Origin of the sequence: Actinomycetospora flava (assembly GCF_037400335.1) — a bacterium.
Classification (GTDB): Bacteria; Actinomycetota; Actinomycetes; order Mycobacteriales; family Pseudonocardiaceae; genus Actinomycetospora; species Actinomycetospora flava.
In genome coordinates this window covers 113998-338373 of the sequence record NZ_JBBEGM010000006.1, presented here as the reverse complement: position 1 = coordinate 338373, position 224376 = coordinate 113998, and the positions used below count along the sequence as shown (strand labels likewise).

Genomic DNA, 224376 nt, shown 5'->3' with positions numbered 1-224376 from the left:
TGTGGCGGTCCTCCGCGCTCGGCGGCCGCAGGCTCAGGCGCCGGGCGATCCGCCGGGACCGGGCGCGGGCGACGTCATCGGCGCTGGACGAGGCCAGGTCCTCCAGCGCCACCACCTCGGCCGGCTCGTCCGACGCCCCGGGCGCCGTCGGCCCACCGACCGACCGGTCCTCGCGACGGCGCCGCCGCGTCCCGTCGGAGAGCACGAGCCCGCCGCCGGTCCCGCCCCGCTCGTAGAGGGCGGGCTCCTCGGACAGCTGCTTCGGCTTCCGGCGCAGGGGACGCGTCGACCGCCGCACGACCGGGCTCTCGGCCGCGACCTGCTTTCAACCCGGCTCGGCGCGCGCCGGGTCGAGCACGAAGTACGACTCCCACAGCGACCGCAGCACGGCCTCCGGCGTCGCCTCCACGACCTCGTCGAGGTGGATGCGCCCCGAGAGCGCGAGCAGCATCCCGTCGAGGACGAGGCCGGTGTAGTCGCCGGGCAGGTCCCGCAGCGGCGTGTCGTCCGGGACCGCGACACCCCGCAGCCGCGCCAGCCGGTCGACCACCAGCGCGAGGTCGATCGCCCCGCGCACGCTGCTGCCCTGCCGGATCGCCTCGTGCTCGCGGGTCGCGCGGGTGAGGGCGACGGCGTCGGCGATGAGGCGCGGCGACTCGAGGTCGGTGCGCGCCGCGACGATCGCCCGCTCGGCGTCCGCGTCCTGGTAGTCGACGGCGAGGCGGCAGAGCCGGTCGCTCACCGACGTCGACAGCCGCGTCGTGCCGATCGTGTCGTACGGGTTCATCGTCGCGACCACCCGGAACGACGGCGCCGCTTCCACGCTGCCCACGCGCGGCACGGCGATCCGCCGCTCCGCCATGGCCGTGAGCAGCGTGTTCAGCGTGTCCTCGGGTGCCCGGTTGAACTCCTCGACGTAGAGGAAGCCCCCGGACCGCATGGCCTCGAGCAGCGGCCCGGGGACGAACGTCTCCGCCGAGTAGTCCTCGCGCAGGACCCGCGCCGGGCTGTGGTGACCCACCAGCCGCGTCGGGGTCAGGTCGGCGTTGCCCTCGACGAACACCATGGGGACGCCCCACTCCGCGGTGATCGCGGCGAGGAGCGTCGACTTCGACGTCCCCGGCGGGCCCTCGAGCAGGACGTCGCGCCCGGCCGCGACGGCGGCGAGGAGCAGGTCGAGCTCGCGCTCCCGGCCGACGACCCGCGCGGCGACCTTCTCGCGAACATCGATGAGGTCGTCGGCGAGGTCGTCGTCGGGCGCCGTCACTTGACGTTGAACCCCGCGTCGACCGGCAGCGTCACGCCGCTGACGTAGCGGCCGGCGTCGCTGACCAGGTAGAGGATGGCGTTGGAGATGTCGACGGCCTCCACCATCTCGACCGGCAGGAGGTTCGCGAGCGCGTCGCCCTTCTCCGGGTTCTCGTTCATCCACGCCTCGAGCTGCGGGTTGACCACCATGGGCGTGTTCACGCCGGTCGGGTGGACGGTGTTGACGCGGATGCTGTGCGGGGCGAGCCAGTGCGCGAACGTCCGCATCAGCCCGACGACGCCGTGCTTCGCCGCCGCGTAGCCGCTCATCGCGCCGCCGCCGTCACCGCCGCGGCCGGACAGGCCCTGCGTGGAGCTCGTCAGCACGATGGCGCCGCCGTCGCCCTGCGCGATCATCGTCGGGGCCGCGACTCGCACCGTGTGGTACACGCCGGTCAGGTTGATGTCGATGACGTCCTGCCAGCCGCGCTCCTCGTCGTCGGGCTCGCCGCCGACCTGGTTCGCGATGCCCGCGTTGGCCAGCACGATGTCGACCCGGCCGAGCTCGGCGACCCCGGCGTCGAACGCCGCCTGCAGGGCGCCGCGGTCGCGCACGTCGGCCTGGCGCGTGACGATCCGGCGGTCGAGGTCCTCGACCAGCTTCGCGGTCTCCGCGAGATCCTCCGGCGTCGACATCGCGTACTGCACGGTGTCGACCTGCTGGACCAGGTCGATCCCGATGATGTCGGCGCCCTCCTGCGCGAGGCGCAGGGCGTGGCTGCGGCCCTGGCCGCGTGCCGCGCCGGTGATGAAGGCGACCTTCCCGTCGAGCTGTCCCATGCGCGCGTCCTCCGAATCGACGTCGTCGTCAGAACCCGGCCTCACGCTGTCGCACAGGGTGTCGATCACGTAACGCCCGGACGGACCAATCGGACACTTAGTTCGGACACGAAACCATCACGGCTGGCGACGGGGTGGCGCGTGCGGCACCGTGCTCGCCGTGATCGGGCGCCTGGTGGCGGTGGTGCTGCTCGCGGTGGTCGGCGTCTACGCCGTGATCCTCGAGGACCCGCCCGACCCCGTGCCCGCGTCCGCCCCGCCGGCCGAGTTCAGCGCCGACCGGGCGGCGACGGTCGTGGACCAGCTCGCCCGCGAACCCCGGCCGGTCGGGTCACCCGCGTCCGACGCCGCTCGGGACGCGCTGGTGGGGCGGTTGGCGGCGGAGGGCCTGGCGCCGCGGGTCGAGGCGAGCGCGTCGATCGCCGCCGAGGAGGGGCAGGCGCGGGCGGCGCGCGTCGAGAACGTCGTCGCCACCCTGCCGGGCACCGACCCGACGGGCTCGGTCGTCCTCATGGCGCACTACGACTCGGTGGCCGCCGGGCCCGGGGCCGCCGACGACATGTCCGGCGTCGCGACGATCCTCGAGACCGTCCGGGCCCTGCGCGCCGGCCCGCCGCTGCGCAACGACGTGACGGTCGTGCTGACCGACGGCGAGGAGGCCGGCCTGCACGGGGCGCGGGCGTGGGTACGCGAGCAGCTCCCAGGCGGCACGCAGCGAAGCGGAGCTGCCGCGCCGGAGGCCATCGGCGACAGGCCGACCGTCGTCCTCAACTGGGAAGCCCGCGGCGTCTCCGGCCCGTCGATGCTGTTCCAGACCTCGCCGGGCAACGCCGGGCTGGTCGACGCCTGGGCGCGCTCGGTGCCCGCCCCGCGCGGCGACTCGTCGCAGGTCGAGATCTACCGGTTCCTGCCCAACGACACCGACCTCACGCCCGTGCTCGACGCCGGGCGGCCGGGGATGAACGCGGCGTTCATCGGCGGCGCGGAGCAGTACCACACGCCCGGGGACGTCCCGCCGAACCTCAGCCGGGCCTCGCTGCAGAACCACGGCGGGAACGCGCTGGCGCTGACCCGGACCCTGGGATCGGAGGACCTCGCCCCGGTCGACCCGGTGGCGTCCGGCCTGCCCCCCGCCGGCGACGCGACCTACTTCACCGTCCTCGGCCGCACCGTGACCTACGACAGCTGGTTTGCCTGGCCGCTCGCCGGCGGCGCGCTGCTGCTCGCGATCGTGCTGGTGGTGGTGGCACGGGTCCGGCAGAAGGCGACCGTCGGGGGAGTCGTCGGCGGCTTCTTCGGCTACCTGCTCGCGCTGGTGCTCGGGCTCGCTGTGGGGATCGGGTTCTGGCAGGCGCTCGTCGCGATCCGCCCGTCGTACACCGACACCGGCCCGTTCGTCGGGCGCCCGCTGATGTACGAGATCGCCGCCGGGCTCGCCGCGTTCGTCGTCGTGACGCTGATGGTGAGCCTGCTGCGACGGCGCCCCGGCGGGATGGCGTTCGCGGCCGGGTCGCTGCTGGTGCTCGCGCTGCTGGCGGTCGGGCTGGCGGTCGTCGCGCCCGGCTCGGTGTTCCTGCTGGCCTGGCCGGTGGTGGGCCTGGCGCTCGGCCTGATCGTCGTGGCGTCGGCCGGCGAGCGGCCCTGGCTCGCCGTGCCGTTCCTCGTGCTCGGCGCGGTGCCCGCGGTGGCGCTGCTCATCCCGTTCGCCGTCGCGTCGTACGGCGTCGCCGGCGTGTCCGACGGGCTCCCGGTCGCACTGTTCACGCTGGTCGGGGTGCCCATCGCCGCGGGGCTCTCGGCGCTGCCGCGGCCCGGACAGGTGCGGGGCTACGCGTTGCCGATCATGGCGTTCGTCTGGGTGCTGATCCTCGCCGCCGGCGGGCTGTTCCTGGACCGCCCCGACGCCCGGACCCCGCAGGGCGCGAGCCTCGACTACGTGCTCGACGCGGACACGGGCGTCGCGCGCTGGGTCACGAGCGACACGGCGCCGGCGGACTGGACACAGTCGTACGCGCCGGCCCCGGCGGCCGTCGTCGACTCCTGGCCCGGCGACGAGCCCGTCGGCAGCGGCCCCGCGCCGTCGATCGGGGCGCCGGGACCCGTCGCCGACGTGGTCGCACAGACCCCGGGTGGGGTGCGCCTGCAGGTGTCGTCGCCGCGCGGCGCGCCGACGATCACGCTGCGGTCGAGCGTCGCCGCGTCGTCGGTCACCGTGACCTACCCCGGCCGCCCGCCGGTCTCGGCGTCGCTCGCCGGCGGGCCGCTGCGCCTGCAGCTCGACGACGTCCCGCGCGAGGGTGTCCTGGTGGACCTGCAGCTCAGCGGCCCGGCGACGGTGCGCGTCGACGACCAGAGCCTCGGACTCGCCGGAGTCCCGGACTTCCGCCCGCGGCCGCCCGAACTCCGGCAGGCGCGGGGCAACGAGAGCGACCGCGTGATCGTGTCGCGGCAGGTCGACGTCGGGTGACGCCACCCGGTAGAACCAGGTGATGGCCTCGGAGCACGAGTGGCAGGCGGCGCGCCGGCGGTTCATCGACCGCGAGGGCGGGCCGACCCCGGCCGCGGACGACGTCGACCTCGGGCCGCTCGCCGAGCAGTTCGTGACCCTGGGACAGGAGCTCAACATCGCGTCCGAGTCCGGCGTGATCGGGGTGCTCGAGCGGGTGGTGCAGCGCGCGCACGCGCTCGTGCCGGGCGCGGACATGGTGTCGGTGACGTTGCGGGAGAACGACGGCGGCTTCCACACGCCGGTCGAGACCGATCCGCTGGCCACCCGCGCCGACCACATCCAGTACGAGACCGGCGAGGGTCCCTGCGTCGAGGCCACGGCGACCTCGGGCTCGGGGTTCACCCTCAGCCGGGACCTCGCCCGGGACCCCCGCTACCCGGCCTTCGGGCCGCGGGTCGTCGAGCTGGGCGTGACGGCCCTGTGCGCGACCGGGATGTTCCCCGGCGGCGACCCGCCCCGCCTCGGCGCCCTGAACTATCACTTCCGCGACGCCGCGGGCCTGGACGACGTCGACCGCGACGCGATGCTGATCCTCGCGTCGTACGCCGCCGTCGCGCTGCAGTCGGCGCGGAACCTGGAGGTGGAGCAGCTGCGCAGCGCCCAGCTCGCCGAGGCGCTCGAGTCCCGCGACGTCATCGGCCAGGCCAAGGGCATCCTCATGCAGCGGCGCAACGCCAGCGCCGAGGAGGCCTTCGACGTCCTGCGCCGCGCCTCCCAGGACCTCAACGTCAAGCTCCGCGACGTGGCGACGACGATCGCCTCGCGTCACTCCGAGCTCTGAGGCGGCACCCACTGCGTGAGGTCGCGCCAGGTCAGGCGGGCGGGCTTGATGGGGCGCGGCTGGTCGGGCGCGGGGTGGCCGAGGCAGATGATCAGCTCGGCGGTCCAGCCGTCCGGCAGGTCGAGCACGACGCCGGCGGCGGCGCGGCTGAACGAGCTCACCGGGCCCGCGCCGAGCCCGACCGCCTGGGCGGCGAGCAGGATCGTCGCCGTCGCGGTGCCGACGTCGATCCAGGGCCCGCGGTTCTGCGGCGGGAAGCCGTACTGCGCGACGAGGTCGTGGTCGACGCAGACGGCGATCGCCGCGGCGGGCTTCGCGATCATCCCGGGGGACACCATGCGCAGCACCCGCAGCGTGCCGGGGTCGGTGGTCGCGACGTAGCGCTGGAGGTGGCGGTTGCCCGCGGTCGGCGCCCAGCGTGCCGCGTCGAGGATCGTCTCGACCTGCTCGCGCTCGACGGGCTCGGCGGTCATCGCCCGCGTGACCCGGCGGCGGTGGATGGCAGCCAGAACGGGATCGAGGACGGGGTCGGTCACGGCGCGTACCGGGTCTTCAGGTGCGCGGCGAGGGACCGGCAGACCCCGTCGAGTTGCTCGACGTACTGCTCGCGGTCGCCGCGGGGGACGGCGAGCAGGGGCATGTCGCTGAGGGGACCGTCGAGGGCCTGGGCGGTGGTCTCGGTGGCTCGCGGCCCCATCGCCTCGGCGAGACGGTGGGCCGCGGTGAGCAGGCGCATCGGGCCGTACTCGGCGGCCTCGTCGACCTGCGTGCGCGCGGCCGTGACGAGGTAGGCGAGGAGTTCGAGGGCGTCGTCCTCGTCGAGGACCCAGGGTGCGGACACCCCGCCATCCTGGCCTCAGGCGCGCTCGTCGGAGACCACCTCGTACCAGGACGTGTCGCTCGGCCCGTCCTGCAGGCCCTCCATGCGCTCGCGGGTCTCGAGGAACGCCTCGTCGGAGTGCCAGGCCTCCCACGCGGCGCGGGTGGTCCAGGTGCCGATCACCGTGCGCTCGTGCGGCGCCTCGAGCGGGATGACCAGCTGGTTGCCGATCCACCCTTCCTTCTCGCGGGCGGTCTCGAGGCGGTCGCGCATCGCCGCGTCCCACTCGGGCTCGCGGCCGGGGGTGAGGGTGACGTGGGTGATGACGGTCATCATGGGCGCCCGGCTACCCGAGGGCGCCCGTTCTTCACGCCCGCGGGTGGGCCTTCTCCCCGACGGCGGCGCGTTCGGCGATCTGCGCGACGCGGCCGGCCCGGGTCGCGGGCCTCTTCGCCTCGACGAGCCAGACGAGCATCGCGCGCCGGGCCGAGCGGGTGAACCCGTCCCAGTGGTCGCGGGAGCCGGGGTGGGCGTCGAAGGCCTCGGCGAGGTCGGGCGGGACGACCAGGTCCTCGACGTCGTCGAGCATCGTCCAGCTGCCGTCGGCCTTCGCCGCGTCGATCATCGCGCGGCCGGGTCCCGCCATGAGACCGGCGGCCTCGAGGCGCTCGATGCGCTGCTTGTTCGACCGGGCCCAGCCGCTGCCGCGGCGACGCGGGCCGAACCACATCGCGGTGCGCTCGTCGTCCAGCGAGCGAGTGGTGCTGTCGATCCATCCGAAGCACAGCGCCTGCTCGACGGACTCCTCGTAGCCGACGGTCGGGCGCCCCGTCCGCGCTTTCCAGGTCACCAGCCAGACCCCGGTGCCACGGTCGTGGTGCTCGGCGAGCCACGCCCGCCAGGCGTCGACGTCGTCGGGGTGGACCTGGTCGGTCACGACTGCACCGCCGTCCGGGCCTCGAGGCGGTCGGCGACCATGCTCAGCGGTATCGCGAGCGCCCAGCTGATGCGCGCCCACGTCGGCGACACGAACGCGATCGGGATCGACGGCAGGAACCCGGCGACGACGGCGGCCGTGCCCCAGTACTTGCCGTGGCCCCAGCGGCGGGCCCAGCCCTCCTTGAGCAGGCCGTCCTGCTCTGCGACCCGCCATAGAGCGAGCGAGGTCAGCGACGTCCCCATGATCGAGCCGGCGTAGATGATCGTGGCGGCGATGCTGTCGCCGTCCCCGAGCAGCGCGGTGGGGAAGGGGAGCATCACGACGAAGAACAGGAACACGAGGTTGGCGACCAGCAACCGCCTGCTCGCGCCGGTCAGGGCCGTGAGGTCGTCGTGGTGCAGGACCCAGAAGCCGCCGATGACCGCGAAGCTCACCACCAGGGCGAGGAACTGGTGGCCCAGGGCGAGCAGGTCGGCGACGACCTGCCCGTCCCGGACCTGCACGTCGGTCAGCGGCAGGATCAGGATCGTGATCGCGATGGCGAAGATGCCGTCGCTGAACGCCGAGACGCGCTCGAGGGTGGGCAGCGGCCGCTCGTCGTCCCCCTCCACCGCTGCCCTCCTGTCGTTCAGCTCTCGATCTCGTAGGTCGGGGTGATGATCGCGCGGCCGATGCTGTGGAAGAAGAGGTTGAAGCCGAGGAACGCCGGCGTGGCGTCTGCGCCGACCCCGAGGTCCTCGACGTCGACGGCGTGGACGACGAAGAAGTAGCGGTGCGCGCCGTGTCCGGGCGGCGGGGCGGCGCCGATGTAGCGCTTGGCGCCGGCGTCGTTGGCCAGGGTGATCGCGCCGTCCGGGAGCAGGCCCTTGTCGGGGTCGCCGGCGTCGGCGGGCAGGCTGGTGGTGGAGGCGGGGATGTTGGTGACCGCCCAGTGCCAGAAGCCGCTGGTGGTGGGGGCGTCGGGGTCGTAGCAGGTGACGGCGTAGCTCTTGGTGCCCTCGGGGGCGCCCTCCCAGGACAACTGTGGCGTGACGTCCTCGCCCCCGGCGCCCATGATCCCGCTGACCTGCGCGTTCGGGAGCGTCTTGCCGTCGGCGACGTCGGTGCTGGTGACGGTGAACGTCGCGACCTCGGGCAGGAACTCGTGGGGGTCGGGCGGCTGGTGGGACACGGGAAAGCGCCTCCTTCTCGACGATCGGGTCTGCCGCGCCAGGTACCCCGGTGAGCGGTCGGGTCACGCCCACTGGACGAGAAGCAGGTCGACCCGCCGCTGATCCTCGAGGATCAGGTAGGTGGCCAGTCCACTGGTCCCGAACGGCCGCGTTCGCATCGGGCTGTCGGGCTTGTCGGCGAGGTACGGGTCGCCGTCCCAGGGGGCCGACTCGAGTGCTTCACGCAGCCGGTCGAATTCGGGGACGGCATCCGGCGGGAGAGCTCGAATCTGATCCTGCACAGGCCCGCGCGTGTCGAGCGTGTACACGTCGACCGTCAGAGTCGGCGTTCGGAGATGTCCGTGGGCTCGTCGTCGGGCGGCATTTCGCCTGTGAGAGCGGTGACGGCTTCGCGCACCACGCGGCGGTGCTCCTCCGGGTCGCGCGTGATCCAGGCCCGGCGGCGCCAGTACTCGACCGTTTCGTGGATTGCCTGGAGGTCGAGTTCGCGCTCGGCGGTCTCCAGCGCTGCGCGGAACGCCCGGTCGAACGCCTCACGGTGTTCGGGATGGAGCGCGTCGCGCACTGCACGCGGCGTCGCGCCGGCGCGGGGGAGCGGCGGGAGTCCCTCCCGCAGCGGTGTCTCCGGCCTCGCGCTGCTCATGAACCGACGATAGCGGGACTGGCCGACAGCGTTCGGCGGTTCGAGAGCATCTCAGGACCCGACCGTGGGGGCCGGACGTCCCCGACCGTCTCGACCCGGTACACCGGCTCTACAAGCCTGCGTGGGCGCGAGTCACCTCGAAGGGCTCGTCGTCAGGCACGGCGTCGCCGGTGAAGAACTCGGCGGCACGACGCACCGCACGGCGGAACGCCTCGGGGTCGGCCTACAGGACGGCGCGCCGTCGCCACTCCTCGAGGAGGTCGTGCACCGGGGCGAGGTGCAACGTCGACCGTGCGCTCTCGAGCGCCTCGTCGTAGGCCGCGAGGAAGGCCTCGCGGTCCTCGGGGAAGAGGCCGGCATGAATCGCGGCTGGCGAGGCCCCGGGCGCGAGCGAGCGGTCATCCCGGGTGCTCTCGAGGCGCCGGAGCGGTCATATGAGGACGGTAGCGTGCCTGTCCGACATCGCGATTGCGATCCGACGACCGCGCCCCTCAGCGATCAGATCGTCAGACCGCCGTCCACCGCGACCGTCGCGCCGGTCATGTAGGCGCTGTCGTCCGAGGCCAGGTAGACGACCGTCTTCGCGATCTCCGCCGGCGTCGCGTGCCGGGCGAGCGGGACGAGCTCGTCGAACGCCGCGGCCGCCTCCTGCTGGTCGAGGCCGGTCGCGCGCATCTCGATCGAGTCCTGGAACGGCGTCGACGTCGGCCCGGGGTGCAGGGAGTTGACGCGGATCTTCCGCGGCGTCAGCTCCTTCGCGGCTGCCTTCATCATCCCGACCTGCGCGTGCTTCGCGGCCACGTAGCCGCTGATGCCCGCGAACCCCATCAGACCGACCACGCTCGAGGTGATGATGATGCTCGCGCCCGCGCCGAGGTGGGGCGAGGTGTGCTTGATCATGTGGAAGGCGCCGAGCGCGTGGATCTGCAGCGTGCGGGCGAACTCGTCCGACGGGTAGTCCTCGATCGGCGCGACGGCCCCGGTGTTGCCGGCGTTACTGAAGACGACGTCGAGGCGCCCGAAGCGCTCCATCGCCTCGGCGACCGCGGCGCGCACGGCCTCCTCGGCGGTGACGTCGGCGCGGGTGAACGCGGCCTTCTCGTCGCCGAGCTCCGCGACCGCCCGCTTCAGCGCGTCGGCGTCGAGTCCGACGAGGTGCACCTGCGCGCCCTCGTCGACCATCGCGCTCGCCGACGCCCGCCCGATCCCGCTCTCGCCACCGGTGATGATGGCGACCTTGCCGTCCAACCTCGCCATGACTGCCCCCTCCGTGCGCGCGTCCTCGGGACAGCTTTCTCGCGCCATGAGTGGTGTGGGTCACATCATGGCCACGGACTGATCGCCGCTCGGGGTGGTGGCTCCGGTCCGTCGCCGGGCGGACGCAGGGGGTGAGCCCTAGCGTGGCGCCGATGCGCCTCGTCGCGGTCGTCCCGCACCACACGATCGCCGACGGTGAGTACGAGGACGTGACGGTCGGCCGGTTCTCCGCCCTCGGGTTCGCGCTGCAGGTGCGGTCGACGTCGTCCACCGACGCGCCTTCGGGCGTCATGCAGGAGGGCGGTCCGGTGCCGGTCACGACGGTGACGGGCACGGTGGTGCTGCCCAGTGACGAGGCCCCGCCGATCCTGGCCGCCGGCACGGTCCAGCCGCTGCTCGCCAGCGCCGACGAGACGTGGCCGGCGGACGCGCAGCTCGCCGTCACGGGACAGCTCGTCGTCGAGCCGTACCTCTGGGCCGCCGACGGCATGCTCTGGCCGCTCGTGCCCGACGGGGTGCGGATGTGGTCGGTCGACGCGATCCGCCGGATCGGCCTGGACGGGATCGAGGACCTCACGACCCTGTCCGGCCCGACGGACCTGGACCACGGCTCGACCTACGTGCTGGAGGTCGTGGACGTCTGACGCCTACGCCTCTCTGGCAAGCACCCCTGAACGATCGAGGACGAGTTCGGTCTGCCCGGGCGGCGCGGTCCAGATGGCCTCCTCGAGATGGACGAGGAACAGCCGCCACGCGGCCTCGAGCGTGTCGACATCGGGGAAGACGAGCGAGGCGCCTGGCGCCATTTCCCGTAGGTGTTCGTCGAAGGTCGCCGGCGTGATGTGCAAGCGGAGCGGTGTCGGCAGCGGCCGATGGTCGAACGTGGTCAGCACCACGACCCCTTGCTCGCGGTCCTCGTCGACCGCGCCCTCGGCGGCGAGGTAGCCGACGAGCTGGTCGTAGAGCCCCGTGTTGGGTTTCTCCATCCTCTCCTCCTCACGCCGGCTCTCGGGTCGGGTAGGCCGTAACGATCTTCCCGTCGCCTCCCGCCACCACCACGAGTGGGTAGTACACGGCGCGCACCTGCCCCTGGCCGTCTCGAATCTCGAGCGGTGCCTTGAACGCCCAGGTGTCGTTCTTGATGTTGTGACGCGGATAGCCGGTTTGCGGGACCCGTAGAGTCTGCTCGATGGCGAAGTCGGTCAGATCCCGCCAATTCTCACCCGTGTAAAGGGCGATGTTCTGCCAGTCCTGGCCGTGACGTGAGCTGACGTGCCGGTAGCCGAATCCCTCGGTGCCGCAGAGCAAGGCCGACGCTTGCCCGTCCGGACCCGGCACGAACACCGGTCGCGGAAACACGCGGACCACCTTCTCCGGCTGGCTGCTGGCCCCACAGGCGGCCCAGACTTCCGTTGAAACGGCACTCACCGCCTGCGCGGCGGGCTCCCCCATGAACGCGAGGGCGAGGACCAGGAACATAAGGACGCGGACAGACCGCAACCGACGAGACATGGGCGACTCCGTGAGTGGGACGAGCGGTCCAGGGCGAGGACCGCCACCACGGGGTTGGACTCGGCGTTGCGCCGATCGGTTCCATCGATCTCGGAAGCAGAGTTGGCGACGGGCTGGCAGCGCCAGCCAGCATCGATGATCGGGTGGCGTCAGGCCGTATCGGTCGGCACGGTGAGGCGGTTGGTCCGTGCGACGACATCCAGTTGCCGGCGAACCTCACTCGAAACGTCGCGGTCGGCGAGCACCTGACGGTGGATTCCAGCAACCCCTTCGACGGTCCAAGTGCGGGCCACGCCGATGAGGTGATCTAGCTCGATACTGGTGATCTCGCCATCCTCCAGTGCCCATATGAGCGCCTCGGCGTACGCCGTTTCGGCAGCCGAGGTCCATGTCGGCGCGACGGCGTGGGATCGGGGTGCCGACCTAGTCCGTGGCGAGACCCGTCCGGAGGACGACAGGGACGGCCAATGATCAGGCAGGTGTCGTGAGGTGACCCCGAGATCGGAGAAGCTGTTCGGAGCGAGGCTGGCGAGTTGGGTCCGGAGGAGCGCCGCGGCGGCGAGCGCGTCCTCGCGTGCGCTGTGGGCGTTCTCGAGATCGATCCCGTGCGCAGCGCAGGCGTCGGCCAGCGAGCGTCCCGCGTCTGGATTGGTCCGGTCCGCGAGCGCCATGGTGCAGAGGCTTGGGATGCGTGGCAGCGGGTGACCCGCACGATCGAACTCGGCGTGCAAGAAGCCGAGGTCGAAGGGCGCGTTGTGGGCGACCACGACGCGCCCCTCCAATCGAGCGGCGACGTCACCGATCACCTCCGCGAAGGTTGGCGCCCCGACAACGTCGATCGTCTCCAGCCCGTGGACCCGAGTCGGACCGACGTCGCGGCCCGGGTCGAGGATCGTGTGCCAGAAGTCCTCGACGCCCCCGTCGGGACGGCAGGTGACGATGGCGATCTCGACGATCCGATGGCCGTGGCCGACTGCGAGGCCGGTGGTCTCGACGTCGACGACCGCGAAGGGCGTCACCCCGAGGTCGACCTTCGGTCCGCGGCCGACGGGAGTCGGCCCCTGAAGCAGCGGAACATCGCCGCTTGAGGTCGTGCTGGAGAACGAACGCGTCCCCCGCGAGCGGAGCCAGGCCCAGGCGCCATCGACGTCTAGCGCCCGCGCGGCGTAGGCCTGCTCGAGCAGGGCCGGCGAGAGGACCTCGTCCCACTTCTCCTCGCGCTTGTCGGGGACGATCGCGGCGAGATCGAGAGGGTCGGGAGGCGCCGTCGTTGCCAGCCTGTCGAGGACGTGGCGCACGACGTCCTCCGGCGCATCGGCCACGATGGCCGGCCCTTCGCAGTTGGCCTCGATGCCGGCGTGGTGCAGCGACACACGCAACGTCTCGAGGACTCGATCACCGCGCCAGGGGAAGATCACGCTCTCGCGCCCCCACCCGACGACTTCCCGCCGGTGCAGTTCGAGCTGGGCGAACATCGACCGCCCCTCGGCGAGCAGGATCCGTGCCTTCTCGTCGAGATAGGGCGGAACGACGTCTCCGACGTACAGCTCTTCCATCATCGCCCGCACCCGGTCGTGCACCCGCGCAGCGCCGGTCGACGGGAACTCGGGCGCATTGCCGGTAACGTCGGCGACCACCTCCACTTCGGAGCTGCGGGGGTGTACTGCGATCACTCGCCAGCGCCGCCCAGCGAGCACCAGGCCTGAGCCCGGGATCAGCGAGCTGCCGGCGTCGATGGACCCGATCTCCTGCCCCTGCGCGAGCACCCGGAACACTTCAGGCGATTCGAAGGCGGCGAAGAAGGACCAGTCCTCGATCTCTCGCTCGCCGCGCCCTCCTGGGAGGAGCAGTCCGTCGGACGAGCTCATCAGCAGGTCTGAGTCGTGCATCGCGGCGAGCAGTTGCCGGAACGTCGTCTCATCGACGGCGAAGGGTCCGTGCGAGCAGAGCACCGACTCGGCTTGGTGCGGGTACACGCCGCCGTGTTGGGCGGTGAGCGACAGCACCTGCTGGACGAGCGTCGAAAGGTGCAGCCCGCCAGTCTCCGGCGGTTCACACCAGTCATGTGTCAGGAACAGCTCGAGCATCGCCGTGCTCTGCACGAGCTCGGCGCGCAGCGCTTCATGTGGCGCAGTGCTCTGCTCTAGAGCCGGCTCGCTGATGTAGGTCCGCAGTACCGATCGCTCCCCGGGTCGACGGCCCGAGCGTCCCCACCGCTGCCGCAGCGCCGCAACCGACGGTGGGCAGCGGACCTGCGCGACCTCGCGCACCTGCCCGATGTCGATGCCCATCTCGAGAGTTGACGTGCAGATGGCGGTGGCCGGATCGTGGCTCTTCAGCCGGTCCTCGACGTCTTCTCGCTCGGCCTTCGCGAGGCTGCCGTGGTGGGCGAAGAACTCGTTCGGAACACGGACGCGCTCGCACTCGCGCCGGAGCCGGTCGGCGAGCTTCTCCACCTCAGTGCGCTGATTGGCGAAGACGAGGTTGGTGTGACCGCGCAGGCTCTTGTAGAGGAGGTTCGCTACGGTCGAGAGTCCGCCGCTCTCGCGGCTCGAGCGGTGCCCGCGGAGCACGGTGACCCGATCGCGGCGGTCGGCCGTCGCCTTGATCCGGATCACCCGCTCACCTCGACCAGGGCGCAGGAACTCGGCGCCGATCGTGAGGTCGCCCATCGTCGCGGAGAGACCGATCCGTGGGGTGCGGCGCCGCGTGATGAGATCTAGCCGGTGCAAGAGGGACGCGAGCTGAGCGCCGCGTGCGCTGCCGGGGAAGGCGTGCAGCTCGTCGACCACGATGTAGCGCAGCGCTCCGAGCAGACCGCGAACGGCGTCGCCTCGGCTGCTGAGCAGCCCCTCGACGGACTCGGGGGTGATGAACAGGACGCCGGCGCGCTCGCGCCACACCTTCTTCTTGCGGGAAGCGGGGACATCGCCATGCCAGGCGTGCACAGGCACGTTCAGGTCCGCGCACATCTCCTCGAGTCGGCCGGCCTGATCGTTGATCAGTGCCTTCAGCGGCGAGATCGCGAGGACCTCGACGCCAGCCGGAGCTTCGCCTCGCTCACGACTCGCGACGAGCGCCGACAGGACCGGTAGGAAGGCCGCCTCGGTCTTGCCGCCAGCGGTCGACGCCGTGATCAGTACGTCGCGCTCGCCGGCCAAGATCGGATCGACGGCCTGGGCCTGAGCGTCCTGCAAGCTCGTCCAGCCCTTGCTGTGGACCCACTTCTGGACCGGACGTGCGAGGCGCTCGAACGCGCTGTCAGACAGAGACGAGGTCATCGTCGTCGTCCAGCGGCGCGAGGTCCGGGTTCTCCTCCGGCTGGACGGCGGTATGGCCGAGCACCTCTCGCCAATCGCGATCGGGGTGCTGCTCGAGCAGCGACAGGAGGTCGCAGAACGCCTTGATCGTTGTGCGCGGGGTGCGGAAGTACGCGTCGCCGATCTGCTGGCGGCAATGGGCCATGAAGGCGTCGATGGCCTCGTCGGGCACGAGATACCGCGCCGGATCGCCTGAGGCGTAGACATGCCGGAGGTTCTCGAGCAGCACGTGGAAATCCTCGGGCGTGAGCTGGTCGAGGCGCAGCACAGGCCCCGAGTAGTCGACGAGGCCACCCGTAGCGAAGCGATTCTCGGTCAGACGGCTCGCGAGCGCGCCGTAGGAGTGGAGGCCGCGGCGGGAGTCGGTGAGAAAGTCAGGCGTACCGCCGAACAGAAAGCCGATGCCCTCCGCGCTGCCCTGGTGACAGTCGTTGACGATGCGGAGGATCTGCTCGTAGTTGGCCTCGCGGCTGCCTTTGTGAGCGATCTTGTAGAGATTGACCATCTCGTCGAGGCAGATGAGCAGCCCTTTGTAGCCCGCCAAGCGGACGAAACGAGCGAGGAGCTTGAGCTGGTCGTAGAACGAATCGTCGTCGACGATCGTCCGCACCCCGAGATCGGCACGCGCCTCGGTCTTCGTCGAGTACTCACCGCGCAGCCAGCGCACGGCGTTGGCCTTGAGCGCGTCATCGTCGGTGTCGTAGCCACGCCAGTACTTCTCGATGACGATCGCGAAGTCATAGCCGCCGACGAGCTCCTGGAGGTCTTCGAGCCGCGCCTTGATCACACGGCTTGGGCTCGTGTCGGTCTTCTTCGCCTCTTCCATGGCCTGGGTGACGAATCGCTCGACCACGCCGGCGAGGGCACCCTCAGGCTTGGCCTGCGTGCCCGCATTGCGCATGAGTTCGGTGTAGAGGCCGCGCGCCTGACCGCCGCTCGACGCCAGTCGACGACCTGGGTTGAGATCAGCGTGCAGGGTCACGAGCTTGCGCTGCGCGGCCACGGCGCGGACGAGGTTCAAGAAGAACGTCTTGCCTGAGCCGTAGTCGCCGACGACGAAGCGTGCCGCAGTTCCGCCCTCGCCGATGCGATCGATGTCTCCGAGGAGCGCTTGGACCTCGCTGGCCCGGCCAACCTGGATGAGGTGCTGACCGGTGCGCGGCACCACCCCGGAGCGGAGCGACTGGATCAGGGCGTTGCGTTCCCGAGGCTTGATCTTCGTCGTGCCTGCGGCCGTCATGCGCGCATCTCCTCGTAGATGGCCGAGTCGACTGTCACCGACTCGTCGTCGTGCACCTCGATCACGGGTTCCTCCGTGCTGTCGAGGGCAGCTTCGTTGATAACGTCCACGGCTCCATCAGGCAGGACGCCGTGCCTCGCGGCGAGGGCCTCGAGATCCTGGCGGCTGCTCTGCCCGCGACCGGCGAGCTCTCGCAGGAGTGCGGAGTGCGTGGCGTCCAGCGTCGCGATGCCGGTCGCGCCCGCCGCCGTGTCGACCACGGCGGGCTCCGGTTCATCGGCCTCGTCTTCGACATCGGCGAAGATCGCGCCCAGAAGGTCTTGCACCGCCAGGTTGTCCGCCTGCCGTTGGCGAAGTCGAGTTTCGTCGACGGCAACGAGCCGCTCCGCCGGCGCCTCTGATTCCACCAGGTTCTCGGCGGGAGCGAGTGCGAGCAGCGCGTCGGAGTCGTCGTGGGTGGGCTGCAATGTGAACAGCTCTGCCGTGGGCGCCGCTCGTGGGGCGAGCGGCGCCCGTCGGAACCGGAGCCGGCGGTCGACCTCGTCGGGGTCGAGGTCGAGCAGCTCGTGAACCGAGCGCAGGACGCGGACCTCGTCATCGGTGACGACGCCATCGGCACGCGCCAGGTCGAGGACGTAGCTACCGAGCGAGAGCCGCTGCGTCAGCGGCAGCCCGACCATCCGCGCGGCAACGTCGGCGAGCCGGAGTTCGCTGGAGGCCACGAGCACTCGGTGAGCGTCGAGCCGTGTCCGCTCCGAGGCGGTGATCCCCTCCGCAAGCTGCACCTGCTCGATGAGCATCGCCTGCTCGGTGTCGTCGACGACGCCGTCGGCCCCTGCGACTGCGGCACAGAGCTCCAGCACGACGACGGCCGCGGCGTAGGCCTCAGATGGGCTGGTCGTTGGCGACTCGGCTTGACGGAACAACACGACTGGACTGCGGGTGGCCGCCCGACCGCCGAAGCGGACGTCGGGTTCGACGCCAACCCCGAAGCGCTCGAGGACCTGGGCCATCTCGACCGCGTCGCGGCGTTCGATCTCGGCGGTCCCTGTCGCTTCGGTCCACTGACTCAGCAGCGTTTCGGCGTCGACAACACTCGGTACGTCGGTCAGGAGGGACTCGGCCTGCTCGACGAACGGTCGCACGGCTCGCGCTGAGGATGAGCCAGCGAACAGCGGTTCCGGTAGCACCGCCGCGGCGCGGGCGGAGGTGATCGGTTCGTCCGGGTAGCGGTTGCGCCAACGGACGACCCCGATGAGATCGGCCTCAACCTGATCGGTGATCTCGCGCAGAATGACCGCTGGGCCCGTCGTCAGGAAGACGTCCGAGGCGTCGGGCACGCTCAGCTCGAGCGGGACGGGCAGGCTGGGGTTGGCGGGCGTGTAGTCGAGCGTCAGACGACGTCGCCTTGGGCGGATCGGGAGCCCTTCGGGATGGCGCTCGATGAACCGATACCGCCAGAGGCGCGCAAAGTCTTCCGGGACACGCTTGGCGGCCTCACGGCGCGCGATGTCGGGGTGGAACCACGCCCAGGCGAGCGCCCAATCGGCATCGACAGGCTCCGAGGCGAGAGCTCGATGGCCGAGCTCCACCTGGAGGACGTCGGGTACCGGCTCATCGTCGAGGGGTGGCGGGCTGTCGGGGCGTCGATGGCCGCCGAGCGCTTTCGCGACGCGTGCGACCTCGGGGTCGCTGCCGTACGTCTCGCCGAGCGCGGCGGCTTCCCGGGACAGCTCGGGATCGCTGTCGCCGTCGACGAGGATGCGGCGCTCGAGGCCGTAGAGGTGCAGGAGCGCCCAGACGGCCGGGGCTTGCTCGGCGCGACGACCGGTGCGCTGCCAGACAAGGAAGGCAGCGCGCGCGGCCGGGGTCAGCTCGCCGTAGTGCGGCGGTCCGATGACCGAGTCGGCCTCCCAGTCGGGGGCACCGAAATCGACCGGCAAACCGGGATCGATGACCTCGGGGGCAGTGGCCGGGCCCGTGTAAATACCCTCAAGCGTTGCGCCTGCGACGACGACCGGCTCGCCGGCGCCAGCCCACTGGCTCGCGGTCGCGCTCGCCGTCACACGCCCCCCTCAGCGGTTGCTGGCTTGACCTCGATCGTGGGCCCCACCGTGCCTGACGACGACCGGCACCACCCGATCGGGTGGCCGCCGCTCCGCGTCGGGTCGGTCCGCAGGAGGGTTCGACGATCACCCTTGGGTCGTTACTCGTCCCTGATGACCGGTTTGTTGGTCCGACACCTCGGGTCGCCGGCCTCCTCGTCATGATCGCTCCCCATGACAGGCTGCGCCCGTGTCTCGAGGACTCGGCGACGGGCTGTACGAAACCCTGCACACCGCAGCCCTGGAGCACCGGCTGCAGGCGCTTCCGGAGGGAGCTGCCACTTTCGCGGCTCTCGACAAGACCGCCGCGCCTGATGTCCTCGCTCGCCACGTGGCCGAGATCGTCCGGCGCTCGTTGAGCAGCCACGACGACGGCCCGCGCCGGCAGGCCCTGGTCAACGGCGTCGTCGAGCTCCTGGAGGCGCACGACGACGACGCGGTCGTCGCGCTCGAGCAGCTCCTCGCTGTCTCCATCGCGCCAGGCGTCCACCGCGTCGTTCGGCCGGCCATGCCGCTCTCCGACACCGCGCTGCTGACCAACACCAAGGACGAGCCGTCCCTTGGTGCCGAGCTCCAGGCCGAGATCGCGTCAGCAGACCGCGTCGACCTCCTGTGCGCCTTCGTCAAGTGGCACGGAATGCGCCTCCTGTCGAACCAGCTCGACGATCTGAAGGCGAGGGACAAGCCTCTCCGGGTCATCACGACGACCTATCTCGGAGGGACTGAACGGCGAGCAGTCGACGAGCTTGTCCGTCGCTATGGGGCCGAGGTGAAGATCAAGTTCGAGGAGCAGTCGACGCGCCTGCACGCGAAGGCGTGGCTGTTCCGCCGGGACAGCGGATTCGACACCGGATATGTCGGCAGTTCGAATCTCTCGAAGTCCGCTCTCGTCGACGGCCTCGAATGGAACGTCCGCATCTCTGCGGTTGCCACCCCGGCCCTCGTGCGGAAGTTCGAGGCGACCTTCGACACCTACTGGAACAGTCCCGAGTTCCGCGCCTACGACCCCGACCGCGACGCGGACTTGCTCGACCGCGCCCTCGGGGCTCAGGCCGGAGGGAACGCTTCTGTCCTGGAGCTCTCGGGTCTCGAGGTCAGGCCTCGGCCCCACCAGGAGCGCATCCTCGAGGCCCTCGACGCTGAGCGAACCGTTCACGGCCACCACCAGAATCTGGTGGTCGCTGCAACCGGTACTGGTAAGACTGTCGTCGCCGCGCTCGACTACCGACGCCTCGGTGGCGTCGAGAAGTCCCTGCTGTTCGTGGCGCACCGCAAGGAACTCCTCGAACAGGCTCGCCGCACCTACCGCGAGGTCCTCGGTGACGGCGCCTTCGGCGAGCTCCTCGTCGCCGGCCAGAAACCGACCGTGTGGAAGCACGTGTTCGCCTCGGTGCAGTCGTTGCGTGAGGTGGACCTGCCGGCGTTCGAAGTCGCCGTCATCGACGAGTTCCACCACGCCGAGGCTCCCTCCTACCAGCGACTTCTCAACCGACTGAAGGCTCACGAGCTCCTCGGTCTGACTGCGACTCCGGATCGCATGGACAATGTCGACGTCCGCGCCCTCTTCGGTGGTCGGGTCGCCGTGGAGATCGGTCTCGGCGAAGCTCTCGAACAGGACCTGCTCTGTCCGTTTCACTACTTCGGCGTCGCCGACAACACTGATCTGACCGCGTTGGAGTGGAAGCGCGGGACCTATGACGTCGACGCCCTCGATCGCCTCTACACGGGCAACGACGCACGTACCCGCATCGTCCTGAACGCCCTACGCGACCGCGTCACCGACGTCGGGCGCATGCGCGCGCTCGGGTTCTGCGTTTCGGTGGCGCACGCGAGGTATATGGCGGAGAAGTTCACGGCGGCCGGCGTGCCCTCGCGTGCCATTACGGGCGATACGCCGGCTCACGAACGCGCCTCGGCGGCTGCAGCGCTGCGCGACCGCGAGGTTGCGTGCCTCTTCACCGTTGACCTCTACAACGAGGGCGTCGACCTGCCCTTCGTGGACACCGTGCTTTTCCTTCGCCCGACCCAGAGCGCGACGATCTTCCTCCAGCAACTCGGGCGCGGTCTGCGTCGTGCGCAGGACAAGGCAGTCCTGACGGTGCTCGACTTCATTGGGCAGCACCGCCGCGAGTTCCGCTTCGACGTTCGCCTCCGGGCGCTCACCGGCTCGAGCCGCGAGCGGCTCGTCGACGACATCGAGCACGGCTTCCCGTACTTGCCCTCGGCGTGCCGGCTGATCCTCGATCGCGTTGCGCAGGAGGTGGTCCTCGCCAACGTGAAGCAGGGACTGCGCGGCGGTCGGAAGGTGCTCGTCGATGACGTGCGCTCTCATGGCGACCTACCGCTTTTCCGCTATCTCGAGGAGAGCGGGCACGAGCTGGTCGACATCTACGGGCGACCGAACGAGAGCTGGACGGCTCTTCGGCGTGACGCGGGCCTTCCCGCAGAGGATGCGGGACCTCGCGAGGTTGAGTTGCTCAAACGCGTCGGGAGCCTGGTGCACATCGACGACATCGAGAGGGCGTCGACGTACATGCGACTGATGCTGCCGGGAGGTGCTCGCCTGGCAGACATGACGCCGGGTGAGCGGGTGATGGCGCACATGCTCGTCTACACCATCTGGCCCGATCTCGGCGGCCACCCATCGATTGACGACGCCTTGACGACGTTGCGGGGACACCCAGCTTTCGTTGATGAAGCGATGACGCTGATGCGGTTCGGCGCGGACGAGGCCCGAGTCGTGCCCGGCGACCTCGACATCCCCGGCGTTGAGCTCCGATCCCACTGCACCTACCGGCGGGACGAGATCCTCGCCGGTATCGGCTGGGCGGACGGCACCCGCAAGACACGGGGTCAGGCCGCCGGGGTGATCTATGCGGAGACGACGAATGTCGACGCCTTGCTCGTGACACTACGGAAGGAAGAGAAGGAGTTCGCTCCGTCAACGCGGTATCGCGACTATCCGATGTCGGCCGACCTCTTCCATTGGGAGTCTCAGAACTCAACGACGCTAAATTCAGCGGTTGGTCGTCGTTACTTGGACGGGACGAGTCACGCCGTACTCTTCACGCGAGCCGCTCGGAACGACGAATTCGGCGGAGGAGCTCCGTTCGTTTGCCTCGGCGCGGCTCGGCCCGTCGAGCACCATGGCGAGCGCCCGATCGCGATCACCTGGCGCCTCGATCGACCGATGCCCCAGCACGTCCTGCGATCCGGCGTGGTCGACGCGGCGTAGCCGGTCGCGAACGGCCACGGCTGCTTGGCAGACACACGAACCTCAGGTCGGGCTCCCATCCTCTATCCGCCGTAGCTCCTTGCGGAGTGACGTCGGGAGACTCTCGACGACGCGGTGGCCCACTTCGTCGGGGTGAGGTAGGGCCTCGAGGAAGCCGCGGAGCGCGATCAGATCGACCTGATGACCGTCGCTCACCCTGGCAGCGTGACAACCCGGGACTCGCTCGCGCAGGCGAATGGCGAAAGTCAGCCCGCCAGCTCGGACGACGCCACGCGCAGCTCGTCGCCGACCGCGACCTCGCCGGGCGTCAGGACCGTGTACTTCGCCCCGAAGACGACGCCCTTGTCGGTGAGGCGGTAGGTCGCGAGCGTTTCCAGCGGTTCCGGGCCGACGCGGGCGCCGGTCTGCTGGTCGACGGTGACGACGGCGCAGCGGATCGCCTGCTTCGAGAACGCCAGCCCGGCGGTCCCGAGCACCACGCGGTCGAGGTCGTCCTCGGCGTGCGCAGAGCAACCAACCAGGACGACGTTGGCGCGGAAGCGCTCGAGCGGGATCGGCTCGCCGGTGCGTTCCGCGGCGCGGTCAGAGAGGTCGTCGGCCGCGGCGCGGGAGAGCAGCAGGAGCGAGCCGCTGTCCGCCCAGCCGGACAGGCCGGGGACGAGGCCGTCGGTGGGGCGGTGGTGCTCGGCCGTGACGCCGACGAGCCGGCTCTCGGTGCCGAGCACGTCGGAGAGCCAGGTGGCGGCCTCGTCGCCCTGGTCCACGGCTGGGTGCGACTTGCTGAAGATCTCGACCTGGCGCCGCGGGCCGTCGTCGAGCACGTCGATCGCGCAGGTCGAGCGGCCGTTCGCCGACAGCGTCAGGCGGGAGCCGTCGAGGTCCGGCCGGACCGTCGCCAGCAGGGGATGGCGCCGCTGCGTCTTGAACCGCCCGTCGGGTGCGACGACCATAAACCGTCGGTCGCCGGCGAGCCCTGTCGTCGTGACCTCGCGGCGGTCCACCGCCATCCCGGCGCAGCCCTTGATCGGGAAGACGGCGAGCGACGCGACGCGAGCCACCGCCCCATCCATGGTGCCCAGCGTGTCACGGCGCTCGATTCCCGGCCGTGCCGTCACGATCAGCAGGTGGCGGATCGGGACGACCCGGACTTCCTGCACGCCCGCTGCCCGCTGACCGGGGTCACGGCCAAGGGCGTCGCCACCTGGGTGCTCATGGCCGAACGCCGCTTCGGCGGCGAGATCGTGCCGATGGACGGCGCACCGCTCGAAGTGCAGATCGCGCGCGCCGCCGACAACGTGCGTCGCCTCGTCGCGATCGCCTGCGCGCGCCGGCCGGACAACGCGTTCCTGCAGGACGCGCGGGAGGCGGTGGAGGCCTCGGACGTCTTCTGCGTCGCGGTGTCGCTCAGCGCCGACGAGCTCGAGCAGCGCTGGGCGCGCCGGCACGCCGGTTCTGACTGAGCAGTCAACGGTCAGATGTCGCCGAACGGGTCGATCGGCTGGCCGCGCCAGACGAGGTCGTCATCGAGACCGCGGAGGAACGACTCGGCCAGGTCGCACCACCGCCGCGCCGGCACGGCGGTCGTCTCCTCGAGTTGGCCGCAGGCGACGGGCAGGTCCCACTCGTCGTCGCAGAGCTGGGGGACGAACTGTCCGCCCGACGCGCTCCACCGTGCGGTGCGGCTGCCGCGTCGGCCGGGGCTGCGGAGCAGGATGTCGTCGAGCCGCGGGGTGCGGCGGACGGTGGGGTAGCGGGCGGCCCAGGGCCAGGGTTTCAGCGCGCGAACGAGGGCGGCGTCGAGCGCTGCCGTTGTGCTGATCGCGTGGACGCCGGCGACGAGGCAGCCAACGGCGAGGCCCTCGCCGATCTCGGTCTGCTGCCGAACTCTCGTCAGCCGGTCAGACACTCGATAATGATGGCCAAAGACGGAGGCTGCTCCGAGCAGCGACGCGCGTCCCAGCGCGAAGGACTGCCGATACACGTCTTCACGAATGCAACCGATACCTCGAGGTGCGCCGAACCGCCGATATGGCCGTGGGTTGATACGCACTATCGACCTCATGAACTTCGGACGGCGGGTCGCGCGGGCCATCGGCATCGCGACGGTGGTCGTGGTCGCTCTGCTGGCTACCCTCGTGATGGGCTCACCTGTGCATGCCGATCCGTTGCCCGGCTACGACCTCGATCCGGTCGTGCTCGAGCAGCGCATGGACGACTGCATCGCGGGCGCCGTCGATGACAAGTTCCTTCTCGCGGGCTGGATCAACATCAGCACAGGCGAACAGCGCCGCTGGTATTGCAGCTCCCTCAAGCACATGTATCTGCGCGCGGCTGGTGGTTCGGTGCACGATCCCTTCGTCGACGTCGCGAGCTTCATGCGTTGCGCGGACCGCACAGTCAGCCACGGCTTCCCACGGCCGGGAGACCCGGGCAACACACAACTCATCTATCAGTACATGGGTACTGCCCGGCGCGCTGTGGTCGTCGTGAACGACGACACCGGAGATGTGGTCACCATCTTCACCACGCCCGCGGACGACTGGACGACGTGTGCACGATGGGCGCCATGAACAAGCGCCGGGCTGCTGTGGAGGAGATCCGCGCTCTTCAGTCAGCCGAGCAGCGACGACGGGACGAGCGCCCTGAGCTCGCGCTGCCCGGCGCGATCCTCGACCTCATCACCTCGTGCGGGTTCCAGTACTACGCCGAGCACGACGTCACCGACGATCTGGAGTTCCTGAACCGCGCCGCCGAGCTCCTCCGGACGCAGGGTCCGCCGCGCTCCGACTTGCCGTTCTGGACCGACGCCGTCGCGTGTGTGGACCGGCTCGAGCGCGAGACCGCGCCGGGGCGCGCGGACACCGGCGACCTCGACGCCCACGACGCGCTCCGGCGCATCGTCGTCTCGGTCCCGCCGGAGGTTCTCCTCGGACGTCGCGACGAGGAGGCGTCACCGGACCTCGTGTGCCGGAGCGAAGCGGTGGGCCTGACCGACGATGTGAGCACGCCTTACCGGTGCGCCTCGCGGATCTCGGCTCTCGCCTACTTCAGCGCCCCGGACCGCTACGGCGTCATCGACGAGATGGTGGCGCTCCGGGAGCGGTACGAGAAGGCCGCGGGCGAGCGAGATGAGCTCGACGAGGCCATCCGCCGGGCAGCGCGGCGCTATCTCGAGTGGTCGGCCGCGTGAGGCGTCAGGCCGGCACCTGGTCGGCCGACACCGCGCGCACGCCGCCGTCGACGAGCACGAGGTGGTCGTGGCCGGGCTCGCGGACGAGGATCGCCTCCTCGATCTGCGCGAGCAGCGACTGCAGCGAGGCGGCCTCGGCGTCGTCGAGGGCGTCCGGGTCGTCGTCGAGCGACGGGCGGTCGCCGGGGGCGAGGCCCTCGTCGTCGCAGACGTGCTTCGCGAGGCGCTGCGGGCAGACGTGCAGGCGGACGGCGGGGTCGACGGGCTCGCCGTCGAGGTCGATCAGGTCGACGGATCCGCGCGCCTCGGACGCGACACCGTCCAGGTTGGCGCGGAAGCCGAGGGCGGAGAGGAAGCGGTCGTAGCGTTCCTGGTCATCCATCGCATACCTCCGTGGGTCGGGCTCTCGATGGTGCGAGGAGGATGCCCGACCCTGCCAGCTCGGAGGGGTGTGACCCTCGACCTATGGCGGGTGACGTCGGTCGCCGGGTGCGTCCCCTCACCTACGGATGGGGGAGGCGTTCCTCCACCGGCGCCAGGTCGAAGGTCCTGTGCGGCTCGGCCTGGTACCAGTAGGCGACGGACGACCAGTCGTCGCTGCGGCGGTTCGCGTGCCCGTGCTCGATGCTCACGCGGATCGAGCGCTGGAAGACGACCGGGTCCTCGATGTGGAACCGGTACAGGCTCACCGGGCCGCGCCAGTTCTTCCCCCCGGCGAGCGTGACCCCGTGGTACGGCGCCGAGTAGGTCTGCGTCGGGCACCAGGCGGTGTTGACGTAGTCCTCGGTGCCCGTGCCGTGCAGGGTCGGCGGCCACACGTCGCCGTCGATGAAGATCATGTCGTCGCCCTCGCCGTACCAGTTCCAGCGGCGGGTGCGGCGCCGGTTCTGGATGTTCAGCACGCAGCCGACGTAGTGCCCGTGGCCCTCGGCCTCGAGGATCGTGTAGTTGTCAGTTCCTGTCAGGTTCGTGCCGTGGAACTGGTAGGCGGCGTTCGAGGGGCCGGGTCGGACGCCCTGGGTGAGCTGCCGGCGCCACTGGGCGTGGAAGCGGCCGACGTCGTCGCCGACCTCGTCGAGCTCCTCGTAGTCGACGTAGAAGTAGACGAGCACGTCGGCGTCGTCGACCTCGCTCGTGATCTCCATCCGCGCCCCGGACCCGAACGGCATCGCGAACCAGCAGTTGAACGCCTTGCCGTCCTCCGGGCTCATCTGCAGGGGCAGCGAGACGAAGTTGGTCGTCTTCCCGTGTCCGACGCCGAAGAAGTCGCCGAGCGGGACCGCGACGCTCGGGTGCTCCTCGCCGTCCCACCAGGCCTTCAACGTCAGGCGGCGGAGCAGGTCGTCGGCCTTCGCCAGCGGTCGGCGCAGCGACGGCGGGGCGGCCACGGTGACCCAGAGGTGGGTGACGACGCCGGCGCCGGTGACGTCGAGCAGCGTCGCCGTCTCGCCGGGGCGCAGGGTCTCGCGGTCGTCGTTGCCGCCCGTGCGGTCCCAGCTCGACGACCGCCGGCGGCGGGTGCGCCGCAGGCGCGGGAGATCGCGCAGGCTCGAACCGTGGGGGCCGTAGTCGACGGTCATGGCACCAGCGTCCCCGGCAAACCGCACCGGAACTCGATGGAACCGCTCGTCTCCCGAGCGAGTCAAAGCCGTGTGACGACTCGTGGCAGAAGGAGGCGATGGAGATGTCGACGGCGGAGGAGTTGGAGGAGACCGCTCTGCTCGGCAGGGTGCGGGCGCAGGTGTTCGCTCTCCAGCTGATCGAGAAGGGGTTGGTCCCGGCGATGGCGACCGGGGACGTGTGCGAGCTCGCAGTGTCGATCGAGGACTGGAACGTGGTGGAGGTCCCCGACGACGGCATGGAGTACCTGATCACCGATGACAACAGCTTCTCAGTGACCCGTGGACTCCTCCGAAAGGAATCGGGTCCCGGCCCCGAGGACGGGCAGCTGCGCGTCGATACCTGTGGGCAAGGCTTCCTGCTGGGCGGCTCGGCGAGGAGCTACCCGCCGGCGGGCAGTCCGGTCTACATCGAGGGCTACGTCTCCGTGGAACCCATGAGGATGCCGATGTTCGGGTTCGACAACCCCCGAGCGTGGCCGATGCGACGCCCGTGGAAGGTCGTCGCACTGCACCGCGAGCTCCTCCCGCGGGGCGGTGTTGGAGGGCGGAAGCCCGCGATGCCGATCGAGCGACTGCCGAACCCCGCGGACGTGGACACGGGGAGCTACTACTTCGCGGACCTCGTGCTCCCGTGAGCGTCAACGACCGGCGGCGGTGATGCGGTCGAGCCACTCGCGCAGGACGCCGAGCTCGGCCGGGCTGAGGGCGTCGACGTCGGGGAGCGCCGCCCGGAGTGCCGCGGCCGCGGGCACGGGGCCCGGGTCCGGTAGGGCCGGCGCGTCCGTCGTGATCGCCGCGATGACGGCCTCGCGCGCCGACTCGGCGAGGTGGGGGTCGCGCTGGTCCTCGGGGGTGCTGATCAGCGTCAGCGTCGTGCCCTCGCCGACCGCGCGCACGAGTCCGACGGCGCGCTCCTCGGGCACGCGCAGGCGCCCGGACTCGGCGATCCGCCGGATGTGCTTGCCGAGGACCTCGACGGCGGCGGTCGCCGCCGGTGACCCGGGCGCCGAGCTCGCGTACATCAGCCGGTAGAGCGCGGGGTGGGCGAGCCCGAGGCCGACGTGCAGGTCCCAGCCATCCCGAAGGTCCTGCACCGGGTCGTCGCTCGGCTGCGTCGCCGTCTTGCTCGCGAGGTACGAGGCGAAGCCCTGCGCAGCGACGGCGTCGAGCAGGCCCTGCTTGTCGCCGAAGAGCCGGTAGATCGTCGGGGCCTGGACGCCGGCCGCGGCGCTCACCGCGCGCGTCGACACCGCGTCGGGACCGTCCTGCTCGAGCAGGCGCAGGGCGGCGGCGACGATGCGACCGCGGGGGCCGTCCTCCGTCTCCATGCTCACAACGGTAGCGCTCGTCTGCTTCCAGTGATAACAACAGTGCTAGCGCACAGCTGTTATCACTGGAAACGGAGAAGTCATGATCGTTGTCACCGGAGCGAGCGGACAGCTCGGCCGCGCCGTCCTCGAGCGGCTCCTCGAGCGCGTGCCCGCCGCGGAGATCGGCGCGAGCGTGCGCGACCCGGAGAAGGTCCGGGACCTCGCCGAGCGCGGCGTGCGGGTCCGTCGCGGCGACTACACCGACCCCGCGAGCCTCGCCGAGGCGTTCGAGGGCGCGTCGCAGGTGCTGGTCGTGTCAGCGAACGTGCTGGGGGAGGAGGCGCTGCGCCAGCACCGCACGGCCATCGAGGCCGCCGTCGCCGCCGGCGCCCGACGCGTGCTCTACACGAGCCACATGGGCGCCGACCCGACCTCGCCGATGGCCCCGATGCCCGACCACGCCGCCACCGAGGACATGCTGCGCAGCTCCGGCGCGGCCTGGACGTCGCTGCGCAACGGCTTCTACGCCTCGACGGTGCCGATGCTGCTCGGCGCGGCGTGGCACACCGGGGAGCTGCGCGTCCCCGACGACGGGCCGGTCGCGTGGACCACCCACGGCGACCTCGCCGACGTCGCGGCCCTCGCCCTCACGACCGACCGGTTCGACGGGACCACCCCGCCGCTCACCGGGCCGGAGGCGCTGACCATGGAGGACGTGGCCGCCCTCGCGTCCGAGGCGGCCGGGCGGACGATCCGCCGCGTCGTCGTCTCCGACGACGAGTACGTGGCCGACCTCGCGGGCCACGGCGTCCCGGAGGTGGCCGCCCGCATGCTGGTGACGATGTTCGCGGCGAGCCGTCGCGGCTCCTTCGCTCCCGTCGACCCGACGCTGGCTCGGGTGCTCGGCCGTCCGGCGACGCCGTTGTCGGAGGTGCTGGCCGCGGCGGTGCCGGCTCAGGCGTAGTCGTCGTTCGTGCGCCCGGTGAGCACGGAGCGGTCGTCCGGTGTGGAGGGGCCGGTGTCCTCGTTCCGGGTCTTGATCAGGAGCCAGTCGTCGCCGCGCGTGCGGATGAAGGCGTAGCCGCCGCTGAGCTTCTCGCCGTGGAGGACGACGGTGAGGTGGCCGTTCGCCAGCGCATCGGCCGCGGTGCCCTCGGTGCGCAGGTCGTAGGTCCCGGTGTCCCAGACGATCACGGTGCCGGAGCCGAGGCGGCCCTCGACGTCGATGTGGTCGAGGGCATGGTCGTCGACGCGCTTGGCGAGGCGGCGCTGCGCCGGGTCGGTGGACGGGCCCTTGGGCACCGCCCACGACACGAGCACGCCGTCGATCTCCAGCCGGACGTCGAAGTGCAGCGTCGAGGCGTGGTGACGCTGGACGACGAACCGATCCGGCATGGGGTCCATGGTGCGGGAACTACGAACTGACGCTGCGTGGCGAGGGGTCCAGCCTGGCTCTCCGGGCGCGGACGGATGCGCCCCCGAAGCGAGGAGCGGCGAGGTGTCGACCCAGCAGAACAAGGAGCTCGTGCAGCGGCAGTTCGACGAGATGTGGAACGGCGACAAGTGGGACGCGCTCGAGGAGATGTTCGCCCCGGACTACGTCAACCACGACCCCTACAACGGCGACCAGGGCTCCGGCCCCGGGAGCTTCAAGACCCGCGTGCAGGCCTACCGCGGGGTGCTCGCGGACTTCGACCTCCGCGTGGAGAGGCAGCTCGCCGAGGGCGACCTGGTCGAGACGTTCTGGTCGCTGCGCGGCACCCACGCCGGCGAGATCGAGAACACGGCGCCGACCGGTCGCACCGTGATGTTCGAGGGGCAGCTGCTCAGCCGGATCGAGGACGGCCGTTTCGTCGAGGAGTGGGTCAACTGGGACACCCTCGGCTTCCTGCGGTCGATCGGCGCGCTGCCGTCCTGACCCTCACGGAGCGCGGACGTCGGCGACGAGCGGGCGGTGGTCGGACGCCGTGACTTCCGGGACCTGTAGCGGGCCGACCGGGGCGAGCCCGCGCAGGAAGATGTAGTCGATCTTCCCGCGGTCCGTGGTCGCGTACCGCCCGGCCGGGTCCACCTCGGCGAACCCCTGTCGCAGCGGCGCCAGCTCGGGCTCGGCGGGGCCGACGTTGAGGTCGCCGAGCAGGACCGCCGTGCCGGGGCGGGCGGCGCCCTCGGCGAGACGTCGGAGCTGCTCGGACTGCACGCCGGCAAGGCCGATGTGCGCGTTGTAGACCGCCACCGGCCCGGACGGTGTCGTGACGTCGACCGACAGGTAGCCGCGCTGCTCGTCGCGCGCGTCGGGCGGGAAGGTGACGATCCGCGGCGGGCCCACCGGCAGCCGCGAGAGGATCGCGACGCCGTAGAGGACGTCGTCCGGGCCGGTGTCGCAGGCGGGGCCGAGCGCGGAGTTCACCGGGGCGTTCGCCTCGGCGGACGACGGCGGGCGGATCGGGCCCTGCACCACCCGGTACTCGAGCCCGTGGTCACGGCGCAGGAGGTCGACGAGCTCGTCGGCGTCGCGGGTGCAGACCTCCTGGAGCGCGAGGACGTCGGGGCGCAGGCCCGCGACGACCGGCGCCCACTCGTCGGGGTCGTGGCCGCCGGTCTGGACGTTCCAGGTCATGAGGCGGAGGTCGCCGGTCGGGGGAGCCGGCGGCGTGGGCTTGGTGCAGGCGGCGGTGAGGACGAGGAGCGCGGCGAGGCCGCCGAGCATCCGCCGCCAGTGCCGCACGCCCTCATCGTCGTCCACCGGCCGGCTCGCCGGCGCAGTGCCCACCGGCTGCAGTTCGCCGGTGCAAGCCCTGCGACCTGATGGCCGATCGACCGGGCGCGAGCGCGGCCCCACCCTGTGACGGGCTGACCAGCGCGTCCGATATGTCGGACCGTCCGAGGGGGGACCACAGCCATGGCCGATGCCGCTCAGATCCGTGACCTCATCAAGCGCCTCGAGGACGCGATGAACTCACGCGAGCTCGCACTGCTCGACGACATCGTCGCCGACGACTTCGTCCGGCACTGCCAGGCGACGCCCGACTTCGACGTCCGGAGCCGCGAGGACTTCAAGGAGTTCCTGCGCCAGAACACGGCGTCGTTCCCCGACAACGTCCAGACCTTCGTGCAGGTGGTGGTCGAGGGCGATCGCGCCGGCATCTGGACCACCTACGAGGGCACCCAGGAGGGACCGCTCGGGCCGTTCCCGGCGTCCGGGAAGAAGGTGTCGTTCGACTTCGGCGGCATCTTCCGCGTGGAGGACGGCAAGCTCGCCGAGCTGTGGGTCACGTGGGACAACATGGTGATCCTCGGGCAGCTCGGACACCTGCCGGGCTGATCAGCCGAAACGTTCGGTGATGATGGCGCCCGAGGGGACGCCGAGGCTGCCGAGCCCGTGGATCGCCGCGCCGACCAGCGGCGGGGGCCCGCAGACGAAGTACTGATGGCTGGGCGGGCTGCCGTCCGGGAGCACCGCCTGGAGCATCCGCGCGTCGAGCCGCCGCCCGCCGGTGCGCAGGACGGAGAGGTCGAGGCGCCGGGACAGCGCGAGGATCTCCGCGGCGAACAGCGCCTCGCCCTCCCGTTCGGCGAGCAGCAGGGCGTGCGCGCGGGGGTCGGCGGCCGCGGCGTGGGCGCGCAGGATGCTCATGATCGGGGTGACGCCGACCCCGCCGGCGATGAGCACCAGGCCCCCCGAGGCGTCCGCGGGCACGAACGCGCCGTGCGGGCCGTCGACCCACACCCCGCGTCCCGGTTCGAGGTCGAGCAGGCCGCCGCTGAACGGGCCCTGGTCGCGGACCGTCAGCTCGAGGACGCCCGAGCGCGTCGAGGCGGCGATGGTGAAGGGGTGCTCCTCGGCGACCGGCACGCGGCGCAGCCGCACCCACACGAACTGGCCGGGCTCGGGCGCCGGGTCGAGCGGCGGCCCGGCGGGGGCGAGCACGACCGTCGAGGTGTCGCCGGTCTCGGGACGGATCGCCGAGACCAGGTACGCGCCGCGCCCGAGCGCGGGACGAACGACCCAGCGCCGCAGCAGGATCACGAGCGTCACGACGCCGAGCGCGGCCGCCGGGACACCGATCAGCGGGTTCACAGCCAGGCTGCCGAACAGCCACACGTGCGCGCCGGTCAGCAGGAGCACGCCGACGCCGAGCACCGCGTGGACGCGGGCGACCTGCCCGTACCGGCGGACGCGCTTCAGCGGCAGCACCACGGCCCCGACCAGCAGGAGCGCGGTCGCCGCGATCCCGGTCCTGAGCGGCCAGCCGACGGCGAAGGGGTCGAGCAGCGCGAGGCCGCGCGGGGAGTGGGCGACGGCTGCGATGACGTGGGCGATCGTGAAGCCGGCCGCCGCGACACCGAGGCGACGGTGCAGACGGTTGCCGAGCTCGACGCCCAGCAGCCGCGTCAGCCCCCGCACCCGCGAGACGAGCACGACGATCAGCGCCATCAGCACCGCGCCGACCAGCCCGAACGCGCTCGCCCAGGTGACGGTGTCGCCGAGGCGCGGCGACGCGACCGACAGCAGGAGGGCCACGAGCGGCATCAGCAGGAGCATCCCCAGCCCCATGGCCCACGCCCGTCCGCGCTCGGTCATGTCCGCGGACGCTAGGGACGCGCTGCGACGCCGTGGTGTCGTTCGGTGACGGCGTGACCTTTTCGTGACCCTCGGTCGGCGATGATCGGGGCGTGGAGGTCATCGCTCGGGCGATCGTGGTCCGCGAGGGTGCCGTGCTGCTGATGCAGGAGCTCGCCGCCGGCTACTGGTTCTTCCCCGGCGGGCACGTCGAGGCGGGCGAGACGCCGGAGGTCGCGCTGGTGCGGGAGCTGCGCGAGGAGCTCGCCGCCGGCGCGACGGTCGGGGAGCGGCTGGGGGAGCTGTCGAACACCTGGGAGCAGCACCACGAGATCAACCACGTCTTCGCGGTCATCCTCGACGTCGAGGACCCGGTCAGTCAGGAACCGCACCTGGCCGCCGGGTGGCATCGAGTCGAGGACCTGGGCGCGGTCGACGTCCGGCCGCGGGCGCTCGCCGACCTCGTGGTGTCGTTGCGCTGAGTGCGGCGTGTCGCTTCCGCGAGGATGTGGCGCGCCTGGCGTCGGACGCCAGCGATGCCGCATCGCTGGTACGTCCTCACGCGCGGCGGAGGTAGCGCGGGTCGAGGTCGTCGGTGAGCCAGGTGTCGTCGTTGCCCACGCGGAACACGGCGCCGTCGGCGGCCGCCGCCCGCGCGTCCACGACCAGCACCACCGGGCGCCCGTGCCGCGCGCCGACCGCGCGGGCCGTCGCCTCCGACGGCGAGAGGTGCACGTACTGCCGCCCGCCCGGGTGCAGCCCGTCGCGCAGGATCGCCTCGACCGTGCCCGCGGCCGTCCCGTGGAACAGCACCGGCGGCGGGTCGCCGGCCGGCATCGTGATGTGTCCGGGCAGGGAGTGCCCGTACCGCGCACGGATCCGTCCGTCGGCGAGCTCGAAACGTTGCTTCGACCCGTGGCGCACGACGTCCTCGACGTCGGCCACCGACACCTCGAGCGCCGCGCACAGCGCCTCCACCGGCGTCCACCCCGCCCCGTCGAGGACCAGCCCCACGCGTGCCGGGTCGTGGCGCAGGGCGCGGGACATCCGCTTCGAGAGCCGCGTGCGATCCACGCGGGCAGGGTTTGTCGCGCGGCCGGGAGAGGCAAACGCGAGGGCATGAGCGGCGAGACGGTCGAGGGCGTCGAGGTCACGCACCCCGACAAGGTGCTCCTGCCCGCGCGCGAGGGCGGCGAGGACGTCACCAAGGCCGACCTCGCGCACTACTGGGAGGCGATCGCCGCGACCGTGCTCCCGCACCTCGAGGGTCGTCCGCTCACGCTGCAGCGCTTCCCCGACGGGCTCGACGCCGGCGGGTTCGTGCAGCAGGACGCCGGGCAGCGGGCGCCGAAGGGCCTGCACACCGTCGACACCCCGCGGCGCGAGCACAAGAAGGGCGGCGACGACGTCGTCCACCACCCGGAGGTCGCCGAGGCCGCCGACCTCGTCCGGCTCGTGCAGTTCGGGACCGTGGCGCTGCACGGGTGGAACGCGGTCGCCGGGTCGCTCGAGCACCCCGACCGTCTGATCGTCGACATCGACCCCGCCGACGACATCGACCTCGCCGGCATCCGCGACGTCGCCCGCGCGGTGCGGGCGGCGGTCGAGGGGTGGGGGCTGGTCGCGTTCCTGCAGTCCACGGGCAGTCGCGGGTACCACGTCGTCGCGCCGCTCGACGGCGGCGCCGGCCACGACGACGTCCGGGCCGCGGCCGTCGAGATCGCCGAGGCGGTCGCGGCCGACCATCCCGACGACCTGACCACCGAGGTCCGCAAGGACGCCCGCCACGGCCGGACGTTCCTCGACGTCGGCCGCAACGCCTACGGGCAGACGGCGGTGATGCCGTACTCGCCACGTGCCCGGCCGGGCGGACCGACCGCGACGCCGCTGGCGTGGGACGAGCTTTCCCGCGTCGCCCCCGACCAGCACGACGTGCGGTCCATCCCGCGCCGGCTGGCTCGGAAGGCCGACCCGTGGGCGGGGCTCCGAGACCACGCTCGCCCTCTGCGCTGACCGAGCGGGCGGAGTTCCTGACGTTGAGCGTCAGCGTGGCCGCCACGCTGAGACACCGCGTGCCTCGACGGGATCGCCGTGCGGGTGCAATCCGGAGGATTCGGTCAGGGGACGGGCGCGGGCTGACCAGGCGGAGCACCATCGGGACATGGCCGAGCACTGGACGGGCGAGGTGGCCACGCAGCGGGAGGGCTTCTCGCTGCTGGCGGAGATCGAGGCCCTGCGCGCGTCGGGGGAGACGGCGCAGGTGACGACGCCGTTCGGGCACCAGGCGACGATGGTCAGCCGCTACGCCGACGCCCGCGAGCTGCACGGCGACCCGCAGCGCTTCCGGCTCGACGCGGTGCCGCCGCCGCCGGCGATGGTCGCTGCGGGGCGGGACAAGGTCGAGTGGCGGCGCCGGCAGGCCGGCAACCTGCTCGGCCAGGACCCGCCGGACCACACGCGGCTGCGCCGGATGCTGACCGGCGAGTTCACGGTCAAGCGGATGAAGCGGCTGGTCCCACGAGTCGAGGAGATCGTCATTGAGCATCTCGACGCGATGGAGAAGGCCGGGGCGCCGGCCGAGTTGGTCGACGACTTCGCGCTGCCGGTGCCGTCGATGGTGATCTGCGAGCTGCTCGGCGTCCCGTACGACGACCGCGCCGAGTTCACCGAGCGCAGCGCGAAGTCGCTCGACAGCACGATCACCGCGCCCGAGCGGATGCGCCTCGCCGACGCGTCCCGCGCCTACATGTCGAGCCTCGTCGCCCGCCACCGCGAGGCCCCCGGCGACGACCTGCTCGGCATGCTCATCCGCGAGCACTCCGACGACATCACCGACGACGAGCTGATCGGGATCGGCAACCTGCTGCTCGTCGCGGGCCACGAGACGACGTCGAACATGCTGTCGCTGGGCACGCTCGCGCTGCTCGAGCACCCCGACCAGCTCGCCCGCGTCCGCGACGACCCGGACGCTGTCGACGGGGCGGTCGAGGAGCTGCTGCGGTTCCTGACGGTCGTGCACGGCGGCTTCCCGCGCGCCGCGACCGAGGACACGACGCTCGGCGGGCACCCGGTCGCGGCCGGCGACCTCGTGATCGCCTCGCTCACCGCCGCCAACGGCGATCCAGCGCTGCTCGAGCACGGCGAGACGCTCGACATCACCCGCCCGCCGTCGCCGCACCTGGCCTTCGGCCACGGCATCCACCACTGCCTGGGTGCACCGCTGGCCCGCATCGAGATGCGCGTGGCGTTCCCGGCCCTGCTGCAGCGGTTCCCGGGCCTCCGGTTGGCGGGGGAGCCCGAGTTCCGCCACCGCACCCTGATCTACGGCCTGCACCGGCTGCCGCTCGCCTGGTGATCGGCAACGAGCCCGAGCTCGGGACCGCGGAGAACTACCGCCGGTTCGGCGCGTCCCAGGCCCGCGGCCGCAGCCCGTTTTACGAGGAAGACCGCCGGCGTCGCCGACGACCCCGAGCTCCTCGCGTTCCTCGACGGGCTCCCGCCCGGGAAACGCCAGCCCAACCTGCTGCTCGCGACGGTCCGGTACCTCGCCGGCCTCCAGCCCGACTACCCCGCCTTCCGCGCGGTCGTCCTCGGGCGTCGCGACGAGGTCGCGGCGACGATGCTCGCCCGGCGCACGCAAACCAACGAGCCGGCCCGCTGCGCCACGCTCCTTCCGGCGCTGGCGGCGCTGGCGGCGCTCGACGGTCCGCTCGCGCTGCTCGAGGTGGGCGCGAGCGCGGGCCTGTGCCTGCTCCCGGACCGCTACGGCTATTGCTACCGGCTGCCCCGGGGCGCCGAGGTCCGGATCGACGGCTCGCCCCTGCTGACCTGCGACGTCCGCGCCCCGGCACCGATCCCGCGGCAGGTGCCGACGGTGGTCTGGCGCGCTGGGATCGACCTCGACCCGCTCGACGTCGCCGACCCCGACGACCGGCGCTGGCTGGAGTGCCTCGTCTGGCCGGGCCAGCCCGAACGCGTCGAGCGCCTGGCCGCCGCGGCCGGGGTCGCGCGGGCCGACCCGCCCCGGATCGTGCGCGGGGACCTCGTCGACGAGCTCCACGCCGTCGCCGCCGGCGCGCCACCCGGGGCGACGCTCGTGGTGTTCCACTCCGCGGTGCTGACCTACCTGCCCGTGGACCGGCGGGCCGCGTTCGCGGACGCGGTCCGCGCGCTCGACGCGGTGTGGCTCGCGAACGAGTCGGCGAACGTGCTCGCCACCCTGCCCGCCCCGCCGCCCTCGGAGCTCCCGGCGCCTCCGCCCGGCCCGGTCCCGTTCCTGCTGGCCCGCGACGGGCGCGAGCCGCTGGCCTGGGTCGACGGGCACGGCACCTGGTTGCAGTGACTGGCCTGACCCGCGCGGTGTGACGGAGCCGGTTCTCTCTTCAGATGATGCTTCGAAATCCGAAGCGTTCTCCTGAAAGAGCCGATGTCGTCGTCGAAGGGGCGTGCTCGAGCCCCCTCGAGCTGCCCTGATCTCCGGGCGGCTCCCTGGCGGACGGTCAGGCGAGGAGGGACCGCAGCTCGCCCAGCACCGCGCGCAGGATCCCCGCGAGTGGGCGCTCCTCGCCCTCGGCGATCCACGTCGCGAACCCCACCCGGAACACCGCGACGCCGCTCTCCGCGGCCAGGGCGGCGGCGGTGGGGTCGATGCCGCGCTGCGCCAGGGCCTGGGTCATCGCGGTCGCCAGCTTCGAGAGCTTGAGCAGCTCGCGCTCCTGCAGGCCCGGGTCGGCGTCGATGACCTCCTGCCGCGCCCGGGACCACGCGCGCCGGTCGTCGGGGAAGAACGCGGTCGCGCCGTCGAGGGCGGCCGCGACGACGGCCATCGGGTCGTCGCCGCCGGCCTCCTCGATCCCGGCGACGAACAGACGCTCGAACTCGTCCTGACCGGCGAAGAGCACCTCGCGCTTGTCGGCGAAGTGCCGGAAGAACGTCCGCTCCGTGAGACCCGCGGTGGCGGCGATCTCGGCGACGGTCGTGCCGTCGAAGCCCTGCGCGGCGAACCGCTCGAGGGCGGCGGCTTGCAACCGCTCGCGCGCTCCGGGCTTCCAGCGGACCATGCTTGCAGACTACTGATGACAGCGGCTGACATCGAGGCGTACGGTCATGTCAGTACCTGACATGACGCTAGAGGAGGCCACGCGAGATGCGTGTTTTCGTCACCGGAGCCAGCGGCTGGATCGGCTCCGCCACCGTCGACGAGCTGCTCGCCGCCGGACACGAGGTCGTCGGGCTCGCCCGTTCCGACGGCTCCGCCCGGACGCTCGAGGCGAAGGGCGCGACGGTCCTGCGCGGCGACCTCGACGACCTCGACGCGCTGCGCCGGGGAGCGGCGGACGCCGACGGGGTCGTCCACCTCGCGAACAAGCACGACTGGAGCAACCCGGCCGAGTCGAACCGCGCCGAGCGCGCGTCGGTCGAGGCGCTCGCCGAGGAGCTCGCCGGCAGCGGGCGCCCGCTCGTCCTGGCGTCCGGCGTCGCCGGGCTCGCCACGGGACGCCCGGGCACCGAGGCGGACCCGTCGCCGGCGATCGGCCCGGAGTCGCCGCGCGGCGGGGCGGAGAACCTCGCGCTCGCCTACGTCGACCGTGGCGTGCGTGTCGTCAGCGCCCGGTTCGCGCCGACCACCCACGGGCACGGCGACCACGGATTCATCGCGCTGGTCACCGCGGCCGCGCGCCGGCACGGGGTCGCCGCCTACGTCGGCGACGGCTCGGCGCGCTGGTCGGCGGTGCACGTCGCCGACGCTGCGCGCCTCGTCCGACTCGGGCTCGAGCAGGCGCCGGCCGGGACGCGGCTGCACGCCGTCGGCGAGGAGGCGATCCCGACCCGGGAGATCGCGCAGGCGATCGGCGACGTGCTCGGCGTGCCGGTGACGTCGGTGGCGCGGGAGGACGCGGTCGAGCACTTCGGGTTCATCGGGATGTTCTTCGCGATGGACATGGCCGCGTCGAGCGCGCACACCCAGCGGGTCTTCGACTGGACGCCGACGGGCCCCGGCCTGCTCGCCGACATCAAGGCCGGGGCGTATGCCTGACGGCATGTGAGTGGAATGGGTCGCCGGGGCGACCCATTCCACTCACCTGGGCGGAGCCCATCACTCGAAGTCGACGTCCTTCGTCTCGGGGCCGGCGGCCGCGCCGGCGGCCCCGAGCAGGCCGCCGAACGCGAGCAGCACGAGCACCGCCACCGCGTAGGGCATGAACGCGCCGAGGCCCTCGAGGTAGAACGCGTAGAACGACGGGGTCACGACCGACACGCTGAACCCGAGCCCGAAGCCGGACGCGCGCACGTCGGTGCGGAACCGCTCGGTGATGTAGGGCAGCACCACGCCCCACGGCGCGGTCACGACCACCGAGAACACGCAGACGACGAGGATCACCAGGCCCAGCGGGAGGTCGCGACCGTTGACCAGCACGGCCATGAGCGCGACGCCGACGGTGGCGATCGCCAGCCCGCCGACCACGAAGAACCGCCGTCGTCCGAACCGCTGCCCCAGCACCCCGGCGCCGATGTAGCTCCCGACCAGGCAGACGTAGGCGAGCAGGAGCGTCACGGTCAGCTCGGTGTTGGTGAGGCCGACGAGGTTGCGCAGAACGGTCGTCGGGAGGAAGAGCGTGACGAGGTTCTGGGTCAGCCAGAACCCGGTCATCATCGCGAAGACCTGCAGGAACGTCGGGCTGCGCAGCACCGCGAGCAGCGGCCGGCCGGCGCCGCCCTGCGAGGTGCCCTCGGACTTCGCGGCCTCGGCGGCCTCCCAGATCTCCGACTCGGAGACGCTGCGGACGTAGTAGACCGCGAGGACGAAGGCCAGCAGCGCGCCGAGCACGAACGGGACGCGCCAGCCCCACACCGCGTACGGCGAGTCCGGGCCGGCCAGCGGGAACAGCGCGAAGCACGCGAGCGCGACCAGGTTGATCGCGATGTACGCCAGCGGGAACGCCGACAGGATGATGCCGCCGAGCAGTCCGCGGCGGCTCTTCGTCGAGTACTCCATCGCCAGTGGCAGCGCGCCGGTGTAGCCGCCGCCGAGGCAGATCCCGTCGAGGAACCGCAGCACGATGAGCAGCCAGTACGACGCGATGCCGAGCGTCGTGTAGCCGGGGACCAGGGCGATGAGCAGCGTGATCACGCCGAAGCCCGTCACCGAGATGATCGTGCTGCGGCGGCGCCCGACCCGGTCGGCGAGCGCACCGAACACGGCCGCACCGATCGGGCGCCCGACGAGCGTCGTCACGAACACCAGCGACGTGAAGATCGCCGCCGTGCCCGGGTCGAGCTGTGCGGGCTGGAAGTAGAGCAGCGCCGGCGTGAGCACGACGGTCGGCAGGTAGATGTCGAACATGTCGACGAACTCGGCGAAGAACGCGCCACGGGTCGCCGACTTCCGCTTGGCCGCGCGCTCGGGGCTCTCCGGCACGGCGGCGGTGGTCACCGACCCGGTCGGCTCGTGACTCGTCATCGAGACCACTCCTTATGTCTGGCTGTCAGACAATCGAGAACGTAGGGTCGCCCACAGCGACACGTCAACCACACGGGGTCTCGACGAGGAGGCGCGCACGGTGCTCGACACGGACTCGCTGACCGACGATCTGCTCGCCGGACTCCCGCCCGGCCCCGACTGGAGCCTGCTGCTGGAGATCGGCCCCGAACGCCACCTGATCCGCGTCGTCGACGGCTCCCTGCGTCTCGAGGGCGCGCCCGGGATCAACGCCACCTGGGACGTGGGCTTCGCGGTGTCCGACGCGGAGTGGGCCGACTTCTGCGCCGACCCGCCGCCGCGCGGGGCGACGTCGGCGCAGGCGCTCGTCGCCACCCGGGGCAGCGAGCGGATCACCGGCCGCCGCGAGGTCTGGGCCCGCGCGGCCCCCGCGATCGACCGGTTCCTCGACGCCCTGCGCACCACCGAGCGCAAGCCGCGCCCCGACCCGACGCCTCCAGCGCCCGGGTTCGGGCCGAGCGTGGGCCGCTACCTGCACCTCTCCGTCGACGGGGTCGGTCGGCGGATCTTCGTCGAGACCGCGGGCGAGGGACCGCCGCTGCTGTGCCTGCACACCGCCGGCGCCGACTCCCGCCAGTTCCGGGGCCTGCTCGAGGACCCCCGCGTCACCGACCACCACCGGGTCATCGCCTTCGACATGCCCTGGCACGGACGCTCCGACCCGCCCGACGACTGGCAGCACCGCCGCTACACCCTCGACACGGCGACCTACGCGTCCACGGTGCTCGCGGTCGCCGACGCCCTGGCACTCGACCGCCCGATCCTGCTCGGCTGCTCGATGGGCGGGGCGATCGCGCTCTACCTCGCCGCCGAGCACGGAACGCGGTTCCGCGGGGTCTGCGCGCTCGAGGGCGGGCTCGGCAGCCCCGGGCGCTTCGTCGAGTGGACCCACCGCGCCGACGTCGACCACTCCGGCTTCCTCGCCAGCTGGGTCGGCGGGCTCATCGCGCCGTCCAGCCCCGAGGGCCCCCGCGCGCGGACGCTCTGGGGCTACGCCAGCAACGGGCCCGGCGTCTACCAGGGCGACACCGCGTTCTACTCGATCGACTTCCCGCCGATCGCCGCCGACCTCGGCCGCGCGACGTGCCCGCTGCACGTCTTCAGCGGCGAGTACGACTACTCCGCGACGACCGAGATGAGCCGTCGTGCCGCCGAGCAGCTCGGCGGTGAGCTCGTCGTCATGACCGGCCGCGGGCACTTCCCGATGTCCGAGGACCCCGAGGGGCTCCTCGAGTACCTGCTCCCCGTGCTGGAGGAGTTGCGATGACCAACGAGGTGCTCGCCGTCCGCTACGGCACCCGCACGACCAGCCGCGCCGAGAGCTACCTCAACTGGCACGTCTACGGCGAGCCCGACGAGGCCTTCCGCATGGACTACTTCTTCTGGATCGTCCGCGGCCACGGGCGCACGACGGTCGTCGACTGCGGCTTCGACCCGGAGGTCGGGCGGCGGCGGGGCCGCGAGGTGCTCGTCGACCCGGTCGAGGCGCTGCGCGCGCTCGGCGTCGACCCCGCGGGTGTCGACCGGCTCGTGGTCAGCCACGCGCACTACGACCACATCGGGAACCTGTCGCACTTCCCGTCCGCCGAGATCGTCATGACGGCCCGGGAGCTGGCGTTCTGGACGGGTCCGCACGCCGAGCGGGTGCAGTTCGCGCACTCGACCGAGAAGAACGAGATCGCCGACCTCGCCCGCGCGGACGCCGAGGGCCGGGTGACGACGTTCTCCGGGGTGTGCGAGGTGGGCGAGGGGTTCTCGCTGCTCGAAGTCGGCGGGCACACGCCGGGCCAGCTCATCGGCCGCGTCGACGTCCCGGGCGGCGAGGTCGTGCTCGCGGCCGACGCGCTGCACTTCTACGCCGAGCTCACCGAGGACCGGCCGTTCTTCGTCGTCGCCGACCTCGAGGCCATGTACGCGGGCTTCGACACGCTGCGCGACCTCACCGACGTGCCCGGCCGCGTGCTGGTCGCCGGGCACGACATCGACGTCGGGCGCCGCTTCCCCGGACGCCTCGAGGGCACCGGCATCGACGACCTCGTGATCCGCCTCGACGTGGAGGAGCAGCGATGACACCGGTCGGCATGATCGGCCTGGGCAACATGGGCGGGCGCATGGCGCGCCGGCTCGTCGACGCCGGGTGGGAGGTCGTCGGGTACGACCCGGTCGCCGGCGCGGAGGGCGTGACGAAGGCGGCGAGCCCGGCCGAGGTCGCACAGCGGTGCTCCACCGTGCTGCTCTCGCTGCCCGACTCCACGGTGGTCGAGCCGGTGGTGCGCGACCTGCTCCCCGCGGCCGCACCGGGCACCACCGTCGTCGACCTCTCGACCGCCTCCCCGGAGTCGACCGTCGCGCTGGCGCGCGAGGCCGCCGCGCAGGGGGTCACCTACCTCGACGCCGGCATCTCCGGCGGTGCGGCGGCCGCCGAGAAGGGCACGTTGACGATCATGGCGGGCGGCGACGCCGCGGTGCTCGACGCGATCCGGCCCGTGCTCGCGCCGCTGGCCGCGACCGTGCACCACCTCGGGCCGGTCGGCGCCGGGCACACGGCGAAGCTGCTCAACAACTTCCTCAACGCGGTCACGCTCGCCGCGACCGCCGAGGTCATGGTGGCCGGGCAGCGCGCCGGGCTGGACCTGCGCACCCTGCTCGCGGCGATCAACGGCGGCAGCGGGCAGTCGTTCGCGTCGAGCAACCGCTTCCCGCGCATCGTCGAGGGCGACTACCTCGAGGGCGGGCTGACCAGCCGCCTGATGACCAAGGACGTCACCCTCTACACCGAGCTGCTCGCCCGCCTCGGCGTCCCGTCGCTCAACGCCGCCGGGCCCGTCGCCTCCTTCGGGATGGCCGCGCACCTCGGCTACGGCGACGTCATCTCCAACCGTGTCGTGGACGCCCTCGGTGATCTCGCCGGCGGCGTCCGCATCCAGCAGCCCGCCACCCAGGAGGCCTCGTGAAGATCGTCCACGGACGCGCCGACGGCGCCGTCACCGAGGCGCGCAGCGCCACCTTCACCGGCACGGTGTGGGGCGACCCCGTGCTGCCGACCACCGACGGCACGACGATCAACTCGGTGACCTTCACGCCGGGCGCGCGCACGTTCTGGCACCACCATGAGCGCGGCCAGATCCTCGTCGTCACCGCCGGCACGGGGTGGGTGTGCACGCACGGCGAGGCGCCCCAGCCGCTGACGGTCGGCGACGTCGTGTGGGTGCCGCCGGGCGAACGGCACTGGCACGGCGCCGGCCCCGGCTCGATCATGACGCACCTCGCGACCTCGCTCGGCACGACGACCTGGCTCGACGAGGTCTCCGAGGACGAATACGGGCAGGCCGGGCGGTGAGCGGCTCCAACGGCGACGACCCCCGCTTCGAGCGGGGCCTGGCGGTCCGCAAGGAGGTCGTCGGCGAGGCCCACGTCGAGCGGTCGATGGCGCAGGTCACGGAGTTCTCCCGCCCGATGCAGGAGTGGGTCACCCGCGCCTGCTGGGGCGAGGTCTGGGACCGGCCGGGGCTCGACCGGCGCACGCGCAGCCTGCTCAACCTCGTGATGCTCACCGCGCTCGGGCGCTCCCACGAGCTCGCGGTGCACGTGCGCGGCGCGCTGACGAACGGGTGCACCACCGAGGAGATCCAGGAGTCCCTGCTGCAGGCGGCCGTGTACTGCGGCGCGCCGGCGGGGCTGGAGGCGTTCCGGGTGGCCGAGAAGGTGCTGGCCGAGGAGGGGCGGCTGTGACCACCCCGATCATCACCGTGGGCTTCGTCGGTCTCGGGCACATGGGGATGCCGATGGTGTCGCGGCTCGTGGACGCGGGCGTCACCGTCCGGGCCCACGACGCGTCGGCGGACGCGCGGGGGGCGTTCGCCGACGCGGTGCCCGGCGCGACGGTGGTCGGCTCGGCGGGCGAGACCGCCACGGGCGCCGACGCCGTGCTGCTGTGCCTGCCGGACTCGGACGTCGTCGAGGCGGTCGTGGGCGAGCTCGATGCCGCGCGGGTGATCGTCGACATGAGCTCCTCCGAGCCGCTGCGGACGCGGGCGCTCGCGGCATCGCTGGCCGAGAGCGGGCGCGTGCTGATCGACGCCCCGGTGTCGGGCGGCGTCTCCGGGGCACGCGCCGGCACCCTCGCGATCATGGTCGGCGGGCCGGACGACGTCGTCGCCGACCTGCAGCCGGTGCTCGCGGCGATGGGCCGCCCGCGCCACGTCGGCCCGGTCGGCGCCGGGCACGCGCTCAAGGCGCTGAACAACCTCATGTCCGCCGCGCACCTGCTCGCCAGCTCCGAGGCGGTGCTCGTGGGCGAGGAGTTCGGGCTCGACCCCGCGGTGATGCTCGAGGTGGTCAACGGCTCGTCGGGGCGCAGCGGCTCCACCGAGAACAAGTGGCCGAACCACATCCTGCCCGGCACCTACGGCGCCGGGTTCGGGATCGGCCTCATGGTCAAGGACATCCACATCGCCCTCGACCTCGCCGGGAGCACCAGCGTCCCCACACGGCACGCGGCGGCCACCGTCACGGTCTGGGACGAGGCCCTCGCCGCGCTGGGACCGACCGCCGACCACACCGAGATCGCCCGCTGGCTGCGGGAGACGAAGCGGAGCGGAGCTCGACCCGGCAGAACAGAGAAGGGGCCGTCATGACGCTCACCGACGAGCAGCAGGCGATCAAGGACGAGTTCGTCCGGGTGCGCGGCACCTGGGGCGAGCCCTGGGAGCGGATGCTCGAGCTCGACCCGGCGTTCGTGCGCGCCTACGTCGACTTCGCGGCGGTGCCGTGGCGCCGCTCGCCGGGGGCCCTCTCGCCCAAGGTCCGCGAGCTGCTCCACATCGCCGTCGACGCCGCCGCGACCCACCTCTACACGCCCGGCGTGCGCCAGCACGTCGCGGCCGCGCTCGACGCCGGGGCGACGCCGGCGGAGATCATGGAGGTCCTCGAGCTCACGAGCACGCTGGGCATCCACGCCGCGAACATCGGAGTGCCGCTGCTGGTCGAGGTGCTCACCGAGGAGGGCCTGCGCGACGGGCCGGCGCCGCTCGACGAGCGCCAGGAGCAGCTCAAGGCCGAGTTCACGGCGACCCGCGGCTACTGGCACGCGTTCTGGGACGAGATCCTCGAGCTCGACCCGGACCTGTTCGAGGCCTACGTCGCGTTCTCCTCGGTGCCCTGGCACACCGGCACGCTGGAGCCGAAGGTCAAGGAGCTCGTCTACTGCGCGTTCGACGCCTCGGCGACCCACCTCTACGTGCCGGGGCTGAAGCTGCACCTGCGCAACGCGCTCGGCCACGGCGCGACCGTCGCGGAGATCCTCGAGATGTTCGAGATCGCCAGCGTCGTCGGCATCCACGCGGCGACCACGGCCACACCGATCCTGGCCGAGCTGGCGGGGGAGCGGTCGTGACGGTGGCGGGCAGGGCGGCTTCTTTTCCGGGAGAACGCTTCGGAAATCGAAGCACTTTCGTGAGAGAGAACGCGCCCTCCCGCGCCGTCCTGCTGGGCTGAGCGGCCCGCAGGACCGTGGGACCATCGCGTGGTGACGTCGGTGTGGGGCTCCGAGCCGCTGCCGCGGGTCGCCGCGCCGCTGCGGGAGCAGGCGACCGACCGCGTGCGCGCGGCGATCCTCGACCTGCGGCTGCGCCCGGGCGAGCGGTTGATCGAGCGCGAGCTCACCGAGAACCTCGGGGTCTCGCGGGCGACGGTGCGCGAGGTCATCCGCCAGCTCGCCGCCGAGGGCCTGGTCACCGTCGTGCCCCAGCGCGGGGCCGAGGTCACGTCGCTGTCGGCGTCCGACGCCGCCGACATCTACGAGATGCGCGCCTCGCTCGAGGCCCTCGCCGTGCGCCGGTTCGTCCAGCGCGCTGACGACGAGCAGGTGCGCGCGCTGCGCGAGGCCGTCGACGGGATCGCGCGCAGCGCAGAGGGCGACGGCGACCACCTCGGCGCCAAGGACCGGTTCTACGAGGTGCTCATGGAGGGCTCGGCGAGCGGGCCGCTCCAGCAGACCCTCGCCGGCCTGCAGGCCCGGGTGCGGCTGCTGCGCGCGACCTCGCTGTCCGCACCGGGCCGTCCGGCGCGCGCCGCGGAGGAGCTGCGCGCCGTCGTCGACGCCATCGAGGCCCGCGACGCGGACGCGGCCGCCGAGGCGTGCGTGACCCACATCCGCCACGCCGCCAAGACCGCGACGGCGCAGCTCACGGGTTAGGCGGTCGACAGGTCCGGGGGCTGCTGGCGGGGGTTCGGGACCCCGCGGGCACCACCGCGACGGGCGCGCTTGTCGGCGTACATGATCGAGTCGGCGTCGGCGCACGCACCGGGGAAGCCGCCCGCGACCGTGAACGGCGCGGAGCCGATCGAGCAGGGGACGCCGGCGGAGTCCAGGGCGTCGCGCAGGCGCTCGACCAGCTTCTGCGCGTCCTCGACGCCGACCTGGGCGACCAGCGCGAACTCGTCGCCGCCGAGGCGCGCGAGCGGGTCGGTGCTGCGGATCGTCGAGCGCAGGACCGCGGCGCAGTGGCGCAGGTGGCGGTCGCCGGCGTCGTGGCCCTCGGTGTCGTTGACGACCTTGAGGTTGTCGAGGTCGAGCATCACCACCGACGCGGGGTCGCCGAAGCGGCGGAACCGGTCGTCCTCGCGGTGGAGCCAGCGCTCCCAGCCGCGGCGGTTGAGCAGCCCGGTCAGCGCGTCGGTCTCGGCGTCGCTGACCGCCCGCTCCAGCGCGCGGGCGGAGTCGACGGCGGCCGTGTCGGCCTCGAGGACCGACGACAGGAGGCTGGACAGCAGGTCGAGCAGCGGCTCGCGGTCGACGACCTCGGGGTCGACCGGGCTGCGGTTCATCCCGACGACCGTGCCCCACAGGCCGCCGTCGCCGGTGACGATCGGGGTGCCGACGTAGGTGCCGACCTCCATCCCCTGCGCCGCGGCGTCCGAGGCGATCCGCGCGAGATCGGGGACGCGCCGGGTGTCGGGGACGATCCGGGGCGCCGAACCGGCCACCATGTACTGGCACATCGAGCTCGACCACGCCGCGCTCTGGCCCGCCGTGAGGCCGTACGCGGAGTCGGTGGTGACGAGCATCGTCTGGTGGCCATCGGCGACCCGGGTGACCGCCCAGGCGTCGAGCGGGACCTCGCGCGCGAGGTAGTCGACCACCATCCGGCAGGCCGCGTCGAAGGCCCGCGGCGGTGTCAGCCCCGCCGCGACGCGCAGGTCCTGGGTGGACGTCACGATTCCTCCCCCCGGCAGATGCGGCCCTCCCGACCGCTGCCGTCCGTCCAAGTGTGGCCACTTCTCGTGTACCCCGAGCCACCAGGTCCCGCTCATCACCCGACGTGGGGATCGGATCACCCCGTTCGCGGTCGACGTGACGCGTGGTGAGGAGAGTCGTCGTGGGCTCTCTCGGGCTGTCTAGCGTCGTCGCGAGACAGCGCGAGACACCGTGATGCTCGGATTTTCTCGGCGCGTCTCGCGATTTCCCTAGAGGACCGGAGAAAGCCTGACACCGGAGCGCCAGACGCCCCGGACGTCGCGGGTGGCGGTGACGTCGGCGAGCGGGTCACCGGCGACGAGCAGCAGGTCGGCGCGCCGGCCGGGGGCGATCCGGCCGCGGTCGGCGAGCCCGAAGACGTCGGCGGGCACCGACGTCGCCGCCTGCAGGACCGCCCGCGGCGACATCCCGGCGCGGGCGAGGAGCTCCAGCTCCAGGTGCATCGACGCCCCGTGCACCACCGCCGCCGCGTGCCCCGGCACGTCGTTGGCGTCGGTGCCGCCGAGCACCGTCGCGCCACCCTCGACCAGGCGCGCGAGGTTCTCGGCGGCGTGCGCGTAGTCGGTGCCGGGACGGCTGCTGACCGGGAGGTGCCCCCGGTCGCCGGCGCGCAGCGCGTCCGCCACCTCGCGATCGAGGCCGGCGAGCAGGCGCGGGTCGGCGAGCAGCTCGTCGGTGCTCCGCGCGTCGGACCGCGCCCGCATCATCGCGAGGGTCGGGCAGACGACGAGGCCGGCGAGGTCGAGGTCGTCGTCGAGGGGTCCGTCGAGCGGCAGGTGGGTGAGGATGTCGACGCCTGACTCGATCGCGGTGCGGAACGCCCAACGCGTCGGGGCGTGGGCGACCGTCTGCAGCCCGTGGGACCGCGCCGCCGCGCACACCGCCGCCACCGTGTCCGGGCTGAGCACGGGGCGGTCGACGTCGGCGGGGTTCTCGACGAAGACCTTGAGGTAGTCGGAGCCCTCGCGGACACGGTCGGCGACGAACTGCTCGGCGTCCTCCGGCCCCGAGAGGCCGGGCATGCGCCACCCCGAGGGGTCGGGCGGGAGGATCACCGCAGGCCAGCCGTCCACGGCGCCCGCCATGAGCCCGGAGCTGCGCAGGTCGGCCTCGTCGGTGTGCGTGGCCGCCCGCCGCCGCAGCATCGCGGTGAACTGCGGGGGCGCCGAGAACATGTCGAGCACCGTCGTGACCCCGTAGCGCAGGTCCTGGTCGAGGTTGCCGGCGCCGCGCAGGTGCACGTGCGCGTCGATGAGACCCGGGAGCAGCGTCATCCCGCGGCCATCGACGTCGCCGCCGTGCTCGGAGCCGGGCCGGACCTCGGTGACGACCCCGTCCTCGAGCGTCACGCTCGCCGTGCCGAGCACGTCGGTCCCGTCGAACACCCGCGCGCCGGAGATGGTCGTCATGCCGTGCCTCCCTGCGGACATCGTCCAGGGTCGCACCGGACGGCGGGGTGTGTCGCGGGCGCCGTCGATCGGGTCAGCGGGTCCGGGCGTCGAGGTCGAGCGTCACGGGCGCGCCGAGGTCGACGACCGCGCGCCCGGTGTGCTCGGCCTCCTGCCGATACCGGTCGCCGTCGAGGACGAACGTCGTGAGGGTGACCGGCGTGCCGAGGTCGACGATCACGTACCGCGGGACGCCGGCCTCGGCGTACTCGGCGAGCTCGACCACGCGGTCGAGGCGCCGGGAGCCGGGGGAGACCACCTCGGCGACGGCGATGACGTCGCCCGGGTCGAGGTCGGGTCGGTCGTCGGCGCCTCCTGACGCATCACCACCACATCGGGCACCCGCACGACGGCAACGGCGGTCACGGCGCGGTACTCGGGCGGCAGGGCGACCTGTCGGGGAGCGCACCCACTCGTTTTCCACCGGACCGAGGTCCTCGTCGGCCGGCTCCAGGACGCCGAAGCTCTCAGGAAATTGCTTCGGATTCCGAAGCGTCCTGCTCGGGCGAAGCGGGTCAGCCGACCCAGGGCCGCACCACGGTGAGCCGCGGCTCGAGCGGAGTCGAGCGCGCCGACTCCCATGCCTGGCGTTCGCCGCCGAGGGCGAACTCCAGGACGTGGCTCAGGAACGTCGTGACAGCAGGCTCGTCGGTGATGTCCATCTCGACGGTGCGCGTGTCGACGGGCATGACGTGGACCGTGTCATCGCCGTCCTCCCACCGGAACACCACCGTCAGCACGGGGCCGACGGCACGGGCGTCGACCAGGGCGAGACTGCGTCACGGCTCGTGTTGTTCACTCCGGGGAACGACGAGGCGCCGAAAGCCATCGGCGTCCTCGACGATCGTCGCCTCGCCGACCCCGGGATCGAGGGCCGCGGGCGAGAAGTGCTCCCGGACCAGCCGCGCGAGGGTTTCGACGTCGTTCGGCTCCACAACGCCGAGGCTTTCAGGAACTGCTTCGGATTTCGAAGCGTTCTGCTCAGGCGAAGCAGGTCAGCGGGCCGCCGTGGTACGTCACCATGTCGTCCAGCGCCCCGAACACGTCGATCTGCCCGCCCCGCTCCAGCCCGTCGAGCTCCGCGTAGGCGCGGTGGAGGTTGCCGACGATGCGTTCGGCGTCGGGCCAGTCGGTGAACCGGCCGAGGTCGGTGTCGCGGGCCGCCTGGAGCGGGGTGACGCCCGCGGCGCGGCCGCGTTCGGCGACGTCGAGGACGAAGCGCAGGTAGTCCAGCGTCGCGTCGAGCGGGGCGCGGTCGTGGAACACCGGGCCGTGGCCCGGCACGGTCGTCTGTGCGCCGAGCGGGGCGATGACGTTCTCGAGCACGTCGATCGCGCCCGCGACCGAGCCCATGAGCAGGAACGGCGTGCCGCCGTTGAAGATCAGGTCGCCGCAGAACAGCGTCGAGCGCTCCGGGAACCAGACGATCGAGTCGTTGGTGGTGTGCGCCGGGGTGCCGACGTACAGGACGTCGCCGCGCAGGTCGCCGGCGTGCACGGCGACGCGGTCGGTGTAGGTGACGAACGGCGGGTCGAGGGGCAGGTCGCCCCACTCCGGGTTGTGCCAGTACGGCAGCTCGCGGGCGGGCCCGAACGCGATCGCCTCGGAGCGCGTCCGCTCGTGCGCGATGATCGCGGCCCCGCCGAAGAGCGCGTTGCCGAAGGTGTGGTCGCCGTGGTGGTGGGTGTTCACCAGCGTGCGCACGGGCCGGTCGGTGACCGACGCGATGGTGTCGAGGAACGCCCGTGTGCGCCGCTCGGTGGAGCACGCGTCGACCGCGATCACGCCCTGCGGGCCGACCACGAAGCCCGTGTTGTTGATCCACCACGTCCCGTCGGGCTGCACGTAGGCGTGGATGCCGTCGGAGACCTCCTCGCAGCGCGGGGGACCGGGCACGGTGATGTCGTCGGTACGCGAGCTCATCACGCCTCCTTCAGCGGGATCGGATCCGGGCCCGGGACGATCGGGGCGTCGATGGCGCCGAGGCCCTCGGTCTCGAGGCGGACGCGGTCGCCGGGCTGCAGCCACGGGTAGGCGTCGCTGCCGTGGACGCGGGAGAGCTCGAGCAGGCAGCCGGTGCCGACCGTGCCCGACCCGATGAGATCGCCCGGCACGACGCGGGTGCCGCGCGAGGCGTAGGCGATCATCTGGGCGAAGCTCCAGTACAGGGCGTCGAGGCGCCCCGCGCTGCACGGGCGGCCGTTCACCGAGGCCGCCATCGCCGCGGTCGGCACGAGCTCGTCCGGGGTGACCATCCACGGCCCGCAGCTCGAGGCGAAGTCCTTGCCCTTGGCCGGGCCGAGGTTGAGCTTCATCTCGGTGCCCTGCAGGTCGCGGGCGCTCCAGTCGCAGAACAGCACGTAGCCCGCGATGTGGCCGGCGGCGTCGGCCGGGGAGACGTCACGCCCCTCCCGGCCGATCACCGCCGCGACCTCGAGCTCGTAGTCCAGCGCCCGGCTGCCCGGGGGCACCGGGATCTCGTCGTGCGGGCCGCGCAGCGACGACGGGTTCGTGAAGTAGAAGCACGGTTGCTCGTACCAGAGCGGATCCACCGTCAGCCCGATCGCGGCGCTCGCCGTGACGACGTGCTCCTCGAACGCCATGAAGTCGCGGATCGACGGCGGGCGGGGGATCGGTGGCAGGAGGGTCACCGTGCTCGGGTCGATCCCCTCGCCGACCTCCTGCGCCGCCGTCGTCAGCCGCTCGCGGGCGATCAATTCGAGCAGCGACAACGTTCCCGGGACGGGGTGGAGCCGGTCGCCCTGCCAGAGGCCGACCTGCTCGTCCCCGTCCGCCGTCCGGTACGTGCTCCAGCGCAACGGTGCTCCTCCTCGTCGGTGAAAAGGCTCAGGCGAACTCGGCGCGCAGCTGCTCGGCGGCGATGGTCATCGACTCGAGCTTGGCGCGCGCCAGCGGACGCGGCAGGGAGAACATGCCGCAGTCCGTCGTCAGGTGCACGCGTTCGGCCGGAACGTGCTCGAGAGCCTTCCGGACGCCGGAGATGATGTGCTCCGGGGTCTCGACGACGAGGCGCTTGATGTCGATGACGCCGATCCCGATGCCCTTGTCGCTCGGGTAGCGCGACCAGAGCGCGAAGTCGTCGTCGGGGAAGAGGGTCTCGGCGAAGGCGTACTCGACGGCGTCGACCTGCAGCTCGTTCGCGACCAGCTCGTGGAAGCCGGCGTAGGGCGTGATGCCGATCTGCGCGCCGCTGCCGAGGTGGCAGATGTGGAACACCCGCAGGGCGTCGACGCCGTCGAGGGCGCGGTTCAGGGTGTCGACGACCAGCTGGTAGTCCTCGGGCGCGTGCAGGGTGAAGCCGACGTCGTCGACCTGCAGCACCTCGACCCCGGCGGCGACCGCGTCCTTGAACTCGGCGTTGTAGGCGTCGGCGAGGTCGTTGTAGAGGGCCTTCTTGTCGCCGTAGTGGCGGTCGGTGAGCCAGCCGCCGAGGTTCGTCGGGCCCATGCCGCTGCAGAACTTGACGGTGCGGGGGCTGACCCGTCGCGCGGCGTTCCACAGGTCGGCAAGGTGCATCGTGCCGCGGCCGACCGGGCCGTCCACGGCGACCTCGTTCCACGTGCCGGCGAACGCGGCGGTGCCCTCGCGGCCGAGCATCGAGGTGAGGTGGTTCTGCTCGGGCTCCACCGTGATGCCGTCGAGGTGGTAGGCGGGGTAGAGCAGGAACGAGGAGATGAAGCCCTCGTGGCGGTCGTACCAGAGGTGGCCGTCGGTGGGCAGGTCGAGGCCGGCGTCGATCTGGTCGCCGATCATGGCGCGCACGCCGTCGCTGTAGGCCTCGGCGAAGTCACCGCGGCGCATCGCCACACGGATGTCCTCGCCGCCGAGGTCGAAGGTGTTCCACTTCGGCCGCGGGTAGGAGCCCACCGCGGTCGTCGGGAACAGGTGGCCGAAGTGGTCGCTCAGTCGGCGGGCCATGGCAGGCCTCCCACGTCTCTGTCAGGGGTCCGTCGGGATCGTCGGTACCACCGTGGCGCGTCGTGAGGCCCGGATCACGTGCCGGTTCGGTTGCGATCCCGCCTTGACAGGCTCAGGTTGCGAGCAGGCCGGCGGCCTGGCGGAACGCGGTCGCCGTGCGCGAGTGGTCGTCGGCCCGCGTCGCCACCGAGACCTGGGCCGCCTCGCCCGCGAGCGGCACGAAACGCACGTCGGGGCGGGGGAAGGAGCGCCGGGCGAGCTCGCCGTGGACGCCGAGCATCCCCGAGGTGGCGACGGCCGCGGGGATCGCGGCCGGGGTACGCACGACCGGGCTGCGCCGCGACGACTGCCCGGTGAACCCCGCCCATGCGCCGAGACCCGGGTGCCGGCCCGCGGGCGCGACCCACGCATGGCCCTCGACGTCGTCCTCGGTGAGGTGCTCGGCGTCGGCGAGCGGCGAGGCGGCGGGGACGACGGCGACCCGCGGGGTGGTGAACAGCCGGTCGAGGCGCACGCCCTCCACCGGGCCGACGTCGTGGATCACACCGACGTCGACGTGCCCGTCGCGCACGGCCTCGTACTGGGTGTCCCAGTCCAGCTCGATGTGCACGAGCTCGTGCCCGGGAAGCTGGGCGCGGACGAGCTCGCGCAGGTGCGGCCAGCGGTCGGCGGCCCCGAACCCGAGGACCCCGACGCGGATGACGGCGTCGTCGGGCGCGGGCGCGGCGTCACGGACGGCGGCGGCGAGGTCGTCGACGCGGGCGAGCACCTCGCGGGCCCGCTCGACCAGCCGTGCCCCCGCGGGCGTGAGGTCGACCCGCCGGCTCGTGCGGTCGAACAGCCGCGCGCCGACCTCCTTCTCCAGGGCGCGGACATGCCGGCCGAAGGCCTGGGGAGCGATGTAGTGACGCTCCGCCGCCTTCCGGAAGTGCCGCTCCTCCGCGAGCGTGACCACATAGCGGAGTTCTCGTATGTCCATGTCCGCCTCCGTGACCAGCGACGCTACTGCGCCGGGGGGCGAGGAGGAACGGGTCAGGAACCGCGGGCGGCCTCGATCTGCCGAGCGGCCTCGTCGCCGGCCGGGGTGTTCTGCAACCAGCAGATGTTGCCCGGGTCCAGGTCCCTCTCCGGGTCCCACCACTCTCGAGCGATTCTCGTCAACGCTGTCTCGCCGTCGACCGGCCATGGCTCGAAACGGACGGGGGGCGGGCGCTTCGGCGCTCCGGGCGCGGGCGTGGCAGGCTCGACCACCACGAGGTCGCCCACTTCCATCAATCGGTGCTCGAGGAGAAAGGCGATCGCAGCCAGGCTGGCATCCCGGAGGGCGACGGGTTCGCGTTCGAGGTGTAGGACGTCGCTTGGGTCGGCGAAGCCGATCAGGGAGCGGACCTCGGCGAGGCTCACGGCGTCGTAGAGGCCACGCAGAAGGATCTCCGCCACCCCCATGTCATCGATCATCGGGGGATGTGAACCTTCCATTGCTCTCCGTTCGGGAGTTTGACGTCGATGGTGCTCGCGTGATGGTTGCTCTGACGTAGCCCGATGATCGTGCCGTCCTCGAGCCGTACGGGTGCCTGCCCGGCGTAACCGGTCCACTCCACCGGTTTGCCGGTCTCGGCGAGTTCCTCGTAGAGCTCGACCACAGCTTCTTCGTCCGGCAGCTCACGCACCCGCTTCTGCGCACCCGGAACGCCGACGCTTGTCAGGCGGTCGGCCGGCGCGAGGGGAGCGTCCTCGCCCGCGTCGGCGTCGGCCGCCACGCTGAACGGCGCCACGCGGTCGTCGGTGAGCGCGTGCTGGACGGTGTCGGCGGCGCCGAGGCCCGCGATGGCCGCGCCGGTGGCGACACCGGCCGCGGAGAGCGCACCGAACGGGACGCCCACGGGAGCGCCGACCCCGGTGGCCGTGACGCCGACCGACCCCGCCACACCGACCGCACTGACGCTGGCGAGCGCCCCGCCGCCGAACATCGCCGCGACGTTCCCGGGGTGGTTGAGCAGGGCGTTGCCTAGGGATGCGCCGGCGTTGCCGAGCCCCGCGGCGACCGCGCCTGCTCCGTCGGCCAGCTCGCCCCAGAAGCCGGGAGCCGCCGGGGCCGCGGCGCACGCGGCCGTGACCACACCGGCCGCAGCGTCACCGGAGTCGCGGACGTGCTGGCGGGCTTGCGCGAGAATCGCCTGCGCGTCGGCGCGCGCCCCGTCTCCGGGGTCGACGAACGGGATCGCGGTGGCGCCCGCGGCCACCGCCTGGTCGTACTGCGCGCGGGCGGTCGTCGACGCCGCCTGGGCCTCCTGCCAACGCGCGACCGCCTCGCCCGCGCGTCCTCGCGCCCACTCCACCGCCTCGGCGTGCGCGTCGACGACCCGGACGGCCTCGCCGAAGGCCGTCGCCGCGTCCTGCCATCGCTGTGGCTGCGGCGCGAACGCCGCGCGGAACCTGTCCGCCGCAGGCCCCGACCAGCCCTCCGGCGTGCCCAATCGACCCAGCCCGGCCGCCGCGTCGCCGAGCATCTGCGCGTAGCGGCGGTAGGTCTCCCCGGCGGTGCGCAGCACGATGGGGTTGCCCGGGACGAGCGCGGCCGGGTCCTCGGTGGCACCGAGCTCGGCCATCAGCCGCCACCCGGATCGGGCCCGGAGCCACGCACCAGTCCATCGAGGCCACGCGCCGCGCCGGTGTCGGTGCGGCGATAGCCGGCCTCCGCGGCGTCCAGCCGGTCGGCAACCGCGCGGCCGTCCTCGGCGAGCGCCTCGACGCCGCGCGGCCAACGCGTCGCGAACTCGGCGAGGGCGGCCCCGAGCCGGTCGTGGCCTGCGGCGGTGCCGACGCCGTCGAGCGCGCCCACCTCGACCTGGTCGACCGTGGCGCGCACGCCCGCTGCGGCCCGGTGCAGGGCGTCGAGATCCACCGCGTAGCCACCCACCATGCTCGGACGGTCGCACGCGCGGATCGGCCGCGGGTGCGGATTCGCCGGATCGACGCTTGACCTCGACTTTTCTTCAGGTCGCACCGTCGAGCACATGACCGAACAGCAGCCCACCGCCCTCATCACCGGTGCGTCGCGCGGACTCGGGCGCGCGCTCGCGGCCGACCTCGCGAACGACGGCTGGCGGGTGATCGTCGACGCCCGTCACGGCGACCAGCTCGCCGACGCCGTCGCCGGCCTGCCCGGTGTCGTCGACGTCCCGGGCGACGTGACCGACCCCGCGCACCGCACCGCGCTCGCGGAGGCCGCCGACGACCTCGGCGGCCTCGACCTCCTCGTCCTCAACGCGAGCCTGCTCGGCCCGAGCCCGCAGCCGGAGCTCGCCGACTACCCGCTCGACGTGCTCGAGCTGGTCTACCGCGTCAACGTCCTCGCCCCGCTCGGCCTGGTCCAGGCCACGCGCGCGCTGCTGCGACCGGGCGCCCGGGTCCTCGCGATCACCTCCGACGCCGGTGCCGAGGCGATGGCCGGCTGGGGCGGGTACGGCAGCTCGAAGGCCGCGCTCGAGCACCTCGGCGCCGTGCTCGCCGTCGAGAACCCGCAGTGGCGCGTGCACGTCGTCGACCCCGGAGACATGCGCACCGTCATGCACCAGGAGGCCTTCCCGGGCGAGGACATCAGCGACCGCCCGGAGCCCGAGACCGTCGTCCCCGCGCTGCGCGTGCTGATCGACGGCGACCACCCGAGCGGCCGCCACCGCGCCGCCGACCTGACCCCGGCGGTGACGTCATGACCGTTCTCCCGATGACCCGCTTCGTCCTCCCACCCGGCGCCGAGGCCCACGAACCGCCGGAGCACCGCGGACTCGCGCGCGACGGGGTGCGCCTGCTGGTGGCGCGTCCCGGAGACGTCGAGCACCGGCGGTTCGACGAGCTCGCCGACGTCCTCGACCCCGGTGACCTGCTCGTCGTCAACACCTCCGCGACACTCCCGGCCGCCCTCGACGTCCGGCACCACGACGGGCGGTCGATGACGCTGCACGTCGCGCACGCGCTCGACGACGGCGACTGGGTGGTCGAGCCGCGCCGTCCCGACGGGCCCGAGACCGACGTCGTCGCCGGCGATCGGCTCGGGCCGCCCGGGCTCGTCCTCACGCTCGTTGCGCCGTATCCAGACGAGATCGCCCCGCGGCGGCTGTGGCGGGCGCGCCCGTGGCCGCCGGTCGGGCTCGCGGGCTACCTCGCGACCTACGGGCGCCCGATCGCCTACGGGCACCTCGCGGGCCGGTTCCCGCTCGCGGACCACCAGACCGTCTACGCCACCGTGCCGGGCAGCGCCGAGATGCCGAGCGCGGGCCGCCCGCTCTCGGAGCGGCTGCTCGTGCGGCTGATGGCGCGCGGGATCACGGTCGCGCCACTGGTGCTGCACGCCGGGGTGTCGAGCCCCGAGAAGCACGAGCCGCCGACGCCCGAGCCCTACGCGGTCCCGGCGGCGACGGCGCGGCTGGTGAACTCGGCGCGAGAGGCCGGGTCGCGGGTCGTCGCCGTGGGCACGACCGTCGTGCGCGCGCTGGAGACCGTGGCCGCTCCCGGCGGAACCGTGTCCTCGGGACACGGGTGGACCGACCTCGTCCTCGGCGCCCACCGCCCCGCCCGCACCGTCACCGGCCTGATCTCGGGGCTCCACGAGCCCGAGGCCAGCCACCTCGCGCTGCTCGAGGCCGTGGCCGGTCCGGCGCTGGTCGGGGAGACGTACGCGGCCGCCGTCGGCGGGCGGTACCTGTGGCACGAGTTCGGCGACTCGACACTCCTGCTCCCCTAGCCTTGACCCTCACGCGACGGAAGGGCCGAGGGTGGTTCCCATGACCGAGACGGCGGCGGGGACGACCCAGTGGACGGTGGGCCAGGCGGCCGAGCGTTCCGGGCTGACGGTCCGGACCCTGCACCACTACGACGAGATCGGGCTGCTGCGCCCGAGCCGTCGCAGTGCGGCGGGGTACCGGCTGTACACCCGGGACGATCTGGTGCGCCTGCAGCACGTGGTCGTCTACCGGCGGCTCGGGTTCTCGCTCGAGGAGGTCGCCGTCCTCCTCGACGCCCCCGACGCCGACGTCGCCGCCCACCTGCGCCGGCAGCGGGCCGAGGTCATGTCCCGGCTGGACGAGCTCGCCGAGCTCGTCACGGCCATCGACCGAGCCCTGGAGGCAGAAGTGTCCGGAATCCAGCTCACGCCCGACGAGCAGCGGGAGCTGTTCGGTGAGGGCTTCAAGGAGGAGTACCAGCAGGAGGCCCAGGAGCGCTGGGGCGACACCGAGGCGTGGCGCCAGTCCCAGCAGCGCACGGCGCAGTACACCAAGGCGGACTGGCAGGCGATCAAGGCGGAGATGGACGACGTCAACGCCCGGTTCGCCGCCGCGCTCCAGGCCGGCGAGCCGGCCGACGGCGAGCGCGCCATGGACGTCGCGGAGGCCCACCGTCAGCACATCACGCAGTGGTTCTACGACTGCTCGCCCGAGCTGCACGCCTGCATCTCCGTCAACTACGTCGCCGACGAGAGGTTCACGAAGACCTACGAGGACCAGGCGACGGGGCTGGCGCAGTACGTGCACGACGCGGTCCACGCCAACGCGTCGCGGTCGGCGGGAACATGACCGACCAGTAGCCGGCGCGGCGCAGCAGGACGTGGGTCGGTATCTGCAGCAGGACGATGCTCACGACGCCCAGCGCCGTGCCGAGCGCCGGGACCACGGGCACCGGGAGCGTGGAGGCCATCACCACGCGCAGGGCGCTGTCGGCGAGCCCGACCGCGCCCCATGCCGCGGTGATCGTCCGCCAGACGCGGCGGAACGGGGCGTCCGTGATCCACAGGTTCTCCATGAGCTCCGCCCGGTGCGGGAGCAGCGTCTGCGTGACGGTGAAGCAGAACGGGCGTCCTCTGAGCGTGATCAGCATCCAGAGCCCGAGCGGCGCGCTGATCCACGCGTCGCGGGCGAGCAGCTCCCGTGGGCTGCCCGCGACCAGGGCCGACGCGAGCCCGGCCACCAGCGCGATGAGGGCGAGGACGGCGATCGGGGGCAGGCGCCGGTCGCGGACGCCGGTCACGACGAGGTGCACCAGCGGCGGGAGGGCGCTCGCGGTCAGCGCGACGAGGTCGTCGACGCCGAGGGCGTGCAGGACGTAGTAGACGATCAGCGGGCCGGCGATGTCGAGCAGGACGGTGGTGACGGCGGGCCTCATGGTCGGGAGCGTCGCCTCCGGTGGCGTGCCATCGCGTCGTGCGCGGGGACGGAGCTGATGGCCGGAGGTCGGGGCCGGCGCGGACTTCCGTCGGATGTGCCGGTCCTACCGCCGACCTAGTGTCCTGCTCCGTGGAAGCGACCTGTCCCTCCGACCGGCGTGAGCTGCGGCGCGCCGGGTGGATCACCGGTGCGGCCGTGCTGGTCCTCGGCGCCCTGACCCTGGTCAGCCGGACGGACACGCGTGCGTCGACCCTCGCCACGGTCGTCGACGTCGGTGCCACGCTCGCCGCCGCCGCCCTGGTGCCGCTCCTGCTGCGACGCCCCGTGACGGGGGCGCTCGCGATGGCGGTGCTCGCCGCGTTCTCGCCGGCGGCCACCCCGGCCGCGACGATCGGTGTGCTGCGGGTGGCGACGGTCCGGCCGCTGGCGACAGCGATGTGGGTCGGCGCGGTCGGGGTGATCGCCCACGCGATCCAGGGCGTCGTCCGCCCGATCCCCGGGCTGCCCTACGGCTGGCTGCTGGTGATCGACGTCGTCACCCATGCCGCCCTGATCGCCTGGGGTGCCCTGGTGCGGCTGCGGGAGGCGGCCCGGGTCGAGGAGCGGCGGCGCGCGGAGGAGGAGCAGGCCGAGCGGATCGCGGCGGCTCGCCGGCAGGAGCGCGCGGCGATCGCCCGCGAGATGCACGACGTGCTCGGTCACCGGCTCTCGCTGGTCGCGGCGTCGGCCGGCGCCCTGGAGTACCGGCCCGATGCGCCCGCCGAGCAGATCGCGCGAGCGGCCGGCGTCGTGCGGGCCGGGGCGCACCAGGCGCTGGAGGAGCTGCGGGAGGTGATCGGGGTGCTGCGGGCGGACGACCTCGTCTCCGGCGACGGGCCACCGCAGCCGACGGCCGCCGACCTCCCGGCGCTGGTCGAGGAGTCGCGCCAGGCGGGGGTGACGGTGACCCTGTCGTCGGCCGTGGACGGCGAGGTGCCCGAGACGCTCGGGCGCACCGCCTACCGGGTCGTCCAGGAGGGGCTGACCAACGCGCGCCGGCACGCCGACGGGACGCCGGTGCGGGTGGTCGTGGCGGGGGCGGCGGGCGAGGGGCTGCGGGTCGAGGTGTGCAACCCGATGCCCATCGGCCCCGTGGCGTCGGATGCGAGTGGCACCGGGCTCGTGGGCCTTGCCGAGCGCGCCGCGTCCGTCGGCGGCCGCCTCGAGCACGGCGTGACGGGCGACGGTCAGTTCCGTCTGTCTGCGGAACTACCGTGGCCGGCGTGAGCCCGGTGGACCGCGAGATCCGCGTCCTCGTCGTGGACGACGACGCCCTGGTCCGCGGCGCGCTGACGATGATGCTCGACGGCGCCGACGGCATCCGGGTCGCCGGCGAGGCCACCGACGGCGACGAGGTGCCGGCCCTCGTCGACGCCCACGCCCCGCACGTGGTGCTGATGGACCTGCGGATGGCCCGTGTCGGCGGGCTCGCGGCGACGAAGCGGGTGCGCGAGCGCCCCGACCCGCCCGAGGTCGTGGTGCTGACGACCTTCGACAGCGACGAGAACGTCCTGCACGCCCTGCGTGCCGGGGCCAGCGGCTTCCTGCTCAAGGACACCCCGCCCGCGCAGATCGTCGAGGCCGTGCACCGGGTGGCGGCGGGCGACCCGATGTTGTCTCCGTCCGTGACCCGGCGGCTCATGGACCAGGCCGGCGCCGAGGCGGGCTCGCGCGAGGAGGCTCGGGCGGCGCTGCGGACGCTGAGCGAGCGCGAGTACGACGTCGCGGTCGCCATCGCCCGCGGGCGCTCGAACGCCGAGATCGCGTCCGAGGCGTACATGAGCCTGTCGACGGTGAAAGCGCACGTGTCGCACGTGCTCGCGAAGCTGGACCTGGAGAACCGCACGCAGATCGCGCTGCTGGTGCACGACGCGGAGAGGTGAGGGCCGGTCGTCTCCGGGACGCGCTCCCGCGGTGCCGTACGCGATCTTCGCCGATCCGCACCCGCCAGGCGTGGCTCGTCGCTAGCGTGAGCCGAGGAGTGGGGGAGGTGGTGACGTCGTGACCCAACCGGTCCCGGTCGGCGGCGGGTACTTCGAGGTCGACATCTCCCGCGCGCCCGATGCGATCCGGGAGTTGGAGCAGGCCCTCGCCGAGCTCCGGGACATCAAGGCAGAAGCCCGGTCCTTGGCGCAGGCCACACCACCCACGAGTGACCTGGTCACTCTCGACGCCGTGGCGGTTCTTGGTCGGAAGGCGACCGACGGCCCGGGATCGCTGATGAATGCCCTCGACGAGGGGATTGCCGAGGTATCCCGCCTGATCGAGCAGCTGCGGTTCGGTTTCGACGCCTACAGCCGGAGCGACGCTGACGTGGTGGCGCGGTATCGGCCACGCTCGTGATCCGTCCGGCCGTCTACCTCGCGATCCTGTTCTGTCTCGGCGCGTGCGCCACCTCGCAGCCGCCAGCCGAGCCGCCTCCTGATGTCAGGTTCGGGGCTCCGGTCGCCGTGGCTCCTCGGGACGTGAGGAGCTACGGAGCAGACCCGTGTGCAGGTCCGCTGACGGCCTCGGACTGGGAGTCTCTGGGCCTGACCCGGTCGGGGAGCGTCAAGACGCTGATGACCGGCGAGCGACTCTGCGACCGCGGGGGACCGAATCGCGAGCGCGACGTTTCTTTCATCGTCATCCCGGCTCGCGACGTCCTCGTCGACACCTACCGGACTCGGCAGTTCGCGCTCTTCCGACCAACGACCGTCGGCGGTCTCCCGGCAACGGTCGAGCAGAGCTCCGAGGACTCGATCTCCTGCACGATCACGGTGGGCACGGCGCAGGACCAGGGGTTCGTCGTCGATCAGAACGAGTACGGGCAAGGGCAGCCCGACGACCCCTGCGGGCGCGCGCAGCAGGTCGCCGAGCGGATCGTCGCCGCGCTTCCCCCGCTCCCCGGCAAGTAGCTCCCCCGACCCGTGTCCCCAGGACACGGGTCGCGACCATCGGTACCGATCCCCCGACAGCACGGTTCCGGTGACAAGATCCGGATTCGTGGAGCGAACGCTCCGCCACGCGAGACATTCGCTCCACGAACCCAGATCTTGCTCCGCCACGAGGCTGAGGGGGCGAGCCGAGCAACGATCCCCCGCTCACGGCACCAGCAGCGTCTTCCCGACCGTTTCCCGTGCCGCGATCGCGGCGTGCGCGTCCGCCGCTCGGGAGAGAGGGAACGTCTGACCGATCACCGGCGCGTACCGCCCGGCGGCTGCCTCGGCGAGCGTCTGCTCCACCCACGCGCGTCGTTGCGCGCGGTCGGGGCGCGGCATGTCGGTCAGGCCGACCACGGAGATGCCGCGACGGGCGGCGACCGCGGGGTCGGGAGCAGCGAACTCCCCGCCCGCCGTCCCGTACGACACGAACCGCCCGCCGTCGGCGACCAGTGAGAACGCCGCCCGCCCCAGCGCGCCGCCCGCGCCGTCGAACACCACGTCGACCGGCGCCACCTCCGAGGTCCACGACGGCGACCCGTAGTCCACGACCTGGGAAGCCCCGAGCGAACCCAGCAGCACGGTCTTCGCCGACCCCCGGGCCGCCGCCACGACCTCCAGGCCACGCGCCGCGAGCGACTGCACCAGCAGCACCCCGGCACCGCCGGCCGCCGCGGCGACGAGCACGCGCCGTCCGGACACGTACGACAGCAGCGACTGCAGCGTCGGCCCGTCGTGCAGCAGAGCCACCGCCTGCTGGTCGGTCAGCTCGGGAGGCACCTCGATCAGCTCCGAGGACGGGACCACCGCCTGCGAGGCATAACCGCCGACCGGGACCTCGGCGCCGTCCACGACCTGCTTCGTGTCCGCGACGACCCGCCGACCACCGGAACGACCGACCACCCCGCTGCCCGGCACGTACGGCGGGCGGACGGGGAAGAAGCCCTCGCCCCAGCCCGACCGCAGCAGCGTGTCCAGGAACATCACGTCCGCGCGGTCACCGAGACGACCGCCTCGCCGGGACCGGCCACCAGGTCCGGAAGGGTCGCCGCCTCCAGGACCGAGGGTCCACCGAATCTCTCCACCCGCACCACATCCATGGCGCCGAGGCTCGACGCTGAAGAGCGGTCGAGGTCAAGCGAGCGACACGGGTCCCCGGCGGGCAGCGCCGTCGGACTCCTCGTCTAGCGTCGGCGACACCGGGAGAGGGGGAGGTGCGGGCGTGCTCCACGTGCACCGGGCCGAGCGGGCCGACCGGCTCGTCGAGGCCCTGGCCGACGTGCTCGCCGACCCGCTGGACGACCCCTTCGAGCCCGAGCTCGTCGCCGTACCCACCCGCGGGATCGAGCGCTGGCTCGCCCAGCGCCTGGCCCACCGGCTGGGGGTCACGGGCGGCGACGACGGGGTGTGCGCCAACGTCGTCTTCCCCTCGCCGGCCGAGGTCGTGGCGCGGGTGCTCGCGATCCCCGACGACGACCCCTGGCGCCCCGAACGCCTCGTCTGGCCGCTGCTCGAGACCATTGACGACTGCGCCGAGGAACCCTGGTGCGCGCCGCTCGGCACGTTCCTGGGCGTCGTCGGCGACACCACCGGCACGCGGCGTGGGCGACGGTTCGCGGCGGCGCGCCACCTCGCGCGCCTGTTCACCCGCTACGCCGACCACCGCCCCGCCCTGGTCCGGGCCTGGGCGGCGGGCGACGACGCGGGCACACCGGACGACCTGCGCTGGCAGCCCGAGCTGTGGCGCCGGCTGCGCGCCCGCCTCGACGCGACGAGCCCCGCGGAGACCGTCGCGCACATCGCGCCACCGCAGGGCTTCCCGGAACGCCTCTCCCTCTTCGGCGCCACCCGGCTCTCCGACACCGAGCTCAGCGTCCTCGACGCCCTCGCCGCCGACCACGACGTCCACCTCTGGCTGCCGCACCCCTCGCCGGCGCTCTGGGGGCACCTCGAGGGACGGACCGGCGACCGGCGCGCCGACGACACGAGCGCGGAGAGCGTCGCCCACCCCCTGCTCGCGAGCCTCGGCCGCGACGTCCGCGAGCTGCAGCTCCGTCTCTCCCGCAGCCACAGCACGGACCACCACCACGAGGTCGCCGACGCAGGGACGACGCTCCTCGCCCGCCTCCAGGACGACCTGCGCCACGACCGCGCCCCGTCCGCCCAGCCCGCCACCGACGACGGCAGCATCCGCATCCACCGCTGCCACGGGCCGGACCGCCAGGTCGAGGTGCTGCGCGAGACGATCCTCGGCCTGCTGCGCGCCGACCCGACGCTCGAACCGCGCGACGTCATCGTCCTGTGCCCCGACATCGAGACGTTCGCGCCGCTCGTCACCGCCTGCTTCGGCTCCAGCGACGGCGAAGAGGCCGCGCACCCCGGCCACCGGCTGCGGGTCCGGCTCGCCGACCGCTCGCTGCGCGAGGTCAACCCGCTCTTCGGGACGCTCGCGACGCTGCTGGACCTCGCCGACGCGCGCGTCACGGCGTCCCAGCTGCTCGACCTCGCCGAGTCCGACCCGGTGCGGCGCCGCTTCCGCTTCGACGACGAGGACCTGCCTCGCCTGCGTGAGCTCGCCGAGCGCTCCGGGGTCCGCTGGGGACTCGACGCGCCCCATCGCAAGGCGTTCTCCCTCGACCGCTTCCCCGACAACACCTGGTCACAGGGCCTCGACCGGTTGCTCGTCGGCGTGGCGATGTCCGCCGACGGTGGCGACTGGCTGGGCGACGCGCTGCCGCTGGACGAGGTCGACTCGGGCGACGTCGAGCGGGTCGGGCGCCTCGGCGAGCTGGCCGACCGGGTCGGCGCGGTGATCGAGGGCCTGCGCGGCGAGAAGCCCCTCACGGCATGGGTCGACGCGCTGCGCCTCGGGCTCGACGGGCTCACCGCGACGGTCCCGGCCGACGCCTGGCAGCTGGCGCAGGCCCGCGGCGAGCTCACCGCCGTGCTCGAGAGCGCTCCCCACGACCCCGACATGACGCTGCACGACGTCCGCGCGGTCCTCGCGGACCGCCTCGCCGGCCGCCCCACGCGCGCCAACTTCCGCACGGGCACGCTCACGGTCGCGACGCTGATGCCGATGCGCTCGGTACCTCACCGCGTCGTGTGCCTGCTCGGCATGGACGACCAGGTCTTCCCCCGCGAGACCCGCGCGGACGGCGACGACGTCCTCGCCCGCGACCCCCGCGTCGGCGAGCGCGACCCCGCCGCCGAGGACCGCCAGCTGCTGCTCGACGCGATCGTCGCCGCCACCGACCACCTCGTCGTCGTCCACTCCGGCGCCGACGAGCGCACCGGCGCCGACCGGCCGCCGGCGGTGCCGATCGGCGAACTGCTCGACACCCTCGACGCGAGCTTCCACTTCGACGACGACCGCCGCGCCCGCGACCACCTCACCCGGCGCAACCCGCTCCAGCCGTTCGACGCCGACGACTTCGACGCGCGCGCGCCGTTCTCGTTCGACGGCGCGGCGCTGGCGGGCACGCGGGCCCTGAGGAGAGAGCGCACCGCCCCCGACCCGTTCCTGCCCGGCCCGCTGCCCGCACGGCCGCGCGAGACCCTCGACCTCGAGGACCTGGCCCGGTTCGTCGAGCACCCGGTGCGCGCGTTCCTGCGCCAGCGCCTCGGGGTGTTCGCGCGCGGCGAGGAGGAGCAGGTCGTCGAGGCGGTGCCGGTCGAGCCCGACGGCCTCGCGCGCTGGGCGATCGGCGAGCGCCTGCTGCGCGACCGCCTCGCCGGGCGCGACGTCGCCGCGTGCATGGCCGGCGAGCGGCGACGCGGGGAGCTCCCGCCGGGACCGCTCGGCGACAAGCTCGTCCGCGACATCGGGAGCCAGGCGGAGCCGCTGGCCCGGGCCGTCGCCGAGCTCCGGCACACCGCCGCGGTCGACGTCGACGTCACCACCGACGCGCTGGTGGGGTCGGTCGGCGGGGTGCACGACACGACGCTGGTGACGGTGACGTTCTCGCGACTGGGCCCGAAGCAGCGCCTGCGCGCGTGGGTCGGCCTGCTCGCGCTCACCGCCGCGCACCCCGACCGACCCTGGCGCGCGGTCACGGTCGGGCGCGCCGGCAAGGACCCGGTGGCGATCTCCACGCTCGGCCCGCTCGAGCCCGAGGTCGCGCAGAAGGTCCTCGCCGACCTGCTCGCCCTGCACGCCGACGGGATGGTCGAGCCGCTGCCGCTGATGTGCAGGACGTCCGAGGCCTACGCGCAGGCGCGCGCCACGAAGGGTGACGTCGCCGCCATGAACCGCGCCCGCGACAAGTGGACCGACCGCTTCGGCGCCGAGCAGGACGACCCCGCACACGTGCAGGTGTGGGGACGCCGGCGCACCCTCGACGACCTCGTCGGCCCCGCCGACGGCGACGCCCCGAGCCGGTTCGCGGGGCTCGCGACGCGGCTGTGGACCCCGGTGCGCGACGCCGAGGACCTGCGGTGACCGCGACCCTCGAGGCGCCGACCTCGTTCGACGTCTGCGGGCCGCTGCCCACCGGCACCACGGTGCTCGAGGCCAGCGCCGGCACCGGCAAGACGTACACGATCGCCGCGCTCGCGGCCCGCTACGTCGCCGAGGGCCACGCGACGCTGCCGCAGGTCATGCTCGTGACCTTCGGGCGCGAGGCCACGCGCGAGCTGCGCGAACGCGTCCGCGAGCGGTTCGTGCGCACCGAGCGGGGCCTCGCCGACCCGGAGGCGGCGCGGGCCGGCGACGACCCCGTGACGAGGCTGCTCGCCGACGCGGACGACGACGTCGTCGCCGCACGCCGCGCCCGGCTCACCAGCGCCCTCGCCGGCTTCGACGCCGCGACGATCGCGACCACCCACCAGTTCTGCCAGGACATGCTCACCGGCCTGGGCATCGTCGGCGACACCGATCCCGACGGCACGTTCGTCGAGCGCATCGACGACGTGGTCACGGAGGTCGTCGACGACTTCTACCTGCGCAAGTACGCGATCCCCGGCGCGCCCGCGCCCGACTTCGACCGCAAGACGGCGCTGCTGATCGGCCAGGCCGTCGTGGGCGACCCGTCGGCGGGGATCGCGCCCGACCACGACATCCCGGGTGCCGCCGGGGCGCGCGCGTCGTTCGCCCGCGCCGTGCGCGCGGAGGTCGAGAAGCGCAAGCGCCGGCGGCGGCTGTTCACGTTCGACGACATGCTCACCCGGCTGCGCAACGCGCTCGTCGACCCCCGGCTCGGGCCGGCGGCGTGTCAGCGGCTGCGCGACCGGTTCTCGGTGGTGCTGGTCGACGAGTTCCAGGACACCGACCCGATCCAGTGGGAGATCCTGCGCGTCGCGTTCCACGGGCACAGCGCGCTGACCTTCATCGGCGACCCCAAGCAGGCGATCTACGCCTTCCGCGGCGCCGACGTCGTCAGCTACCTGCAGGCCGTCGAGTCGGCGGGCACCAAGTCGGGGCTCGCGACGAACTGGCGCAGCGACGCGGCGCTGGTCCGCGCGCTCGACACGATCTTCAACCGCGCCGCGCTGGGTGACGAGAAGATCGTCGTGCCGCCGGTGGCGTCCGCGCACCCCGGCCGGCGGCTCGTCGGGGCCCCGCGACCGGCGCCGTTCCGGCTGCGCGTGCTGCCCCGCGAGGGCCTGCGCAGCACGTGGAAGAGCAGCCTGCCGATCGTCGGGGGCGTGCGCGAGAAGGTCGCCGCCGACCTCGCCGCCGACATCGCGGAACTGGTCGCCGCCGACTCCCGCTGGGAGGAGTCCGGGCGCGCCGACCCGACGCTCGGGCCTGGCGACATCGCCGTCCTGGTGCGCACCAACGCCAACGCGAACCTCGTGCGCGAGGCCCTCACCGCGGCGGGCGTCCCGTCCGTCCTCGCCGGCGCCACCAGCGTGTTCACCACCGAGAGCGCCGAGGAGTGGCTGACGCTCCTCGAGGCCGTCGAGCAGCCCGGGCGCCCGGCGCTGGTACGGGCGGCCGCACTGACGGTGTTCCTCGGCCACGCGGCCGCCGACCTCGACGCGCACGCCGACGCGGTGCTGCCCGAGGTCGGCGCCTCGCTGCGGCGCTGGGGCGCGGTGCTGCACGACCGCGGGGTCGCGGCGTTCCTCGAGGCGGTGGCGGCCGAGACGGGGCTCGCCGCGCGGGTGCTCGCCCGCGTCGACGGCGAGCGGCGCATCACCGACGTCCGCCACATCGGCCAGGTCCTGCACGCCGCGGCCGTGGAGTCGCGGCTCGGCGTCGTCGCGCTCGTCGAGTGGCTGCGGGCGCGCATGGCCGAGGCGGCCGCGGGCACGGGCGAGCTGCGGCCCGAGCGCAGCCGGCGTCTCGAGTCCGACGCCAGTGCGGTCCAGGTGCTCACGATCCACAAGTGCAAGGGCCTCGAGTACCCCGTGGTGTACGTGCCGTTCGGGTGGGACCGGTGGGTCTCCGACGAGCCGACGGTCGTCACCCACCACGACGAGGCCGGCAAGCGGGTCCGCGCCGTCGGCGGCGACACCGACCCCGCGTGGCGCGACCACGTCGCCGCCGCGCGCGACGAGGACGACGGCGAGGACCTGCGGCTGCTCTACGTCGCGCTGACCCGCGCCCAGGGGCAGGTCGTGTGCTGGTGGGCGCCGTCGACGAACACCAAGCCCTCCGCGGTCCACCGCCTGTTCGTCGGCCGGCCCGCGCCCGGCACCAGCCCGGACCGCGCCTACCCGGTGTGGGAGGACGAGCGGGTCCTCGCCCACCTCGAGGCGCTGGCCGGCGACGACATCGCCGTCGAGCGCGTCGAGTCCCGCCGGGCCGTGCCGTACGTCCCGGCGGCCGGCAGCGCCCACGCGCTCGCCGTCGCCCCGTTCGACCGCCCCCTCGACCTGGCCTGGCGCCGCTCGTCGTACTCCTCGCTCACCGCGGGCGCGCACGGCCCGGGCCCGGTCGGCAGCGAGCCCGAAGAACGCCAGTTGGCCGACGAGGCCGACCCCGAGGACCCCGTCACCCCTGCCCCGCCGCCCCCGGCCGACGACGTCGAGGCGATGCCCTCGCCGATGGCGGACCTCCCCGTCGGCGCGGCCTTCGGCACGCTCGTGCACTCGGTGCTCGAGACCGTCGACACCGGGTCCGGCGACCTCCACGGCGCGCTGCTCGAGGCCGCCGGCGCCGAGCTCGGCCACCGCCCGCACGCCGAGGTTGACGCCGCGACCCTCGCCGACGCGCTGCTCCCGGTGATGCGCACGCCGCTGCCGCCCGGCGGTCCGGCGACGCTCGCCGACGTGGCCCCGCGCGACCGGCTCGCCGAGCTCGACTTCGAGCTGCCCCTGGCCGGGGGCGACCGGACCCGCCCGGGCGCGGCCGCGGTGACGCTGTCCGCGGTGGCCGCGCTGCTGCGCCGGCACCTGCCCGCCGACGACCCGCTCGCCGGCTACCCCGACGCCCTCGACCACCCCGGCGCCCACGGGCTCGGTGAGCAGGTCCTGCGCGGTTACCTCACCGGCAGCATCGACGGCGTGCTCCGCGGGCCCGACGGCCGCTTCGTGGTCGTCGACTACAAGACCAACTGGCTCGGTCCGGTCGGGCCGACGGGCCGCGCCCCGCTGACCGCCGCGCACTACGGGCCGACCTCGATGGCCACGGCGATGATCGCCGCGCACTACCCCCTGCAGGCGATCCTCTACGCGGTCGCGCTGCACCGCTTCCTGCGCTGGCGGCTGCGCGGCTACGACCCGCACGCCCACCTCGGCGGTGTGCTGTACCTGTTCCTGCGCGGCATGTGCGGCGCCGACACCCCGGTCGTCGACGGCACGACGTGCGGGGTGTTCGCGTGGAATCCGCCGCCGGCGCTGGTCGTGGAGCTGTCGGCGCTGCTCGACGGGGGGACGCGATGACGGTCGAGCTGGTCGCCGAGGACGGCATCCGGTTCGCGACGCGCGCCACCGGGCTGCTCGCGGCGTTCAACGCCCGCGGCGTCCTGGCCGCCACCGACGTCCACGTCGCGCGCCGCCTCGGGCGGCTCGGCGGCGAGGGCGACGAGCAGGTCCTGCTGGCCGCCGCGCTGGTGGTCCGGGCGCTGCGCGCGGGATCGGTGTGCCTCGACCTCGCCGCGGTCGACCGGACGGTGCTGGCCGAGGGCGACGAGGTCGTCGACACCTCCGACCTGCCGTGGCCCGACCCGGAGCCGTGGACCGCGGCGTGCGCGGCCTCCCCGCTGACCGCCGGCGACGACCAGGGGGCCACTGGGCGCCCGCTGCGCCTGGTCGACGGGCTGCTCTACCTCGACCGCTACTGGCGCCAGGAGCAGCAGGTCCGCGACACGTTGGCGCAGCGGGCCGTCGCCGCGCCGCCGGGCGTCGACGCCGACCGTCTCCGGGGCGCCCTCGACCGGCTGTTCCCGGCCAGGCCCGATGCCCCCGACGACGCCCAGCGCCGGGCGGTCGCGGTGTGCACCCTGCGCTGGACGAGCGTGCTCGCCGGCGGCCCGGGCACCGGCAAGACGACCACCGTCGCCACGCTGCTCGCGGTCCTGCGCGACCAGGACCCGACCCTGCGCATCGCGCTCGCCGCGCCCACCGGCAAGGCGGCGGCCCGGATGCAGGAGGCGCTCGCCGAGGTCGACCTCCCCGACGCCGACCGGGCGCGCATCGCCGGGCTCTCGGCGTCGACGATCCACCGGCTCCTCGGCCCGATCTACGGTTCGTCGCGGTTCCGCCACGACCGCCACCGGCACCTGCCCTTCGACGTCGTCGTGGTCGACGAGACCTCGATGGTCTCCCTGACACTCATGGCCCGGCTGCTCGAGGCGGTCCGGCCCGACGCGCGCCTCGTGCTCGTCGGCGACCCGGACCAGCTCGCGTCGGTCGAGGCCGGCGCGGTGCTCGGCGACCTCGTCGCCGCCCCCGCCGGCCCCGAACCGGAGCTCGACCGGGCCCTCGACGCCGTCGGCGCACCGGGGCCGCCCGTGCGGGGCGGGGTCACCGTGCTCGACCGGACCTGGCGGTTCCACGGCACGATCGCCCGGCTCGCCGCGGCGATCCGCGCGGGCGACGCCGACGAGGCCGTCGCGGCCCTGCGCGCGGGCGAGCACGACGTCGTGTTCGTCGAGGACAGCGACCTGACCACCCGCGATCCCGGCGGCCTGCAGGAGCTGCGCGCCGACGTCGTCGGCACCGCGGGCGAGACCGAGCTCGCCGCGCTCGACGGCGACGCGGCGCTCGCGCTCGAGCGGCTCGACGAGCACCGCCTGCTGTGCGCGCACCGCCGCGGGCCGTACGGCGTGAGCCGCTGGGCCGCGGACGTCGAGCGCTGGCTGCTCGAGTCCGGGCCGGTCGCCGACCGCGACGAGGAGTGGTACCCGGGGCGCCCGCTGCTGGTCACCGCCAACGACCACGACCGCGGCATCTACAACGGCGACACCGGCGTGGTCATCGGGACGTCGCGCGGCCCGCGGGCGGCCTTCGCGCGGGGCGGCGCGCCGGTCGAGATCGCGCCGAGCCTGCTGGACGGGATCGCCACCGTGTACGCGATGACCGTTCACCGGGCGCAGGGCAGCCAGTTCGCGCGGGTCTCGGTGGTTCTCCCGCCCGCGGACTCGCCGCTGTTGACCCGCGAGCTGCTCTACACGGCGGTGACGCGCGCACGGGTCCGCGTGCGGCTCGTGGGCAGCGAGGACGCGGTCCGGGCCGCGATCGCCCGGCCGATCGGCCGCGCGTCGGGGCTGCGGCGCCGTCTGTGAGGTTCACGCCGGTTTGACGTAGCGCCACCCGTATGGGCGAATCGTCCCCCGCGCGGGCAGGGCCGCCCGCCCGTCGGGAGGTGCGCGCATGACGCCCGTGATCGTCTCGATCGTGGTGCTGGTGGCGATGTTCGTCATCGCCACGGTGCTGCCGGTGAACCTCGGCGCGCTCGGCTTCGTCGCGGCGGCAGGTGTCGGGGTGCTGCTCGTCGGCATGAGCCTCGACGACGTCCTCGCCGAGTTCCCGGGCGACCTGTTCCTCATCCTCGTCGGGCTGACCTACCTCTTCGCCGTCGCGCACCAGAACGGCACCGTCGACCTGCTCGTGCGCTGGTCGATGCGGCTGGTGCGCGGACATCTCGTCGCCGCGCCCTGGATCTTCTTCACGCTGTCCGCGGTGTTCTCGGCGATCGGCGCGCTGTTCGCGGTGGCGATCGTGGCGCCGCTGGCGATGCCGTTCGCCCGCCGCTACGGCGTGGACATGCTGCTCATGGGCATGATGGTGATCCACGGGTCGCTGGCGGGCGCGTTCTCGCCGATCAGCGTCTACGGGACCTTCGTGGCCGGCGTCGTCGTGCCGACCGGCATCCCGTTCAGCTCGACGACGCTCTTCCTCGCCCCGCTCCTGATCAACGTCGTGATCGCCGCCGTCATCTTCGTGGTGCTCGGGGGCCGGTCGCTGGCGGGGGTGAAGGTCGCGCACGCGGCGCCGACGGGCGCGGGGCGGCCGTCGGCGGGGGGCGACGCGGCGCCGGTGGAGGAGTCCGAGACCGACTCCGAGGAGGACGCCGAGGAGCCCGTCGTCGTCGGCCGCCCGCAGGTGCTGACGCTGATCGGCATCGGCGTGCTCGCGGTCGGCACGGTCGCGTTCGGCCTCGACGTCGGCGTGCTGTCCCTGGCGATCGCCGTGACGCTCGGGATCCTCTGCCCGGCCGGGCACCGCGAGGCGGCGAAGGGCATCGCGTGGTCGACGGTGCTGCTGGTCTGCGGTGTGATCACCTACGTCGGTGTGCTGCAGGAGGCCGGCACCGTGGACGTCGTCGGCAACGGCATCGTGGCGCTGGGCGTGCCCCTGATCGCGGCGCTGCTGCTCTGTTACCTCGGCGGGGTGCTCTCGGCGTTCGCGTCGTCGGCGGGCATCCTCGGCGTCGCGATCCCGCTGGCGCTGCCGTTCCTGCAGCAGGGGTCGGTGAGCGCGATCGGGATGGTCGCGGCGCTGGCCGTGGCGAGCACGGTCGTCGACGTCAGCCCGTTCTCCACCAACGGCGCGCTGGTGCTGGCGTCCGCGCCGGAGGACATCGACCGCGAGGCGTTCTATCGGCGGATGCTGGTGTACAGCGGGATCGTCGTGGTCGCGGGCCCGTTGCTGGCCTGGGCGCTGCTCGTGCTGCCCGGCTGGTTGTAGGGGTTCGATCGGCGGCGGTCGTCGGGTAGCCCCTGCTCATGAGCCAGGACAACGACTCCGCCGCCCGCCGGGCCCGCAACCCCGCCGCCGAGCCGGACCACACCCCGGAGAAGCAGAGCGAGCTCAAGCTCAACGTCGGGATCGGCACGATCGGGACGATCCTCTCGATCGGCGTCGCCCTGATCTTCTTCCTGGTCGAGCACAGCGTCGTGCTGGGGATCGTCTTCGTCGTCGTGGCGGTGGTCGCGGGGGCGATCACGCTGTACGCGGCGCAGCGCAAGCGGAAGGCCCGGTCGAGCTGAGGGTCGTCGCTCTTCGACGAGAACACTTCGGAAATCGAAGCGTTCTCGTCAGCGTTCAACGGCCGCGGTGAGGCCGAGCTGCCCGAGTGGCTCCGCGAGCAGGCTCGGTCGACACAAACCGGATGCGGACGCCGTTCGTCCAGTTCCTACGACGTGCGCTGCATCTCCGCGACGGCCTCGGCGAAGCGCGGCTCGACATCGGCAACACGGGTTCGCAGCCCGTCCTCGTCAAGGTCGTAGAAGCGCGGGCGCTGCCCCGGGGGCACCAACACGCCGAGAGCACGATGGATGATCCCGACCGAAGCGAGGACACGGGGCGGGAATTCATCCAGAGCTGCCGCTCGGCCGAGACTGAACTTGCTCGCGAACTCGCGGGTATCCATTGCGCCGGAGATGAAGGCGTGCACCGTCTCCAACAGCTCCGACGCAGCAGTCCTTGCGCTCGCGGTCACCGAGGCCGGGGCCGGATCACGGCCCTCCTCCTCGGCTCGCATCCGCTCGTGGGCCTCGTCGAGCGTCGGCCCCAGGGACGCCATTGCTTCGCGCAGGCCTTCGTCGTCCAACCCGCCCTGCTCGGCGCGGAGTCGGGTGTCCATCGAGTGCTCCTCCATCACGTAGAAGAGCTCGTCGAGGAAGTACCAGACGGGGGCAGGCCAGTCCACGTCGTTCGCGAGACGGACTCGGGCGTAGCGGTCCTTCAACGTCGGGATGTCGCTGTCGGCTCGGGCTCCGTAGCGGACCACGTCGTTCATGGCGAGCAGGTCGGCCGAGGTCGCCCCTCGAGATGCCCGGAGGTAGTCGCTCACAGCCGCTGTCGCTCCAAGACGTTGTGTAGTTGCGCAGCGTTCAGACGATAGGCGCTGAGGAAGGCGCCGTCCTCGCGCTGCATCACCATGAGGCCGGTCTGCGGATCCACGTGGAAGATCACTCGGTAGACGCCGCGATAGGTGCCGCGGAGATGCAGATTGTCCGCGGAGGTCGCCATGTCCGTCACGGCCTCCTGGAAGGTGCGACGGCTCGGTGCGCTGGTGTCGGGCAGCCCGAAATCGCGGTAGTGCTCACGAAACTTCTCCTCGAGCTGGCGGCGGTCGAAGACCAAGGGCGGGATCGGGAGGTCGCCGACGAGTGTCGGCGGCGGTGCGAAATGCGGCGCCACCGACTCGACGGTGCGGGTCTCGCGCGTCGCGTCGACGAGCCCGCCGATGAGCCGCTGGTCGAGCTGGGCGGCCAGCTCCGCCACGCGGTCCTCGTACCGTCCGCGCGCCAGGTGGATGCGCAGACCCGTCTCGGCCGCGTCGATCAAGCGGGTGCCGATGCGGCCCACGCCGCCGAGGAAGCTCGCGCCGATCTTCGCGCCCTGCAGCAGGTAGTACGTCTCCTCCTCGTCGTCGCCGATGGGGTGGTGGCTGATCGCGTCGACGATCTCGCGCTGCGTCTCGCGCACGATGTCGGCGAGCCCTCCGGTGCTCGTCGCGAGGACGCCCGGGACGCGGGTGGCGAGGTCCAGCACCGTCCCGGAGCCGGGGCCCTGGACGCCGCGCCAGTAGCGGTCGACGGCGTCGAAGACGGGGCCGGCGTTCGCAGCGTGCACCGCGCGCAGCGCACCGACCAGGTGTGCCCGGCGAGTGCGTCGTAGCGGCCGCGCCACGACCCGAGGGCGGCGTCGTCACCCGCGAACCCCGCCGACGCCTCCAGCGTGCCGCGACCGGCTGCCCGCGCGACCGCGTCCTGGACCTCGGCGGACACCTGCGCCGCGCGCACGATCTCGGGCGTCGAGAGCGTCACCCACGGCGGCGCGTCCGGCGCGATACCGGGCCCGGTCGTGCCGGCGGGAAGAGACCATGCGCGGACCGCCGCGGTCTGCGCGATCCGGTGGCTCGTGTCGGTGGTGTCGAGCAGCTCGCGCAGGGAGGCGAGCCGCGCCCGGACGGACACCGACGCGTCGCGCCACCGCGCCCACGCCGTGGCGAAGGTGTCGGACGCCCCGCCGCTCCACGCCTCGCGCGCCGTCGTGACGACGCGGTCGGCCTCGTCGACGGCCCGCCCGAGGTCGTCGACCTGGCGGCGGAGGTCGGCAGCGGACGACGGGAGCGCCCCGGCCGCCACCACGAGATCCGCCACGCCGCGAGCGTGCCAGCCCGCCCCGGACGACAGGTGCGGTTCGAGGGAGGCCGCGAGCTCTCACGGAGATGCTTCGGTATCCGCAACGTTCTCGTCAAAGGGGAGGCGCCCTCGTCGGCGGCCTAGTCGTACCCGCGGAACCCTTCCCACGCGAGGCGGCGCTCGCGGCGGGGGTCGGACTCGATGCGGTCGGTGCGGTCGAGGATCTTCGTCAGCCGCGTCGTCGCGTCGTACTCCGGCCAGTACGACGCCGGGGCGCCCCCGCGGGCGAAGGCGAGCCAGTCGGCCTGCACCCGCTCCTGCATCGCCCACAGCGCGCGGCGCCCGCCGAGCGCGGTGAGCCACTTACCGGCGTTCGAGCCCGCGAGCCCGAAGACCGCGTAGAGCTCCATCCCGTGCGTGGCGCGCACGCCCATGAGGTTCAGCACCGGCGTCGTCAGGTCGTAGCGGTAGGCCCACACCGGTCCCCGGTGGGCCTGCATGACGCGCACCGAGGGGTACCAGAACATGTAGTCGCCGCCGAGATCCTTGCGGAACGGCTGACCCTCGTAGGCGGCGAGCACCTGGTCGCGCAGCTCCGGCTGGGTCAGCGCGAACATCTTGTGCGCCCGTTCCTCGCTGACGAGCACGTCGAGGCGCAGGCGCGGCAGCTCGAACAGGCGGCCCTCGGTGTCGTTGGTGCCGATGATCAACGGGACGGCGGCGGCGCGGCCGCCCTCGAAGGCGTCGAGCGGCGACTCGGGCAGCAGGTCGCCGTCGACGACGGGCGCGGTCGGGATGGTGCCGGGCTGGTCGCCGAGGTGGGACCGCAGCACCTGCGCGGCGCCCAGCAGTTGCTGGGGTGTCGCCTCCACGAGACCGGTGAGCGGGTCGTCGTCGGCCCCGAGCGCCGTGACGAACCCGGCGGCCCAGGCCTGGGCCCGGCGCTGTCCGAACACCATCCCGGGCGCCGAGCTCTCGGCGATCGCGCGGTGGAAGAGCCCATGGGCGGCCGGCGTCGCCATGAGCGTCGTCACCGAGATCGCCCCGGCCGACTCGCCGAAGATCGTGACCTGGTCGGGGTCGCCGCCGAAGGCCGCGATGTTGTCGCGCACCCACTCGAGGGCGGCGATCTGGTCGCGCAGGCCGAGGTTGTTCTCGATCGGCCGTTCCGGCGTGGCGTACGCGGAGAAGTCGAGATAGCCGAGCGCGCCGAGCCGGTAGTTGACGTTGACGTAGACGACGTCGCCGCGGCGGGCGAGCTCGTAGCCGCGGTAGGTCGGCGCCGACCCCGCGCCGACGACGAACGCGCCGCCGTAGAACCACACCATGACCGGGCGGGGCTCGTCGGTCGCGGTGGTCGGCGCGGTGACGTTGAGCGTCAGGCAGTCCTCGCCCATCGGCGTGTCCTTGCCGGCACCGAGGAACTCGCCGACCCGCTCCTGGATCGGCACCGGGCCGTACCGCGACCCGTCGCGGACGCCCTCCCACGGCACGACAGGGTGCGGCGCGCGGAGCCGGAGCTCGTCGACCGGCGGCGCGGCGTAGGGGATGCCGCGCCAGGTGTGCACGCCGTGGGTGGTGATCCCGCGGACGACGCCGCCCGTGGTCTTGACCTCCGGACCCGGAGCGGGGACCTGCTGCCGCGAACGCATACCCCGAGTCTGTGGGACGGCCCCTGCCTCCGCTCGCCGATGTGATCGAGGAGCCGCGTCCTCACCCGTCCAGGGCGTGTCGCGCCCTCGCGTGCGGCCCCTCGACGACAGGACGAGTGGTCGTGCCGACACGCTCGGCGGTACGAAGTGCGACGCTCGGTCACACAACTGATGGATATTCGCCCTATCGGCCCAGCGTGTCGCGTTGCGAATGCCGACGATCTACACGATGGACGTGCAGACCGACGCGGGGGTCGATGCCGCGCTGTGGGGACTGGAGGCCGCCTTCGTGGCGTCGCCGCCCCCGGAGACGCTGGCCGGCTGCCCCCACTGTCACGGCGAGGTGCGGGTGGCGGACGCCGACCCGCTCACGCTCGCGCTCGCCCTCGGCAACACGCTCGGCACCGCCGACGACCTGCGCGCGCTCACACCGTGGCTGCTGCGCCGGGCACTCACCGACGACCGCGTCGACCTGCGCACCGTGCTGACCCGCATCGCCGAGAACTGGGCCGACTGGAGCGACCTCGAGTGCGACGCCGTCCGCGACGTCGTCGACGCCGTGTGGACCGCGCTGCTCGACACCCACCCCGACGACCCGGGCGGCGCCACGGCGGTCGCGATGCTCGACAGCATCGGCGCGCTGGGCGAGCCGCCGGACCGGCTGATCGCGATCTGGGAGTACAAGGAGATCGCGAGCGCCGACCACCACCTCGCCGAGCTCGTCGTCGACGCCTTCTACGGCGCGCGCATCGACCCGCATGTCCTCGCGTGGGCGCGCGAGGACGTCCAGCGCGCCCGCCTCGAGCGGGCCCGCGACCGCGATCGCGGCGAGTCCTGGGTCGGCACGCTGACCGCGGCGTGCGACCTCGCCGGGTGATCAGGCAGGCGCGACACTGAGGGGCGTGGCAGGCCTCCCCGACACCCTGGTCGACGAGCTGTGGCGCCGCGCGGTCGGCGGGATCGGGCCGTTCGCGGGGGCGGCGTCGGTGGCAAGCGACGCTCTGGCCGCGATGGACGACGAGGTCGAGGCGGCCGTGCGCCGCGTCGTCGGCAGCCACGTGCGGCTCGCGGCCAGCTCGGGCCTGCTGACCAGCCTCGGGGGCGCCGCGACGCTCGTCGTCACCGCGCCGGCCGGCACCACCGGGCTGTACCTGCTCGGCACGCGGCTGTCGGCGGCCGTGGCGCACCTGCGCGGACGCGACCTCGCCGACCCGGTGATCCGCACCGCGTCGCTGGTCTGCGTGCTGGGTGGCGACGGCGTCGAGCTCGCCGAGCGCACCGGGCTCGACCTCGTCAACGCCTCGTTGCTCCACGGCCTGCGCCGGCTGCCGCCCGAGGTGCGCGAGCAGCTCGACACGCGGATCGGCTACCGGCTCACCTCGCGCTTCACGCGCCGCGGCGCCCTCAACGTCACCAAGCTCATCCCCGTGGTCGCCGGGCCGATCGGCGCGGGTGCGGACGCGATGGCGATGCGGACCGTGGCGACGTTCGCGCAGGCGCACCTCTGACCTGTCTGACTCACCGCACTCGAAATGTCACGCAAAGTCACCTGACTGGGCGTCTTTGGCGCGTGGTGTGGTGGATGGTGCTCGTGTGGGGGTCATGGTGGGCCCCGGCGGATCACGGGGATACCGCCGAGTGAGCGGGAGGTGTGTGCGTGATGGCCGGGTCCGGGGCTCCGAGGGGGCGTGTGCGTCGCGCGGCGCGGGCACGGATGGGCACCGTCGCGCTGACGACGGCCGCGGTGCTCCTGCTGCCCGCCCCCGCCGTGGCGCAACCCGCGCCGATCGACCCCGGGGTGCCCGCGGTGCCCGCGCTGGACATGTCGGCGCCGATGGGCGCACGCCAGCTCGACCCCGCTCACGCCGTGATGCCGCCGGCCGGGCTGCCGCCCGCCGCGCCGGTGCCGTCGGGCGTGGAGTCGGTCGCGTTCACGCCGGGCGCCCGTGACGCGACGGGCGCGCGCGAGATCCGTCAGGCGCGGCCGCTGCACCTCGTCGCCGTCACCTGGGCGGGCCCCGCCCCCGACACGGTGGAGGTGCGCTCCACCGACGCCGCCGGGCAGTGGGGCCGCTGGACGGGCCTGGACCCGGCCGGCAGCGAGAAGGACGCGGCGCCCGACGCCGCACCGGCGGCCGGCGGCGGCACCGACCCGATCTGGGTGGGTGACCGCAACGCCGTCCAGGTGCGCGCGCTGCGCGCCGGCGCGCCGGTGACCGACGAGGTGCAGGTGGTGCGCATCGACCCGGGCGTCGGCAGCAACGACCAGGCGATCGGGGCGCTCGGCTCCGCGCGCGGGCCCGCCGCGCCGAAGTACGTCACCCGGGCTCAGTGGGGCGCCGACGAGTCCAAGGCGACCTGGGCGGCGGAGACCACGCCGACCGTGCGCGCGGTGACGATCCACCACACCAGCGAGTCGAACGACTACAGCCCGGCCGAGTCGCCGGCGATCGTCCGCGCGATCTTCGCGTACCACACGCAGAAGCAGGGCTGGGGCGACATCGGCTACAACGCCCTCGTCGACCGGTACGGAACGATCTTCGAGGGCCGGGCCGGCGGGATGGACAAGGCCGTCGTGGCGGCGCACGCGGGCGGGTTCAACCGCGAGACGTGGGGCATCGCGATGATGGGCAACTACATGGGCGAGGCCCCGACGCCGGCCGCGCTGAACTCCGTCGCGGCGCTCGCGGCGTGGAAGCTCGGCGGGCTCTACCGCGACCCGCGCGAGCAGGTCCGGCTCACCTCGGCGGGCGGGGGGACGTCCCGGTTCCCGAAGGGCCAGACGACCACGGTGCCCGCGCTGTTCGCCCACCGCGACGTCGGCAACACGTCGTGCCCCGGGGACGCGGGCTACGCCCAGATGGACCCGCTGCGCGACAAGGTGCAGCAGCTGATCAGCGAGTCGGCGAGCGACGTCCGGACGGCGTGGTCGGCGCAGCGCGCGTCGCTCGGCGAGCCGACCCGGGTGGAGTCGCCGACCGTCGACGGCACCGGGCGGATCACGACCTTCGAGCACGGCACCGTGATCTGGTCGCCGCGCACGGGCGCGTGGCCGGTCACCGGGGCGATCGCCGAGCACTGGCGCGAGGCCGGCGCCGAGGGCTCGCCGCTGGGCTACCCGATCGGGGCCGAACGCGACGTGCCGGGCGGACGGCAGCAGGCCTTCGAGCACGGCGCGCTGACCTGGGACCGGGCGACCGGCGCGGTGCGCGGCGGGGTCTGAGCAGCGCGTTCCCCCTGAGCGCCGAGCCGCCACGCACGGCAGGATGCGCGGGGTGGACGACGACGGGGCCCGGCGCGCGGCCGTCGACGGCGCCGTGAACCGGTTCCTCGCGCTGGTCGGGAGCGGCCCGCCGGACCTGCTCGAGGGCGCGCTGGAGATCGCCCGCGCGGCCGACCCGGACGCCGACGTCGAGGGCGCCCGGGCCGAGCTCGACCGGCTCGCGACCGGCCTGGACGACCTCGACGACCTCGTGCGCCGCCTGTACGTCGAGGAGGGCTTCCACGGCGACCGCGAGGACTACTACGACCCGCGCAACTCCTCGCTGACCCAGGTCCTCGACCGCCGCGCCGGCATCCCGATCACCCTCGCGGTGGTGTGCATCGAGGTGGGGCGGCGCGCCGGTCTCGGGCTCGACCCGGTCGGCATGCCCGGCCACTTCCTCGTGCACCCGCACGGCGCGCTGCAGCACCTCGACCCGTTCACCGGCGAGATGCTCGACCGCGAGCAGTGCATCCGGCGCTTCCGCGAGTCGACCGGGCTCGGGCCCGACGTGCCGTTCGACGACGCCCTGCTCGCCCCCATCGGCGCCGAGGCCGTCCTCGTGCGCATGCTGACCAACCTGCGCGGCATCCACCGCTCGCGCGGCGACCTCGGCGAGCTCGGCTGGGTGCTGCGCATGCGCCTGGGCCTGCCCGGGGTCAGCGCGATCGAGGTCGCCGAGCTGGCGGAGGTCCGGGGCCGGCGCGCCGCGTTCCGCGAGGCCGCCGACCTGCTCGAGGAGTGGGCCGAGGTGCTCCCCGACGACGCCGAGGCCCTGCGCCGCCACGCCCGCCAGTGGCGCGCCCACCTCAACTGATGGCCTGCGGCCACGTGAGTGAAACGGGTCGCCAGGACGACCCATTTCACTCACGTGGCCGCAGGCCATCGGGGAACCACGAGCCGTGGAAGCCCGAGGGGACGCCGCGCGGCAGGGTGACCGCGGCGACCGGGGCGCCGGCGACGTCGGTCGCGTCGAGCACCAGCAGCTGCGAGGCGGCCCCGTCGCGCGTCGTCGTGATCGTGAGCAGCCAGCCGTCGTCCTCGGCGCGCCCGGGCGCCGCGGAGGGCACGAACACCGCCTCGCCGGCCACGACGTCCGGGCCGAGCTCGTGCGCCGTGAGCGTGCCGTCGGCGTCGACCTTCACCACCGCCCCGGCCCGCTCGCCGCGCACGCCCCGGTCGGCGATCGCGTAGCGCCAGCGCGAGGGCCGGCCGACCAGCGACTCGTCGATCGTCGGGAACTCGACGCCCCGGTCCTCCAGCGCCGTCTCGGCGACCGACCCGTCGCGCGGGTCGAGCACCCAGCGGTGCATCCGCGCCGCGCCCGTGGCCGCGGCGAGCGCCGCCGGGTCGCCGGGCACCGGCGTGCCCCACATGACCGCGACGTCGGCCGGGGCGTAGCGCGCGCCGTCCACGACGACCCGACCGGCGTCGTCGGTCCAGGCCCCGCCGACGTGGAACACGTAGCAGGGGTCGACGTCGAACCACGTCACCGTGCACGCCGGGTCGTCCTGACGCATCACACCGAGCCGCGCGCCGTAGCCCTCGTCCCACCCGAACGGCATGCCCGTCGCCATCCGCTCCCACTGGAACGTCAGCGGCAGGTCGAGCCACACGACGTGCTCGGCGGTGATCGCGAAGTCGTGCATCATCGTCGGCCCGGCGACGGCGACCTCGCGGCTGACGAGGTCCCGCCCGTCGGCGGAGAGCCGGTGATGGGTCAGGAACGGCGGGAACGGCGAGTAGCCGAAGAAGTGCAGGTCACCGGTGGCCGGGTCGGTCTTGGGGTGCGCGGTCATGGCCGTCGTCAGCCGCCCGCCGAAGTCGCAGGGCCCGACCGTCGCAAGCTCGCCGTCGACCTCGTACGGAAGACCGTTCTCGACCAGCGCGAACAGCCGCCCGCCGTGCTCGATGACGTGGGTGTTCGCCGGGACGGCGGTCAGGTCCACCCCCGACTCGGACAGGAACGGCCTGCCCTCGAGCGCGCCGGTGCGCACCCAGCGGTTGCGGTACCACTCCGCGCGCCCGTCGCGCAGCCGCACGCCGTGCAGCATCCCGTGGCCGGTGAACAGGTGCGGTGTCTGCTCGCCCGGCAACGGGTTCGGCCCGTTGCGCACGTACCGTCCGGTCAGCTCCGGCGGCAGGGCGCCCTCGACGGGCAGGCCGACGGCGTCGATCTCGTCGGGCAAGGGCGTGTAGCGGCCCTGCAGCTCCGCGGACCGGCCGATCGGCGTGGTGGTCACCCCCACAGCCTCGACCTGTCCGCGTAGACATGTCAAGACGGACTGGTAGCGTTCGTTCCATGTCGCTGCGCCACGCCCTGCTGGGTCTGCTCGCCGACGGTCCGGCCAGCGGCTACGACCTCACCCGCGCCTTCGACGGCAGCATCGGCCGCTACGCCTGGCAGGCCGGCCACAGTCGCATCTACCCCGAGCTGGCGAAGATGGCCGAGGCCGGCCAGGTCGTCGTCGACGAGACGGGCCCGCGCGGGCGCAAGACCTACGCGCTCACCGACGACGGCCACACCGAGCTGCGGCGCTGGATGCTGCACTGGCCCGAGCAGGCGAACGTCCGCGACGAGACGGTCCTGCGGATGTTCCTCGTGCAGTCGCTCGAGCCCGAGGACGCCCGCCGCCTGCTCGAGGGCATCGCCGCCCACTGCCTCGCCGAGATCGAGAACCTGCGCCCGGTGATGGAGGCCGACGACGCCGAGCACCGCCCCGGCGACCCGCTCCCCTTCGGCCGGCTGGCCGGCGAGTACGGGCTGCGGCAGTACGAGGCGGTGCACGGCTGGGCGCTCTGGAGCCTGGAACGACTCGGGGCCGCCGAGCCGGCGGGCACTTCCTAGGCGACGGCGGGCTTCTCGTCGGCGTCCTCGTCCTCGACGAGGTTCTCCGCCGCCCACGCGCGGGCCTTCGCGCCACCGCGCCTGCCGTACCAGGCGTTCCACGCCGAGAGCCCGACGATCGTCGCGACCATCATCGCGGTCGACAGCCCGACCATGACGTCGATCGGCAGCAGGTAGATCAGCGGGATGCGCAGGGTCGCCTCGAGCAGCAGCCCGATGCCCCAGACCACCGCGCTGCGGCGGAACATCGTCCGGATCGGCGGGAGCGTGCGGTAGTACTCCTCCATCTCGGCGGCCTCGCGCGGCTGCCACGTCTGGAACGCCGAGAGCGTCAGCGGCTTGCCGGCGAACAGGCTCGCGAGGAACACGATCCCGACCAGCGCCGTACCGAACGAGTCCTTGATCAGCAGGAACCGGGCGTCGCCGCCGACGAACGCCAGCGCGAGGCCGAGCCCGAACACGGCGAGCATCACCGCGGCGAACCACGTGATCTCCCGGTTGCGCACCGCGACCCACACCAGCCGCAGGCCGGCGGCGAGCGTCGCCACCAGCAGGGCCACCCAGTCCGACGCGCCCAGGAAGTGCAGCGCGTAGTAGCCGACGAGCGGCAGGCCGACGTCCCACAGCAGCCCGGAGAAGTGGCGCAGGACACCCCCGCGACCCTCCTCCTGCTCGGTCGCGTCGGCACCGGTGTCGGCCGCGGTCTCTCGCTCCATGTCGAGCAGCATCCACCTGTCCGCTACGACATGTCAATCAGGACATGTCACTCGTCGGCGTCCAGACCGCGCTCGATGGCGTATCGCGTCAGCTCCACGCGGTTGGTGAGCTGGAGCTTGCGCAGGGAGTTCTGGACGTGGTTCTCCACCGTGCGGTGCGACAACGTCAGGCGCGCGGCGATCGCCCGCGCGGTGAGCCCCTTGGCGACCAGCCGCAGCACCTCGGTCTCCCGCGGCGTCAGCTGCGGCTCGCCGGGGGCCTCGGTCTCGCGGCGCCGGTACTCCCCGAGCACCAGCCCGGCCAGGCCCGGCGAGAACACCGCCTGCCCCTCGGCGGTGCGCCCGATCGCGTCGACCAGCTCCTCCATCCCCGCCGACTTGGTGAGATAGCCCGTCGCCCCGGCCCGCACGGCGCCGAGCACGTCGCCCTGCTCGGCGCTCGCCGACAGCACGAGCACCTGCGTGTCCGGGAGCGCCTCGCGCACCTGGGCGGTCGCCTCCGCGCCCGAGAGCTCCGGGAGCTGCAGGTCCATGAGGACGACGTCGGGGCGCACCGCGCGCGCGATCCGGACGGCCGCGGCGCCGTCGGGAGCGGTCGCGACGACCTCCACGCCCCGCTCCTCGAGGTCGCGGGCGACGCCCTCGCGCCAGATCGGGTGGTCGTCGACGACCATCACGCGGACCACGATCTCCTCCTCGTCCGGGGTACGACGATCTCCCACTCGGTGCCCTCGCCAGGCGCGGTGTGCAGGTCGATGGTGCCGCCGAGGCCCGCCACGCGGCCGCGCATCGACCCGGCGACGCCGAGGTGGCCCTCGGCCGCGGCCTGCTCCAGGCGGCCCTCGGCGATACCGACGCCGTCGTCGCGCAGGCTGACCGTGACCTGCGCCGGGTCGTCCTCCACGAGCACCCAGAGCCCGGTGCCGGGCCCGGCGTGGGCGGCGGCGTTGCTCGACGCCTCCCGCACCACGGCGGCGAGCTCGTCGGCGACCGCGGCGGGCATCATCACCGGCTCCGCGGGGACGGCGAGCGAGGCGTGCGCGGGCACGACGCCGGCGAGCCGCGAGGAGAGGTCGACGGTGCCGTCGGGGCCCGCGACCGGGGCCGACGTGATGAGGCGCCGGAGCGCGACCTCCTGCTCGCCGGCGAGGCGGGCGAGCTCGACGGCGGGGGCCTCCTGGTCGACCCGCGCCAGCTCGGCACCGCGACGGCGCACCAGGGCGAGGACCTGCAGCACGCCGTCGTGGATGTCGCGGGCCAGGCGCTCGCGCTCGGCGGTGGCCGCCTCGAGGGCCGTGGCGGCGCGCAGCTTCTCGACCGAGCGGCGCATGGTGTCCGCGGCCAGGCCGACGGCGAGCCCGGCGACCAGGAGGAGCTGCGCGTCGAACAGCAGGTCGGTGTCGACGATCCGGCGCACGCCGAACAGGACCGCGACGGTGACGAGGGCGCCCGCGAGGCCACCGCGCCAGCCCAGCGCGATCGCCAGGGCGAGCACCGGGCCGGCTGACCAGACCGTGGTGATCACCGACCCGCCCGCCGCGACGGTCTCCGGGGTGGCGACGAGCAGCGTCGAGGCGGTGGCCAGGGCGGTCAGCACGAGGTCGAGGCACGCGGTGACCGGGTCGCCGGTGCGCAGGTAGCGCGTGCACGAGATCGCGGTCCAGACGGCCATCGCGGCGACGACCGCGACCCCGAGCGTCGGGCGCGCCCACTCGCCGCTGAAGCGCACCAGGTTCACGGCCGCGGCGATCAGCGCGACCACCCGGTAGACCACCAGCCCGCGCCAGAGCGGGACGAGATGGGGGTGGGCCCGGACGCGCAGGGAGACCTCGGCGGTCGTCACGGCACCTCCCCCGGCCTGGGGCGCGAGCGTATCGGGCACGACCGACACCCTGGTGTGAACCGCTCGCGGGCGGATGCGGGGAACTACTCGGAACGGCACCCACGGCGATCGCCGACCGGGCAGCATCGGCCGGCGTGACCGACGGATTCGGCGTCGACCCGGCGATGCTCGCGCGCACGGCGCAGGGCATCCGCGGCGTCGTCGACACCCTCGGGGAGGTGGGCCACGGCTACCTCGCCGAGTCCGGGCGCGGGCTGTCGTTCCTCGCCCTCGGCGGCGAGGAGTCCGGGCACCCGATGGTCGGCGAGTCCTTCGACGGCTTCCTCGAGCGCTGGGGCTGGGGACTGCGCACGCTCGTGCGGGACGGGCAGGCCGTCGCGCAGGCGCTCGACGCGGCCGGCATCGAGTACGACGGCGTCGACACCTCGGCCTCAGGGCAGCTCCGGCGCCTCGTCGCCCTGGCGGTCGGCGACCCGGCGGCCGACCTCGACGAGGCGCAGAACGGCACGTGGGGCGAGGTCGGCGCGGACCTCGCGCCGGACTTCTCGCCCGGGTCCGCGCAGGCGGCCGCCGAGACCTCGGGCGAGCAGTGGGGCGACGTGGGCCGGGACCTCTGGGAGCAGTCGGCGCCGGGCCGCATCGGGCGTGCGCTCGACGGGGAGAACCCCTTCGCCGGCGACCTCGCCGATCTCGAGGGCCTCGGGGAGATCGTCGAGTGAGGCGGGCCTGATGGAGGCCGCGCTCGGCGCGACGACCGATCCGCGCGAGCTCGTCGGGGGCGACCCCGCGGCGCTCACCGAGCGCGCCGGGCGGCTGCGGCAGTTCGCCGACCATCTCGGCGCGGCGGCGGACGGCCTCGAGCGCATCGACCTGCGGCAGTGGACGGGGCAGGCGGCCGACGCGTTCCGGGCGCGCTTCGGGGAGACCCCGCGGGGCTGGCGGGACGCGGCCACCGCCTTCGACCGCGCCTCGCGCGCCCTCGGCGACTTCGGCGGCGCCGTCACGCTGGCCCAGCAGCGGGCGGGCGAGGCGATCGACGTCCACGCCCGGGCCGTGGCCGCGTCCGAGGCGGCGCGCGCCGACTACAACCGCCGCGTCGACGCGCACAACGCCGCGATCGCCGGCGGGCAGGTGCCGCCCGCGATGGAGCCGTTCACCGACCCGGCCGCCGGCGACCTGGCGCGGGCGGAACAGATCCTCGCCGACGCGCGCCGCGGACGCGACGACGCCGCGGCCCGTGCCGCCGGCGAGGTGCGGGGAGCGGGCGAGCTCACCGCGGCGCCGCCGTCGACGATCGCACAGCTCGGGGCGAACGTCGCCGACACGCTCGGGGTCGCGGGCACCGTCGAGGACCGCTTCACCGCCGGGTTCGGCCGCGGCGTCGAGGGGCTCGTCCAGTTCGGCCGCACGATCAACCCGGCCGACCCCTACAACCTCACCCACCCCGCCCGGGCGGGCGCGAACCTGTCGTCGACCGGGGCTGGACTGGTCCGCGCCGTTGCGCACCCGACCGAGCTGGTCAAGGGAGCGGTCGGCACGGGGTGGGGCAGCGACCCGGCGGGCGCGCTCGGCGAGCTGGTGCCGAACGCCGCGCTGACCGCCGCGACGGGCGGGGGCGGGGCGGCGGGACGGCTCGGGCGGCTGGCCCGCGCGGCCGGGCGCAGCGAGAACCGCCCGCTCGAACGGCTCGCGACTCGCGCGGACCCCGTCGACGTGGTCAGCGGCGCGCAGCTCCTGGCCCAGGTCGACCTCGCGATCGACGCGCCGTTGCCCCTCGTGCTGACCCGCACCCACGTGTCGAGCTGGGACCTCGGGCGCCGCTTCGGCCCGCGCTGGGCGTCGACGCTGGACCAGCGCCTGGAGTTCGTCGGCGGGGCGGTGTGGTTCGTCCGCGAGGACGCGGTGGTCGTCGTCTACCCGGCGCCGACCGGTGAGGAGGCGGTGCTCCCGGTCGCGCCCGACCACGCGCCCCGGCACCCGCTGCGCCGCGACGGCGAGGGCTGGGTGCTCGCCGACCCGGCGTCCGGGCTGCGGCACACCTTCGCGGCGAGCGGGGCGCTCACCGGGTGGTCGGTGCCCGGCGGCGACCACGTCGCCGTCGACCGCGACGACACCGGCCGGCCGGTCGCCGTGCGGCACTCCGGCGGACACCACGTCGAGGTCGTCACCGATCCGATGGGCCTGATCACGGGCTTCCGGCTGGACGCGCCCGTCGTCACCTTCGCCCACGAGGACGGGCAGCTCGCCGAGGTCGTGAACTCCTCGGGCCGACCGCTGCGCTTCGGCTACGACGCCGCCGGGCGGATGACGTCGTGGACCGACCGCAACGGGATCACCTACCGCTGCGCGTACGACGAGCGCGGGCGGTGCGTGTCGGGGTCGGCCGACGGCGGCGAGATGGCCTGGTCGTTCCGCTACGGCCGGGGCGTCACCGAGTCGACCGACGCGCTCGGGCACACCGAGCGCTTCGAGTACGACGCCCGCGGCCGGATCGTGCTGGCCGTCGACCAGCTGGGTGCGGCGACCCGGTCGGTGTGGGGCGACGGCGACCGCCTCCTCGCCCGCACGGACCCGGCCGGCGGCACCACCCGGTGGGTGCACGACGACGCGGGCCGGGTGGTGGGCGTCGAGCACGCCGACGGCTCGGCGGAGCGGGTCGAGCGCGATGCGGTCGGCAACCTCGTCGCCGCCACGGACGCCGCCGGCGCGACGGTGCGCTGGGAGCGGGACGACGCCGGGCGTCTCGTCGCCGCCACCGACCCGGCCGGCGCGACCACGCGCTGGGAGCGGGACGCGGCCGGGCACGTCGTCGCCGTCGTCGACCCGCTGGGGGCGCGGACGCTGGTCGAGAACGACGCCGCGGGCCGCCCGCTCGCGGTCACCGACCCGACCGGTGCGCTCACCCGGGTCGAGCGCGACGCGTTCGGGCGGGTCGTCGCCCGCACCGACCCCCTCGGGGCGCGCACCACGTACGCGTGGACCGTCGAGGGGCTGCTCTCGGGCCGGACCGCTCCGGACGGCGCGACCTGGGCCCGGGAGTACGACGGCGAGGGCAACGAGGTCGCCGCGCGCGATCCGGTGGGGGCGGTGGCGCGGCGCGAGTACGGGGCGTTCGACGTGGTCACGGCCGTGGTCGCCGCCGACGGGGCGCGCACCGAGATCGTGCGGGATCCGCTGCGCCGCGTCGTCCGGGTCCGGGACGCGGGCGGTCGCACGTGGAGCACGGTCCACGACCCGGCCGGGCGGGTCGTCGCCGAGACCGACTACGAGGGCCGCACGGTCACCCTCGAGCGCGACGTGCTCGGCCGCGTCGTTCGGCGGCGCAACGCGTCCGGGCAGGAGGTCCGCTGGGAGTACGACGCGGTCGGGCGGGTCACGACGCGGTGGGTCGACGGCGCGGCTGAGCGGTTCGTCCACGACGCCGCCGGGCGGCTGGTCGGGGCGACGTCGGACGCGTGCTCGCTGCGCCTCGAGCGCGACGCCGCCGGCCGCGTCGTCGCCGAGGACGTCGACGGGCGCACCGTGGCCGTCGAGCGGGACGCGGCGGGCCGGGTGGTCGGGCGCCGGGCGCCGTCCGGGGCGACGAGCCGGTGGTCCCTCGACGCCGTCGGTCGCCCCGCCGCGCTCGACCTCGGTGGGCAGCGCATGACCTTCGGCGTCGATGCGGCCGGCCGCGAGACCGAGCGGTCGTGGGGCGCCGCGTCGATCGCCTCGAGCTGGGACGACCACGACCGTCTCGTCGGCCGGCGCCTCTCCTCCCCGGTCGGCGTGACGTCCCGGCGGACATGGACCTACCGCGCCGACGACCACCTCGTCGGCGTCGCCGACCCCGCCGGGTCACGGCACTACGACCTCGACGCGACCGGCCGCGTCACTGCGGTGCGCGGCCCGGACGGCGACGAGACCTACCGGTACGACGCCGCGGGCACCCTCGTCGCCTCGGGGGTCGGCGAGCCGCACGTCCTCGACGGCACCCGGGTCCGCCGCGTCGGCGCGCTCGTCGTCCGCCGGGACGCCGACGGCCGCGTGGTCCTGCGCCAGCGGCGGCGCCTGGGCGCCCGGCCGCTGACCTGGCACTTCGCGTGGGACGCGCTGGACCGGCTCGTCGGGGTGACGACACCGGACGGTGCCCGCTGGCGCTACCGCTACGACGTGCTCGGCCGCCGCGTGGCGAAGGAGCGGCTCGGCGCGGGCGGGGAGGTGCTCGAGCAGGTCCACGTCGCGTGGGACGGCGCCGTGGTCGCCGAGGAGACGCGCACCGTCGCCGGCTCGTCGACGACGACGGTGTGGGAGTGGGAGCCCGGCACCCACCGCCCGCTGGCCCAGCTCACGCGGACCCTCACCGACGACGAGGTCGACGAGCGCTTCCACGCGATCGTCACCGACCTCGTCGGCACGCCGACGGAACTGGTCGGCCCCGACGGCGAGATCGCGGGGTCGGCGCGGGCCTCTTTGTGGGGGCGGACGGTCTGGACGGGCGCGTCCACGCCCCTGCGCTTCCCCGGGCAGTTCCACGACGACGAGACCGGCCTCGCCTACAACCTGCACCGCTACTACGACCCGGAGACGGCGCAGTACGCCTCGCCCGATCCACTCGGTCTGGAACCCTCACCGCACCCCTACAACTACGTCGCCAACCCCACGGCCGAGATCGACCCGCTGGGGCTCCAGGCATGCCCGTCGCAGCCGCACCAAGGCCCTTTGACTCAACGGGACGCGGAATGGATGGAGAGTGCTCGGCGCTTCTATCGCGACACAGAATGGAGGGAGGTCGGGCGGGCGTTGCAGAAGCACACCGGCCCGAACCGGCCGTCCCTCGATCACGAGGTATTCGGCCCATGGAAGCCGGATTCGGGTGGCCCAAAGCCCTTCAACGCGGCCGGCGAGCGGCTCATTCGCGAGATTCTGCTCAACCCCGAGACGCAAGTAACGGCGAGCTACGGGAGGAACGCGGGGGTCTACCAGCACCTCGTGCTGGTCGGCATCCCGGGCGGACCCGCCTTCAGGGCCACCTTGGACGGCCTGTTCCTGGGCATTATGGTGTGGGAGTGAGCGCCGAGGTCGGGTCCCAGACCATGAGTCTGCTGGTTGCGGATGACCTCGAAGACGAGGCGATCGTTCTCGAGTACCGATCGCGGCGAGCTGACGTGAAGCCGCTGTTCGTCCTGGTCGTTCCTGAAGACCCGACGCGCCCCCGGTTGGTCATGACCTTCGGCGACATGACGGTCACGCGGTTTCGAGAGCTACTCGCCCACGCGAGTTCTCAGAACGTGGTCGAGTCCGTGGGTGGAATCGATTCGGACGACGAGATGTCGTTCTACCTGCACGACAGCAGCGACCCGACTCGTAGGCCCGGTCTTGAGTGGCGAGGCGAGAGCGGGAACGCGCTTGTGACGGTGTGGCAACCGTTCGGGCAGGGCGATCCGGAACTGTGGATTCGAGTTTGGCAGGAAGCGCCGCCTCGTGCCGTCGAGAAGATGGTCGAGGAGGCGCGGACTTGCCTCACGACGAGATCGTAGAGAGGTCGTGGCCTGGATCGAGGGGAGAGCCTGGAGTGCGGGAGCACTGACTCCATGGGCGACAACGAGCCAGGACTCGTGAGGTTCTCGGCCTTCACGATGCACCTGACCTATGGATATGACGACTACGCCCTGGTTCTCGAGCTCCGGGCACGGCCTCCCGACTACAAGCCGATCCTCATGGTGACCGGCTGGGGCGAGCCCGTGGCACGTCGAGCGACCATCAGGACGTTCGACGACGACACCTCTCTCGGGGTGGCTCGGGAAGTGCTCGCGTTCTCACGTAGCGAGCTCCGGGAGGAGATCCGCCGCGCCGGGCTCGACCCGGGTGCCGTGGACACGTCGGCGCTGGATCCGGGGGTCGCTGAGCAGGAGACGCTCTCCCGCGAGACGACGGATCCTGCGCGGCGTCCGGGTCTCGACTTCCTCGACGAGGACACCGGAGACGTGCTGGCCGCCATGTGGCTAAGCAACGTGGGCGAACCGTCGGAGATTCGTGTGCCCGTTCGGTACGAGATGGAGCTGCGGTCCTTCGACGCCATGGCTGCGCAAGCAGAACGGCTGCTGGGAAGCGGCTCCTCGACCTTCTGAGTCGTGGTGAACGTCGGGACACGGTCGGCGTCGAGGAAGGATCATGCACGAGATGGATCCGCTGCAGTTCTACGAGGTCGTCCTGATCAGGGACAACCCCAGGACCCGACGTCTCGGCGTGGCGCGTCACGTCAGCGCCGTCATCGGTCGGGCGGAGGAGAACGGGCGCTGGTTCTACAGCGTCGACAAGGGCGGAGAGACCGTCGGTCTGGAGAGCGAGGATCTCCAGGGCACCGGTCGGGTGCTCGACCGGTCGGCGTTCTACCCCGAGGACTCGCCCCAGGTCCACGTCGACTCGCGCGGCGAGCCGCTCGAGCCGTCGGCGGGGGTGGAGCCGCCGCTGTCCATCGGCTTCCCGGCCGAGTACGCCGTCCGTGACGGTCGTCCGTGGTTCGTCGAGGACGGGTCGATCGACACAGTGATCCAGTTCTACCGCGCGGTCGGAGCGACGGTGATACGCCTGGATGTCGGAGACCTCCTCGATCTCGACGTCCTCCTCCATCGCATCGAGGTCGAGGTGCCGTTGCCGCTCGGACCACGGGTCTCCCCGGAACGGAGGGGCGGCATCGCGCACGACCCGGGGCTGCTCGTCGTCGACGGCATGGATGTGCTCTGGCAACGCGACGCCCACCTGGCCGCGAACGTGCTCCTGACGACCGAGCTCCTACCGGATGACGTCGCGACGATGGCGGGTCCGGAGCTCACCGTCGCCTTCGCCGGCCCCTGGGCCCCGGGCTGACCGACGAGTCGACGACCCCGCGCGGCTTGGTGAGACGTCACCGCGTCGGCACTTTCCCGTCACCACTGATCGGCGAACGGACTACCGCAAGGTATCGATCGTGGATCAAGATCCCGGGAAGGGCTAACGTGGCGCGACGCTGCGCCGAACAGACGAGTGTTCGGGCACCCGCACGTGTTGCGGCCGCGCACCAGAGGGGGATGACGTGGACCGGTGGACCATGGTGCTGGAGGCGGTTCCGGGTTCCTTGCGCGCGGTCCGCGTCGACGACGACGCCCACCGTCCGATCGACGTGGAGCTGGTCGACGGCGACGCCGAGACCCTCAGCGCCTCGCTCCTCGCGCTGGTCGACGCCGAGGACGGGCGTCCGGACCACCTCGTGCTGGTCGTGCCCGGTGACCTCGACGAGGACCGGTTCGCCGCCCTGTCCGACGCCGTGCGCCTCGCCCGCTACCCCGAGCCGTCCTGGCTGCCCGACGCCGTGTCGTGGGCCGGCGGACACCTCGCGGGGTGGGGCTCGGGCACGCCCGTGACCGTCGTGGACGCCCGCGGCGACGACCTGGTCGCGTGGCCGATCCGCACCTCGGACGACGGGGTCGAGATCGGCGAGGGCGCGCCCCACGACCTCGGCGGTCGGCTCGACGCCCTGCTCACCGGGGTGGTGCACGCGAAGCTCGCCGTCGTGGCGCCCGGCATCGCCGAGGCCCTGCGCCTGCGCACCGACGACATCGGTCGCCGCGACGCCGCCCACCTCGCCCACGAACTGCACCAAGCCCGTCGCCTGATGTGCGCGACCGATGGCGAGGAGCTCGTGGTCACCGCCGGCGACGCCGAGGTCTACGTGACCCGCGAGGAGTTCACCGGCCTCGTCGACCACGCCCTGCGCGACACCGTCGAGGGCACCCTTGCCGAGGCCGCCGCGCACACGCTCGTCGTCGCCCCCGAGCCGAGCCCGGTGGTCGCGCAGCTCGCCGCCGGCCCGGGCGGGGCCGTGCTCACGGCTCCCGTCGGGACGACGTCGCTCGCAGGAGCGGCGGCCCTGGTCCTGCCGCGCCCGCACTTCGTCGACGACCCGACCCCGACCGACGGCATCCGGCTGCCCGGCCGCTCGCCCCGGGAGACGGCGATGGTGCCGCTTCCCCGCGAGACCTCGGGACGCGACCGCCCGCCGATCTGGGCCGTACCAGCCCTCGCGGGCCTGCTCGTGCTGAGCCTAGCCGGGGCGGCGACCGTGCTGGTCACCGCCCCGGAGCCCGATGTCGCCCCGGCCGCGGACGCCGGCGTGCTCTCGCCCGTGGTCCCGGTCGGATTCGACCGCCTCGGCGGCGACGGCGGTCGCTGAGCCGCCCGCTCAGGAGGTCACGGCCTCCACGTACTGCTCGGGGTCCTTCTCCTCGAACGACAGCCCGCGGCCCTCGGCGTGCTCGACCTTGAACTGCTCGAACTTCGCGCCGAGCTCCTGGCGGAAGGCCAGCGTGGTCTCCTTGCGGAAGGGGGCGAGGTCGTCCTGCTCCTCCTCCGCCATGTGGTGGTTGTTCGCCTTGTCGGTCTCGTCGATGGCGTCCCACCACTCCTGGCTGCCGACGGTCGCCTGGCGCGCCTTCTCGGCGCCCTGGCGGATCTCGTCGTGGTCGCCGATCGCGTCCTCGGTCGCCGACGCGTCCTCGTCGTCGATGCGGCGGGCCATCGAGGGGTAGAAGTGCTGCTCCTCGGCCGACGCGTGGATCTCGAGCTGGACGGCGAGCGAGTCCCAGACCTTCTCGGCCTCCTCGGGCTGCTCCCGCAGGTCGGCCAGGTGCAGGAACTGGCGGCGGAACCAGTCGTGGTCGTCGAGGATCATCTCGGTGATGTCGGCGGACATGCTGACCTTTCCGTTCGCGTGGTGGCCTCTCGGAGCTACCCCGAGCGCGTCGCGCAGAACCGGAAGGTCAGCCTCACCTCGCGTGCACGGCCCCCGCGGCGTCGACGAACCACACCTCGGCGCGCGCGCCGTCCAGTGACGCCGCCCGCTGCTCGGTGAGGCTGCGGTAGCGGCGGGTGTCGGGCAGGGCGATGACGATCCGCGCCCGCGGGTGGGCACGACGACGCTCGGTCGCGGCGTGCTCGGCGGCGCTGAACCAGTCGCCGGCGATCGTCGTCGGGTGCGTCCGCGCCCCGTCGGCGGGCCAGCCGGTGATCTCGACGTGCACGTCGTCGCCGTCCAGCGACGCGACGAGGTCCCGCGCGGGGCCGTTGCCGTCCACCGACGCCCACCGCAGCGTCGCGCCCCGTTGCACCAGCCACCCGGCCACGAGCGACTGCACGTTGACGGCGCGCGACCACGCCTGCAGCGCGTCGTACGGCGGGGGACCGCAGGTCGGGTCCGCCTGCTCGGTCTCGGTCTCGACGTCGGGTGTCGCGCCGTGGGTGACGACGACGCCGGTCGCCGCGCCGTTGGTCTGCGCCCCGTCGGCTGTGGCCTCGACCTCGGCCTTCGTCGTCCGCGGCTTCCGCGTGGTCTTCGCGGGCTCGGTGGCGGACTCGGCCTTCTTGCGGCTCCGGCGGGTCTTGGCGGCGGGAGCCGATTCGGGTGCGGGGATTGCTTCGATTTCCGAAGCGTTCTGCTCGAAGTCGACTGGTTCGGCCGAGGTCGGGGGCTCGACCACCGGCTCGACCACCGGCTCGACCACCGGCTCGACCACCGGCTCGACCACCGGCTCGACCACCGGCTCGACCACCGGCTCCGCCTTCTTCCGGCTCCGGCGGGGCTTGGCGCGTGCCTTCGGCGCCGGGAGGCGGTTGAGGATCGGCCGGGTGCCGACGCGTTCGAGCTCGCCCTCGGCGACCAGGCGCCGGCAGAGCTGGTTGACGGTCTGCGGGCGGACACCTTCACCGAGTTGCCCGGCGAGGGCGGCGTCGCTCAGCCCATCCGGTGACGCGGTGAGCATTCGGAGCACCGCAGCGCGCCGATCGGTGGGGTCATGGCTCACCGGGAGGGCCATCCTGTCGTTCCCCTCCGTGTTCGGGCAGCCCAGTTCGGTTTGAGCTGGGGATTTCCGTCGCGTGACGGCTCGCGCATCCGCGTGCGTGACCAATCCGTGACCCGTATGGTAACGAGGCATGCTGGCATTGACGGAGACGGCGGCCGAGGCCATCTCGTCCATCCTCGAGTCCAACGAGATGCCCGAGGGGTCGGGTCTGCGCATCGCAGCGACCCCCAACATGGCTGAGGAAGGACTCGAGCTCTCGGTGGCCCCGACGCCCGCCGCGGAGGACACGGTGCTCGAGGGCGGCGGCGCCGTCATCTTCCTCGAGCCCCAGGCCGCCTCGGCGCTCGACGACAAGGTGCTCGACGTGGAGCGCGTGCCGGACGCCGAGCGTGGCGACGGCGACGAGTTCCGCTTCGCGATCACGCCGCAGTCCGAGCTCCAGGACTGACACGACGCGCGGCCCGGCGTCCGTCATCCCTGCGCCGGGTCGTGGGTGAGCGGCTGACCGGCACCGTCGGAGCCGCTCTCCCGTGGCACCTGGGCTCGCCATCCGCCCAGGTGCGGATGCGTGGGCTCCAGCTCCTCGCTCTGTCGTAGCGCCAGCTCCACCGTCGCCCGGTACTCGCGCGTCAGCGCCCAGGGCGGAGGCTCGGCCGACGTCGCCAGCGCGTCGGCCACCGCCGCCTTCGCGGCGACCGCCTCGGGCTGCCCGAACCGGGTGAGCGTCTCCTGCGCGCGGCGGTGCCGCTCCGGCCGCGGCGGGATGCGCCGGCCCTCGACGGTCCGGGTCGGGTGCGGCAGGTGCATCGTCGCGCCGGGCGCCCGTCCCGCCGGGATCGGGTCGGTCGCCGCGTGGGTCCGCCCGTGGGCGAGCAGGCGCGGGAGCAGGTGTGTGTGCGGGCCGTCCGGGCTGGTGCCGTCGGGCGGCGGGATCGGCGTGAACACCTCGAGCCGCGCGACCGCGGTCCGGAACACCCGGTGCGGCCCGGCCTCGACCAGCGCCCCCGCGACGGCGCCCGCCTCGGCGAGCGGCCGGCCCTCGACCTCCCGCAACGCCGCCAGCAACGCGGCATCGCTGGTCCGCACGCAGGCCGCGAGGTGCGGCGCGCCGACGCCGAGGTCGACGAGCACGGCGTCGCGATCTTCTGCGCGCAGGGCGTCGTCGTCCGGGCCGAGCTCGGTGATCACTGAGCGTCCGCCGCCGTCGGCGGGCACGCACAGCGCGAGGGCCTGGCTCCAGGTGTCGCCGGCGCGGCGCTCCCACGCGAGCGGCACGACGTCGCCGGTCAGCCGCACCTCCAGGCCGCCCCGGGGCGTGACGACCGCGGCCCGGCCGGGCGCACGGGTGACGTCGGCGGGCTCGTCGGCGTCGCGGAGGAACTCGGCGAGCGCGCCGAAGGTCCCGACGCTCCAGCCCGCGTCGGGGTCGTCGACCCAGGCGAGGAGATCGTGCACGCTCAGCCCGTCGGGCCGCCGACGGTGGTGACGAGCTCGCCGTCCGGGGAGACCACCAGCTCCACGTCACGCACCCGGCCCGCGGCGCGCACGTCCGACAGGGCCTCGCGCAGCGCCTCGAGCGCGGCCGGTGCGGCCTGCACCGACAAGGTCTCGACCTCGGTGCGGATCGAGAGCTTCTGCTCGGACTTCGCCCGCCGGATGCCGCCGATGACGTCCGAGGCGATCGACAGGACCTGCGGGTCGACCTCCGCGGACGTGGCCAGCTCGTGGATGTCCGGCCACGGGGCGCGGTGGACCGAGCCCTCCTGCCACCACGACCAGACCTCCTCGGCCACGAACGGCAGCACCGGGGCGAAGAGCCGCTGCAGCACCCGCAGCGCGGCCGCGAGGGTCGCCCGGGCCGAGTCGCGGCCCGCCTCGTCGAACTCGCCGTAGGCGCGCGACTTGACCAGCTCGAGGTAGTCGTCGCAGAAGAACCAGAAGAACTGCTCGGTGACCTCGAGGGCGACCGCGTAGTCGTAGTTCTCGAGCGCCGCCGTGGCCTTCTCGACGACCTCGGTGAGCCGGGCCAGCAGGGCGCGGTCCAGCGGCGTCGACACCGCCGACACGTCGGGCTCCCCGGCCGGCACCCCGACGCCGAGGATGAACTTCGACGCGTTGAGCAGCTTCATCGCCAGCCGCCGGCCGACCTTCATCTGCCCGCGGTCGAACGCCGTGTCCACGCCCGGGCGCCCCCCGGCGGCCCAGTAGCGCACCGCGTCCGAGCCGAACTCCTTGAGCAGGTCCAGGGGCGTCACGACGTTGCCCTTGGACTTCGACATCTTCTTGCGGTCCGGGTCGAGGATCCAGCCCGACAGCGCGGCGTGCGCCCACGGCAGGCTGTCGTGCTCGAGGTGGCTGCGCAGGACCGTCGAGAACAGCCAGGTGCGGATGATGTCGTGGCCCTGGGGACGCAGGTCCATGGGGAAGACGCGCGCGAACAGGTCGTCGTCGACGCTCCACAGGCCCGCGATCTGCGGGGTCAGCGACGACGTCGCCCAGGTGTCGAGGACGTCCGGGTCGCCGGTGAACCCGCCGGGGACGTCGCGCTGGTCGGCGGTGTAGCCGGGCGGGACGTCGGTGGTCGGGTCGATCGGCAGGGCCTCGTCGGCCGGCACGAGCGGCTTGTCGGGGACGACCTCGCCCTCGCCGTCGAGCGGGTACCAGACCGGCACCGGCACGCCGAAGAAGCGCTGGCGGCTGACCAGCCAGTCGCCGTTCAGGCCGCGCACCCAGTCCTCGTAGCGGTGGCGCATGTACTCCGGGTGCCACGCCAGCTCGCGACCCCGCTCGAGCATCTCCTCGCGGACCGAGGCCTCGCGCCCGCCGTTGCGGATGTACCACTGGCGGCTGGAGACGATCTCGAGCGGCTTGTCGCCCTTCTCGTAGAACTTCACCGGCCGCGTGACGGGGCGGACGTCGCCGATGAGCTCGCCGGTCTCGGTGAGCATGGCGACGATGCGCTCCTTGGCGGAGAACACCGTCGCGCCGGCGATCTCCTCGTAGCGCGCCCGCCCGGTCTCCGAGGTGATCCAGTCCGGCGTCTCGCGCAGGAGGCGGCCGTCGCGGTTGATCACCGTGCGGTTGGGCAGGTCGAGCTCGCGCCACCACTGCACGTCGGTGAGGTCGCCGAACGTGCAGCACATCGCGATGCCGGCGCCGCGCTCCATCTCGGCGGCCGGGTGTGCGAGCACCGGGACCTCGACGTCGAACAGCGGCGAGCGCACCGTGGTGCCGAAGAGCGCCTGGTAGCGCTCGTCGTCGGGGTGCGCGACCAGCGCGACGCAGGCGGGGATCAGCTCGGGGCGCGTCGTCTCGATGGCGATGTCGTCGTCGGCGCCGTGGTACGCGATGCGGTGCCAGGCGCCGGTGTGCTCGCGGTCCTCGAGCTCGGCCTGGGCAACGGCGGTGCGGAAGGTGACGTCCCACAGCGTCGGCGCCATGGACACGTAGGCCTGGCCGCGCTCGACGTTGCGCAGGAACGCGCGCTGGCTGATCGCGCGGGCCCGGGCGTCGATGGTCTGGTAGCCGTGCGACCAGTCGACCGAGAGGCCGTTGCGACGCCAGAGCTCCTCGAACGCCTTCTCGTCGTCGGCGGTGAGCGTCTCGCAGAGCTCGACGAAGTTCTTGCGCGAGACCGGGATCTGCTGCTTGCCGGGCTTCTCGGGCGGGGTGAAGTCCGGGTCGTAGGGCAGGCTCGGCTCGCAGCGCACCCCGTAGTAGTTCTGGACGCGCCGCTCGGTGGGCAGGCCGTTGTCGTCCCAGCCCATGGGGTAGAAGACGTGCTTGCCGCGCATGCGCTGGAAGCGGGCGACGATGTCGGTGTGGGTGTAGCTGAACACGTGCCCGACGTGCAGCGACCCGGACACCGTCGGCGGCGGGGTGTCGACGGAGAACACCTGCTCGCGCGTGGCGGAGCGGTCGAACGCGTAGGTGCCCTCGTCCTCCCATACGCGCGCCCACCGGTCCTCGAGTCCCTCGAGCGTCGGCTTCTCGGGCACGCGCGTGCCGGGGTCGGACTGCACCATGACGTCGAGTTTACCGACGGGGTCCGAGGCACTTTCCGCCTGCTCAGGGTGTGCGTGCCGGGCTCCTCGGGCACGCGGTGACCATGCCCTCGACCATGCGCCGCATCACCCAGGACACCGCAGGCGGACCCGAGGTCCTGCACCTCTCCGAGGCCCCGGTCCCGGAGCCGATCCCGACCGAGATCCGGGTGCGCGTGACGGCGGCCGGGGTGAACCCGGTCGACACCAAGGTCCGGGCCGGCGGCGCCGGGCTCGGTGACGACATGACCGGGCCGCCGTTCACCGTCGGCTGGGACGTCGCGGGCGTGGTGGACGCCGTCGGGATGGGCGTGAACCGGTTCGCCGTCGGGGACCGCGTGTTCGGGATGCCCTGGTTCCCGCGCGAGGCCGGCGGCTACGCCGAGTACGTCACCGCGCCGTCCCGCCAGTTCGCGCACATCCCCGACGCCGTCGACGACGTCACCGCCGCGGCGCTGCCGCTCGCCGCGCTGACCGCCTGGCAGATCGTCGTCGACACCGCCGACGTGCAGCGCGACCAGCGGGTGCTGATCCACGCCGCGGGCGGAGGCGTCGGGCACCTCGCCGTGCAGATCGCGAAGACGCGCGGGGCGCACGTCGTCGGCACGGCCTCGGCGGCCAAGCACGCCGACCTCGCCGCGCTCGGTCTGGACGAGGCGATCGACCACCACACCCAGGAGATCGCCGAGGCGACCCGCGACATCGACGTCGCCGTCGACCTCACCGAGGTCAACGGGCCGTCCTCGCTGGCCGTCCTGCGCCCGGGCGGCCTGCTCGTCTGCGTCCCCTCGGGGGTGCCGGAGGGCCTCACCGAGCAGGCGCGCGCGGAGGGCAAGCGGGTCACCGACTTCCTCGTCGAGCCCGACGGCGTGGCGCTCACCGGCATCGCCCGGCTCGTCGAGGAGGGCGCGATGACCGTGCGCGTCGCCGGCACGTTCCCGCTCGAGGACGCGGCGTCGGCCCACCGGGAACTGGAGAAGGGATCGACGTTCGGCAAGCTCGTGCTCACGCTCTGAGATCCCGCGACAATTCGTGAGAGAGGGCGTGGACAAATCCTGTCCACGCCCTCTACTGTTCTGCCTGTACACGAGAGGAGGTTCCGATGATCTATCAGCTCACCCACGGTGTGTTCACGACGGGCGTCGTCGGGACCGGCCCCGTGTCCGCGGTCTGCTGAGGCCTCGCCCGCTCCGCGCATGACGCCTGGTCACCAGGTCGTCGCTGCTGCTCATCTGGTCACGCCCCTCGGGCGGACGCGCATCCGCGCCATTCTGTCGGCAATTCTCTGCCGTCCTTTCGACGCCATTTCCTGGTGCGTGGATTCCTCTGCGCCCGAAAGGGGGCGACCATGAGCTGGATCTTCCGTACCGCGTCCTTTCCGCTGATGCCGTCCTTCCGCGGCGGAGCCGAGTCGCGGCGACGCGAGGCGATCGCGCGGGCCTTCGAGGCCGACGTGCGCCGGGAGTTCCGCGCCGCGGCCGAGTTCCTCGGCGTGCGCACGAAGACCCACGTGGCGGCCGGCGTCACGATCACGACCCCGCGCATCGGGGGCGTGGAGATGGGCCCGCCGGTGACGTTCACCGTCGAGCTCATGCCGGGCCTCGTGCCGTCGGACCTGATCGCCCCGGCCCGCCGGGTGGCCGAGGCGCTGGGCGGCCGGGACGTGCGGATCGAGTCGATCGCCGGCCGCTGGCTGCGCGTGGTAGTGCTGGACGAGATCGAGTCCGCCCGGTCCACCGCGCGCCGGATCCGGAGCCGTCCGCTCGCGACGCCCTGCACGCCCGACAGTGCTCCGGAAGGCGCCCCTCACTCATTCCGGTGACGGGTGCTAACGGTGGGCGACCCCCGACGACATGTGCGGCAGGACCGCCGAACGGCGGCCACCACACATCTCGTCGGGGGATCGCCAACCATGACCGTCGTCCAGCCGCCCCGCCACCGTGCTCCCTCGGGAGCCCAGGGCTTCGGCCGCGAGCCGCACCCGTCGGGGCCGGTGAGGGTCGCTCCGCGGCGCTCCCGGTCGCAGGCGGCCGACGCCCCTGTCGACGCGACTGTCGACGCGCCGACCATGCCCATCCCGCGCGCCGCGCTCGACGCCGCCCGCGCCGCCGCCGCGATGCCGATGGGGCGCCCGCTCCCGGCGGCCCCGATGGCCCCGGCGGCCCCGGCGGCCCCGACTGCGGCCCCGCGCAACGGGCTCGGCATCGCCGGGCTGGTTCTCGGCCTCTGCGGTCTCGTCGTCGGCCTGATCCCGCTCTTCGGGTTGGGCGCGATCCTGCTCGGTGTCATCGGCCTCGTGCTCGGCCTGGTCGGCGTCACCCGCGCCCGCCGTCGCGTCGCGAACAACATCAAGACCGCCGTCTCCGGCGTCGTCGCCTGCGCTCTCGCGATCGCCCTCGGGATCTACGGCATCGTCGTCATGGTCGGCGCCGTGAGCCAGCTGAACGACGAGCTCTCCGCCGTCGGCGCCGGCACCCCGCCCGCGGCCGTCGCGGCCCCCGCGACCTCTGCCGTCGGGTTCGGTCAGACCTTCACCTACGCCGACGGCCTCGCCGTCACCGTCAGCGAGCCGACGTCCTACGACCCCTCGAGCTACGCCGCCGGCAACACCAACCCGCACGCGCTGAAGATGACGGTGCGCGTCACCAACAACACCGGCGCCGCCTTCGACCCGACACTGCTGACCGTCTCCATGACCACCGGCGGCGCGCCCGCGTCCCAGATCTTCGACACCGAGATGGGCATGGCCCCGCAGAACCAGCTCCAGCCCGGCCGCAGCATGACCTACGACGTCGCCTTCTCCACCACCGCCGACTCCGGCGAGGCCCAGGTCGACGTGGTGCCGTCCTTCGACCACGAGCACGCGGTCTTCACCGGCACCCTCTGATCACATCGCGCCGTGCTCCCGCCAGAGGGTGAGCAGGTCCGGGGCCCCGAGGACGTCGACACCGGCGACCTCGGGGCTCTCGCGGTCGGTGATGACGGCGAGCAGCGCCGCCGCGGGACCGCGCAGGGCCGTGTCGCTCTTGCGGTGCGCGCGCTCGACCGTCGGGCCGTCGGCGCCGAGCGTCACGACCCACTCGCCGGCGTCGCCCAGCCCGTCGTCGGTGGCGTGCAGGTGCAGCGTGGCGCCGTCGCCCCGCAGTCCCTCGCGCCGCGACGCGCTGAGCACCACCATCGCCAGGTGCTCGTCGACGGCGTCCGCGGCGATCACCGGGTCCAGGTCGGCGAGCAGCGGGATGCCGGCGGCGAGCTCGGCGTCGGCGCGGTGCACGAGCGTCTCGTGGCACTGCCGCCGCGCCCAGAACGACACCGGCACCATGCCGCCGAACCCGCCGACCTGCGTGTCCTCGCCGGCGTCGCGGATCGCCTGGACGAGCGCGGCGGCGCCCTCGAGGAGCCACAGCGACACCTCGGCCTCGTCCTCGGGCATCGGCGGCGTCGTGGCCCCCCGGCGCTTCAGCTTCGTGCCGGGGTTGCCGACGGTCACCGTGCACCAGCGGTGCACGCCGCCGAGGTGGTCGGCGAGGTCGCGCACCGTCCAGTCCGGGCACGAGGGCACCGGGGCGTCATGACCCGCGACCCGGACGGCGTCCGAGAAGCCCTTGGTGTGCCGGGTGATCTCGTCGAGGTACTGCGGCACGGGTGGCATGGGGGCATTGTGGCCGGTCAGGCTGTGTCCGGCCTCCGGCGCGTCAGCTCCGCTGCGCTGCGTGCCGCAGGCGCACCACCAGCTCGCCGTCCTCCTCGGCCGCGCTGTAGGCCGCGACGGCGTCCGCACCGGTGGCGCAGGACCCGTCGGCGAGCGAGAACTGGTGGTTGTGCAGCGGGCACATCACCACCTCGCCGTCGGTGAGCCCGTCCGCGAGCGGGCCCCCGCGATGCGGGCAGATGGCCCGCAGCGCGTGCAGCCCGCCCGACCGCGGCCGGAACACCGCGACCGGCTCGTCGCCGACCAGGAACGCGCGCCCCTCGCCCAGCGGGATCTGGTCGACCGGGCCCAGGCGGGCCTCCACGTCGCTCATCGGCTCGAGTCTTCTCTGACCGGCACCTGGGGCAGCGGCACGAGCGGCAGCGCGTCGTGGAACTGGCCGGGCGTCCGGTCCTGCTGGTCGGTCGCCCACGGATCGGCGTAGCGGTCGACCGACTCCTGCATCCGCGCGTCGAGGCCGGCCGCGATGCCCTCGACGTCGTCGACGACCACCGCGACGAGGTGGTCGAGCCCCATCCGCGGCACGAAGTCGTACGTGCGCTCCAGCCAGTTGGCGTTCTCGCGGTAGTACTGGAGGAACCGGCCGGTGATCCGCATGGCCTCCTCGTGGCTGTCGACGGTGGCCAGGATGTCGCCCTTCCGGATCGTCGCCCCGGCCGCACCGCCGACGTAGATCTGCCAGCGGCAGTGCTGGTCTCCTTCTTGGCCTCCGACCGCGACGAGCCCCACGTCCTTGACCATCGACTCCGCGCAGTTGCGGGGGCAGCCCGACACCGCGAGCTTCATCTTCGCGGGGCCCTCGATGCCCTTGTAGCGCTCCTCGAGGTCGATCCCGAGCTGGGTGGAGTCGCCCAGCCCGAAGCGGCAGAAGTCGGTGCCGACGCAGGTCTTCACGGTGCGGAAGCTCTTGCCGTAGGCCCAGCCCGAGGGCATGTCGAGGTCGGCCCAGACCTCCTGGAGCTTCTCCTTGGGCACGCCGAGCAGGTCGATGCGCTGCCCGCCGGTCAGCTTGACCATCGGGATCTCGTGCTTCTCGGCGACGTCGGCGATGCGCCGCAGCTGCTCGGGGGACGTCACCCCGCCCGACATCCGCGGCACCACCGAGAACGTCCCGTCGCGCTGGATGTTGGCGTGCACCCGGTCGTTGATGAACCGGCCGTCGCGCTCGTCGACGAACTCGTCGGGCCACATCATCCGCAGCAGCGCGGTCAGACCCATCTTGGAGCCGACGTGCTCGCGGCCCTCCGGGGCCAGCGCGGCGAACACGGCGGAGACGCTCTTCAGCTCCTGCTCGCGGATGGCGGCCATCAGCGACGGCTTGTCCATCGGGATGCCGGGCACGTAGTACGCCTCCGCCGGATCCTCGGCACCCGCCCCGCCCAGTGCCGCCTCGACGACGTCCTTGACGAGCCCCTTGCACGACCCGCAGCCCTTGCCGGCCCGGGTCTGCGCCATGCACGCCGACACCGACTCGGCGCCGTGCTCGACGCACGCGACGAGGTCGCCCTTGGAGACGCCGTTGCAGTTGCAGATCTGGGTGTCGTCGGGGAGGTCGGCCGCCGCGGCGGCGTCGTCGGCGCTGCCGAGGTCGAAGAGCAGCTTCACGCGCTCCTCGGGCAGGGCCGAGCGGCTGTCGAACGCCTGGGTCAGCGCCGCCACCTTGCTGACGTCGCCGACGAGCGTCGCGCCGATCAGCGTGCCGTCGCGGATGACGACGGTCTGGTACACGCCGCGGCCGGTCTCGGAGAACTGCACGAACTCGTCCGAGGAGCGTTCGGGGGTCTTGACGCCCATCTGCGCGACGTCGACGCCCGCGACCTTGAGCTTCGTGGCGAGCCGCGACCCGTGGTACTCGGCGTCCGGGTCCGCGCCCGTCACGACGTCGGCGAGGACGGCGGCCTGCTCCCACAGGGGACCGACCACCCCGTAGACCTCGCCCCGGTGCTGCGCGCACTCGCCGACCACGTAGATGTCGTCGTCGTCGACCGAGCGCATCTTGTCGTCCACGACGATCGCGCGCTGCGTCTCCAGCCCCGACACCATCGCGAGCCCGATGTTGGGGCGGATGCCAGCGGTGACGACGACCATGTCGCAGTCCAGCGTCGAGTCGTCGGTGAACCGCACCCCGGAGACCGCGCCGTCGGTCACCAGGATCTCCGAGGTCTTCACCCCGAGGTGCATGTGCATGCCCATATCCTGCAGCTTCGAGCGCAGGACCTTGGACGCCTCGGCCTCGAGCTGCTGGTTCATCAGCACCTCGGTGGGGTGAACAACGTGCACCGCGACGCCGTGCGCCTGCAGCCCCGCCGCGGCCTCGAGGCCGAGCAGCCCGCCGCCGATCACCACCGCGGTCCGGTGGTCCTTGACGTGCTCGAGCATCGCCGTCGCGTCGTCCAGCGAGCGGAAACCGAAGACACCGCGCGTCAGCGCCGTCCGCGACGCCCACATGCCCTCCATCGGCGGGAAGAACGAGCGGCTGCCGGTGGCCAGGACGAGCGTGTCGTACGGCGTCACCGACCCGTCGTCGCCGAGGACGACCTTCGCGTGCCGGTCGATGCGCACGATCCGCACGCCCGCGTGGAGCGTGATCCCGTTGTCGGCGTACCAGTCCAGCGGGTTGAGGTAGATCTCGTCGTCCGCGTCCTCGTTGTCCACGACCGCGCCGGCGGCGTTCGCCAGGACCTCGGAGAGCAGGATGCGGTTGTAGTTGCCGTACGGCTCGTCGCCGAAGACGGTGATGGCGAACTGCTCGCCGCCGCCGCGCGCGAGGATCTCCTCGAGGGCGCGGGCGCCGGACATGCCGTTGCCGACGACGACGAGGCGGGAGCGGGTCGGGGTGGTCTGCTCGGTGTCGGGGCGCTGGGCGGTCTGCGTCACGGGCTAGACCTCCACCAGGCCGCAGTCGATCACGAGCGTGCCGGTGGTGCCGGCGGGCGCGGTGTAGTGCACCTCGACGGTGGTGCCCGCGAGGAGGTCCTCGACGACGCGCAGCGACACGTGCATGTCCGCCTTCGCGCCCACCGGCAGCCAGCGGGCCGGGGCGCCGTCGAACACGAGGACGACCGAGGCGAGCTCGTCGGACGAGTTGCCCGCGCGGACGTAGAGCACCTGGCCGGTGACGCCCTCGGGGACGGTGTAGGTCAGCGTCGGGTGCAGCGGGGCCGGCTTGTCCAGGCCCTGCCCCTCGAACGCGAACGCGCCCTGCAGGAACCGCGGGGTGGTCATCATGCGTCCTCGTCCTCTCCGGTGGGGGTGGTGGGGACGGCCGTGAGCTCGACCGCGCAGACCTTGAACTCCGGCATCCGCGACGCGGGGTCGAGGGCCGGGTTGGTGAGGTCGTTGATCGTCTGGTCGCCGGCCCAGTGGAACGGGGCGAAGACGGTGTCGGGCCGGATCGTGCTGGTCAGGCGCGCGCGCATCCGCGCGCTCCCGCGACGGGTGCGCAGCAGGAGGTCGCCGCCGTCGGCCAGACCGAGCCGTGCGGCGAGGTCGGGGTGGACCTCCACGGCGGGCTCAGGTTCGGCGTCGAGCAGCGCCTTGGTGCGCCGGGTCTGCGTGCCCGACTGGTAGTGCGCGCGGCTGCGGCCGGTGGTCAGGCGGTAGGGGAACTCGGCGTCGGGGGTCTCGGACGCCTCGCGGTGGTGCACGACGTGGAAGCGGGCGCGGCCGTCGGGAGTCGGGAAGCCCTGCTGGAACAGGCGCGGCGTGCCCTCGTGCTCCTCGGACGGGCACGGCCAGAACACGCCGCGCTCGGCCTCGATGCGCTCCCAGGTGATCCCGGCGTAGTCGGCCTTCCCGCCGGCGCTGGCCCTGCGCAGCTCCTCGAAGACGGCGCGCGGGGCGTCGTCGAAGAGCTCGCCGCGGCCGAGGCGGGCGGCGAGGTCGGCGAGCACGGCGAGGTCGCTGCGGGCGCCGCCGGGGGCGTCGACGGCGCGGCGCCGGCGCAGGACGCGGCCCTCGAGGTTCGTCATCGTGCCGTCCTCCTCGGCCCACTGGGTGGTGGGCAGGACGACGTCGGCGAGCTCGGCGGTCTCGGACAGGAAGATGTCGGAGACGGCGAGGAAGTCGAGGCTCTGCAGCCGCTCGCGCACGTGCGCGGCGCGCGGGGCGGACACGGCGACGTTCGACGCCATGACCATCAGCGCGCGGACGCCGCCGTCGGTGCCGAGGCGGTCGAGCATCTCGTAGGCCGAGACGCCGGGCTGCGGCAGCTCGTCGGGGTCGACGCCCCAGACGCCGGCGACGTGCACGCGCGCGGCGGGGTCGGCGAGCATCCGGTAGCCGGGGAGCTGGTCGGCCTTCTGCCCGTGCTCGCGCCCGCCCTGTCCGTTGCCCTGGCCGGTCATGGTCGCCCAGCCCGAGTAGGGGCGGCCGGGCAGGCCGAGGGCGAGCGCGAGGTTGATCCACGCCAGCGCGGTGTCGGAGCCCTTGGCGTGCTGCTCGGCGCCGCGGCCGGACAGGATCATGGTCGCGCGGGACTCCGCGAGCACCCGGACCGCGCGCTCCATCACGCGCACCGGGACGCCGGTGATGCGCTCGACGCGGTCGGGCCAGTACTGGCGCAGGGCGCGCTTCAGCGCGGGCCAGCCGCTGGTGCGCTCGGCGATGTAGGCGGTGTCGACCAGTCGGTGCTTCACCGCGAGGTGCAGCAGGCCGTTGGCCAGGGCGAGGTCGGTGCCGGGGACGGGCTGGAGGTGGACGTCGGACGCGGCGGCGGTCGCGGTGTAGCGGGGGTCGACGACGAGGTGCTGCGCGCCGCGCTCGCGGCCGGCGGCGAACCACCGCATCGCCGGCGGCATCACGTCGGCGGGGTTCGAGCCGACGAGCAGCACGGTGTCGGCGCGGGCGATGTCGGAGAGCGGGAACGGCATCCCGCGGTCGACCCCGAAGGCCCTGGTCGCCGCGGCGGCCGCCGACGACATGCAGAAGCGGCCGTTGTAGTCGATCGAGGCGCTGCGCAGCGCGACACGCACGAACTTGCCGGCCTGGTAGGCCTTCTCGTTGGTCATCCCGCCGCCGCCGAACAGGCCCGCGGCGTCCGGCCCGTACCGCTCCTGGGCCACGGTCAGGCCGTCCACGATCCGCTGCAGGGCCTCGTCCCACGTCGCGGCGCGGAACGGCTCGTTGCGGGCGTCCCGGACCAGCGGGGTCGTCAGACGGTCGGGGTGGGCGAGCAGCTCCGCCGCCGAGAGGCCTTTCTCGCACAGGCCGCCGCGGTTGGTGGGGAACGGCGCGCCCGTCACCTCGAGCACCGGGCCCGCGCCGTGCTCGCGCGGGGTGAGCGTCATCGCGCACTGCAGCGAGCAGTACGGGCAGTGGGTGCTGACGCCCTGCTCGGGCGCCGATCCGGAGATCGGCAGGTGGGGCCCGGCCATCCCCCCACGCTGCGGGCGGGGCGTTGCCGGGCGGTTACACGGAGGCTACGGCTGCCCGATCCGCCGTCGCGGACGTCACGCCGAACGCTTCGGCGATCAGCTCGTAGGAGCGGCGGCGCTCGGCGGAGTCGTGGATCGGGCTCACGATCATGATCTCGTCGGCGTCCGCCTCCTGCGCCCGGCGCTCGAGGTCGGCGCGGACCTCGTCGGGGGTGCCGGCGGTCATCTTCGAGGCCATGCCCTGCTCGACCTGCAGCTCGATCGGGCTCCAGTCGTGGGCGACGGCCTCCTCGGGGCTGGGCAGCGGCCCGGGGTTGCCGGTGCGCAGGCGCGCCATCGACAGGGCGTGCGCGCGACCCATGGCGCGGGCGCGCTCCGGGTCCTCGCTGCACATGACGGCGGCGGCGAGGATGACGTGCGGGTCCTGCGCGCCGGCGGCGTCGCTGGGCCGGAACTGCTGGCGGTAGATGCGCGTGGCCTCGCCGGGGTCGGCGCCGCCGAAGTGCCCGGCGTAGGCGAAGCCGGTGCCGAAGGCGGCCGCGGCCTGCCCGCCGTAGTAGCTGGACGCGAGGATCCAGACCGGGGGCAGCGGCACGTCGTTGGGCATCGCCTCGATGCCGGCGAAGGGGTGGTCGGCGGGCAGGCCGTCGACGTAGCCGCGCAGCTCGGTGAACTGCTCGGGGAAGTCGTCGGCGGTCAGCGCCTCGCGGCTGCGGCGCAGCGCGATCGCGGTGCGCGGGTCGGTGCCCGGGGCGCGCCCGATCCCGAGGTCGATGCGGTCCGGGTGCAGCCCCGCGAGCGCGCGGAACGTCTCGGCCACCTTCAGGGGCGAGTGGTTGGGCAGCATGATCCCGCCGGACCCGACGCGCAGCGTGGTCGTGGCGGCGGCGACGGCCTGGATCAGGATCTCCGGGCTGGAGCTCGCGACGCTCGGGATGCCGTGGTGCTCGGCCAGCCACATGCGGCGGTAGCCGGCCCGCTCGACGACACGGCCCAGGTCGACGGTCTCGTGCAGGGCCGCCGACGTCGACGAACCGGAGGGGACCGGCGAGAGATCCAGGACCGAGAGCTCGAGATCGCGCATGCCCGGTGCAACGTCCCGGCGCCGCGCCCGTGTTCCGCGTCCCGGGGTGGGCCCGGTGTGACACGAGCCCGTCGCCGGGCGATGTCGGTTGCGGAGACTAAGGTCACGCCCATCGGGGGATCGTGGGCGCGATGATCCGGTGAACATCCGGCGACGACGCCGGCGGCGGGGAAAGTAGGGAGCACGACCGTGCGCATCGGTGTGCCCCGGGAGACCGGGGAGCACGAGACCCGGGTGGCCGCGACCCCGGCCACCGTGGTGGGTCTGATCAACCTCGGGGCGGCCGTCGTCGTCGAACCGGGCGCGGGGGAGCTCGCCAGCTTCCCCGACGCCGACTACGTCGCGGCGGGCGCCGAGCTCGGCGATCCGTGGTCGGCGGACGTGGTGTTCGCGCTGCGCACCCCCGATGCCGCGGGGCTCGACCGCATGGCGGCGGGGACGACGCTCGTCGCGATGGTCGGTCCCGCCCGCAACCCCGCGGTGCTCGAGGACCTCGCCCGCCGCGGGCTCACCGTGCTGGCCACCGACGCGGTGCCGCGCATCTCCCGGGCCCAGTCGCTCGACGTGCTCAGCTCGATGGCCAACATCGCGGGCTACCGCGCGGTCGTCGAGGCCGCGCACCGCTTCGGGCGCTTCTTCACCGGCCAGGTCACCGCCGCGGGCAAGGTGCCCCCGGCCACGGTGCTGGTCGCGGGGGCGGGCGTCGCCGGGCTCGCGGCGATCGGCGCGGCCAGCAGCCTCGGCGCCCAGGTACGGGCCACCGACCCGCGCCCCGAGGTCGCCGAGCAGGTCCGCTCCCTGGGCGGCGAGTTCCTCGCGGTCGAGGTCGAGCAGGAGACCAGCAGCGACGGGTACGCCCGCGCGACCTCCGAGGCCTACGACGCGCGCGCCGCCGAGATCTACAGCGAGCAGGCCGCCGAGGTCGACGTCGTCGTCACCACCGCGCTCATCCCGGGGCGGGCGGCCCCGCGCCTGCTCACCGCCGCCGACGTCGCGAGCATGAAGCCCGGCAGCGTGATCGTGGACATGGCCGCGGGCCAGGGCGGCAACGTCGAGGGCTCGGTGGCCGACGAGGTCGTCGTCACCGCGGGCGGCGTCACCATCGTCGGCGACACCGACCTCGCCGCCCGCCTGCCCGCGCAGGCCTCGCAGCTCTACGGCACCAACCTGCTCAACCTGATGAAGCTGCTGGTGCCCGGCAAGGACGGCGAGCTGGTCCTCGACCTCGAGGACGTCGTCATCCGCTCGATGACCGTGACCCACCACGGCGACGTGCTCTGGCCGCCCCCGCCGATCCCCGTGTCGGCGGCGCCGGCCGTGCCGGTCGAGCCGGTGGCGTCCACGCCGGTCGTCGCCCCGAAGCGCCCGGTGTCGCCGGCGCGGCGCTACGGCCTGGTCGCGGCCGCGTTCGCGCTGCTCTTCGTCGCGGTCGCGTTCGCGCCGGCGGAGCTCGCCACCAACCTCACCGTGTTCGTGCTGGCCGTCGTCATCGGCTACTACGTCATCGGCAAGGTCCACCACGCCCTGCACACCCCGCTGATGTCGGTCACCAACGCGATCTCCGGCGTGGTCGTGGTCGGGGCGCTCCTGCAGTTCGGCCAGCACGGCACCGCCGTCTCGGTGCTCGCGTTCGTCGCGGTGCTGCTGGCCAGCATCAACATCGTCGGCGGCTTCGCGGTGACGCGCCGGATGCTCGCCATGTTCACGAAGGGTTCCGCGCAGTGAGTCCCGAGGCTGCGGCGACGGCCGCGTACGTCGTCGCCGCGCTGCTCACCGTGATGAGCCTCGCCGGCCTCTCCAGGCACGAGACCGCGCGCTCGGGCGTCGCCTACGGCATCGCCGGCATGGCCGTCGCCCTGGTCGCGACCGTGGTGATGGTGGCCGAGTCGGTGTCGGCGGGCGCGGTCGCGCTGCTCGCGGTGGCGATGGTCGTCGGCGGCGGCATCGGGCTCTGGCGCGCGCGGGTCGTCGAGATGACCGGCATGCCCGAGCTCATCGCGCTGCTGCACAGCTTCGTCGGCCTCGCCGCGGTGCTCGTGGGGTGGAACGGCTACCTCGAGGTCGAGGCCCTCGGCCCGGCCCAGACCACGGTGGCGCCGGAGCTGCTCGGCATCCACTCCGTCGAGGTCGGCATCGGGGTGTTCATCGGCGCGGTGACGTTCACCGGCTCGCTCGTCGCCTACGGGAAGCTCTCGGGGCGGATGAAGTCCCGCCCGCTGACCCTGCCGGGCAAGAACGCCCTCAACCTCGGCGCGCTGGTCGCGTTCGCCGCGCTGACCGTCGGGTTCACCGTGGCCCCCTCGCTCGGCCTGATGATCGCGATCACCGCGGTCGCGCTGGCGCTGGGCTGGCACCTGGTCGCCTCGATCGGCGGCGGTGACATGCCGGTCGTCGTGTCGATGCTCAACAGCTACTCGGGCTGGGCGGCCGCGGCGTCGGGCTTCCTGCTCGACAACACCCTGCTCATCGTCACCGGCGCGCTCGTCGGGTCGTCCGGTGCCTACCTCTCCTACGTCATGTGCCAGGCGATGAACCGCTCGTTCCTCTCGGTGATCGCCGGCGGGTTCGGCGTCGAGTCGGGGACGTCGGCGGCCGTGGAGGGCGAGCACCGCGAGGTCACCGCCGACGAGGTCGCCGCGATGCTCACCGACGCGTCGTCGGTCGTGATCGTCCCCGGCTACGGCATGGCGGTCGCGCAGGCGCAGTACCCGGTCGCGGACCTCACCCGCCGACTCGTCGAGCGCGGCGTCGAGGTGCGCTTCGGCATCCACCCGGTTGCGGGGCGCCTGCCCGGGCACATGAACGTGCTGCTCGCCGAGGCCAAGGTGCCCTACGACATCGTGCTCGAGATGGACGAGATCAACGACGACCTGGCGTCCACCAGCGTCGTCCTCGTCATCGGCGCCAACGACACCGTCAACCCGGCGGCCATGGAGGACCCGGCCAGCCCGATCGCGGGCATGCCGGTGCTGCGCGTGTGGGAGTCGAAGGACGTCGTCGTCTTCAAGCGCTCGATGGCCGTGGGCTACGCGGGCGTGCAGAACCCGCTGTTCTTCCGCGAGAACACCTCGATGATCTTCGGAGACGCCCGCGTCCGCGTCGAGGACATCATCAAGGCGTTGTGAGGATCGCCAGCAGGTCCTCGCGGCCGAACATCCGCGCCGTCTCGACGGCGGTCGGGTGGCCGGCCTCGGGGTCGGCGCCGCCGGCGACCAGCGCGCGGACCACGGCGTCCTCGCCCTTGAACACCGCCCCGGCGATCGGCGCCTGACCGCGGTCGTTGAGCCGGTCGACGTCGGCGCCGCGCGCGACGAGCGCTTCGACCGCGTCGGCGTGCCCGTGGTACGCGGCGAGCATGAGGAGCGTGTCGCCCTTCTCGTTGGTCAGGTTCACGGGGACGCCGGCGTCGACGTACTGCGCCAGCGATGCCGCATCGCCGGCGCGGGCGAGGTCGAACACCCGCGTCGCGAGCTCCCGTACGGCGTCATCCGGCTCGTCGCTCATCGCCCGCCGAGTCTAGGGACGCGCCGCGAGGGCGTCCCTATGTGCTCACGTACCGCGGGCGAGCAGGAACGGCACCCGCTGCTCGGCGTCGGTGAGCGAGCCGTGGTGGCCGACGAGCCCGGTCTCCATCGGCTCGATCCGCGAGCGCACGAGCGTCCAGCTGCCCTGCGCCGCCGCGACGACGTCGCCGATGCGCCCGCGGGCGGCGTCGGTGACCTCGGGGCCGAACCAGCCGTCGGCGATCGCCTCGTCGCGGGTCCGCACCCACGCGGCGTCGCCCAGCTCCTCCCGCCACGCCGCGGTCACGTCCTCGAGCGCGCCGTCGGCGGCGAAGACGTGCCGCACGCGGGCCTCCCCGGCCAGCCGCCGCACGCCGCCGAGCAGGGCCGGGGTGGTGTCGATGTCGATGCGCCAGCCGGCGTCGGTGCCGATCATGCCGTGGTCGGCGACGACGGCGAGGACGGTGTCCGACGGCAGGTCCTCGGCGATCGCGGCGACCAGCCGGTCGATCACCGCGAGCTGCAGGAGCCAGGGCCGGCTCCCCGGGCCGTGCTGGTGGCCGATCATGTCGAGGTCGCCGTGGTAGGCGTAGCAGAACGTGCGTTCCTCGGCGAAGTCCGTGGCCAGGGCGTCGAGCACCTCCGCGCCGAGGTCGCCGAGCGCGGACACCCCGTGGAACCGCCCGCCCCGCAGCGCCGCCCGCGTCAGCCCCGAGCGCCGCTGGATCTCGGGGGCGACGGTGGTGACGGCGACGCCGGCCCGCGCCGCGCGCTCCAGCACCGTCGGCGCGGCCTGGACCTGCTCGGGCGGGAGGTCGCGACGCAGGTCGACGGGGTCGACGGCGCCGTGCGCGCACCAGCGCAAGGTGTTGAGCACGACGTCGGCGGGCGCCTCGGGGTCGTCGAGCGGCGGCACGCCCATGCTGTAGCCGACGATCCCGTGCTCGCCCGAGGGCAGCCCGGTGCCGAGGCTCGCGATGCTGACCGCCGTGGTCGCCGGGAACCCGGCGGTCAGCGTGCGGCCGCGCACCGCGAGCTCGGCCAGCGCCGGCGCGCGGTCGGCGTGGGCGTCGAGCAGCTCGGCGCCGAGCCCGTCGACGAGCAGCAGCGCGACGCCGCGCGCCTCGCCGACCCCGAGGGCGTCGTCGAACCCGGCGACGCCCAGGGCGGCGGCCAGCGAGGGCGTGACGTCGGCGAGCGTCCCTGTCATGCGCGGGAGTATGGCCCGGCCTCCCGCGCGCTAGGTGCTCGCCACCGCCTCCGGCTTCGTCTCCTCCGGCACGCGTGTCGCGTGGTAGTCCGAGGTGGCGGTGTGGTCGCGGCCCTCGGGAACCCCCGCGGCCCGCAGCAGGAACGTGGCCACCACGGCGACGACGAGGTTGAGGATCAGCGCCACGAACCCGACGTAGATCTGCACCCGCGAGCCGTCCCAGGGCGCCCACCCGAAGAACGACAGCCTGTCCAGGGCGAGCGCGGAGCCGCCGAAGTGCTGCTTGCCGTTGCTGGGGTTGGGGATCTGGTAGAGCAGGTACATCCCCCACGCCATCCCGGCGACCCAGCCGGCGACCAGCGCCCAGCGGTGGAACCAACGCGTGTAGAGCGCGATGGCCACCGCCGGCAGCGTCATCAGGATGATCACGCCGCCGATCAGCTGGAGGTCGACGGAGAACTGCGGGTCGATGCCGACGATGAACAGCACGGCGCCGACCTTCACCACCAGCGACGCGAGCTTGGCCTGGCGGGCCTCCTCGCGCGGGGTGGCGTTCTTGTGCAGGTACTCCTTGTAGATGTTGCGGGTCCAGAGGTTCGCGGCGGCGATCGACATGATCGCGGCGGGCACCAGCGCGCCGATGCCGATGGCGGCGAAGGCGACGCCCGCGAACCACGCCGGGAACTGGCCGTCGAACAGCACCGGGACGATGGTGTTCGAGTCCGGGCGCCCGGTGGAGCCGTTGACGATCGGCTTCACGCCGGCCGCGATCGCCACGTAGCCGAGCAGCGCCAGCAGGGCGAGCAGGAACGAGTACGCCGGCAGCGCGGCCATGTTCCGCCGGATCGTCCCGCGGCTCTGGCTGGAGAGCACGCCGGTCACCGAGTGCGGGTAGAGGAACAGCGCGAGCGCGCTGCCCAGCGCCAGCGTGGCGTACTGCAGCTGGTTGTTCGCGGTCAGCAGCGTCGAGCCGGCCGGCTGCCCGGTGGCCGGCGAGGGCTGCGAGAGCTTCGCCTGGCCCGCGTCGAAGATCGCCGCCCAGCCGCCGAGCTTCAGCGGCAGGTAGATGATCGCGACGAGGATGACGATGTAGATCAGCAGGTCCTTGACCACCGCGATCAGCGCCGGCGCGCGCAGCCCCGACTGGTAGGTGTACGCGGCGAGCACGACGAAGGCGACGAACAGCGGCGCGTGGCCCCAGAACCCGCTGCCGTTGAGGCCGATGGTGCGCAGCACGGCCTCGAGCCCGGCGAGCTGCAGGGCGATGTAGGGCATCGTCGCGACGATGCCGGTGAGCGCGATGAGCAGCGCCAGCAGCGGCGAGTCGTAGCGGCCGCGCACGAAGTCGGCGGGCGTCACGTAGCCGTGCACCCGCGAGACCGACCACAGGCGCAGCAGCGGCAGCATGACCAGCGGGAACGCGATGATCGTGTAGGGCACCGCGTAGAAGCCCAGCGCGCCCGAGGAGAACAGCAGCGCCGGGATCGCGACGAACGTGTACGCGGTGTAGAGGTCGCCGCCCAGCAGGAACCACGTCACCCACGAGCCGAACTTGCGCCCGCCCAGGCCCCACTCGTCGAGGTGCTCGAGGTCGTCCGCGCGGCGCCAGCGGCTCGCCATGAAGCCCATGACGGCGACGCCGAGGAACAGCAGCGTGAAGATGACCAGCTCGGTCGTCTGCGTCCCGCTCACCGGTCGCCCTCCTCGTCGACGTGCCGGGTCAGGCGGTGGACCGCGATCGTGCAGAGGATGCCCACCGGGATGACGAGCAGCTGGAACCAGTAGAAGAACGGCAGCCCGGCGAGCGTCGGCTCCTCGGTGTTGAACAGGAACGGCAGGATCGAGACCAGCGGGATCAGCAGCAGGAGGTTGACCCAGCGGAACCGGACGTCGGTCCAGCCGCGCGGCGGCGGCGCCTCCTCGGTGGGGCTCGGAGACTCCCCCGGCGGTGGGGCGGACGTCGTCATCGCTGACCTCCTGGATGGGTGGCGCTCACGCAGAGCCGAGCGATGGTAAGCCCCGCGTGACGTCCCGGTGAAGCGCTTGCGACGGACAGGCCAGCTCGGTGGACCGCACGTGTGCTCCGGAGGCAAACGTTCTTCCGGGGCGGCGGTCCGGAACGGTGGCGCGTGTCGTGGCACGATCTGTGCGCATCCGGTGCGCGTTCAGCGGCCGAACAGGTGAAGAACACCGTCCGGGTGTCCCCGATGCTGGCTGTCCGTGATCGAGCGCCCCTAGCCTTCCCGGCGATCACCCCGACGCAGAGGACGCCATGACCACGACCGCACCGCTGACCGCCTCCCTGTCGTCGCTGACGCCCGGCACCCCGATCACGTCGGAGGTGCGCTACCGGACCGATGACGGCCGCCATCACCTGCTCTTCCAGAAGGACGGCAACCTGGTCGTCAGCGACGCCGCCGGCGCGGACATCTGGGGACTGCACCAGGTCTTCCGCGGGTTCGACGGCCGCTCGGACGCGCGGTGCGTCCGGGGGCGCAGCGCCGAGTTCGGGTCCGCGGGCGCCCTGACCGTGCGCGACGACGCCGGCGCCGTGGTGTGGACGACGCCGCCCGGAGGGGCTCGGCTGTCCATGGACGGGCGTGGCCGCCTCGCGCTCGCCGCCGGTGACGGGACGACCGTGTGGGCCGCCAACGGATGGTGCACGGTCCGGACGGTCGACGGGACCGGGATCACGGTGATGGCCTCCCGGGACGTCACCCCGGCACGGATCGACGCCGTCGTCCGGATCTGCCGCGAGATGGTCACGCGGATCACCACCCGTGATCGCAGCGCGATGCAGGGCGCTGCGGTCTATGTCGTGAACGGCGAACCGTGGGTCGAGCTGGGTGCGCTCAGCCCGATCAACGGCAAGGGCCTGGACGGGGAGGAGAGCGAGAAGGGGAAGTTCGTCGGGGAGGGGGAGACGCTCCGCGGAGGTGCGTGCACCCAGTTCTGCTGGGTGGACGAGAAGCTGATGTGCGCCACGGGGTCCGACGGTGAGGCGCGGACGTTCGACCAGGTGGTCCACGAGCTCGCCCACGTCGTCCTCAACCGCTACCAGCTGTCGGGGGCCTCGCGGCAGGCCAACCCCGACGACCCGAACCCGCGGTGCGGGTTCGCCTGGGCGGTGCAGCACTGGTTCGGATGCCCGGACGCCGTCCTCGCGGGCCCGATGCGTGACCTGGTCTCCGGCGTCTTCAGCTCCCGCGTCACGTTCACCTGCCCGGACGCGACGCCCGTCGTCCCCGGCTGACGCGCGCGGACCCGGTCCCGGGAACACGAACGGCGCTCTCGCTGCTTCGGAAGCAGCGAAAGCGCCGTTCGTTCGTTCTGAAGCCGCTAGCTGACGCCGAGGCGCTGCTTGAGCGCCTCGAGCTCGTCGCGCATCGAGGTCGGCAGCTTCTCGCCGATCGAGTCGAACCACTCCTCGATCAGCGGGATCTCGGCCCGCCACTCCTCGATGTCGACCTTCAGCGACGCCTCGATGTCCTCGAGCGGCTCGCTGACGCCGTCGAGGTCGATCTGGTCGGCGGTGGGGACGTGGCCGATCGCGGTCTCGGTGGCCGCGGCCTTGCCCTCGAGCCGCTGGATGATCCACTTGAGGACGCGGCCGTTCTCGCCGAACCCGGGCCACAGGAACCGGCCGTCGTCGCCGCGGCGGAACCAGTTGACGTAGAAGATCCGCGGCAGCTTGTCGGCGTCCGCGCCCTTGCCCACGTCGATCCAGTGCTGGAAGTAGTCGCCGACGTTGTAGCCGATGAACGGGATCATGGCCATCGGGTCGCGGCGGACCTGGCCGACGGCGCCGGCCGCGGCCGCGGTCTTCTCCGAGGACAGCGTGGCGCCCATGAAGGTGCCGTGCTGCCAGTCGAACGACTCGTTGACCAGCGGGATCGTCGTCTTGCGGCGGCCGCCGAACAGGATCGCCGAGATCGGCACGCCGTTCGGGTCGTCCCACTCGGGGGCGAGGATCGGGCACTGGCTCATCGGCGTGCAGTAGCGCGAGTTCGGGTGCGCCGCCGGCTGGCCGGCCTCGCCGTTGGCGGGCGACCAGTCCTGGCCCTTCCAGGAGAGGACGTGCTCGGGCTCGCCCTCCATGCCCTCCCACCAGATGTCCTTGTCGTCGGTGAGGGCGACGTTGGTGAACAGCGAGTTGCCGCGCTCGATGGTGCGCATCGCGTTCGGGTTGGTCTTCCAGTTGGTGCCCGGCGCGACGCCGAAGAACCCGGCCTCGGGGTTCACGGCGTAGAGGCGGCCGTCGGCACCGAAGTGCATCCAGGCGATGTCGTCGCCGAGCGTCTCGACCTTCCAGCCCGGGATGGTCGGCTCGAGCATCGCGAGGTTGGTCTTGCCGCACGCCGACGGGAACGCCGCGGCGACGTAGTAGACCTTCTCCTCGGGGCTGATCAGCTTGAGGATCAGCATGTGCTCGGCGAGCCAGCCCTCGTCACGGGCCATCGCCGACGCGATGCGCAGCGAGTAGCACTTCTTGCCGAGCAGCGCGTTGCCGCCGTACCCGGAGCCGTAGCTCCAGATCATCCGCTCCTCGGGGAAGTGGGTGATGTACTTCGTCTGGTTGCAGGGCCAGCGGACGTCCTCCTGGCCGGGCTCCAGCGGGGCGCCCAGCGAGTGCAGCGCCGGCACCCAGTCGGTGTCGCCGTCGAGGAGTCGCTGCACCTCGGCGCCCATGCGGGTCATGATGTGCATCGAGACGACCACGTACGCCGAGTCGCTGAGCTCGACGCCCAGCATGGGGCGCTCCGCCGACGTCGGGCCCATGCAGAAGGGGATGACGTAGAGCGTCCGGCCGCGCATACAGCCGCGGTAGAGCTCGGTCATCGTGGCCTTCATCTCGGCCGGGTCCATCCAGTTGTTGGTGACCCCGGCGTCGGCCGGATCGACCGAGCAGATGTAGGTGCGCTCCTCGACGCGGGCGACGTCGTCGGGGTCGGACGCGGCGTAGAACGAGTTCGGCTTCTTGTCCGGGTCGAGCTGCACGAACGTGCCGGCGTCGACGAGCTCCTTCGTGAGCCGGTCCCACTCCTCCTGGGACCCGTCGCACCACACCACACGGTCCGGCGTGGTGAGGTCGGCGACCTCGGCCACCCAGTCGAGCACCTCGCGGCGTCCGATCGGCGGGTTCTCGAGTCCTTGGATGGTCGGAACAGCAGTCATGCGTCTCCTCGGTCGCTGGCTCGCTCGCCGGAACGCCACGGACCGCGGGGCGGCCCCGGTCGCCTCGGGGAAAGAGTGATCACCGGACACGGCGTCGTGCCCGGTGATGTACTCCGTCGGTGGTGCTCGACGTTAACGAGACTTCCTGAGAACGACACCGCCGGGCGCTGTCGGGGGCCTCACTTCCACGATCAAGCTGAACGATTCAGGCCCGATCGGGCAAACGGAGGGTGTCGAGCGTCGCGGGCAGCACCTCGCCCAGCGCACCCGTCAGCCTCACGCTCGCCACACCGTCCGCGCGGCTCGGACCGCTGGTCACGACCGCGACGGGCAGTCCCCGGCGCGCGGCGGCGTGGACGAAGCGCAGCCCGGACATGACCGTCAGCGACGATCCGAGGACCACGAGTGACCGTGCCCGGTCGACCAGCGAGAAGCAGTGATCGACACGCGGTCGGGGCACCGACTCACCGAAGAAGACCACATCGGGCTTCAACGGACCGTCACCGCACGCCGGGCACGCGGTCATCGTGAAGCGGTCGAGCTCGTCGTCGGCGAGCTCGGCGTCGCCGTCGGGGTTGATCTCGACGGCCCGGGCGTCGAAGCCGGGGTTGAGGGCGGCGAGACGGTCCTGGATCTCGGTCCGGGTCGGCGTCGCGCGGCAGCCCAGGCAGACGACGCGGTCGAGCGCGCCGTGCAGCTCGACGACGTCCCGGGCCCCCGCGGCCTGGTGCAGCCCGTCGACGTTCTGGGTGATCACGCCGCCGACGAGGCCGGCGCGCTGCAGGGCCGTGACGGCCCGGTGCCCGGCGTTGGGGCGGGCGGCGGCCATCTGCGGCCAGCCGACGTGGCTGCGCGCCCAGTACCGGTGGCGCGCGACGGGGTCGCCGGCGAACGCCTCGAAGGTCATGGGGGCGTGGCGGCGCGCTGCGCTCGTCGGGCCGCGGTAGTCGGGGATGCCGGAGTCGGTGGAGATCCCGGCGCCGGTGAGCACCAGGGCGCCGCCCTCGCCGAGCAGGGTGGCGAGCTCGGGGACGTCGCCCCGGACCGGGACGTCGGCCTCCCACGCCTCCTGCGGCGCGGTGTAGCGCATCAGCGACCGGACCACGCCTCCATGATGCGCCTCCGGCGCACGTGAGTGATCCGGGTCGTTATGGCGACCCATTTCACTCAGGAGGCCGGAGGCCATCAGCGGCCCGGGGACACCGAGGTCATGTGGTAGTCCGGGACGCGCAGCGGGGGCATGGCGGCGCGGGTGAACCAGTCCTTCCACTCGCGCGGGAGCGTGCGCTCGGTGGTGCCGGCCTCGGTGGCGCGGCGCAGGAGGTCGAGCGGGGACTCGTTGAAGCGGAAGTTGTTGACCTCCCCGACGATCTCGCCGCGCTCCACGAGGTACACGCCGTCGCGGGTCAGGCCCGTGAGCAGCAGCGTCGACGGGTCGACCTCGCGGATGTACCAGAGGCACGTCAGCAGCAGGCCGCGCTCGGTCGAGGCCACCATCTCCTCGAGCGTCGCGTCCTCGCCGCCGGTGAGCACCAGGTTGTCGGTGGGCGCGGCGAACTCCGCGTCGTACTCGGTGGCGGCCGCGCGCGGGTAGGCGAGCGTCGCCACCGTCCCGTCGCGCACCCACTCGACCCGCCCGGTGGTGGCCCCGTTGTCGAACACCGAGACCTCGTCGCCGGAGTACGTGGTCGCGAGCACCGGGGTGTAGGCGAGGTCCGGGAAGCCGGGGGCGGCCGGGTCGCCGGCGAGGGTCAGCGGCAGCGGGCCGAGGCGCTCGCCGACGCGGGTGCCCCCGGCGCGCGAGAACGCCGAGCGGCCCTCCTGCGCGGGGCGCCCGCCCATCGACCAGGCCATGTAGATCATCAGGTCGGACACCGCCGACGGCGGCAGGATCGTCTCGTAGCGGCCCGCGGGCAGGTCGATCCGGCGCCGGCCCCAGGGCAGCCGGTCGCGCAGCCGCCCGACCAGCGCGGTGACGTCGACGTCGGCGACGTCGGTGGCGCCCTCGCCGCCCCACACCGACGTGCCGGTCGCGGGGTCCTTGAGGTTCAGCTCGACCGCGCCGCCGGGCTCGACCCAGCGCCGCCGCACCCCGGCCGAGGTGCCCAGCCACGTCGTCGTCACCCGGTGGTCCGCGAACCCGAACGACGCCTCCTGCCCGGGCCGGAACGACGCCCCGAGCTCCTCGGCGAGCCGGCCGAACACGGCCATCGAGGTGGCGCCGGCGTCGTCGTCCCAGTCGCCCGGGCCGCCGTCGGTCGAGGTCGGCAGCGGGGCGGCGTCGCGCGCCGGCCCCGCCCGGCGGGCGGCCTGGACCGCGCCCGCCACCGCCTCGGCGATCACCGCGTCGCCCTCGGGGCCCGCCGCGAGCGCCGTCGGCGCGGGGACCGTGGCGACGCCGGCGCCCGTCCCGCCGTCCAGCGACACGAGCATGATCACCGAGAGCCGGCGCTCGACCGTCTGCCCGTTGGTGGTGAGCGTGGAGTTCGCCCAGCGCACGACGGCCTCGGACACCTCGCGGACCGTCGCCACCGCGCCCGCGTCGGGGGCCTGCCGGGCGGCGATCGCCAGCGTGCGCTCCACGAGCGCCGATCCGGGCGCGTTCACGACGAGCTCCCCGTGTTGAGGACGTTGACCTGCCGGAACAGCGCCGACGGGCACCCATGGCTGACGGGCGCGACCTGGCCGGGCTGGGCCTTGCCGCAGTTGAACGCCCCGCCGAGCCGCCACGTCGAGGGGCCACCGACGGCCTCGAGGGAGCCCCAGAAGTCGGTGGTCGTCGCCTGGTAGCCGACGTCGCGGACCTGCCCGACCAGCTTGCCGCCCCGGATGCGGTGGAACCGCTGCCCGGTGAACTGGAAGTTGTAGCGCTGCATGTCGATCGACCAGGAGCGGTCGCCCACGACGTAGATGCCGTCCTCCACGCCCTCGATGAGCGCCGCGGTGGACCGGTCGGTGTGCGGGTCGGCGCGCAGCGACACGTTCGCCATCCGCTGCAGCGGCACGTGCTCGGCGGAGTCGGCGTACGCGCAGCCGTTGGAGCGGTCCAGGCCCAGGCGCGGCGCGAAGGAACGGTCCACCTGGTAGCCGACGAGCACGCCGTCGCGGACGAGGTCGAACTCCTGCGTGGCGACGCCGTCGTCGTCGTAGCCGATGCTCGCGAGCCCGTGCGGCACGGTCCGGTCGCCGGTGACGGTGAGGACGTCGCTGCCGTAGCGCAGGGTGCCGAGCTTGTCGGGGGTCGCGAAGCTCGTGCCGGCGTAGGCGGCTTCGTAGCCGATCGCCCGGTCGTACTCGGTGGCGTGCCCGATGGACTCGTGGATGACGAGCCAGAGGTTGGTCGGGTCGATGACGAGGTCGGTGGGGCCCGCCGCGACGGTCGGCGCCGCCACCTTCTCCGCGAGCAGGCCCGGCAGCTCGGCGAGCTCGGCGTCCCAGTCCCAGCCGGTGCCGACGAGGTACTCCCAGCCGCGCCCGGCCGGTGGGGCGAGGGTCCGCAGGGTCTCGAAGCCGCCGCCCGCCCGGTCGACGGTGGTGATCGTGACGTCGGGGTCGACGCGGACGCGCTGCTGCGTGGTGGTCGTGCCGGCGAGGTCGGCGTAGAAGGTCTGCTCCTTGACCTGCACGCAGCTCGCGGCGACGTGGTCGACACCGGGCGCGGCCAGCAGCGTCGCGGAGCGCTCGGTGAGCAGGCCGATCTTCTCGGCGACGTCCACCGCCCACGGGTCGACGTCGTACGGCGAGACCCAGGTGACGCCGCCGTGCACCGGCTCGTCGGCGAGGGTCACCCGCTCCGTGGCCAGCGCGGCGAGGGTGCCGGAGACCTCGAGGGCCCGGCGGGCGGTGGCCGCGGCCGTCTCGGGCGTGAGGTCCACGTGCGCCGCGAACCCCCACACGCCGTCGCGCAGCACGCGCACCGCGAGGCCGACGGTCTCCTGGTCGGCGGCGACCACGACCCGGCCGTCGCGCAGCTCGAGGTGCTGGCTGCGCAGCCGGTGCACGCGCAGGTCGGCGTGCTGGGCGCCGCCGCGGCGGGCGGCGTCGAGGGCGGCGTCGGCGAGCGCGGCACGGGGCAGGGCGAGGAAGTCCGCGTCCACGGCGTGCGTCACGGGGCTGACCACGAGCGCCGAACCTACCCGCGCACGCGCTCCGACCGGCGCATTCAGCCGCCGCGGACCCACCGTCCGGTGGCGGGGTCGATGGTCGGCGCCGGCGGGACGGGGCCCTCGTCCCAGGTGTCGAGCTCCTCGGTGGTTGTGGACCCGTCGTCGTGCACCCGGGTCAGCACGTCGACCCGCGCGTCGCCGTCGAGGTCGGTGCCCAGCACCAGCGCGTCGGGCTCGGACGCCACGGCGGTGTCGGGGCGGCCGTCGGCGTCGGTGTCGACGGTGGCCGGGCCGAGCACGCCGGCGTCGCCGACCAGCAGCTCGCCGGGCAGCGGATCGATGTGGACGTCGGGCACGTCGACCATGCCCCGGAGATTAGGTCGCGGGCGCCGGGCGTGGGTGCGGTTCGGGCACATCCGCGGGGACATCGACCCGGTCCCGCAGCTCGGCGAGCCGGCGCAGGAGCGTCTCCGCCCGGTCGCGGCCCTCGCGCGCCTCGCCGGCCGTGCGCGCCGCGGCCCGGTCGGCCTCGGCGCGGTCGGCGCCGGCGTGGCGCACCGCGGCCAGCGCGTCGTCGAGGTCGCGCGCCCGGTCCTCGAGCGCGGCGTCGAGGGCGAGGGTCACCTCCCGCTCGGTGGCGATCAGCGCGTCGGCGAGCACGCGCTCCAGGTCGCCGCGCACCTCGGCCAGCGCCTCCACCGACCACTGCCGCAGGTGCGCCCGGTCGGCGGCCAGGCGCCGGGCGCGCGCCACCCAGCCCGCCGCGCCCAGCCCGAGGCCCACCGACACGGGGACGAGCGCGACGCCGAGCGCGGCCGGCGCGATCGGCACCGCCAGCAGCGGCAGCAGCGCGAGCCGGGACAGGCCCAGCCCGCCCGACGCGCCGGCGACGACGAGCAGCCGGTCCTCGGCCGGGCGGGTCCGCGGGGCCGGCACGAGCGCGGGCTCGCCGAGGTCCGCGACGCGCAGCGCCGGCAGCTCCCCGGCGGGCACGAGGTCGGCCAGCGTCGCCGCGACCAGCGCCTGCAGCCGCGCCCCGAGCCCGGCGACGACCTCGGCCGCCAGCGTCTCGACCTCGCCCGCCAGCTCCCGCGGGATCGCCGCGAGCCCGGCGCGGTCGGCGTCGTCGATGCGGGCGCGCACCGCCACGCCGAGCGCCCGCACGCGGGCGGCGAGGTCGTCGGTGGTGGCGACCCGCGCGGCCGCGAGGTCGGCGCGCCAGCGGGTGTGGTGGTCGCGGCGCAGGGCGGAGCGCGCGGCGAGCAGCTCGTCGCGGCGGCGGGCGAGGTCCCCGCCGGCCGGTGCGCGCAGGGCCGCGCGTGTCGCCTCGGCGCGGGCCGCGACCCCGTCCAGCGCGCCCGCGAGCAGGCGCAGCGCGTTGGCCTCGGCGAGCATCCGGCGCCGGCGCGCCACCAGCCGGTGCAGCTCGCGCTGCAGGGCGGCGAGCCCGGAGCGACGGCGCAGGGCCTCGGCGGCCGCGGCGTCGGCGCGGGCGGCCCGCTGCGCCAGCGCCGCCGCGACCGGGAACCACGGGGCGTCCGCCAGGCGCGGCACGTGCCCGGCGACGAGCGCCCGGTCGGCCTCGAGCACGGTGCGCCAGCCCCGGTGCGCCTCGGTGCGCGTGAGTGCGAAGACGACGGTGTCGACGCGGTCGGCGGCGCGGGCCAGGGCGTCGAGCTCCTCGATCCCGAGCGGCGCGGCGGCGTCGGCGAGCACCAGCGCCGCCGTCGCCCCGTCGACCGGCCACGTCCCCGGGTCGGCCGGGCGGGGCGGCACCACGAGGTCGAGCTCCTCGAGCAGGGGCACCGGGAGACGCTCGTAGGTGGAGCGGACGGCGCCGTCGGGGTCGTGGGTGGGCACGGTGTCGAGGCCGAGCAGCGCCGCGAGCAGCTCGCCGCGGCCACGTCCAGGGGCGCCGACGAGCACCACGGTCGGGCGCGCCGGAGGCGGCGGCGCGGCGGCCCGGTCGGCGGCGTCGGGGTCGAGGCGGGCGAGCAGCGTGGTCAGGGCCTCGCGGGTCCGCGCGACCTCGGCGGGGATGTCACTCGTCATGGGTCGAGCTCCGCGTCGCTGCGTCTCCCGGGGGTCATGGGTCGAGCTCCGCTTTCGCTGCGTCTCCCGGGGGTCACGCCGTCAGCTCCCGCCACAGCCGCACGTAGGTGCGGTGCACGACGTGCGCGAGGTCGGCGATGCGCCGCGGCGAGCCCCACGACCCGTACGCCTGCCACCAGGCCGCGCGCCGCGACGCGTGGCCGGCGAGCTCCACGGCGTGCGCGCCCGGCCGCCCCAGGCGGGCGTCGGGCGGGCCGGGCACGGCGAGCCGGTCGACCTCGTCCTGCAGCTCGGCGGGCAGCCCGAGCGCGCCGGCCCGCAGCCGGGCGCGCGCGGCGACCAGGGCCCGGTCGGCGAAGGCCTCCCGGCGGGCCAGCGAACCGGCGGCGTCCGCGATCCGCGTGCCCTCCGCCGGCGGGGCGCCCTCGGCCGCCTCCGCGCGCGCCCGCCCGTCGCCGAGTGCCTCGAGGTCGCGCAGCCCCGCCGACGCGGCGTGCAGGTCGGTGCGGGCGCGCACCTCGTCGTGCAGCCGCCCGACCAGCGTCGCGAGGCCGGACGCGGCGAGCAGGGTGTCGCAGAGCTCGCCGACCCCGGCCGCGGCGTCGGCCCGCAGCAGGGCGAGCGCGAGCGTGAGGCCCCGCAGGTCGAGCAGCTCGAGCAGCCGGAAGCGGGCGTCGACCGGGAGCGGCAGCTCCGCGGAGGTGAACAGCTCCGCGTCGAGCAGCGCGACCTCGAGGACCGCCGGGTCGGCGCCGGCGAGCAGCCGCAGCGCGCCCACGTCCTCGGTGCGCAGCGCGCCCGTGACGGCGGTCTCGGCGAGCAGGCCGATCACCGGCGTCACCGGGCCCACCCGGTCGCCGAGGCGCCGCCCGAGGTCGACGGCCAGCTCGCGCCCGTCGTCGGGACCGACCGTGTCCGCGCGCCCGAGCACCGCCACGACCCCGGCCGGCCCGTGCGTGGCCGGTCCGGGCAGGACGTCGAGGTCGCCGGGGTGCGCCGTCGCGGGCAGCACGACCAGGGCGGCGTCCGCGTGCGCGCCGCCGGTGGGCCCGGCCGGGCGCCGCGCCGACCCGGTGCCCGGGGTGTCGATCACGGTCAGCCCGTCGAGCGCGGCGCTCGTGAGCGTGACCACCAGGTGGTCGACGTCCTCGGGCCGCACGCCCAGCCGGTCGCCGACCGCGGCCGGGACGCGGCCCCCGGCGGCCAGCGGCAGCGGCCGGTGCGTGCCGTCGACGAGGACGACGTCGAGGCGGTCGGTGGACCCGCGGACGTAGTGGGCGGTCAGACCCGTGCACTCGCCGGCTCCGGTCGGCGCGACCCGCCGCCCGACCAGCGCGTTGACCAGCGTCGACTTCCCCGACGAGACCGGTCCGGCCACCACGAGCGAGGGCGTCGCGAGCATCCGTGCCGCGATCGCCTCGACCTCGTCGGCCGTGGGCAGCGACACCCTCGGCGCCAGCGCGCGGCATGTCGCGACGACAGCGCTGCGCAGAGGGCCCACAGTCGTCGCAGAGTAGGCGCCCGGACGGCTACACAGGGCCCGGTCGGGCAGGTCGGCAGGGTTTCGCGTGATCGCCCGTCAGGGGAGACTGCTCACGAACCGTCACCCGGGAGGGAAACGTCCGTGATCGACACCGGCACGTACATCTTCATCGTCGTCGTCGGGGCGATCATCACCCTGGTGGTGGGACAGATCCTCATGCGCTCGGGGATCGGCTTCCTGCGGGACGTCTTCGACTCCGAGGAGGTCGCCCGGTCCACCAACCGCCTGCTCGGTGTGCTGTTCCACCTCGTGGCGCTGGGCTTCCTCGCCCTCATCTCCACCTACCGCCCGTTCGACGTCCAGGGCGACGTGCAGATCATCGTCACCCAGCTCGGCGGCGTGATGCTGGTGCTCGGCATCCTCCACGGCCTGACGCTGCTCCTCCTGGCGCGCGTCCGCAGCCGTCGCCGCAGCGAGACGCTCGAGTCGGAGATGACCGCGCAGTACGAGCAGCAGCGCCGCGCGCGGCAGAGCCCGCGCCAGCAGGTGATCGAGGGCGGCCCCCCGTCCGGCGGATCGCAGAACTGATCAGCGGGCCGCCGCGGGCCGTCCGAGCGCGTTCGATCGCCCGACCGGGGGATCCTCGGCGCCGCCGCTAACCCGCTCCGAGATCGCAGCGATGTGCGGGTGTGACCCTCGTCCCCTTGACCCGTCGTCCGGCGCGTGCAGCGGCCGAGCCGCTGACGATGCCGATGCCGCGGCTCGCCGACGTCGTGCACGCGGTGACCGCGACGTTCGGCTCGCGGGGGTGGACGCTGCGGTTCGGGCCGCACGGCCAGCAGGTCGTCGTCGACCGGCTCGCCGACGCCCACGCCGCCGCCCGCCGCCTCGTGGGCTCGGCGCTCGGCATCCCCGCCGCTGCCGTCCGCATCCGGATCACCCCGGACCGCGAGACCCTCGCGCCGCTGCGGCGCTCCTGAGCCCGGACCCCTCCCCTCGTCGGATCCCGTGTGAAGATCGGGGGGTGGTGGGGCCCGAGCACGACACGCTGCCGACGTCCGGTGACGACGTCCGCCGGCGATCGGTGCTGAGCTTCACCGACCGCGGCGGACGGATGACCGCCGGCCAGCAGCGCGCCTGGGACCGGCTCTGGCCCCACTACGGCGCGATCGCCCCCGGCTTCGACCGGGACGGTGCCGGCCCGCCCCCGCCGGTGCGCGACGGACGGCTCGACGCGCCGGCCTGGTTCGGCCGGGAGGCGCCGCTGCGTCTCGAGATCGGCTCCGGGATGGGCGAGACGACCGCCGCGCTCGCCGCCGCCGAGCCCGAGACGGATCACGTCGCCGTCGAGGTCTACCCGCCCGGCCTCGGGCAGCTGCTCCTGCGCGTCGAGGAGCAGGGGCTGGAGAACCTCCGCCTCCTGCGCGGCGACGCCGTGGTCGTCCTCGAGGACCTCGTCGCTCCCGACTCGCTCGCCGGCCTGCGCGTCTACTACCCCGACCCGTGGCCCAAGCGCCGTCACCACAAGCGCCGCATCGTCCAGCCCGCCACCGTCGCGCTCATGGCGTCGCGGCTCGCGCCGGGGGCGACGCTGCACCTCGCGACCGACATCGCCGACTACGCCGACTGGATGCTCGAGGTCACCGACGCCGAGCCGCTCCTCGACAACCCGCACGGCGGTTTCGCGCCCCGGCCGGAGTGGCGGCCGCGCACCAAGTTCGAGTCCCGCGCCGAGCAGGAGGGACGCCCCAGCCGCGATCTCCTGCTGGTGCGTCGCGCTCCCGGGGGAGGCACGTCCTGAGCACCCGTCGCGTCCGGCGGCGGGCGGTTAGAGTCGGCCCCGTGTCCCCCTCGCCCGCCGACCTGGCCACCCCGCCCACCGCGCTGACCGGCGGCGGGGTCGGTGACGTCGACGCGACGGGCACCGAGCAGGAGACGCCGGAGGCCGGGCAGGAGCCCAAGCCGAGCCGCACCCTGCTCGTCTGGGACGCCCCCAACATCGACATGAGCCTCGGCTCGCTGCTCGGCACGCGCCCGACGTCGGCGTTCCGGCCGCGGTTCGACGCGGTCGGGCGCTGGCTGCTCTCCGAGGCCGGCCCGGAGGGGCTCGCCGAGGCGACGGTGTTCACCAACGTCGTCCCCGGCTCCACCGAGATCGTGCGGCCCTGGGTCGAGGCGCTGCGCAACGTCGGGTTCGCGGTGTTCGCCAAGCCGAAGGTCGCCGACGACTCGGACGTCGACGAGGACATGCTCGCCCACATCGAGGCGCGCCGCGTCGAGGGCGGGCTCGCCCACGTCGTCGTGGCGTCGGGCGACGGCCGCGCGTTCCGCGAGCCGCTCGAGGAGCTCGTCGCGGCGGGCGTCACGGTCACCGTCATCGGCTTCCGCGAGTACGCCGCCTTCGCCGTCGCGTCGGACATCGTGGAGTTCCTCGACCTCGAGGACATCGAGGGCGTCTTCCGCGAGCCGCTCCCGCGCGTCAGCCTCGACACGCTGCCCGACGCGGGCGCCTGGCTGCCGCCGCTGCGCTCCCTGCGCTCGCTGTTGGAGCGCTGATGCTCCGCTCGTGAGTGCTCCGGGTCGCTCTGACGATCCGGAGCACTCACGAGGCCGTAGGCCATCATGGCGCCGTGACCACCGCGCGCCGCCTGCACGCCCCGATCGTCCTGCCCTGCGACGAGGCCATGAGCGTCCTGCGCGACGCGGTCGTCGACGTCGACGACGGCGGGCGGATCGCCCACGTGGGTCCGGCGACCTCGGCGCCGGCGACGGACGCGCCGACCACGACCGTCACCGGGCTGCTCATGCCGGGCCTGGTCAACACCCACGCGCACACCCCGCTGACGGTGCTGCGCGGCAAGGGCGGCGACCTGCCCCTCATGCGCTGGCTCACCGAGGTCGTCTGGCCCGCCGAGGCGAAGCTGGGGCCCGCGGACGTGCGCGACGGGATGCTCGCGGGCACCGCGGAGATGCTGCGCGGCGGGGTCACGACGTCGGCGGAGATGTACTTCCAGAGCGAGAACGTGGTCGACGCGGTGCTCGAGATCGGGTCCCGGGTGGTGCTGACGCCGGGGATCATCACCGCGCCGGGCATGGAGCGTCTGGGCACCTGGCAGCAGATGCGCGACGCGATCACCCGGTGGATCGACGCGGACGGGCTGCGGTTCGGGCCCGGCGAGCGGATCGAGCTGGGCTACGGCCCGCACTCGGCGTACACGCTGCCCACCGAGGCGATCGTCAGCACGGCCGCGCTGGCGAAGGAGCGCGGCGCGCTGATGCACCTGCACGTCGCCGAGGCGCCCGGCGAGGACGACGCGGTGCGCGCGGAGTACGGGTCGGTGCCCGCGATGCTCGAGGCGACGGGCTCGCTGGGCGGGCGGGTGCTCGCCGCGCACGCCATCCAGCTCTCCGACGACGACGTCGCGATCCTCGCCCGCCACGACGTCGCGGTCGCCCACTGCCCGGGATCGAACGCGAAGCTCGCGGCCGGCGTCGCGCGCCTGTCCGACCTGCGCGCGGCGGGCGTCCGCACGGGGCTGGGCACCGACTCGCCGGCGTCGAACGACGACCTCGACCTGTGGGAGGAGCAGCGCCTCGCCTCGCTGTTCGCCCGCCAGCGCGGGGCCGACGCCACGGCGCTGACCGCGGCCGGAGCACTCGCCATGGCCACCCGCGAGGGCGCCCGGGCGCTGGGTCGCGACGACCTCGGCGTCCTCGCGCCCGGCGCCTGGGCGGACCTGGCGCACGTGCGCGTCGACGACGCCGCCTTCGTCGACCCGGACGACGACGACCAGCTCATCTCGAACCTCGTGTGGGCCAGCGGCTCGCGGGGTGTGCGCGACGTGTGGGTGGCCGGCGAGCCGGTGCTCACCGACGGGGTCCCGGCGCGCGTCGACCCCGGCGACGTGCTCGCCGGGGCCCGCCGCGTGGCCGCCAAGGTCCGTATGTGAGTGGTTTCCGCCCCTATACGGTCGACAACCGCTCACGTGGGAGGGCGAGGGCCACGACGAGGGCGGCGGCGAGGACGAGGCCGCCGGCGACGAGGTAGGCGGCGCGGAAGCCGTCGGCCGCCGCGACCGCGGCCAGCACCGCGATGCCGATCGCCCCGCCGACCTGCTGGCCGGTGTTCGCCAGCCCCGAGGTCAGGCCCGCCGTGTCGGCGTCCGCGTCGCTCATGACCACCGAGGTCACCGAGGGCATGACCAGCCCGGCGCCGAGGCCCAGCAGCACGAGCGCCGGGAGGAGGTCGGTGAGGTAGGCCGTCCCCGGGGCCAGGACGAGGACCGCGAACCCCGCCAGCAGCAGCCCCAGCCCGGCGAGCAGCACCCGGCGCGCCGTGAACCGGGCGACCAGCGGCCCCGCCCACCGCAGCGCGACCACCCCGATGATCGCCGCCACCGGGAGCATCGCCAGCCCCGTCTCGCCCGGCGAGTAGGCGAGCACCTGCTGCAGGAACAGCGCCGTGGCGAACTGGAAGCCCATCATCGCGGCCACCGTCAGCACCTGCGCGAGGTTGCCGAACGACACCGACCGCGAGCGCAGGACCGCGGGCGGTACGAGCGGCGCCGCGGCCCGGGCCTGGCGCCACGCGAAGCCCGCCAGCAGCACGACCGCGACCACCCCGGCGACCCACCGCGTCTCGACGATCGCGAACGCCAGCGTCGCCAGCCCGAGCGTGACGAGGGCGGCGCCGAGGAGGTCGGGCCGCGCTCCGGACCGTCGCGCCGGGTCGGGCGCCAGGACCAGCACCGCCAGCAGGGCCGCCACCACCCCGATCGGCACGTTGACCAGGAAGATCGACCGCCAGCCGATCGCCTCGGTGAGCACCCCGCCCAGCAGCAGGCCGAGTGACGCCCCGGCCGCGCCGACGAAGGCGTACGCCCCGAGGGCCCGCGCGCGATCGCGGTCTCGTCGGGTCGAGCTCCGCTCCGCTCCGTCTCCCGCGTCGTCGAACAGCGACACCACCATCCCGAGCACCACCGACGACGCCAGCGCGGCCGCCACGCCCTGCACGGCGCGGGCGGCGACGAGCATCGCCGGCCCGGTCGCCAGCCCGCACGCCAGCGACGCGAGCGTGAACAGGACGAGCCCCGCGACGAGCATCCGGCGTCGTCCGACGAGGTCGCCGAGACGCCCCGCGAGCAGCAACAGCCCGCCCAACGGGACGAGGTAGGCGTTCACGGTCCAGGACAGCCCGGCGGCGGAGAAGCCCAGGTCGTCGCGGAGCGCGGGCAGGGCGACGCTGACGATCGTCCCGTCCAAGATGATCATGAGCATGGACGTGCTGAGTACCGCGAGCGCGAGCCAGGGGGACGCGGTGCGGCGGTCGGCGAGCAGCATGTCCCGACCGTAGCAGAACGTCTACTTCGGAACTATCCTGATTGAACTCATCCTGCGCGGGACGACCGTCGCGGCGGGCGGGCGTCGGCGTCGCCGGCCAGCGGCCCCTCGACGAGCCGGATCAGGCCGTCCACCACCGCGTCGCGGTCCGCCCCGAGAACGCCGAGCACCTCGTCGTAGAGGCCCTGGATCACCGTCGCCGCCTTCTCCACCAGCGCCTCGCCCTCGGCCGTGGTCTCCACCAGGCGGGCGCGCCGGTCGGTCGGCGACGCGACGCGGCGCGCGAGCCCCGCGCGCTCGAGGCCGTCGAGCGTCGTGACCATCGTGGTCTTGTCGAGCAGGGCCTCCTCGGCGAGCTGGCCCTGGGTCCGGCCGCCGGACGACGCCTTGTCGAGCACGCAGTACTGCCGCGCGGTGAGGCCGAGGTCGGCGAGCGCGACGGTCATCCGGGCCGCGAGCGTCTCGCTCGTCTTGTCGAGGAGGAAGCTCAGGTCGGGGGTCACGCGCGCCATGTCGTCAGGCTACGGAACTTTCCGCAACGGGACGATCGGCGTGGCCGTTCGGGCAGTGCGCGGGGTCCGGGGGCGTGGCTAGTGTCCGGACCATGAGTGGCGAGTACCGGCAGGCCTACGACCGCAGCATGAACGACCCCGACGGCTTCTGGCGCGAGGCCGCGGGCCTGATCGACTGGTACCGCGAGCCCGAGACGATCGTCGACGCGTCGCAGTTGCCGTTCTCGACGTGGTTCGCCGGCGGCGAGCTGAACACCTGCCACAACGCGCTCGACCGCCACGTCGACAGCGGTCGCGGCGACCAGGTCGCGCTGATCCACGACTCGCCCGTCACCGACGACCGCCAGCGCTTCACCTACCGCGAGCTGCGCGACCGCGTCGCCGCCTTCGCCGGGGTCCTGCGCACGCACGGCGTCGGCAAGGGCGACCGCGTGATCATCTACATGCCGATGATCCCCGAGGCCGCCGTCGCGATGCTCGCCTGCGCGCGGCTCGGCGCGATCCACTCGGTGGTCTTCGGCGGGTTCGCCGCCCGCGAGCTCGCGGTGCGCATCGACGACGCGAAGCCGTCGGCGATCGTCAGCGCCTCCTGCGGCATCGAGGGCAAGCGGGTCGTCGAGTACAAGCCGCTGCTCGACAAGGCCATCGAGCTCGCCGAGCACGACCCGGGCCGCTCGATCGTCTTCCAGCGCCCGCAGTACGCCGCCGAGATGGGGGAACGCGACGTCGACTGGGCCGAGGCGGTCAAGGACGCCGAGCCCACCGAGTGCGTGCCCGTCGCGGCCACCGACCCGCTCTACGTCCTCTACACCTCGGGCACCACCGGCAAGCCCAAGGGCGTCCAGCGCGACAACGGCGGCCACGCGGTGGCCCTGCGCTGGTCGATGGAGAACATCTACGACGTCGGGCCCGGCGAGGTCATGTTCACCGCCTCCGACGTCGGCTGGGTCGTCGGGCACTCCTACATCGTCTACGCGCCGCTGCTCACCGGGGCGACGACCGTGCTCTACGAGGGCAAGCCGATCGGCACGCCCGACGCCGGCCAGTTCTGGCGCGTGATCCAGGAGCACGGCGTCAAGGCGCTGTTCACCGCGCCGACCGCGTTCCGCGGCATCAAGAAGGAGGACCCGGACGCGGTCCTGCTGCGCGACTACGACATCTCCAGCCTCGAGACCCTGTTCCTCGCCGGCGAGCGCCTCGACCCCGAGACGTGGACGTGGGCGTCGGAGAAGCTCGGCGTGCCGGTGGTCGACCACTGGTGGCAGACCGAGACGGGTTGGCCGATCGCCGCGAACCTGCGCGGGCTCGAGCCCCTGGAGCTCAAGGCCGGCTCGCCGTCGGTGGTCGTGCCCGGCTACCAGGTGGAGATCCTCGACGTCGACGGCACCGTGCTGCCGCACGGCGAGGAGGGCGCGATCACGATCAAGCTCCCGCTGCCGCCGGGCTGCCTGCAGACGCTGTGGCAGGACGACGAGCGCTTCCGCGAGTCGTACATGTCGCGCTACGAGGGCTACTACCTCACCGGCGACGGCGGCTACCTCGACGAGGACGGCTACCTCTACGTCATGGGCCGCACCGACGACGTCATCAACGTCGCCGGCCACCGCCTGTCGACCGGCTCGATGGAGGAGGTGCTCTCCGGACACAAGGACGTCGCCGAGTGCGCCGTGATCGGCGTGCACGACGCGATGAAGGGCCAGGTCCCTCGCGGGTTCGTCGTCCTCAAGGCCGGGGTCGAGCGCGACGAGGCCGAGCTCGCCGCCGAGCTCGTGACGATGGTGCGCGACGAGGTCGGCGCCGTCGCATCGTTCAAGAACGTCGCCGTCGTGCCGGCGCTGCCCAAGACCCGCTCGGGCAAGGTGCTGCGCAAGACCATGCGCGGCATCGCCGACGGCAAGGACGAGGCCGTGCCGTCGACGATCGACGACGCCAGCGTGCTCGACACCCTGCGTCCGGTGCTGCAGAAGGGCCCGGACGCCTAGGTTCGCAGGTCGAGGAGGGTGAGGACGGCGATCCGGTAGCCGTCCTCACCCGCGACGAGCTGGTAGCAGAACCGCTCGGCCGGGCCGTGGCCGTGGTCCCAGGTGACGTCGGCCCAGACGCCGACCGGCCCCTCGCCCATGACCGTGATCGTGGGGTCGGCGGCGTCGATGCCCTCGTACTGCGACCAGGACGACGCGAAGAACGCCGCGGTCTGCGCGCGGTCGGACACGGCGATCGCCTGCCCGGGGAACAGGACGAGCGCGGGCACGGCGTAGAGATCGGCGACGGCCTGCTCGTCGCGGGCCAGCAGGGCCTCGGCGTAGCGGGCGAAGAAGCTCTCGACGGTGTCGGTCATGGTCGCGACGCTAGAGCGCAACCAGGACACGCCGGTGTCGTGTTCTGACGTAGTCTCCGGTCTCGTGGATCTCGCCGCGGCCTCGCGCGACGGCCACCTCGCGCTGCGCCGGGTCGAGCGCCAGCAGCTGGTCGTCGAGCGGCTGCACGCCGCCCGCGGCACGCGGCTGCCGATCCCCGAGCTCGCCCGCGACCTCGGCGTCTCGGCCCGCACGCTGGCCCGCGACGTCGAGCGCCTGCGCGACAGCGGCGTCCCGATCACCGCGCACCCGGGCCGCGGCGGCGGCGTCAGCCTCGCCCATGTCGCCGCCCCCGCCCCGATCCGCTTCGACCTGCCCGAGGCGGCGGCGCTGCTCTCCAGCCTCGCCGTCCTCGGGCCGACCGTCACCCCGAGCGCGGCGTCGGCGATGCGCAAGCTCGCCGACGCCCTCGCCGGGTGATCAACGGGGACGTCGAGTGCGTCGAGGCAGCGAACGCCACGTTCGCTGCGACAGGGGACCTCAGCGCTCGCCGGGCGGGAAGTCCGCGCCGACCGACACGTCGCGCCAGCTCGCGGCCTCGTCGATCCGCTGCTGCCAGAGCTTCGGGGCCAGGTCGGCGGCCATCTCGCCGAGCAGGAGGCGGCGGGGCGGGTTCCCCGAGGTGACGACGCGGATCATCGCCTCGCCGGCGCGGCGCGGGTCGCCGGGCTGTGTGAACGCCTGCGACCCGTCCATCGCCGCGCGCCGCGGCCCCAGGACGTCGTCGTAGGCGTGCATCGGCGTCGCGCGGACCATGCTGCCGCCGTTCCAGTCGGTGCGGAACGGGCCCGGCTCGACGATTGTCACCTCGATGCTGTACGGCGCGACCTCCTGGGCCAGGGACTCCGCCATGCCCTCCAGGCCCCACTTGGTGGCGTGGTACAGCCCGGTGTTCGGGAACGCGCCGACACCGCCGATGCTCGAGATCGGCAGGATGTGGCCGCGCCGCTGGGCCCGCATCGTCGGGAGCACGGCCTGCATCGACCACAGCGCGCCGAACAGGTTCACCTCGACCTGCTGCCGCGCCTCGTCCTCGCTGACCTCCTCGACGCCGCCCGCGAGGCCGTAGCCGGCGTTGGCGACGAGGACGTCGATGCGGCCGGTCTCGCCGGCGATCTCGTTGGTCACCGCGTACACCGCGTGGCGGTCGGTGACGTCGAGGTCGCGCGCGAGCAGCCGGTCGCCGTGCTTCGCGACCAGGTCGTCGAGGGTGCCGGCGTCGCGCGCGGTGGCGACGACGCGGTCGCCGGACTCCAGCACCGTCTCGACGAGGGCGCGGCCGAGTCCCCGGGACGCGCCCGTGATCAGCCAGGTTCGTTCGCTCATGTCTCCGGCTTACCCGCCGGAGGCTCAGTCCGCCCGGCCGAGCCCGTCGTCGGGGATGGCCGCGCCGCCGTAGCCGATGTAGTTGCCCGCCGAGTTGCGCAGGCCGCCGGCCTCGACGTCGTCGATGCTGTGGTTCGCGATCATCGTGCGGACGCCGGCGGTGATGTTGGCGACCGGGTCGAAGATGCCGCGGTCGGCAAGCTCGGGGAGCACCGCGTTGCGGAACGTCGTGTCGATGAGCTGCATGAGCCCCTTCGACGGCGTGCCGGCCGAGGCGTTGGAGTCCCAGTCGTTGACGGCGTTCGCGCGTCCCGTGGACTCGCGCATGATGATCTTCTTGACGCCCGGCGCCAGGCGCTGCGGCAGGCCCATGAGCCCGAGCGCCTTGGCGATCTGGCCGTCGAGCGTGCGCTCGTTGCCGGCCGAGTAGGGCGTCCCGAACTCCAGCGGGCCGTTCTCGCGGGTCACGCTCATCGACTTGATCAGCGAGGACACGTCGTTCTCGTCCCCCGCGCTGGGCTCGTCGGAGTCCGACGACGAGGAGGCCGAGGAGATCGTGGACGCCGGCATCGCGATCGGGCTCACCGAGGAGACGCCGCCGACGGCGTGGCGCGCGGGCGCGGGCTGGTGCTGCGCGGCGAGGGCCAACGAGGCGGTCGCGGCGTCGGGCGTCGCGGGCGCCTCGGCGTCGGCCGTGTGCGTGTCGAGCGTCTGGATCGCCGGGAGGACGGCACCGGCGGCGACGGCCGCGACCAGGATCGAGCCGGTCGTGGAGGAAGAACGGGAGGACCGGGTTTTCCGGGGCTCGGTCCGGGTACCGCTGAGGGAGAACGGAACGGTGTCGGGGTCACCTACTCCGTGTCGGCTCAACCGACACCTCCTCGTCGTCGGGAACAGATGACCCGGCGGTACGAGGGGGAGCCGTCGCCGTGACCATTCCGTGATCGGACGGGTCGAAACATAGCGGCACCGTCGAGGGGCGTCGCGAGCCCCTCCTCGTCCTGGAGTCCCTCGATCAGGGCGATGTCGCGTGTCCGTGGCGCCGAGAGGTCCGGCGGGCGGCCCGAGGCCGCCGATGCGTCCCCGTGCATGCCCGCGGGCGGACGTCCGGGCGCGTCGAGCGGTCGTGCCGGCGACGGGCGGTCGGGTCGTCCGGGCCGGCCCGCGGCCGTGCGGGGTCGGGAACCCTTCGGCGCACGGTGCGGTCGTCCGTCGGGTCGCGCGTGTCGGCGCTCAGGCGGCCAGCAGCTCGGCCAGCGCGTCGAGGGCGCGATCGCCCTCCGCGCGGGCCGCGCTCGAGGCCGCCGCCAGGCCGAAGTACCCGTGCACGAGGTGCGCGCCCTCGAGGCGCCGGACGGCGACGCCCGCGGCCTCGAGCGCGTCGGCGTAGGCGCGGCCCTCGTCGCGCAGCGGGTCGAGCTCCGCGGTGGCGACGACCGCCGGGGCCACGCCGTCGAGGCCGTCGGGGTCGCTCAGGGGCGCGAGCGCGGGGTCGACGCCCAGACCGGGCTCGGGCACGTAGTGGCCCCAGAACCACGCGAGGTCGTCGTGGGTGAGGAACGGGCCCCGCGCGTTCCCGGTGATCGACGGCGAGCTCATCGCCGGGTCGAGCCCGGGGTAGAGCAGCAGCTGGGCGTCGACCCGCGGGCCCCAGTCGCGCGCCAGCAGGGCCGCGCCGGCGGCGAGCCCGGCGCCGGCGCTGTCCCCGCCGACGACGAGGCGGTCCGACGGCCGCAGCGTCGCCGCCCAGCGCAGCGCGGTGTGCGCGTCGGTGACCGGCGCGGGGTGCGGGTGCTCCGGGGCGAGCCTGTAGTCGACCGAGACCACCGTCGCCCCGAGGTGGGTGCACACGCGCCGCGCCGCGCCGTCGGCCGTGTCGAGGTCGCCGAGCACCCAGCCGCCGCCGTGCAGCCAGACCACGGTGATCGCCCGCTGCTCGCCCGGCGGCTCGTAGATCCGCACGGCGACGTCGGCGTCCTGGCCGGTCACGACGTCGTCGTGCACGGACCCGACCGCCGGCGCCTCGCCGCGCCGGATCAGCGCCAGCTCGCGGTAGCTCCGCCGCGCCTCGGCGACGTCGTCGCGCCAGAGCGGCAACCAGCCGTCGGCCTCGAGGCGGGTGATGGCGGCGGCGAGCTCGGGGTCGATCGTGGACGCACCGTCGGTCATGGTCGGCATCCTGGGTTCTCGCCCGTCGGCCCGCTCGCTCGGACCGCATTCAACTCAGGGGTTGAACAAGTGTCCGCTCGGCGCTATCGTCTTCGTCAACCGCAAGGTTGAGCAAGGAGTGAGTGAGCGTGGACGACCAGCTCTCCCGGGTGTTCTCGGCCCTCGCCGATCCCATCCGGCGCGACATGGTGGCGCGCCTGGCCGATGCCGACGCCGGCGTCAACGAGCTCGCCGAGCCGTACGACGTCAGCGTTCAGGCCGTCTCCAAGCACCTCAAGGTGCTGGAGGAGGCCGGGCTCGTCACCCGCACGCGCGACGCGCAACGCCGGCCGGTCCACCTCGAGGCGGAGGTCTTCGACCTGATGACCAAGTGGATCGAGCGCTACCGGCGCCAGGCGGAGGAGCGCTATCGCCGTCTCGACGACGTCCTCGCCGAGATGGACACCGACACCGCAGCCCCCGACCGACAACGAGGAGCATCCTGATGAGCACCACGACCCGCGAGACGACGATCACCGCCGACCCCGCGGCGCCGACCGTCCGCATCACCCGCGAGTTCGACGCGCCGGTCGCGAACGTCTTCCGCGCCCACGTCGAGCCCGACCTGGTCAAGCGATGGCTCGGGCCGCGCGGCCTGACGATGGAGATCGACCGCTTCGACGTCGTGACCGGCGGCTCGTACCGCTACACCCACCGCGACGACGACGGCGCCTACACGTTCTACGGCTCGTTCCACGAGGTCCGGACCGATGAGCGCATCGTCCAGACCTTCACCTTCGAGGGCTTCCCCGACTCCGTGACCCTGGAGACGATGACGTTCGTCGACCTCGGCGACGGCCGCACCCGCCTCGAGGGCCTCTCGCTGTTCGAGTCGACCGACGCCCGGGACGCGATGATCGCGAGCGGCATGGAGATCGGCGTGAACGAGGGCTACGAGAAGCTCGACGAGCTGCTGGCCGGGTAGTCGCCCGATCGCCGCCGGGGCGACGGGGCAGGATGCGCACGCGTGGACACCAACGACGTCACGACGTGGTTCGCGGCCTACCTCGACTGCTTCGTCGCCCTCGGCCGCGGCGACCGCGACGACGTCGAGTCGATCCTCGACTACTACGGCGTCCCGATGCTGCTCAGCGCCCCGGGTGCCACCGGCTGGCTGCACGAGCCGGAGCAGGTGATCGGCGTGATCCGGGGACAGGTCGAGGGCCTGCGCCACGTCGGGTTCGACAGCACGGTCGTCCAGGACGCCGAGACGGTGCTGATCAACGACAGCTGCGCGCGGTACGAGGGGCGTTTCCTGCGCCTGGCCGCCGACGCGTCGGTGATCGCCGACTTCCGCGGCAGCTACCTCATCGCCGACGGCTCCGAGGGGCCCCGCATCGCCGCGCTGATGGTCGGCTGATCAGAGCTCCTCGAACGGCGCGGCGTAGCGGAACGTCCCCCGCGGCGCGTCCCGGGTGAACGCGCGGACCTGGAAGTGCGGACCCCACGCCGGCTCGGGCGCCGTCACGCCGTGGTCGGCGCCGGGCCCGAACCCGAAGCGCCCGTAGAACGCCGGCTCGCCGAGCAGGACGGCGAGCTCCTCGTCGCACGCCTCGGCCGCCCCGAGCAGGGTGTACATGAGCGCGGTGCCGATGCCGCGGCCCTGCCGGTCGGGGCGCACGGCGACCGGTCCGATCCCGAGCGCGGGCCGCTCGCCGGCCCGTCCGCGGGTGGCGACGACGTGGCCGACGACCTCGCCCTCCTGCTCGGCGACCAGCGAGAGGCGCGGGATCCAGCCCACGTCCTCCCGCAGGCGGTCGAGCAGCCCGACCTCGACGGGGATCATGCCGTCGCCCGCGTCGAACGCGCCGGCGACCACCGCCCGCACCGCCGGGAGATCCTCGGGCCGCTCGCGTCGCACGATCACGCGGGGCAGCGTGGCGGGGGTGCGGGGAGCGCGCAACGACGTTGCGAACGACGACGGCCCGCCCCCGAGTAATCGGAGAACGGGCCGCTGACCTGCGAGGACGAACGTGGAGCGAGTGACGGGAATCGAACCCGCGTTCTCAGCTTGGGAAGCTGATGTTCTACCATTGAACTACACTCGCGCGTTGCTCCCAGGAGCCTACACGGCGCTTCGGCGTCCGGGCGGAGGGGCTGGTCCGGGGTCGTTCGATCCGGCGCGGGGCGCAATCACATGCTTGTGGTTCACCGCTCGATCACGGTGCGATCACGAGTCGACTGCGAGTGGATCGCACGCTGCGTGACGACGCGTTAGGTCGACAGGGTAGATCCGGGAACAGGCACTCCTGTTGGGGCTGCCCGTCGTGTTGGCTGGTCAGCGACATGCCAGTGGAGAGCCCGGGGGAGGAGGACGCCATGACTGCCCGTGAGCAGCACGAGCGCTCCCTCCCGGAGATGTTCGTCATCGTCGCGTCCGCGGAGGACGCGAACGCCCTCGCCGCGCTCGGCGAGCGCGACCCCGAGGTGTGCCCCGTCCTCGTCGCCACCGGGCCCGACCCGATGGCGGTCGACGAGGTGCTCGACGACCTCGGCGCACTCGCGGGCCGCGTCCTGCTCGTCGAGACGCCCGACGCCGGGCCGGCCGCGGAGGTCGCCGCGATGCTGCCGCGGCTCGACGCGCTCGTCGGCGACGACGCCCCGGCGGTCGTGCTCGTCCGCGGCGGCTCGTCCACGGCCCTCGCCGCCACCCAGGCCGCCGTGTGGCGCGGGGTGCCGGTGGTCGCCGTGCCGGTCGAGGGCCGGTCCACCGTGGAGACCGCGAACCAGGCGGCCATCGCGGCGCTCGTCGCCACCCAGGACGCGCCCGACACCGAACCGGAGCACGTGCGCGCGGCCGCGGCGGCGCACCGCCTCGTCCGGGAACGTCCCGAGCCGGGCAACGGTCCGCGCGTCGTGCGCCTCCCGACGCATCGCACGCTGTCCGCCTGACGAAGCGTCACCCTCAGCGACCAGAGTGCCCGACATCATCACTCAGTGATGAGGAGGGCACGAAAAGTAGAGGCAATTACCCCTTCCCGGCTAACGTCATGCCTCGCGAGCCTGATGGTCCTGGTGGACAGTCGGCGCACCAGGAGGGCGGGGGTCGGTGAGGCGAGCACCGAGACTGATTCACGAGGTCCAGCGTCTGGGCCTCACGGTGTCGATTGCTGCCCTGCTCATCGTGCTGCTCGTCGTTTTCCGGCTGGTCTGGTCCGTGGCGGTGACGGCGCCGGCCGACCAGCGCCTCCAGGACGGGCTCCTCGCGCTCGAGGACTCCCACCAGGCGATGCTCGACATGGACGCTTCGCTGCGGGGCTACCTGGCGACCGGTGACCAGTTCTTCGCCGACAGCGCCACCGACGCCGCCCCGGCGCTCGCGGCGGCCGACAGCCAGATGGTCAACCTCCTCGAGGAGCCGCAGCTCCGCCAGGACGTGCTGGCCCTCCTGCTCGCCCAGCAGCGCTGGCGCACCGAGTGGGCCGACCAGGCGCGTCGCCTGCCGCCGCCCGGCGGCGCGGAGACCTTCCTCAAGCAGGGCACCGCGCTCTTCGACGACTACCGCGCCCGCAAGGACGCGACCCGGGTCGACGTCCTCGACGCCATCGAGACCGCCGACGCCAACGCGGTCGCGGCCCAGTGGGTCATCGGGGTGCTCATCGCGCTGATCGGCGTCGGCACGCTCGTCGTGGCCCTGCGCGGCCGCTCGCGCCTGCAGACCCACGTCGTCACCCCCGTCGACGGCCTGCTCGCCTCGGTGCGCGGGATCGGCGAGGGCCGGCTGTCGCCGCCGGAGCCCGTGACGGGGTCCGCCGAGCTGGTGGCGCTGCGCGACGGCCTCGCGGACATGACCGTCGCCCTGCGCCGGCAGCGGGAGGAGGCCGCGGCCCAGGCCGAGCGCCTGCAGTCCCAGACCGACCGGCTGCGCACCATCCTGATCATGACCCGCGAGATCGCGGGCTCCCTCAACACCCGCTACGTCATCGACTCCACGGTCCAGGCCGCGGTCGCGGTCACCGACGGACGCGTGCTGCTGTGGCTGCTCGAGGAGGACGGCAACGGCCTCGAGCTCGCCTACGACTCCGACCGCGGCGCGGTGTCGCCGATGGAGACCCACTGCAACCTCGGGGTCGGCGTCGTCGGGCGCTCGGCGCGCTACGGGCAGATCTCGCGCGGCGACCCCGACACCGGGGAGGACGCGGCGGTCGCGGTCCCGCTGGTCGTCGGTGCGCGCGTGATCGGCATCCTCGAGTGCTACGACTCGCCCGACGGCGAGGTCGACGGGCAGCGCCTGTCGGCGGTCGAGATGCTGGCGACGCTGTCCGGCTCGGCGATCGAGGCGAGCCGCCTGCACGCCGCCACCGAGCGTCTGTCGCAGTTCGACCCGCTCACCCAGCTCGCCAACCGCCGCCGGCTGGGGGCGGACCTGGATTCCGCGGTCGCCAACGCGAAGCGGCACTCGTCGCCGATGTCGGTGATCATGCTCGACCTCGACCACTTCAAGGAGCTCAACGACCGCTACGGCCACCAGCAGGGCGACGTGGTGCTCCAGGAGGTCGCCAGCACCCTGCGCACGGCCATGCGCGACGGCGAGACCGCCTACCGCTACGGCGGCGAGGAGTTCGCCATCCTCGTCACCCGTGGCGGGCCGGACGACGCGGCCAAGCTGGCCGAGCGCCTGCGCGTGCGCGTCGAGGAGGACTTCCGGCGCGGCGACAAGCAGCTGGTCACCGCCTCGTTCGGCGTCGCGGGGCTGCCCGAGCACGCCGGTGACGGCGAGGCCCTGCTCAGCGAGGCCGACCGCGCGCTGTACTCGGCGAAGAACGCCGGCCGCAACCGCGTGCACCGCGCGGGCGGGCTGGTGGACTAGCGGGTGTCGTCGGGCAGGCCGCGGCGGAAGTTGACGTAGGAGCGCGAGGGCGTCGGGCCCCGCTGGTCCTGGTAGCGCGACCCGTAGACCGGCGAGCCGTACGGGTGCTCGGCGGGCGACGAGAGCCGGAACAGGCAGAGCTGCCCGACCTTCATCCCGGGCCAGAGCCGGATGGGCAGGTTGGCCACGTTCGACAGCTCGAGCGTCACGTGGCCGGAGAACCCGGGGTCGATGAACCCGGCCGTCGAGTGGGTCAGCAGGCCCAGACGGCCCAGAGAGCTCTTCCCTTCGAGCCGGCCTGCGACGTCATCCGGCAGCGTGATGACCTCGTAGGTGGACCCGAGCACGAACTCGCCGGGGTGCAGCACGAACGCCTCGTCGCTCGCCGGCTCGACCATCCGCGTCAGGTCGTCCTGCTGCAGCGACGGGTCGATGTGCGTGTAGGCGTGGTTGTTGAACGTCCGGAAGTGCCGGTCGAGGCGCAGATCCACGCTCGAGGGCTGCAGCAGCGTCGCGTCGAACGGGTCGAGCCCGACGCGCCCGGCCGCGATCTCGGCGCGGATGTCGCGATCGGAGAGCAGCACGCGCGGACCCTATCGAGGCCGCGAACGGGGAGTTCGCGCGCCCGGAAGCAGCGAGCAGCTCGTTCGCCGCGATCACCCCGGGGCCGCCGGGCGCCGTGTGCGCCGACCCCGGAGACACGAACGGCGCTCTCGCTGCTTCGGTAGCAGCGAGAGCGCCGTTCGTTCGTCAGGCCGGCACCACGCCGGCGCCCGTCAGTTCTCCGACGGGTTCTGCACGTTGGCCGAGGTGGCCGCGGTGTCGGGGTCGGAGTCGCCCTCGTGGTCGGTCTCGGCGGTCGCGTCCGGGCGCCCGCGCTTGACGGCCGCGAGGAGCATCTGCGAGACGTCCATGACCTCGGTGCCGACGGCCTTCGACTCGCTCTGGCGCTCGGTGAGCCCGTCGGTGAGCATCACGCGGCAGAACGGGCAGCCGGTGGCGATCGTGTCGGTCTCGGTCTGGATGGCCTCGTCGACGCGCTCCATGTTGATGCGCTTGCCGATGTTCTCCTCCATCCACATCCGCGCGCCCCCGGCGCCGCAGCACAGGGCACGGTCGGCGTGGCGGGGCATCTCCTTGAGCTCGGCGCCCGCGGCCTCGACCAGCTCGCGCGGCGGGCTGTAGACCTCGTTGTGCCGGCCCAGGTAGCAGGGGTCGTGGTAGGTGACGGTCTTGCGGGCGCCACCGTTCGACCCCGCGTGCCCGTTCCCGTTCGACCCCGCGTGCCCGTTCGTCGACCCCTTCTCGGCGAGCGCGACCGCGGCGGGGGCGGCCTGGTCGCCGTCGTGGCCCGGCGTGCCGTGCCCGTTGGCGGGGATCAGGCCGCGCTCGGTGCCGTCGGAGTGCGGGCCGTGGTACTGGAGGCCCGTCACCGGGTTGATGTCGATCTTCTGCGCGCTCGGCACCGGCGAGGACTCCGGCGCCACCGGCACCAGCTTCTTCTCGCGGACGAGCTGGTTGAGCAGCTGGGTGTGGTGGACGACCTCGTAGTGCCCGTCGAGCTGCGGGTACTCGCGCCCGAGGGTGTTCATGCAGTGCGGGCAGGTGGTGACGATCTTGCGCGTCCCCGGCTCGCGGCCCTCGAAGACGGCGTCGAGCATCTCCTTGGTCTGCATGGCCATCATCTGGAAGAGGAACTCGTTGCCCGAGCGCCGCGCCGGGTCACCGGTGCAGCTCTCCTCCTTGCCCAGCACGACGTAGTTCACGTCGGCGATGTGCAGCAGCTCGGCGACGGCGCGCACCGTCTTCTTGGCGTTGTCGTCGAACGCGCCGGCGCAGCCGATGAAGAAGAGGTACTCGGTCTCCGGGGAGAGCTCGCCGTCGAACTCGGGCACGTCGAAGGGCAGGTCCTTCGCCCAGTCCATGCGCGACGAGTTGTTCTGGCCCCAGGGGTTGCCCTTGTTCTCCAGGTTGCGGAACAGGACGCCCAGCTCGGCCGGGAACTCCGACTCGATCATGACCTGGTTGCGGCGCATGTCGATGATGTGGTCGACGTGCTCGATGTCGACCGGGCACTGCTCGACGCAGGCGCCGCAGGTCGTGCACGACCACAGGACCTCGGGGTCGATGACGCCGAGCGCCTCGGCGGTGCCGACGAGCGGGCGCGAGGCCTGGGCGTCGTCACTGGCGGTGTGGCGCTCGAAGCCCGACTCCGGGACGTGCGCGTTCTCGTTCGGCCCGATGCCGGCGGGCGGCGACTCGGGGGTCTCCTTGCCGCCGATCATGTACGGCGCCTTCGCGAACATGTGGTCGCGCAGGTCCATGATCAGCAGCTTCGGCGACAGCGGCTTGCCGGTGTTCCACGCGGGGCACTGGCTCTGGCAGCGACCGCACTCGGTGCAGGTCGCGAAGTCGAGCATGCCCTTCCACGTGAAGTCCTCGATCTTGCCGCGACCGAATGAGGCCTCCTCGGGCGGATCCTCGAAGTCGATCGGCTTGCCGTCGTGCTCGATCGGCGGCACCGGGCCCAGCGCCTTCGGCAGACGCTTCGCCGAGACGTTGATCGGCGCGACGAAGATGTGCAGGTGCTTCGAGTAGAGCACCACGATGAGGAAGCCCAGCGCGACGCCGATGTGCAGCAGCAGGAAGACGGACTCGAGGACCTCGAGGACGCCGACCGGGATGCCGGAGAACAGCGCGCCGACCCCGATCGAGGCCCAGGCGCCGGAGTCGTAGGGGAAGTAGCCCAGCGCCGAGGACGCGCCGCGGAAGGCGAACAGCGTCCAGACGACGTTGAAGATCAGGAAGAGGATCAGCCAGGCGCCGCCGGTGTGGCTGCCGTAGAAGCGCGACGTGCGGGCGCGGCGCTCCGGCGCCTGCTGCACGCGCATGATCGCGAAGGCGATGATCGAGATCAGCACCATGATCGCGATGAAGTCCTGCAGGAAGCCCAGGACCGCCCAGCGCCCGATCAGCGGGATGTGGAAGTCCTCGACGAACAGGGCGCCGTAGGCCTCGATGTAGACCGTCAGCAGGATGATGAAGCCCCACATCGTGAAGAGGTGGGCGAGGCCGGGGATGGACCAGCGCAGCAGTTTGCGCTGCCCGAACACCTCCACGAACTGGGCGCGCACGCGGGCGCCGAGACCGTCGGCGCGCTTCGCGTCGGGCTGGCCGGAGGCGATCAGGGTGTAGAGCCACCATGCCCGGCGCGCGGCGACGACCGCCACGACCAGGGTCAGGGCAAGCCCCAGGACCAAACGGACGACCACGACGGGACCTCCCCGTGACCCGGGTCCGTGGTGGTGGACCCGGTGAGACAACGACTGCGTCGGCGGCACTGTAACCGCCGGTCGGGCCCTCGGCGCTGCGAAGGGTGACCGAAGCTACTCATCGGTAACCGGACACGGCCGGGTCGGGTCGATCTCGATCGGGCGATGCTTTGCGAATGTGAACGCGACCGCGCCACGCCGGAGCGTGATGACCGCCCGTGCCGTGTGGATCACGATAGGCTCTTCCGGACCAGGAGAGCGGGTCCTCATGACCCGCCGGTCGCGGAGGGTCGACGATGCGAGCACGCCTGTGGGGGAGGGCGTGGGAAGCGGGTGCCCGACGGCCGTCGGGGGGTGTGACGACCCCGGCGCCAGGGTTGTTGGATTCCCTGCAGGCGCCGTGTTTACTCGACCGGTCGAGAACGGCGTCCGGCACATCGACCAGCACGTTCGCGGGAGGACCGCCATGACCGTCACGTTCCTCGGCGCCGACCTGGTCGCGCAGGCCCCGGGGACCGGCGGGCTCCAGGGCTGGATCCAGGACAACATCGTCCCGCTGATCCTCCTGGGCATCGCGATCATCATGTTGTGGATCGGTGGGCGCGGCGACAACGCCGGCGTCGCCCGCCGCAGCATCGGTCTGATCATCGGGCTGGTCGCCCTCGGCATCGCCCTCACGCCTGGTGCGGGTGCGCGTGTCGGTGCGTTCTTCGCCCAGCTCATCACGGGGTGACGCGGGTGCACATCCGCACCGACGACGAGGTGTACCGCGTCGACGCCGTCTGGCTGGGGCCGCCGCGCGCGACGTTCCCCTGGCGCGCCCGCTACTCCGCCTACGGGGTCGGGCTGATCGTGATGCTCGTGGTGATGTTCGTGCAGCGCCGCCTCGGCATCGACCTCGGCTTTTTCTCGGTCGCGTGGGCGCTGCTGATCACCGTCGGGATCACCCGGTTCGTGTCGCGGCGCATCAACGACGAGCGCCCGCTGCTGGAGTGGCTGACGCTGTTCGTCCACGAGCTGCGCGGGCCCCGGGTGAGCCGGCGCGTCACCGGAGGGGCCCTGACCACCGGACACGTGCGGGTGCACCGCGACCGCCCCAGGCTCAGCGGCGCGCCCACCGCCGTCGCCCTCCCGCGCGGCAGCGACCGCACGGAGAAGGCGGCGACGGAACCCGCGCGCCCGGTCGCGGTCGACCCCGCCGAGGACGCCGCCTGGGGCCCGCCGCCCCGCGACGACGAGGTGCCCGCCGCCACGCCGGTCGTGGAGACCCCGGAGAAGGCTGCGGAGCCGGAGCCGGAGAAGGCTGCGGAGCCGGAGCCGGTCGCGGAGGCCCCGGAGGATCTCACGCCCACCGTGCGCAAGGCCGGTCCCTCGCACGCGCGCGCCGCGCGCCGGCACGACCGCGAGGACGGCCCCCGGCGCGCGAGCTCGTCGGGCGTCCGCCGGCGTGCCCGTCCCGCGAAGGCCCGGACGGCCGACGCCGACTTCGGCCCGCCGTCGAGCGCGGACGTCGGCGACGCCGTGGCCCCGCCCGCCACCGGCGGCACCGACAAGCCCGCCGAGCTGCCCCCCGTCCCGGATCAGCGCGCGGGCGACGCGGCGATGGCGGCCTGGACCGGCGCGCGGACCGGGCGGCGCGAGGCCGTGCCGGCGCGCCGCGCGGGGTCCGTGATCCGCAAGGCCGTGCCCGACCCCGACCCGGACCGCACCCAGCGCCGTCCCGTGCGCCCGCGGCGGCGCCCGGGCTGGCCGATGTCGAACGAACCGGCGCCCCCGACCGACGCGGCCGCCCCGGCGGCGCCGTTCGGACCGGGCACGCGCGGTGACCGACGAGGAGACCCCGGTGCTGCGCCGCGGTAGGTCCCGGCGCGCACTCGACCGCGGTGGCGCGGACTCCCCACCCGAGGCCCTCGAGGCCGGCAGCAGCTCGAGCGGCCTGCGCCCGGCCCGCGCGAACGGCCACGGCCAGAACGGGCACGGCGCGCGGCGCGGTCGCTCGCTGGTCGGCGAGTCGCCGGCGGCGGGCTACCGGCCCGCGATCTCGCTGCGCGCCATCGACGGCAACCTCGCGCGCACGGCGTCGGCCGTCACCGCCTGGTACCGCCTGGCCCCGCAGCCGTGGAGCTTCCGCAGCGACACCCAGCGCGAGACGCTCATCCGCCAGATCGCGACCCAGCTCGGCGAGCTGCAGGGCCGGTGGCTGCACGTGCGGGTCACCTCGCGGCCCTACCCGGTGGCGCTGTGGGCCGAGACGTTCGACCACAACGCGCCCGGCCGGCTGCCCGACGTCTCCGGCGCGCTGAGCTGGGAGAGCTTCCTCGAGGGCGAGCAGCGCCACCTCATGGGGCTGTCGATGTCCGACAAGGAGGTGTTCCTCGGGGTCGAGGTCTCCGGGCGCTCGGTGGTCGACCGCTGGCTCGAGGGCGCCGCGCCGGTGCTGGGCCGTCTCGTGCCGTCGGCGGCGACCGCGGAGCTGGCGGCGCTCGAGTCCGAGATCGCGCACGTCGAGGCGCTCGTCTCGCGGGCGGGGCTGGACGCGGTGCCCGCGACCGCCGAGGACATGGCCTGGCTGATGCACCGCTCGTGCTCGCTGGGCCTGCCCGCGCCGCGCACGGTGGCGCCGGCGTCGGGCGAGCGCTGGGAGGCCGAGGACCTCGCGGCGTTCACCGACGGCGTCGCCCTGCAGCAGGAGCCGTACGCCCCGACCGTGCAGGTGCTCGGGCGCTTCGGCACCCAGCCGGTGCAGCGCCACGTCGCGGTGCTGTCGGTGGGCCTCATGGACGCGCTGCGCATCCCCGAGGCCGACGACCCGTGGATGCAGCGCAGCGACCGCCTGCCCTTCCCCGTCGAGTGGTCGGCGCGGATCTACGTGCGCCGCCCCGAGGAGGTCTCGGGCGAGCTGCAGCGCCAGATGGGCAAGGTGCGCAGCCAGATCCGGCACTACACGCACGACCACGACCTCGACCCCCCGATGTCGCTCGCGCGCCAGGCCGACCGGGTGCTGCAGATCGAGGACGAGCTCTCCGGCGGGCTCACGCAGCTCAACACCCGGGTGTACGGGTGGTGGCGGGTCGCGGTGTCGGGGCGCGACGAGGGCGAGGCGCTGACCCGCGCCCAGCAGGTGCTCGACCTCTACCGCCCGCGGGTCGCGATGGAGCACCCCGAGGCCCAGTACGCCTACGCGCGCGAGTTCATCCCCGGCGAGCCGCTCGCGTCCACGGCCTACCGCCGCCGCGGCTCGGTGACCTGGGTGGCGGCCGGGGTGCCCGCGGCGTCGGCGTCGGTCGGCGACCGGCGCGGCATCATGATCGGCGAGACGTGCACGGCCACCCGCCGCCCCGTGGCGTGGGACCCGTGGATGGCGCAGGAGGTCCGGCGCGCCTCGGGGCTCACCGCCGTGGTGGGTGGTCTCGGCTCCGGCAAGTCGTTCCTGACCGGACTGCTCGTCTACAAGACGCTGCGCGCCGGCGCCCGCTGGACGGTGCTCGACCCGTCCGGCCCGCTGGCCGAGCTGACCAAGCTCCCCGAGCTCGCCCCGTTCTCGCGGCACATCCACCTGCTGGGCGCCGACCCCGGCATCCTCAACCCGTACCGGGTGGTGGCCGAACCCCGGCGCGACCACTTCCTCGACGAGGACGACCCGGACAAGGCCTGGCGCCGCGAGCGCTCGCTGGCCGCCGCGACCCGGCGCCGCCTCGTGCTCGACGTCCTCACCGGCCTGCTGCCCTTCGACGTGGCGCGCCTGCCCCACACCCGGATCGTGCTGCTGCGCGCGGTCCGCGAGGTCGGGGGCGCCCCCGACCGCGACCCCGGGCAGGTCATCGCCGTGCTGCGCCGGCACGCGCGCGAGGGCGAGGAGCACGCCGACGTCGTCGCCGACTTCCTCGAGGAGCGCCGCGAGCTGCCCCAGGCCGCGCTGCTGTTCCCCGACCGCAACACGGACCCGCGCGACGACCCCTGGCAGGGCGAGGAGAACTACCGCCTCACCGTGCTGACCATGCAGGGGATGTCCCTGCCGCGCCCCGGCAGCCCTCGTGAGGAGTGGACCGACGGCGAGTCGCTGGCGGTCGAGCTGCTCAACCTCGCGTCCTGGCTGACGCAGCGCACGATCTACACCGCCGACCGGAACCTGCGGAAGGGCGTGGCGCTCGACGAGACGCACTTCCTCTCGCAGATCCCGACCGGCAAGGTGCTCATCGACCGCCTCGCCCGCGACTCCCGCAAGTTCAACGTCCGCGCGCTGTTCGCCTCCCAGCTCGCGGGCGACCTGCTGCGCGTGCCGGGGTTCGCGTCGCTGGTCAACGCGGTGTTCGTCGGCCGCACCGACGACGAGGAGGCGCAGGCCGAGGCGCTGCGCCTGCTGCGCGTGCCCACCGACGTCGGCTACGAGGAGATGCTCGGCACCCTCTCGCCGCGGCCCCGCCACGACGACCGGCCCGACGACACCCCGCGCCAGTTCGTCTTCGCCGACGGGCACGGCGGCGTCGAGAAGATCCGGATCGATCTCGAGGGACCGCACCTCGAGCACCTGCGCGAGACGCTGGACACCAACCCCGACGCGCGCCGGGTCCGGCCGCTGCCGGCGGCGCCGTCCGGCCCCTCCGCACCCCCCGAGACCGACGCCGAGCGCACCGGCCCGGTGCCGATCGTGCCCGCGAGCGGCCCGCTGCCCACGACACCCGGCGCGCCCCAGGGCCCGGCCCGCCCGGCGCCCCCGCGCGCGCCCGCCGGCACCGCCCGCGTGTCGCCCGTGACGCCGTCGCGGGACCCGCTGGTCGAGCGCACGGTCGTCGAGGGCACCGTGCTGGACGAGCGGTCGGACGCGCAGGAGATCGAGGGGCCGGCCCTCGACGCGCGCCTCGACGACCTGGTGCCCGACCTCGACGACGACCTCGGTGGCCCCGCCGTCGCCGACCCGCCCCCCGTCGGCGACGACGAGTGGGCCGAGGCGTGGGTCATGGACGAGACCACCGGCGAGGACGCCGCGACGGGCGACGCGGTGGGCGAGCTCGCCGACCTCGCCGACCAGGCCACCGTCACCACCGCCGCCGACCGGAACCCGGGCTGGCGCGCGGGCAGCGAGGTGCAGGACCCGGGCCGGTGGGCGAGCGCCGGCCGCCGCGGCCCGGGGACACCGGGGTGACGCTCGCCGTCGCGATCCTCGTCGCCGCCCTCGTCGTGGGGTGGCGACGGTCCCGGCGCGCGCAGGGGTCACCGGGGAGGAGCGAGGGACTCCTCGGCCGCCTCCGACGCAGCCAGGGCGTCCCTCGCTCCACCCCCTCGCGCGGGCGCCGCCGGGCGACGGTCGTCGTGATGTCGCTGATCACCGGGCTCGTGCTGTTCGCGCTCCCGGCGTCGGCGGCCCCGCTGGACTGCAAGGCCCCGCCGGACCCGGACCGTCCGGGCACGGGGCTCGTCGGTTCGCTCGACCCCGCCCCGCTCGGGGTCGGCGCGCCGGGCAGCGTCTACCACGAGGTCGGCTACGCCGGGCAGATCTGGTGGACCTACGACCTCGGCTGCGGCCCCGGCGCCGCCCGGGACCCCGCGGCGGCCACCGACACGTGGCTGGGCAACCAGTTCTTCAACCTCGCCAAGCTCGTCGTCGGCGGCGTGAACTGGGCGCACTACCTCATCGAGCGCGGCTCCGGGCTCCTCTCGCCGCTCGACGGGATCGTGCAGGCCGGCACGGCGGCGATGTACAACGCGGTGTTCACGACGTGGATCGGCGTCGCGCTCATCGTGCTCGCGGCGATCCTGCTGGTGCTCGCCATGCGCGGCGACCTGTCGCGCCAGGCCCAGCGCGCGGGGATCGCGGTGATCGCCCTGGCGATCGCGGCGGCGGCGTACGCCGCGCCGGTGCGCTGGTCGAGCGTGCTCGACGGGGTGCTGCTCGACGGCGTCACCGCGATGCAGCGCGGGTTCCTCTCGCAGGTCGGGGTCGGCGACGCGAACACGCTGCCGACCGTGCTCACCGACCAGATCGTCTACAACAACTGGCTGCGCGGGGAGTTCGGGTCCGCGGACGTGCCCCAGGCCCGCGACATGGGCCGGGAGCTGCTGCGGGCGCAGACGTTCACCAAGCAGGAGATCGCGGACGGGCAGGACAACCAGGCGACCGCCGACGCGAAGAAGCAGGCGTTCACCGCCGTCGCCGACCGCGCCGGCGACCGGTACAGCTACTTCCAGGGCCGGCAGGGCTCGCGCACCGGCGCGGGGATGCTCGCGCTGATCCAGGCCGTGTGCATCGGGCTGTTCCAGCTGATGAGCAAGCTGCTCATCCTCGTCTCGATGCTGATCATCCGGTTGCTCGTGATGATCGCCCCGGCGCTCGCCGTGGTGGCCCTGCTCAAGCCCGAGGTGCTGCCCGCGATGCTGCGGATCGGCGGGGCGGCGCTGGTGAACACCCTGCTCGTCGGCGCCATGGCCGGGCTGCACTCGCTCATGGTCATCGCGCTGTTCCGCCCCGGGGCCGGGGTGGACACGTGGCTCGCGCTGCTGGTCACGGGTGTCGTGACGATCGTGCTGTGGGCGCTGGCGAGACCGTTCCGGCGACTGGCGGCGATGGTCTCGCTGACCCGCGACCAGATGAGCGGCGTCCTGCCGCCCGCCGGCAGCGGCATGTTCTCGCGGTTCCTGCCGCGCTCGCCCGCGCGCCAGGACGACTGGTGGTCCGAGCGCCGTGACGCCGCGGGCGAGGGCGACGGCTGGCGCCCGGAGGGCAGCACGCCCTCGCGCACCGACCCCACGGTGGCGGCGTCCGTCGCCGACCCCGCGGCGCCGGTGCGCGTCGACAGCGAGCGGGTGGGCACGCGCGCGGGCGGCTCCCCCGGCCACGACGCGGACCCGGCGGCCGCCCTGGCCTCGCGCACCGCCGCGCAGCGCGCGCTGCCCCGCGGCGCCGGCGCCGTGCCCGGGGGCAGCCCGCGCGGCGACCGTGACGCGACCCCCGCCCGCGCCCAGATCAGCGACGCCGACCGCAGCCTCTACCGCAGCGTCGCCGCGCGGACCGGGGAGGCCGGGGGGTCCGACGGCCTGCGCCGCCCGGTCCAGGCCGAGCTGGTCGACGGCGCCCCGGTCTACCGGATCTACCGCCCCAGCCGCCCGATCGGTGCCGGGTCGTCGCGCCGCTCGTCGCGGTCGGCCCCCGCCCCGCGCTCCGCCGGCGAGGGAGGCGCAGGTGCCGATCCGGACTAGGCGCGGACGCGCGGCGGCCTACCGGGCGCTGTGGGAGTGGCCGCTGCACTCCCCGGCGCGGTTGTTCCTCGTGGTGGTCGTCGTCATCGCGCTCGCCGTGGGCCTGTCGTACCTCAGCGGCTCGCTGGGCGGCCCGGGCCACGACACGGGGCGCGCCCTCGGGCCGGCGCCCTCGGCGTCGCCCGGCACCGCCACCGCGGCGCCCGGGCAGCCGACGGTCACCGAGCTGCGCCCGCAGAGCCTGCCGCTCAGCGCCGCGCCGCCGGTGGCGCTGGCGGTCGCGGAGCGCTGGACGCAGGCGTGGGCCACGCACCCGCCGGGCACGACGCCCGCACAGTGGAGCGCGGGGCTCGCGCCGTACACGACCGACGAGTACCTGGCGGTGCTCGCCTCGGTGGACCCGGCGAACGTGCCGGGCACGCGCGTCACCGGCCCGCCGCAGGCCGTCGACGTGCGCCCGGAGGCCGTGCGCGTCCAGGTGCCCACCGACGCGGTGCGCCTCGAGCTCCTCCTCGTGCAGGTCGGGCCGGGTGACTGGCGCGTCTCGGGCTACGACCGGGCGTCCTGACCCGTGATCACGCCGCCCCGGCTGCCGCCCGGCTTCCGCATCCTGCGCCTGCTGCTGCCGGTGGCGGGGCTCGCCGCGTTCATGGTCGTCGTGCTCGCGGGCGGGCTGCTCGTCGCCAACCAGTTCGTGCCCGGGCTCGGGGAGGACGCGGGGAGCACGAGCTGCGAGGCCGGGACGGGCACGGGGCCGTCGACCGACGCCCCGCAGACCTCCGCCGAGCTCAACGAGGTGCAGCGCCGGACCGCCGCGACGATCATCGGCGTCGCCAAGGGCATGAACGTGCCGCCGCGGGGCTGGATCGTCGCCCTCGCCACGGCCATGCAGGAGTCCCAGATGGGGACCGTCGGCATGGACGTCGCCGTCGACCACGACTCGCTGGGCGTGTTCCAGCAGCGCCCGAGCCAGGGGTGGGGCTCGCCCGCGCAGGTCCGCGACCCCGTCTACGCGACGCGCACGTTCCTCGAGCGCCTGCTCACCGTGCCCGGCTGGGACACGATGCCCGTCACGCAGGCGGCGCAGATCGTGCAGCGCTCGGCGTTCCCGAACGCCTACGCGAAGTGGGAGTCGCTGGCCAACAGCCTCGTCACCGACCTCGCGGGCGTCGCCGGCGCCATCCAGGAATGCGTGCCCGCGGACGAGGCGTCGGGCGGCGTCGCGGCCGCGCTCCCGCCGGGCGTGGCGCGCACGGCCATCGAGTTCGCCACCGCCGAGACCGGCAAGCCCTACGTCTGGGGCGCCACCGGACCGAGCAGCTACGACTGCTCCGGGCTCATGCTGCGCGCCTACCAGCGCGCGGGGATCGTCATCCCGCGCGTCTCGCGGGACCAGTACAACGCGGGCGCCCACGTGCCCGTGGAGCAGGCGCAGCCCGGTGACCTGCTGTTCTGGGCGTACGACGAGTCGGACCCGGACACCATCCACCACGTCGCGATGTACCTCGGGAACGGGCAGATGATGGAGGCCCAGCAGACGGGCGTGCCGCTGGGCACCCGGGCCGTGAAGTGGGACGAGGGCGAGCTCCTGCCGCTCGCCACCCGCCCGGGCACCGGCTCCGACCGGGCCTGAGCGACTTTCTCCGGCGAAGTTGAGCGTGCCGGGAACAAGTCCGTGACATGCTCCGTTGGGCCGAGTGACACACTTGAGCGCGACGGACTCAGGTCAGGTTTGCGAGGATGGACTCGCAGGCAAATACTTGAGCGCAGAGCACTCAACGACACCCCGGAATCCACGGGTCTCGAGAGGAGACACGAGCATGGCGCGAGCGGTCGGCATCGACCTCGGCACGACCAACTCCGTGGTCGCCGTCCTGGAGGGCGGCGAGCCGACGGTCATCGCGAACTCGGAGGGCAGCCGCACCACCCCGTCGGTGGTCGCGTTCGCCCGCAACGGCGACGTCCTGGTCGGCCAGTCGGCCAAGAACCAGGCGGTGACCAACGTCGACCGCACCATCCGGTCGGTCAAGCGCCACATGGGCACCGACTGGTCGGTCGAGATCGACGACAAGAAGTACACCGCGCAGGAGATCAGCGCCCGCACGCTGCAGAAGCTCAAGCGCGACGCCGAGGCCTACCTGGGCGAGGAGGTCACCGACGCGGTGATCACCGTCCCGGCCTACTTCGAGGACGCGCAGCGGCAGGCCACCAAGGAGGCCGGCCAGATCGCGGGGCTCAACGTCCTGCGCATCGTCAACGAGCCCACGGCCGCCGCGCTCGCGTACGGCCTCGAGAAGGGCGACGACGACCAGACGATCCTCGTCTTCGACCTCGGTGGCGGCACGTTCGACGTGTCCCTGCTCGAGATCGGCGACGGCGTGGTCGAGGTGAAGGCCACCAACGGCGACAACAACCTCGGCGGCGACGACTGGGACGAGCGGATCATCAGCTGGCTCGTCGACAAGTTCAAGAGCTCGCAGGGCATCGACCTGTCCAAGGACAAGATGGCGATGCAGCGCCTGCGCGAGGCGGCGGAGAAGGCCAAGATCGAGCTCTCCAGCTCCTCCAGCGCCGGCATTAACCTGCCCTACATCACGGTCGACGCCGAGAAGAACCCGCTGTTCCTCGACGAGACGCTCTCGCGCGCCGAGTTCCAGCGGATCACCTCCGACCTGCTCGACCGCTGCCGCAAGCCCTTCAACCAGGTGATCAAGGACGCGGGCATCTCCGTGGGCCAGATCAACCACGTCGTGCTGGTCGGTGGTTCGACCCGCATGCCCGCGGTGCACGACCTGGTCAAGGAGCTCACCGGCGGCAAGGAGCCGAACAAGGGCGTCAACCCCGACGAGGTCGTCGCCGTCGGCGCCACCCTGCAGGCCGGCGTCCTGCGCGGTGACGTCAAGGACGTCCTGCTGCTCGACGTCACCCCGCTGTCCCTCGGCATCGAGACCAAGGGCGGCGTGATGACGCGGCTCATCGAGAAGAACACGACGATCCCGACCAAGAAGTCCGAGGTCTTCACGACGGCCGAGAACAACCAGCCGTCGGTCCAGATCCAGGTCTTCCAGGGTGAGCGCGAGATCGCGGCCTACAACAAGAAGCTCGGCATGTTCGAGCTCACCGACCTGCCGCCCGCCCCGCAGGGCGTGCCGCAGATCGAGGTCAGCTTCGACATCGACGCCAACGGCATCGTCAACGTCTCGGCGGTCGACAAGGGCACCGGCAAGTCCCAGCAGATGACCATCACCGGCGGCTCGGCCCTCTCGAAGGACGAGATCGACCGCATGGTCCAGGACGCCGAGGCCCACGCCGACGAGGACCGCAAGCGCCGCGAGGCCGCGGAGACCCGCAACCAGGCCGAGACGCTGGTCTACCAGACCGAGAAGTTCATCACCGACAACGACGAGAAGCTCCCGTCGGACGTCAAGGAGAAGGTCCAGGGCTCGATCGGCGAGCTCAAGGAGGCCCTCAAGGGTGAGGACACCGAGGCCATCAAGGCGGCCTCGGAGAAGGTCGCCACCGAGTCGCAGGAGCTCGGCCAGGCGCTCTACGCCCAGCAGCAGTCCGAGGGCGGCGCGGCCGCCGGTGGCGCGGCCGGTGCCGGAGAGGCCGGGGCTTCCGCGCAGGCGGACGACGTGGTCGACGCCGAGATCGTCGACGACGAGAAGGACAAGAAGGACTGACCCGATCCGGCGGGGCCGCGACACGGTACGCGGCCCCGCCGGTCGGTTCGTCCCCGTCCACCCAGCTCCCGACCACACGTCCCCGGCCCCGGCACCGAGATGCCGGGCCGAGCCTCTCGAGGAGGTCACAGTGCAGGATCCGGTCGTCGGCCACGAGGCTGCCGACGCCACCGACTCCAGCGTCGGCGGAGTGCCCACCTCCGGGCAGGCCGCGCCCGGTGGCACCGCCCAGCCGGACGGGGCCACCGACGGCGGCGAGACCGCCGCGCCCGACGGCGCCCAGACCATCGCCGGCGAGGCCCGCGCGGCCGAGTCCGCCGCCTCGGCGTCGGCCGCCCCTCAGGCGAACGGTGACGGCGCGGGCGACCCGGAGCTCGAGCGCGTGCGCGCCGAGCTCGCGGAGCGCACCGCCGACCTGCAGCGGGTGTCCGCCGAGTTCACCAACTTCCGGCGGCGCACCGAGCGCGAGCGGGAGTCGACCGTCGCGGGCGCCAAGGCGGCCGTCGCGGGCGAGCTGCTCACCGTGCTCGACGACGTCGAGCGCGCCCAGAACCACGGCGACCTGACCGGCCCGTTCAAGGTCGTCGCCGACCGGCTCACCGAGACGCTGCAGCGCGCCGGGCTCGAGCCCTTCGGGGCCGAGGGCGACGCGTTCGACCCCTCGGTGCACGAGGCCGTCGCCCACGAGACCTCCTCCGAGGTCTCGGGTCCGACCGTCACCACGGTGATGCGTCGCGGCTACCGCTTCGGCGACCGCGTGCTGCGGGCGGCCATGGTCGGCGTCACCGACTCGGACGGGTCGGCTCCCACCGTCCCCACCGAGCCGGCCGACGCCGGCACCACCTCCTGAGAGCGATCCTGACCACCACATCCCCCACACCGCGGAAGGAGCAGTCCCGCCATGAGCGCCCGTGACTGGGTCGAGAAGGACTACTACCGCGAGCTGGGCGTGGCCAAGGACGCCTCCGCGGACGACATCAAGAAGGCGTATCGCAAGATCGCCCGCGAGAACCACCCCGACGCCAAGCCGGGCGACGCCAAGGCCGAGTCCCGGTTCAAGGCGGCCGGCGAGGCGTACGGGGTGCTCTCCGACCCCGAGAAGCGCCAGCAGTACGACGAGGCCCGGACGATGTTCTCCGGCGGCCGCTTCGGCGGTTTCGGCGGCGGCCGGGGGGCCGGCGCGGGCGCCGGTGCCGGCGGCACCGGGTTCTCCGGCGGCTTCGACGTCGGCGACCTCTTCGGCGGTCGCGGCGGGCAGCAGCCCGGGGCCGGCGGCCTCGGCGACCTGCTCGGCGGGCTGTTCGGCGGCGGGGCGGGCGCCCCGACCGGCGGGCCGGTGCCCGGGGCGGGCGCCAGCAGGCCCCGTGAGCAGCGCGGCGCGGACGTCGAGACCGACGTGCGCATCGACTTCTCCGAGGCCGTCGGCGGCACGACCCTGCCGCTGCGCCTCGCGTCGCCGACGCGCTGCAACACCTGCGGCGGCAACGGCGCCAAGCCCGGCACCAGCCCCCGCACCTGTCTGACCTGCGGCGGCGCCGGCGTCGTCTCGCGCAGCCAGGGCGCGTTCGCGTTCAGCGAGCCGTGCCGCGACTGCTCGGGCACCGGCTCGATCGTCGATGACCCGTGCCCCGAGTGCGGGGGCGACGGCGTCAGCACCCGGTCGCGCACCCTCACGGTGCGCATCCCGGCCGGTGTCGACGACGGCCAGCGCATCCGGCTCGCCGGGCAGGGCCAGCCGGGCAGCCGCGGCGGGCCGGCGGGCGACCTGTTCGTGGTCGTCCACGTCAACCCCGACGACCTGTTCGGGCGCTCGGAGCGCAACGCCGACGACCTGACGCTCACCGTGCCGGTGACGTTCCCCGAGCTCGTCGACGGCACGACGATCACCGTGCCGACCATGGACGGGAAGGTCTCGCTCAAGGTGCCCGCGGGCAGCCAGAGCGGGCGCACGCTGCGCGTGCGCGGCCGCGGGGTGCACCGCAAGGACGGGCGCACGGGCGACCTGCTGGTCACCGTCGAGCTCTCGGTCCCGCAGCGCCTGAGCTCCGAGGCCCGGGAGGCGCTCGACGCCTACGTGAAGGCCACCGCCGACCACGACCCGCGCGCCGACCTCACCCGGCGTGCCGAGGCCGCCGCACGGAGGGAGACGGCGTCATGAGCGGGCGCGACGAGCGGGGACCCTGGCCGTCCCCGCTCGGCGCCTCCTCGTCCGGTCCAGCCATGCCGCCGCTGCCCGCCTGGGCCGACGAGGACACCCCGGTGTTCGTGATCTCGGTGGCCGCCCAGATCGCCGGCATGCACGCGCAGACGCTGCGCTCGTACGACCGCATCGGGCTCGTGACGCCGGGACGCGCCAGCGGCGGCGGCCGGCGCTACTCGGTGCGCGACATCGCGGTGCTCCGCGAGGTCCAGCGGCTCTCGCAGGAGGACGGCGTCAACCTCGCCGGCATCAAGCGCATCATCGAGCTCGAGCGCGAGGTCGGGGCGCTGACCGACCGCCTCGCGGAGGTCACCGAGGAACTCGCCGGGTGGCGGGCCGCCGCCGAGCAGGCCGCCCGCAACGCGGCCGACGGCAGCGCGAACGACCGCCTGCCGGCCCGCCGGACCCAGTCGGTCGTCGTCTGGCAGCCCGGCCCGAGAAGGCGTGATTGACCACCGGAGCGCGCCGGAAGTCGGTGGGCAGCCCGAGGTACGAGGGCTGACGACCGCACTTCCTGGCAGCGGCTATTCAGTGAACGGGTCGTAGGTGATGCGGTCGAGCCCGACGCCGTCGACGAGCAGCGCCGACGCCGTCGCGCGGATCATGTTCGGCGAGCCGGAGAGCAGCACGTCGTGCTGCGACCAGTCCCCGCCGCGGACCACCGCGTCGCGCAGCGTCCCGGGCTGGGTCTGCTGGTCGAGCGGGTCGTCCTCGCACACGGCGGCGACCTGGAGCCAGGGATGGCGCTCGGCGAGGGCGTCCAGGCGGTCGAGCACCGTGAGGTCCTCGGGCACGCGGCCGCCGAGGAACACCGTGCACGGCCGCGGCCGGGCCCAGCGGGCCATGTCCTCGCAGAGCGCGAGCACGGGGGCGCCGCCGGTGCCGCCGGCGACCATCAGCACCTCGCGGGTGCTGCGCGGGTCGAGCCCGAGGCGCCCGGCGGGCGGGCCGAGGCGCCACCGGTCGCCCGGCGTCGCGTGCGCGACCATCGCCCGGCTCACCCAGCCGCCCTCGACCGCGCGGACGTGGAACTCGAGGAGGCCGTCGGGACGGGGCGCGGTCGCCGGGCTCAGCGGGCGCCACATCCGCGGCCGCTGCGGGATCTCGACGGTGAGGTACTGCCCCGCGCGGTGGGGCACCGGGGTGTCGGGCGCGACGTGCACGACGGCGAGGTCCCAGCTCAGGCGCCGGTGGCCCACCACGGTGCCCTCGGCGACCGCCGGGTCGGCCGCGGCCCGGACCGCCTGCTCCATGGGCCCCGCGGCCAGCGAGAACGCGCGCACCCACGCGTGCTCGGTCGCCTCGTCCCAGGTGGCGCCGAAGCGGCGCATCGCCCCGATCAGCGCCACCCCGAGCGCCTCGTACTGCTCGGCGCGCAGGCCCAGCGCACGGTGCTCGCGCACCAGCGGCTCGAGCATCGCCCGGAGCTCGCCGGGGCGGTCGACGGCGCTCATCGGCAGCACGAGCGAGCGGAGCAGCCGGCGCGCCGGCTCGGTGACCCGCGCCGGGAACAGCGCGCGGGTCTGCGGGGCCAGGCTGAACAGCAGCGCGGCGAACCAGTCGGCGAGCTCGTCGACCTGCGGCTCGACCTCGGTCCAGGTCTGGCGGACCCGGCGGGCGGCGCGCTGCTCGGGGGTCTCGTCGGTGCGCGCGGGCTCGGGCCGGGGCTTCGGAGGCGCCGGAGGCGTCGGAGCCGGCGGCGCCGTGGGAACGACGGCGCGTGCGGTGTTCGTGGGCTCGCCCGGGGTGTCGTCCGGGGCCGCGTGGCGCCCGGGCCGCACCATCGGTGTCGTGGCTGGTGGCGGGACGGCACGGACCGTGGCGAGACGGCGTCCGCGGCGGGCCGGGGCCGGTGCGGGCGCGGCCGTGGAGGTCGGGTCCGGACCTGCGGACAGCGGCTCCGCGGACATGGACGACGTGCCTCCTCGACCCCCCGGCGCGGACGTGTCCCCGCGCGACCGCACCACTATGACAGCACGTCATGGTTCGTCACGCAGGGTCCCCATCCGGGGCTCGACGTCCGGCTCGCGATGTGCGCCGGACGGTGCTCGTAGGCACGCTGAGCAGCGACGACGGTCCGGTTCGGCGTGGTTCACCGTCGTCGCAGTGGGTCACCGGTCACCGTGACGAGGTGAAGGGAAGAAACGGCGCCGCGGCAGAGTTGAGCTGAGTAGACTCAAGTTGTGAGGGCGGCTGGTGGGCCGCCCGCCCACCCCCACCAGGAGGAAACCGATGGACTTCACCCCCACCACCCGCACCCAGCAGGCGGTGTCGGCCGCGGTCCGCGCGGCCACCGTCGACGGTCACCCGCAGGTCTCGCCGGCCCACCTCGCGGCCGCGCTGCTCGAGCAGACCGACGGCCTCACCGAGCCGCTGCTGCGCGCGGTCGGGGCGGACCCGTCGGCCGTCGGCTCCGACATCGGCAAGGTCCTCACGAGCCTGCCGAGCGCCAGCGGCTCCAGCGTCGCCGCGCCGCAGTTCGACCGCGAGATGGCGCGCGTGCTGCAGCACGCCCAGCAGCTGGCCGCCGACATGGGCGACGAGTACGTCTCGACCGAGCACCTGCTCGTCGGGCTCGCCGCCGCCGGCGGGCGCACCGCCGACGTCCTGACCCGCCACGGCGCGACGCCCGAGGCGCTGAAGGAGGCGTTCACCAAGGTGCGCGGGTCCGGGCGCGTCACGTCCGCCGACCCGGAGGGCACCTTCCAGGCCCTCGAGAAGTACGGCCAGGACCTCACCGAGCGCGCCCGCTCCGGCGACCTCGACCCGGTCGTCGGCCGCGACGCCGAGATCCGTCGCGTCGTGCAGGTGCTCTCGCGGCGCACCAAGAACAACCCCGTGCTCATCGGCGAGCCCGGCGTCGGCAAGACCGCGATCGTCGAGGGCCTCGCCCAGCGCATCATCGCCGGCGACGTGCCCGAGTCGCTGCGCGGCAAGCGCGTGGTCGCCCTGGACCTCGGCTCGATGGTCGCGGGCGCCAAGTACCGCGGCGAGTTCGAGGAGCGGCTCAAGGCCGTCCTGCAGGAGATCACCGACTCCGCGGGCCAGGTCATCACGTTCATCGACGAGCTGCACACCATCGTCGGCGCCGGCGCGACCGGCGAGTCGGCGATGGACGCCGGCAACATGATCAAGCCGATGCTCGCCCGCGGCGAGCTGCGCATGGTCGGCGCGACGACCCTCGACGAGTACCGCCAGCACATCGAGTCCGACCCCGCCCTGGAGCGCCGCTTCCAGCAGGTGCTGGTCGGCGAGCCGACCGTGGACGACACCGTCGGCATCCTGCGCGGGCTCAAGGAGCGCTACGAGGTGCACCACGGCGTGCGGATCACCGACGCCGCGCTCGTCGCCGCCGCCACGCTCTCCGACCGCTACATCACCGCGCGCTTCCTGCCCGACAAGGCGATCGACCTCGTCGACGAGGCCAGCTCGCGGCTGCGCATGGAGATCGACTCGCGGCCGGTCGAGATCGACGAGGTGGAGCGCGCCGTGCGTCGCCTCGAGATCGAGGAGATGGCGCTCGACAAGGAGTCCGACCCCGCGTCGCGCGAGCGCCTGGGCGCCCTGCGCGCCGAGCTCGCCGAGCGCCGCGAGGAGCTCGACGCCCTGACCGCCCGCTGGCAGGCGGAGAAGGACGCCATCGACGGCTCCCGAGTGCTCAAGGAGCGCCTCGAGGGGCTGCGCGGCGAGTCCGAGCGCGCCGAGCGCGACGGCGACTACGAGCGTGTCGCCAAGCTGCGCTACGTCGAGATCCCGGCCCTGGAGAAGGAGCTGGAGGCCGCGGACGCCACGTCGGCGGCGCCGGTGATGCTCAAGGAGGAGGTCGGCCCCGACGACGTGGCGGACGTCGTGTCGGCGTGGACCGGCATCCCCGCCGGGCGCCTGCTCGAGGGCGAGACCGCGAAGCTGCTGCGCATGGAGGACGAGCTCGGTCGCCGCGTCGTCGGCCAGGCCGAGGCCGTCCGGGCGGTGTCCGACGCCGTCCGGCGCGCCCGCGCCGGGATCGCGGAGGAGGACCGGCCGACCGGGTCGTTCCTGTTCCTCGGCCCCACCGGCGTCGGCAAGACCGAGCTGGCCAAGGCGCTGGCCGCGTTCCTGTTCGACGACGAGCGGGCGATGATCCGCATCGACATGAGCGAGTACGGCGAGAAGCACTCCGTCGCCCGCCTCGTCGGCGCCCCGCCCGGGTACGTCGGCTACGACCAGGGCGGCCAGCTCACCGAGGCCGTCCGGCGCCGCCCGTACTCGGTGGTGCTGCTCGACGAGGTCGAGAAGGCGCACCCGGACGTGTTCGACGTGCTCCTGCAGGTCCTCGACGACGGGCGCCTCACCGACGGCCAGGGCCGCACGGTCGACTTCCGCAACACGATCCTCGTGCTGACCTCGAACCTGGGCTCCCAGGCGCTCGTCGACACCTCGCTCGACGACGCGGGGCGCCGGGACAAGGTCATGGAGGTCGTGCGGCGCTCGTTCAAGCCGGAGTTCCTCAACCGGCTCGACGACGTCGTGGTCTTCCACGCCCTGTCCACCGAGGAGCTGACGTCGATCGTCGACATCCAGCTCGAGCGCCTCGGCGCCCGGCTGGCGGCCCGCCGCCTCACGCTGGCGGTCAGCGACGCGGCCCGCGAGTGGCTCGCGCTGCAGGGCTTCGACCCGATCTTCGGGGCGCGGCCGCTGCGCCGGCTCGTGCAGTCGGCCATCGGCGACCAGCTCGCCCGGGCCCTGCTCGCCGGCGACGTCCGCGAGGGCGACACGGTGCAGGTCGACCTCGACGAGTCCGCCGACGGCGGCACCGGCGGGCTCGTGGTGTCGCGCGCCTGACTCCGCGCGCCTGAGTGAACGAACGGCGCTCTCGTTGCCACGCAAGCAGCGAGAGCGCCGTTCGTTCGTCACGATGGCCGAGGACCCGCCTCGTGCCGGGCGCCCGCGGCGGCGAGGATGCCGTCCGGGTCGTAGGTCCGGGCGATCGCATCGAGGCGGGCCGCGTGCGCGCCGAACGTCGCGGTCCGGTCGGCGTCGTCGTCCAGCCCGGCGAAGTTCACGTACATCCCGCCGGTCGCGAAGGGGCGCAGCGACTCCCAGCCCCGCCGCGCCCACCCGATCGCGGTCGCGTCGAGCGCCGGGTCGGTCCAGCCCGCGTCGATGCTGACGTTGAACCGGGCGCCGCGGTGGGCGTAGGCGCTCGCGTCGGCGCCGACCCGGTCGATCGCCCCGCCCAGTGTGCGGACGATGACGAGCGACTGCGGGGTCGGGCGGCCCCTGTCGGCGGCGAGCACCGCGGCCGCGGCGTCGTCGTCGAGGCGGTCGAGGAAGTGCGACTTGAAGAAGTACCGCGCCCCGGACGGGAACAGCGGGTCGGAGCCGGTCTGGCTCGTCGCGTAGTCGCTGACGCCGGTCACGTCGACCAGGGGCGTGCCGAGTTGCGCGAGCGGGGCCAGGGCCTCGATCCCGTCCTCGGCCGGCCCGGCGTGCAGCCCGGCGACGACGACCACCGGGGCGCCGTGCATCTCGGCGGGGAAGCCCGGGTCGGGCGGGATGCTCCAGAGCGCGAACTCCGGCGACACGGTCTCCGGCGCCCCGACGGCCAGGTCGCGCCAGGCGCGCAGCACCGACGCCGCGTCCTCGTAGGGGTAGAGGACGAGCGAGTGCGCGACGTCGGGACCGAGCGGGAACAGGGCGAACTCGAACGCCGTCACGACGCCGATGCCCCGCCCGCCGCCCCGGGCGGCCCAGAAGAGGTCGGCGTGCTCGGTGGGGCTCGCGGTGCGCACCATCCCGTCGGCGGTGACGATCTCGAGCGAGCGCAGGGCGTCGCAGCTCAGCCCGAAGGCGCGCTGGAGCTGGCCGAGCCCGCCACCGAGGGTCAGGCCGGCGACGCCGGTCTCCGAGACCTCGCCGCCGGGCACCGCGAGACCGTGCGGCGTCGTGGCCGCGTTGACGTCGGCCCACCGGGCGCCGGCGCCGACGCGCGCGGTGCGGGACACCGGGTCGACGGTCACCGTGGACATGCCGGACACGTCGATCACCAGGCCGTCGTCGCAGATCGCGCTGCCCGCGACCTGGTGCCCGCCGCCGCGGATGCTCACGGGCGGGCGGTGCCGGCGCGCGGCGGCGACCGCGGCGACGACGTCGTCGGTGCCGCGGCACCGGGCGACGACGGCGGGGTGCCGGTCCACGAGGCCGTTCCAGACGCGGCGGGCCTCGTCGTGGCGGGGATCGTCGCGGTCGATCACGTCGCCCGTGATCGTCTCGCGCAGGGTCGTCGCGAGCGCGTGCTCGCGCTCGGTGGTGCGGGTCGTGCGAGTCGTCGTCATCGGTGCTCCTCCTCGGGTGTCAGGCCGGGACGGCGTTGGTCAGCGCGCCGAGGGACTCCTCGACGTCCCAGCCGCGGACCTCGACGTCCGCGAAGGCGGGGTGCTCGCGCAGGCCGGCGACGAGCGGGCCGTCGCGGTAGGCCTCGGCGGCGGCGCGGTCGGTGAACAGGTAGAAGCCGCCGTGGTGGGACCGGTCGACGAGCCAGGTCTTGGCGACGAACCCGGGGACCGAGCGCAGGGCCTCGGCGAAGTCGACCGCGCCGTCGTACAGGGCCTCGGCGGGGACCGCGGAGGTGAAGGTGATGTGCAGGGCGTACATGGGGTCCTCCCGGAACAGGTGGTGTCGGTGTGCGACCCACGCTGCGCCGACCGGCTGACAGCGCCCTGGCACGACGCTGGCAGCCCCGCCATGCTCGTCACGAGGAGTGGCGATGGGTGCTGGGGAGAAGGTCCGCGTCGACGTGCTCGGGCCGTTGCGGCTGAGCGTCGACGACCGGCCGGTGGCCGTGCGCGGGCCGAAGCGGCGGGTGGCGCTCGCGGTCCTCGCGCTGGCCGGGGGCCGCACGGTGACCGTCGACCGGCTCGTCGACACCCTCTGGCCCGACGACCCGCCCGAGACCGCGCGCGCCACCGTGCACAGCCACGTCTCACGGCTGCGCGCCGACCTCGGCCCCGCGGCGTCCCGCCTGCGCACCGACGAGGGCGGATACCGGCTCGCGCTGGACGACGACGGTCTCGACCTGGCCGCGGCGCGCGGGCTGCGCGACCGCGCCCGCGCACTCGACCCCCGGGCGGCGGCCGCGACGCTGCGGGCCGCCCGCGCGCTGTGGCGTGGGCCGGCGCTCGCCGACCTCGCCGACGTCCCGGGCCTGCGCGCGGACGCCGACGGGGCGCGCGAGCTGTGGCGCGACGTCACCGACCGCCTCGTCGACGCGCTCCTCGCCGACGGCGCGGCCGACGAAGCGCTGCCGCCGGCCGCCGACGCGGTGACCGACGACCCCTGGCGGGAACCGGCGGTGCTCCGCCTCGTCCGCGCGCAGGCCGCCACCGGGCAGGCGCCGCGGGCGCTGGCCACCGCGCGGGATTTCCGCCGGCGCCTCGCCGACGAGGCGGGCCTCGACCCGTCACCCGCCCTCGCCGAGCTGGAGCGCGCCGTGGCGGCCGGGGCCCTCGGGCCGTCACCGACCCGGGCGCCGGTGCCCGTCGCCGAGCCGGTGACCGGACTGCACGGCCGCGCCGACGAGCTGGCGAGCACCGACCGGCTGCTGCGCGCCGAGCGCCTGGTCACCGTCGTCGGCCCCGGCGGGGTCGGCAAGACCAGCCTCGCCCGCGCGCTCGCCCGCCGCCACGAGGACGCGACGACGGTGCTCCTCGCCCCGCTCACCGACGCCGGGGCCCTGCCGCACGCGCTCGCCGACGCCGTGGGCCTGCGGGCGATCACCGGCGACGTGCTCACCGCGTGCCTCGACGTCCTCGCCGGGGCGCCGCGGCTGCTGGTGCTCGACAACGGCGAGCACCTGCTCGACGCCGTGCGCGACCTCGTCGCGACGGTCCTCGCGCGGGTCCCCGAGGTGACCGTGCTGCTCACCAGCCGCGAGCCGCTGGGCCTGCCCGAGGAGTCGGTGGTGCGCCTGCCGCCGCTGCGCGTGCCCGCCCCGGCGCAGCGCGCGGGCACCGACGTCCCGGCGGTCGCGGTGTTCGTCGACCGCGCGTCGCGGGTGCGCCCCGATCGCGCCCTCGACGACGAGGACCTCGCCCACGTCGGCGACATCGTCCGGCGTCTCGACGGCCTGCCGCTCGCCATCGAGCTGGCCGCCGGGCGCCTGTCGACGTTCGCGCCCGCGGCCCTGGCCGCGCGGCTCGACCGCTCGCTGGACCTGCTCGGGAGCCGTGGGCTGCACGTCCGCCACCGCACGCTGCGCGCGACCGTCGCGTGGTCCTACGACCTGTTGACCGACGCCGAGCAGCGCCTGTTCCGGCACCTCGCGGTGTTCGCCGACGGGGTCGACCTCACCGCGGTCGAGGCGGTCGCCGCGGACCTCGGGCCCGGGGCCGATGCCGCCGACTCCGGTGACCTGCTCGCCCGCCTCGTCGACGCCTCGATGCTCGACGCCGACCGCGGCGCCGGCCGCACCCGCTACCGGATGCTCGAGACGCTGCGCGCGTTCGGCCACGACCGGCTGGTGGACGCGGGCGAGCTCGACGCCGCGGAGGCCCGGCTCGTCGCGTGGGCGGTCGCGCTCGCGGTGTGGGTCGCGGACACCGCCTACAGCCCCGACGAGGTGACCGCCGACGCGGTGCTGCGCCGGGAGCAGGGCACGTTGCGGGCCGCGTTCCGCCTGGCCCGGCGCCGCGATGACCTCGACGCGGCCGTCACCGTGTCGACGGTCCTCGCCGAGCACGCCTACTGGCGCGACCTCGACGAGATCCGGGGCTGGGCCACCGAGCTGCTCGACGACCCGGCGCTCGCGGGCCATCCGGGGCGGGCCGCGGTGCACGGCGCCGCGTCGCTGGACGCCTACATCCGGGGGGACGCGCCGCGCGCCGAGCGGCTGGCCCGCGCGGGACTCGAGCACGCCCCGCCCGACGGCGTGCACCGCGGCCGCCAGCTGTGCCTGTCGGGGCTCGCGCAGGCCGAACTCACCCGCGGGGCCTGGGCCGACGCCGCGGCCCACGACCGCGCGGCGCTCGACGCCGTCGACGGCCCGGCCTCCGAGCCGACCGTCGCCGCGCTGGCCACGCTCTACGGCGGCGACCCGGACGGGGCCCGCGCGCTGGCCGCGCTCATCCCCGCCGACGACGTCCCGACGCTGGTGGGGCTCGCGGCCTACGTCCACGGCGAGATCGCGAACGTCGTCGGGGAGACCGACGTCGCCGAGGAGCGCTACGGCACCGCCATCGCCCGCGCGCGCGAGGTCGGGTCGAGCTTCCTCGAGGCGATCGCCGGTGTCGGCCTGGCGTCCCTGCTGTCCCGGGCCGGCCGGTCCACCGACGCCCTCGCGGGCTACCGGGACGTCGTCGACCACTGGGCGGCCGGCGGCAACTGGGGCCATCTCTGGGTGACCCTGCGCAACCTCGGTGACCTGCTCCGCGAGCTCGGCGACGCCGCGACGGCCGACCTGCTCGACGCCGCCGCCGACCGCGCACCCGACGCGCCCGACGACCCGGCCCACCCGGGCCGCCTCCCCCGCGAGCAGGCCCCCGACCGCCACCGGGCCCTCGCGCTGGCGCGCGACGCGATCGCCCGCCACCTCGGGGAGGTCCCTGACAGCGCCTGACAGCGGCGTGCCCGCGCGCTGACAGGCGTCCTCCCGATGCTCGGAGGCATCCGAGACCAGGAGGAGACCGCCATGTCCGTCACCACCACGCGCGCGCCCGTGATCCGCTCCGTCGACGCCGTGCATCGCCTCGGCACGATCGTCGGCGTCTGGGCCCACCCCGACGACGAGGTGTACCTGTCCGGCGGCCTCATGGCGGCCGCCGCGGCCCGCGGGCAGCGGGTCGTCGTGGTCACGGCCACCCGGGGCGAGCACGGCACCGACGACCCGGCCCGCTGGCCGCCCGCACGCCTCGCCGCCCGGCGGTCCGAGGAGATCGTGGCCAGCATGGCGGCGCTCGGCGACACCATCGAGCACCGCTTCCTCGGCGAGGCCCGCGGCCGCTGCCACCTCGACGGCGCCCTCGTCGGCGACCCCGGCGGGGACACCGTCGACGAGCTCGCGGCCGTCCTCGCCGAGGTCGGGCCGGACACCGTGCTGACCTTCGGGCCCGACGGGCTCACCGGCCACCCCGACCACCGCGCCGTGTCGGCGTGGACCGGGCGCGCGGTCGGTCAGGTCGCGACGGCGCCGCGCGTGCTCCACGCCTGCGTCACCGACCTCTGGGTCTCGCGCTTCGGGGAGTTCGTGGAGCCGATGGACGACGGCGACGACGCGTTCGCGCCGTACCCGTCCGACCGGCTGGCCGTGGAGCTGGAGCTCGAGGGCGAGCTGCTGGCACGCAAGGTCGCCGCCCTGCGCGCCCAGGCCACGCAGACCGCCTCGCTCGAGGCGGCGGTCGGGTCCGCGCGGTACGAGACGTCGGTCGCGGGGGAGTACTTCCGGCCGGCGGTGGGGTCGTGACCGCGTCCCCGGCCCGTCTGCTCGCCGCCACCGTCGCCGCGACCAGCGTGGGCCTGGGGCTCGCGACCGGGACCGGCCCGCTCGTCGGGCCGGTCGCCGCGGAGTTCGGGGTCCCGCGCAGCGCCGTGGCGGGGATGCTGGCCGCCACCCTGGCCCTGACGCTCGGCCTCGGCGTCGTCACCGGGCCGTGGAGCCAGCGCCACGGGCCCCGGCCGCTCGTCGTCCTCGGCGCCGTCGCGATCCCCGCCGGCCTGCTCGTCCTCGCCCGCACCGGGTCGTTCCCGGTGGCCGCGGCGGGGTTCGCCCTCGGGGTCGGCGGCGGGGCGGGGTGCCTGTTCGTGCCGCTGCAGACCGCGGTCGGCGCCGCCTTCGCGCGGCACCGGGCCGCGGCGCTGGTCGTCGCCTCCGCCGGGGCGGGGCTCGCGACCGTCGTGGCCCCGCCGGTGACGGTCGCGCTCGTCGGCGCGCTCGGGGTCCGCGGCACGGCCGTGGCGCTGGCGGTGATCGCCGCGGTGGTCGTCGGCGTGTGTGTGCCGGCGACTCCGGTCGGCAGGGGGGACGCGACGGCGACCACGGCCGGTCTGCGCACGGCCCTGGCGGACCCGGCCTTCCGCCGCTTCGTGCTCGGCGCCGTCGGGGTGTGCGCGGCGATGTTCGTGCCGTTCGTGCACCTGGCCTCGTTCGCGACGATGCGCGGCGCCGCCCTCGCCACGGGCGCCGTGCTGGTCGCCGTGGCGGGGACGGCGAGCCTGCTCGCGCGCCTCGCGGCGGTGCCGGCCGTGGCCCGGTGGGGCGCCTGGACGGTGTGCCGGGTGGGCGGGGCCGCGCTGGTGGCGAGCGTGACGGGCTGGCTGCTCGCCGACGGGTCGTCGGTCCGTCTGGCGGCCTTCGCCGTGGTGTTCGGGCTCGGCCACGGCGCCTTCGTCGGTGTCAGCGGCGCCGCGGTCGCCGAGCTCTTCGGGGTCGCCGGGTTCGGCCTGCGCCTCGGGACGATGCACCTCGCCGCCGGCACCGGCGCCCTGCTCGGCCCGGCGCTGGCGGGGGTCGCCGCCGACGCCGCCGGGAGCCCCTCGGCGGGGATCGCCGTGGCCGCCGCCCTCGGCGTCACGGGGTGCGCGGTGTTCCTGTCGGCGCGCAGCTCAGAGCGCGCGGGCCAGCGCGAGGGCCTCGGTCAGCGGGGGTGACGGGCCGAGCCGATGGTCGAGCTCCGCAGGCTCCGTCTCCGGGGCCGGCGGCCGTCCGGCGGGGCGCAGGACGTCCTCGACCACGTCGCCGCGACCCGGGCCGCCGGCGCGGAACAGCACCTCGGCCGTGTCCGGGCGGTCGGACGCCGCGGCGAGGCGGGCGAGCCAGCGCAGGCTGTGGGCGACCTCGGAGGCGTAGCCGAGGCCGGCGTAGGCGTCGAGCGCGCGGCGCAGGTGCTCGCGCGCCTCGTCCGGCGTCCCGTCGCGCAGGGCCAGCGCGCCCAGCGTGCGGCGGCTGACCCCGGCCCCGATGGGGTAGTCGAGCTCCTCGCAGGCGCGCGCCGCGGCGTCGGACGCCGTGCGCCCCGCCTGCGGGTCCGGCCCCGCGAGCAGGCACCCGCGCACGGCGGCCGCCCAGGCGACGAGCGCCGGGCTCCCGATCCCCGGCGCCCCGCGGTGGGCGTCCTCGGCCTGGGCGATCGCCGCGTCGAGGCGCCCGGTCGCGGCGAGCGCGACGGCGCGGAACGTGAGCAGCTCCGTGTGCCAGGGCGCCATGTCGTGGGCCGCCGCGACCGCGAGCGCCTCCTCGACCCACCGCAGCGCCTCGGCGTCCCGCCCCGCCATCCGGGCCCGGAAGAACAGCGCGCGCCGGGCGTTCACCCCGGCCAGGGGCGAGGACCCCGCGAGCGCCTCCTCCGCGAGTGCCGCCCCGCGCTCCACCGAGCCCCGCAGCACGTGCGCGACCGCGGCGGCGGCCGCGGCCTCGCTGCGCGAGCGCCCCGAGGACTCCGGCCAGCGCCGCAGCACGACGTCGCCCAGCTCGGCCACGGGCATCGCGCTGCGGTTCTTGAGCACGCTGCACATGGGGACGAACAGCGGCAGCGCCCGGTCGGGCCCCTCGTCGTGGGCGACGCACCAGCGCAGCGCGTCGGCGACGTCGGTGTGCAGGTTCTGCAGCGTGACCATGAGGTCGGCGGGCCAGGCGTGCACCATGCGGTCGCGCGCGTCGACGGCGGCGGCGAGGACCGAGTCGACCCAGCGGTCGCGGACGGCCTGTTGCTCGCCGCGCTCCTCGAGGCGGTCGCGGGCGAAGCGGCGCATGGTCGCGAGCAGCGCGTACCAGGTGCGGCCCGCCCGCTGCTGCACGGTGAGCATCGACGCCGCGACCAGCCGGTCGAGCCGGTCGACGGTGCCGAGGAAGTCACCGTCCTCGCCGGCCACCGCGTGCGCGTGGTCGGCGGTGAAGCGTCCCGCGAACACGCCGAGGCGGGCGAAGAAGCGCCGGGTCGGCTCCGGGAGCCGGTCGTGGGACCAGGCCACGGCGGCGTCGAGGCTGCGGTGCCGGGCGGGCCCGGACGTGTCCGTGCGCCGGAGCAGGCGCAGCCGTCGGTCGAGGTGCTCGAGCACCTCCTCGGGGGTGAGGCTGCGCAGCCGGACGGCGGCGAGCTCGAGGGCGAGCGGGAGCCCGTCGAGGCGCCGGCACAGGGTGGCCACCACGACGGCGTCGGCGTCGAGGTCGAGGCGGGCCCCGCAAGCCGCCGCGCGCTCGGCGAGGAGCCGGGCGGCCGGGCTGCGGCGTACTGACGCCGGGTCGTCGCCGCCGGGGAGGTCGAGGGTGCCGAGGGCGAGGACGTGCTCCTCGGGCAGCCCCAGCGGCTCGCGGCTGGTGGCGAGCACGGTGATCCCGGGACAGCGCGCCAGGAGCCGGTGGACGGCCGGGGCCACGGCGTCGAGGAGGTGCTCGCAGTCGTCGAGCAGGAGCAGCCGCTCCGCGCTGCCGAGCGCCTGGCCCGCCGCCTCGAGCGAGGGGAACCCCAGCGCGTCGGCGATCGCGCACCCGACGGCGCCGGGCCCGGTGACCGCGTCGAGCTCGCAGAGGGCCACCGGGCGGCCCGTCTCGGCGGTCGCCGCGGCCCGCGCCACCCGCGTCTTGCCCACCCCGCCGGCACCGACCAGCGTGACGACACGGACGCCGGCGAGCAGCCGGCGGACCTCGGCGAGGTCGGCGTCGCGGCCGTGCAGGGTCGTCGTCGACCAGCGCAGCAGGCCGGGCGCGACCTCCGGCGCCGCCGGCAGGGCCTCCGCGACGGGCGGCGACTCCTGCTGGGCGAGCACCGCCGCCTCCAGGGCGCCCAGCTCCGGGCTCGGGTCGAGGCCGGCCTCGTCGGCGAGGCGGGCGCGGTAGCCGCGCAGGACGGCGAGGGCGTCGACGGTGCGGCCCGCGCGGGACAGGGCGGTGGCGAGCTGGCGGTGCGGGCGCTCGCGCAGGGGCTCGGCCGCGGCGGCGCGCTCGGCGTCGGGGAGCACCTCGTGGTGGCGGCCGGCGGCGAGCTCGGCGTCGAGCAGCTCCGCGCGGGCGGTGTGCTGCAGGGCGTCGAAACGGACCCGGTCGGCGGCGAGCCCGCTGGTCTCGGTGCCGGGCAGGTCGGCGAGGTCCGCGAGCCCGGGCCCGCGCCAGCACGCGATCGCGTCGCGCAGGAGCCCGGTGGCCTCCGGGGTGCCGCGCGCGGAGCGGGCGCGGCGCAGGAGGTGCTCGGCGCGGTGCAGGTCGAGCTCGTCGGGCCCGACGACGAGGCGGTACCCGCCGGGTTCGCGACGCAGCCGGGTGCCGAGGTCGCCCAGGGATGCGCGGAGCCGGGAGACGGTGGTGTGGAGGCGGCCGCGGGCGCGGTCCGGCGGGTCGTCGCCCCACAGCGCGTCGATCAGGCGCTCGTCGGAGACCGGGTGGCCGTCGGCGCAGAGCAACAGCGCGAGCACGGTGCGTGGCCGGGTGCCGCCGAGCGGGACGACGTGTCCACGGTGCCGGACCTCGACGGGCCCGAGCACGCCGAACTCGACGTCCACGCTCATCCCTCACATCCCGGGCGACACCGAGGGTAGGACCGCTGCCAGCGCACCGACAGCGGGTTGTGAGCCCACCGCCCGACGCTGACCGCACCGGCAGGAGCCGGCACGACGGTCAGGAGGCCGCGATGGACCAGGACAAGGTGACGGAGTTCCTCGGGCGGGTCGTCAGCGACATGGGCGCGACGGGGTCCGCGGGACAGGTGGTGATCGGCGGCCGGCTCGGCCTGTACCGCGAGCTGGCCCGCGGGCCCGCGACCCCGGAGGAGCTCGCCGAGCGCACGGGGTGCGTGACGCGGTACGTGACGGAGTGGCTCAAGGGGCAGGCGGCCGGCGGCTACGTCTCCTGGGACGCGGCGAGCGGCACGTTCTTCCTCACCGAGGAGCAGGCGTTCTGCCTGGCCGACCCGGACGGCCCGAACGTCCCGGCGTTCTTCCGGGTCGGGCTGGGCTACCTGCGGGCCGAGCCGCGGGTCGCCGAGGCGTTCCGGACCGGCGAGGGGATGCCGTGGCACGAGCACGACGAGGACGTGTTCGTCGGGGTGGACGCGTTCTTCCGGCCCGGCTACGTCGCCGAGCTGGTACCCCACTGGATCCCGGCGCTGGACGGGGTCGAGCGCCGGCTGCAGGCGGGTGCGCGGATCGCCGACGTCGGCTGCGGCCTGGGCACCACCTCGGTGCTGATGGCCGAGGCCTACCCGCGCAGCACCGTGACCGGCTCGGACTATCACGACACGTCGATCGCGCTCGCCCGCAGGAAGGCCGCGGACGCCGGCGTCGGGGACCGGGTGACGTTCGAGGTCACCGGCGCCCAGGGCTTCACGGGCACCGGCTACGACCTCGTGACGATGTTCGACTGCCTGCACGACATGGGCGACCCCGTCGGCGCCGCCCGCCGGGTGCACGACGCGCTGACCCCGGACGGCACGTGGCTGCTCGTCGAGCCCTTCGCCGGCGACACCCTCGAGGAGAACCTCACGCCGGTCGGCCGCGTGTACTACGCGGCGTCGACGCTGCTCTGCGTGCCGAACGGCCTCTCGCAGCCCGGCGGCTACGCGCTGGGCGCGCAGGCCGGCGAGTCGGCCATCCGCGACGTGGTCACCGCCGCCGGGTTCACGCGCTTCCGCCGTGCCGCGGAGACGCCGTTCAACCTCGTCTACGAGGTGCGCCCGTAGGTGACAGCGGAACGGCAGCGGGGCGACAGGCTCCGGCGCCACGGTTCCCGGCATGACGACTCTCGAGAACCGACACACGACCGAAGCCTGCGGCGAGACCGTCTTCGGCTGGATCCTCGGCATGGAGCACACCACCGCGCTCTACCTGGGCGACCGGCTCGGTTGGTGGCGCTCGCTGGCGCAGGACGGCCCGGCCACCGCGCCGGAGCTCGCCGCGCGCACCGGGACCGCGGCCCGGTACGCGCGGGAGTGGCTGGAGTACCAGGCGGTGAGCGGCATGCTCACCGTCGACGACCCCGCCGCCGCGCCCGACGCCCGCCGCTTCACGCTGCCGGCCGAGCACGTCCCGGTGCTCGCCGACCTCGACGACGAGGCGATCATGACGCCGTTCGCGCGCATCCTCGTCGCGAGCCTGCGCCGGATCGACGACCTGCTCGAGGCCTACCGCACCGGCGGCGGCGTCAGCTGGGAGACGTTCGGCGACGACGCCCGCGAGGGCCAGGCCGCCCAGAACCGCCCGCTGCTGCGCGACGCCCTGTGCCGCGACCACCTGCCGCTGCTCGGCGACGTCGACCGCGCCCTGCGCGCCGGCGGCCGGGTGGCGGACGTGGGCCTCGGCGAGGGCTGGTCGGCGATCGGCATCGCGCGGGCCTACCCGGCGGCGACGGTCGACGGGTTCGACGTCGACGCGGCCTCGGTGGAGGCGGCGCGGCGGAACGCGTCGTGCGAGGGCGTGGCCGATCGGGTCGCGGTCCGTCACGCCGGCATCGAGACCGCCGAGGCCGGCGCCTACGACCTCGTCTGCGCGTTCGAGTGCGTCCACGACATGCCCGACCCGGTCGGTGTGCTCGCCGCGATGCGCCGGGCAGTGGCGCCGGGTGGCACCGTGCTGATCATGGACGAGAAGGTGGCCGACGCCTTCGCGCCCGACGGCGACGAGGTCGAGCGGCTGTTCTACGGCTTCTCGCTGATGTGCTGCCTGCCCGACGGCCTGTCGACACCCGGCTCGGCGGCCACCGGCACGGTGATGCGCCGGGACACGCTCGAGGCCTACGCCCGGGAGGCGGGGTTCTCGACGGTCGAGGTGCTCGAGGAGCTGGACGCGGAGATCTTCCGCTTCTACAGGTTGTCCTGAGGTTCCACCCGCCCGTTGGTCCCGTCGACCCGCACCCACGGGACGTCGGCGAGGCGGGCGACGGCGTCGCGGACCCCCACGACGGCGGGCAGCCCGTACTCACGGGCGACGACGGCGCCGTGCGAGTTCGACCCGCCCATCTCCATGACGAGCCCGCCGGCGGTGAGGAACAGCGGCGTCCAGCCGGGGTCGGTCGACGGACAGACCAGCACGTCGCCGGGGTCCAGGTGCGCGCCCTGCGGGTCGAGGATCACCCGCACCCGGCCGGTCACCGTGCCCGCCGAGGCCGGGACCCCGGTCAGCGCGCCGTCCGGGGCCTCGCCGGTGTCGCCCAGCGCCTCGGGCTCGGTGCCGTCGGAGAACACGAGCCGGGGCACGTGGCGGCGGCGCAGCTCGCGGTCGTAGGTGGCCTTCCGCGTGCGCACCAGGTCCCGGCGATCGACGTCCTCGCCGGCCTCGGTGATCCCGAGGAAGAAGACGTCGTCGGGGTGCTCGAGATGGCCTGTCGATGCGAGCTCCTCGCCCACCTCCGCGAGCTCCGCCCGGGCGGCCGCGAGCACCGTGACCAGCCAGTACTTCGGCAGCTCACGCAGGCCGACGAGCTCACGGGCACGGCGCAGCGCGAACGCCACCACGCGCCCGCGCAGGCTGCCGGCCCGCGTGGCGAGGGCGTCGATCGTCGCCTCGGCCTCCGCGGCGCTGCGGGCGAACACCGTGTCCGGCGCGCGCTCCGGGTCGTCGAGACGGACGTAGTTGGCGAGCACCCCGAGCAGGTGCGCGGGGTCGTCGGACCAGCGGGGCAGGCCCAGGTCGATCTCGGCGACCGCGCGGCGACCGTGGACGGCGAGGAAGGCGTCCAGGCCGGGCGGCCGATCACCCGCGGTCAGCGCCTCGAGGGCCGCGGGGTCGTCCCGCACGCGGACCGCGAGGTCCCACAGCGCGAGGTCCATCTCGGTGGTGACGTTGTGCGGCAGCCCGCGCAGGACGGTGCCGAGCTCGCCCGGCCGCGCGCGGTCGCCGAGGAGCTTCGCGGCGAGCCCGAGCGCGAGGAACCCGGTCGCCGGGGCCGGCGCGATCCGCGGCGCCATGGGGGCGAAGGCGTCGGTCAGCATCCAGCGCACCCGGTCGAGGCGCTCCTCGCGCGTCGCGCCCGCGGGGGCCGGCAGGGCCCGCTCCGCCTCGCCGACCAGGGCGTCGACCCGCGCGCGGGCCGTCGCCGGACGGATCCACGCGGCGACGACGTGCACGGGGATGCGGTAGCGGGCCGCGAGGCGCCCCACCCGGCGGATCGCCGGGAGCGGCGAGCGGCGGGTGACCGACAGCTCCGGGCGGTCGAGCTGCGTCGCGATGACCTCCGCCGAGCGCCGCTCCATCACCCCGAGCACCCCGCGGGCGCCGGCGCGCCCGACCCGGCTGCGCAGCAGGTCGGTGAGGTCGACGAACACGCGCTCGCCGGCCTCCGACAGCATCGGCGGGCCCTGCTCCGGGTCGTCGACCGGCGTGCCGAGCAGGCGCGCGACGCCCGTCGCGAGGTGGCGTGCCGCCGAGAGCCCGGCCGGGGTGAACGGGCGGAACACGCCCTGCGCGACGTTCGCCGAGAGGAACAGGCGCAGCCCCGGGCGCCCGGGCACCAGCGGGTAGAGCGTGGTGATCGGCCGCGACTGGGTCAGCCAGGCCGTGCCGTCGCCGTCGATCGCCCACTCGGTGTCCTGCGGGCTGCCGAACAGCGCCTCGGCGCGGCGGCCGAGGGCGGTCAGCGCGTGCACGTCGGCGTCGGGCAGCGCCGCGGCGTCGGTGTGGGCGACGGTCTCGGTGCCCCCGCCCGCGCGGGCCCGCACGACCGACCCGCCCGCCCCGGGGCGCCGCTCCGCGATCGTGCCGTCGGGGTCGACGACGAGGTGCTCGGGATCGACCGACCCGGACACCACCGACTCGCCCAGCCCCGGTGCCGCGTCGATCACCGCCTGCCCCCGCCGCCCGGTCACCGGGTTCGCGGTGAACAGGACGCCGGCCCACCGCGCGTCGACCATCCGCTGGATGACGACGGCGAGGGTGACGGCGGCGTGGTCGATGCCCTGCGCGCCGCGGTAGGCGACGGCCCGGTCGGTCCACAGCGACGCCCAGCACCGGCGGACGGCGTCGAGCACCGCGTCGGCGCCGACCATGTTGAGCTCGGTGTCCTGCTGGCCCGCGAAGCTGGCGTCGGGCAGGTCCTCGGCCGTCGCCGACGAGCGCACGGCCACCGGGCCGTCGGGGCACGCGACGCGCACGGCGTCGGCGACGTCGTCGGGCACCGGGACGGCGAGCACGGCGGCGCGGGCCTTCTCGGCGAGGACGTCGGTCTCGTCCGCGAGCAGGGCGTCGAGCGCCGTGCCCACCGCGCGCCGGTAGGCGTCCGTGGTGACGCAGACGCCGCCGGGGACGGGCAGGCCGGCGCGGACGAGCGCGGCGAGGTTGGACGCCTTGCCGCCGACCCGCCCGAGCGTCGCCGGGTCGTCGGGGTCGATCGCGTCGAGGGACAGCACCAGATCGGTCATCACGGCCTCGTCTCCTGCGCGTTCCCCGGTGCCGCGGCGTCGCCGAGCAGGGCCATCGCGCGTCCCACCAGGGCCCGGTCCGCGGGGTCGAGGCGGTTCATGATCTCGAGCTGGGCGTCGGCCCGGGTGCGTTCGAGGCGGCGGAGCAGGCCCTCGCCGTCCTTGCTGATCGCCACCCGGCGGACCCGCCGGTCGGTGGGGAGCTCCTGGCGCTCGACGAGCCCGCGCCGCACGAGGGCGTCGACGAGCCGGCTGGTGGCCGAGTGCGACCGCCCGACCCGCTCCGCGAGGGCCCCGAGCGACACGGGCTCGCCCGCGTCGAGGACGTAGAGGGTCGCGAGCTGGGTGAGCGACAGCTCGTCACCGCCCTCGACGGCCCCGAGCAGGTCGAGCAGGAACGCGGGGATCATCGCGCGCCGCATGTCGCCGAAGCTGGCCGCCAGGCGCTCGCGTTCGTCGTCCATCGCCGATCCTTGCATCGCTGCAATGTATGCATTGATGCAAGCACCGGGTCGGTGTGCTGTCAAGCGGCGCTACGCTCCGGCCGCGGGTGGAGGGGGCCGTGATGGCCATGGTGCGGGTCCTGGGCGCGATCGCGGTCGACGACGTCCCGGTCCGCTCGGCCCGCGTGCGCCGCCTGCTCGCGGTCCTCGCCCTCGAACCCGGCCGGGTGGTCGCCGTCGACCGGCTGGTCGCCCACGTGTGGCCCGACGACCCGCCCCACCACGGCGAGGCCGCTCTGCACAGCGCGGTCGCGCGGGCCCGTCGCGTGCTCGGGGACGGCGCGCTGCGCACCGAACCGCCGGGCTACGTGCTGGACACGCCGCTCGACGCGACGGCCGCCGTGGCGCTGCGGGACCGCGCGCGGGCCTCGGGGGCCGCCGGCTTGCTCGACGAGGCCCTCGCGCTCTGGCGCGGCCCGGCGTTCGCCGAGTTCGCCGACGAGGAGCCGTTCCGCCCGGTCGCGGTCCGCCTCGACGAGCTGCGCGCCGACCTCGAGGACGCCCGGGCGCAGGCCGACCTCGACCTCGGACGCCCCGGTGACGCCGTCGCGCGCCTCGAGGAGCTGGTGGCCGCGGCGCCGTTCCGCGAGCGCCGGCGCGAGCTGCTCGTGGAGGCGCTGCACCGGGCCGGGCGAGCCGGGGACGCGCTCGCGGCCGTCGCGACGTACCGCCGCGTGCTCGCCGACGAGCTGGGCCTCGACCCCGGCGAGGGCATCCGCCGGCTGGAAGCGGCGGTCCTGGCGGGCTCGCACCCCGGTTCCGCAGCGAACGCGCCGTTCGTTGCGCCAGAAGCAGCGAACGGCCCGTTCGCTGCCACCCCGGGGCCCGCGCTGCTGGGTCGCGACACGGCGCTGGCGGGGATCACCGGGGTGATCGGGGAGGGGCCGGTGACGCTCGTCGGGCCCGGCGGGGTCGGGAAGACGACGCTCGCCCGGCACGTCGCGGCGGCGGCGGGCGGGTCGTTCCCGGACGGTGTCGTGGTCGCCGAGCTCGCGGCCGTCGCCACCGGGAGCGAGGTCGCGCCGGCGGTCGTGGCCGCGGTCGGCGCGCCCGGCGCGTCCGGCACCGATCCCCGCGACCGCGTCCACGCCGTCCTGCGCGGCCGGCGCCTGCTGCTGGTGCTCGACAACGCCGAGCACGTCGTCGACGCCGTCGCCGCGCTGGTCACGGGCGTGGGCGCCGCCTGCCCGACGGTCGCCGTGCTCGCCACCAGCCGCGAACCCCTCGGCGTGCCCGGGGAGCGCGTCCGGCCCGTCCCGCCGCTGGCCGAGGACGCCGCGGTCGCCCTGTTCGCCGAGCGCGCGGTCGCCGCCGACCCGGCGTTCGTCCTGTCCGACGCCAACCGGGACGCGGTCACCGAGGTTTGCCGGCGCCTCGACCGCCTCCCGCTCGCCCTCGAGCTGGCCGCCGCCCGGATGCGCGTGCTCTCCCCCGCCGAGCTCGCCGCCGACCTCCCGCTGCACCGGCGCTTCCTGCGCAGCCCGCACCGCGGCGCCGACGACCGCCACCGGACCCTGCACGCCGTCGTCGACTGGTCGTACCGCCTGCTCCACCCCCGCGAGCAGGCCGTGCTCGCCCGCCTCGCCGTGTTCGCCGGCGGCTTCACCCTCGCGGCCGCCCGCGACGTCGCCGACGATCCCGACCTCGACGCGGTGCTCGCCGACCTCGTGGACAAGTCGCTGGTCACCGCGACCGTCGACCACACGCGCACCGGGCCGTCGCGCTACGCGCTGCTCGAGACCGTGCGCGCCTACGCCCGCGAGCGTCTCGACGAGGCGGGCGGCACCGCGGCGGCCCGGCGCCGCCACGCCGACCACGTGCTGGCGCTGCTCGAGCGCGAGGGCGCGCTCGTCGGTCCGGAGTCGGCGCGCCGGCTCGCGGCCGTCACGGTGGCGTGGGACGAGATCCGGGCGGCCGTCGCGTGGGGCACCGAGCACGACCCGGCGCTCGCGGCCGCGATCGTGGCGCGGCTGATCGACGTCGCCGAGGTCCGCATGACACCCGAGATCTTCGCGTGGGCGGACGACCTGCTGGCCTCCGGAGAGGCACACCCGGCCGTCCACGCCGTCGCGGCGAGCGGCGCCCGGTTCGCCGGGGACCTCGAGCGCGCGGAGCGCCACGTCGCCGCCGGGCGCGCGGGCGATCCCGGCTCGCCCGTGCTCGCGTTCCTGCAGGCCGAGCTCGACCTCTTCGCCGGGCGGGCCGCCGCGTCGGCGCGCACCGCGGCGGAGGCGGAGCGCAGCCCGGCGCTGCGGGTCGGGGCCATGGCGGCGTTCACCCGCCTCCTGGCGGTCGCCTACGGCGGCGACACCGCCGGGGCCACGGCGGAGGCGGACGCGCTGGACGCCGCGGTGCGCCGCGCCGGCGACCCGCTGCTCGTGCCCTGGAGCGCCTACGTCGCCGGTGAGGTCCGCGCCGACACCGACCCCGTGACCGCGCTGGCGCTGGTCGAGGAGGCCGTGCGCCTCGCCCGCGAGGCCGGCGAGCAGTACGCGCTCGGGGCCGCGCTCGTCACCGTCACCTCGTTGCGCGCCCGCGCCGGGGACACGGCCGCCGCGGCCCGCTCGGCGCTGGCGTCGCTCGAGCACTGGCGGGGCACCGGGAACCGCACGCACCAGTGGGTCGGCCTGCGCGGCGTCGCCGAGATCCTCGCCGACGCCGGGCGCGACGAGCTCGCCGCCGAGCTCCTGGGCGGGCTCGCGTCGCGACGGTCGGGCGGCGCGCTGTTCGGCCCCGACGCGGCCCGGCTCGCCGCGCTGCGCGACGCCCTGGCCGCGCGCCTCGGCGACGACGTCCTCGCCCACGCCGAACGCCGTGGCGCCGTCCGCGACGACGACGGGCTCGTCGACCTGGCCCGGGAGGCCCTGCGCGCTCCATGAGAAGGGCCTCACGAGCGTCTCCCGAGGGCCTCACGGGCGCCGCCGACGCTGGTCCGTGCCGGGCGAGAGACGCCCGCGCGAGACACCGGAGGCCCGCGATGAGCCCGCTGACCCGCTCCCGTTCCCTGCTCGTCCTCGCCACCCTCGGCGGTGCGCTGGCCCTCACCGGCTGCTCGGCGACCGACAGCGCGCCGGTGCCCGTCGCCATGTCGGTGCCGTCCGTGCCGGCGTCGGGGTCGGGCCCGGCCCTGCCGATCCCCGCCCCGGCGGGGCCCGTGGACGACGACGATGACGACGACGGCGTCCTCGACCGCGACGACGATGACGACGACGACGACGGCGTCCTCGACCGCGACGACCTCGACGACCGGGATGACGACGACCTCGACGACCGGGACGACGACGACCTCGACGACCGGGACGACGACGGCCCCGGTGACGACGACGATGACGACGGCTGGGACGACTGATCCGGCCCCCGGGTGCTGATCACTGGCTGGTATCGCTCGCCCAGCGAGCGATACCAGCCGGTAACCGCCTCCACGGGCGGCGGCGCGCCGCCGCCCCACCTGTCACGCCAGCCGGTACCCCATGCCCCGGACCGTCGTGATCCGTGCCGCGCCGAGCTTGCGGCGCAGGTAGCGCACGTAGACGTCGACGACGTTGGAGCCGGGGTCGAAGTCGTAGCCCCAGACCCGCGAGAGCAGCTGCTCCCGGGAGAGGACCTGGCCCGGGTGGCGCAGGAAGGTCTCGGCGAGGACGAACTCGCGCGCCGACAGGTCGACCGTCGCCCCGTCGACCGTCGCCTGCCGGGTGCGCAGGTCCAGCGACAGGGTCCCGTGGCGCAGCACGGTCACCTCGCCCGGCCCGGCGTCGGCCAGCCGGCGCCGCACGCGGGCGAGCAGCTCCTCGAACCGGAAGGGCTTGGCCATGTAGTCGTCGGCGCCGCCCTCGAGCCCGGCGACGGTGTCGGCGACGCTGTCGCGGGCGGTCAGCACGACCACCGGCATCCGCGAGCCCGACGCGCGCAGCTCGGCGAGCACCGCGAACCCGTCGAGGCCGGGCAGCCCGATGTCGAGCACGAGCAGGTCGTGGTGGCCGCCGAGCGCCTGGTCGCGGGCGGCGAGGCCGTCGTCGACCACGGTCGTCGCGAACCCCGCCGACCGCAGGCCCTTCTCCACGAACGCCGCGATCCGCGGTTCGTCCTCGGCGATGAGGATGCTGCTCACCGGGGAGCCTCCGAGGACTGCCGCAGGGGCAGGACCAGGGTGAACGTGGCGCCCGGGCCGCTCTGGCCGGGCAGGCCGGTGCCGACGCCGTCGGAGACCTCGACGTGCCCGCCGTGCGCGCCCGCGATGGCGCCGGCGATCGCGAGGCCCAGGCCGGCGCCGTCCGAGCGCCGGACGGGACCGCTGCCGCGGGCGAAGCGGGCGAAGATGCGCTCGCGGTCGGCGACGGGGACGCCGGTCCCGGTGTCCGCGACCCGGAGCCGCAGCGAGGAGCCGTCCGCGCCGGCGCCGAGCACGATCCGGTCGCCCGGCACGGTGTGGTGGGCGGCGTTGTCGGCGAGGACGAGCAGCGCCTGCGTCACCCGCTGGGCGTCGAGGTCGGCGACGAGGGGATCGGCAGCTCCGACCAGCGCCCACTCCCGGTCCGCCAGCCCCGACGCCTTGCGCAGCGTCTCCTCGAGCAGCGCGGGCACGTCGGTCGGTGCCGGGCGCACGAACTCGGGCTGCTCGGCCTTCGCGAGCACGAGCAGGTCGGACACGATGCGGTTCATCCGCTCGAGCTCGTCGTCGACCAGCCCGACGGTCGCGCGCACGTCGGCGGGGTCGCCGACGTCGACGACCTCGAGGTGGCCGCGCACGATCGTGATCGGCGTGCGCAGCTCGTGGCCCGCGTCGTCGACGAAGCGGCGCTGCGCCCGCGCGCCGTCCTCGACGCGGTCGAGCATGGCGTTGACCGCGCGGACCAGGGCGCCGAGCTCGTCGCGGGTGCCCGCCGAGGCGTCGATGCGCGCGGAGAGGTCGGTCTCGGTGATGGCGCGCGCGGTGTCGGCGACGTCGCGCACCGGGCGCAGGATGCGGCCCGCGATCAGCCAGGCGGCGACGGCGGCGAGCAGCGCGGTCACCGCCCCGGCCGCGACCATGAGCAGCGCGGCGTCGTCGGCGGCGGAGCGTTCCTGGTCGGCGAAGTACGCGACGACGATGACCCCGCGCGCCGGGTCGCCGGCCAGCGTCACCGGCACGGCGATGTAGCGCACCTCGCCCGCCGCGCTCTCGTAGCGCGCCTCGACCGGCGCGGACACCGACCCCGCGAGGCGGGCGAACTCCGGGTCGCCGGCCAGCAGCACCGGGCTCTGCTGGCGGCTCTGGTAGCGGAAGACGCCGTCGAGGTAACCGAGGAACTTCTCGTTGGGCCGCGCCAGGTTGTAGGTGATCGCGGTCTCGAGCACCTGGTCGACGGACGCGAACGGCGCCCCGTCGGTGGGGTTGCGGCCGGAGGCGGTGAGCGCGGTGAACTCCTCGATCTCGGTGCGCAGGGCGGTGTCCATGCGGGCGTCGGTGGCGCGGATCAGGAGCTGCCAGGTGACGACGGTGACCACGGCGAGGCTGCCCAGCACGAGCAGCAGCACCCAGGCGACGATCCGGACGCGCGCGCCGCGGGCGCGCAGGAAGCGGACGAGGCGGGGGGTGGCGGCGACCTGGTCAGCCGTCGTCGCCGTCGTTGCCGTCGTCGGGCGCTCCGTCGTCGGCGCCGTCATCCCCGTCCTCCTGGTTCCCGGCGGGCGGCGGGGCCACGGTGCCGTCGTCGTCCTGCTCGGGCGCCGGGGCCGGAGCCCCGCCCGGGACCGACGGCACCGACACCGGCGCGGGCAGCGGCACCCCGGGGGACGTGTCGCACGCGGTCGCGCCGAGCGCGAGCCCCGCGATCAGCAGCGCAGCAACGAGCGTCGGTCGGGCCATGCGGCCAGCCTGGCCGTCGCGGGTGAGCCGTCGGTGACGCCGGGATGAGAACGTTCTCATCGAGCGTCCGGTTCCCGCACCTTTCCCGCGTCGACGTGCCACTGCCGGGTGGTCGAGACGCCCGCGAGCAGGCGCCGGTCGTGGGAGACGAGCAGCAGCGTGCCCTCGAACGAGGCGAGCGCGGACTCGAGCTGCTCGATCGCGGCGAGGTCGAGGTGGTTGGTGGGCTCGTCGAGCACGAGCAGGTTGACCCCGCGGGCCTGGAGCAGCGCCAGCGCGGCGCGGGTGCGCTCGCCGGGGGACAGCGTGTCGGCGCCACGGTGCACGTGCTCGGCGCCGAGGCCGAACTTCGCGAGCAACGTGCGGATCTCGGCGGTCGGCCAGCGGTCCAGCTCGGGCTCGCGGGAGAAGACGTCGAGCAGCGCCGTGCGGCCGGTGAGCAGTCCCCGGGCCTGGTCGACCTCCCCGACGACGACGCCCGACCCGAGCGACGCGCGGCCCTCGTCGGGGGCGAGCCGGCCGAGCAGCAGGGCGAGCAGCGTCGACTTGCCGGCGCCGTTGGCCCCGGTGATCGCGACGCGGTCGGCCCAGTCGAGCTGGAGGGTGACGGGGCCGAGGGTGAAGTCGCCGCGATGCACGATTGCCCGGTCCAGGGTGGCGACGACGGTGCCCGACCGCGGGGCCGCGGCGATCGTCATCCGCAGCTCCCACTCCTTGCGGGGCTCCTCGACGACCTCCATACGCTCGAGCCGCCGCTCGGTCTGCGCGATCTTCGCGGCCTGCTTCTCCGCGGTCGCGGCGTTGTGGTGCTTGATGAACTTGTCCTTGTCGGTGGCCTTCTTGCGGGCGTTGCGCACGCCCTTGTCCACCCACTGCTTCTGCGTCTGCATCCGCGAGGTCAGCTCGGAGCGCTTCTCGGCGTACTCCTCGTAGGCCTCGCGGGCGTGCCGGCGGGCGGTCTCGCGCTCGGCGAGGTACGCCTCGTAGCCGCCGCCGTACTGCGTGACCTGCTGCTGGGCGAGGTCCAGCTCGAGCACCGAGGTGACGGTGCGGGCGAGGAACTCGCGGTCGTGGCTGACGAGCACGGTGCCCGCCCGCAGCTCGCGGACCCAGCGCTCCAGGCGGTCGAGGCCCGCGAGGTCGAGGTCGTTGGTCGGCTCGTCGAGCAGGAAGACGTCGAAGCGGGCCAGGAGCAGCGACGCGAGGTTGGCGCGCGCGGCCTGCCCGCCCGAGAGCGAGGTCATCGGGGCGTCGAGCAGGTCGGCGTCGAGCCCGAGGTCGGCGGCGACCTCGGCGGTGCGCTCCTCGAGGTCGGCGCCGCCGAGGTCGAGCCAGCGCTCCAGCGCCGCGGCGTAGGCGTCGTCGGCGCCGGGCACGCCGTCCGACAGCGCCGTCGTCGCCGTCTCCAGGGTCGCGGCGGCGGCCGTGACACCGGTGCGCCGGCCGAGGAAGCCGTGCACCGTCTCGCCCGGGATCCGCGAGGTCTCCTGCGGCAGGTGGCCGATGGTGGCCGAGGCGGGGGACAGGGCGATCGAGCCCTGGTCGGGCGCGGCGAGGCCGGCGAGCAGGCGCAGCAGGGTCGACTTCCCGGCGCCGTTCACCCCGACGAGCCCGATGACGTCGCCGGGAGCGACGACGAGATCGAGTCCGGAGAACAGCACCCGGGCGCCGTGCGCGGCGGCGAGGTCCCGCGCGACCAGCGTGGCGCTCACGATCGTCCAGCGTAATCGGGGCGCGCGAGCGGATTCCGGGCTGCGTGCGTGATCTTCTGAGCTATCGCTCAGAAGATCACGCACGCGAGGGTGGGCGCGGCGCGCCGGTGACGGCCTGCACGATGGGGGGACGTGCTCGTCGTACCCTGCGTGCGTGCCTGCCTGGGTCTGGTTCGTCATCGCGGTGCTCGCCGCGGGCGGCGGGGCGCTGCTGCTGCTCTCCGATCGCGCGCGCACCAGCGGGCACCGTCGCGACCGGCGCCGGTGGGCCGAGCAGAAGAGCTGGGAGTTCGTCGACGTCGACCCCGTCCTGCCGAGCCGCTGGCGCTACGGCGCCGTGCACCAGGGCGGCCACGGCCGCGCGCTGGACCTCGCGACCGGCGCGGTCCCCGGCCCCGGCGGCCGCCGCCTCGCGCACGTCTTCGACCACGAGCAGGCGGGGCAGATCACCGGGATCGTCGCCGCGGTCCGCGGGGTCGCCACGCTGCCGGTGGCGATCGAGCTGCGCCTGCCCTCGGCCCCGCTGCCCGACGACGCCGGGCTCGACTCGCTCGGCCAGGTCGGCGAGCGCTACGCCTTCGTCACCTCGGTGGCCCAGGCGCGCCCGCTGATCACCTCCGACGTCGCGCGCGCCTCCGACCTCGTCGGCGACGACGTGCCGCTGGTCTGGGCCGAGGACACCTGGGTGCTCGCCAGCATCGACCCGGGCGCCGACCCGGACCGCGTCCAGGGCCTGCTGCAGGCGCTGGTCGAGGTGTCCGTGGCCCTCGAGGACGCCGCGGGTGGCGGCGACGACGGGTACGGCCCCGAGTCGACGCCGGACGCCGGCGAGCCCGAGGACGACGCGGACGCCGACCAGCCCGCCGAGCCGCGCCAGACCCACCGCGACCGCCCCGCGGACATCCCCTACGACGTCGAGGACGACGAGTTCGGGCCGGGCGCCCGCAGCAGCTCGTCCTCCGGGCGGTGAGCGGACCCGTTCCGCGCCGGACCCTGGTCACGTCGGCGGACACCGACCTCGGCCGTGCCTTCGTCCGGCGCCTGCACGCCGCGGGCGACGAGCTCGTCCTCGCCGGTGGCGAGCGCGGCGCCCTCGAGGCGTTGGCCGACGAGCTCGGCGAGCCGAAGGCCGAGGTGCTGCCCGGCGACCTCGCGGACGCCGACGACGTCGACCTCGTCGCGCGCCGTCTCGAGGCGCCGACCCGCCCCGTCGACCTGCTCGTCGTCGGTCCGACGCCGCCGAGCCCCGAGGGGCTGCCCGAGGGTGACCCGGTGCCCGTCCGCGCGGCGCTCGACCGCACGGCCGCCGCGGCGCTGGTCCTGATCCGGGCCGCGCTGCCCGGCATGATCGCCCGCGCGCACCCCGGTCCGTCCGGTGTGATCACCACCGCCGGCCCCGGTGCCTACCTCCCGCTCGCCGGGGCGGCCGGGCTCGACGGGGCCGCGCAGGCCTACGTCGCGATGCTCACCGAGTCGCTCGCCCAGAAGCACCAGGCCGAGGGGATCGCGCTCACCGTCGTGTGCCCGACGCCGCCCGGGGTGGGCGGCGCGTCGAAGCAGGCCGTCCCGCTCCGGGTGGCCCCGCCCGACGCGGACGCCGTCGCGGGCGCCGCCCTCGCCGACCACGCCGCCGGGCGCGCCGTCTCCACACCCGGGGTGGGCATGAAGGCGCTGGTCGGCACCTCGCGCCTCGTACCGTTCGCGGCGCTGCGCGTGTCGTCCGGGATGCGCCGCACGACGTTCGCCGGGGCGCTGGCCCTGCGGCGCGGACCCCGCGGCGCGCGCGAGGGCACCGCGCTCGTCACCGGCGCGAGCTCCGGGATCGGCGCGTCGTTCGCCGAGCACCTCGCCGTCGCCGGCCACGACCTCGTGCTCGTCGCCCGCGACGCCGGCCGCCTCGAGAGCCTCGCCGAGCGCCTGCGCGCCCGCCACGGCGTCGGCGTCGAGGTGCTCGTGGCCGACCTCGCCGCCGCGTCCGGGCGCCGCCGGGTGGTCGAGCGCCTGACCCTCGGCGAGACGCCCGTCGCGTTGCTGGTCAACAACGCGGGCTACGCGACCCCGGGCGAGTTCGTCGACACCGAGCCCGGTGCCCTGCGCGCGAACTACGAGGTCAACATGGCCGCCGTGCTCGAGCTGACCGCCGCGGTCCTGCCCGCGATGGTGGCGCGCGGGCGCGGGGACGTCGTCAACGTGTCGAGCGTGGCCGGCTTCCTGCCCGGGCGCGGCTCGGTCTACAGCGCCGGCAAGACCTACGTCACCGCGCTCTCCCAGAACCTCGCCCTGTCGCTGGGCGGCACCGGTGTGCGGGTCATGGCACTCTGCCCGGGGTTCACGCGCACCGAGTTCCACGCCCGCCTCGGGCAGGAGCGCCAGGGGCCCGACTGGCTCTGGCTCGACGCGGACGCGGTGGTCACCGAGGGCCTGGACGACCTCGAAGCAGGGAAGGCGGTGTCCGTGCCGGGAGCGGTGTACAAGGCGATCGTCGGCGTCACGCGCGTCGTGCCGCGCACGATCCTGCGGGCCCTCGCGGCCCGGACGGCGTCGGGGCGCGGATGAACATCCCTGCGGTGGACGTCGAGTCTCGCGCCCGGCTCGCCGAGCTGGTGGCGGAGCTGGCCGTCGTGCACGGCAAGGTGACGCTGTCGTCGGGGCAGGAGGCCGACTACTACGTCGACCTGCGCCGCGCGACCCTGCACCACGAGGCCGGCCCGCTCATCGGGCGGCTCGTGCGCGAGGCCACCGCCGACTGGGACTACGACGCCGCGGGCGGGCTGACGATGGGCGCCGACCCGGTCGCGCTCGCCGTCATGCACGCCCCGGGCCGGCCCGTCGACGCCTGTGTGGTGCGGTCCGCGGCCAAGACCCACGGCATGCAGCGGCGCATCGAGGGCCCGGACGTCGCCGGTCGCCGCGTGCTCGCCGTCGAGGACACCTCGACCACCGGCGGCAGCGTGCTCACGGCGGTCGACGCGCTGATCGAGGCCGGCGCGGAGGTCGTCGGCGTCGTCACCGTCGTCGACCGCGCCACCGGGGCGACCGAGGCCGTCGAGGCCCGCGGCCTGCCCTGCCGCTCGCTGCTGGGCCTGGCCGACCTGGGGCTGTGACCAGCGCGGACGACGACGAGCCCGGTCCCACCGAGTGGCGCACCGGGCCGGACCCGGTCGGCGTCGGACCCTGGCCCGGCGGGCCCGACGCCTGGCCCGACGACCCGCGCTACGACCCCGAGCTCCTCGCCGCGGGCGATCGCCGCAACGTCGTCGACCGCTACCGCTACTGGCGCCGCGAGGCGGTCGTCGCCGACCTCGACACGCGGCGCCACCCGTTCCACGTCGCGATCGAGAACCTCCACCACGACGCCAACATCGGCACCATCGTCCGCACCGCCAACGCCTTCGCCGCGGCCGCCGTGCACGTCGTGGGCCGGCGGCGCTGGAACCGGCGGGGTGCGATGGTCACCGACCGCTACCAGCACGTGCACCACCACCCCGACGTCGCGGCGCTGCTCGCGTGGGCGCGCGGGGAGGACCTCGCCGTGGTCGCCGTCGACAACGCTCCCGGGGCGGCGCCCCTGGAGACCGCCGCCCTGCCCCGGCGCTGCGTGCTGCTGTTCGGCCAGGAGGGCGTCGGTCTCACGCCGGACGCGGTGGCGGGCGCGGACGCCGTGCTCTCGATCGCCCAGTTCGGCTCGACGCGCTCGATCAACGCCGGCGTCGCCGCCGGGATCGCCATGCACGCGTGGATCCGCGCGCACGCCGCCGTCTAGCGCTCGGGGTTGCGCCGGGTGTCGATCACCTGGGTGGGCTCCTCGGTCGCGCCGTCGAGCACGTCCTCGGCCAGCCCCTGGGCGCCGAGCTTCTTCTCGCGGCGCGCCTTGATCACCTCGATGGCGATGGGCACCAGCGAGAGCGCGACCACGAGGATCAGCATCATCTCGATGTTGTTCTTCACGAACTCGAACTGGCCGAGCCCGGCACCGAGCAGCGTCACGCCGGCCGCCCAGGCCACGCCGCCGATCAGCGAGAACGTCAGGTAGCGGCGCGCGTCCATGCGCCCGACGCCGGCCATGACCGTGATGAACGTGCGCACGATCGGCACGAACCGCCCGAGCACGATGGCGCGGTTGCCGTACTTGTCGAAGAACTTCTGCGTGCGCTCGACGTTCTCCTTCTTGAAGAGCTTCGAGTCGGGCTTGTCGAAGATCGCGGGGCCCGCCTTGAGCCCGATGTAGTAGCCCAGCGCGTTGCCGGCGAACGCGCACACCACCAGCAGCACGCACACCAGCCACAGCGGCGTGTCGATCAGGCCGGTGACCACCGCGAGCCCGGTGATGAACAGCAACGAGTCGCCCGGGAGGAAGAACCCGACCAGCAGGCCGCACTCGGCGAAGATGATCAGGCACACGCCGACGAGGGCCCAGGGGCCCAGCGACTCGATGATGTACTGCGGGTCGAGCCACTCCGGGCCGAGGGCCTGCACCGTGGTCGTGGCGGCGGCGAGTGTGGGCGACACGCCTGTGAACCGTACGCGGCGGGGCTGGGCGCGAGCCTCCGGGTCACCCGGAACGGTCTCGGGGTTCCGGCGTGCTCAGCCCGGGAGGCCCAGGGTGCCGACGGCCGCGAGCGCGCCCGCGATCGCGCCGCCGAGCAGCGCCACGCCCGACCACCAGGCGATCCGCGCCGGCGTCCAGGGCGCCGGGCCGTCCGCCTCACCGGGGGTCGGGGGCGGGACCGAGGGGCCGGCGCCCGTCGCCCCGGGCGCGGGCCTCGGGTGGGGGACGCCCGGGCCGGGCGGCCTGGGCACGGGACCCGTCGGCAGGGGCCCGGGACGCCCGCCCGGGGGCGGCGCGCCCTGCTGCCAGGGCCGGTCGTTCGCCCCGGGGCGCGGCGCGGGCCGCGCCATCGGGGGCCCGCCGCGCGGGGGCGCCGGGTAGGGGCCGGGAGCCGGCTGGGCGGAGGGCTGGGCCGACGGGGTGGGGTGGGCGACCGTCTCCGGCGCGGGGTCGGCGGTCTCGCCGCGCTTGCGGCCCAGGGGGCGGAAGCGGTCGCGCAGCCGGGAGCCGCTGCCCGCGGGCTCCTCGGCCCGATCCGGTGGCGCGGCGGGCGCGTTCGGCGTGCCCGGGGAGGACACCCCGCCCGCGGCGTGCGCGCGCAGGGCCTCGGACAGCAGCCGTTCGTCGTCCATCCCGCCCGATGGTAGTGGCGAGCGGCGATCACACCCAGGGGGCGTTCGGGGGTCAGCCGCCGTCGACGAGCTTGCCGATGGCCTCGAGGCCGCGGCTCGCCGTGGACTTGACCGTCCCCTTGCTGATCCCCGTGGCCTCGGCGATCTCCGCCTCGGACAGCCCGCCGTAGTAGCGCAGGACCAGCACCTCGCGCTGGCGGCGCGGCAACTTGCCCAGCGCGGACACCACCGCCTGGTGCTCGGCCGACAGCATCGCCAGCGACTCCGCCGAGCGGGCGTCGGCCGTGTGCGGCGGGGTGTACTCCCGCGCCGTGCGCCGGCGGCGCAGCACCGACCGCGACCCGTTGACCACCGCCGTGCGCAGGTAGCCCAGCGCGGCGTGCTCGTCGCGCAGACGCCCCCAGTGCCGGTGCAGGCCGGTGAAGGCCTCCTGGACGACGTCCTCGGCGGTCGCCGGGTCGTCGACCAGCAGCACGGCCAGGCGGACGAACCGCATCCGGTGCTCGCGGTAGAGGTCCTCGAGCGTGCGCGGGGGCTGGTCCTGGGTGGCGACGGGAGCACCCGGTGGAGCGCCGGGGCCCGGTCGGGGCGGCGACGAGGGCCGCGCGGAGGGATGGACCACCGAGGCGTCCGCCGGAGCGACGGCGTCGATGGCCCGCAGGCTGCCGAGCGTGCGCTCGACGGCGCTCTCCCCGGGATGGGCCACGTCACCGACGATAGCCGTTCACCACCTGTGGTCCCGGTGGGGACGAGGGTCCGTCCGCGGATCACCCGCGTGGCCCAGGCGACCACCGAACGGGAACCGGGTCACACCGGACGAGGAGGCGCCGGGTCCCACGCCTGCGTCATACTGCGCCGACGTCCGGCCGGACCGTGTCCGCTCCGGTGCCCGGTCGGCACCTGTCGAACGCTGTCGACGCCCCTGGGAGGCACGACGATGCCCATCGCGACCCCCGAGGTCTACAACGAGATGCTCGACCGGGCGAAGGCGAACGCCTTCGCCTTCCCGGCGATCAACTGCACCTCGTCGGAGACGATCAACGCCGCCCTGCGCGGCTTCGCCGAGGCGGAGAGCGACGGGATCATCCAGTTCTCCACCGGCGGCGCGGAGTTCGGCTCCGGCCAGTCGGTGAAGGACATGGTCACCGGCGCGAGCGCGCTGGCCGAGTTCGCGCACGTCGTCGCCGAGAAGTACTCGATCAACGTGGCGCTGCACACCGACCACTGCCCCAAGGACAAGCTCGACGGGTTCGTGCGCCCGCTGATCGCGATCAGCCAGGAGCGCGTCGACGCCGGCAAGAACCCGCTGTTCCAGTCGCACATGTGGGACGGCTCGGCGGTCGAGCTGCACGAGAACCTCCAGATCGCCCAGGAGCTGCTGGAGAAGGCCGTCAAGGCGAAGATCATCCTCGAGGTGGAGATCGGCGTCGTCGGCGGCGAGGAGGACGGCGTCGCCAACGACATCAACGAGAAGCTCTACACCGCCGCGGGCGACTACGAGCACACCGTCGACGCGCTCGGCGGCGGGGAGAAGGGCCGTTACCTGCTCGCGGCGACGTTCGGCAACGTGCACGGCGTCTACAAGCCCGGCAACGTCAAGCTGCGCCCCTCCGTGCTCAAGGAGGGCCAGGAGGTCGCGGCGCGCAAGCTCGGCCTCGCCGACGGCTCGAAGCCCTTCGACCTCGTCTTCCACGGCGGGTCGGGCTCGCTGCTCGAGGAGATCCACGAGGCGCTCGACTACGGCGTCGTGAAGATGAACGTCGACACCGACACCCAGTACGCCTACACGCGCCCGATCGCCGCGCACATGTTCACCAATTACGACGGCGTGCTGAAGGTCGACGGCGAGGTCGGCGACAAGAAGAGCTACGACCCGCGCAGCTACAACAAGAAGGCCGAGGTCGCGATGGCCGAGCGGGTCACCACGGCCTGCGAGAACCTGCGCTCCACCGGGCAGACCCTCGCGAAGTGACGGCCGGGATGATGGCGCCATGACCATCCCGACCGGCCCCGGTGCGGGGCACGGGCACAACCTGCTCGGACCGCAGCCGACCTACCTCCCGGAGACGCCCGAACCCGCCGAGCGGCTGGAGAACGGCGAGGACCCCGCGGCGGTCGTCGCCGACCACCCGACCTACTCGGCGGCCTGGGCCGAGCTCGCGGAGCGCGCCGAGGCGTCCGGCGAGCACGTCGCCGCGTACGCCTACGCCCGCACCGGCTACCACCGCGGGCTCGACCAGCTGCGCCGCAACGGCTGGAAGGGCTTCGGCCCGGTGCCGTGGGACCACGTGCCCAACCAGGGCTTCCTGCGCTCGGTGGCCGCGCTGGCGAAGGCGGCGAAGGCGATCGGGGAGACCGACGAGGTCGAGCGCTGCGTGCAGCTGCTCGCCGACAGCGACCCGGAGGCCGTGGCCGCTCTCGGGCTGGCCTGAGTCCCATGGATGCCGCGGCCCGGCTGCGCGCGCTCGCGCGCATCCGGGTCCGGCGGCTGCGCGACTCCGGGCTGCCGGTGCTGCAGTGCGCGCTGGCGGCCGGGCTCGCGTACCTGGTGGCGCGCGACGTCGTCGGGCACCCGCTGCCGTTCTTCGCGCCGATCGCGTGCGTGCTGGTCCTCGGCGTCTCGCTGACCAACCGGCTGCGCCGCTCGGTGGAGCTCGCGATCGGGGTGAGCGTCGGCGTCGCGGTCGGCGACCTCATCGTCGTGCTCATCGGCCCCGGCTGGTGGCAGATCAGCGTGGTCGTGGGGCTGACGCTGTTCGCGGCGCTGCTGTTCGACGTCGGTGCCCTGCTGCTCAACCAGGCCGCGGTGTCCGCGGTGCTGGTCGCGACCCTGCAGCCTCCCGGCACGACCGCCGCGTTCTCCCGCTGGATCGACACCCTGGTCGGGGCCGCGATCGGGCTGGCCATGGCCGCGACGCTGCCCTCGCACCCGCTGACCCGGGCCCGGCGCGGGCTGTCCGCGCTGCTCACCGAGCTCGAGGCGGTCCTGGACGGGACGGCCGACGCGCTCGACACCGCGGACCTCGACGCCGCGGCGGCGGTCCTCGAGCGGGCGCGAGCCACTCAGGGCCGGGTCGACGCGCTCGCCGACGCGGTCGACGCGGGCTTCGAGATCACCGCGATCGCCCCGCTGCGCCGCCGCCACCGCGGGGAGCTCGCGCGCCTGCGGGCGGCGGTGCGTCCGGTGGACCTGGCGCTGCGCAACGCCCGCGTCCTCGCCCGGCGCGGGCACGCGGCGATCCGCGACGGCGAGGAGGCCGACGCCGACCTCGTCGCCGTCCTGCGCCGCCTGGCCCGGAACACCGCCGAGCTGCGCCGCGAGCTCACCGCCGGCGAGTCCACCGACGGCGCCCGCAGCGCGCTGCTGGACACGATCGGGGTGGTGCCGGCGCGCGGCGGGGGCTACTCGGCGGACGTCGTGATCGCCCAGATCCGCTCGATGCTCGTGGACCTGCTCACCGCCGCCGGGATGGACCGCGACGAAGCCGTGACGGCGACGACCAGCACGCGGCTGGGGCGCGACGAGCCGTCCTGAGGTTCGCAGCGAACGTGGCGTCCGCTGCCTCGCTGCGCTCGCCCCGTTCGCGCTACGACGCGGCGCGCAGCGGGGTGGGGGCGGCGGGGGCCTTCTCGGCCGCCTCGCCGTCCTCGTCGTCCTCGTCGTCGCCCGGTACGAGCGTCAGCGACGGCGCCGGGGGCTCGATCGCGAGGGGACGGCGGACCCGGGGTGCGGGTTTCCCGACGACGGCGTGGGCCTCGAAGCGTTCGAGCAGACACGCGACGACCATGAGCACGATCGGCAGGAGCACCACCACCGCCAGCATGTGAAAGGCATACCCCGACCCCCGGGGGGCACACCTCATCCTCGGCGGGTGGGCACGGACGGTGGCCCAGTGGTCGCTCGGTGCAGTCGGGCGGGCGGCCTTCTGGTCATGGGGCCGCTGATCGTCGGAAGGTGACCGACCACCGGGCGTCACGGTCGGACGAGCCGCCAGTCCTCGGTGTGCCGGTACCAGCTGCGCCGCGACACGGCACGGTCCGCGGGCACGCCGTCGCGGACGACCGTCACCGCGGGGCGGCAGCCGAGCTGGACCGCGCGCCCCGCCCGCTCGCTGACCCGCCCGGCGCGCAGGCCGCCCAGCCGCGGCGGACCGGTGACGGTGACACGCACCCCGGCGTCCGGGTCGGGGGTGACGACGAGCTCGGCGGCGTCGCCGCGCAGCACCCGGTGCTCCTCGCAGTAGACCTCGCCGTGCACCGGGCCCACGGTGTGCCGTCCGGCGACGAGGCCGCCGTGGTCGTCGCGCACCAGGGGCGCCGGGCGCGCCGACCCGTCGCGGGCGAGGGCGAGCGCCGCCCCGGGGTCGGTGGGCAGGCCCCACACGTGGGCGGCAGCGGAGTCGGGCGCTGGCAGCAGGGCGACCTCGAGATCGAGGCGCTCGCGGCGCAGCAGGCGGACCAGCACCGCGGCGAGGGCGGCGTCGTCGCCGGCCACGACCAGGCGCGCGTCCGCGGGCAGGTCGTCGAGCAGCGGGTCGACGTCGCCGCGGGCGGGGACGGCGGGGAGGTCGACGGGGCGCCAGGCGCCGAGCACACCGGCCCACCGGGCGCGCGCCGGGTCCCCGCAGGTCAGCACCCGCGGGCACGAGGCGTGGGACACGCGTGGACTACCCTTCCGTTGCACGGGGCGAGCCCGTACTCCCTGTGCGCGTCTTCGGTGTCGAGCTCAGGGAGTGTCACATGCCGGCCATCGTGCTCATCGGCGCCCAGTGGGGCGACGAGGGCAAGGGCAAGGCCACCGACATCCTCGGTGAGCAGGTCCAGTGGGTCGTGCGCTACCAGGGCGGCAACAACGCCGGCCACACGGTCGTGCTGCCCGACGGCAAGAACTTCGCCCTGCACCTCATCCCGTCCGGGATCCTCACGCCGGGTGTCACCAACGTGATCGGCAACGGCGTGGTGGTCGACCCCGGGGTGCTGCTCGAGGAGCTCGCCGGCCTGGAGGCCAAGGGCGTCGACACGGGCAAGTTGTTGATCTCCGCCGACGCGCACGTGATCATGCCGTACCACGTGGCCATCGACAAGGTGACCGAGCGCTTCCTGGGCAAGTCCCGGATCGGCACCACGGGCCGCGGCATCGGGCCCGCCTACCAGGACAAGATCGCCCGGGTCGGCGTGCGGATGCAGGACCTGCTCGACGAGAAGCTGCTCCGCGAGAAGGTCGAGGCGGCGCTCGAGCTCAAGAACCAGATCCTCGTAAAGATCTACAACCGGCGTGCCCTCGACGTCGACGAGGTCGCCGACACCGTGCTCGGGCACGCGGAGGGCTTCGCCCACCGGATCGCCGACACCCGCCTCGCGCTGAACCTGGCGCTCGAGCGTGGCGAGACCGTCCTCCTCGAGGGGTCGCAGGGCACGCTGCTCGACGTCGACCACGGCACCTACCCGTACGTCACCTCGTCGAGCCCCACCGCGGGCGGCGCCGCCGCCGGCTCGGGGATCGGCCCGACGCGCATCGGCCGCGTGATCGGGATCCTCAAGGCCTACACCACCCGCGTGGGCTCGGGACCGTTCCCGACCGAGCTGTTCGACGCCGACGGCGAGTACCTGCGCAAGACCGGCGGCGAGTTCGGGGTCACCACCGGGCGCAGCCGCCGCTGCGGCTGGTTCGACGCCGTCATCGCGCGGTACGCGGTGCGCGTCAACGGGCTGACCGACCTGTTCCTCACCAAGCTCGACGTGCTCTCCGGGCTCGAGAACGTGCCGATCTGCGTGGGCTACGAGATCGACGGCAAGCGCGTCGACGAGATGCCGATGACCCAGTCGGACGTCGTCGCCGCGAAGCCGGTGTACGAGACGATGCCGGGCTGGTTCGAGGACATCTCGGCCGCACGGCGCTTCGACGACCTCCCGGCCAAGGCCCGCGACTACGTCGAGCGGATCGAGGAGCTCTCCGGGGCGCCGGTCTCCGCGATCGGTGTCGGTCCGGGACGCGAGGAGACGGTCCTGCGGGACGTGCCCGCGACCTAGGGCCTGCCTTCGTGGCCCTGCCCTGCCGTTCCCGTCGCCTAGACTCGATCGGGTGGGCGCCTGCGAACACCTCCTCGTCATCGGCACCGAGGGCCTCGCCTCGGACCCGAGGCCCGATGCCGTCGCGCGTGACGGCGAGACGCTGATCTGCCCGGACTGCACGGCCGCCGGCTACACGGCGTGGGCGCACCTGCGGAAGTGCCTCGACTGCGGGCACGTCGCGTGCTGCGACTCGAGCCCGTACCGGCACGCCTCGAAGCACCACGAGGACACCGGCCACGCCGTGATGCGCTCGCACGAGCCGAACGAGACGTGGCGCTGGTGCTACGTCGACCGGCGGCTGGCGCCCTGAGGCTCAGGTGGCCGCGGCGATCGCGGTGTCGGGGTCGTCGCTGAACACGGCGTCGACGCCGAGCGCGACGAACTGCTCGTACTCGCCGAACGCGTCGCCGTAGGTGTCGGGCGCTGCGGCGGGCCCGCCGCGGCGGCGCTGCAGCGGCAGGAACTCGTTCTCGTTGCGGAACGTGTAGGGCATGACGCGCAGGCCCGCGGCGTGCGCGTCGTCGATCAGCCGCGTCGGGTTCTGCCCGGCGTCGTCCGGGCCCAGCGGGACGATCCACTCCTTGGCCGGACCGAGCCAGGCCGCGTAGGTCGCGACCTCGCGCAGGCCCTGCGGGGTCATCAGGGCGTCGGAGGTCCGCGGGTCGTTCGCGGCGACGAGGTCCGCGGGCCGGGTGCCGGCCGCGTCGACCAGCTGCAGCAGCGGGCAGCCGACCTGGCCCTTCAGTGCGCGCAGGTTCGCCGTCTCGAACGACTGGATGATCACCCCGGAGTCGGGGCCGTCCTTGCCGCGGCGGCGCAGCGTGTCGACGAGGGCCGGCTCCACGGGCAGGCCGAGGCTCGCGAAGTACGTCGAGTGCTTGACCTCGGGCAGCACGCCCACGGGGCGGCGCAGCTCGGCGGCGAGGCGGTCGAGGAGGTCGAGCACCTCGTCGAAGGTGACGACGGCGTAGCGGCCGTCGTAGAGCGTGTTGTGCGGGCGGGTCTCGGGGATGCGCTCCTTGGCGCGCAGCGTGCGCAGCTCGGCGACCGTGAAGTCGGTGGTGAACCAGCCGGTCGCCGTCGTCCCGTCGATCACCTTGGTGGTGCGGCGCGCAGCGAACTCCGGGCGGGCCGCGACGTTCGTGGTGCCGCCGATCTCGGGCTCGTGGCGGGCGACGAGCGCGCCGTCGCGCGTCGGGACGAGGTCGACGTCGACGGCGTCGGCGCCCATCCGGATCGCGAGCTCGTAGGCGGCGAGCGTGTGCTCGGGCCGGTAGCCCGAGGCGCCGCGGTGGCCGACGACCATGATCCGGTTCGGCCCGCCCGGAGCGGTGCCGGTGCCGCCGGGCGTGGTGCTCGGCTGCGGGGTCGCGGGAGCGCTGCCCGTCGGCGCGGCCGTGGCGCCCACGGGAGTGTCGGCGCAGCCGGCGGCGAACGCCCCCGCGGCGGCGAGCCCGCCCCACAGCGCGGAGCGACGGGTGAACGAGAACGGCCCCGACGTCGTCATCGCGCGCAATATCCCGGCTCCCGCCCCACCTCGCCACTCTCCCCGCCCGTCGGCGTGGTGAACGGTCGGCGTCGGGTGTTCCAGCCTGGCGGCCACGCTGACGTTCAACGTCAGGAAAGCCCCCAGCTCGCCACCGGGCGCGGATGTCCCGGGGTGTTCCAGCGATGCGGCATTTGCTGGCGTCTGACACCAGGATCACCACATCCTCGCCGGCGCGACACGCCGCCAGCTCGCGCCTCGCGGCGTCCCCGTAGCGTGTCGGGCGTGCGCGTCCTGGTCATCGGGTCCGGAGCCCGTGAACACGCCCTCCTGCACGCCCTCGCCGGCGACCCCCAGGTGACCGCCCTCGCCGCGGCCCCCGGCAACGCCGGCACGGCGACGCTGGCCGAGCACCCCGGCCTCGCCGACCCGACCGACCCCGAGCAGGTCGTCGCCCTCGCGCGGAGCTGGCGCGCCGACCTCGTCGTCGTCGGCCCCGAGGCGCCGCTGGTCGCGGGGGTCGCCGACGCGCTGCGCGCCGCCGGGGTGCCCTGCTTCGGCCCGAGTGCGGCCGCCGCGCGCATCGAGGGCTCGAAGGCGTTCGCCAAGGACGTCATGCACGCCGCCGGGGTGCCGACGGCGCGCAGCGAGTCCGTCGACAACCCCGGCGACCTCGACGCCGCCCTCGCCCGCTTCGACGCGCCGTGGGTGGTCAAGGACGACGGGCTCGCCGCCGGCAAGGGCGTCCTGGTCACCGAGGACCCCGAGGCCGCCCGCCGCCACGCCGCGTCCGTGCTCGAGGCCGGCCACCCCGTGCTGCTCGAGTCGTTCCTCGACGGCCCCGAGGCGTCGCTGTTCTGCGTCGTCGACGGCACGACGGTGGTCCCGCTGGTGCCCGCCCAGGACTTCAAGCGCCTCGGTGACGACGACGCCGGCCCGAACACCGGCGGGATGGGCGCCTACGCCCCGCTGCCGTGGGCGTCGGAGGGTCTGGTGGACGAGGTCGTCGAGCGGATCGTCACCCCGGTCGTCACCGAGCTCGCTGCCCGCGGCGCCCCGTTCTCGGGCCTGCTCTACGCCGGGCTCGCCCTGACCTCGTCCGGGCCGCAGGTGATCGAGTTCAACTGCCGCTTCGGCGACCCCGAGACCCAGGTCGTCCTCGCCCTGCTCCGCAGCTCGGCGGTCTCGCTGCTGAACGCGGCCGCGCACGGGCGCCTCGCCGACGAACCCGCCCCGACCTGGTCGGACGGCGCCGCGGTCACGGTCGTCGTGGCCGCCGAGGGCTACCCGGGCGCGGTACGGACCGGCGACGTCCTGCGCGGCGCCGACGGACCGGGCGTACTGCACGCCGGCACGCGGCGCCGCGACGACGGGGCCGTGGTGTCGAGCGGCGGGCGCGTCCTGTCGGTCGTCGGCACCGGCCCGGACCTCGACGCTGCGCGCGCCGACGCCTACGAGCGACTCGCGGCCGTGCACCTGCCCGGCGGCCACCACCGCACCGACATCGCCCGCGACGCAGCTGCCGGCCGCGTCGCGATGCCGGTGCGCGCCTGATTCTCCGAAAGCGCACCACCGGCGCGCGGCGTCGACCTACTCTCCGCCGCATGCCCGACCTCGTCCTCGACCCGGCGGCCCTCGAGCAGGCGCGCGCCGGTGTCGCCGCCGAGGCGCGGCGGGTGCCCGCGATGGCCGACCGGGTGTCGGTGCCCCGGGCCGGCCTCGGCGACCTCGCGACCGCCGGGGCGATGCTCGGCGCGCTGGACGAGGTGGTGCGGGCGCTCGACGCCGAGCTCGGAGCGGCGGGGTCGCGTCTCGACGGGGTGGACCGCGCACTCGACGCGACGCTGACCGCGATGCAGGCGGCCGACGGCGCCGCGGCGGCGTCCCTGGCGGCGTGACGACGTGCCGTTCGACGCCGTCGGCGAGCTCGCCGCGCAGCCCGGCGGGCAGGAGCTCAGCGCGCTGGTCGCCCGCGTCCAGCGGGTCGACCCGGAGGTCCTGCACGGCGTGGGTCGCGGGCTGGCCGCGATGGCCGAGGGCGTCGACGGATCGCTGCGGTCGCTCGACCGTCACGGTGACGAGGTCCGGACCGCCTGGCAGGGGCGGGGCGCCGAGGCGCTGACCGGCCATCTCGACGACCTCGGGCGTGCCGGCGATCGCACGCTCGAGGCGACCGGTCTGGTGCTCGCGCGGATCGACGGCGCTGGTCAGGAGCTCGCGGGCATGCGGCGGGAGATCGACGCCCACGTCTCGCGCGCCCTCGACGCGGCCCGCCGGGCGCGGGCCGCGGCGCTCGCCGACCCGGCCCGCGCCCCGTTCGCCGACCAGCTCGCCGCGCAGGCCATGATCGAGCCGACCGCGGCCGCGCGCGCCGCCGTCGCCCGCGCCGAGACGATGCTCGGCGACGCCGCGGCCGCCGTGCGCGAGCTCGCCGGCGACCTCACCGCCTTCTCCCGGCTCCCGACCCCGGACACGCGCGCAGCCCCGGCCGCCACCGTCCCCGCATTCAGCGACCCGAGCGGCGGCGCCCAGGGCATCGACATCTCCGGCGGTCGCGACGGGTCCGGCGACTTCACCGACACGTCGTCGCTGGATTCCTCGGGGAGCGCGTCCTCGGACGACGCGTGTGACACCGGGGCCGGGTTCGACGACGAAATTGCTTCGATTTCCGAAGCATCTGACGAGGAGGATTCGGTCACCGGGACGTCGGCCGACCTGGACGATGCTTCGAGTTCCGAAGCGTCTGCCGGCGATGACTCGTTCACAGGGACGTCGGCCGATCTCGACGATGCCGGGGCTGACGGCTCCGACGAGGGAGATGCTTCGGATTCCGAAGCGTCCGCGGACGATGACTCGTTCACGGGGACGTCGGCGGATCTCGACGAGGCTGGGGCTGACGGCTCCGATGAGGGAGATGCTTCGATTTCCGAAGCGTCCGCGGACGATGACTCGTTCACGGGGACGTCGGCGGATCTCGACGATGCCGGGTCTGACGGCTCCGATGAGGGAGATGCTTCGATTTCCGAGGCGTCTGCGGACGACGACTCGTCCGGCGACGACGACTCGTCCACCGGCTCGTCGGCCGATCGGGACGCCGCCGGCGATCTCGACGATGCTCAGGATTCCGAAGCATCCGATGACGACGACTCGTCCACCGGGACGTCGGCCGACCTCGACGCGGACGCCGACGACGCGGACGCCGACGACGGGGACGCCGACGACGGGGACGCCGACGACGGGGACGCCGACGACGGGGACGCCGACGACGGGGACGCCGACGACGGGGACGCCGACGACGCCGACGACGCCGACGACGCGGACGAGTCCGACAACGGCGCCGACTCCGACGATGCTTCGGTTTCCGAAGCATCCGATGCGGGTGACCCCGCCGCCGATGCCGATTTCCCCGCCGACGACGTGCCCGACGCCGACCGCGACGCTGAGGACCGCAACACCGGCGACCGCGACGCGGAGAACGGAGCCGTGACCAGCGCGTCGACCGGCTCCGGCGAGGCGACGGACCCGAGCGCCGGGCCCGCCGACGCCGCGACGCCGACCGGCGGGCCGGAGGGCGAGGTCGGGGACTGGATCCGCGAGGCGATGGCGATCCTGCAGGCCGAGGGCGTGTCGGTGGACAAGATGGACCCGGACGACATCGCGACGATCATCGAGCACGAGTCCGGCGGCGACCCCGAGGCGATCAACAACTGGGACTCGAACGCCGACAAGGGCACGCCGTCGCAGGGCCTCATGCAGACCATCGGTCCGACGTTCGACTCCTACAAGCTCGACGGCCACGGGGAGATCACCGCGCCGGTCGACAACATCATCGCCGGCGTCCGGTACGCGATCGCCCGCTACGGCTCGGTGTCGGAGGTGCCCGGCGTCGAGGCCGTGGCGCGCGGCGACGCCTACGTCGGCTACTGACGCGGGTTCTCCCGAACGGCACCCGCGACCGCGCCGGCGCCCCTACCGTCGACGCATGGCCGGTCTCGACTACGACACCCGCGCGCTCGAGGAGGCACGTACCGCCGTCGCGGGCGAGGCGGCCCGCATGCCGGGGCTCGCGGACCAGCTCGGGACCGTGCCTCCGGCTTTCGGCGATCTCGCGGCGTCGGCGGCCCTGACGGACGCGCTCGCGGCGCTGACGCAGGCGCTGACCACCGATCTGGATGCCGCCGGCGCCCGCCTCGGCGAGGCGGACCGCGCCCTCGACGCGACGATGCGCCACATGCAGGAGACCGAACGGGCGGTCGCCGACTCCCTCACGCCGGCCGGGAACTGAGCCGTGCCGGGCGACGTCGAGGGCCAGCTCGCGGCCGAGCCCGCCGCGGCCGAGCTCGCGGGCCTCGCAGCCCGGGTGCGCGCGGCCGACCCGGGAGCCGTTCGGGCCGCCGCCGGGCAGGTGGCCTCGGTCGGCGACGGTGTCGAGGCGTCGGTGCGCACGGTCGGTCGCGGGGCGGCGGCGGTCGAGGGCCGCTGGGAGGGCGAGGGCGCGGCGGCGTTCGGCGGGTGGGTCGACGCGTTCGGGAAGGCCGGCGAGCGCGACCGGCAGGCGATCACGGACGCCGGCACGGCCCTCGAGCAGATCGGGGCGACGCTCGAGGGCGTGCAGCGGGAGGTCGACCGGCAGGTGTCACAGGCCCTCGCCCTGGCCGGCGCGGCGCGGGCCCGGGCGGCTGCGACCCCCGACGCGCCGCCCGGCCTCGCCGACGGCATGGCCGGCGAGGCGGTGCGCGCACCGACCGAGGCGGCGCGCGCCGCGGTGGCGCGCGCGGACGCCGAGCTGGCGGGAGCTGCGACGCGCCTGCGCGCGATCACCGAGGGCCTCACGGCGTTCACGACGCTCGCCGGGCCGGACGCCGCGACGATGGCGCCGCCGCCCGGGTTCCCGCTGACCTGGCGTCCGCTCGAGACGCCCGCGGCGACGGACGGGACCGGTGACGCCACCGGCGGAGGAACGAGCGACGGCGGGACGGGCGGGACCTCGGCCTCCGCCGGGGACGGCGGCGTCACCGGCACGGGCGGTGCCCCGCTCCCGACCGGGACCGGCAAGGTCCCGCCCGGCGACGTCGGCGACTGGATCCGCCAGGCCATCGCGATCCTGCAGGCCAACGGGGTGCCGCCGGACAAGATGGACCCCGCCGCCATCGCGACGATCATCGAGCGCGAGTCCGGCGGCGATCCGAACGCGGTGAACAACTGGGACTCGAACGCCGACAAGGGCACGCCGTCGCAGGGCCTGATGCAGACGATCGGTCCGACCTTCGACGCGCACAAGCTGCCCGGGCACGACGATATCCGGAACCCGATCGACAACATCATCGCCGGCGTCCGCTACGCGATCGAGCGCTACGGCTCGGTGTCCCAGGTGCCGGGGGTGGTGGCGGAGGCGAAGGGCGAGCCGTACGTCGGCTACTGAGGTCATGTCAGGGTGACGAGGTGACGACTCTGGCGCGCCTCGGCCCGGCGGTGCGGGCGACGGTCCCCCCGTTCCACGTGATGGACGTCTGGGCGGCGGCGGGGGAGCGCGCGCGGACGCACGGCGACCTCGTCAACCTCTCCGCGGGCCAGCCCTCGACGCCGGCACCGGTCGACGTCCGTGCCGCGGCCGCGCGGGCCCTCGACGAGCAGATCCTCGGGTACTCCAGCTCGCTCGGGACCGTCGAGCTCCGCGACGCGATCGCGGCGCACCACCGCACCCGCTACGGCGACGACTCGGTGGCCCGGGAGGACGTCGTCGTCACCACCGGAGGGTCGGGCGGCTTCCTGCTCGCCTTCCTCGCGGCGTTCGACGCCGGCGACACCGTGGTCCTGGCCCGCCCCGGCTACCCCTGCTACCGCAACATCCTCGCCGCGCTCGGGTGCGAGGTCGTCGAGCTGCCCTGCGGCGAGGAGACCCGGTTCCAGCCGACCGTGGCGATGCTCGAGGCGATGGATCCCCCGCCGAAGGGTCTCGTGGTCGCGAGCCCCGCCAACCCCACCGGCAGCGTCATCGAGCCCGACGAGCTGGCCGCCCTCGCCCGGTGGTGCGAGGAGCACGGCGTCCAGCTCATCAGCGACGAGATCTATCACGGCATCGAGTACGGGGACGCGCCGCCGACCGCGAGCGCCTGGAGCACCTCGCGCGAGGCGATCGTCGTGACCTCGTTCTCGAAGTACTGGTCGATGACGGGGTGGCGGCTGGGCTGGCTGCTCGTGCCGGAGCGGCTGCGCCGGGCGGTGGATGTGATCGCCGGCAACTTCACCGTCTGCCCGCCGGTGCCGGCGCAGTACGCGGCGCTGAGCGCGTTCACCCCGGCGTCGCTGGCCGAGGCCGACGGGCACGTGGAGCGCTACGCCCTCAACCGCCGGCTCCTGCTCGACGGGCTCCCGGGGCTCGGCGTGACCCGGCTCGCGCCCGCCGACGGCGCGTTCTACGTCTACGCCGACGTCGCCCACCTCACCGACGACACCCTCGCGTTCGGGCAGCGGATGCTCGCCGAGACCGGCGTCGCCGTGGCCCCGGGCATCGACTTCGACCCGATCGACGGCCACTCCTGGATCCGCCTGTCGTTCGCCGGGGCGACCGCGGACGTGCGCGAGGCGATCGATCGACTCGGACGCTGGTTCCCGACGCTCTAGGGGCTTACTCTCCGTGGCCATGGAGCCGGACGACGAGCCGCGGTTGGAGGCCTGGGAGCGGCGCACCGACTACCCGCTGACCGGGCTCGCGGTGCTCTACCTCGCGGTCTACGCCGTCCAGGTGCTCGCGACCCGTCCGGGTCAGGCGTCGTGGTGGTGGCTCGACGCGGCGCTGTGGGCGGTGTGGGCGGTGTTCGTCGTCGACTACGTCATCCGGATCACGCTGGCGCGGCGCAAGGGGCGGTTCATCGTCCGCCATCCGCTCGACCTGCTCGTGGTCGCGGCGCCGTTCTTCCGGTTCCTGCGCCTGCTGCGGCTGGTCGCGGCGATCTCGGTGCTGGGGCGGGTGCTGCGCGACGACTTCCGCGGCCGGGTCGGCAGCTACCTGCTCGTCTCGATCACCCTGCTCAGCGTGGTCGCCGCGCTCGGGGTGTTCGAGGCCGAGCGCTACGCCCCGGAGGCGTCGATCCTGACCTTCGGCGACGCGCTGTGGTGGGTGCTGACGACGATCACGACGGTCGGCTACGGCGACCTGTCCCCGGTGACGACCGAGGGCCGGCTCGTCGCCGCGGGCCTGATGCTCGCGGGGATCGCGGTGCTGGGCACCGTGACCGCCGCGATCGCGACGTGGTTCCTCGAACAGGTCGGGGCGCGCGACGCGTCGGAGGCCGTGGCGGCGCCGCCCCGGGCGGACCCGGCGGACCTGCGGCACGCGGAGCTCCTCGCCGAGCTGCGCGACCTGCGCCGGCGCCTCGACGTCCTCGAGTCCGCGCCCGACCGACCCGCGGAGTCCGCGCCGAGCTGACGTCACCGGCGTGTCGCGCCGGCGAGCATGTGGCGATCCTGACGTCAGACGCCAGCGATGCCGCATCGCTGGCACACGCCGCGCCCCTGGCAACGCTCAGGTCGGGAGCGGCACCGATGCGGCGCGGTCGAGGACGGCGGCGATGTCGGCGTCGTCGGCGTCGCGGTGGGTCACGAACCGCACGCCGGGCCCGAAGGGGACCGCGCGCACGCCGACCTCCAGCAGCGCCGCCACGAGGGGCCCGGGCGCGGCGGTCGGCACGAGGACGATGTTCGTGTCCGGGGCGATCACCGGCCACCCGAGCGCTTCCAGGCCCGCGGCGAGGCGGGCGGCGCGGGCGTGGTCGGCGGCGAGGTCGCCGGCCTGGTCGAGCGCCACGAGGCCCGCCGCGCCGATCACGCCGCCCTGGCGCACGCCGCCGCCGAGCATCTTGCGCAGCCGCCAGGCGCCGTCGACGAACGCCGCGGAGCCGGCGACCACCGAGCCCATCGGCGCGCCCAGGCCCTTGGACAGGCACACGCTCACGGTGTCGACACCCGCGGTCAGCGCGGCGACGGGGACGTCGAGCGCCGCCGCGGCGTGCCAGATCCGCGCGCCGTCGAGGTGCACGGCCAGGCCCGCGTCCCGGGCCGCCGCCACCAGCGCGCGGTGCTCGTCGACCGGCGTCACGGCCCCGCCGGCGCCGTTGTGCGTGTTCTCGAGGCACAGCAGCGAGGTGCGCAGGCCGAAGTAGGGACCGGCGTGCCCGGCCGCCGCCAGCACCGCGCCCGGCGACGGCCGTCCCGGGCCGCCGTCGTGCGCCAGCGGCGCCGGCAGCCCGCCCGCGAGCCACGCGGACGTGCCGAGCTCCGCCTCGAGGACGTGCGCACCGACGGGCGCGAGGAACCTGTCACCGCGTGTCAGGTGGTGCATCAGGGCGATCGTGTTCGCCATGCACCCGGTCGGCGTCCAGAGCGCGGCCTCGACGCCGAGCAGGTCGGCGACGCGGTCCTGCAGCTTCGCGAGGGTGGGGTCGCCGTCGAGGACGTCGTCGCCGACGTCGGCGGTCGCCATCGCCTCCCGCATCGCGCGCGACGGCTTCGTGACGGTGTCGGAGCGCAGGTCGATGCTGCGCTCGTGAGTGGTTCGGGTCGTCATGACGACCCAGAACACTCACGTGGCGGAGCCATCATCGCGGCAGCTTCACCACCGAGACGAAGAAGTCGTCGATCTGGCGGATGACCTCGATGAACCGCTCGAAGTCGACCGGCTTGGCGACGTAGGCGTTGGCGTGCAGGTTGTAGCTGCGCAGGATGTCCTCCTCGGCCTGCGAGGTGGTCAGCACGACGACCGGGATGCTGCGCAGCGTCTGGTCGTTCTTGACCTCCTCCAGCACCTGGCGCCCGTCCTTGCGGGGCAGGTTGAGGTCGAGCAGGATCAGGCCGGGGCGCGGGGAGCCCGCGTACTCGCCCTCGCCGCGCAGGAACGCGAGCGCCTCGACGCCGTCGGAGACGACGTGCAGCTGGTTGCGCAGCTTGTGGTGCTCGAACGCCTCCTGGGTCATGAGGACGTCGCCGGGGTCGTCCTCGACGAGCAGGACGTGGATCTCGGTGATCGGATCGGTCACGGCACGACCTCCGGGTCGATGTCGGTGCTGGTCGGGGGCAGGACGGGCAGGGCGACGACGAAGACGGTGCCCGGGCCCTCCGAGGGCTCGAGCCACATCGCGCCCTCGTGGTGCTCGACGATCTTGCGGCACATCGCCAGCCCGATCCCGGTGCCGGGGTAGGCGTCCTTGGCGTGCAGGCGCTGGAAGATGACGAAGATCCGCTCGGCGTACTCGGCGTCGATCCCGATGCCGTTGTCGCGGAAGCGGATCAGCCAGCGTTCCGGGTCGTCGGGGTCGTGCTCGGCGTCGACGCGGAGGACCGGCGGGTCCTCGCCGCGGAACTTCACCGAGTTCCCCAGCAGGTTCTGGAACACGGTCGTGAGCAGCGCCGGCTCGCCGAGGACGGTCGGCAGGTCGCCGTGCTCGACGCGGCCCTCGGCGTCCTCCAGCGCGCGCCCCACGTTCTCGGCCGCGCGGTCGACGAGCTCGCCGAGGTCCACCGGTCGCCTCGGCTCGCCCTGGCGCCCGACGCGGGAGAACGCGAGCAGGTCGTTGATCAGCACCTGCATGCGCTTCGCGCCGTCGGTGGCGAACTCGATGTACTGGTCGGCGCGCTCGTCGAGCTGGCCCTGGTACCGGCGCTGGAGGAGCTGACAGAAACTGGCCACTTTCCGCAGCGGTTCCTGCAGGTCGTGCGAGGCGACGTAGGCGAACTGCTCGAGATCGGAGTTGGAGCGCGCCAGCTCGCGGCTGCGGCTGTCGAGCTCCTGGCGCGCCTGCTCGGTGTCGGCGAGCTCGCGGACGATGAGCACGCGCATCGCCTCGACGTCCTCGCCGAGCTCGGTGATCTCGCGCGGGCCGGCGGCGCCGACGGAGTGCTCGAGGTCGCCGTCGGCCACCTCGCGGACCTCCCGCGCGAGCCGGTGGGTCGGCGCCACGACCACGCGGCGCAGCCACAGCAGCAGGCCGGCGATGCCGAGCCCGAGCCCGACCAGGGTGACGACGCCGACGGTGGTGAGCAGGGCCGCGGCGCCGTCGAGGTTGTCCCGGGCGTCGTCCCGCTGCGCGAACAGGCGGTTCCGCTGGGCCTCGAGCGCCCCGCGGACCTGGTCGAAGGCGACCTTGCCGACGTCCGGCGACGGGGTGGGCGTCCCTGCGGCGACGGCGGCGAGCACCGGGTCGGCGTACACGGCGCGCCAGCGGGTGGTCGCGGCCTCGACGGCGGCGACGTCCCCGAGCAGGTCGGCCTGCGCCGCGCCGAGCCGGCGGAGCTCGGCGATGAGCCGCGCCTCGTCCGCCCGGCCGCGCTCGTAGGGCGCGAGGAACTCCGGGTTCGGGGCCAGGGCGTAGCCGCGGACGCCGGTCTCCTGGTCGACCGTCGCGGCGTCGAGCTGCTGGGCGGCCAGCAGGGCGGGGTCGAGCCGGTCGACCAGCTCGACGCGCCGCTCGCTCAGCACCAACAGGGTGGTGACGCCGATGATGCTGGCGATCACCAGCAGCGCGGCCACGATCGCGCCCGTGACCGCGAGGATCCGGCCCAGCGACCAGCGGCTCAGCCCCCGCTTCTCGCCCCGGCGGGGACGGGGGAGCAGGCGCCGGGCCCGCCGGGCCGGTGCCGCCTGAGAGGTGGCCACGGGCGCGTCCGTCGTCGGTGCCGTCACCGGTCGGACACCAGCAGCACCGCCGCGACGTCGTCGGTCCGCGCCGTCGACAGGGTCCGCACGCGCTCCATCACGGCGTCCAGCATCGCCGCCGGGTCGTCACGCCACGGCGTCGGCCCCGTGGTGACCTCCCGCAGCAGCGCCTGCAGGCCGTCGGTCCACAGCACCTCGCCGTTCTCCTGGCGGCCCTCGATGAGCCCGTCGGTGTAGAGCATGAGCGCCCACTTGGGCGGCAGCTCCACCTCCAGCGACGGCCACGTGCGCCCCGCGCCGATCCCCAGCGGCACGCCGAGGCGCTCGGTGGAGAGCAGGTGGGTGTCGTCGCCCTCGCCGACCAGCGCGGGCGGCGGGTGGCCGGCGAGCCGCAGCGTCAGGCGTTCCCGGGCCTCGTCGACGGTCGCGGTGGCCAGCGTGGTGAACAGCGTCGGGTGGCTGCGCTCGCTGACGAGCAGCTCGTGCATCGTCGGCAGCACCCGGTCGGGGTCGATGCCCGAGAGCACGAGGGTGCGCCAGGCGATGCGCAGGCTGACGCCGAGCGCGGCCTCGTCGGGCCCGTGCCCGCAGACGTCGCCGATCACCGCGTGCAGGAGGCCGTCGGAGCTCTCGACGACGTCGTAGAAGTCGCCGCCCAGCAGCGTCTGCTCGGTGCCGGGCTCGTAGCGGGCGAGGATGTGGATCGCGGGGTCGTCGAGCAGCGGGGTGGGGAGCAGGCCGCGCTCGAGGCGGGCGTTCTCGTCGGCGCGCAGCTGGGCGTCGCGCAGGGCCCGGCGCACCGAGTCGCTGCGGCGGCGCTCGACGGCGTAGCGCACGGCGCGCGCGAGCGTCGGGCCGTCGACGGCGTCCTTGACCAGGTAGTCCTGCGCGCCGACACCCACCGCGTCGGCCCCGAGCGCCTCGTCGCGGCGCCCGGTGAGCACGAGCACCGCGGGGCCGTCGACGTGCAGCAGGCGGCGCAGGCCCTCGAAGCCGTGGGCGTCGGGCAGGGCGAGGTCGAGCAGCACGCAGTCGAGGGCCCCGTCGATGCCGTCGAGGAGCGCCTCGGCCTCGGCCAGCGAGGTGGCGCGGTCGAGGTCCACGACGAGGTCGGCGTCGGCGAAGTGCTCGGTGACGAGGACGGCGTCGGCGTCGTCGTCCTCGACGAGCAGCACCCGCAGGGGGCCGGACGCGTCAGGGTCCACCGGCTCCATCCCGTCCCCCCTTCCTGCTCCTCGTCCGCCGAGGGACTGCTCGATCCCTGCTCACGGGTGCCTCGACCGTAGTAGGCCCGGATGCCCGGACCGGGTGCGGTCACCGTCGTGTGCGCCGACCGGCCCGTAGGCTCGGCCGAGTGAGTGCTCCGACGGTCCCGAACGTGCTCGCCGCGCGCTACGCCTCCCCCGAGCTGACCGGGCTGTGGTCGCCCGAGCGGAAGATCGTCCTCGAGCGCGAGCTGTGGATCGCGGTGCTCTCCGCGCAGCGCGAGCTCGGCGTGGACGTACCCGACGGCGTGCTGGAGGACTACCGCGCCGTGGTGGACCGTGTCGACCTCGTGTCGATCGCGGCCCGCGAGCGGGTGACCCGCCACGACGTCAAGGCGCGCATCGAGGAGTTCGACGAGCTCGCCGGCCACCAGCACGCCCACAAGGGCATGACCAGCCGCGACCTCACCGAGAACGTCGAGCAGCTGCAGATCCGCGACTCCCTGCGCCTCGTCGCCGACAAGACCGTCGCGGTGCTCGCCCGGCTGGCCCGCCGCGCGGGGGAGAACGCCGAGCTCGTCATGGCCGGGCGCAGCCACAACGTCGCCGCCCAGGCCACGACGCTGGGCAAGCGCTTCGCGAGCGCCGCCGACGAGACGCTCGTGGCCTACCGGCGCGTCACCGAGCTGATCGAGCGCTACCCGCTGCGCGGGATCAAGGGCCCGGTCGGCACGGCGCAGGACATGCTCGGGCTGCTCGGCGGCTCCTCGGAGAAGCTGGCGGAGCTGGAGCGCCGCGTCGCCGGGCACCTCGGGTTCAGCGAGGTCCTCACCAGCGTCGGCCAGATCTACCCGCGCTCGCTCGACCAGGACGTGCTCACCGCGCTGGTCCAGCTCGCGGCCGGCCCGTCCTCGCTGGCGACCACGATCCGGCTCATGGCCGGGCAGGAGCTCGTGACCGAGGGCTTCCAGGCCGGCCAGGTCGGCTCGTCGGCGATGCCGCACAAGATGAACACCCGCTCCTGCGAGCGCGTCAACGGGCTCGCGGTGGTGCTGCGGGGCAACGCGGCGATGGTCGGCGAGCTCGCGGGCGCGCAGTGGAACGAGGGCGACGTGTCCGACTCGGTCGTGCGCCGGGTCGCGTTGCCCGACGCGTTCTTCGCGATCGACGGGCTGCTGGAGACGATCCTCACCGTGCTCGACGAGTTCGGCGCCTACCCGGCGGTGATCGCCCGCGAGCTCGACCGCTACCTGCCCTTCCTCGCCACCACCGCGGTGCTCATGGCCGCCGTGCGCGCCGGGGTCGGCCGCGAGACCGGGCACGAGATCATCTCCGAGCACGCCCGCGCGGTGGCCCTGGACATGCGCGAGAAGGGCGCCGAGGGCAACGACCTGCTCGCCCGGCTCGGCGCCGACGCCCGCCTCGGGCTCTCGTCGGCGGACCTCGACGCCGCCGTCGGCGACCCGCGCGCCTTCGTCGGGGCCGCGGAGGCGCAGATCGCCGAGATCGCCCGCCGCGTCGACGCGATCGTCGCGGACCGTCCCGACGCGGCGGTCTACACGCCGGCCCCGATCCTGTAGCGAGGGTCGAGCTCCCCTCCGGTCCGTCTCCCGTAACCTGCCCGCCCGTGGTCTCGCTGAGCTCGTACCGGCACCTCGCGTCCGGCAAGGTCCGGGACCTCTACGAGGTCGACGACGAGACCCTGCTGCTCGTCGCGTCCGACCGGATCTCGGCGTTCGACCACGTCCTGAGCACGCCGATCCCGGACAAGGGCCGCGTGCTGACGGCGATGAGCGTGTTCTGGTTCGAGCTGCTCGGCGGGGCCGACGTCGCCTCGCCGCCGGTCGCGCACCACCTGGTCGCCGCGCGTGACGAGCGCATCCCCGAGGAGGTCCGCGGGCGCGCGCTGCTCGTGCGCCGCCTCGAGATGATCCCGGTCGAGTGCGTCGCGCGGGGCTACCTCGCGGGCTCGGGCACGACCGACTACCGCCGCGACGGCGCGGTCTGCGGCGTCCCGCTGCCCGACGGGCTCACCGAGGCGAGCATGCTCCCGTCGCCGATCTTCACGCCGGCGACGAAGGCGGCGCAGGGCGAGCACGACGAGAACGTCAGCTTCGAGGTCGTCGCCGAGACCGTGGGCCGCGAGCTCGCCGGCGCGCTGCGCGACCAGACCCTGGCGATCTACGCCCGCGGCTCGGCCTACGCGGCGTCGCGCGGGCTGATCCTCGCCGACACCAAGCTGGAGTTCGGGCTCTCACCCGAGGGCGCACTGGTGCTCGGCGACGAGGTGCTCACCCCGGACTCGTCGCGGTTCTGGCCCGCCGAGGGCTACGCGCCGGGCTCGGTGCAGCCGAGCTTCGACAAGCAGTACGTCCGCGAGTGGCTCACCTCGCCCGCCTCCGGGTGGGACCGTCACTCCGGTGAGGCCCCGCCGCCCCTGCCCGACGACGTGATCATGGCCACGCGCGAGCGGTACATCGAGGCCTACACGCGCCTCACCGGCCGGGAGTGGCCCCCCGCGGTCTGAGCCGTGCGCTGGGCCGACGCGCTTCGCCGACCCGAGCCGCCCTGTTCATCCCCCCGTCGCACGGACGGCACCTCCGGCTGGCCTCATGGGGGACATGGCTGCCGCCCGTCTGCTCGTGTCCGTGTCCGGCCTGGGGCCCGGCGCGCCGCTCGACGCGGCCGTCGCGCTCGCGGACGCCCTCGACGCCCGCCGCGTGCCCGCGACCTGGCTGGTCGGGCCGCGCCCGCACCCCGAGGTCGCCTCTTGGGCGACCGCCCGCCGCCGGGTCGGCGAGGCGGTCCTGCTGCACGGCACGCGTCCTGATGCCGAGTCCGGCCGCCCGTACCGCCGGCTGCCCGCGCACGAGGCCGGCCTGCGCCTCACGGCCGCGCTGCGCTCCCGCGACGCCCTCGCTCTCGCGGTCGACGGGTTCGCCGCGCCGGGCTGGGCGGTCTCGGCGGGCACGCGCACGGCGCTCGCCGCGGCGGACCTCGGCCTGCTGGTCGACGACGCCGGCGTGCACCGCCTCGCCGCCGACGGCGCCGTGCGCACGTCCTGGCGCGGGCCGGTCGCCGGCGTCGAGGCCCGACGGGCACCGCGCCGGCGCGTCGAGCCGGACCTCGTGCACCTGGCGCTGCCCGTCGGCGTGCCCCTCGCGACCGCCGAGGCGCTGGTCGACGCGGCCCTGGACAGCGGCGCCACCCCGCTCGGGGCGGGCGAGCTCGTGCCCCGCCGCGGCCCGCGCCGCCCGCGCGTCGCCGGCGACCCGGAGAACTGGTCGATCACGGCCTGATGCCTGCGGCAGGTGAGTGATACGGGTCGTCATGACCACCCGTATCACTCACGTGGCGAAGCCCTCCCCCCGCGGCGCGACGTGGACCTCGGTGCCCTGCGGGGCGAGGTTGCGGAACATGCCGTAGTGCAGCTCGGGGTTCGCGAGCACGGCCTCGTGGATCGGGACGGCGAGCCGCGGGGCGACCGCGCGCAGGTAGTCGACGGCCTCGGAGAGCTTGAGCCACGGCGCCGCGGTGGGCAGGAGCAGCACATCGAGGGTGCGCTCGGGCACCGTGAAGGCGTCGCCGGGGTGCAGCACGGTGCCGTCGACCAGGTAGCCGTTGTTGCGGATGCGCGGGATGTCCGGGTGGATCACGGCGTGGTCGTGGCCGACGACCTCGATGCTCGCGCCGCCGACGGTGAACGTCTCGCCGGGCTCGCGGACCGTGTGGGCGATGTCCCGCTCGCGGAGCTGCTCGGCGGTGCCGGGGTCGACGATCAGCTCCGCGCCGGGGTTGCGTTCCAGCAGCGCGGGCAGCTCGTCGACGTCGAGGTGGTCGAAGTGCTGGTGGGTGATCAGCACGGCGTCGAGGCCCTCGAGCGTCTCGTAGCCCTGCGAGAAGGCGCCGGGATCGAACAGGAGGCGGGCCGAACCGGTGTCGGCGACGACGCACGCGTGGCCGAGGTGTGCGAGTTCCACGCCACCCCGGTACCCCGCGGCAGCCCCGGTAACCTGGACGGCGTGGCACGCGTGATCGTCGATGTCCTGCCGAAGGCCGAGATCCTCGACCCGCAGGGCCAGGCCGTGGCCCGGGCGATGGGTCGCCTGGGGGTCGACGGCGTCGCCGACGTCCGTCAGGGCAAGCACTTCGAGCTCGAGGTCGACGACACCGTCGGCGACGCCGAGCTCGAGCACATCGCCGGCACCCTGCTGGCCAACCCGGTGATCGAGGAGTGGGTCGTGCGGAGGGTGTCGTGACGCGCATCGGGGTCATCACCTTCCCCGGCACGCTCGACGACGTCGACGCCGCGCGCGCCGTGCGCTACGCCGGCGCCGAGGCGGTCGGCCTGTGGCACGACGACGCCGACCTGCGCGGGGTCGACGCCGTGGTCGTTCCCGGCGGGTTCTCGTACGGCGACTACCTGCGCGCCGGCGCGATCGCCGCCCGCTCGCCGGTGATGGGCCCGGTCGTCGAGGCCGGGCGCGCCGGGATGCCCGTGCTCGGGATCTGCAACGGGTTCCAGATCCTCTGCGAGGCCGGTCTGCTGCCCGGCGCGCTCGTGCGCAACCACGGCCTGCGGTTCGTCTGCCGCGAGGTCGGGCTGCGCGTGGAGGCCGACACCGCCTGGACCTCGGGGTTCACGGTCGGCCAGGAGATCACCGTGCCGCTGAAGTCGGGCGAGGGCCGCTACGTCGCCGACGCCGCGACGCTCGACGCGCTCGAGGCCGAGGGCCGCGTGGTGTTCCGCTACACCGAGCCCGCGCCCAACGGCGCGCTGCGCGACATCGCGGGCATCAGCTCGGCCGACGGCCGCGTCGTCGGCCTCATGCCGCACCCCGAGCACGCCATCGACGGCCTCACCGGCCCGGGCACCGACGGGCTGGGCCTCTTCACCTCGGTGTTGCAGCAGCTCACGGAACCTGCCGCGTCGACGGCGGCGCGGGTGTGACGAAGGAGCGACCGCGGGGCCGACCGTTGCGGGGGCCTACGGCAGCAGCGTGACGCGGAGCTCCCACAGGTCGGCGTAGACCAGGAGCATCCGCCCGCCGAGGTGCAGCACGAGGCCACGCATCTCGTCGGGGCGCTCGACGTGGGTGAGCAGGCGCGAGACGTCCTCGATGGCCTCGCCGACGACCTCGTCGAACGGCTCGTCCATCGACACGTCGCGGCCGCCGGGCTCCGACGGCTGGGCCGCGGGGAGCAGCGGCACGACGGTGTCGCCCCGCGCGCCGGGCGCGAGCGCGAGGACGACGACCCCGCCGGCGCCGTCGTCGACGAGGAGCTCGAGCATCCCGGCGGACGCGTCGACGTGCGGGCGCACGCTCTCGGGTACGCGGCCCGCGAGCTCGAGGTCGTGACGGCGGACGCCGAGGAGCTCGCGGTCGAGGACGAGGTGGAGCCGGGCGAGGGCGTCGCCGGCTCCCGGCGTGCCGGCCGCGTCACCGGAGGCCGATCCGGTCGCCGAGGAGACGGAGGCGGTGGTCATGGCTCCATGATGTATCGAGGGTCCGACACCCCCGGGATTTGCCGACACGCCTCCGCCGTGTCGCGACGAAATGACCGCGTTGGACCATGAACGGCCATCCGATCGAGCGAACGGTCGAGCCGATACCCGCCTGTGGCGGTGCGCACGGTGGGCGTGTGGTGGACAGCGCCGTGTGGAGTCGGTGACATCGACGAATCGCCGTTTGCCGACCGCACGTCGTGGGTAACGTCGCGCTCACCGCGCGTAGGTCCAGGTGAGGCGGGTGCCACGGCCGCGGCGACCGCTCCGTGGGGACGCCTACCCTCGACGGCGTGACCGCTGCCGATCCAGCGCCCGTGCAGTCCTCCCCGCCCGCTCCCTCCTCGGTCCCGCCCGTCGACACCGTCGACCACGCGGCCGCCACCCCCGACGAGACCCAGCCGCACGCCGCGCTCGGCCTGCGCGACGAGGAGTACGCCCGCATCCGGGACATCCTCGGCCGCCGGCCCACCGAGGCCGAGCTCGCCATGTACTCGGTGATGTGGTCGGAGCACTGCTCCTACAAGTCCTCGAAGGTCCACCTGCGCCGCTTCGGCGAGACGACCACCGAGGCGATGCGCGCGCGCCTGCTCGCCGGGATCGGGGAGAACGCCGGGGTGGTCGACGTCGGCGACGGCTGGGCGGTCACCTTCAAGATCGAGTCGCACAACCACCCGTCGTACGTCGAACCCCACCAGGGCGCGGCCACGGGCGTCGGCGGGATCGTCCGCGACATCATGGCCATGGGCGCCCGCCCGGTGGCCGTGATGGACGGGCTGCGGGTGGGCCCGCTCGACGCGCCGGACACCGCGCGCGTGCTGCCCGGCGTCGTCTCCGGCGTCGGCTTCTACGGCAACTGCCTGGGCCTGCCGAACATCGGCGGCGAGGTCGTCTTCGACCCGAGCTACTCCGGGAATCCGCTGGTCAACGCCCTGTGCGTGGGCGTCCTGCGCCACGAGGACCTGCATCTGGCCTTCGCCTCGGGTGCGGGCAACAAGATCGTGCTGTTCGGGGCGCGCACGGGTCTCGACGGCATCGGCGGGGTCTCGGTGCTCGCGTCGGAGACGTTCGCGGAGGGCACAGGGCGCAAGAAGCTGCCGAGCGTGCAGGTCGGCGACCCGTTCGCCGAGAAGGTGCTCATCGAGTGCTGCCTCGAGCTCTTCGGCGCGGGCCTCGTGGTCGGCATCCAGGACCTCGGCGGGGCCGGGCTGTCCTGCGCGACGAGCGAGCTCGCCAGCGCTGGCGACGGCGGCATGCACGTCGACCTCGACACCGTCCCGCTGCGCGCCGCCGACATGACCGCGGCCGAGATCCTCTCCAGCGAGTCGCAGGAGCGGATGTGCGCGGTGGTGACGCCCGAGAACGTCGACGCGTTCATGGCGGTGTGCCGGCGCTGGGACGTGACGGCCACCGTCATCGGCGAGGTCACCGACGGCGACCGCCTGCAGATCACCCACCACGGCGAGACGGTGGTCGACGTCCCGCCGCGCACGGTCGCCCACGACGGCCCGGTCTACGAGCGGCCCTACGCCCGCCCGGCGTGGCAGGACGCGCTGCAGGCCGACTCGGTCGCCGGGCGGGCGGTGCCGTCGGGGCCCGGCGAGCTCGCCGGGCAGATCCGCGCGCTCGTCGCCTCGCCCGCCCTCGCGCCGCGGACCTGGGTCACCGAGCAGTACGACCGCTACGTGCGCGGCAACACGACGGCGGCGACCCCGGCCGACGCCGGCGTGGTCCGCGTCGACGAGGCCGGCGGGCGCGGCGTCGCGGTGTCGATCGACGCCAACGCGCGCTTCTGCCAGCTCGACCCCCGGGCGGGCGCGCAGCTCGCGCTCGCCGAGTCGGTGCGCAACGTCGCGTCGTCGGGGGCCGTGCCGGTGGCGGTCACCGACTGCCTGAACTTCGGCTCGCCCGAGGACCCGGCCGTGATGTGGCAGTTCGCCGAGGCCGTCGCGGGTCTCGCCGACGCCTGCGCAGCCCTGGGCCTGCCCGTGACCGGCGGCAACGTGAGCTTCTACAACCAGACCGGCACGGCGGCGATCCTGCCGACCCCGGTGGTCGGCGTGCTCGGGATCCTCGAGGACGTGGCGCGGGCGGTGCCGCACGGGCTCGGGCGACCGGGCGACGCCGTGTGGCTGCTCGGCGAGACCCGCGACGAGCTCGACGGCTCGACGTGGGCCGGCGTGGTGCACGACCACCTGGGCGGCCGCCCGCCCGCCGTGGACCTCGCCGCCGAGGCCCGGCTCGCCGCGCTCATGGCGGGGGCCGCGGCCGACGGGCTGCTCTCGGGGTCCCACGACCTCTCCGACGGCGGCCTCGCCCAGGCGCTCGTCGAGGCGGCGCTCGCCACCGGCCGGGGTGCCACCGTGACCCTGCCGCCCGCGCCGGGCCTCGACCCCGCGACCGTGCTGTTCTCCGAGACCGGTGCGCGGATGCTCGTGACCGTGGCCCCGGGCGACGAGGCGGAGCTCGCCCGCCGGTGCGTCGAGGCGGGCCAACCGGCCGCGCGCCTCGGCGACGTCGGCGGGGACACGCTGCGCATCGACGGCGTCGCCGACCTCCCGCTGGCGGAGCTCCGCGCCCTCGGCGAGGCGACGCTGCCCGCCGTCCTGGGCTGAGCGCGCGGGCCTTGCTGCAGCGAGCGTCCTCTCGGCGTGCTCAAGGGGATGTTCGCTGCTCCTGTGCGCACGAGGTCCCCGTTGATCACGGGAGCGCCGGGCTCGCCGCCCCGGCTCCGGTGATCAGGAGCGCGCCATCCCCCTCCGAGCGCCCGTCGAGGTCGATACCGCGCTCGTGATCTCCCCGCCCGCTCTCCCCGCCCATCGAGCGCGTGGCGATACGGACATCCAGTGTCAGCGACGCCACGTCGCTGACACGTCCAGCGCCTCCACGAACGCGCGGCCGTAGCGCCGGTAGCCGCGGCCGTTGGGGTGCGCCAGGTCCGGTCCGACCTCCCAGAGCCGCATCCGGTGCGTCGCGGCCTCGAGGGCGACGGGGCGCAGGGCCGGGTGGGCGGCGATGACCTCGCGCGCGACGGCGGACAGGACCGCGGCGTGCCGCTGCGGCGCCCCGCGCTGCAGGTCCGGGACGTCGGCGACGAGCGCGCCGGCGGGCAGGGCCGCACAGACGGCGTCGAGGTCGCGGCGGAAGTCCTCGGGGGCGACGTCCTGGGCGGCGTCGTTGGTCCCGACCGCGAGGGCGACGATCGTGCGGGGGTCGTCGAGCGCCCCCGGCGGCACCTCCGGCAGCTGCGCGGCGAGCACGTCGGCGACCGTCGCCCCGACGACGCCGAGGTTCACGACGCGCACGCGCACGCCGTCGCGCGCCTCGAGCGCGTCGGCGAGCCGCCCCGCCCACGACCGCTCGGGGTGCACGGCACCCAGCCCCTGGGCGAGCGAGTCGCCGAGCGCCACGAGCAGCACGTCGCCGGGGCTGCGTCGGCGGCGGCGCCAGTAGGCGGCGTGGTCGGGCTCCATCGTCGTCGCGAGCCTCAGCCGCCGCGCCTGCACGACGACGACGGCGAGCACGAGGGTCAGGACGAGGGAGCGGGCGCGCGGCACGTCTCTATCCTGGTCGACCGTGCCCCGCCGAGCCCCGAACCCCGCGCAGGTGCGCGAGGAGCTGCTCGCGGTCGCCCCGTGGGTCCGCGACCCCGAGGCGCACGAGCGCCCGCCCCGCCCCGTGCTGGCCGCGGCCGTCCGGTCGTCGCTGCGCACCCTGGAGCACACCGCACCGGGGCATTCGGTCGAGGTGCGCGTGCCGCCGTTCGGCGCCGTCCAGTGCATCGAGGGGCCGCGCCACACCCGGGGGACGCCGCCGAACGTCGTCGAGACCGACGCCGCCACCTGGCTCGCGCTCGCTCTCGGGCTCCTGAGCTGGGACGAGGCCGCAGAACGGGTATCCGCCTCGGGGCACCGGGCGGCGGAGATCGCGCGGTGGCTCCCGGTGGTGGACGTTCACCAAAGGGGTGAAGACGGCTGAGCCGTCCCGGTTGCGCCCGTACGATGCCCATTACCGACGGACACGTGCCCGACAGGGGGGAGGCCCGGTGCAGCGGCCGAGCTGGGCTCCCGAGGACGTGGACATCGATCGTCCCAGCGCCGCCCGGGTGTACGACTACTACCTGGGCGGCGGCCACAACTTCGCGGTCGACCGCGCGATGGCCGCCCGCGCCGTCGCCGACTGGCCCGAGCTCCCGCGCATCATGCAGGCCAACCGGGCCTTCCTGCGCCGCGCCGTGCGCTACCTGGCGGACCAGGGGTTCGACCAGTTCCTCGACATCGGGTCGGGCATCCCGACGGTCGGCAACGTCCACGAGGTCGCCCACGCGACGAACCCCGATGCCCGGGTGGTCTACGTCGACATCGACCCGGTGGCCGTCGCGCATTCCCGCGCGATCCTCGCCGACGACCCCCGCACCGGCGTCGTCCAGCGCGACTTCGCCGAGGTCGCGGCCGTCCTCGACGACCCGGTCACCCGCTCGCTGATCGACCCCTCCCGCCCCGTCGCGGTGCTGGTGGTCGCGCTGCTGCACTTCGTCGGCGACGAGCGCCGCCCCGGCGAGGTGCTCGCCCGCTACCGCGAGGCGATGGCCCCGGGCAGCCACCTCGTGGTCAGCCACGCCAGCGCGGACGGCGCCCCCGACCGCGCCGACGACCACCAGGCGCTCTACCGGCGCACCGCGACGCCGATGCGGATGCGCACCCGCGACGAGGTCGCCGCGCTCCTCGACGGCTTCACGCTCGTCGACCCGGGGCTGGTGTTCCTGCCCGAGTGGCGGCCCGACGACCCGTCCGCCGTGCTCGAGCACCCCGAGCGCTTCACCGGCTACGCGGCCGTGGGACGTCGTGACTGAGCCGCACGGGACGCGCAGCGGAGCCGAGCCGGACCCCGTCGACGCCCTCGCCATCGCGTGGGCCGACGAGGTCGAGGGGACCAGCTACGTCCCGATGGCGGTCGACGAGCTGCAGGCCCACCTGCGCGAGCTCGCCGGGCTCGTGATCGACGCCGTCCTCGCCGACCCGCCGCGGCCGGACGCGGGCGCCGAGGTCGGCCGCCGCCTCGTGGCCGCGCACTTCACCGGCCCGGAGACGCTCGAGCGCACGGTGCTGCTGCTCGACGAGCAGCTCCCGGCCCTCCTCGACCCGGCGGTGCTCCCGGCCGTCCACGCGCTGACCGGCACGCTCGCCGGCGGCTACGCGGCCGCCCTGCGCGACCGGACGCTCGACGAGCAGGAGGCGATCCGCCGGGCGGTGCTCGCGGCCCGCCACCACACCGAGCAGGCGCTGCACGCCAGCGAGGCCCGGTTCCGCGCGATGTTCCACGAGGCCGCCATCGGCATCGGTCTCGGCGACATGGACGGCCGGATCCTCGAGGTCAACCCGGCGATGACGCGGATGTTCGGGCACACCGCCGACGAGTTCCGCCGCCTGACCGTCGGCGACCTCACCCACCCCGACGACGCCCCGTCGGTGTGGCGGCTCTACGAGCGCCTGCTGCGCGGCGAGATCGACAACTTCCGGCTCGAGAAGCGGTTCTTCCGGCGCAGCGGCAAGGAGATCGTCGGGCACCTGACGCTCTCGCTGGTGCGCGACGCGCAGGGCCGGCCGACCTACCAGCTGGCCATGCTCGAGGACGTCAGCGAACGGCACCGGCTGCAGGAGAACCTCGAGTACCAGGCGTACCACGACCCGCTCACGAAGCTCGCGAACCGCGCGAAGTTCACCGAGCGCCTCGAGCGCGTCTTCACCCGCGAGGGTCCGGACTCCCTGCGCCGGGTCGGGGTCTGCTTCCTCGACCTCGACGGCTTCAAGACGATCAACGACAGCCTCGGCCACAGCGTCGGCGACCGCATGCTCCAGGAGGTGGCGCGCCGGCTCGGGTCGTGCGTCACCGACGGCGAGCTGATCGCGCGCATGGGCGGCGACGAGTTCGTGGTGCTCGTCGAGGACTCCCACGGCGTCGACCGCCTCGTCGGCCTCGCCGACCGCGTCCTCGCCGCCCTGGCCCCGCCGCTGCCGCTGGCCGGCCAGGAGCTCGTCGTCGGCGCGAGCATCGGGGTCGTCGAGCAGGCGGTCCGCGAGACCACCGCGTCCGAGCTGATGCGCGCCGCGGACATCACGCTCTACACCGCGAAGGCCGAGGGCCGCGGGCGCTGGGCCGTCCACGACCCCGGCCGCGACGAGGCCGAGACCGCGCGGTTCACGCTGTCCGCGGCCCTGCCCTCGGCGGTCGCGCACAACGAGTTCTTCGTGCTCTACCAGCCGCTGGTGTCGCTCGCCGACCACCGCGTGCGCGGGGTCGAGGCCCTGGTCCGCTGGCAGCACCCGCGCCTCGGGGTGCTCTCGCCGTCGCTGTTCATCGGGCCCGCCGAGGAGACCGGCATCATCGTCGAGCTCGGCCGCCGCGTGCTCGAGTACGCGTGCCGCGACGCGCGCGCCTGGCAGGACGAGTTCGGCGACGCCGCACCCTTCGTCAGCGTCAACGTCGCCCAGCGCCAGCTCGCCGAGCCCGCGCTCGTCTCCGAGGTCGCCGACCTGCTCGACCGCACCGGCCTGCGGCCCGACCGCCTGCAGATCGAGCTCACCGAGCGGGCGCTGACCGTCGACGAGGGCGCGCCGCTCAAGGCCCTCGACGGGCTGCGCGCCATGGGCGTGCGCATCGCCGTCGACGACTTCGGCACCGGCTACTCGAACCTGTCCTACCTGCGCAAACTGCCCGTCGACGTCATCAAGCTCGACGGCTCGTTCGGTGAGGGTCTGCGCGAGGAGGAGCTCTCCGACGAGGTCGACGAGGTCATCGTCGGCACCCTGGTCGCCCTCGGTCATGCGCTCGGCCTCACGGTCACCGCGGAAGGTGTGGAGACCGGCCCGCAGGCGGCGCGGCTGCGCGCGCTGGGCTGCGACGAGGGCCAGGGCTGGCTGTTCGCGCCCGCGCTCCCCGCCGCCGACATCGCGCGCATGGTGCGGCGCGGGGCCCCGCTCGGGGATCCGGCGGCGCGCCCGGGCGGCGATCTCCTGGGTGCCTGAGTCCCCCGTGGCTGAGACGCGGATCGCGGCGCGTCCT

At 74.1% G+C, this 224376-nt stretch carries 212 protein-coding genes, 1 tRNA gene and 3 pseudogenes (1 of these 216 only partly in view); 111 read left to right on the top strand and 105 right to left on the bottom strand.

Annotated elements, in window-relative coordinates; translation table 11 throughout:
- The 3 genes in view from WCD58_RS16880 to WCD58_RS16870 are tightly spaced (at most 27 nt apart) and all read right to left on the bottom strand, a layout consistent with a single transcriptional unit that may run on beyond the window.
- Positions 1 to 298, bottom strand: partial view of a vWA domain-containing protein gene (locus WCD58_RS16880; RefSeq protein ID WP_337704217.1) — the beginning only. It extends 644 nt beyond the left edge of the window; 298 of the gene's 942 nt are visible here — the first part of the coding sequence; its start codon is at positions 296 to 298; its stop codon lies beyond the left edge, outside the window.
- A gap of 27 nt (positions 299 to 325) precedes the next feature.
- Complete coding sequence (locus tag WCD58_RS16875; protein ID WP_337704216.1) at positions 326 to 1267, bottom strand: AAA family ATPase; 942 nt, start codon at positions 1265 to 1267, stop codon at positions 326 to 328.
- Positions 1264 to 2088 (bottom strand): mycofactocin-coupled SDR family oxidoreductase, encoded by an 825-nt coding sequence (locus WCD58_RS16870; protein WP_337704215.1) that lies wholly within the window; start codon positions 2086 to 2088, stop codon positions 1264 to 1266. The genes WCD58_RS16875 and WCD58_RS16870 overlap by 4 nt, the downstream gene beginning before the upstream one ends.
- Positions 2089 to 2248: 160 nt before the next feature.
- Between WCD58_RS16870 and WCD58_RS16865 the strand changes: the two genes are divergently transcribed.
- Positions 2249 to 4555, top strand: coding sequence for a M20/M25/M40 family metallo-hydrolase (locus tag WCD58_RS16865; RefSeq protein WP_337704214.1), 2307 nt, complete (start codon positions 2249 to 2251; stop codon positions 4553 to 4555).
- Between the two features lie 22 nt (positions 4556 to 4577).
- On the top strand, positions 4578 to 5378 hold the full coding sequence (locus WCD58_RS16860) for a GAF and ANTAR domain-containing protein (RefSeq protein WP_337704213.1): 801 nt from the start codon (positions 4578 to 4580) through the stop codon (positions 5376 to 5378).
- Here WCD58_RS16860 and WCD58_RS16855 read toward each other — a convergent pair.
- The 10 genes from WCD58_RS16855 to WCD58_RS16810 form a co-directional block, all read right to left on the bottom strand.
- A complete protein-coding gene (locus tag WCD58_RS16855; protein WP_337704212.1) occupies positions 5363 to 5914 on the bottom strand; it encodes a nitroreductase family protein in 552 nt (183 codons plus the stop codon). The genes WCD58_RS16860 and WCD58_RS16855 overlap by 16 nt on opposite strands.
- On the bottom strand, positions 5911 to 6219 hold the full coding sequence (locus tag WCD58_RS16850) for a DUF6092 family protein (protein ID WP_337704211.1): 309 nt from the start codon (positions 6217 to 6219) through the stop codon (positions 5911 to 5913). Before WCD58_RS16850 ends, WCD58_RS16855 begins: the two co-directional genes overlap by 4 nt.
- A 15-nt stretch (positions 6220 to 6234) precedes the next feature.
- Positions 6235 to 6534 (bottom strand): antibiotic biosynthesis monooxygenase family protein, encoded by a 300-nt coding sequence (locus tag WCD58_RS16845; RefSeq protein ID WP_337704210.1) that lies wholly within the window; start codon positions 6532 to 6534, stop codon positions 6235 to 6237.
- Between the two features lie 31 nt (positions 6535 to 6565).
- Complete coding sequence (locus WCD58_RS16840) at positions 6566 to 7135, bottom strand: YdeI/OmpD-associated family protein (RefSeq protein ID WP_337704209.1); 570 nt, start codon at positions 7133 to 7135, stop codon at positions 6566 to 6568.
- A complete protein-coding gene (locus WCD58_RS16835; protein WP_337704208.1) occupies positions 7132 to 7749 on the bottom strand; it encodes a TMEM175 family protein in 618 nt (205 codons plus the stop codon). The genes WCD58_RS16840 and WCD58_RS16835 overlap by 4 nt, the downstream gene beginning before the upstream one ends.
- Positions 7750 to 7766: 17 nt before the next feature.
- Positions 7767 to 8309, bottom strand: a complete 543-nt coding sequence (locus WCD58_RS16830; RefSeq protein ID WP_337704207.1) for a YbhB/YbcL family Raf kinase inhibitor-like protein — start codon at positions 8307 to 8309, stop codon at positions 7767 to 7769.
- A 63-nt stretch (positions 8310 to 8372) separates the two neighbouring features.
- On the bottom strand, positions 8373 to 8618 hold the full coding sequence (locus tag WCD58_RS16825; RefSeq protein ID WP_337704206.1) for a hypothetical protein: 246 nt from the start codon (positions 8616 to 8618) through the stop codon (positions 8373 to 8375).
- A gap of 8 nt (positions 8619 to 8626) precedes the next feature.
- Positions 8627 to 8953, bottom strand: a complete 327-nt coding sequence (locus WCD58_RS16820) for a DUF6247 family protein (RefSeq protein ID WP_337704205.1) — start codon at positions 8951 to 8953, stop codon at positions 8627 to 8629.
- Between the two features lie 223 nt (positions 8954 to 9176).
- Positions 9177 to 9317: a DUF6247 family protein gene (locus tag WCD58_RS16815; RefSeq protein WP_373696236.1), complete on the bottom strand. Its 141-nt coding sequence runs from the start codon at positions 9315 to 9317 to the stop codon at positions 9177 to 9179.
- A gap of 134 nt (positions 9318 to 9451) precedes the next feature.
- A complete protein-coding gene (locus WCD58_RS16810) occupies positions 9452 to 10210 on the bottom strand; it encodes an SDR family NAD(P)-dependent oxidoreductase (RefSeq protein WP_337704204.1) in 759 nt (252 codons plus the stop codon).
- 152 nt (positions 10211 to 10362) lie between these two features.
- Between WCD58_RS16810 and WCD58_RS16805 the strand changes: the two genes are divergently transcribed.
- Positions 10363 to 10854: a hypothetical protein gene (locus WCD58_RS16805; RefSeq protein WP_337704203.1), complete on the top strand. Its 492-nt coding sequence runs from the start codon at positions 10363 to 10365 to the stop codon at positions 10852 to 10854.
- 3 nt (positions 10855 to 10857) lie between these two features.
- On the opposite strand, the gene WCD58_RS16800 is transcribed toward WCD58_RS16805, so the two are convergent.
- From WCD58_RS16800 to WCD58_RS16780, 5 genes are all read right to left on the bottom strand, one after another.
- Positions 10858 to 11196, bottom strand: a complete 339-nt coding sequence (locus WCD58_RS16800; protein ID WP_337704202.1) for a hypothetical protein — start codon at positions 11194 to 11196, stop codon at positions 10858 to 10860.
- Positions 11197 to 11206: 10 nt separating this feature from the next.
- Positions 11207 to 11689 (bottom strand): hypothetical protein, encoded by a 483-nt coding sequence (locus tag WCD58_RS16795; RefSeq protein WP_337704201.1) that lies wholly within the window; start codon positions 11687 to 11689, stop codon positions 11207 to 11209.
- A 182-nt stretch (positions 11690 to 11871) separates the two neighbouring features.
- Positions 11872 to 15003, bottom strand: coding sequence for a DEAD/DEAH box helicase (locus WCD58_RS16790; protein WP_337704200.1), 3132 nt, complete (start codon positions 15001 to 15003; stop codon positions 11872 to 11874).
- The gene (locus WCD58_RS16785) at positions 14984 to 16282 is read right to left on the bottom strand and encodes an ATP-binding protein (protein WP_337704199.1); all 1299 of its coding nucleotides are present in this window, start codon (positions 16280 to 16282) and stop codon (positions 14984 to 14986) included. The genes WCD58_RS16790 and WCD58_RS16785 overlap by 20 nt, the downstream gene beginning before the upstream one ends.
- Positions 16279 to 18348, bottom strand: a complete 2070-nt coding sequence (locus WCD58_RS16780; RefSeq protein ID WP_337704198.1) for a tellurite resistance TerB family protein — start codon at positions 18346 to 18348, stop codon at positions 16279 to 16281. The genes WCD58_RS16785 and WCD58_RS16780 overlap by 4 nt, the downstream gene beginning before the upstream one ends.
- 229 nt (positions 18349 to 18577) lie before the next feature.
- On the opposite strand from WCD58_RS16780, the gene WCD58_RS16775 reads away from it, so the two are divergent.
- A complete protein-coding gene (locus WCD58_RS16775) occupies positions 18578 to 21622 on the top strand; it encodes a DEAD/DEAH box helicase (protein WP_337704197.1) in 3045 nt (1014 codons plus the stop codon).
- Between the two features lie 245 nt (positions 21623 to 21867).
- Here the strand turns inward: WCD58_RS16775 and WCD58_RS16770 are convergent, their stop codons facing one another.
- Positions 21868 to 22680 (bottom strand): MOSC domain-containing protein, encoded by an 813-nt coding sequence (locus tag WCD58_RS16770; protein ID WP_337704196.1) that lies wholly within the window; start codon positions 22678 to 22680, stop codon positions 21868 to 21870.
- A gap of 66 nt (positions 22681 to 22746) precedes the next feature.
- On the opposite strand from WCD58_RS16770, the gene WCD58_RS16765 reads away from it, so the two are divergent.
- Complete coding sequence (locus WCD58_RS16765) at positions 22747 to 23082, top strand: hypothetical protein (RefSeq protein WP_337704195.1); 336 nt, start codon at positions 22747 to 22749, stop codon at positions 23080 to 23082.
- Positions 23083 to 23093: 11 nt separating this feature from the next.
- Here WCD58_RS16765 and WCD58_RS16760 read toward each other — a convergent pair whose 3' ends face one another.
- Entirely contained in the window at positions 23094 to 23528 is a 435-nt protein-coding gene (locus WCD58_RS16760) for a hypothetical protein (protein WP_337704194.1), read from the bottom strand.
- Positions 23529 to 23682: 154 nt separating this feature from the next.
- Here WCD58_RS16760 and WCD58_RS16755 point away from each other — a divergent pair, with 154 nt between their 5' ends.
- Entirely contained in the window at positions 23683 to 24192 is a 510-nt protein-coding gene (locus WCD58_RS16755; RefSeq protein ID WP_337704193.1) for a hypothetical protein, read from the top strand.
- Positions 24189 to 24812, top strand: a complete 624-nt coding sequence (locus WCD58_RS16750) for a hypothetical protein (RefSeq protein WP_337704192.1) — start codon at positions 24189 to 24191, stop codon at positions 24810 to 24812. Before WCD58_RS16755 ends, WCD58_RS16750 begins: the two co-directional genes overlap by 4 nt.
- Before the next feature lie 4 nt (positions 24813 to 24816).
- On the opposite strand, the gene WCD58_RS16745 is transcribed toward WCD58_RS16750, so the two are convergent.
- Positions 24817 to 25194 (bottom strand): hypothetical protein, encoded by a 378-nt coding sequence (locus WCD58_RS16745; RefSeq protein WP_337704191.1) that lies wholly within the window; start codon positions 25192 to 25194, stop codon positions 24817 to 24819.
- A 121-nt stretch (positions 25195 to 25315) separates the two neighbouring features.
- On the bottom strand, positions 25316 to 26392 hold the full coding sequence (locus WCD58_RS16740; RefSeq protein WP_337704190.1) for a glycoside hydrolase family 172 protein: 1077 nt from the start codon (positions 26390 to 26392) through the stop codon (positions 25316 to 25318).
- 98 nt (positions 26393 to 26490) lie between these two features.
- Here WCD58_RS16740 and WCD58_RS16735 point away from each other — a divergent pair, with 98 nt between their 5' ends.
- Entirely contained in the window at positions 26491 to 27069 is a 579-nt protein-coding gene (locus tag WCD58_RS16735) for a hypothetical protein (protein ID WP_337704189.1), read from the top strand.
- A gap of 3 nt (positions 27070 to 27072) precedes the next feature.
- Here the strand turns inward: WCD58_RS16735 and WCD58_RS16730 are convergent, their stop codons facing one another.
- Complete coding sequence (locus WCD58_RS16730; RefSeq protein ID WP_337704188.1) at positions 27073 to 27762, bottom strand: TetR/AcrR family transcriptional regulator; 690 nt, start codon at positions 27760 to 27762, stop codon at positions 27073 to 27075.
- Between the two features lie 82 nt (positions 27763 to 27844).
- Here WCD58_RS16730 and WCD58_RS16725 point away from each other — a divergent pair, with 82 nt between their 5' ends.
- Positions 27845 to 28708 (top strand): SDR family oxidoreductase, encoded by an 864-nt coding sequence (locus WCD58_RS16725; RefSeq protein ID WP_337704187.1) that lies wholly within the window; start codon positions 27845 to 27847, stop codon positions 28706 to 28708.
- On the opposite strand, the gene WCD58_RS16720 is transcribed toward WCD58_RS16725, so the two are convergent.
- On the bottom strand, positions 28699 to 29139 hold the full coding sequence (locus WCD58_RS16720; protein ID WP_337704186.1) for a DNA polymerase ligase N-terminal domain-containing protein: 441 nt from the start codon (positions 29137 to 29139) through the stop codon (positions 28699 to 28701). The two genes, WCD58_RS16725 and WCD58_RS16720, sit on opposite strands and share 10 nt — an antisense overlap.
- Before the next feature lie 103 nt (positions 29140 to 29242).
- Here WCD58_RS16720 and WCD58_RS16715 point away from each other — a divergent pair, with 103 nt between their 5' ends.
- Positions 29243 to 29662, top strand: a complete 420-nt coding sequence (locus tag WCD58_RS16715; RefSeq protein ID WP_337704185.1) for an ester cyclase — start codon at positions 29243 to 29245, stop codon at positions 29660 to 29662.
- A gap of 3 nt (positions 29663 to 29665) precedes the next feature.
- On the opposite strand, the gene WCD58_RS16710 is transcribed toward WCD58_RS16715, so the two are convergent.
- Positions 29666 to 30490 carry an endonuclease/exonuclease/phosphatase family protein gene (locus WCD58_RS16710; RefSeq protein ID WP_337704184.1) on the bottom strand — a complete coding sequence of 275 codons (825 nt, stop codon included), beginning with the start codon at positions 30488 to 30490 and terminating at the stop codon, positions 29666 to 29668.
- A gap of 156 nt (positions 30491 to 30646) precedes the next feature.
- On the opposite strand from WCD58_RS16710, the gene WCD58_RS16705 reads away from it, so the two are divergent.
- Positions 30647 to 31069: an ester cyclase gene (locus tag WCD58_RS16705; protein WP_337704183.1), complete on the top strand. Its 423-nt coding sequence runs from the start codon at positions 30647 to 30649 to the stop codon at positions 31067 to 31069.
- Here WCD58_RS16705 and WCD58_RS16700 read toward each other — a convergent pair whose 3' ends face one another.
- A complete protein-coding gene (locus tag WCD58_RS16700) occupies positions 31070 to 32329 on the bottom strand; it encodes a ferric reductase-like transmembrane domain-containing protein (protein ID WP_337704182.1) in 1260 nt (419 codons plus the stop codon).
- 92 nt (positions 32330 to 32421) lie between these two features.
- Here WCD58_RS16700 and WCD58_RS16695 point away from each other — a divergent pair, with 92 nt between their 5' ends.
- Entirely contained in the window at positions 32422 to 32790 is a 369-nt protein-coding gene (locus WCD58_RS16695) for an NUDIX domain-containing protein (RefSeq protein WP_337704181.1), read from the top strand.
- A 76-nt stretch (positions 32791 to 32866) separates the two neighbouring features.
- Here WCD58_RS16695 and WCD58_RS16690 read toward each other — a convergent pair whose 3' ends face one another.
- A complete protein-coding gene (locus WCD58_RS16690) occupies positions 32867 to 33382 on the bottom strand; it encodes an RNA 2'-phosphotransferase (RefSeq protein ID WP_337704180.1) in 516 nt (171 codons plus the stop codon).
- 45 nt (positions 33383 to 33427) lie between these two features.
- Between WCD58_RS16690 and ligD the strand changes: the two genes are divergently transcribed.
- The 3 genes and pseudogenes from ligD to WCD58_RS16675 all read left to right on the top strand — a co-directional run.
- Entirely contained in the window at positions 33428 to 34321 is an 894-nt protein-coding gene (gene ligD, locus WCD58_RS16685) for a non-homologous end-joining DNA ligase (RefSeq protein WP_337704179.1), read from the top strand.
- Between the two features lie 148 nt (positions 34322 to 34469).
- The gene (locus WCD58_RS16680; RefSeq protein WP_337704178.1) at positions 34470 to 35663 is read left to right on the top strand and encodes a cytochrome P450; all 1194 of its coding nucleotides are present in this window, start codon (positions 34470 to 34472) and stop codon (positions 35661 to 35663) included.
- A 108-nt stretch (positions 35664 to 35771) separates the two neighbouring features.
- Positions 35772 to 36650, top strand: a pseudogene (locus tag WCD58_RS16675) (DUF2332 family protein); the annotation flags it as partial.
- A 157-nt stretch (positions 36651 to 36807) separates the two neighbouring features.
- Here WCD58_RS16675 and WCD58_RS16670 read toward each other — a convergent pair.
- Positions 36808 to 37368 (bottom strand): TetR family transcriptional regulator, encoded by a 561-nt coding sequence (locus WCD58_RS16670; RefSeq protein WP_337704177.1) that lies wholly within the window; start codon positions 37366 to 37368, stop codon positions 36808 to 36810.
- 86 nt (positions 37369 to 37454) lie between these two features.
- Here WCD58_RS16670 and WCD58_RS16665 point away from each other — a divergent pair, with 86 nt between their 5' ends.
- Positions 37455 to 38345: an SDR family oxidoreductase gene (locus WCD58_RS16665; protein WP_337704176.1), complete on the top strand. Its 891-nt coding sequence runs from the start codon at positions 37455 to 37457 to the stop codon at positions 38343 to 38345.
- 60 nt (positions 38346 to 38405) lie between these two features.
- Here the strand turns inward: WCD58_RS16665 and WCD58_RS16660 are convergent, their stop codons facing one another.
- Positions 38406 to 39770, bottom strand: a complete 1365-nt coding sequence (locus WCD58_RS16660; protein WP_337704175.1) for an MFS transporter — start codon at positions 39768 to 39770, stop codon at positions 38406 to 38408.
- Between the two features lie 100 nt (positions 39771 to 39870).
- Between WCD58_RS16660 and WCD58_RS16655 the strand changes: the two genes are divergently transcribed.
- The 8 genes from WCD58_RS16655 to WCD58_RS16620 all read left to right on the top strand — a co-directional run bounded on the left by WCD58_RS16655 (position 39871) and on the right by WCD58_RS16620 (position 46005).
- Positions 39871 to 41076, top strand: coding sequence for an alpha/beta fold hydrolase (locus WCD58_RS16655; RefSeq protein WP_337704174.1), 1206 nt, complete (start codon positions 39871 to 39873; stop codon positions 41074 to 41076).
- Positions 41073 to 41879, top strand: coding sequence for an N-acyl homoserine lactonase family protein (locus tag WCD58_RS16650; protein WP_337704173.1), 807 nt, complete (start codon positions 41073 to 41075; stop codon positions 41877 to 41879). Before WCD58_RS16655 ends, WCD58_RS16650 begins: the two co-directional genes overlap by 4 nt.
- On the top strand, positions 41876 to 42763 hold the full coding sequence (locus WCD58_RS16645; RefSeq protein WP_337704172.1) for an NAD(P)-dependent oxidoreductase: 888 nt from the start codon (positions 41876 to 41878) through the stop codon (positions 42761 to 42763). Before WCD58_RS16650 ends, WCD58_RS16645 begins: the two co-directional genes overlap by 4 nt.
- Positions 42760 to 43149 (top strand): cupin domain-containing protein, encoded by a 390-nt coding sequence (locus WCD58_RS16640; RefSeq protein WP_337704171.1) that lies wholly within the window; start codon positions 42760 to 42762, stop codon positions 43147 to 43149. The genes WCD58_RS16645 and WCD58_RS16640 overlap by 4 nt, the downstream gene beginning before the upstream one ends.
- A complete protein-coding gene (locus WCD58_RS16635) occupies positions 43146 to 43541 on the top strand; it encodes a carboxymuconolactone decarboxylase family protein (protein ID WP_337704170.1) in 396 nt (131 codons plus the stop codon). Before WCD58_RS16640 ends, WCD58_RS16635 begins: the two co-directional genes overlap by 4 nt.
- Positions 43538 to 44446 (top strand): NAD(P)-dependent oxidoreductase, encoded by a 909-nt coding sequence (locus WCD58_RS16630; RefSeq protein WP_337704169.1) that lies wholly within the window; start codon positions 43538 to 43540, stop codon positions 44444 to 44446. The genes WCD58_RS16635 and WCD58_RS16630 overlap by 4 nt, the downstream gene beginning before the upstream one ends.
- Positions 44443 to 45204 (top strand): carboxymuconolactone decarboxylase family protein, encoded by a 762-nt coding sequence (locus WCD58_RS16625; RefSeq protein WP_337704168.1) that lies wholly within the window; start codon positions 44443 to 44445, stop codon positions 45202 to 45204. Before WCD58_RS16630 ends, WCD58_RS16625 begins: the two co-directional genes overlap by 4 nt.
- Before the next feature lie 132 nt (positions 45205 to 45336).
- Positions 45337 to 46005 (top strand): GntR family transcriptional regulator, encoded by a 669-nt coding sequence (locus WCD58_RS16620; protein ID WP_337704167.1) that lies wholly within the window; start codon positions 45337 to 45339, stop codon positions 46003 to 46005.
- Here WCD58_RS16620 and WCD58_RS16615 read toward each other — a convergent pair.
- From WCD58_RS16615 to WCD58_RS16560, 12 genes are all read right to left on the bottom strand, one after another.
- Entirely contained in the window at positions 46002 to 47027 is a 1026-nt protein-coding gene (locus tag WCD58_RS16615) for a sensor domain-containing diguanylate cyclase (protein ID WP_337704166.1), read from the bottom strand. The genes WCD58_RS16620 and WCD58_RS16615 overlap by 4 nt on opposite strands.
- Positions 47028 to 47276: 249 nt before the next feature.
- On the bottom strand, positions 47277 to 48476 hold the full coding sequence (locus WCD58_RS16610) for an amidohydrolase family protein (protein ID WP_337704165.1): 1200 nt from the start codon (positions 48474 to 48476) through the stop codon (positions 47277 to 47279).
- Between the two features lie 73 nt (positions 48477 to 48549).
- Positions 48550 to 48924 (bottom strand): Uma2 family endonuclease, encoded by a 375-nt coding sequence (locus tag WCD58_RS16605; protein WP_337704164.1) that lies wholly within the window; start codon positions 48922 to 48924, stop codon positions 48550 to 48552.
- Between the two features lie 106 nt (positions 48925 to 49030).
- Positions 49031 to 49204, bottom strand: a complete 174-nt coding sequence (locus WCD58_RS16600; RefSeq protein WP_337704163.1) for a hypothetical protein — start codon at positions 49202 to 49204, stop codon at positions 49031 to 49033.
- Positions 49205 to 49294: 90 nt separating this feature from the next.
- Positions 49295 to 49450, bottom strand: a complete 156-nt coding sequence (locus WCD58_RS16595) for a hypothetical protein (protein WP_337704162.1) — start codon at positions 49448 to 49450, stop codon at positions 49295 to 49297.
- A gap of 46 nt (positions 49451 to 49496) precedes the next feature.
- A complete protein-coding gene (locus WCD58_RS16590) occupies positions 49497 to 50438 on the bottom strand; it encodes an MBL fold metallo-hydrolase (RefSeq protein WP_337704161.1) in 942 nt (313 codons plus the stop codon).
- Entirely contained in the window at positions 50438 to 51334 is an 897-nt protein-coding gene (locus WCD58_RS16585) for a fumarylacetoacetate hydrolase family protein (RefSeq protein ID WP_337704160.1), read from the bottom strand. The genes WCD58_RS16590 and WCD58_RS16585 overlap by 1 nt, the downstream gene beginning before the upstream one ends.
- Positions 51335 to 51362: 28 nt before the next feature.
- On the bottom strand, positions 51363 to 52454 hold the full coding sequence (locus tag WCD58_RS16580) for a hypothetical protein (protein WP_337704158.1): 1092 nt from the start codon (positions 52452 to 52454) through the stop codon (positions 51363 to 51365).
- Positions 52455 to 52566: 112 nt separating this feature from the next.
- Positions 52567 to 53433, bottom strand: a complete 867-nt coding sequence (locus WCD58_RS16575) for a LysR family transcriptional regulator (protein WP_337704157.1) — start codon at positions 53431 to 53433, stop codon at positions 52567 to 52569.
- 53 nt (positions 53434 to 53486) lie between these two features.
- Positions 53487 to 53912, bottom strand: coding sequence for a hypothetical protein (locus WCD58_RS16570; RefSeq protein WP_337704156.1), 426 nt, complete (start codon positions 53910 to 53912; stop codon positions 53487 to 53489).
- The gene (locus WCD58_RS16565) at positions 53909 to 55063 is read right to left on the bottom strand and encodes a putative T7SS-secreted protein (protein ID WP_337704155.1); all 1155 of its coding nucleotides are present in this window, start codon (positions 55061 to 55063) and stop codon (positions 53909 to 53911) included. The genes WCD58_RS16570 and WCD58_RS16565 overlap by 4 nt, the downstream gene beginning before the upstream one ends.
- A complete protein-coding gene (locus WCD58_RS16560) occupies positions 55063 to 55473 on the bottom strand; it encodes a WXG100 family type VII secretion target (RefSeq protein WP_337704154.1) in 411 nt (136 codons plus the stop codon). The genes WCD58_RS16565 and WCD58_RS16560 overlap by 1 nt, the downstream gene beginning before the upstream one ends.
- Here WCD58_RS16560 and WCD58_RS16555 point away from each other — a divergent pair.
- Genes WCD58_RS16555 through WCD58_RS16545 form a run of 3 tightly spaced genes read left to right on the top strand, consistent with a single transcriptional unit; the run spans position 55472 to position 58027 of the window.
- On the top strand, positions 55472 to 56170 hold the full coding sequence (locus tag WCD58_RS16555; protein WP_337704153.1) for an SDR family NAD(P)-dependent oxidoreductase: 699 nt from the start codon (positions 55472 to 55474) through the stop codon (positions 56168 to 56170). The two genes, WCD58_RS16560 and WCD58_RS16555, sit on opposite strands and share 2 nt — an antisense overlap.
- On the top strand, positions 56167 to 57198 hold the full coding sequence (locus WCD58_RS16550) for an S-adenosylmethionine:tRNA ribosyltransferase-isomerase (RefSeq protein WP_337704152.1): 1032 nt from the start codon (positions 56167 to 56169) through the stop codon (positions 57196 to 57198). Before WCD58_RS16555 ends, WCD58_RS16550 begins: the two co-directional genes overlap by 4 nt.
- A 40-nt stretch (positions 57199 to 57238) precedes the next feature.
- Complete coding sequence (locus tag WCD58_RS16545; RefSeq protein ID WP_337704151.1) at positions 57239 to 58027, top strand: MerR family transcriptional regulator; 789 nt, start codon at positions 57239 to 57241, stop codon at positions 58025 to 58027.
- Here WCD58_RS16545 and WCD58_RS16540 read toward each other — a convergent pair.
- A complete protein-coding gene (locus tag WCD58_RS16540) occupies positions 57936 to 58613 on the bottom strand; it encodes a VC0807 family protein (protein WP_337704150.1) in 678 nt (225 codons plus the stop codon). The two genes, WCD58_RS16545 and WCD58_RS16540, sit on opposite strands and share 92 nt — an antisense overlap.
- Before the next feature lie 131 nt (positions 58614 to 58744).
- Here WCD58_RS16540 and WCD58_RS16535 point away from each other — a divergent pair, with 131 nt between their 5' ends.
- From WCD58_RS16535 to WCD58_RS16520, 4 genes are all read left to right on the top strand, one after another.
- Positions 58745 to 59881, top strand: a complete 1137-nt coding sequence (locus WCD58_RS16535) for a sensor histidine kinase (RefSeq protein ID WP_337704149.1) — start codon at positions 58745 to 58747, stop codon at positions 59879 to 59881.
- The gene (locus WCD58_RS16530; protein WP_373696232.1) at positions 59869 to 60537 is read left to right on the top strand and encodes a response regulator; all 669 of its coding nucleotides are present in this window, start codon (positions 59869 to 59871) and stop codon (positions 60535 to 60537) included. Before WCD58_RS16535 ends, WCD58_RS16530 begins: the two co-directional genes overlap by 13 nt.
- A 118-nt stretch (positions 60538 to 60655) precedes the next feature.
- The gene (locus tag WCD58_RS16525) at positions 60656 to 60997 is read left to right on the top strand and encodes a hypothetical protein (protein WP_337704148.1); all 342 of its coding nucleotides are present in this window, start codon (positions 60656 to 60658) and stop codon (positions 60995 to 60997) included.
- Positions 60994 to 61551 carry a DUF3558 domain-containing protein gene (locus tag WCD58_RS16520; protein WP_337704147.1) on the top strand — a complete coding sequence of 186 codons (558 nt, stop codon included), beginning with the start codon at positions 60994 to 60996 and terminating at the stop codon, positions 61549 to 61551. Before WCD58_RS16525 ends, WCD58_RS16520 begins: the two co-directional genes overlap by 4 nt.
- Before the next feature lie 186 nt (positions 61552 to 61737).
- On the opposite strand, the gene WCD58_RS16515 is transcribed toward WCD58_RS16520, so the two are convergent.
- Entirely contained in the window at positions 61738 to 62559 is an 822-nt protein-coding gene (locus WCD58_RS16515) for a zinc-binding dehydrogenase (RefSeq protein WP_337704264.1), read from the bottom strand.
- A 238-nt stretch (positions 62560 to 62797) separates the two neighbouring features.
- Between WCD58_RS16515 and recC the strand changes: the two genes are divergently transcribed.
- From recC to WCD58_RS16490, 5 genes are all read left to right on the top strand, one after another.
- Entirely contained in the window at positions 62798 to 66016 is a 3219-nt protein-coding gene (gene recC, locus WCD58_RS16510; RefSeq protein WP_337704146.1) for an exodeoxyribonuclease V subunit gamma, read from the top strand.
- Complete coding sequence (locus WCD58_RS16505) at positions 66013 to 69405, top strand: UvrD-helicase domain-containing protein (RefSeq protein ID WP_337704145.1); 3393 nt, start codon at positions 66013 to 66015, stop codon at positions 69403 to 69405. Before recC ends, WCD58_RS16505 begins: the two co-directional genes overlap by 4 nt.
- Positions 69402 to 71249: an exodeoxyribonuclease V subunit alpha gene (gene recD, locus WCD58_RS16500; RefSeq protein WP_337704144.1), complete on the top strand. Its 1848-nt coding sequence runs from the start codon at positions 69402 to 69404 to the stop codon at positions 71247 to 71249. Before WCD58_RS16505 ends, recD begins: the two co-directional genes overlap by 4 nt.
- A gap of 88 nt (positions 71250 to 71337) precedes the next feature.
- Positions 71338 to 72654, top strand: coding sequence for an SLC13 family permease (locus tag WCD58_RS16495; protein ID WP_337704143.1), 1317 nt, complete (start codon positions 71338 to 71340; stop codon positions 72652 to 72654).
- Between the two features lie 38 nt (positions 72655 to 72692).
- Positions 72693 to 72956, top strand: coding sequence for a hypothetical protein (locus tag WCD58_RS16490; protein ID WP_337704142.1), 264 nt, complete (start codon positions 72693 to 72695; stop codon positions 72954 to 72956).
- A gap of 146 nt (positions 72957 to 73102) precedes the next feature.
- Here WCD58_RS16490 and WCD58_RS16485 read toward each other — a convergent pair whose 3' ends face one another.
- The 4 genes and pseudogenes from WCD58_RS16485 to WCD58_RS16475 all read right to left on the bottom strand — a co-directional run bounded on the left by WCD58_RS16485 (position 73103) and on the right by WCD58_RS16475 (position 76711).
- Positions 73103 to 73762, bottom strand: a complete 660-nt coding sequence (locus WCD58_RS16485) for a hypothetical protein (RefSeq protein WP_337704141.1) — start codon at positions 73760 to 73762, stop codon at positions 73103 to 73105.
- Positions 73759 to 74466, bottom strand: coding sequence for a colicin D domain-containing protein (locus tag WCD58_RS16480; protein WP_337704140.1), 708 nt, complete (start codon positions 74464 to 74466; stop codon positions 73759 to 73761). Before WCD58_RS16480 ends, WCD58_RS16485 begins: the two co-directional genes overlap by 4 nt.
- A 380-nt stretch (positions 74467 to 74846) precedes the next feature.
- A pseudogene (locus WCD58_RS33675) lies at positions 74847 to 75062 on the bottom strand (WXG100 family type VII secretion target); the annotation flags it as partial.
- Positions 75063 to 75199: 137 nt separating this feature from the next.
- Positions 75200 to 76711 (bottom strand): carboxylesterase/lipase family protein, encoded by a 1512-nt coding sequence (locus WCD58_RS16475; RefSeq protein ID WP_337704139.1) that lies wholly within the window; start codon positions 76709 to 76711, stop codon positions 75200 to 75202.
- 229 nt (positions 76712 to 76940) lie between these two features.
- Here WCD58_RS16475 and WCD58_RS16470 point away from each other — a divergent pair, with 229 nt between their 5' ends.
- From WCD58_RS16470 to WCD58_RS16455, 4 genes are all read left to right on the top strand, one after another.
- Positions 76941 to 77588 (top strand): hypothetical protein, encoded by a 648-nt coding sequence (locus tag WCD58_RS16470; protein WP_337704138.1) that lies wholly within the window; start codon positions 76941 to 76943, stop codon positions 77586 to 77588.
- A gap of 25 nt (positions 77589 to 77613) precedes the next feature.
- A complete protein-coding gene (locus WCD58_RS16465; protein ID WP_337704137.1) occupies positions 77614 to 78219 on the top strand; it encodes a hypothetical protein in 606 nt (201 codons plus the stop codon).
- 206 nt (positions 78220 to 78425) lie between these two features.
- Positions 78426 to 79934: an N-acetylmuramoyl-L-alanine amidase gene (locus tag WCD58_RS16460; RefSeq protein ID WP_337704136.1), complete on the top strand. Its 1509-nt coding sequence runs from the start codon at positions 78426 to 78428 to the stop codon at positions 79932 to 79934.
- 52 nt (positions 79935 to 79986) lie between these two features.
- Positions 79987 to 80790: a SirB1 family protein gene (locus WCD58_RS16455; protein WP_337704135.1), complete on the top strand. Its 804-nt coding sequence runs from the start codon at positions 79987 to 79989 to the stop codon at positions 80788 to 80790.
- Between the two features lie 46 nt (positions 80791 to 80836).
- Here the strand turns inward: WCD58_RS16455 and WCD58_RS16450 are convergent, their stop codons facing one another.
- Positions 80837 to 82216, bottom strand: coding sequence for a carotenoid oxygenase family protein (locus tag WCD58_RS16450; protein ID WP_337704134.1), 1380 nt, complete (start codon positions 82214 to 82216; stop codon positions 80837 to 80839).
- Positions 82217 to 82275: 59 nt separating this feature from the next.
- Here WCD58_RS16450 and WCD58_RS16445 point away from each other — a divergent pair, with 59 nt between their 5' ends.
- On the top strand, positions 82276 to 82821 hold the full coding sequence (locus tag WCD58_RS16445) for a PadR family transcriptional regulator (RefSeq protein ID WP_337704133.1): 546 nt from the start codon (positions 82276 to 82278) through the stop codon (positions 82819 to 82821).
- Here WCD58_RS16445 and WCD58_RS16440 read toward each other — a convergent pair.
- Genes WCD58_RS16440 through macS form a run of 3 tightly spaced genes read right to left on the bottom strand, consistent with a single transcriptional unit; the run spans position 82818 to position 85380 of the window.
- A complete protein-coding gene (locus WCD58_RS16440) occupies positions 82818 to 83537 on the bottom strand; it encodes a VC0807 family protein (protein ID WP_337704132.1) in 720 nt (239 codons plus the stop codon). The genes WCD58_RS16445 and WCD58_RS16440 overlap by 4 nt on opposite strands.
- A 47-nt stretch (positions 83538 to 83584) precedes the next feature.
- Positions 83585 to 84226, bottom strand: coding sequence for a response regulator (locus WCD58_RS16435; RefSeq protein ID WP_337704263.1), 642 nt, complete (start codon positions 84224 to 84226; stop codon positions 83585 to 83587).
- A complete protein-coding gene (gene macS / locus WCD58_RS16430) occupies positions 84211 to 85380 on the bottom strand; it encodes a MacS family sensor histidine kinase (protein ID WP_337704131.1) in 1170 nt (389 codons plus the stop codon). The genes WCD58_RS16435 and macS overlap by 16 nt, the downstream gene beginning before the upstream one ends.
- A 134-nt stretch (positions 85381 to 85514) precedes the next feature.
- On the opposite strand from macS, the gene WCD58_RS16425 reads away from it, so the two are divergent.
- The 6 genes from WCD58_RS16425 (at position 85515) to WCD58_RS16400 (ending at position 93571) form a co-directional block, all read left to right on the top strand.
- A complete protein-coding gene (locus WCD58_RS16425) occupies positions 85515 to 86099 on the top strand; it encodes a hypothetical protein (RefSeq protein WP_337704130.1) in 585 nt (194 codons plus the stop codon).
- Between the two features lie 10 nt (positions 86100 to 86109).
- Complete coding sequence (locus WCD58_RS16420; RefSeq protein ID WP_337704129.1) at positions 86110 to 90432, top strand: putative T7SS-secreted protein; 4323 nt, start codon at positions 86110 to 86112, stop codon at positions 90430 to 90432.
- Complete coding sequence (locus WCD58_RS16415) at positions 90429 to 90899, top strand: hypothetical protein (protein ID WP_337704128.1); 471 nt, start codon at positions 90429 to 90431, stop codon at positions 90897 to 90899. Before WCD58_RS16420 ends, WCD58_RS16415 begins: the two co-directional genes overlap by 4 nt.
- 54 nt (positions 90900 to 90953) lie before the next feature.
- Positions 90954 to 91490, top strand: a complete 537-nt coding sequence (locus tag WCD58_RS16410) for a hypothetical protein (RefSeq protein ID WP_337704127.1) — start codon at positions 90954 to 90956, stop codon at positions 91488 to 91490.
- A 43-nt stretch (positions 91491 to 91533) separates the two neighbouring features.
- Positions 91534 to 92229: a hypothetical protein gene (locus tag WCD58_RS16405; RefSeq protein WP_337704126.1), complete on the top strand. Its 696-nt coding sequence runs from the start codon at positions 91534 to 91536 to the stop codon at positions 92227 to 92229.
- A gap of 205 nt (positions 92230 to 92434) precedes the next feature.
- Positions 92435 to 93571: a hypothetical protein gene (locus WCD58_RS16400; protein WP_337704125.1), complete on the top strand. Its 1137-nt coding sequence runs from the start codon at positions 92435 to 92437 to the stop codon at positions 93569 to 93571.
- Between the two features lie 9 nt (positions 93572 to 93580).
- Here WCD58_RS16400 and WCD58_RS16395 read toward each other — a convergent pair whose 3' ends face one another.
- Entirely contained in the window at positions 93581 to 94090 is a 510-nt protein-coding gene (locus tag WCD58_RS16395) for a hemerythrin domain-containing protein (protein ID WP_337704124.1), read from the bottom strand.
- Between the two features lie 73 nt (positions 94091 to 94163).
- A complete protein-coding gene (locus tag WCD58_RS16390; RefSeq protein ID WP_337704123.1) occupies positions 94164 to 95156 on the bottom strand; it encodes a hypothetical protein in 993 nt (330 codons plus the stop codon).
- Between the two features lie 172 nt (positions 95157 to 95328).
- Here WCD58_RS16390 and WCD58_RS16385 point away from each other — a divergent pair, with 172 nt between their 5' ends.
- Complete coding sequence (locus tag WCD58_RS16385; RefSeq protein WP_337704122.1) at positions 95329 to 95646, top strand: adhesin; 318 nt, start codon at positions 95329 to 95331, stop codon at positions 95644 to 95646.
- A 23-nt stretch (positions 95647 to 95669) separates the two neighbouring features.
- Here the strand turns inward: WCD58_RS16385 and WCD58_RS16380 are convergent, their stop codons facing one another.
- Entirely contained in the window at positions 95670 to 96653 is a 984-nt protein-coding gene (locus WCD58_RS16380) for a DUF6925 family protein (protein ID WP_337704121.1), read from the bottom strand.
- A 2-nt stretch (positions 96654 to 96655) separates the two neighbouring features.
- On the bottom strand, positions 96656 to 99223 hold the full coding sequence (gene valS, locus WCD58_RS16375) for a valine--tRNA ligase (protein ID WP_337704120.1): 2568 nt from the start codon (positions 99221 to 99223) through the stop codon (positions 96656 to 96658).
- A 50-nt stretch (positions 99224 to 99273) separates the two neighbouring features.
- On the opposite strand from valS, the gene WCD58_RS16370 reads away from it, so the two are divergent.
- The 3 genes from WCD58_RS16370 to WCD58_RS16360 all read left to right on the top strand — a co-directional run bounded on the left by WCD58_RS16370 (position 99274) and on the right by WCD58_RS16360 (position 102128).
- Positions 99274 to 100257, top strand: coding sequence for an NADP-dependent oxidoreductase (locus WCD58_RS16370; protein WP_337704119.1), 984 nt, complete (start codon positions 99274 to 99276; stop codon positions 100255 to 100257).
- A gap of 332 nt (positions 100258 to 100589) precedes the next feature.
- Positions 100590 to 101063: a hypothetical protein gene (locus WCD58_RS16365; protein ID WP_337704118.1), complete on the top strand. Its 474-nt coding sequence runs from the start codon at positions 100590 to 100592 to the stop codon at positions 101061 to 101063.
- Positions 101064 to 101309: 246 nt separating this feature from the next.
- Complete coding sequence (locus WCD58_RS16360) at positions 101310 to 102128, top strand: DUF4190 domain-containing protein (protein WP_337704117.1); 819 nt, start codon at positions 101310 to 101312, stop codon at positions 102126 to 102128.
- Here WCD58_RS16360 and WCD58_RS16355 read toward each other — a convergent pair whose 3' ends face one another.
- Genes WCD58_RS16355 through WCD58_RS16335 form a run of 5 tightly spaced genes read right to left on the bottom strand, consistent with a single transcriptional unit; the run spans position 102129 to position 108328 of the window.
- Positions 102129 to 102893, bottom strand: coding sequence for a maleylpyruvate isomerase family mycothiol-dependent enzyme (locus WCD58_RS16355; protein WP_337704116.1), 765 nt, complete (start codon positions 102891 to 102893; stop codon positions 102129 to 102131).
- A 43-nt stretch (positions 102894 to 102936) separates the two neighbouring features.
- The gene (locus WCD58_RS16350; RefSeq protein ID WP_337704115.1) at positions 102937 to 103266 is read right to left on the bottom strand and encodes a Rieske (2Fe-2S) protein; all 330 of its coding nucleotides are present in this window, start codon (positions 103264 to 103266) and stop codon (positions 102937 to 102939) included.
- A complete protein-coding gene (gene nirB, locus WCD58_RS16345; protein ID WP_337704114.1) occupies positions 103263 to 105830 on the bottom strand; it encodes a nitrite reductase large subunit NirB in 2568 nt (855 codons plus the stop codon). The genes WCD58_RS16350 and nirB overlap by 4 nt, the downstream gene beginning before the upstream one ends.
- Positions 105831 to 105833: 3 nt before the next feature.
- The gene (locus tag WCD58_RS16340; RefSeq protein ID WP_337704113.1) at positions 105834 to 106178 is read right to left on the bottom strand and encodes a molybdopterin oxidoreductase; all 345 of its coding nucleotides are present in this window, start codon (positions 106176 to 106178) and stop codon (positions 105834 to 105836) included.
- Positions 106178 to 108328, bottom strand: a complete 2151-nt coding sequence (locus WCD58_RS16335) for a molybdopterin oxidoreductase family protein (protein ID WP_337704112.1) — start codon at positions 108326 to 108328, stop codon at positions 106178 to 106180. Before WCD58_RS16335 ends, WCD58_RS16340 begins: the two co-directional genes overlap by 1 nt.
- Before the next feature lie 23 nt (positions 108329 to 108351).
- Here WCD58_RS16335 and WCD58_RS33670 point away from each other — a divergent pair, with 23 nt between their 5' ends.
- Positions 108352 to 108435 (top strand): hypothetical protein, encoded by an 84-nt coding sequence (locus tag WCD58_RS33670; RefSeq protein WP_373696235.1) that lies wholly within the window; start codon positions 108352 to 108354, stop codon positions 108433 to 108435.
- On the opposite strand, the pseudogene WCD58_RS16330 reads toward WCD58_RS33670, so the two are convergent.
- Positions 108426 to 109412 (bottom strand): annotated as a pseudogene (locus WCD58_RS16330) (LLM class flavin-dependent oxidoreductase); the annotation flags it as partial. The gene WCD58_RS33670 and the pseudogene WCD58_RS16330 overlap by 10 nt on opposite strands.
- 189 nt (positions 109413 to 109601) lie before the next feature.
- Between WCD58_RS16330 and WCD58_RS16325 the strand changes: the two are divergent.
- Both WCD58_RS16325 and pntB read left to right on the top strand, forming a co-directional pair.
- Entirely contained in the window at positions 109602 to 111137 is a 1536-nt protein-coding gene (locus tag WCD58_RS16325; RefSeq protein ID WP_337704110.1) for a Re/Si-specific NAD(P)(+) transhydrogenase subunit alpha, read from the top strand.
- Positions 111134 to 112537: a Re/Si-specific NAD(P)(+) transhydrogenase subunit beta gene (gene pntB, locus WCD58_RS16320; protein WP_337704109.1), complete on the top strand. Its 1404-nt coding sequence runs from the start codon at positions 111134 to 111136 to the stop codon at positions 112535 to 112537. Before WCD58_RS16325 ends, pntB begins: the two co-directional genes overlap by 4 nt.
- On the opposite strand, the gene WCD58_RS16315 is transcribed toward pntB, so the two are convergent.
- The 4 genes from WCD58_RS16315 to WCD58_RS16300 are packed head-to-tail and all read right to left on the bottom strand — an operon-like array spanning position 112524 to position 116092.
- Complete coding sequence (locus WCD58_RS16315; RefSeq protein WP_337704108.1) at positions 112524 to 112916, bottom strand: ankyrin repeat domain-containing protein; 393 nt, start codon at positions 112914 to 112916, stop codon at positions 112524 to 112526. The two genes, pntB and WCD58_RS16315, sit on opposite strands and share 14 nt — an antisense overlap.
- Before the next feature lie 45 nt (positions 112917 to 112961).
- Complete coding sequence (locus tag WCD58_RS16310) at positions 112962 to 114125, bottom strand: alkaline phosphatase family protein (protein WP_337704107.1); 1164 nt, start codon at positions 114123 to 114125, stop codon at positions 112962 to 112964.
- A gap of 30 nt (positions 114126 to 114155) precedes the next feature.
- Positions 114156 to 115817 (bottom strand): monocarboxylate uptake permease MctP, encoded by a 1662-nt coding sequence (gene mctP, locus WCD58_RS16305; RefSeq protein WP_373696231.1) that lies wholly within the window; start codon positions 115815 to 115817, stop codon positions 114156 to 114158.
- Positions 115814 to 116092, bottom strand: a complete 279-nt coding sequence (locus WCD58_RS16300) for a DUF3311 domain-containing protein (RefSeq protein ID WP_337704106.1) — start codon at positions 116090 to 116092, stop codon at positions 115814 to 115816. The genes mctP and WCD58_RS16300 overlap by 4 nt, the downstream gene beginning before the upstream one ends.
- 305 nt (positions 116093 to 116397) lie before the next feature.
- Between WCD58_RS16300 and WCD58_RS16295 the strand changes: the two genes are divergently transcribed.
- Positions 116398 to 117378 (top strand): hypothetical protein, encoded by a 981-nt coding sequence (locus WCD58_RS16295; protein ID WP_337704105.1) that lies wholly within the window; start codon positions 116398 to 116400, stop codon positions 117376 to 117378.
- 86 nt (positions 117379 to 117464) lie between these two features.
- On the opposite strand, the gene WCD58_RS16290 is transcribed toward WCD58_RS16295, so the two are convergent.
- The 7 genes from WCD58_RS16290 to WCD58_RS16260 form a co-directional block, all read right to left on the bottom strand.
- A complete protein-coding gene (locus WCD58_RS16290) occupies positions 117465 to 119300 on the bottom strand; it encodes a phosphoenolpyruvate carboxykinase (GTP) (RefSeq protein WP_337704104.1) in 1836 nt (611 codons plus the stop codon).
- Positions 119301 to 119505: 205 nt separating this feature from the next.
- Entirely contained in the window at positions 119506 to 120390 is an 885-nt protein-coding gene (locus tag WCD58_RS16285; protein WP_337704261.1) for an NAD-dependent protein deacetylase, read from the bottom strand.
- Positions 120391 to 120485: 95 nt separating this feature from the next.
- Positions 120486 to 121907, bottom strand: a complete 1422-nt coding sequence (locus tag WCD58_RS16280) for a metallopeptidase TldD-related protein (protein WP_337704103.1) — start codon at positions 121905 to 121907, stop codon at positions 120486 to 120488.
- A complete protein-coding gene (locus WCD58_RS16275) occupies positions 121904 to 123409 on the bottom strand; it encodes a TldD/PmbA family protein (protein WP_337704102.1) in 1506 nt (501 codons plus the stop codon). Before WCD58_RS16275 ends, WCD58_RS16280 begins: the two co-directional genes overlap by 4 nt.
- 53 nt (positions 123410 to 123462) lie before the next feature.
- Complete coding sequence (locus WCD58_RS16270) at positions 123463 to 123771, bottom strand: DUF6802 family protein (RefSeq protein ID WP_337704101.1); 309 nt, start codon at positions 123769 to 123771, stop codon at positions 123463 to 123465.
- 10 nt (positions 123772 to 123781) lie between these two features.
- Positions 123782 to 125458 carry a hypothetical protein gene (locus tag WCD58_RS16265; protein ID WP_337704100.1) on the bottom strand — a complete coding sequence of 559 codons (1677 nt, stop codon included), beginning with the start codon at positions 125456 to 125458 and terminating at the stop codon, positions 123782 to 123784.
- A 73-nt stretch (positions 125459 to 125531) separates the two neighbouring features.
- Entirely contained in the window at positions 125532 to 126905 is a 1374-nt protein-coding gene (locus WCD58_RS16260; protein ID WP_337704099.1) for a dynamin family protein, read from the bottom strand.
- Positions 126906 to 127082: 177 nt separating this feature from the next.
- Between WCD58_RS16260 and WCD58_RS16255 the strand changes: the two genes are divergently transcribed.
- The 5 genes from WCD58_RS16255 to WCD58_RS16235 all read left to right on the top strand — a co-directional run bounded on the left by WCD58_RS16255 (position 127083) and on the right by WCD58_RS16235 (position 130891).
- Positions 127083 to 127529 (top strand): hypothetical protein, encoded by a 447-nt coding sequence (locus WCD58_RS16255; RefSeq protein ID WP_337704098.1) that lies wholly within the window; start codon positions 127083 to 127085, stop codon positions 127527 to 127529.
- Between the two features lie 116 nt (positions 127530 to 127645).
- A complete protein-coding gene (locus WCD58_RS16250) occupies positions 127646 to 127921 on the top strand; it encodes a hypothetical protein (protein ID WP_337704097.1) in 276 nt (91 codons plus the stop codon).
- A gap of 134 nt (positions 127922 to 128055) precedes the next feature.
- Complete coding sequence (gene trmB, locus WCD58_RS16245; protein ID WP_337704260.1) at positions 128056 to 128742, top strand: tRNA (guanosine(46)-N7)-methyltransferase TrmB; 687 nt, start codon at positions 128056 to 128058, stop codon at positions 128740 to 128742.
- Between the two features lie 41 nt (positions 128743 to 128783).
- Positions 128784 to 129497, top strand: coding sequence for an NYN domain-containing protein (locus tag WCD58_RS16240; RefSeq protein WP_337704096.1), 714 nt, complete (start codon positions 128784 to 128786; stop codon positions 129495 to 129497).
- A 128-nt stretch (positions 129498 to 129625) separates the two neighbouring features.
- Complete coding sequence (locus WCD58_RS16235) at positions 129626 to 130891, top strand: amidohydrolase family protein (protein ID WP_337704259.1); 1266 nt, start codon at positions 129626 to 129628, stop codon at positions 130889 to 130891.
- A 13-nt stretch (positions 130892 to 130904) separates the two neighbouring features.
- Here the strand turns inward: WCD58_RS16235 and WCD58_RS16230 are convergent, their stop codons facing one another.
- A complete protein-coding gene (locus tag WCD58_RS16230) occupies positions 130905 to 132281 on the bottom strand; it encodes an MFS transporter (RefSeq protein ID WP_337704095.1) in 1377 nt (458 codons plus the stop codon).
- Positions 132282 to 132328: 47 nt separating this feature from the next.
- Positions 132329 to 132793, bottom strand: coding sequence for a MarR family winged helix-turn-helix transcriptional regulator (locus WCD58_RS16225; protein WP_337704094.1), 465 nt, complete (start codon positions 132791 to 132793; stop codon positions 132329 to 132331).
- A 92-nt stretch (positions 132794 to 132885) separates the two neighbouring features.
- On the opposite strand from WCD58_RS16225, the gene WCD58_RS16220 reads away from it, so the two are divergent.
- The gene (locus tag WCD58_RS16220) at positions 132886 to 134775 is read left to right on the top strand and encodes a propionyl-CoA synthetase (RefSeq protein WP_337704093.1); all 1890 of its coding nucleotides are present in this window, start codon (positions 132886 to 132888) and stop codon (positions 134773 to 134775) included.
- Here WCD58_RS16220 and WCD58_RS16215 read toward each other — a convergent pair.
- On the bottom strand, positions 134772 to 135131 hold the full coding sequence (locus WCD58_RS16215) for a DUF6841 family protein (RefSeq protein ID WP_337704092.1): 360 nt from the start codon (positions 135129 to 135131) through the stop codon (positions 134772 to 134774). The genes WCD58_RS16220 and WCD58_RS16215 overlap by 4 nt on opposite strands.
- Here WCD58_RS16215 and WCD58_RS16210 point away from each other — a divergent pair.
- Positions 135130 to 135570 carry a helix-turn-helix transcriptional regulator gene (locus WCD58_RS16210; protein ID WP_337704091.1) on the top strand — a complete coding sequence of 147 codons (441 nt, stop codon included), beginning with the start codon at positions 135130 to 135132 and terminating at the stop codon, positions 135568 to 135570. The genes WCD58_RS16215 and WCD58_RS16210 overlap by 2 nt on opposite strands.
- 60 nt (positions 135571 to 135630) lie before the next feature.
- Here the strand turns inward: WCD58_RS16210 and WCD58_RS16205 are convergent, their stop codons facing one another.
- The gene (locus WCD58_RS16205) at positions 135631 to 136476 is read right to left on the bottom strand and encodes an oxidoreductase (RefSeq protein ID WP_337704090.1); all 846 of its coding nucleotides are present in this window, start codon (positions 136474 to 136476) and stop codon (positions 135631 to 135633) included.
- Between the two features lie 24 nt (positions 136477 to 136500).
- Positions 136501 to 136971, bottom strand: coding sequence for a transglycosylase SLT domain-containing protein (locus WCD58_RS16200; RefSeq protein ID WP_337704089.1), 471 nt, complete (start codon positions 136969 to 136971; stop codon positions 136501 to 136503).
- On the opposite strand from WCD58_RS16200, the gene WCD58_RS16195 reads away from it, so the two are divergent.
- Positions 136955 to 137377, top strand: coding sequence for a hypothetical protein (locus WCD58_RS16195; protein ID WP_337704088.1), 423 nt, complete (start codon positions 136955 to 136957; stop codon positions 137375 to 137377). The genes WCD58_RS16200 and WCD58_RS16195 overlap by 17 nt on opposite strands.
- Before the next feature lie 332 nt (positions 137378 to 137709).
- On the opposite strand, the gene WCD58_RS16190 is transcribed toward WCD58_RS16195, so the two are convergent.
- Entirely contained in the window at positions 137710 to 138645 is a 936-nt protein-coding gene (locus tag WCD58_RS16190) for an alpha/beta hydrolase (protein WP_337704087.1), read from the bottom strand.
- 128 nt (positions 138646 to 138773) lie between these two features.
- On the opposite strand from WCD58_RS16190, the gene WCD58_RS16185 reads away from it, so the two are divergent.
- The 3 genes from WCD58_RS16185 to WCD58_RS16175 are packed head-to-tail and all read left to right on the top strand — an operon-like array spanning position 138774 to position 140044.
- On the top strand, positions 138774 to 139130 hold the full coding sequence (locus WCD58_RS16185) for an ArsR/SmtB family transcription factor (protein ID WP_337704258.1): 357 nt from the start codon (positions 138774 to 138776) through the stop codon (positions 139128 to 139130).
- Positions 139130 to 139609, top strand: coding sequence for an SRPBCC family protein (locus tag WCD58_RS16180; RefSeq protein WP_337704086.1), 480 nt, complete (start codon positions 139130 to 139132; stop codon positions 139607 to 139609). The genes WCD58_RS16185 and WCD58_RS16180 overlap by 1 nt, the downstream gene beginning before the upstream one ends.
- 42 nt (positions 139610 to 139651) lie before the next feature.
- Positions 139652 to 140044: a DUF6841 family protein gene (locus WCD58_RS16175; RefSeq protein ID WP_337704085.1), complete on the top strand. Its 393-nt coding sequence runs from the start codon at positions 139652 to 139654 to the stop codon at positions 140042 to 140044.
- Here the strand turns inward: WCD58_RS16175 and WCD58_RS16170 are convergent, their stop codons facing one another.
- Both WCD58_RS16170 and WCD58_RS16165 read right to left on the bottom strand, forming a co-directional pair.
- Positions 140045 to 140551, bottom strand: coding sequence for a GNAT family N-acetyltransferase (locus WCD58_RS16170; protein ID WP_337704084.1), 507 nt, complete (start codon positions 140549 to 140551; stop codon positions 140045 to 140047).
- A gap of 107 nt (positions 140552 to 140658) precedes the next feature.
- Positions 140659 to 140732 (bottom strand) — tRNA-Gly (locus WCD58_RS16165).
- Between the two features lie 271 nt (positions 140733 to 141003).
- On the opposite strand from WCD58_RS16165, the gene WCD58_RS16160 reads away from it, so the two are divergent.
- Together WCD58_RS16160 and WCD58_RS16155 are read left to right on the top strand one after the other, a co-directional pair.
- Positions 141004 to 141576, top strand: coding sequence for a glycosyltransferase family protein (locus WCD58_RS16160; RefSeq protein WP_337704083.1), 573 nt, complete (start codon positions 141004 to 141006; stop codon positions 141574 to 141576).
- 208 nt (positions 141577 to 141784) lie between these two features.
- Positions 141785 to 143494 (top strand): diguanylate cyclase domain-containing protein, encoded by a 1710-nt coding sequence (locus WCD58_RS16155; protein WP_337704082.1) that lies wholly within the window; start codon positions 141785 to 141787, stop codon positions 143492 to 143494.
- On the opposite strand, the gene dcd is transcribed toward WCD58_RS16155, so the two are convergent.
- Positions 143491 to 144078, bottom strand: coding sequence for a dCTP deaminase (gene dcd, locus WCD58_RS16150; RefSeq protein ID WP_337704081.1), 588 nt, complete (start codon positions 144076 to 144078; stop codon positions 143491 to 143493). The genes WCD58_RS16155 and dcd overlap by 4 nt on opposite strands.
- Before the next feature lie 192 nt (positions 144079 to 144270).
- Complete coding sequence (locus WCD58_RS16145) at positions 144271 to 146766, bottom strand: heterodisulfide reductase-related iron-sulfur binding cluster (protein WP_337704080.1); 2496 nt, start codon at positions 146764 to 146766, stop codon at positions 144271 to 144273.
- A 466-nt stretch (positions 146767 to 147232) separates the two neighbouring features.
- On the opposite strand from WCD58_RS16145, the gene WCD58_RS16140 reads away from it, so the two are divergent.
- The 10 genes from WCD58_RS16140 to WCD58_RS16095 all read left to right on the top strand — a co-directional run bounded on the left by WCD58_RS16140 (position 147233) and on the right by WCD58_RS16095 (position 160295).
- A complete protein-coding gene (locus WCD58_RS16140; RefSeq protein ID WP_337704079.1) occupies positions 147233 to 147499 on the top strand; it encodes a hypothetical protein in 267 nt (88 codons plus the stop codon).
- A gap of 5 nt (positions 147500 to 147504) precedes the next feature.
- Entirely contained in the window at positions 147505 to 148626 is a 1122-nt protein-coding gene (locus tag WCD58_RS16135) for a hypothetical protein (RefSeq protein WP_337704078.1), read from the top strand.
- 76 nt (positions 148627 to 148702) lie between these two features.
- Entirely contained in the window at positions 148703 to 151909 is a 3207-nt protein-coding gene (locus WCD58_RS16130) for an ATP-binding protein (RefSeq protein ID WP_337704257.1), read from the top strand.
- Positions 151867 to 153960: a hypothetical protein gene (locus WCD58_RS16125; RefSeq protein WP_337704077.1), complete on the top strand. Its 2094-nt coding sequence runs from the start codon at positions 151867 to 151869 to the stop codon at positions 153958 to 153960. The genes WCD58_RS16130 and WCD58_RS16125 overlap by 43 nt, the downstream gene beginning before the upstream one ends.
- Complete coding sequence (locus tag WCD58_RS16120) at positions 153944 to 154528, top strand: hypothetical protein (protein WP_337704076.1); 585 nt, start codon at positions 153944 to 153946, stop codon at positions 154526 to 154528. The genes WCD58_RS16125 and WCD58_RS16120 overlap by 17 nt, the downstream gene beginning before the upstream one ends.
- A gap of 81 nt (positions 154529 to 154609) precedes the next feature.
- Positions 154610 to 155593: a C40 family peptidase gene (locus WCD58_RS16115; protein ID WP_444876321.1), complete on the top strand. Its 984-nt coding sequence runs from the start codon at positions 154610 to 154612 to the stop codon at positions 155591 to 155593.
- A gap of 187 nt (positions 155594 to 155780) precedes the next feature.
- Positions 155781 to 157643: a molecular chaperone DnaK gene (dnaK, locus tag WCD58_RS16110; RefSeq protein WP_337704074.1), complete on the top strand. Its 1863-nt coding sequence runs from the start codon at positions 155781 to 155783 to the stop codon at positions 157641 to 157643.
- 130 nt (positions 157644 to 157773) lie between these two features.
- The gene (gene grpE / locus WCD58_RS16105; protein WP_337704073.1) at positions 157774 to 158493 is read left to right on the top strand and encodes a nucleotide exchange factor GrpE; all 720 of its coding nucleotides are present in this window, start codon (positions 157774 to 157776) and stop codon (positions 158491 to 158493) included.
- Positions 158494 to 158544: 51 nt separating this feature from the next.
- A complete protein-coding gene (dnaJ, locus tag WCD58_RS16100) occupies positions 158545 to 159801 on the top strand; it encodes a molecular chaperone DnaJ (protein WP_337704072.1) in 1257 nt (418 codons plus the stop codon).
- A 62-nt stretch (positions 159802 to 159863) separates the two neighbouring features.
- Complete coding sequence (locus WCD58_RS16095; protein WP_337704256.1) at positions 159864 to 160295, top strand: heat shock protein transcriptional repressor HspR; 432 nt, start codon at positions 159864 to 159866, stop codon at positions 160293 to 160295.
- 72 nt (positions 160296 to 160367) lie between these two features.
- On the opposite strand, the gene WCD58_RS16090 is transcribed toward WCD58_RS16095, so the two are convergent.
- Complete coding sequence (locus tag WCD58_RS16090; protein WP_337704071.1) at positions 160368 to 161753, bottom strand: FAD-binding oxidoreductase; 1386 nt, start codon at positions 161751 to 161753, stop codon at positions 160368 to 160370.
- A 322-nt stretch (positions 161754 to 162075) separates the two neighbouring features.
- On the opposite strand from WCD58_RS16090, the gene clpB reads away from it, so the two are divergent.
- Positions 162076 to 164664 (top strand): ATP-dependent chaperone ClpB, encoded by a 2589-nt coding sequence (gene clpB / locus WCD58_RS16085; RefSeq protein ID WP_337704070.1) that lies wholly within the window; start codon positions 162076 to 162078, stop codon positions 164662 to 164664.
- A 68-nt stretch (positions 164665 to 164732) separates the two neighbouring features.
- Here the strand turns inward: clpB and WCD58_RS16080 are convergent, their stop codons facing one another.
- Together WCD58_RS16080 and WCD58_RS16075 are read right to left on the bottom strand one after the other, a co-directional pair.
- On the bottom strand, positions 164733 to 166157 hold the full coding sequence (locus WCD58_RS16080; protein ID WP_337704069.1) for an FAD-binding oxidoreductase: 1425 nt from the start codon (positions 166155 to 166157) through the stop codon (positions 164733 to 164735).
- Between the two features lie 19 nt (positions 166158 to 166176).
- Positions 166177 to 166476 carry a YdhR family protein gene (locus WCD58_RS16075; RefSeq protein WP_337704068.1) on the bottom strand — a complete coding sequence of 100 codons (300 nt, stop codon included), beginning with the start codon at positions 166474 to 166476 and terminating at the stop codon, positions 166177 to 166179.
- 112 nt (positions 166477 to 166588) lie between these two features.
- Here WCD58_RS16075 and WCD58_RS16070 point away from each other — a divergent pair, with 112 nt between their 5' ends.
- The 3 genes from WCD58_RS16070 (at position 166589) to WCD58_RS16060 (ending at position 171462) form a co-directional block, all read left to right on the top strand.
- Positions 166589 to 169435, top strand: coding sequence for an AfsR/SARP family transcriptional regulator (locus WCD58_RS16070; protein ID WP_337704067.1), 2847 nt, complete (start codon positions 166589 to 166591; stop codon positions 169433 to 169435).
- A gap of 72 nt (positions 169436 to 169507) precedes the next feature.
- Entirely contained in the window at positions 169508 to 170278 is a 771-nt protein-coding gene (locus WCD58_RS16065) for a PIG-L deacetylase family protein (protein ID WP_337704066.1), read from the top strand.
- Positions 170275 to 171462 carry an MFS transporter gene (locus WCD58_RS16060; protein WP_337704065.1) on the top strand — a complete coding sequence of 396 codons (1188 nt, stop codon included), beginning with the start codon at positions 170275 to 170277 and terminating at the stop codon, positions 171460 to 171462. Before WCD58_RS16065 ends, WCD58_RS16060 begins: the two co-directional genes overlap by 4 nt.
- Here WCD58_RS16060 and WCD58_RS16055 read toward each other — a convergent pair.
- Complete coding sequence (locus tag WCD58_RS16055) at positions 171418 to 174312, bottom strand: ATP-binding protein (RefSeq protein ID WP_337704064.1); 2895 nt, start codon at positions 174310 to 174312, stop codon at positions 171418 to 171420. The genes WCD58_RS16060 and WCD58_RS16055 overlap by 45 nt on opposite strands.
- Before the next feature lie 122 nt (positions 174313 to 174434).
- On the opposite strand from WCD58_RS16055, the gene WCD58_RS16050 reads away from it, so the two are divergent.
- Together WCD58_RS16050 and WCD58_RS16045 are read left to right on the top strand one after the other, a co-directional pair.
- Positions 174435 to 175481, top strand: a complete 1047-nt coding sequence (locus tag WCD58_RS16050) for a class I SAM-dependent methyltransferase (protein ID WP_337704063.1) — start codon at positions 174435 to 174437, stop codon at positions 175479 to 175481.
- 52 nt (positions 175482 to 175533) lie between these two features.
- Positions 175534 to 176616, top strand: coding sequence for a class I SAM-dependent methyltransferase (locus WCD58_RS16045; protein ID WP_337704062.1), 1083 nt, complete (start codon positions 175534 to 175536; stop codon positions 176614 to 176616).
- Here the strand turns inward: WCD58_RS16045 and WCD58_RS16040 are convergent.
- Positions 176601 to 179153: a PEP/pyruvate-binding domain-containing protein gene (locus WCD58_RS16040; RefSeq protein WP_337704061.1), complete on the bottom strand. Its 2553-nt coding sequence runs from the start codon at positions 179151 to 179153 to the stop codon at positions 176601 to 176603. The two genes, WCD58_RS16045 and WCD58_RS16040, sit on opposite strands and share 16 nt — an antisense overlap.
- A complete protein-coding gene (locus WCD58_RS16035; RefSeq protein ID WP_337704060.1) occupies positions 179153 to 179617 on the bottom strand; it encodes a MarR family winged helix-turn-helix transcriptional regulator in 465 nt (154 codons plus the stop codon). The genes WCD58_RS16040 and WCD58_RS16035 overlap by 1 nt, the downstream gene beginning before the upstream one ends.
- Positions 179618 to 179703: 86 nt before the next feature.
- Here WCD58_RS16035 and WCD58_RS16030 point away from each other — a divergent pair, with 86 nt between their 5' ends.
- Both WCD58_RS16030 and WCD58_RS16025 read left to right on the top strand, forming a co-directional pair.
- Positions 179704 to 182535 carry an ATP-binding protein gene (locus WCD58_RS16030; RefSeq protein ID WP_337704059.1) on the top strand — a complete coding sequence of 944 codons (2832 nt, stop codon included), beginning with the start codon at positions 179704 to 179706 and terminating at the stop codon, positions 182533 to 182535.
- 98 nt (positions 182536 to 182633) lie between these two features.
- Positions 182634 to 183005: a hypothetical protein gene (locus tag WCD58_RS16025; RefSeq protein WP_337704058.1), complete on the top strand. Its 372-nt coding sequence runs from the start codon at positions 182634 to 182636 to the stop codon at positions 183003 to 183005.
- 102 nt (positions 183006 to 183107) lie between these two features.
- On the opposite strand, the gene WCD58_RS16020 is transcribed toward WCD58_RS16025, so the two are convergent.
- From WCD58_RS16020 to abc-f, 4 genes are read right to left on the bottom strand one after another with little or no spacing between them, the layout of a single operon-like run.
- Entirely contained in the window at positions 183108 to 183764 is a 657-nt protein-coding gene (locus WCD58_RS16020; RefSeq protein ID WP_337704057.1) for a response regulator transcription factor, read from the bottom strand.
- The gene (locus WCD58_RS16015) at positions 183761 to 185299 is read right to left on the bottom strand and encodes a sensor histidine kinase (RefSeq protein WP_337704056.1); all 1539 of its coding nucleotides are present in this window, start codon (positions 185297 to 185299) and stop codon (positions 183761 to 183763) included. The genes WCD58_RS16020 and WCD58_RS16015 overlap by 4 nt, the downstream gene beginning before the upstream one ends.
- Positions 185244 to 185501 (bottom strand): hypothetical protein, encoded by a 258-nt coding sequence (locus tag WCD58_RS16010; protein WP_337704055.1) that lies wholly within the window; start codon positions 185499 to 185501, stop codon positions 185244 to 185246. Before WCD58_RS16010 ends, WCD58_RS16015 begins: the two co-directional genes overlap by 56 nt.
- A 56-nt stretch (positions 185502 to 185557) precedes the next feature.
- Positions 185558 to 187213, bottom strand: coding sequence for a ribosomal protection-like ABC-F family protein (gene abc-f, locus WCD58_RS16005; protein ID WP_337704054.1), 1656 nt, complete (start codon positions 187211 to 187213; stop codon positions 185558 to 185560).
- 154 nt (positions 187214 to 187367) lie between these two features.
- Here abc-f and WCD58_RS16000 point away from each other — a divergent pair, with 154 nt between their 5' ends.
- The 4 genes from WCD58_RS16000 to WCD58_RS15985 are packed head-to-tail and all read left to right on the top strand — an operon-like array spanning position 187368 to position 190976.
- Entirely contained in the window at positions 187368 to 188183 is an 816-nt protein-coding gene (locus WCD58_RS16000; RefSeq protein WP_337704053.1) for a TtfA family protein, read from the top strand.
- Entirely contained in the window at positions 188180 to 189769 is a 1590-nt protein-coding gene (locus WCD58_RS15995) for an SDR family NAD(P)-dependent oxidoreductase (RefSeq protein WP_337704052.1), read from the top strand. The genes WCD58_RS16000 and WCD58_RS15995 overlap by 4 nt, the downstream gene beginning before the upstream one ends.
- Positions 189766 to 190317 (top strand): orotate phosphoribosyltransferase, encoded by a 552-nt coding sequence (pyrE, locus tag WCD58_RS15990; RefSeq protein ID WP_337704051.1) that lies wholly within the window; start codon positions 189766 to 189768, stop codon positions 190315 to 190317. The genes WCD58_RS15995 and pyrE overlap by 4 nt, the downstream gene beginning before the upstream one ends.
- Positions 190314 to 190976: a TrmH family RNA methyltransferase gene (locus WCD58_RS15985; protein ID WP_337704050.1), complete on the top strand. Its 663-nt coding sequence runs from the start codon at positions 190314 to 190316 to the stop codon at positions 190974 to 190976. The genes pyrE and WCD58_RS15985 overlap by 4 nt, the downstream gene beginning before the upstream one ends.
- Here the strand turns inward: WCD58_RS15985 and WCD58_RS15980 are convergent.
- From WCD58_RS15980 to WCD58_RS15970, 3 genes are all read right to left on the bottom strand, one after another.
- Positions 190973 to 191722 carry a DedA family protein gene (locus WCD58_RS15980; RefSeq protein ID WP_337704049.1) on the bottom strand — a complete coding sequence of 250 codons (750 nt, stop codon included), beginning with the start codon at positions 191720 to 191722 and terminating at the stop codon, positions 190973 to 190975. The two genes, WCD58_RS15985 and WCD58_RS15980, sit on opposite strands and share 4 nt — an antisense overlap.
- Before the next feature lie 75 nt (positions 191723 to 191797).
- Positions 191798 to 192394 carry a hypothetical protein gene (locus WCD58_RS15975; RefSeq protein ID WP_337704048.1) on the bottom strand — a complete coding sequence of 199 codons (597 nt, stop codon included), beginning with the start codon at positions 192392 to 192394 and terminating at the stop codon, positions 191798 to 191800.
- A gap of 52 nt (positions 192395 to 192446) precedes the next feature.
- Entirely contained in the window at positions 192447 to 193100 is a 654-nt protein-coding gene (locus tag WCD58_RS15970; RefSeq protein WP_337704047.1) for a SigE family RNA polymerase sigma factor, read from the bottom strand.
- A 231-nt stretch (positions 193101 to 193331) separates the two neighbouring features.
- Between WCD58_RS15970 and fbaA the strand changes: the two genes are divergently transcribed.
- Genes fbaA through WCD58_RS15955 form a run of 3 tightly spaced genes read left to right on the top strand, consistent with a single transcriptional unit; the run spans position 193332 to position 195929 of the window.
- Positions 193332 to 194366 carry a class II fructose-bisphosphate aldolase gene (gene fbaA / locus WCD58_RS15965; protein ID WP_337704046.1) on the top strand — a complete coding sequence of 345 codons (1035 nt, stop codon included), beginning with the start codon at positions 193332 to 193334 and terminating at the stop codon, positions 194364 to 194366.
- 19 nt (positions 194367 to 194385) lie between these two features.
- On the top strand, positions 194386 to 194826 hold the full coding sequence (locus WCD58_RS15960; protein WP_337704045.1) for a DUF3151 domain-containing protein: 441 nt from the start codon (positions 194386 to 194388) through the stop codon (positions 194824 to 194826).
- 5 nt (positions 194827 to 194831) lie between these two features.
- Positions 194832 to 195929 carry an FUSC family protein gene (locus WCD58_RS15955; protein ID WP_337704044.1) on the top strand — a complete coding sequence of 366 codons (1098 nt, stop codon included), beginning with the start codon at positions 194832 to 194834 and terminating at the stop codon, positions 195927 to 195929.
- A 52-nt stretch (positions 195930 to 195981) separates the two neighbouring features.
- Here the strand turns inward: WCD58_RS15955 and WCD58_RS15950 are convergent, their stop codons facing one another.
- Positions 195982 to 196218, bottom strand: coding sequence for a hypothetical protein (locus WCD58_RS15950; RefSeq protein ID WP_337704043.1), 237 nt, complete (start codon positions 196216 to 196218; stop codon positions 195982 to 195984).
- Positions 196219 to 196367: 149 nt separating this feature from the next.
- A complete protein-coding gene (locus WCD58_RS15945; protein WP_337704042.1) occupies positions 196368 to 197054 on the bottom strand; it encodes a hypothetical protein in 687 nt (228 codons plus the stop codon).
- An 80-nt stretch (positions 197055 to 197134) separates the two neighbouring features.
- On the opposite strand from WCD58_RS15945, the gene WCD58_RS15940 reads away from it, so the two are divergent.
- Entirely contained in the window at positions 197135 to 198424 is a 1290-nt protein-coding gene (locus WCD58_RS15940) for an adenylosuccinate synthase (protein ID WP_337704041.1), read from the top strand.
- A gap of 52 nt (positions 198425 to 198476) precedes the next feature.
- Positions 198477 to 198776 (top strand): UBP-type zinc finger domain-containing protein, encoded by a 300-nt coding sequence (locus WCD58_RS15935; RefSeq protein WP_337704040.1) that lies wholly within the window; start codon positions 198477 to 198479, stop codon positions 198774 to 198776.
- Between the two features lie 3 nt (positions 198777 to 198779).
- Here WCD58_RS15935 and WCD58_RS15930 read toward each other — a convergent pair whose 3' ends face one another.
- Complete coding sequence (locus tag WCD58_RS15930) at positions 198780 to 199973, bottom strand: glycerophosphodiester phosphodiesterase (RefSeq protein WP_337704039.1); 1194 nt, start codon at positions 199971 to 199973, stop codon at positions 198780 to 198782.
- A 264-nt stretch (positions 199974 to 200237) separates the two neighbouring features.
- Between WCD58_RS15930 and purD the strand changes: the two genes are divergently transcribed.
- From purD to WCD58_RS15895, 7 genes are all read left to right on the top strand, one after another.
- Positions 200238 to 201506 (top strand): phosphoribosylamine--glycine ligase, encoded by a 1269-nt coding sequence (purD, locus tag WCD58_RS15925; protein WP_337704038.1) that lies wholly within the window; start codon positions 200238 to 200240, stop codon positions 201504 to 201506.
- Positions 201507 to 201556: 50 nt separating this feature from the next.
- Positions 201557 to 201850, top strand: coding sequence for a hypothetical protein (locus WCD58_RS15920; RefSeq protein ID WP_337704037.1), 294 nt, complete (start codon positions 201557 to 201559; stop codon positions 201848 to 201850).
- Positions 201851 to 201854: 4 nt separating this feature from the next.
- Complete coding sequence (locus WCD58_RS15915) at positions 201855 to 203879, top strand: transglycosylase SLT domain-containing protein (RefSeq protein WP_337704036.1); 2025 nt, start codon at positions 201855 to 201857, stop codon at positions 203877 to 203879.
- A 55-nt stretch (positions 203880 to 203934) separates the two neighbouring features.
- Positions 203935 to 204237, top strand: coding sequence for a hypothetical protein (locus WCD58_RS15910; RefSeq protein WP_337704035.1), 303 nt, complete (start codon positions 203935 to 203937; stop codon positions 204235 to 204237).
- Between the two features lie 3 nt (positions 204238 to 204240).
- Positions 204241 to 205374, top strand: coding sequence for a transglycosylase SLT domain-containing protein (locus WCD58_RS15905; protein WP_337704034.1), 1134 nt, complete (start codon positions 204241 to 204243; stop codon positions 205372 to 205374).
- 80 nt (positions 205375 to 205454) lie between these two features.
- Positions 205455 to 206576, top strand: coding sequence for a pyridoxal phosphate-dependent aminotransferase (locus WCD58_RS15900; RefSeq protein ID WP_337704255.1), 1122 nt, complete (start codon positions 205455 to 205457; stop codon positions 206574 to 206576).
- A 19-nt stretch (positions 206577 to 206595) separates the two neighbouring features.
- On the top strand, positions 206596 to 207381 hold the full coding sequence (locus tag WCD58_RS15895; RefSeq protein WP_337704033.1) for a potassium channel family protein: 786 nt from the start codon (positions 206596 to 206598) through the stop codon (positions 207379 to 207381).
- A 96-nt stretch (positions 207382 to 207477) separates the two neighbouring features.
- Here WCD58_RS15895 and WCD58_RS15890 read toward each other — a convergent pair whose 3' ends face one another.
- Genes WCD58_RS15890 through WCD58_RS15875 form a run of 4 tightly spaced genes read right to left on the bottom strand, consistent with a single transcriptional unit; the run spans position 207478 to position 211808 of the window.
- On the bottom strand, positions 207478 to 208518 hold the full coding sequence (locus tag WCD58_RS15890; RefSeq protein ID WP_337704032.1) for a threonine aldolase family protein: 1041 nt from the start codon (positions 208516 to 208518) through the stop codon (positions 207478 to 207480).
- A gap of 31 nt (positions 208519 to 208549) precedes the next feature.
- Positions 208550 to 208987, bottom strand: a complete 438-nt coding sequence (locus WCD58_RS15885) for a response regulator (protein ID WP_337704031.1) — start codon at positions 208985 to 208987, stop codon at positions 208550 to 208552.
- Positions 208984 to 210603, bottom strand: a complete 1620-nt coding sequence (locus WCD58_RS15880) for a sensor histidine kinase (RefSeq protein ID WP_337704030.1) — start codon at positions 210601 to 210603, stop codon at positions 208984 to 208986. Before WCD58_RS15880 ends, WCD58_RS15885 begins: the two co-directional genes overlap by 4 nt.
- 23 nt (positions 210604 to 210626) lie before the next feature.
- Positions 210627 to 211808, bottom strand: coding sequence for a PP2C family protein-serine/threonine phosphatase (locus WCD58_RS15875; protein WP_337704029.1), 1182 nt, complete (start codon positions 211806 to 211808; stop codon positions 210627 to 210629).
- A gap of 149 nt (positions 211809 to 211957) precedes the next feature.
- Between WCD58_RS15875 and purB the strand changes: the two genes are divergently transcribed.
- The 3 genes from purB to WCD58_RS15860 all read left to right on the top strand — a co-directional run bounded on the left by purB (position 211958) and on the right by WCD58_RS15860 (position 215107).
- Positions 211958 to 213388: an adenylosuccinate lyase gene (gene purB, locus WCD58_RS15870; protein ID WP_337704028.1), complete on the top strand. Its 1431-nt coding sequence runs from the start codon at positions 211958 to 211960 to the stop codon at positions 213386 to 213388.
- 47 nt (positions 213389 to 213435) lie between these two features.
- Positions 213436 to 214335 carry a phosphoribosylaminoimidazolesuccinocarboxamide synthase gene (locus WCD58_RS15865; protein ID WP_337704027.1) on the top strand — a complete coding sequence of 300 codons (900 nt, stop codon included), beginning with the start codon at positions 213436 to 213438 and terminating at the stop codon, positions 214333 to 214335.
- 94 nt (positions 214336 to 214429) lie between these two features.
- A complete protein-coding gene (locus tag WCD58_RS15860; RefSeq protein WP_337704026.1) occupies positions 214430 to 215107 on the top strand; it encodes a DUF2334 domain-containing protein in 678 nt (225 codons plus the stop codon).
- Between the two features lie 48 nt (positions 215108 to 215155).
- On the opposite strand, the gene WCD58_RS15855 is transcribed toward WCD58_RS15860, so the two are convergent.
- A complete protein-coding gene (locus WCD58_RS15855; RefSeq protein WP_337704025.1) occupies positions 215156 to 215788 on the bottom strand; it encodes an MBL fold metallo-hydrolase in 633 nt (210 codons plus the stop codon).
- 42 nt (positions 215789 to 215830) lie between these two features.
- Here WCD58_RS15855 and purS point away from each other — a divergent pair, with 42 nt between their 5' ends.
- Both purS and purQ read left to right on the top strand, forming a co-directional pair.
- On the top strand, positions 215831 to 216067 hold the full coding sequence (gene purS / locus WCD58_RS15850; protein ID WP_337704024.1) for a phosphoribosylformylglycinamidine synthase subunit PurS: 237 nt from the start codon (positions 215831 to 215833) through the stop codon (positions 216065 to 216067).
- Positions 216064 to 216759, top strand: coding sequence for a phosphoribosylformylglycinamidine synthase subunit PurQ (purQ, locus tag WCD58_RS15845; protein ID WP_337704023.1), 696 nt, complete (start codon positions 216064 to 216066; stop codon positions 216757 to 216759). The genes purS and purQ overlap by 4 nt, the downstream gene beginning before the upstream one ends.
- 36 nt (positions 216760 to 216795) lie before the next feature.
- Here the strand turns inward: purQ and WCD58_RS15840 are convergent, their stop codons facing one another.
- Positions 216796 to 217296, bottom strand: coding sequence for a hypothetical protein (locus tag WCD58_RS15840; protein WP_337704022.1), 501 nt, complete (start codon positions 217294 to 217296; stop codon positions 216796 to 216798).
- A 335-nt stretch (positions 217297 to 217631) separates the two neighbouring features.
- Here WCD58_RS15840 and purL point away from each other — a divergent pair, with 335 nt between their 5' ends.
- Positions 217632 to 219929, top strand: coding sequence for a phosphoribosylformylglycinamidine synthase subunit PurL (purL, locus tag WCD58_RS15835; protein ID WP_337704254.1), 2298 nt, complete (start codon positions 217632 to 217634; stop codon positions 219927 to 219929).
- 234 nt (positions 219930 to 220163) lie between these two features.
- On the opposite strand, the gene WCD58_RS15830 is transcribed toward purL, so the two are convergent.
- Complete coding sequence (locus WCD58_RS15830) at positions 220164 to 220871, bottom strand: SGNH/GDSL hydrolase family protein (RefSeq protein WP_337704021.1); 708 nt, start codon at positions 220869 to 220871, stop codon at positions 220164 to 220166.
- Between the two features lie 19 nt (positions 220872 to 220890).
- On the opposite strand from WCD58_RS15830, the gene WCD58_RS15825 reads away from it, so the two are divergent.
- The 3 genes from WCD58_RS15825 (at position 220891) to WCD58_RS15815 (ending at position 224339) form a co-directional block, all read left to right on the top strand.
- Positions 220891 to 221292 (top strand): sterol carrier family protein, encoded by a 402-nt coding sequence (locus WCD58_RS15825; RefSeq protein ID WP_337704020.1) that lies wholly within the window; start codon positions 220891 to 220893, stop codon positions 221290 to 221292.
- 67 nt (positions 221293 to 221359) lie between these two features.
- Positions 221360 to 222166 carry an SAM-dependent methyltransferase gene (locus tag WCD58_RS15820; protein WP_337704019.1) on the top strand — a complete coding sequence of 269 codons (807 nt, stop codon included), beginning with the start codon at positions 221360 to 221362 and terminating at the stop codon, positions 222164 to 222166.
- A complete protein-coding gene (locus WCD58_RS15815) occupies positions 222159 to 224339 on the top strand; it encodes a putative bifunctional diguanylate cyclase/phosphodiesterase (protein WP_337704018.1) in 2181 nt (726 codons plus the stop codon). The genes WCD58_RS15820 and WCD58_RS15815 overlap by 8 nt, the downstream gene beginning before the upstream one ends.
- Positions 224340 to 224376 lie beyond the last annotated feature (37 nt).

What these genes read in the sequence shown, in the direction of transcription:
- WCD58_RS16295 (WP_337704105.1), top strand. Translation starts at nt 116,398, where the DNA reads ATGACCACGACCGCACCGCTGACCGCCTCCCTGTCGTCGCTGACGCCC.
- WCD58_RS16385 (WP_337704122.1), top strand. Translation starts at nt 95,329, where the DNA reads ATGCTGGCATTGACGGAGACGGCGGCCGAGGCCATCTCGTCCATCCTC.
- WCD58_RS16055 (WP_337704064.1), bottom strand. Translation starts at nt 174,312, where the DNA reads ATGAGCGTGGACGTCGAGTTCGGCGTGCTCGGGCCCGTCGAGGTCCGG.
- WCD58_RS16065 (WP_337704066.1), top strand. Translation starts at nt 169,508, where the DNA reads ATGTCCGTCACCACCACGCGCGCGCCCGTGATCCGCTCCGTCGACGCC.
- WCD58_RS16270 (WP_337704101.1), bottom strand. Translation starts at nt 123,771, where the DNA reads ATGGTCGACGTGCCCGACGTCCACATCGATCCGCTGCCCGGCGAGCTG.
- WCD58_RS16870 (WP_337704215.1), bottom strand. Translation starts at nt 2,088, where the DNA reads ATGGGACAGCTCGACGGGAAGGTCGCCTTCATCACCGGCGCGGCACGC.
- WCD58_RS16355 (WP_337704116.1), bottom strand. Translation starts at nt 102,893, where the DNA reads ATGCCACCCGTGCCGCAGTACCTCGACGAGATCACCCGGCACACCAAG.
- WCD58_RS16745 (WP_337704191.1), bottom strand. Translation starts at nt 25,194, where the DNA reads ATGGATGACCAGGAACGCTACGACCGCTTCCTCTCCGCCCTCGGCTTC.
- WCD58_RS16495 (WP_337704143.1), top strand. Translation starts at nt 71,338, where the DNA reads ATGACGCCCGTGATCGTCTCGATCGTGGTGCTGGTGGCGATGTTCGTC.
- WCD58_RS16860 (WP_337704213.1), top strand. Translation starts at nt 4,578, where the DNA reads ATGGCCTCGGAGCACGAGTGGCAGGCGGCGCGCCGGCGGTTCATCGAC.
- clpB (WP_337704070.1), top strand. Translation starts at nt 162,076, where the DNA reads ATGGACTTCACCCCCACCACCCGCACCCAGCAGGCGGTGTCGGCCGCG.
- WCD58_RS15890 (WP_337704032.1), bottom strand. Translation starts at nt 208,518, where the DNA reads ATGACGACCCGAACCACTCACGAGCGCAGCATCGACCTGCGCTCCGAC.
- WCD58_RS16090 (WP_337704071.1), bottom strand. Translation starts at nt 161,753, where the DNA reads ATGTCCGCGGAGCCGCTGTCCGCAGGTCCGGACCCGACCTCCACGGCC.
- WCD58_RS16285 (WP_337704261.1), bottom strand. Translation starts at nt 120,390, where the DNA reads ATGCGCTACACCGCGCCGCAGGAGGCGTGGGAGGCCGACGTCCCGGTC.
- WCD58_RS16310 (WP_337704107.1), bottom strand. Translation starts at nt 114,125, where the DNA reads ATGACAGGGACGCTCGCCGACGTCACGCCCTCGCTGGCCGCCGCCCTG.
- WCD58_RS16730 (WP_337704188.1), bottom strand. Translation starts at nt 27,762, where the DNA reads ATGGAGACGGAGGACGGCCCCCGCGGTCGCATCGTCGCCGCCGCCCTG.
- WCD58_RS15920 (WP_337704037.1), top strand. Translation starts at nt 201,557, where the DNA reads ATGCCCGACCTCGTCCTCGACCCGGCGGCCCTCGAGCAGGCGCGCGCC.
- WCD58_RS16160 (WP_337704083.1), top strand. Translation starts at nt 141,004, where the DNA reads ATGACTGCCCGTGAGCAGCACGAGCGCTCCCTCCCGGAGATGTTCGTC.
- WCD58_RS16650 (WP_337704173.1), top strand. Translation starts at nt 41,073, where the DNA reads ATGACCAACGAGGTGCTCGCCGTCCGCTACGGCACCCGCACGACCAGC.
- WCD58_RS16580 (WP_337704158.1), bottom strand. Translation starts at nt 52,454, where the DNA reads ATGGCCCGCCGACTGAGCGACCACTTCGGCCACCTGTTCCCGACGACC.
- WCD58_RS16795 (WP_337704201.1), bottom strand. Translation starts at nt 11,689, where the DNA reads ATGTTCCTGGTCCTCGCCCTCGCGTTCATGGGGGAGCCCGCCGCGCAG.
- WCD58_RS16660 (WP_337704175.1), bottom strand. Translation starts at nt 39,770, where the DNA reads ATGACGAGTCACGAGCCGACCGGGTCGGTGACCACCGCCGCCGTGCCG.
- WCD58_RS15940 (WP_337704041.1), top strand. Translation starts at nt 197,135, where the DNA reads ATGCCGGCCATCGTGCTCATCGGCGCCCAGTGGGGCGACGAGGGCAAG.
- WCD58_RS16025 (WP_337704058.1), top strand. Translation starts at nt 182,634, where the DNA reads ATGAGCCCGCTGACCCGCTCCCGTTCCCTGCTCGTCCTCGCCACCCTC.
- WCD58_RS16265 (WP_337704100.1), bottom strand. Translation starts at nt 125,458, where the DNA reads ATGACGAGTGACATCCCCGCCGAGGTCGCGCGGACCCGCGAGGCCCTG.
- WCD58_RS16215 (WP_337704092.1), bottom strand. Translation starts at nt 135,131, where the DNA reads ATGACCGACACCGTCGAGAGCTTCTTCGCCCGCTACGCCGAGGCCCTG.
- WCD58_RS16300 (WP_337704106.1), bottom strand. Translation starts at nt 116,092, where the DNA reads ATGACGACGTCCGCCCCACCGCCGGGGGAGTCTCCGAGCCCCACCGAG.
- WCD58_RS16645 (WP_337704172.1), top strand. Translation starts at nt 41,876, where the DNA reads ATGACACCGGTCGGCATGATCGGCCTGGGCAACATGGGCGGGCGCATG.
- WCD58_RS16845 (WP_337704210.1), bottom strand. Translation starts at nt 6,534, where the DNA reads ATGATGACCGTCATCACCCACGTCACCCTCACCCCCGGCCGCGAGCCC.
- WCD58_RS16440 (WP_337704132.1), bottom strand. Translation starts at nt 83,537, where the DNA reads ATGGAGCGAGAGACCGCGGCCGACACCGGTGCCGACGCGACCGAGCAG.
- WCD58_RS16790 (WP_337704200.1), bottom strand. Translation starts at nt 15,003, where the DNA reads ATGACCTCGTCTCTGTCTGACAGCGCGTTCGAGCGCCTCGCACGTCCG.
- WCD58_RS15910 (WP_337704035.1), top strand. Translation starts at nt 203,935, where the DNA reads ATGGCCGGTCTCGACTACGACACCCGCGCGCTCGAGGAGGCACGTACC.
- WCD58_RS16670 (WP_337704177.1), bottom strand. Translation starts at nt 37,368, where the DNA reads ATGGTCCGCTGGAAGCCCGGAGCGCGCGAGCGGTTGCAAGCCGCCGCC.
- WCD58_RS16015 (WP_337704056.1), bottom strand. Translation starts at nt 185,299, where the DNA reads ATGACGGCGCCGACGACGGAGCGCCCGACGACGGCAACGACGGCGACG.
- WCD58_RS16800 (WP_337704202.1), bottom strand. Translation starts at nt 11,196, where the DNA reads ATGGAGAAACCCAACACGGGGCTCTACGACCAGCTCGTCGGCTACCTC.
- WCD58_RS16340 (WP_337704113.1), bottom strand. Translation starts at nt 106,178, where the DNA reads ATGACCACCCCGCGGTTCCTGCAGGGCGCGTTCGCGTTCGAGGGGCAG.
- WCD58_RS16700 (WP_337704182.1), bottom strand. Translation starts at nt 32,329, where the DNA reads ATGACCGAGCGCGGACGGGCGTGGGCCATGGGGCTGGGGATGCTCCTG.
- dnaJ (WP_337704072.1), top strand. Translation starts at nt 158,545, where the DNA reads ATGAGCGCCCGTGACTGGGTCGAGAAGGACTACTACCGCGAGCTGGGC.
- WCD58_RS16810 (WP_337704204.1), bottom strand. Translation starts at nt 10,210, where the DNA reads ATGGCGAGGTTGGACGGCAAGGTCGCCATCATCACCGGTGGCGAGAGC.
- WCD58_RS16180 (WP_337704086.1), top strand. Translation starts at nt 139,130, where the DNA reads ATGAGCACCACGACCCGCGAGACGACGATCACCGCCGACCCCGCGGCG.
- WCD58_RS16550 (WP_337704152.1), top strand. Translation starts at nt 56,167, where the DNA reads ATGACCGTTCTCCCGATGACCCGCTTCGTCCTCCCACCCGGCGCCGAG.
- WCD58_RS16035 (WP_337704060.1), bottom strand. Translation starts at nt 179,617, where the DNA reads ATGGACGACGAACGCGAGCGCCTGGCGGCCAGCTTCGGCGACATGCGG.
- WCD58_RS16575 (WP_337704157.1), bottom strand. Translation starts at nt 53,433, where the DNA reads ATGGACATACGAGAACTCCGCTATGTGGTCACGCTCGCGGAGGAGCGG.
- WCD58_RS16420 (WP_337704129.1), top strand. Translation starts at nt 86,110, where the DNA reads ATGGAGGCCGCGCTCGGCGCGACGACCGATCCGCGCGAGCTCGTCGGG.
- WCD58_RS16395 (WP_337704124.1), bottom strand. Translation starts at nt 94,090, where the DNA reads ATGTCCGCCGACATCACCGAGATGATCCTCGACGACCACGACTGGTTC.
- WCD58_RS16735 (WP_337704189.1), top strand. Translation starts at nt 26,491, where the DNA reads ATGGAGATGTCGACGGCGGAGGAGTTGGAGGAGACCGCTCTGCTCGGC.
- WCD58_RS16755 (WP_337704193.1), top strand. Translation starts at nt 23,683, where the DNA reads ATGAACTTCGGACGGCGGGTCGCGCGGGCCATCGGCATCGCGACGGTG.
- WCD58_RS15950 (WP_337704043.1), bottom strand. Translation starts at nt 196,218, where the DNA reads ATGCTGGCGGTGGTGGTGCTCCTGCCGATCGTGCTCATGGTCGTCGCG.
- WCD58_RS16680 (WP_337704178.1), top strand. Translation starts at nt 34,470, where the DNA reads ATGGCCGAGCACTGGACGGGCGAGGTGGCCACGCAGCGGGAGGGCTTC.
- trmB (WP_337704260.1), top strand. Translation starts at nt 128,056, where the DNA reads ATGACCGCCGGCCAGCAGCGCGCCTGGGACCGGCTCTGGCCCCACTAC.
- WCD58_RS16625 (WP_337704168.1), top strand. Translation starts at nt 44,443, where the DNA reads ATGACGCTCACCGACGAGCAGCAGGCGATCAAGGACGAGTTCGTCCGG.
- ligD (WP_337704179.1), top strand. Translation starts at nt 33,428, where the DNA reads ATGAGCGGCGAGACGGTCGAGGGCGTCGAGGTCACGCACCCCGACAAG.
- WCD58_RS16075 (WP_337704068.1), bottom strand. Translation starts at nt 166,476, where the DNA reads ATGTACGCCCTGCACATCACCTTCACCTCCGCGGTCCCCGCCGAGGCC.
- fbaA (WP_337704046.1), top strand. Translation starts at nt 193,332, where the DNA reads ATGCCCATCGCGACCCCCGAGGTCTACAACGAGATGCTCGACCGGGCG.
- WCD58_RS15900 (WP_337704255.1), top strand. Translation starts at nt 205,455, where the DNA reads ATGGACGTCTGGGCGGCGGCGGGGGAGCGCGCGCGGACGCACGGCGAC.
- WCD58_RS16725 (WP_337704187.1), top strand. Translation starts at nt 27,845, where the DNA reads ATGATCGTTGTCACCGGAGCGAGCGGACAGCTCGGCCGCGCCGTCCTC.
- WCD58_RS16360 (WP_337704117.1), top strand. Translation starts at nt 101,310, where the DNA reads ATGCCCATCCCGCGCGCCGCGCTCGACGCCGCCCGCGCCGCCGCCGCG.
- WCD58_RS16785 (WP_337704199.1), bottom strand. Translation starts at nt 16,282, where the DNA reads ATGACGGCCGCAGGCACGACGAAGATCAAGCCTCGGGAACGCAACGCC.
- pyrE (WP_337704051.1), top strand. Translation starts at nt 189,766, where the DNA reads ATGAACATCCCTGCGGTGGACGTCGAGTCTCGCGCCCGGCTCGCCGAG.
- WCD58_RS16540 (WP_337704150.1), bottom strand. Translation starts at nt 58,613, where the DNA reads ATGAGGCCCGCCGTCACCACCGTCCTGCTCGACATCGCCGGCCCGCTG.
- WCD58_RS16705 (WP_337704183.1), top strand. Translation starts at nt 30,647, where the DNA reads ATGGCCGATGCCGCTCAGATCCGTGACCTCATCAAGCGCCTCGAGGAC.
- WCD58_RS16210 (WP_337704091.1), top strand. Translation starts at nt 135,130, where the DNA reads ATGGTCGCGACGCTAGAGCGCAACCAGGACACGCCGGTGTCGTGTTCT.
- WCD58_RS16235 (WP_337704259.1), top strand. Translation starts at nt 129,626, where the DNA reads ATGAGCGTCCTGCGCGACGCGGTCGTCGACGTCGACGACGGCGGGCGG.
- WCD58_RS16555 (WP_337704153.1), top strand. Translation starts at nt 55,472, where the DNA reads ATGACCGAACAGCAGCCCACCGCCCTCATCACCGGTGCGTCGCGCGGA.
- WCD58_RS16475 (WP_337704139.1), bottom strand. Translation starts at nt 76,711, where the DNA reads ATGCGTTCGCGGCAGCAGGTCCCCGCTCCGGGTCCGGAGGTCAAGACC.
- WCD58_RS16515 (WP_337704264.1), bottom strand. Translation starts at nt 62,559, where the DNA reads ATGTTCCTGGACACGCTGCTGCGGTCGGGCTGGGGCGAGGGCTTCTTC.
- WCD58_RS16010 (WP_337704055.1), bottom strand. Translation starts at nt 185,501, where the DNA reads ATGGCCCGACCGACGCTCGTTGCTGCGCTGCTGATCGCGGGGCTCGCG.
- WCD58_RS16095 (WP_337704256.1), top strand. Translation starts at nt 159,864, where the DNA reads ATGCCGCCGCTGCCCGCCTGGGCCGACGAGGACACCCCGGTGTTCGTG.
- WCD58_RS16045 (WP_337704062.1), top strand. Translation starts at nt 175,534, where the DNA reads ATGACGACTCTCGAGAACCGACACACGACCGAAGCCTGCGGCGAGACC.
- WCD58_RS16350 (WP_337704115.1), bottom strand. Translation starts at nt 103,266, where the DNA reads ATGAGCGACGTGGAGGCCCGCCTGGGCCCGGTCGACCAGATCCCGCTG.
- WCD58_RS16405 (WP_337704126.1), top strand. Translation starts at nt 91,534, where the DNA reads ATGCACGAGATGGATCCGCTGCAGTTCTACGAGGTCGTCCTGATCAGG.
- WCD58_RS16390 (WP_337704123.1), bottom strand. Translation starts at nt 95,156, where the DNA reads ATGCTCACCGCGTCACCGGATGGGCTGAGCGACGCCGCCCTCGCCGGG.
- WCD58_RS16140 (WP_337704079.1), top strand. Translation starts at nt 147,233, where the DNA reads ATGACCGTCACGTTCCTCGGCGCCGACCTGGTCGCGCAGGCCCCGGGG.
- WCD58_RS16720 (WP_337704186.1), bottom strand. Translation starts at nt 29,139, where the DNA reads ATGCCGGATCGGTTCGTCGTCCAGCGTCACCACGCCTCGACGCTGCAC.
- dnaK (WP_337704074.1), top strand. Translation starts at nt 155,781, where the DNA reads ATGGCGCGAGCGGTCGGCATCGACCTCGGCACGACCAACTCCGTGGTC.
- WCD58_RS16220 (WP_337704093.1), top strand. Translation starts at nt 132,886, where the DNA reads ATGAGTGGCGAGTACCGGCAGGCCTACGACCGCAGCATGAACGACCCC.
- WCD58_RS16365 (WP_337704118.1), top strand. Translation starts at nt 100,590, where the DNA reads ATGAGCTGGATCTTCCGTACCGCGTCCTTTCCGCTGATGCCGTCCTTC.
- WCD58_RS16040 (WP_337704061.1), bottom strand. Translation starts at nt 179,153, where the DNA reads ATGACCGATCTGGTGCTGTCCCTCGACGCGATCGACCCCGACGACCCG.
- WCD58_RS16070 (WP_337704067.1), top strand. Translation starts at nt 166,589, where the DNA reads ATGGGTGCTGGGGAGAAGGTCCGCGTCGACGTGCTCGGGCCGTTGCGG.
- WCD58_RS16410 (WP_337704127.1), top strand. Translation starts at nt 90,954, where the DNA reads ATGGGCGACAACGAGCCAGGACTCGTGAGGTTCTCGGCCTTCACGATG.
- WCD58_RS16115 (WP_444876321.1), top strand. Translation starts at nt 154,610, where the DNA reads ATGGTCGTCGTGCTCGCGGGCGGGCTGCTCGTCGCCAACCAGTTCGTG.
- valS (WP_337704120.1), bottom strand. Translation starts at nt 99,223, where the DNA reads ATGGTGCAGTCCGACCCCGGCACGCGCGTGCCCGAGAAGCCGACGCTC.
- WCD58_RS16335 (WP_337704112.1), bottom strand. Translation starts at nt 108,328, where the DNA reads ATGGCCGGGCCCCACCTGCCGATCTCCGGATCGGCGCCCGAGCAGGGC.
- WCD58_RS16050 (WP_337704063.1), top strand. Translation starts at nt 174,435, where the DNA reads ATGGACCAGGACAAGGTGACGGAGTTCCTCGGGCGGGTCGTCAGCGAC.
- WCD58_RS16225 (WP_337704094.1), bottom strand. Translation starts at nt 132,793, where the DNA reads ATGGCGCGCGTGACCCCCGACCTGAGCTTCCTCCTCGACAAGACGAGC.
- WCD58_RS16565 (WP_337704155.1), bottom strand. Translation starts at nt 55,063, where the DNA reads ATGGCCGAGCTCGGTGCCACCGAGGACCCGGCCGCGCTCGTCCCGGGC.
- WCD58_RS16570 (WP_337704156.1), bottom strand. Translation starts at nt 53,912, where the DNA reads ATGATCGATGACATGGGGGTGGCGGAGATCCTTCTGCGTGGCCTCTAC.
- WCD58_RS15960 (WP_337704045.1), top strand. Translation starts at nt 194,386, where the DNA reads ATGACCATCCCGACCGGCCCCGGTGCGGGGCACGGGCACAACCTGCTC.
- WCD58_RS16230 (WP_337704095.1), bottom strand. Translation starts at nt 132,281, where the DNA reads ATGCTGCTCGCCGACCGCCGCACCGCGTCCCCCTGGCTCGCGCTCGCG.
- WCD58_RS16470 (WP_337704138.1), top strand. Translation starts at nt 76,941, where the DNA reads ATGGACGTGCAGACCGACGCGGGGGTCGATGCCGCGCTGTGGGGACTG.
- WCD58_RS16590 (WP_337704161.1), bottom strand. Translation starts at nt 50,438, where the DNA reads ATGAGCTCGCGTACCGACGACATCACCGTGCCCGGTCCCCCGCGCTGC.
- WCD58_RS16445 (WP_337704133.1), top strand. Translation starts at nt 82,276, where the DNA reads ATGTCGCTGCGCCACGCCCTGCTGGGTCTGCTCGCCGACGGTCCGGCC.
- WCD58_RS16560 (WP_337704154.1), bottom strand. Translation starts at nt 55,473, where the DNA reads ATGTGCTCGACGGTGCGACCTGAAGAAAAGTCGAGGTCAAGCGTCGAT.
- WCD58_RS15930 (WP_337704039.1), bottom strand. Translation starts at nt 199,973, where the DNA reads ATGACGACGTCGGGGCCGTTCTCGTTCACCCGTCGCTCCGCGCTGTGG.
- WCD58_RS16805 (WP_337704203.1), top strand. Translation starts at nt 10,363, where the DNA reads ATGCGCCTCGTCGCGGTCGTCCCGCACCACACGATCGCCGACGGTGAG.
- WCD58_RS15955 (WP_337704044.1), top strand. Translation starts at nt 194,832, where the DNA reads ATGGATGCCGCGGCCCGGCTGCGCGCGCTCGCGCGCATCCGGGTCCGG.
- WCD58_RS16750 (WP_337704192.1), top strand. Translation starts at nt 24,189, where the DNA reads ATGAACAAGCGCCGGGCTGCTGTGGAGGAGATCCGCGCTCTTCAGTCA.
- WCD58_RS16610 (WP_337704165.1), bottom strand. Translation starts at nt 48,476, where the DNA reads ATGACGACCATCTCCGGCGCGCGGGTGTTCGACGGGACCGACGTGCTC.
- WCD58_RS15895 (WP_337704033.1), top strand. Translation starts at nt 206,596, where the DNA reads ATGGAGCCGGACGACGAGCCGCGGTTGGAGGCCTGGGAGCGGCGCACC.
- WCD58_RS16190 (WP_337704087.1), bottom strand. Translation starts at nt 138,645, where the DNA reads ATGACCGACGGTGCGTCCACGATCGACCCCGAGCTCGCCGCCGCCATC.
- recD (WP_337704144.1), top strand. Translation starts at nt 69,402, where the DNA reads ATGACGGTCGAGCTGGTCGCCGAGGACGGCATCCGGTTCGCGACGCGC.
- WCD58_RS16205 (WP_337704090.1), bottom strand. Translation starts at nt 136,476, where the DNA reads ATGAGCGAACGAACCTGGCTGATCACGGGCGCGTCCCGGGGACTCGGC.
- WCD58_RS16665 (WP_337704176.1), top strand. Translation starts at nt 37,455, where the DNA reads ATGCGTGTTTTCGTCACCGGAGCCAGCGGCTGGATCGGCTCCGCCACC.
- WCD58_RS16490 (WP_337704142.1), top strand. Translation starts at nt 72,693, where the DNA reads ATGAGCCAGGACAACGACTCCGCCGCCCGCCGGGCCCGCAACCCCGCC.
- WCD58_RS16600 (WP_337704163.1), bottom strand. Translation starts at nt 49,204, where the DNA reads ATGCCCGTCGACACGCGCACCGTCGAGATGGACATCACCGACGAGCCT.
- WCD58_RS16820 (WP_337704205.1), bottom strand. Translation starts at nt 8,953, where the DNA reads ATGAGCAGCGCGAGGCCGGAGACACCGCTGCGGGAGGGACTCCCGCCG.
- WCD58_RS15975 (WP_337704048.1), bottom strand. Translation starts at nt 192,394, where the DNA reads ATGGACGACGAACGGCTGCTGTCCGAGGCCCTGCGCGCGCACGCCGCG.
- WCD58_RS16545 (WP_337704151.1), top strand. Translation starts at nt 57,239, where the DNA reads ATGACCGAGACGGCGGCGGGGACGACCCAGTGGACGGTGGGCCAGGCG.
- WCD58_RS16290 (WP_337704104.1), bottom strand. Translation starts at nt 119,300, where the DNA reads ATGACTGCTGTTCCGACCATCCAAGGACTCGAGAACCCGCCGATCGGA.
- WCD58_RS16740 (WP_337704190.1), bottom strand. Translation starts at nt 26,392, where the DNA reads ATGACCGTCGACTACGGCCCCCACGGTTCGAGCCTGCGCGATCTCCCG.
- WCD58_RS16315 (WP_337704108.1), bottom strand. Translation starts at nt 112,916, where the DNA reads ATGAGCGACGAGCCGGATGACGCCGTACGGGAGCTCGCGACGCGGGTG.
- WCD58_RS16460 (WP_337704136.1), top strand. Translation starts at nt 78,426, where the DNA reads ATGGGCACCGTCGCGCTGACGACGGCCGCGGTGCTCCTGCTGCCCGCC.
- WCD58_RS16080 (WP_337704069.1), bottom strand. Translation starts at nt 166,157, where the DNA reads ATGACGACGACTCGCACGACCCGCACCACCGAGCGCGAGCACGCGCTC.
- WCD58_RS15860 (WP_337704026.1), top strand. Translation starts at nt 214,430, where the DNA reads ATGGCTGCCGCCCGTCTGCTCGTGTCCGTGTCCGGCCTGGGGCCCGGC.
- WCD58_RS15840 (WP_337704022.1), bottom strand. Translation starts at nt 217,296, where the DNA reads ATGACCACCGCCTCCGTCTCCTCGGCGACCGGATCGGCCTCCGGTGAC.